Origin of the sequence: Caulobacter sp. FWC2 (assembly GCF_002742625.1) — a bacterium.
Classification (GTDB): domain Bacteria; phylum Pseudomonadota; class Alphaproteobacteria; order Caulobacterales; family Caulobacteraceae; genus Caulobacter.
In genome coordinates, this window is the sequence record NZ_PEBF01000001.1 from 1,617,969 (window position 1) to 1,845,447 (window position 227,479).

Annotated in this window: 206 protein-coding genes, 3 tRNA genes and 7 pseudogenes (2 of these 216 only partly in view); 114 read left to right on the forward strand and 102 right to left on the reverse strand. The window is 66.6% G+C overall.

Features of this window, described 5'->3' with window-relative positions:
* Positions 1-2,993: pseudogene (locus tag CSW62_RS07950) on the reverse strand (LamG-like jellyroll fold domain-containing protein) (it extends 933 nt beyond the left edge of the window).
* 21 nt (positions 2,994-3,014) lie between these two features.
* Here CSW62_RS07950 and CSW62_RS07955 point away from each other — a divergent pair.
* The 3 genes from CSW62_RS07955 (at position 3,015) to CSW62_RS07965 (ending at position 6,013) form a co-directional block, all read left to right on the forward strand.
* A complete protein-coding gene (locus tag CSW62_RS07955; protein WP_099576635.1) occupies positions 3,015-5,009 on the forward strand; it encodes an acetyl/propionyl/methylcrotonyl-CoA carboxylase subunit alpha in 1,995 nt (664 codons plus the stop codon).
* A 40-nt stretch (positions 5,010-5,049) separates the two neighbouring features.
* A complete protein-coding gene (locus CSW62_RS07960) occupies positions 5,050-5,535 on the forward strand; it encodes a DUF805 domain-containing protein (protein ID WP_099576637.1) in 486 nt (161 codons plus the stop codon).
* 73 nt (positions 5,536-5,608) lie between these two features.
* Positions 5,609-6,013, forward strand: coding sequence for a DUF805 domain-containing protein (locus CSW62_RS07965; protein WP_099576639.1), 405 nt, complete (start codon positions 5,609-5,611; stop codon positions 6,011-6,013).
* 632 nt (positions 6,014-6,645) lie between these two features.
* Here the strand turns inward: CSW62_RS07965 and lipB are convergent.
* Positions 6,646-7,371: a lipoyl(octanoyl) transferase LipB gene (lipB, locus tag CSW62_RS07980; RefSeq protein WP_099576640.1), complete on the reverse strand. Its 726-nt coding sequence runs from the start codon at positions 7,369-7,371 to the stop codon at positions 6,646-6,648.
* A 12-nt stretch (positions 7,372-7,383) separates the two neighbouring features.
* Here lipB and CSW62_RS07985 point away from each other — a divergent pair, with 12 nt between their 5' ends.
* The 5 genes from CSW62_RS07985 (at position 7,384) to CSW62_RS08005 (ending at position 12,111) form a co-directional block, all read left to right on the forward strand.
* On the forward strand, positions 7,384-7,695 hold the full coding sequence (locus CSW62_RS07985; RefSeq protein ID WP_099576642.1) for a FliM/FliN family flagellar motor switch protein: 312 nt from the start codon (positions 7,384-7,386) through the stop codon (positions 7,693-7,695).
* 87 nt (positions 7,696-7,782) lie between these two features.
* Positions 7,783-7,867: transfer RNA gene (locus tag CSW62_RS07990), tRNA-Leu, on the forward strand.
* 151 nt (positions 7,868-8,018) lie between these two features.
* Complete coding sequence (gene mgtE, locus CSW62_RS07995) at positions 8,019-9,461, forward strand: magnesium transporter (RefSeq protein ID WP_099576644.1); 1,443 nt, start codon at positions 8,019-8,021, stop codon at positions 9,459-9,461.
* Between the two features lie 94 nt (positions 9,462-9,555).
* Entirely contained in the window at positions 9,556-10,866 is a 1,311-nt protein-coding gene (spmX, locus tag CSW62_RS08000) for a lysozyme-family localization factor SpmX (protein WP_099576645.1), read from the forward strand.
* Positions 10,867-10,953: 87 nt separating this feature from the next.
* Positions 10,954-12,111 carry an isovaleryl-CoA dehydrogenase gene (locus CSW62_RS08005; RefSeq protein WP_199170542.1) on the forward strand — a complete coding sequence of 386 codons (1,158 nt, stop codon included), beginning with the start codon at positions 10,954-10,956 and terminating at the stop codon, positions 12,109-12,111.
* A gap of 143 nt (positions 12,112-12,254) precedes the next feature.
* Here the strand turns inward: CSW62_RS08005 and CSW62_RS26840 are convergent.
* Together CSW62_RS26840 and CSW62_RS26365 are read right to left on the reverse strand one after the other, a co-directional pair.
* A pseudogene (locus tag CSW62_RS26840) lies at positions 12,255-12,296 on the reverse strand (hypothetical protein).
* Between the two features lie 118 nt (positions 12,297-12,414).
* Positions 12,415-12,564 carry a hypothetical protein gene (locus CSW62_RS26365; RefSeq protein ID WP_158235402.1) on the reverse strand — a complete coding sequence of 50 codons (150 nt, stop codon included), beginning with the start codon at positions 12,562-12,564 and terminating at the stop codon, positions 12,415-12,417.
* 144 nt (positions 12,565-12,708) lie between these two features.
* On the opposite strand from CSW62_RS26365, the gene CSW62_RS08010 reads away from it, so the two are divergent.
* Positions 12,709-13,482, forward strand: coding sequence for a methyltransferase domain-containing protein (locus tag CSW62_RS08010; RefSeq protein WP_099576647.1), 774 nt, complete (start codon positions 12,709-12,711; stop codon positions 13,480-13,482).
* A gap of 3 nt (positions 13,483-13,485) precedes the next feature.
* Here the strand turns inward: CSW62_RS08010 and CSW62_RS08015 are convergent, their stop codons facing one another.
* Positions 13,486-15,261: a patatin-like phospholipase family protein gene (locus CSW62_RS08015; protein WP_199170543.1), complete on the reverse strand. Its 1,776-nt coding sequence runs from the start codon at positions 15,259-15,261 to the stop codon at positions 13,486-13,488.
* A gap of 169 nt (positions 15,262-15,430) precedes the next feature.
* On the opposite strand from CSW62_RS08015, the gene CSW62_RS08020 reads away from it, so the two are divergent.
* From CSW62_RS08020 to CSW62_RS27420, 5 genes and pseudogenes are all read left to right on the forward strand, one after another.
* Positions 15,431-17,023, forward strand: coding sequence for a carboxyl transferase domain-containing protein (locus tag CSW62_RS08020; protein ID WP_099576650.1), 1,593 nt, complete (start codon positions 15,431-15,433; stop codon positions 17,021-17,023).
* A gap of 23 nt (positions 17,024-17,046) precedes the next feature.
* Complete coding sequence (locus CSW62_RS08025) at positions 17,047-17,886, forward strand: enoyl-CoA hydratase-related protein (RefSeq protein ID WP_099576652.1); 840 nt, start codon at positions 17,047-17,049, stop codon at positions 17,884-17,886.
* Positions 17,887-17,916: 30 nt separating this feature from the next.
* The gene (locus CSW62_RS08030; RefSeq protein WP_099576653.1) at positions 17,917-19,245 is read left to right on the forward strand and encodes a DUF3667 domain-containing protein; all 1,329 of its coding nucleotides are present in this window, start codon (positions 17,917-17,919) and stop codon (positions 19,243-19,245) included.
* Between the two features lie 9 nt (positions 19,246-19,254).
* Entirely contained in the window at positions 19,255-21,219 is a 1,965-nt protein-coding gene (locus CSW62_RS08035; protein WP_099576656.1) for an acetyl/propionyl/methylcrotonyl-CoA carboxylase subunit alpha, read from the forward strand.
* Between the two features lie 473 nt (positions 21,220-21,692).
* A pseudogene (locus tag CSW62_RS27420) lies at positions 21,693-21,784 on the forward strand (hypothetical protein); the annotation flags it as partial.
* Between the two features lie 426 nt (positions 21,785-22,210).
* Here CSW62_RS27420 and CSW62_RS26855 read toward each other — a convergent pair.
* Positions 22,211-22,323 (reverse strand): annotated as a pseudogene (locus CSW62_RS26855) (hypothetical protein); the annotation flags it as partial.
* Between the two features lie 347 nt (positions 22,324-22,670).
* On the opposite strand from CSW62_RS26855, the gene CSW62_RS08045 reads away from it, so the two are divergent.
* A complete protein-coding gene (locus CSW62_RS08045; protein ID WP_099576659.1) occupies positions 22,671-23,072 on the forward strand; it encodes a DUF1489 family protein in 402 nt (133 codons plus the stop codon).
* Between the two features lie 90 nt (positions 23,073-23,162).
* Positions 23,163-23,249, forward strand: a complete 87-nt coding sequence (locus CSW62_RS26080; RefSeq protein WP_143324455.1) for a hypothetical protein — start codon at positions 23,163-23,165, stop codon at positions 23,247-23,249.
* On the opposite strand, the gene panC is transcribed toward CSW62_RS26080, so the two are convergent.
* Positions 23,246-24,112, reverse strand: coding sequence for a pantoate--beta-alanine ligase (panC, locus tag CSW62_RS08050; RefSeq protein WP_099576661.1), 867 nt, complete (start codon positions 24,110-24,112; stop codon positions 23,246-23,248). The genes CSW62_RS26080 and panC overlap by 4 nt on opposite strands.
* A gap of 197 nt (positions 24,113-24,309) precedes the next feature.
* On the opposite strand from panC, the gene CSW62_RS08055 reads away from it, so the two are divergent.
* The 4 genes from CSW62_RS08055 to CSW62_RS08065 all read left to right on the forward strand — a co-directional run bounded on the left by CSW62_RS08055 (position 24,310) and on the right by CSW62_RS08065 (position 27,018).
* Positions 24,310-25,146, forward strand: a complete 837-nt coding sequence (locus CSW62_RS08055) for a division plane positioning ATPase MipZ (RefSeq protein ID WP_099576664.1) — start codon at positions 24,310-24,312, stop codon at positions 25,144-25,146.
* A gap of 69 nt (positions 25,147-25,215) precedes the next feature.
* Positions 25,216-25,650 carry a DnaJ domain-containing protein gene (locus CSW62_RS08060; RefSeq protein ID WP_099576667.1) on the forward strand — a complete coding sequence of 145 codons (435 nt, stop codon included), beginning with the start codon at positions 25,216-25,218 and terminating at the stop codon, positions 25,648-25,650.
* 15 nt (positions 25,651-25,665) lie between these two features.
* On the forward strand, positions 25,666-25,725 hold the full coding sequence (locus CSW62_RS26085; RefSeq protein ID WP_143324456.1) for a hypothetical protein: 60 nt from the start codon (positions 25,666-25,668) through the stop codon (positions 25,723-25,725).
* A 75-nt stretch (positions 25,726-25,800) separates the two neighbouring features.
* Positions 25,801-27,018: a PLP-dependent aminotransferase family protein gene (locus CSW62_RS08065; protein ID WP_099576669.1), complete on the forward strand. Its 1,218-nt coding sequence runs from the start codon at positions 25,801-25,803 to the stop codon at positions 27,016-27,018.
* A 57-nt stretch (positions 27,019-27,075) separates the two neighbouring features.
* Here the strand turns inward: CSW62_RS08065 and CSW62_RS08070 are convergent, their stop codons facing one another.
* Positions 27,076-28,401 (reverse strand): D-alanyl-D-alanine carboxypeptidase family protein, encoded by a 1,326-nt coding sequence (locus CSW62_RS08070; protein ID WP_099576672.1) that lies wholly within the window; start codon positions 28,399-28,401, stop codon positions 27,076-27,078.
* Between the two features lie 307 nt (positions 28,402-28,708).
* Between CSW62_RS08070 and CSW62_RS08075 the strand changes: the two genes are divergently transcribed.
* The 4 genes from CSW62_RS08075 (at position 28,709) to CSW62_RS08090 (ending at position 31,684) form a co-directional block, all read left to right on the forward strand.
* Positions 28,709-29,143 (forward strand): phasin family protein, encoded by a 435-nt coding sequence (locus tag CSW62_RS08075; RefSeq protein WP_099576674.1) that lies wholly within the window; start codon positions 28,709-28,711, stop codon positions 29,141-29,143.
* Between the two features lie 137 nt (positions 29,144-29,280).
* Complete coding sequence (locus CSW62_RS08080) at positions 29,281-29,742, forward strand: RidA family protein (protein ID WP_099576677.1); 462 nt, start codon at positions 29,281-29,283, stop codon at positions 29,740-29,742.
* On the forward strand, positions 29,742-30,515 hold the full coding sequence (locus CSW62_RS08085; RefSeq protein WP_099576679.1) for a glycerophosphodiester phosphodiesterase: 774 nt from the start codon (positions 29,742-29,744) through the stop codon (positions 30,513-30,515). Before CSW62_RS08080 ends, CSW62_RS08085 begins: the two co-directional genes overlap by 1 nt.
* Complete coding sequence (locus CSW62_RS08090) at positions 30,512-31,684, forward strand: GNAT family N-acetyltransferase (RefSeq protein WP_099576681.1); 1,173 nt, start codon at positions 30,512-30,514, stop codon at positions 31,682-31,684. Before CSW62_RS08085 ends, CSW62_RS08090 begins: the two co-directional genes overlap by 4 nt.
* Positions 31,685-31,841: 157 nt before the next feature.
* Here CSW62_RS08090 and CSW62_RS08095 read toward each other — a convergent pair whose 3' ends face one another.
* Positions 31,842-32,333: a pyridoxamine 5'-phosphate oxidase family protein gene (locus CSW62_RS08095; protein WP_233206632.1), complete on the reverse strand. Its 492-nt coding sequence runs from the start codon at positions 32,331-32,333 to the stop codon at positions 31,842-31,844.
* 68 nt (positions 32,334-32,401) lie between these two features.
* Positions 32,402-32,983, reverse strand: a complete 582-nt coding sequence (locus CSW62_RS08100; protein ID WP_099576683.1) for a DUF4287 domain-containing protein — start codon at positions 32,981-32,983, stop codon at positions 32,402-32,404.
* A gap of 54 nt (positions 32,984-33,037) precedes the next feature.
* Here CSW62_RS08100 and CSW62_RS08105 point away from each other — a divergent pair, with 54 nt between their 5' ends.
* Positions 33,038-33,472, forward strand: coding sequence for an HIT family protein (locus CSW62_RS08105; RefSeq protein ID WP_099576685.1), 435 nt, complete (start codon positions 33,038-33,040; stop codon positions 33,470-33,472).
* Positions 33,473-33,546: 74 nt separating this feature from the next.
* Here the strand turns inward: CSW62_RS08105 and clpA are convergent, their stop codons facing one another.
* The 5 genes from clpA to CSW62_RS08135 form a co-directional block, all read right to left on the reverse strand.
* Entirely contained in the window at positions 33,547-35,877 is a 2,331-nt protein-coding gene (gene clpA, locus CSW62_RS08110) for an ATP-dependent Clp protease ATP-binding subunit ClpA (protein WP_099576688.1), read from the reverse strand.
* Between the two features lie 12 nt (positions 35,878-35,889).
* Positions 35,890-36,219 carry an ATP-dependent Clp protease adapter ClpS gene (gene clpS, locus CSW62_RS08115; protein ID WP_099576690.1) on the reverse strand — a complete coding sequence of 110 codons (330 nt, stop codon included), beginning with the start codon at positions 36,217-36,219 and terminating at the stop codon, positions 35,890-35,892.
* Positions 36,220-36,458: 239 nt separating this feature from the next.
* Positions 36,459-37,715 (reverse strand): DNA polymerase IV, encoded by a 1,257-nt coding sequence (locus CSW62_RS08125; protein ID WP_099576693.1) that lies wholly within the window; start codon positions 37,713-37,715, stop codon positions 36,459-36,461.
* A 10-nt stretch (positions 37,716-37,725) separates the two neighbouring features.
* Positions 37,726-38,616, reverse strand: coding sequence for an ROK family protein (locus tag CSW62_RS08130; RefSeq protein WP_099576695.1), 891 nt, complete (start codon positions 38,614-38,616; stop codon positions 37,726-37,728).
* Complete coding sequence (locus CSW62_RS08135) at positions 38,613-39,260, reverse strand: hypothetical protein (RefSeq protein ID WP_099576697.1); 648 nt, start codon at positions 39,258-39,260, stop codon at positions 38,613-38,615. Before CSW62_RS08135 ends, CSW62_RS08130 begins: the two co-directional genes overlap by 4 nt.
* 115 nt (positions 39,261-39,375) lie before the next feature.
* Here CSW62_RS08135 and divK point away from each other — a divergent pair, with 115 nt between their 5' ends.
* Both divK and CSW62_RS08145 read left to right on the forward strand, forming a co-directional pair.
* Positions 39,376-39,756 (forward strand): cell-cycle response regulator DivK, encoded by a 381-nt coding sequence (gene divK / locus CSW62_RS08140; protein WP_099576699.1) that lies wholly within the window; start codon positions 39,376-39,378, stop codon positions 39,754-39,756.
* On the forward strand, positions 39,753-41,117 hold the full coding sequence (locus CSW62_RS08145; RefSeq protein ID WP_099576701.1) for a PleD family two-component system response regulator: 1,365 nt from the start codon (positions 39,753-39,755) through the stop codon (positions 41,115-41,117). The genes divK and CSW62_RS08145 overlap by 4 nt, the downstream gene beginning before the upstream one ends.
* 123 nt (positions 41,118-41,240) lie before the next feature.
* Here CSW62_RS08145 and rpmG read toward each other — a convergent pair whose 3' ends face one another.
* The 3 genes from rpmG to CSW62_RS08160 all read right to left on the reverse strand — a co-directional run bounded on the left by rpmG (position 41,241) and on the right by CSW62_RS08160 (position 42,702).
* Positions 41,241-41,408 (reverse strand): 50S ribosomal protein L33, encoded by a 168-nt coding sequence (rpmG, locus tag CSW62_RS08150; RefSeq protein WP_004620056.1) that lies wholly within the window; start codon positions 41,406-41,408, stop codon positions 41,241-41,243.
* Between the two features lie 81 nt (positions 41,409-41,489).
* On the reverse strand, positions 41,490-41,951 hold the full coding sequence (locus CSW62_RS08155) for a DUF6265 family protein (protein ID WP_099576703.1): 462 nt from the start codon (positions 41,949-41,951) through the stop codon (positions 41,490-41,492).
* 22 nt (positions 41,952-41,973) lie between these two features.
* The gene (locus CSW62_RS08160; RefSeq protein ID WP_099576705.1) at positions 41,974-42,702 is read right to left on the reverse strand and encodes an NUDIX domain-containing protein; all 729 of its coding nucleotides are present in this window, start codon (positions 42,700-42,702) and stop codon (positions 41,974-41,976) included.
* Between the two features lie 120 nt (positions 42,703-42,822).
* On the opposite strand from CSW62_RS08160, the gene CSW62_RS08165 reads away from it, so the two are divergent.
* A complete protein-coding gene (locus CSW62_RS08165) occupies positions 42,823-44,121 on the forward strand; it encodes an amidohydrolase (protein ID WP_099576707.1) in 1,299 nt (432 codons plus the stop codon).
* Between the two features lie 76 nt (positions 44,122-44,197).
* On the opposite strand, the gene CSW62_RS08175 is transcribed toward CSW62_RS08165, so the two are convergent.
* A complete protein-coding gene (locus CSW62_RS08175) occupies positions 44,198-45,367 on the reverse strand; it encodes a pyridoxal phosphate-dependent aminotransferase (RefSeq protein ID WP_099576709.1) in 1,170 nt (389 codons plus the stop codon).
* 53 nt (positions 45,368-45,420) lie between these two features.
* On the opposite strand from CSW62_RS08175, the gene CSW62_RS08180 reads away from it, so the two are divergent.
* Entirely contained in the window at positions 45,421-46,452 is a 1,032-nt protein-coding gene (locus CSW62_RS08180; RefSeq protein WP_099576711.1) for an SGNH/GDSL hydrolase family protein, read from the forward strand.
* Between the two features lie 119 nt (positions 46,453-46,571).
* Here the strand turns inward: CSW62_RS08180 and rnr are convergent, their stop codons facing one another.
* The 3 genes from rnr to topA all read right to left on the reverse strand — a co-directional run bounded on the left by rnr (position 46,572) and on the right by topA (position 52,166).
* Positions 46,572-48,854 carry a ribonuclease R gene (gene rnr, locus CSW62_RS08190; protein ID WP_099576713.1) on the reverse strand — a complete coding sequence of 761 codons (2,283 nt, stop codon included), beginning with the start codon at positions 48,852-48,854 and terminating at the stop codon, positions 46,572-46,574.
* 183 nt (positions 48,855-49,037) lie between these two features.
* Positions 49,038-49,409 (reverse strand): hypothetical protein, encoded by a 372-nt coding sequence (locus CSW62_RS08195; protein WP_099576716.1) that lies wholly within the window; start codon positions 49,407-49,409, stop codon positions 49,038-49,040.
* A 51-nt stretch (positions 49,410-49,460) separates the two neighbouring features.
* Positions 49,461-52,166, reverse strand: a complete 2,706-nt coding sequence (gene topA, locus CSW62_RS08200; RefSeq protein ID WP_099576718.1) for a type I DNA topoisomerase — start codon at positions 52,164-52,166, stop codon at positions 49,461-49,463.
* 180 nt (positions 52,167-52,346) lie between these two features.
* Here topA and CSW62_RS26090 point away from each other — a divergent pair, with 180 nt between their 5' ends.
* Positions 52,347-52,517, forward strand: coding sequence for a hypothetical protein (locus tag CSW62_RS26090; protein WP_125159373.1), 171 nt, complete (start codon positions 52,347-52,349; stop codon positions 52,515-52,517).
* A gap of 99 nt (positions 52,518-52,616) precedes the next feature.
* Complete coding sequence (locus tag CSW62_RS08205; RefSeq protein WP_099576720.1) at positions 52,617-53,411, forward strand: hypothetical protein; 795 nt, start codon at positions 52,617-52,619, stop codon at positions 53,409-53,411.
* A 9-nt stretch (positions 53,412-53,420) separates the two neighbouring features.
* On the opposite strand, the gene CSW62_RS08210 is transcribed toward CSW62_RS08205, so the two are convergent.
* The 6 genes from CSW62_RS08210 to CSW62_RS08235 form a co-directional block, all read right to left on the reverse strand.
* Positions 53,421-54,614 (reverse strand): class I SAM-dependent methyltransferase, encoded by a 1,194-nt coding sequence (locus CSW62_RS08210; protein WP_099576722.1) that lies wholly within the window; start codon positions 54,612-54,614, stop codon positions 53,421-53,423.
* A 61-nt stretch (positions 54,615-54,675) separates the two neighbouring features.
* Complete coding sequence (gene dprA, locus CSW62_RS08215) at positions 54,676-55,773, reverse strand: DNA-processing protein DprA (RefSeq protein ID WP_099576724.1); 1,098 nt, start codon at positions 55,771-55,773, stop codon at positions 54,676-54,678.
* Positions 55,770-56,423 carry a glycerol-3-phosphate 1-O-acyltransferase PlsY gene (plsY, locus tag CSW62_RS08220; RefSeq protein ID WP_099576726.1) on the reverse strand — a complete coding sequence of 218 codons (654 nt, stop codon included), beginning with the start codon at positions 56,421-56,423 and terminating at the stop codon, positions 55,770-55,772. The genes dprA and plsY overlap by 4 nt, the downstream gene beginning before the upstream one ends.
* 103 nt (positions 56,424-56,526) lie before the next feature.
* Complete coding sequence (locus CSW62_RS08225) at positions 56,527-57,249, reverse strand: hypothetical protein (RefSeq protein ID WP_099576728.1); 723 nt, start codon at positions 57,247-57,249, stop codon at positions 56,527-56,529.
* 107 nt (positions 57,250-57,356) lie between these two features.
* Positions 57,357-58,658, reverse strand: a complete 1,302-nt coding sequence (pyrC, locus tag CSW62_RS08230; RefSeq protein ID WP_099576730.1) for a dihydroorotase — start codon at positions 58,656-58,658, stop codon at positions 57,357-57,359.
* Positions 58,655-59,650, reverse strand: coding sequence for an aspartate carbamoyltransferase catalytic subunit (locus CSW62_RS08235; protein WP_099576732.1), 996 nt, complete (start codon positions 59,648-59,650; stop codon positions 58,655-58,657). The genes pyrC and CSW62_RS08235 overlap by 4 nt, the downstream gene beginning before the upstream one ends.
* Before the next feature lie 189 nt (positions 59,651-59,839).
* Between CSW62_RS08235 and CSW62_RS08240 the strand changes: the two genes are divergently transcribed.
* Positions 59,840-60,355 (forward strand): hypothetical protein, encoded by a 516-nt coding sequence (locus tag CSW62_RS08240; protein ID WP_099576734.1) that lies wholly within the window; start codon positions 59,840-59,842, stop codon positions 60,353-60,355.
* 71 nt (positions 60,356-60,426) lie between these two features.
* Here CSW62_RS08240 and CSW62_RS08245 read toward each other — a convergent pair.
* A pseudogene (locus CSW62_RS08245) lies at positions 60,427-60,908 on the reverse strand (hypothetical protein).
* A 211-nt stretch (positions 60,909-61,119) separates the two neighbouring features.
* Complete coding sequence (locus tag CSW62_RS08250; RefSeq protein WP_143324355.1) at positions 61,120-61,746, reverse strand: hypothetical protein; 627 nt, start codon at positions 61,744-61,746, stop codon at positions 61,120-61,122.
* 230 nt (positions 61,747-61,976) lie between these two features.
* Between CSW62_RS08250 and CSW62_RS08255 the strand changes: the two genes are divergently transcribed.
* Entirely contained in the window at positions 61,977-63,287 is a 1,311-nt protein-coding gene (locus CSW62_RS08255) for an FAD-dependent oxidoreductase (RefSeq protein WP_199170544.1), read from the forward strand.
* On the opposite strand, the gene ruvX is transcribed toward CSW62_RS08255, so the two are convergent.
* Together ruvX and CSW62_RS08265 are read right to left on the reverse strand one after the other, a co-directional pair.
* Positions 63,284-63,754 (reverse strand): Holliday junction resolvase RuvX, encoded by a 471-nt coding sequence (ruvX, locus tag CSW62_RS08260; protein ID WP_099576738.1) that lies wholly within the window; start codon positions 63,752-63,754, stop codon positions 63,284-63,286. The genes CSW62_RS08255 and ruvX overlap by 4 nt on opposite strands.
* A gap of 9 nt (positions 63,755-63,763) precedes the next feature.
* Entirely contained in the window at positions 63,764-65,365 is a 1,602-nt protein-coding gene (locus CSW62_RS08265; protein ID WP_233206633.1) for a M28 family metallopeptidase, read from the reverse strand.
* Positions 65,366-65,564: 199 nt separating this feature from the next.
* Between CSW62_RS08265 and gatC the strand changes: the two genes are divergently transcribed.
* Together gatC and gatA are read left to right on the forward strand one after the other, a co-directional pair.
* A complete protein-coding gene (gene gatC, locus CSW62_RS08270) occupies positions 65,565-65,852 on the forward strand; it encodes an Asp-tRNA(Asn)/Glu-tRNA(Gln) amidotransferase subunit GatC (protein WP_099576742.1) in 288 nt (95 codons plus the stop codon).
* The gene (gatA, locus tag CSW62_RS08275; RefSeq protein ID WP_099576744.1) at positions 65,852-67,324 is read left to right on the forward strand and encodes an Asp-tRNA(Asn)/Glu-tRNA(Gln) amidotransferase subunit GatA; all 1,473 of its coding nucleotides are present in this window, start codon (positions 65,852-65,854) and stop codon (positions 67,322-67,324) included. The genes gatC and gatA overlap by 1 nt, the downstream gene beginning before the upstream one ends.
* A 62-nt stretch (positions 67,325-67,386) precedes the next feature.
* Here the strand turns inward: gatA and CSW62_RS08280 are convergent, their stop codons facing one another.
* A complete protein-coding gene (locus CSW62_RS08280; RefSeq protein WP_099576745.1) occupies positions 67,387-67,995 on the reverse strand; it encodes a hypothetical protein in 609 nt (202 codons plus the stop codon).
* A 188-nt stretch (positions 67,996-68,183) separates the two neighbouring features.
* Here CSW62_RS08280 and CSW62_RS08285 point away from each other — a divergent pair, with 188 nt between their 5' ends.
* On the forward strand, positions 68,184-68,627 hold the full coding sequence (locus tag CSW62_RS08285) for an endonuclease domain-containing protein (protein ID WP_099576747.1): 444 nt from the start codon (positions 68,184-68,186) through the stop codon (positions 68,625-68,627).
* Between the two features lie 3 nt (positions 68,628-68,630).
* A complete protein-coding gene (gene gatB, locus CSW62_RS08290) occupies positions 68,631-70,136 on the forward strand; it encodes an Asp-tRNA(Asn)/Glu-tRNA(Gln) amidotransferase subunit GatB (protein ID WP_099576749.1) in 1,506 nt (501 codons plus the stop codon).
* A gap of 76 nt (positions 70,137-70,212) precedes the next feature.
* Here the strand turns inward: gatB and CSW62_RS26370 are convergent, their stop codons facing one another.
* Positions 70,213-70,566 carry a proteophosphoglycan 5 gene (locus tag CSW62_RS26370; RefSeq protein WP_158235403.1) on the reverse strand — a complete coding sequence of 118 codons (354 nt, stop codon included), beginning with the start codon at positions 70,564-70,566 and terminating at the stop codon, positions 70,213-70,215.
* 191 nt (positions 70,567-70,757) lie between these two features.
* Positions 70,758-71,282 carry an RcnB family protein gene (locus CSW62_RS08300; RefSeq protein WP_099576751.1) on the reverse strand — a complete coding sequence of 175 codons (525 nt, stop codon included), beginning with the start codon at positions 71,280-71,282 and terminating at the stop codon, positions 70,758-70,760.
* A 197-nt stretch (positions 71,283-71,479) separates the two neighbouring features.
* On the opposite strand from CSW62_RS08300, the gene CSW62_RS08305 reads away from it, so the two are divergent.
* Complete coding sequence (locus tag CSW62_RS08305; protein WP_099576753.1) at positions 71,480-72,205, forward strand: glutathione S-transferase N-terminal domain-containing protein; 726 nt, start codon at positions 71,480-71,482, stop codon at positions 72,203-72,205.
* A gap of 172 nt (positions 72,206-72,377) precedes the next feature.
* The gene (locus CSW62_RS08310) at positions 72,378-72,656 is read left to right on the forward strand and encodes a sel1 repeat family protein (protein ID WP_099576755.1); all 279 of its coding nucleotides are present in this window, start codon (positions 72,378-72,380) and stop codon (positions 72,654-72,656) included.
* Positions 72,657-72,705: 49 nt separating this feature from the next.
* On the opposite strand, the gene CSW62_RS08315 is transcribed toward CSW62_RS08310, so the two are convergent.
* Positions 72,706-73,467 carry a polysaccharide biosynthesis/export family protein gene (locus tag CSW62_RS08315; RefSeq protein WP_099576757.1) on the reverse strand — a complete coding sequence of 254 codons (762 nt, stop codon included), beginning with the start codon at positions 73,465-73,467 and terminating at the stop codon, positions 72,706-72,708.
* Positions 73,468-73,552: 85 nt separating this feature from the next.
* Between CSW62_RS08315 and CSW62_RS08320 the strand changes: the two genes are divergently transcribed.
* Positions 73,553-75,058, forward strand: a complete 1,506-nt coding sequence (locus CSW62_RS08320; protein ID WP_099576760.1) for a GumC family protein — start codon at positions 73,553-73,555, stop codon at positions 75,056-75,058.
* Between the two features lie 74 nt (positions 75,059-75,132).
* Positions 75,133-75,834: a sugar kinase gene (locus CSW62_RS08325; protein ID WP_099576761.1), complete on the forward strand. Its 702-nt coding sequence runs from the start codon at positions 75,133-75,135 to the stop codon at positions 75,832-75,834.
* Positions 75,835-75,871: 37 nt separating this feature from the next.
* On the opposite strand, the gene CSW62_RS08330 is transcribed toward CSW62_RS08325, so the two are convergent.
* From CSW62_RS08330 to CSW62_RS08345, 4 genes are read right to left on the reverse strand one after another with little or no spacing between them, the layout of a single operon-like run.
* Complete coding sequence (locus CSW62_RS08330) at positions 75,872-76,645, reverse strand: polysaccharide deacetylase family protein (RefSeq protein WP_099576764.1); 774 nt, start codon at positions 76,643-76,645, stop codon at positions 75,872-75,874.
* A complete protein-coding gene (locus CSW62_RS08335; protein WP_099576766.1) occupies positions 76,645-77,574 on the reverse strand; it encodes a glycosyltransferase family A protein in 930 nt (309 codons plus the stop codon). Before CSW62_RS08335 ends, CSW62_RS08330 begins: the two co-directional genes overlap by 1 nt.
* Positions 77,571-79,010, reverse strand: coding sequence for a lipopolysaccharide biosynthesis protein (locus CSW62_RS08340; RefSeq protein ID WP_099576768.1), 1,440 nt, complete (start codon positions 79,008-79,010; stop codon positions 77,571-77,573). Before CSW62_RS08340 ends, CSW62_RS08335 begins: the two co-directional genes overlap by 4 nt.
* Positions 79,011-79,020: 10 nt before the next feature.
* A complete protein-coding gene (locus CSW62_RS08345) occupies positions 79,021-80,535 on the reverse strand; it encodes an exopolysaccharide biosynthesis polyprenyl glycosylphosphotransferase (protein WP_099576770.1) in 1,515 nt (504 codons plus the stop codon).
* Between the two features lie 132 nt (positions 80,536-80,667).
* Between CSW62_RS08345 and CSW62_RS08350 the strand changes: the two genes are divergently transcribed.
* Positions 80,668-80,758: transfer RNA gene (locus tag CSW62_RS08350), tRNA-Ser, on the forward strand.
* Positions 80,759-80,869: 111 nt separating this feature from the next.
* On the opposite strand, the gene CSW62_RS08355 is transcribed toward CSW62_RS08350, so the two are convergent.
* From CSW62_RS08355 to CSW62_RS08370, 4 genes are read right to left on the reverse strand one after another with little or no spacing between them, the layout of a single operon-like run.
* Positions 80,870-81,157: a DUF3325 domain-containing protein gene (locus tag CSW62_RS08355; RefSeq protein ID WP_099576772.1), complete on the reverse strand. Its 288-nt coding sequence runs from the start codon at positions 81,155-81,157 to the stop codon at positions 80,870-80,872.
* Entirely contained in the window at positions 81,154-82,713 is a 1,560-nt protein-coding gene (locus tag CSW62_RS08360; protein ID WP_099576774.1) for a PepSY domain-containing protein, read from the reverse strand. Before CSW62_RS08360 ends, CSW62_RS08355 begins: the two co-directional genes overlap by 4 nt.
* Entirely contained in the window at positions 82,710-83,039 is a 330-nt protein-coding gene (locus CSW62_RS08365) for a hypothetical protein (protein WP_199170545.1), read from the reverse strand. Before CSW62_RS08365 ends, CSW62_RS08360 begins: the two co-directional genes overlap by 4 nt.
* 11 nt (positions 83,040-83,050) lie before the next feature.
* Positions 83,051-85,159 (reverse strand): TonB-dependent siderophore receptor, encoded by a 2,109-nt coding sequence (locus CSW62_RS08370; RefSeq protein WP_099576776.1) that lies wholly within the window; start codon positions 85,157-85,159, stop codon positions 83,051-83,053.
* A 63-nt stretch (positions 85,160-85,222) separates the two neighbouring features.
* On the opposite strand from CSW62_RS08370, the gene CSW62_RS26375 reads away from it, so the two are divergent.
* The gene (locus tag CSW62_RS26375) at positions 85,223-85,387 is read left to right on the forward strand and encodes a hypothetical protein (RefSeq protein WP_158235404.1); all 165 of its coding nucleotides are present in this window, start codon (positions 85,223-85,225) and stop codon (positions 85,385-85,387) included.
* A 289-nt stretch (positions 85,388-85,676) separates the two neighbouring features.
* Here CSW62_RS26375 and CSW62_RS08375 read toward each other — a convergent pair whose 3' ends face one another.
* Entirely contained in the window at positions 85,677-86,573 is an 897-nt protein-coding gene (locus tag CSW62_RS08375) for a LysR family transcriptional regulator (RefSeq protein WP_099582214.1), read from the reverse strand.
* 112 nt (positions 86,574-86,685) lie between these two features.
* Here CSW62_RS08375 and CSW62_RS08380 point away from each other — a divergent pair, with 112 nt between their 5' ends.
* The 5 genes from CSW62_RS08380 to CSW62_RS08400 all read left to right on the forward strand — a co-directional run bounded on the left by CSW62_RS08380 (position 86,686) and on the right by CSW62_RS08400 (position 92,878).
* On the forward strand, positions 86,686-88,161 hold the full coding sequence (locus CSW62_RS08380) for an efflux transporter outer membrane subunit (RefSeq protein WP_099576778.1): 1,476 nt from the start codon (positions 86,686-86,688) through the stop codon (positions 88,159-88,161).
* Positions 88,158-89,318, forward strand: coding sequence for an HlyD family efflux transporter periplasmic adaptor subunit (locus CSW62_RS08385; protein WP_099576780.1), 1,161 nt, complete (start codon positions 88,158-88,160; stop codon positions 89,316-89,318). Before CSW62_RS08380 ends, CSW62_RS08385 begins: the two co-directional genes overlap by 4 nt.
* The gene (locus CSW62_RS08390) at positions 89,315-90,850 is read left to right on the forward strand and encodes a DHA2 family efflux MFS transporter permease subunit (protein ID WP_099576782.1); all 1,536 of its coding nucleotides are present in this window, start codon (positions 89,315-89,317) and stop codon (positions 90,848-90,850) included. Before CSW62_RS08385 ends, CSW62_RS08390 begins: the two co-directional genes overlap by 4 nt.
* Positions 90,851-90,861: 11 nt before the next feature.
* Positions 90,862-91,587: a siderophore-interacting protein gene (locus tag CSW62_RS08395; protein ID WP_199170546.1), complete on the forward strand. Its 726-nt coding sequence runs from the start codon at positions 90,862-90,864 to the stop codon at positions 91,585-91,587.
* Between the two features lie 193 nt (positions 91,588-91,780).
* The gene (locus CSW62_RS08400) at positions 91,781-92,878 is read left to right on the forward strand and encodes an alpha/beta fold hydrolase (RefSeq protein WP_099576786.1); all 1,098 of its coding nucleotides are present in this window, start codon (positions 91,781-91,783) and stop codon (positions 92,876-92,878) included.
* A gap of 260 nt (positions 92,879-93,138) precedes the next feature.
* On the opposite strand, the gene CSW62_RS08405 is transcribed toward CSW62_RS08400, so the two are convergent.
* On the reverse strand, positions 93,139-94,146 hold the full coding sequence (locus tag CSW62_RS08405) for a sugar phosphate isomerase/epimerase (protein WP_099576788.1): 1,008 nt from the start codon (positions 94,144-94,146) through the stop codon (positions 93,139-93,141).
* Positions 94,143-95,762, reverse strand: coding sequence for a serine hydrolase (locus tag CSW62_RS08410; protein ID WP_099576790.1), 1,620 nt, complete (start codon positions 95,760-95,762; stop codon positions 94,143-94,145). The genes CSW62_RS08405 and CSW62_RS08410 overlap by 4 nt, the downstream gene beginning before the upstream one ends.
* 434 nt (positions 95,763-96,196) lie before the next feature.
* Here CSW62_RS08410 and CSW62_RS08415 point away from each other — a divergent pair, with 434 nt between their 5' ends.
* From CSW62_RS08415 to CSW62_RS08470, 12 genes are all read left to right on the forward strand, one after another.
* Complete coding sequence (locus CSW62_RS08415) at positions 96,197-97,828, forward strand: GMC family oxidoreductase (RefSeq protein WP_233206636.1); 1,632 nt, start codon at positions 96,197-96,199, stop codon at positions 97,826-97,828.
* Positions 97,825-98,517, forward strand: a complete 693-nt coding sequence (locus CSW62_RS08420; RefSeq protein WP_099576794.1) for a gluconate 2-dehydrogenase subunit 3 family protein — start codon at positions 97,825-97,827, stop codon at positions 98,515-98,517. The genes CSW62_RS08415 and CSW62_RS08420 overlap by 4 nt, the downstream gene beginning before the upstream one ends.
* A 68-nt stretch (positions 98,518-98,585) precedes the next feature.
* Positions 98,586-99,764: a lipase family protein gene (locus CSW62_RS08425; RefSeq protein WP_099576796.1), complete on the forward strand. Its 1,179-nt coding sequence runs from the start codon at positions 98,586-98,588 to the stop codon at positions 99,762-99,764.
* 41 nt (positions 99,765-99,805) lie between these two features.
* Entirely contained in the window at positions 99,806-103,030 is a 3,225-nt protein-coding gene (locus tag CSW62_RS08430; protein WP_199170547.1) for an alpha-L-rhamnosidase, read from the forward strand.
* 110 nt (positions 103,031-103,140) lie between these two features.
* Positions 103,141-104,067 carry an AraC family transcriptional regulator gene (locus CSW62_RS08435; RefSeq protein WP_158235405.1) on the forward strand — a complete coding sequence of 309 codons (927 nt, stop codon included), beginning with the start codon at positions 103,141-103,143 and terminating at the stop codon, positions 104,065-104,067.
* Between the two features lie 110 nt (positions 104,068-104,177).
* The gene (locus tag CSW62_RS08440) at positions 104,178-106,472 is read left to right on the forward strand and encodes a TonB-dependent siderophore receptor (protein WP_099576800.1); all 2,295 of its coding nucleotides are present in this window, start codon (positions 104,178-104,180) and stop codon (positions 106,470-106,472) included.
* A gap of 109 nt (positions 106,473-106,581) precedes the next feature.
* A complete protein-coding gene (locus tag CSW62_RS08445) occupies positions 106,582-107,577 on the forward strand; it encodes an alpha/beta hydrolase (RefSeq protein ID WP_099576802.1) in 996 nt (331 codons plus the stop codon).
* A gap of 216 nt (positions 107,578-107,793) precedes the next feature.
* A complete protein-coding gene (locus tag CSW62_RS08450; protein ID WP_099576804.1) occupies positions 107,794-108,801 on the forward strand; it encodes a LacI family DNA-binding transcriptional regulator in 1,008 nt (335 codons plus the stop codon).
* Positions 108,802-109,002: 201 nt separating this feature from the next.
* On the forward strand, positions 109,003-110,277 hold the full coding sequence (locus tag CSW62_RS08455) for an MFS transporter (RefSeq protein WP_099576806.1): 1,275 nt from the start codon (positions 109,003-109,005) through the stop codon (positions 110,275-110,277).
* Positions 110,274-111,416, forward strand: coding sequence for a Gfo/Idh/MocA family protein (locus CSW62_RS08460; RefSeq protein WP_099576808.1), 1,143 nt, complete (start codon positions 110,274-110,276; stop codon positions 111,414-111,416). The genes CSW62_RS08455 and CSW62_RS08460 overlap by 4 nt, the downstream gene beginning before the upstream one ends.
* A complete protein-coding gene (locus CSW62_RS08465; RefSeq protein ID WP_099576810.1) occupies positions 111,413-112,519 on the forward strand; it encodes a sugar phosphate isomerase/epimerase in 1,107 nt (368 codons plus the stop codon). Before CSW62_RS08460 ends, CSW62_RS08465 begins: the two co-directional genes overlap by 4 nt.
* A gap of 29 nt (positions 112,520-112,548) precedes the next feature.
* Complete coding sequence (locus CSW62_RS08470) at positions 112,549-112,905, forward strand: cytochrome c family protein (protein WP_199170548.1); 357 nt, start codon at positions 112,549-112,551, stop codon at positions 112,903-112,905.
* 126 nt (positions 112,906-113,031) lie between these two features.
* Here the strand turns inward: CSW62_RS08470 and CSW62_RS08475 are convergent, their stop codons facing one another.
* The 4 genes from CSW62_RS08475 to traA are packed head-to-tail and all read right to left on the reverse strand — an operon-like array spanning position 113,032 to position 117,338.
* Positions 113,032-113,352 (reverse strand): DNA-binding transcriptional regulator, encoded by a 321-nt coding sequence (locus CSW62_RS08475; RefSeq protein WP_099576812.1) that lies wholly within the window; start codon positions 113,350-113,352, stop codon positions 113,032-113,034.
* Entirely contained in the window at positions 113,333-113,716 is a 384-nt protein-coding gene (locus CSW62_RS08480; RefSeq protein WP_099576814.1) for a type II toxin-antitoxin system RelE/ParE family toxin, read from the reverse strand. The genes CSW62_RS08475 and CSW62_RS08480 overlap by 20 nt, the downstream gene beginning before the upstream one ends.
* A gap of 52 nt (positions 113,717-113,768) precedes the next feature.
* A complete protein-coding gene (locus CSW62_RS08485) occupies positions 113,769-114,470 on the reverse strand; it encodes a DUF6118 family protein (protein ID WP_099576816.1) in 702 nt (233 codons plus the stop codon).
* A 9-nt stretch (positions 114,471-114,479) separates the two neighbouring features.
* Positions 114,480-117,338 (reverse strand): Ti-type conjugative transfer relaxase TraA, encoded by a 2,859-nt coding sequence (traA, locus tag CSW62_RS08490; protein ID WP_099576818.1) that lies wholly within the window; start codon positions 117,336-117,338, stop codon positions 114,480-114,482.
* A gap of 159 nt (positions 117,339-117,497) precedes the next feature.
* Here traA and CSW62_RS08495 point away from each other — a divergent pair, with 159 nt between their 5' ends.
* Together CSW62_RS08495 and CSW62_RS08500 are read left to right on the forward strand one after the other, a co-directional pair.
* On the forward strand, positions 117,498-117,776 hold the full coding sequence (locus CSW62_RS08495) for a conjugal transfer protein TraD (RefSeq protein WP_099576820.1): 279 nt from the start codon (positions 117,498-117,500) through the stop codon (positions 117,774-117,776).
* Positions 117,777-117,849: 73 nt separating this feature from the next.
* Positions 117,850-118,068 (forward strand): conjugal transfer protein TraD, encoded by a 219-nt coding sequence (locus CSW62_RS08500; protein ID WP_099576822.1) that lies wholly within the window; start codon positions 117,850-117,852, stop codon positions 118,066-118,068.
* A 56-nt stretch (positions 118,069-118,124) separates the two neighbouring features.
* Here the strand turns inward: CSW62_RS08500 and CSW62_RS08505 are convergent, their stop codons facing one another.
* Positions 118,125-118,586: a MucR family transcriptional regulator gene (locus tag CSW62_RS08505; RefSeq protein WP_099576824.1), complete on the reverse strand. Its 462-nt coding sequence runs from the start codon at positions 118,584-118,586 to the stop codon at positions 118,125-118,127.
* A 411-nt stretch (positions 118,587-118,997) separates the two neighbouring features.
* Entirely contained in the window at positions 118,998-119,519 is a 522-nt protein-coding gene (locus CSW62_RS08510) for a hypothetical protein (protein ID WP_099576826.1), read from the reverse strand.
* A 277-nt stretch (positions 119,520-119,796) separates the two neighbouring features.
* On the opposite strand from CSW62_RS08510, the gene CSW62_RS08515 reads away from it, so the two are divergent.
* Positions 119,797-120,989 (forward strand): IS3 family transposase gene (locus CSW62_RS08515; protein ID WP_099576098.1). Its coding sequence is split into 2 segments (ribosomal slippage): positions 119,797-120,055 and positions 120,055-120,989, totalling 1,194 coding nucleotides; the frame shifts between segments, so codons are not numbered across the junction.
* A 142-nt stretch (positions 120,990-121,131) separates the two neighbouring features.
* Here CSW62_RS08515 and CSW62_RS08525 read toward each other — a convergent pair.
* Together CSW62_RS08525 and CSW62_RS08530 are read right to left on the reverse strand one after the other, a co-directional pair.
* On the reverse strand, positions 121,132-121,608 hold the full coding sequence (locus CSW62_RS08525; RefSeq protein ID WP_199170549.1) for a hypothetical protein: 477 nt from the start codon (positions 121,606-121,608) through the stop codon (positions 121,132-121,134).
* Positions 121,605-122,102 (reverse strand): hypothetical protein, encoded by a 498-nt coding sequence (locus CSW62_RS08530; RefSeq protein ID WP_099576828.1) that lies wholly within the window; start codon positions 122,100-122,102, stop codon positions 121,605-121,607. The genes CSW62_RS08525 and CSW62_RS08530 overlap by 4 nt, the downstream gene beginning before the upstream one ends.
* Positions 122,103-122,199: 97 nt before the next feature.
* On the opposite strand from CSW62_RS08530, the gene CSW62_RS08535 reads away from it, so the two are divergent.
* Both CSW62_RS08535 and CSW62_RS08540 read left to right on the forward strand, forming a co-directional pair.
* Positions 122,200-122,436, forward strand: coding sequence for a helix-turn-helix transcriptional regulator (locus CSW62_RS08535; protein ID WP_056440467.1), 237 nt, complete (start codon positions 122,200-122,202; stop codon positions 122,434-122,436).
* A 210-nt stretch (positions 122,437-122,646) separates the two neighbouring features.
* Positions 122,647-122,853: an AlpA family transcriptional regulator gene (locus tag CSW62_RS08540; protein WP_099576830.1), complete on the forward strand. Its 207-nt coding sequence runs from the start codon at positions 122,647-122,649 to the stop codon at positions 122,851-122,853.
* A 165-nt stretch (positions 122,854-123,018) separates the two neighbouring features.
* On the opposite strand, the gene CSW62_RS08545 is transcribed toward CSW62_RS08540, so the two are convergent.
* Positions 123,019-124,224 (reverse strand): site-specific integrase, encoded by a 1,206-nt coding sequence (locus tag CSW62_RS08545; RefSeq protein WP_099576832.1) that lies wholly within the window; start codon positions 124,222-124,224, stop codon positions 123,019-123,021.
* 378 nt (positions 124,225-124,602) lie between these two features.
* On the opposite strand from CSW62_RS08545, the gene CSW62_RS08550 reads away from it, so the two are divergent.
* The 14 genes and pseudogenes from CSW62_RS08550 to CSW62_RS08605 all read left to right on the forward strand — a co-directional run bounded on the left by CSW62_RS08550 (position 124,603) and on the right by CSW62_RS08605 (position 140,156).
* Positions 124,603-125,853, forward strand: a complete 1,251-nt coding sequence (locus CSW62_RS08550) for a site-specific integrase (protein WP_199170550.1) — start codon at positions 124,603-124,605, stop codon at positions 125,851-125,853.
* Positions 125,854-126,101: 248 nt separating this feature from the next.
* The gene (locus CSW62_RS08555) at positions 126,102-126,755 is read left to right on the forward strand and encodes an exopolysaccharide biosynthesis polyprenyl glycosylphosphotransferase (protein ID WP_099582218.1); all 654 of its coding nucleotides are present in this window, start codon (positions 126,102-126,104) and stop codon (positions 126,753-126,755) included.
* 84 nt (positions 126,756-126,839) lie between these two features.
* Positions 126,840-128,336, forward strand: a complete 1,497-nt coding sequence (locus tag CSW62_RS08560) for a phosphomannomutase/phosphoglucomutase (RefSeq protein WP_099576528.1) — start codon at positions 126,840-126,842, stop codon at positions 128,334-128,336.
* Positions 128,336-128,650: pseudogene (locus CSW62_RS27235) on the forward strand (AGE family epimerase/isomerase); the annotation flags it as partial. The gene CSW62_RS08560 and the pseudogene CSW62_RS27235, both read left to right, overlap by 1 nt.
* Positions 128,563-129,515: pseudogene (locus tag CSW62_RS08565) on the forward strand (AGE family epimerase/isomerase). The pseudogenes CSW62_RS27235 and CSW62_RS08565, both read left to right, overlap by 88 nt.
* A gap of 34 nt (positions 129,516-129,549) precedes the next feature.
* On the forward strand, positions 129,550-130,857 hold the full coding sequence (locus tag CSW62_RS08570; protein WP_099576834.1) for a UDP-glucose/GDP-mannose dehydrogenase family protein: 1,308 nt from the start codon (positions 129,550-129,552) through the stop codon (positions 130,855-130,857).
* 3 nt (positions 130,858-130,860) lie between these two features.
* Entirely contained in the window at positions 130,861-131,850 is a 990-nt protein-coding gene (locus CSW62_RS08575; RefSeq protein WP_099576836.1) for an NAD-dependent epimerase/dehydratase family protein, read from the forward strand.
* Between the two features lie 93 nt (positions 131,851-131,943).
* Complete coding sequence (locus CSW62_RS08580) at positions 131,944-132,957, forward strand: glycosyltransferase (RefSeq protein WP_233206785.1); 1,014 nt, start codon at positions 131,944-131,946, stop codon at positions 132,955-132,957.
* 81 nt (positions 132,958-133,038) lie between these two features.
* The gene (locus CSW62_RS08585; RefSeq protein WP_255408390.1) at positions 133,039-134,460 is read left to right on the forward strand and encodes an oligosaccharide flippase family protein; all 1,422 of its coding nucleotides are present in this window, start codon (positions 133,039-133,041) and stop codon (positions 134,458-134,460) included.
* Between the two features lie 77 nt (positions 134,461-134,537).
* Positions 134,538-135,680 (forward strand): glycosyltransferase, encoded by a 1,143-nt coding sequence (locus CSW62_RS26095; protein WP_143324357.1) that lies wholly within the window; start codon positions 134,538-134,540, stop codon positions 135,678-135,680.
* Positions 135,658-136,734: a glycosyltransferase gene (locus CSW62_RS08590; protein ID WP_099576843.1), complete on the forward strand. Its 1,077-nt coding sequence runs from the start codon at positions 135,658-135,660 to the stop codon at positions 136,732-136,734. The genes CSW62_RS26095 and CSW62_RS08590 overlap by 23 nt, the downstream gene beginning before the upstream one ends.
* A 30-nt stretch (positions 136,735-136,764) precedes the next feature.
* A complete protein-coding gene (locus CSW62_RS08595) occupies positions 136,765-137,640 on the forward strand; it encodes a glycosyltransferase family 2 protein (protein ID WP_099576845.1) in 876 nt (291 codons plus the stop codon).
* Positions 137,640-138,719 (forward strand): glycosyltransferase family 1 protein, encoded by a 1,080-nt coding sequence (locus CSW62_RS08600; RefSeq protein WP_099576847.1) that lies wholly within the window; start codon positions 137,640-137,642, stop codon positions 138,717-138,719. Before CSW62_RS08595 ends, CSW62_RS08600 begins: the two co-directional genes overlap by 1 nt.
* Positions 138,720-140,156, forward strand: a complete 1,437-nt coding sequence (locus CSW62_RS08605; protein WP_099576849.1) for a hypothetical protein — start codon at positions 138,720-138,722, stop codon at positions 140,154-140,156.
* Here the strand turns inward: CSW62_RS08605 and CSW62_RS08610 are convergent.
* Positions 140,129-140,926, reverse strand: coding sequence for a glycoside hydrolase family 16 protein (locus tag CSW62_RS08610; protein ID WP_233206637.1), 798 nt, complete (start codon positions 140,924-140,926; stop codon positions 140,129-140,131). The genes CSW62_RS08605 and CSW62_RS08610 overlap by 28 nt on opposite strands.
* An 8-nt stretch (positions 140,927-140,934) precedes the next feature.
* Positions 140,935-141,903, reverse strand: coding sequence for an NAD(P)-dependent oxidoreductase (locus CSW62_RS08615; RefSeq protein WP_099576852.1), 969 nt, complete (start codon positions 141,901-141,903; stop codon positions 140,935-140,937).
* A 221-nt stretch (positions 141,904-142,124) separates the two neighbouring features.
* On the opposite strand from CSW62_RS08615, the gene CSW62_RS08620 reads away from it, so the two are divergent.
* A complete protein-coding gene (locus tag CSW62_RS08620) occupies positions 142,125-142,847 on the forward strand; it encodes an acyltransferase (RefSeq protein WP_143324358.1) in 723 nt (240 codons plus the stop codon).
* Positions 142,823-143,302 (forward strand): hypothetical protein, encoded by a 480-nt coding sequence (locus tag CSW62_RS08625; RefSeq protein WP_099576856.1) that lies wholly within the window; start codon positions 142,823-142,825, stop codon positions 143,300-143,302. Before CSW62_RS08620 ends, CSW62_RS08625 begins: the two co-directional genes overlap by 25 nt.
* A 212-nt stretch (positions 143,303-143,514) precedes the next feature.
* Here the strand turns inward: CSW62_RS08625 and CSW62_RS08630 are convergent, their stop codons facing one another.
* The 3 genes from CSW62_RS08630 to CSW62_RS08640 form a co-directional block, all read right to left on the reverse strand.
* Positions 143,515-145,371, reverse strand: a complete 1,857-nt coding sequence (locus tag CSW62_RS08630) for a family 16 glycosylhydrolase (protein ID WP_099576859.1) — start codon at positions 145,369-145,371, stop codon at positions 143,515-143,517.
* Positions 145,372-145,899: 528 nt separating this feature from the next.
* Positions 145,900-146,757, reverse strand: a complete 858-nt coding sequence (locus tag CSW62_RS08635; RefSeq protein ID WP_099576861.1) for a hypothetical protein — start codon at positions 146,755-146,757, stop codon at positions 145,900-145,902.
* Between the two features lie 273 nt (positions 146,758-147,030).
* A tRNA-Cys gene (locus tag CSW62_RS08640) sits at positions 147,031-147,104 on the reverse strand.
* A 283-nt stretch (positions 147,105-147,387) separates the two neighbouring features.
* Here CSW62_RS08640 and CSW62_RS26380 point away from each other — a divergent pair.
* On the forward strand, positions 147,388-147,525 hold the full coding sequence (locus tag CSW62_RS26380) for a hypothetical protein (RefSeq protein WP_158235408.1): 138 nt from the start codon (positions 147,388-147,390) through the stop codon (positions 147,523-147,525).
* Positions 147,526-147,608: 83 nt separating this feature from the next.
* Here the strand turns inward: CSW62_RS26380 and CSW62_RS08645 are convergent, their stop codons facing one another.
* A complete protein-coding gene (locus CSW62_RS08645) occupies positions 147,609-150,101 on the reverse strand; it encodes a TonB-dependent receptor (RefSeq protein WP_099576863.1) in 2,493 nt (830 codons plus the stop codon).
* A 291-nt stretch (positions 150,102-150,392) separates the two neighbouring features.
* On the opposite strand from CSW62_RS08645, the gene CSW62_RS08650 reads away from it, so the two are divergent.
* Positions 150,393-151,868 (forward strand): class I adenylate-forming enzyme family protein, encoded by a 1,476-nt coding sequence (locus CSW62_RS08650; protein WP_099576865.1) that lies wholly within the window; start codon positions 150,393-150,395, stop codon positions 151,866-151,868.
* Positions 151,869-152,046: 178 nt separating this feature from the next.
* Here the strand turns inward: CSW62_RS08650 and CSW62_RS26100 are convergent, their stop codons facing one another.
* Complete coding sequence (locus tag CSW62_RS26100) at positions 152,047-152,346, reverse strand: DegT/DnrJ/EryC1/StrS family aminotransferase (protein ID WP_143324359.1); 300 nt, start codon at positions 152,344-152,346, stop codon at positions 152,047-152,049.
* A gap of 24 nt (positions 152,347-152,370) precedes the next feature.
* Between CSW62_RS26100 and CSW62_RS08655 the strand changes: the two genes are divergently transcribed.
* The 6 genes from CSW62_RS08655 (at position 152,371) to CSW62_RS08680 (ending at position 159,759) form a co-directional block, all read left to right on the forward strand.
* Entirely contained in the window at positions 152,371-152,967 is a 597-nt protein-coding gene (locus CSW62_RS08655) for a TetR/AcrR family transcriptional regulator (protein WP_158235410.1), read from the forward strand.
* A gap of 112 nt (positions 152,968-153,079) precedes the next feature.
* A complete protein-coding gene (locus CSW62_RS08660; protein WP_099576869.1) occupies positions 153,080-153,691 on the forward strand; it encodes a glutathione S-transferase family protein in 612 nt (203 codons plus the stop codon).
* 209 nt (positions 153,692-153,900) lie between these two features.
* The gene (locus CSW62_RS08665; protein ID WP_099576871.1) at positions 153,901-156,270 is read left to right on the forward strand and encodes a TonB-dependent receptor; all 2,370 of its coding nucleotides are present in this window, start codon (positions 153,901-153,903) and stop codon (positions 156,268-156,270) included.
* Between the two features lie 93 nt (positions 156,271-156,363).
* Positions 156,364-157,155 carry a glutathione S-transferase family protein gene (locus tag CSW62_RS08670; protein ID WP_158235411.1) on the forward strand — a complete coding sequence of 264 codons (792 nt, stop codon included), beginning with the start codon at positions 156,364-156,366 and terminating at the stop codon, positions 157,153-157,155.
* Positions 157,156-157,449: 294 nt separating this feature from the next.
* Positions 157,450-158,757, forward strand: a complete 1,308-nt coding sequence (locus CSW62_RS08675) for a UDP-glucose/GDP-mannose dehydrogenase family protein (protein ID WP_099576834.1) — start codon at positions 157,450-157,452, stop codon at positions 158,755-158,757.
* Positions 158,758-158,760: 3 nt separating this feature from the next.
* Positions 158,761-159,759, forward strand: a complete 999-nt coding sequence (locus tag CSW62_RS08680) for an NAD-dependent epimerase/dehydratase family protein (RefSeq protein ID WP_099576876.1) — start codon at positions 158,761-158,763, stop codon at positions 159,757-159,759.
* 204 nt (positions 159,760-159,963) lie between these two features.
* On the opposite strand, the gene CSW62_RS08685 is transcribed toward CSW62_RS08680, so the two are convergent.
* The 6 genes from CSW62_RS08685 to CSW62_RS08710 form a co-directional block, all read right to left on the reverse strand.
* Positions 159,964-162,198, reverse strand: coding sequence for an outer membrane beta-barrel family protein (locus tag CSW62_RS08685; protein ID WP_099576878.1), 2,235 nt, complete (start codon positions 162,196-162,198; stop codon positions 159,964-159,966).
* A 108-nt stretch (positions 162,199-162,306) separates the two neighbouring features.
* Complete coding sequence (locus CSW62_RS08690) at positions 162,307-162,831, reverse strand: DUF6702 family protein (protein WP_099576879.1); 525 nt, start codon at positions 162,829-162,831, stop codon at positions 162,307-162,309.
* On the reverse strand, positions 162,828-165,257 hold the full coding sequence (locus tag CSW62_RS08695) for a M1 family metallopeptidase (RefSeq protein ID WP_099576881.1): 2,430 nt from the start codon (positions 165,255-165,257) through the stop codon (positions 162,828-162,830). The genes CSW62_RS08690 and CSW62_RS08695 overlap by 4 nt, the downstream gene beginning before the upstream one ends.
* A gap of 85 nt (positions 165,258-165,342) precedes the next feature.
* Complete coding sequence (locus CSW62_RS08700; protein ID WP_099576883.1) at positions 165,343-167,328, reverse strand: TonB-dependent receptor; 1,986 nt, start codon at positions 167,326-167,328, stop codon at positions 165,343-165,345.
* Between the two features lie 94 nt (positions 167,329-167,422).
* Positions 167,423-168,370: a UDP-glucuronic acid decarboxylase family protein gene (locus tag CSW62_RS08705; protein ID WP_099576885.1), complete on the reverse strand. Its 948-nt coding sequence runs from the start codon at positions 168,368-168,370 to the stop codon at positions 167,423-167,425.
* 62 nt (positions 168,371-168,432) lie between these two features.
* Positions 168,433-170,742 carry an acyl-CoA dehydrogenase gene (locus tag CSW62_RS08710; RefSeq protein WP_099576887.1) on the reverse strand — a complete coding sequence of 770 codons (2,310 nt, stop codon included), beginning with the start codon at positions 170,740-170,742 and terminating at the stop codon, positions 168,433-168,435.
* 124 nt (positions 170,743-170,866) lie between these two features.
* On the opposite strand from CSW62_RS08710, the gene CSW62_RS08715 reads away from it, so the two are divergent.
* From CSW62_RS08715 to CSW62_RS08730, 4 genes are read left to right on the forward strand one after another with little or no spacing between them, the layout of a single operon-like run.
* A complete protein-coding gene (locus CSW62_RS08715) occupies positions 170,867-171,862 on the forward strand; it encodes an ABC transporter ATP-binding protein (RefSeq protein ID WP_099576889.1) in 996 nt (331 codons plus the stop codon).
* A 1-nt stretch (position 171,863) separates the two neighbouring features.
* The gene (locus CSW62_RS08720) at positions 171,864-172,601 is read left to right on the forward strand and encodes an ABC transporter permease (protein WP_099576891.1); all 738 of its coding nucleotides are present in this window, start codon (positions 171,864-171,866) and stop codon (positions 172,599-172,601) included.
* Between the two features lie 2 nt (positions 172,602-172,603).
* Positions 172,604-173,764, forward strand: coding sequence for a sensor histidine kinase (locus tag CSW62_RS08725; protein WP_233206786.1), 1,161 nt, complete (start codon positions 172,604-172,606; stop codon positions 173,762-173,764).
* Positions 173,761-174,366: a response regulator transcription factor gene (locus tag CSW62_RS08730; protein WP_099576893.1), complete on the forward strand. Its 606-nt coding sequence runs from the start codon at positions 173,761-173,763 to the stop codon at positions 174,364-174,366. Before CSW62_RS08725 ends, CSW62_RS08730 begins: the two co-directional genes overlap by 4 nt.
* Here CSW62_RS08730 and CSW62_RS08735 read toward each other — a convergent pair.
* Both CSW62_RS08735 and CSW62_RS08740 read right to left on the reverse strand, forming a co-directional pair.
* Positions 174,363-175,367, reverse strand: a complete 1,005-nt coding sequence (locus CSW62_RS08735) for a flippase-like domain-containing protein (RefSeq protein ID WP_099576895.1) — start codon at positions 175,365-175,367, stop codon at positions 174,363-174,365. The two genes, CSW62_RS08730 and CSW62_RS08735, sit on opposite strands and share 4 nt — an antisense overlap.
* On the reverse strand, positions 175,364-176,566 hold the full coding sequence (locus tag CSW62_RS08740) for a glycosyltransferase family 1 protein (RefSeq protein ID WP_099576898.1): 1,203 nt from the start codon (positions 176,564-176,566) through the stop codon (positions 175,364-175,366). The genes CSW62_RS08735 and CSW62_RS08740 overlap by 4 nt, the downstream gene beginning before the upstream one ends.
* Before the next feature lie 399 nt (positions 176,567-176,965).
* Here CSW62_RS08740 and CSW62_RS08745 point away from each other — a divergent pair, with 399 nt between their 5' ends.
* Positions 176,966-177,730, forward strand: a complete 765-nt coding sequence (locus tag CSW62_RS08745; protein ID WP_099576900.1) for an NTP transferase domain-containing protein — start codon at positions 176,966-176,968, stop codon at positions 177,728-177,730.
* A gap of 104 nt (positions 177,731-177,834) precedes the next feature.
* On the opposite strand, the gene CSW62_RS08750 is transcribed toward CSW62_RS08745, so the two are convergent.
* The 5 genes from CSW62_RS08750 to CSW62_RS08770 are packed head-to-tail and all read right to left on the reverse strand — an operon-like array spanning position 177,835 to position 182,453.
* Positions 177,835-178,683 carry a nucleotidyltransferase family protein gene (locus CSW62_RS08750; RefSeq protein ID WP_099576902.1) on the reverse strand — a complete coding sequence of 283 codons (849 nt, stop codon included), beginning with the start codon at positions 178,681-178,683 and terminating at the stop codon, positions 177,835-177,837.
* The gene (gene bcerS / locus CSW62_RS08755) at positions 178,587-179,741 is read right to left on the reverse strand and encodes a ceramide synthase (protein WP_099576904.1); all 1,155 of its coding nucleotides are present in this window, start codon (positions 179,739-179,741) and stop codon (positions 178,587-178,589) included. The genes CSW62_RS08750 and bcerS overlap by 97 nt, the downstream gene beginning before the upstream one ends.
* Positions 179,741-180,802, reverse strand: a complete 1,062-nt coding sequence (locus tag CSW62_RS08760) for an LptF/LptG family permease (RefSeq protein ID WP_099576906.1) — start codon at positions 180,800-180,802, stop codon at positions 179,741-179,743. The genes bcerS and CSW62_RS08760 overlap by 1 nt, the downstream gene beginning before the upstream one ends.
* On the reverse strand, positions 180,799-182,019 hold the full coding sequence (locus CSW62_RS08765; protein WP_099576908.1) for an LptF/LptG family permease: 1,221 nt from the start codon (positions 182,017-182,019) through the stop codon (positions 180,799-180,801). The genes CSW62_RS08760 and CSW62_RS08765 overlap by 4 nt, the downstream gene beginning before the upstream one ends.
* Complete coding sequence (locus tag CSW62_RS08770) at positions 182,016-182,453, reverse strand: HIT family protein (RefSeq protein WP_099576910.1); 438 nt, start codon at positions 182,451-182,453, stop codon at positions 182,016-182,018. The genes CSW62_RS08765 and CSW62_RS08770 overlap by 4 nt, the downstream gene beginning before the upstream one ends.
* 62 nt (positions 182,454-182,515) lie before the next feature.
* Here CSW62_RS08770 and CSW62_RS08775 point away from each other — a divergent pair, with 62 nt between their 5' ends.
* A complete protein-coding gene (locus CSW62_RS08775) occupies positions 182,516-183,013 on the forward strand; it encodes a DUF2141 domain-containing protein (RefSeq protein ID WP_099576912.1) in 498 nt (165 codons plus the stop codon).
* On the opposite strand, the gene CSW62_RS08780 is transcribed toward CSW62_RS08775, so the two are convergent.
* Positions 183,010-183,924, reverse strand: coding sequence for a metallophosphoesterase (locus tag CSW62_RS08780; RefSeq protein WP_099576914.1), 915 nt, complete (start codon positions 183,922-183,924; stop codon positions 183,010-183,012). The two genes, CSW62_RS08775 and CSW62_RS08780, sit on opposite strands and share 4 nt — an antisense overlap.
* A gap of 89 nt (positions 183,925-184,013) precedes the next feature.
* Here CSW62_RS08780 and CSW62_RS08785 point away from each other — a divergent pair, with 89 nt between their 5' ends.
* The 3 genes from CSW62_RS08785 to CSW62_RS08795 are packed head-to-tail and all read left to right on the forward strand — an operon-like array spanning position 184,014 to position 186,930.
* Positions 184,014-185,141 carry a CDP-alcohol phosphatidyltransferase family protein gene (locus CSW62_RS08785; RefSeq protein ID WP_099576916.1) on the forward strand — a complete coding sequence of 376 codons (1,128 nt, stop codon included), beginning with the start codon at positions 184,014-184,016 and terminating at the stop codon, positions 185,139-185,141.
* Positions 185,060-186,052, forward strand: a complete 993-nt coding sequence (locus CSW62_RS08790) for a diacylglycerol kinase family protein (protein ID WP_369827442.1) — start codon at positions 185,060-185,062, stop codon at positions 186,050-186,052. Before CSW62_RS08785 ends, CSW62_RS08790 begins: the two co-directional genes overlap by 82 nt.
* Positions 186,049-186,930, forward strand: a complete 882-nt coding sequence (locus tag CSW62_RS08795) for a hypothetical protein (RefSeq protein WP_099576920.1) — start codon at positions 186,049-186,051, stop codon at positions 186,928-186,930. Before CSW62_RS08790 ends, CSW62_RS08795 begins: the two co-directional genes overlap by 4 nt.
* Positions 186,931-186,990: 60 nt before the next feature.
* On the opposite strand, the gene spt is transcribed toward CSW62_RS08795, so the two are convergent.
* From spt to lptC, 7 genes are all read right to left on the reverse strand, one after another.
* Entirely contained in the window at positions 186,991-188,205 is a 1,215-nt protein-coding gene (gene spt, locus CSW62_RS08800) for a serine palmitoyltransferase (protein WP_099576922.1), read from the reverse strand.
* Positions 188,206-188,208: 3 nt separating this feature from the next.
* Entirely contained in the window at positions 188,209-188,460 is a 252-nt protein-coding gene (locus tag CSW62_RS08805) for an acyl carrier protein (protein ID WP_013079816.1), read from the reverse strand.
* Positions 188,461-188,537: 77 nt separating this feature from the next.
* Positions 188,538-189,500 (reverse strand): ceramide reductase, encoded by a 963-nt coding sequence (cerR, locus tag CSW62_RS08810; RefSeq protein WP_199170713.1) that lies wholly within the window; start codon positions 189,498-189,500, stop codon positions 188,538-188,540.
* Positions 189,475-191,193: a fatty acyl-AMP ligase gene (locus CSW62_RS08815; RefSeq protein ID WP_099576926.1), complete on the reverse strand. Its 1,719-nt coding sequence runs from the start codon at positions 191,191-191,193 to the stop codon at positions 189,475-189,477. Before CSW62_RS08815 ends, cerR begins: the two co-directional genes overlap by 26 nt.
* Complete coding sequence (locus CSW62_RS08820) at positions 191,156-192,538, reverse strand: lipopolysaccharide biosynthesis protein (protein WP_099576928.1); 1,383 nt, start codon at positions 192,536-192,538, stop codon at positions 191,156-191,158. Before CSW62_RS08820 ends, CSW62_RS08815 begins: the two co-directional genes overlap by 38 nt.
* On the reverse strand, positions 192,535-193,659 hold the full coding sequence (locus tag CSW62_RS08825) for a glycerophosphotransferase (RefSeq protein ID WP_099576931.1): 1,125 nt from the start codon (positions 193,657-193,659) through the stop codon (positions 192,535-192,537). The genes CSW62_RS08820 and CSW62_RS08825 overlap by 4 nt, the downstream gene beginning before the upstream one ends.
* A gap of 1 nt (position 193,660) precedes the next feature.
* The gene (lptC, locus tag CSW62_RS08830) at positions 193,661-194,293 is read right to left on the reverse strand and encodes an LPS export ABC transporter periplasmic protein LptC (protein ID WP_099576933.1); all 633 of its coding nucleotides are present in this window, start codon (positions 194,291-194,293) and stop codon (positions 193,661-193,663) included.
* A 153-nt stretch (positions 194,294-194,446) separates the two neighbouring features.
* Here lptC and CSW62_RS08835 point away from each other — a divergent pair, with 153 nt between their 5' ends.
* Genes CSW62_RS08835 through CSW62_RS08845 form a run of 3 tightly spaced genes read left to right on the forward strand, consistent with a single transcriptional unit; the run spans position 194,447 to position 197,495 of the window.
* Positions 194,447-195,511, forward strand: a complete 1,065-nt coding sequence (locus tag CSW62_RS08835) for an LLM class flavin-dependent oxidoreductase (protein ID WP_099582221.1) — start codon at positions 194,447-194,449, stop codon at positions 195,509-195,511.
* Positions 195,508-196,131, forward strand: coding sequence for a cysteine hydrolase family protein (locus tag CSW62_RS08840; RefSeq protein WP_099576935.1), 624 nt, complete (start codon positions 195,508-195,510; stop codon positions 196,129-196,131). The genes CSW62_RS08835 and CSW62_RS08840 overlap by 4 nt, the downstream gene beginning before the upstream one ends.
* The gene (locus tag CSW62_RS08845; protein WP_099576937.1) at positions 196,131-197,495 is read left to right on the forward strand and encodes a peptidase M20; all 1,365 of its coding nucleotides are present in this window, start codon (positions 196,131-196,133) and stop codon (positions 197,493-197,495) included. Before CSW62_RS08840 ends, CSW62_RS08845 begins: the two co-directional genes overlap by 1 nt.
* On the opposite strand, the gene CSW62_RS26565 is transcribed toward CSW62_RS08845, so the two are convergent.
* Positions 197,468-198,808, reverse strand: coding sequence for a DsbA family protein (locus CSW62_RS26565; RefSeq protein WP_199170551.1), 1,341 nt, complete (start codon positions 198,806-198,808; stop codon positions 197,468-197,470). The two genes, CSW62_RS08845 and CSW62_RS26565, sit on opposite strands and share 28 nt — an antisense overlap.
* A 91-nt stretch (positions 198,809-198,899) precedes the next feature.
* Between CSW62_RS26565 and CSW62_RS08855 the strand changes: the two genes are divergently transcribed.
* Positions 198,900-200,552 carry a sulfatase-like hydrolase/transferase gene (locus CSW62_RS08855; RefSeq protein WP_099576939.1) on the forward strand — a complete coding sequence of 551 codons (1,653 nt, stop codon included), beginning with the start codon at positions 198,900-198,902 and terminating at the stop codon, positions 200,550-200,552.
* Complete coding sequence (locus tag CSW62_RS08860; protein ID WP_099576941.1) at positions 200,540-201,550, forward strand: formylglycine-generating enzyme family protein; 1,011 nt, start codon at positions 200,540-200,542, stop codon at positions 201,548-201,550. The genes CSW62_RS08855 and CSW62_RS08860 overlap by 13 nt, the downstream gene beginning before the upstream one ends.
* A 70-nt stretch (positions 201,551-201,620) precedes the next feature.
* On the opposite strand, the gene CSW62_RS08865 is transcribed toward CSW62_RS08860, so the two are convergent.
* Both CSW62_RS08865 and CSW62_RS08870 read right to left on the reverse strand, forming a co-directional pair.
* The gene (locus tag CSW62_RS08865) at positions 201,621-202,037 is read right to left on the reverse strand and encodes a DUF1330 domain-containing protein (RefSeq protein ID WP_099576943.1); all 417 of its coding nucleotides are present in this window, start codon (positions 202,035-202,037) and stop codon (positions 201,621-201,623) included.
* A complete protein-coding gene (locus CSW62_RS08870; protein WP_099576945.1) occupies positions 202,034-202,954 on the reverse strand; it encodes a haloalkane dehalogenase in 921 nt (306 codons plus the stop codon). The genes CSW62_RS08865 and CSW62_RS08870 overlap by 4 nt, the downstream gene beginning before the upstream one ends.
* Before the next feature lie 89 nt (positions 202,955-203,043).
* Between CSW62_RS08870 and CSW62_RS08875 the strand changes: the two genes are divergently transcribed.
* The 3 genes from CSW62_RS08875 (at position 203,044) to egtB (ending at position 207,323) form a co-directional block, all read left to right on the forward strand.
* Entirely contained in the window at positions 203,044-204,141 is a 1,098-nt protein-coding gene (locus tag CSW62_RS08875) for an MBL fold metallo-hydrolase (RefSeq protein WP_099576947.1), read from the forward strand.
* Positions 204,142-204,200: 59 nt separating this feature from the next.
* Positions 204,201-204,830: a TetR/AcrR family transcriptional regulator gene (locus CSW62_RS08880; RefSeq protein ID WP_099576950.1), complete on the forward strand. Its 630-nt coding sequence runs from the start codon at positions 204,201-204,203 to the stop codon at positions 204,828-204,830.
* A gap of 312 nt (positions 204,831-205,142) precedes the next feature.
* Positions 205,143-207,323, forward strand: coding sequence for an ergothioneine biosynthesis protein EgtB (gene egtB / locus CSW62_RS08885; RefSeq protein WP_099576951.1), 2,181 nt, complete (start codon positions 205,143-205,145; stop codon positions 207,321-207,323).
* A 131-nt stretch (positions 207,324-207,454) separates the two neighbouring features.
* Here the strand turns inward: egtB and CSW62_RS08890 are convergent, their stop codons facing one another.
* Together CSW62_RS08890 and CSW62_RS26105 are read right to left on the reverse strand one after the other, a co-directional pair.
* Positions 207,455-207,661, reverse strand: a complete 207-nt coding sequence (locus CSW62_RS08890; RefSeq protein ID WP_047413350.1) for a general stress protein — start codon at positions 207,659-207,661, stop codon at positions 207,455-207,457.
* A gap of 40 nt (positions 207,662-207,701) precedes the next feature.
* Positions 207,702-207,833, reverse strand: a complete 132-nt coding sequence (locus CSW62_RS26105) for a hypothetical protein (RefSeq protein WP_143324361.1) — start codon at positions 207,831-207,833, stop codon at positions 207,702-207,704.
* 118 nt (positions 207,834-207,951) lie between these two features.
* On the opposite strand from CSW62_RS26105, the gene CSW62_RS08895 reads away from it, so the two are divergent.
* Positions 207,952-208,620 carry a DUF1345 domain-containing protein gene (locus CSW62_RS08895; protein WP_099576953.1) on the forward strand — a complete coding sequence of 223 codons (669 nt, stop codon included), beginning with the start codon at positions 207,952-207,954 and terminating at the stop codon, positions 208,618-208,620.
* Here CSW62_RS08895 and CSW62_RS08900 read toward each other — a convergent pair.
* From CSW62_RS08900 to CSW62_RS08920, 5 genes are all read right to left on the reverse strand, one after another.
* Positions 208,617-209,423, reverse strand: coding sequence for a hypothetical protein (locus CSW62_RS08900; RefSeq protein ID WP_099576955.1), 807 nt, complete (start codon positions 209,421-209,423; stop codon positions 208,617-208,619). The two genes, CSW62_RS08895 and CSW62_RS08900, sit on opposite strands and share 4 nt — an antisense overlap.
* A 113-nt stretch (positions 209,424-209,536) precedes the next feature.
* The gene (locus tag CSW62_RS08905; RefSeq protein ID WP_099576957.1) at positions 209,537-210,958 is read right to left on the reverse strand and encodes an ATP-binding protein; all 1,422 of its coding nucleotides are present in this window, start codon (positions 210,956-210,958) and stop codon (positions 209,537-209,539) included.
* On the reverse strand, positions 210,955-211,719 hold the full coding sequence (locus CSW62_RS08910) for a response regulator (RefSeq protein WP_099576959.1): 765 nt from the start codon (positions 211,717-211,719) through the stop codon (positions 210,955-210,957). The genes CSW62_RS08905 and CSW62_RS08910 overlap by 4 nt, the downstream gene beginning before the upstream one ends.
* A 101-nt stretch (positions 211,720-211,820) precedes the next feature.
* Positions 211,821-212,537 carry an MBL fold metallo-hydrolase gene (locus CSW62_RS08915; protein WP_099576961.1) on the reverse strand — a complete coding sequence of 239 codons (717 nt, stop codon included), beginning with the start codon at positions 212,535-212,537 and terminating at the stop codon, positions 211,821-211,823.
* A gap of 75 nt (positions 212,538-212,612) precedes the next feature.
* Positions 212,613-214,229 (reverse strand): amino acid permease, encoded by a 1,617-nt coding sequence (locus tag CSW62_RS08920; protein WP_099576963.1) that lies wholly within the window; start codon positions 214,227-214,229, stop codon positions 212,613-212,615.
* 179 nt (positions 214,230-214,408) lie between these two features.
* On the opposite strand from CSW62_RS08920, the gene hrpB reads away from it, so the two are divergent.
* Positions 214,409-216,850 (forward strand): ATP-dependent helicase HrpB, encoded by a 2,442-nt coding sequence (hrpB, locus tag CSW62_RS08925; protein ID WP_099576965.1) that lies wholly within the window; start codon positions 214,409-214,411, stop codon positions 216,848-216,850.
* Here the strand turns inward: hrpB and CSW62_RS08930 are convergent.
* From CSW62_RS08930 to CSW62_RS26865, 4 genes are read right to left on the reverse strand one after another with little or no spacing between them, the layout of a single operon-like run.
* Positions 216,847-217,638: an RNA methyltransferase gene (locus tag CSW62_RS08930; RefSeq protein WP_099576967.1), complete on the reverse strand. Its 792-nt coding sequence runs from the start codon at positions 217,636-217,638 to the stop codon at positions 216,847-216,849. The two genes, hrpB and CSW62_RS08930, sit on opposite strands and share 4 nt — an antisense overlap.
* A 5-nt stretch (positions 217,639-217,643) precedes the next feature.
* Positions 217,644-218,570 carry a class I SAM-dependent methyltransferase gene (locus CSW62_RS08935; RefSeq protein ID WP_099576969.1) on the reverse strand — a complete coding sequence of 309 codons (927 nt, stop codon included), beginning with the start codon at positions 218,568-218,570 and terminating at the stop codon, positions 217,644-217,646.
* Positions 218,571-218,587: 17 nt separating this feature from the next.
* On the reverse strand, positions 218,588-219,025 hold the full coding sequence (locus CSW62_RS26860) for a hypothetical protein (protein ID WP_233206638.1): 438 nt from the start codon (positions 219,023-219,025) through the stop codon (positions 218,588-218,590).
* Positions 218,959-219,426 (reverse strand): hypothetical protein, encoded by a 468-nt coding sequence (locus tag CSW62_RS26865; protein WP_233206639.1) that lies wholly within the window; start codon positions 219,424-219,426, stop codon positions 218,959-218,961. Before CSW62_RS26865 ends, CSW62_RS26860 begins: the two co-directional genes overlap by 67 nt.
* Before the next feature lie 254 nt (positions 219,427-219,680).
* Between CSW62_RS26865 and CSW62_RS08945 the strand changes: the two genes are divergently transcribed.
* Genes CSW62_RS08945 through CSW62_RS08960 form a run of 4 tightly spaced genes read left to right on the forward strand, consistent with a single transcriptional unit; the run spans position 219,681 to position 222,862 of the window.
* The gene (locus CSW62_RS08945) at positions 219,681-220,316 is read left to right on the forward strand and encodes a TetR/AcrR family transcriptional regulator (protein WP_099576971.1); all 636 of its coding nucleotides are present in this window, start codon (positions 219,681-219,683) and stop codon (positions 220,314-220,316) included.
* 4 nt (positions 220,317-220,320) lie between these two features.
* A complete protein-coding gene (locus CSW62_RS08950) occupies positions 220,321-221,127 on the forward strand; it encodes an ABC transporter substrate-binding protein (RefSeq protein ID WP_099576973.1) in 807 nt (268 codons plus the stop codon).
* Entirely contained in the window at positions 221,070-222,110 is a 1,041-nt protein-coding gene (locus CSW62_RS08955; RefSeq protein WP_099576975.1) for an iron ABC transporter permease, read from the forward strand. Before CSW62_RS08950 ends, CSW62_RS08955 begins: the two co-directional genes overlap by 58 nt.
* Entirely contained in the window at positions 222,107-222,862 is a 756-nt protein-coding gene (locus CSW62_RS08960) for an ABC transporter ATP-binding protein (RefSeq protein ID WP_099576977.1), read from the forward strand. The genes CSW62_RS08955 and CSW62_RS08960 overlap by 4 nt, the downstream gene beginning before the upstream one ends.
* Here CSW62_RS08960 and CSW62_RS08965 read toward each other — a convergent pair.
* Positions 222,859-224,961 carry a lytic transglycosylase domain-containing protein gene (locus tag CSW62_RS08965; protein ID WP_199170552.1) on the reverse strand — a complete coding sequence of 701 codons (2,103 nt, stop codon included), beginning with the start codon at positions 224,959-224,961 and terminating at the stop codon, positions 222,859-222,861. The two genes, CSW62_RS08960 and CSW62_RS08965, sit on opposite strands and share 4 nt — an antisense overlap.
* Positions 224,962-225,207: 246 nt before the next feature.
* Between CSW62_RS08965 and dapA the strand changes: the two genes are divergently transcribed.
* Together dapA and smpB are read left to right on the forward strand one after the other, a co-directional pair.
* Positions 225,208-226,095, forward strand: coding sequence for a 4-hydroxy-tetrahydrodipicolinate synthase (gene dapA, locus CSW62_RS08970; protein WP_099576979.1), 888 nt, complete (start codon positions 225,208-225,210; stop codon positions 226,093-226,095).
* Positions 226,092-226,550, forward strand: coding sequence for an SsrA-binding protein SmpB (gene smpB / locus CSW62_RS08975; protein WP_099576981.1), 459 nt, complete (start codon positions 226,092-226,094; stop codon positions 226,548-226,550). Before dapA ends, smpB begins: the two co-directional genes overlap by 4 nt.
* A gap of 20 nt (positions 226,551-226,570) precedes the next feature.
* Here the strand turns inward: smpB and CSW62_RS08980 are convergent, their stop codons facing one another.
* From CSW62_RS08980 to CSW62_RS08990, 3 genes are all read right to left on the reverse strand, one after another.
* Positions 226,571-226,687, reverse strand: a complete 117-nt coding sequence (locus CSW62_RS08980; RefSeq protein WP_099576983.1) for a hypothetical protein — start codon at positions 226,685-226,687, stop codon at positions 226,571-226,573.
* Between the two features lie 107 nt (positions 226,688-226,794).
* Positions 226,795-226,980, reverse strand: a complete 186-nt coding sequence (locus CSW62_RS08985; RefSeq protein WP_099576986.1) for a hypothetical protein — start codon at positions 226,978-226,980, stop codon at positions 226,795-226,797.
* A gap of 127 nt (positions 226,981-227,107) precedes the next feature.
* Positions 227,108-227,479, reverse strand: partial view of a DUF2891 domain-containing protein gene (locus CSW62_RS08990; RefSeq protein ID WP_099576988.1) — the 3' end only. Its footprint extends 627 nt past the window's final position; the window shows 372 of its 999 coding nt (coding positions 628-999); its start codon lies off the right edge, out of view; it ends in the stop codon at positions 227,108-227,110.

Sequence of the window (227,479 nt, forward strand, 5' to 3'; positions counted from 1 at the left end):
CTTGAGGCCGTTCTTGCTGATCCGCCAGGTGATCGGGGCCAGGTACTTCCTGTCGCCGGTCAGGCGATAAGCCTGCCAGAACACCTGGAACGGACCGTCGGCGCCCGAGCCTTGCAGCACCGTGCCGCCGCGCTCGGCGTCGCTGCGCCAGTTGATCTCGTTCGGATACGAGCCGTCCTTGCCGACGTGGGCCAGGTAGCCGTCGGCCAGGCCGATGATCGTGGCCTTCGCGGTCGGATCGCCGTTGAAGTCGCTGATCAGGATCGAGGGATGGGTGACGCCGAACGAATAGGGCTTCTGCCACTCCCACGGGCCTTCGCGGTACGCGATCTTGCCGCTGTACCAGTTGGTGTTGAAGTGGACGTGGCCGGCCGGGTTCTTGTCCACGACGCGGGGCAGGGCCTTCACCGTGGTGAACAGCCGCTCGACCGCCAGCGGGTCGCCGTAATTGACGTACATCGCCTCCGAGTTGGAGTTGATGCCTTCCTCGTAGGCGTGCAGCTCGTCGGTGACGATGGTCGAGAGGCCATCGGTGAACATGCCGTTCTTGTAGACCGCGTCGGTCAGGCGATTCAGCGAGTGGGTGATCTTGTCCGGCTGCACGCCCATCAGGGCCAGGCCCGGCCACTGCTGCAGGAGGTCGGTGTCGTCCGACAGGCCGCCGCCGAAGTCGCCGAAGTCGGCCTGGCGCTCGTCGATCCACCAGTTGACGAACTTGGAGACCAGCTTGAGGTCTTCCAGCTGGCGGAAGGCCCACAGCGGCGTCGCGTCGGTGGGCTTGGGCTGCTCGAAGGCCGGCCAGCCCTGGCTGCCATAGGTGATGTCGCCCCAGTACTCGCGGCCGATCTGGTTGTCGGGATCGACCTTCAGCAGGTCCGAGATGTCGGCATAGAGGCGGCGATACAGGCCCTGGCGCTTGGAGGTGGTGTGCTCCTCGACCAGGAACGCCCAGTTGTCCTTCACCTGGTTCAGACGGTCCTGGATGTGCTCGACCTTGGCCTTGTCGCGGTCCTTCAGCACGAGGCGGATCTTGGCGCCGTCAAGCGCCTTGGGGCCAAAGTCGGTGCTGTCGGCGGCGATGGTCAGGTACAGGCTGTCTTGTGTCAGGATGCGGTCGCGCATGTCCAGCCAGACGGTGCGGGCCTCGCCGGACTTCACCGAGACGCTGACGTCGATCATGTTGCGGCCCCGCCAAATCGGGTCCTTGACCTGGATGTTCAGCGGGATCGTGGTCCCGGCCGCACCGGGCAGGGCGGGGATGTCGATGGCGATGCCGTCCAGGCCGTCGCGGGCGTTCTCCCAGCCATAGGCCCAGTTGCGGGCCAGGGCCTGGGCGGCCGGCGCGTCGCCGAAGCCCGACGGGATCAGCACGTGGACGATCGGCAGGCCCCCAATGGCCGGCGAGCCCGAGAGGTCGCCAGCGGGACGCTTGCGGCTGGGCGCGCCCTCGGGCAGGGCCACGACCGTGGCGCGCTCGCCGGTCGGGTGGCGGCCGGTGATGTAGGCGTTGAGGCTGGCCAGGTTCAGGTAGTCCGGCGCCACGTCGGCGCGGACCGTGTAGCTCATCTTGAACGCGTCCTTCGGCTCCGCGCCGGCGGTGACGTTATAGGCCCAGATCTCCTGGATCGGGGTCTCCTGGGCGACGTTGGTGAAGGTCAGGATGCCGCCGGTGATCGGTTTCGCCCAGGCGCCGACCGTGCGCTCCTGATCCTTGAGACGCGTGCCGATGACCGCGCCCTTTTCCCCGGCCTTGGCCGCCCACGACAAGTCGCCATAGGCGGGCCCTTGGATCTCGATCCGGTTCACCGGCTCGTCGGGCAAGGTCAGGGTCAGGGCCTTGCCGCCGTCGACATAGACGTTCCAGTCCGGGAGCTGGAAATAGTCGTCACGGCCGGGCAGGCGCGAGCGGTTATAGACGCCGGGCCAGGTGGTCTCGGCGATGCCGTCCACGCCCTTCCACATCCACTCCTTGATGTCCTTGGTGTCCTTGAACTCGACCTTGCGGATCGTGGTCTTCTCGTCGGTCAGGAGCGGCGGCAGGTCCGCGTTCCAGCCATAGCGCTGCTTCCAGGCGGCGTGGATGGCGGGATCGTCCAGCGTGGCCACCGGAGCGGCGGTGGTCGGCGCTTCGTTGCGCGACAAGGCCGCGATGGCGTCGGCGGCCAGCGGGCGATCGTAGACGCGCAGTTCGTCCAGGTCGCCGCCGCGCGTGAAGTTGTAGCGGCTCTGCACCTGGTGCGGCGCGATCACGCGGCCGGCGACGCCGAACTGGTCGAGACCGGCGTCATAGACCGCCTTGGTCTCCTTCTTCGCCGCCAGCTTGCCGTCGACGAACAGCTGCACGCCGGTCGTCTCGTCCCAGGTGAAGGCCAGGTGCGTCCAGGCGTCGGCGGCCGGCCTCTTGTCGACCTTGAACGAGACGCGGGTGCGCGAGAGGCCGTTGTCGGTGACGAAGGCGTCGAAGCCGTGGCCGTTCCAGTCGATGCGCAGGAACGCCATGTCCCAGCTGGAGTGGTCGGCATAGCCGACGCGGAAGATCACGAACGGCGCGACCCCGACCGGATAGCCCGAGCGCCAGAAGAAGGAGAGCGTACCGCGCTGGGCCTGGATGTTGCCGGGCGCGTTCCACGAGACGACGCCGTCGTCCTCGGCATGGAAGCCCTTGCCCGCCCTGCCGTCGGCGATGGGCGTGACCTTGTCGGCGAAGTTGGGGATCGGGTCGCCGGCGGCGACATCGGCGACCAGGCCCTTGTCGCCGGAGACCTTGAACAGCAACGCGGGCTCATTGGTTTGCGCCGCGACGGCCGCGTTGGCGAGGATCAGCGCGCAGGCCGAGCCCAGGAAAATCGCCTTCATCATGTCTCCTCCCGGTGGCGTTCCATCTCAGCTTCCGCACTAATGGAAACCGGTGTCATGCCTGAGCTCCGGTTTAGCGCCCTAAGGGCAAGCTTGCAAACCCGAGCGGGCCTGATAGGCCGTGCTGCAAAGCACAAAATCTTTGGGCGGAAGTTGCGATGTTTTCCAAGATCCTGATCGCCAACCGGGGTGAGATCGCCGTCCGCGTCATCAAGACGTGCCGCCGCCTCGGCATCAAGACCGTGGTCGTCTATTCGGACGCCGACGCCGGTTCGCTGGCCGTCGAGATGGCCGACGAGACGGTGCACATCGGCGCCTCGCCGGCCAATCAGAGCTACCTCGTCGCCGACAAGATCATCGCCGCCTGCAAGCAGACGGGCGCGCAGGCCGTGCACCCCGGCTTTGGCTTCCTGTCCGAGAACGCCGGCTTCGCCCAGCGCTGCGCCGACGAGGGCGTCGTCTTCATCGGTCCCAACCCCGGCGCCATCAGCGCCATGGGCGACAAGATCGAGAGCAAGAAGTTCGCCCAGGCCGCCGGCGTCTCCTGCGTGCCCGGCCATATCGGCGAGATCGACGACACCGCCCATGCGATGACCATCGCCGAGCAGATCGGCTACCCCGTGATGATCAAGGCCAGCGCCGGCGGCGGCGGCAAGGGCATCCGCGTGGCCTGGAACCGCAAGGACGTCGAGGAGGGCTTCCCAGCCGTCCGCGCCGAGGCCAAGGCCAGCTTCGGCGACGACCGGATCTTCATCGAGAAGTTCATCGAGAGCCCGCGCCACATCGAGATCCAGGTGCTGGGCGACAAGCACGGCAACGTCGTCCACCTGTTCGAGCGCGAGTGCTCGATCCAGCGTCGGAACCAGAAGGTCATTGAGGAAGCCCCGTCGCCGCTGCTGGACGAGGCCACCCGCGCCGCCATGGGCGCCCAGGCCGTTGCCCTGGCCAAGGCGGTGAACTACGACAGCGCCGGCACGGTCGAGTTCGTCGCCGGCCAGGACAAGAGCTTCTTCTTCCTGGAGATGAACACCCGTCTGCAGGTCGAGCACCCGGTCACCGAACTGATCACGGGCCTCGATCTGGTCGAGCAGATGATCCTCAGCGCGGCCGGCGAGAAGATGGCCTTCGAGCAGAAGGATCTCTCGATCAACGGCTGGGCCATCGAGAGCCGCATCTACGCCGAGGATCCCTACCGCAAGTTCCTGCCGTCGATCGGCCGCCTGGTCCGCTACGATCCTCCGGCCGAGGGCGAGAAGGGCGCGTACAAGGTCCGTAACGACGCCGGCGTCCGCGAGGGCGACGAGATCTCGATGTACTATGACCCGATGATCTCCAAGCTGTGCACCTGGGCCCCGACCCGCCTTGCGGCGATCGACGGCATGGGCCGGGCGCTGGAGGACTTCCACATCGAGGGCCTGGGCCAGAACATCCCGTTCCTGGCTGCGGTGATGGACCAGGAGCGCTTCCGGTCCGGCAAGATCTCGACCAACTACATCAAGGACGAGTTCGCCGACGGCTTCCACGGGACCGAACCGAACCCCGAGCAGATCGACATCCTGACCGCCGTCGGCGCGGCCATGCAGCGGGTCTACGCCGCCCGCGCCCGCTCCTACGCCTCGGGCCTGGCCGGTCCGCCGCGCGCCGACTGGATCGTGGCCGTCGGCCACGCCAAGCGCCGCGTGAAGGTCAGCGGGGATGGCGACGTCTGCGTCGAACTGCTCGACGAGGGCCGCACCCTGACCCTGACCGACATCGATTGGCGTCCCGGCAAGCCGGTATTCAAGGCCGCCCTGGACGGCAAGGTCTTCACGGTGCAGGTCGCGGCCGCCGCCGAGGGTTTCAACATCCGCCACCGCGCCGCCAAGGCCCGGGTGCTGGTGCTGACCCCGCGCAACGCCGAACTGCACGACAAGCTGCCCGAGAAGCAGGCCGCCGACACCTCCAAGCTGGTGCTCTCGCCGATGCCGGGCCTCGTGGTCTCGATGGACGTCATCACCGGCCAGCAGGTCCGCGAGGGCGAGGTGGTCTGCGTGCTCGAGGCGATGAAGATGCAGAACATCATCCGCGCCGAGCGGGATGGGGTGGTCAAGGCCGTCAACGCCAAGGGCGGCGATCCGGTCGCGGCGGACGAGGTGCTGGTGGAGTTCGCTTAAGGCGACTTGCGACCTCAGGTGGAGTTGATAGCTTCGTCTTATGGCGAAGAAGAATCAGTTCCTCATTGACGGCTTGTTCGGGTTCGACGGGCGCTTTCGGCGCTCGGAGTACTGGATCGCCAGCATTGGCCTGACGATCGTACGAATGGTGGTCCTGCTCGTGATCTGCGGCGTGCTGGGCAAGGGGCTGGTCGAGGCGTCGCGGATGCCGTTGGTGCGGCATGGCCTGGACCTGCTTTTCCTTTGGCCCGCCGCGGCGATCACGATCAAGCGCGGGCACGACCGCAACCGGTCGACCCTCTTCACCAGCGTCATGCTCGCCGTACTGTACGGTGCTGGTGGGGTGATCACGTTCCTGGGCCTGAGCGGAAATCAGCTGGCGGTTGGCGCGTTCAGCCTCCTTATGCTCCCGTTCATGCTCTACATGTTCATCGACTACGGGCTGATCGACGGGACCAACGGCGACAACCGCTATGGCCGCTCGCCCAAGGCGACCAGCACGAATACGACCCTGACCCTCGACTAGGGGCTCTTTCTCCCTCGCGACCTAGGCTCTAGATTGCCCTCGTCGGCGAGCGGCCGACTCGAAGAGAGTGGGCATGAGCGATCGTAGCGAATGGGCGGAGCTGTTCCTGTCGTCGAACGGCAGGCTGTCGCGGACGCCGTTCCTGATCGCGGCCGGCGTGCTGATCGGCGTGGCGGTGCTGTATGAGGCCATCGCCGGCTACACCCTGCACTGGCTGACTGGCTGGCTGGTCTATCCGGCCCTGCTGTTCTCGGGCGCCTGCGTGCTGTCCAAGCGCCTGCACGACCGCGGCCGTTCGGGCTGGTGGTCGCTGCTGGTGCTGGTGGCGGTGATCGCCGTCTGGCCGCAGCCCGAGCACTTCCTGGACTTCATGTTCTGCCTGGTGATCGTCTGGGCGATCGTCGAGCTGGGCGTCATGGGCGGCGAGCAGGGCTCCAACCGCTATGGGGCGAACCCGCTGAGGACGATTTCGATCTAGGGTCCTCTCGCCCGGGATCGCGCACCGGAAACTCTCTCTCAAAGAGAGAGGGTTTCAAAATGCGCCCTCGCGGGGATTGGGCGGCCTCTATCCTCGGAATTGGCGACATCGAATCCAGCGAAATCAACCGCTTCTCACTTTTTCGCGCCCCTGGATCATCGGCGTTCAACACCGCCGCATACTCAGAGCTGTCCCCGTCGCGGGGGAGGGCGTTTGGATCCGGCCCAAGACGGCGGCGGGGGTAGGTTGAGCGGGGCCGCTGGCGGTTCCCGGAGGTTCGAAAGTCGCCCCGTCTGTACTCTTTAGGCAGATCGGTTGGCGAACGGGCAGTCTTCGGGGTTCAAGCCATCAGCGGAGCGACAGGGCGGTGATCGTACAAGCCGCCTATCGTGGATCGTCGGGGTCGAGACGGATGTAGCCGATCGACTTGGTCCGCGCCCGTCCGGGGGCAAATGGGGTCCCGAGCTGAAATACGCTCACGCCCCCCATCCTCACGGGCAAGAACAGCCTGGCGGAGCGGTCTGCGAGCCGAAACACAAACAAACCCTACGGTCCCCGGGTTCGCCCGGCCGCTCCGTCGCCTCCCCAACACCTTCAGCGGCTTCGCCGCGTGAGGCTGAGAACATATGACTCTAGACCGGCGCGTTCGCCGCCTCGACCGGGCCGAACACCGTCTCGAAGCTGGCCTTCAGGGCCGCGTCGGCCTCGTCCAGGGTTACCGGCAGGCCCAGGTCCACCAGGCTGGTCACCCCGTGCTCGGTCTGGCCGCAGGGGATGATGCCGGAGAAATGGCCAAGGTCCGGCTCCACGTTCAGGCTGATGCCGTGGAAGCTGACCCACTTGCGCAGCTTGACGCCGATGGCGGCGATCTTGTCCTCGCGGCTCCAGCCCACGCCCTTGCGCTCGACCCAGACGCCGACGCGGCCGTCGCGCAGCTCGCCGGTGACGTTGAAGGCGGCCAGGGCGTCGATGATCCACGCCTCCAGCGCCGCGACGAAGGCGCGCACGTCGCGGCCGCGCCTGGTCAGGTCCAGCATGACATAGGCCACCCGCTGGCCGGGCCCATGATAGGTGAACTGGCCGCCGCGGCCGCTCTCGAACACCGGGAAGCGATCGGGCTGGATCAGGTCGCCCGGCTTGGCCGAAATTCCGGCCGTATAGAGCGGCGGATGCTCCAGCAGCCAGATCAGTTCGCCCGCCGTGCCGTCGGCGATCGCGGCGGCGCGGGCCTCCATGGCGGCAACGGCTGCCGGGTAGGGCACGTAGTCGGTCGAAACCGCCCACCCAACGCTTGCCGCGTCATCGCGTCCCATGGTCGGAAGCCCAGTATTTTCAGCGCTTAACGGGAGAGCAAGCATACGGCCCTAATCTTGCAATCGAGACGGTTGCGACCCGGTCGGTCGCGTGTGTCAGTTCAAGGGTCTTACTTCGTGAGCCAGGTCAACGCCGTCAATGTCGAGATCTCCGTTCTGCTGGGGCGCTCGATCCTGCCTATGCAGCAATTGCTGCGCATGGGTCGCGGCGCGGTTATCCCGCTGGACGCCAAGACCAATGACGAGGTCTGGATCCTGGCCAACAATCACCCGATCGCCCGGGGCGAAATCCAGATCAGCGACGACCGCATCGCCATCCAGGTGACCCGCGCGGCCGACGTCTACGACTACATGGCCGGCGGCGCTTAACGCGTCACAGGGGGTAAGTTCGCCAGACGCGAACTTCCGACTTCCCAAACCCGATTCAGTTTGCTACCTGCCGCCCCTCACCACGATGCGGTCGTGGCGGAATTGGTAGACGCGCAGCGTTGAGGTCGCTGTATCGCAAGATGTGGAAGTTCGAGTCTTCTCGACCGCACCAGTGTTGAACACAGACTAGAGCGCTCCCGGCGAAATCGGTTTCCGACTCGCTAGGGGCGCTCTAATCGTTTCTGGCCTTGGTTTCGCCCCAAGCGCGCTTCATCGGACCCAACCGCGACGAAACCAGCAGCTCTTGAGCTCAGGAGGCCCCCATGACCCGGGAAACCGCCGAACTGACTGACGAAATGCTGGGCGACATCCCGCTGGCCAAGTCCGAGACCCCCGAGGAGCTGGAAGATCTCGCCCTAGGCGACGACTACGCCCTCAATCCCGACTATGTCGAGATGGTGATCGACGCCGCCGACAGCGGCGACACCAAGCGCCTGCGGGAGCTGGTGGGCGCCCTGGACCCGGCCGACGTCGCCGACCTGATGGGCTTCCTGACGGCCGACTATCGCGAGCAGGTGATTCCGCTGCTCGATCCCGAAGCGCTGGGCGAGATCATCTCGGAGCTGGAAGACAATATCCGCGAGGAGGTCCTGGAGGCCACCCCGTCGGTGACCCTGGCCCGGGCGCTGGAGGAGCTGGACACCGACGACGCCGCCGACGTCATCGACGACCTGGACGACACCAAACGCTTCCAGGTGCTGGCCGCCATGGGCGAGACCGATCGCGCCGCCATCGAGACGACCCTGTCCTACGAGGACGAGACCGCTGGCCGCCTGATGCAGCGGGAGTTCCTGGCCGCGCCGGAGTTCTGGACCGTCGGCCAGACCATCGACCACGTCCGCGACTCGGGCGATCAGCTGCCTGAGCTGTTCTTCGACGTCTATGTGGTCGACCCGACCTACAAGCCCGTCGGCGCCATCCCGATCAGCATCCTGCTGCGCAGCCGCCGCGAGACGCCGCTGGCCGAGCTGATGGAGGCGGCGACCGAAATCGATGTCGGCATGGACCAGGAAGAGGTCGCCTACATCTTCGACAAGTACCACCTGATCAGCGCCCCGGTCATTGATCAGGGCGGGCGCCTGGTGGGCCAGATCACCGTCGACGACATCGTCGAGGTCATCCGCGACGAGGCCCAGGAGGACATCCTGGCCCTGGCCGGCGTGTCCGACGCCGGCCGTGACGCGACCGTGGTCGACATCGTCAGGTCGCGCCTGCCCTGGCTGCTGCTGAACTTGGTCACCGAGACCATCGCCGTCTCGGCGATCGCGATCTTCCAGGACCAGATCGCCAAGCTGGTGGCCCTGGCGGTGCTGATGCCGATCGTTTCGTCGCTGGGCGGCAACGCCGGCACCCAGACCCTGGCCGTGGCCGTGCGCGCCCTGGCCAGCAAGGAACTGACCGCCGCCAACGCCCGCCGCATCATCACGCGGGAGGTCCTGGTCGGCCTGATGAACGGGCTGAGCCTGGCCCTGGTCATGGGGCTGGCGACGTTCCTGTTCTACCACAACGCCCGCCTGGCCTTCACGGTCGGTGCGGCCCTGATCATCAACATCTTCACCGCCGCGTTGGGCGGCATCCTGGCGCCGTTGGCGCTGGAGAAGATGGGCCGGGATCCGGCGGTCTCGTCGTCGGTCTTCGTGACCTTCCTGACCGACTTCATGGGTTTCTTCGCCGTGCTGCTGATCGCGGCCCTGTTGCTGCCCTGAGGTAATGTTCGCTTAAGCCGGGAAACTGGCGCCGACCTTGCGCCGAGACAGGCGAACGCATCCGCGTCTGTCTCAAACTGGGTCAAACTCCGCGATGAAACCGCGCCATCAGGTCACCCGGACGGCCGTCGATCTCATCAAGAGATTCGAAGGCTATCGTCAGAAGGCCGCACAGCTCCCCGATGGGCGCTGGACGGTCGGCTATGGCCACACCCTGACCGCTCGCGAGGGCGCCTCCGTCTCCGAAAAGGACGCCGAGGCCCTGCTCATGTACGACCTGATCTCGGTCGCCCATTCGGTCAACGAACACACCTACGCGCCGCTGAACCAGAACCAGTTCGATGCGCTGGCCTGCTTCGCCTTCAATATCGGTCTCGACAACTTCCTCCGCTCGGGCGTGCTACGCCGGATCAACGAGGGCTCGTTGTTGCAAGCCGCGTGCGCCATGGAGATGTGGCGCAAGGCCGATTTCGAGGGCGAGCGGATCGTCATCGACGCCCTGGTCCGCCGCCGTTCGGCCGAAAAGACCCTGTTCCTGACGCCCGCCAACGGCGAATGGGTGCCCGCGCCCAGCCCCGTGCTGCGCCCGAAGGTCGACTACGACGCCAGCTGCGCCGTGCCGAAACAGACTCCCGTCGCCGTCAATGCCCGTACCGAGGGTGACCGCGTCGTCGCTCAGCGCGAGGAAGGCCTGCCGCTGACCGTGGTCGTCCCGGAAGAGGACGGTCCGACGGCCACCGAACAGTCGGCCGCCGCGGTCGCCGCGCGCCTGGAGGCCATTCTCCCGGATGCGCCGCGGGCCGCCATGACGACGACCACGACCGCGCCCCAGCCGGTGCGCCAGGACGATCTGGGCCTGCCGGAACCCCCGGCGCCGGCCCAGCCAGCGGTCACCGAGCCCGCCCCGGTCCTGTTCCAGGACGAAACGACCACGACGTCGGTCGAGCCGGCGACGGCGCCCGTCGAGTTCACGCCGTTCCGCCTGACGCCGCAGCCGGTCGAGGAGGTCGAAAGGCCGACGCCGGTCGAAAGCTTCGCGCCGGCCTCGCAGCCGGTGCAGAGCGAGCCGACCCTGTTTGGCGGTCCGGCCGCCAATTCGTCGGTGTTCAACCTCGGCGGCTTCTCGACCAGCGAAGAGGTCGACCTGCGCCCGATGGACGTCTCGATGGTTCCGGCCGAGGCTCCGCGCTTCGGCAACACCAGCCTTCTGGTCAGCCTGGGCATCCTGGGCCTGGCCCTGTTCGGCGGCGGCGTCCTGTGGATCCTGACCGTGGCCGCCGGCTCGGACACCGGCGTCAAGATGTTCGGCTACGGCGCCAGCATGATCGGCGCGATCTGTTTCGTGGTTTCGGCCTATCTTCTGCTCCGCCGCCTTGCCGGTCCCGATGCGAGCGACGAAGAATAGTTTTCTTTGCTTCCCTCGGGGAAACTGAGCAAGAACGCCCGCAGGTCGTAAAGACCGGCGGGCGTTTATGCTGTGGGAGGAGCTAACATGACCAATTTCGCACCCTCGATGGATTTCGCGCTGGGCGAGACGGCCGACGCGATCCGTGAGACCACCGCCCGCTTCGCTGCTGACAAGATCGCACCGCTGGCGGCCAGCATCGACGAGACCAACGAATTTCCGCGCGGCCTGTGGGTCCCGATGGGCGATCTGGGCTTGCACGGCATCACGGTCGAGGAGGAGTTCGGCGGCCTGGGTCTCGGCTATCTCGAGCACGTGATCGCCATGGAGGAGATCTCTCGCGCCTCGGCCTCGGTGGGCCTGTCGTATGGCGCCCACTCCAACCTCTGCGTCAACCAGATCCGCCGCTGGGCCACGCCCGACCAGAAGCAGCGCTACCTGCCCAAGCTGATCAGCGGCGAGCATGTCGGCTCGCTGGCCATGAGCGAGGCCGGTTCGGGCTCTGACGTCGTGTCGATGAAGCTGCGCGCCGAACAGCGCGGCGACCGCTACGTCCTGAACGGCACGAAGTTCTGGATCACCAACGCCCCGCACGCTGACACCCTGGTGGTCTACGCCAAGACGGGGGAGGGCAGCCGTGGCATCACGGCCTTCATCGTCGAAAAGGGCATGAAGGGCTTTAGCGTCTCCAAGAAGCTGGACAAGATGGGCATGCGCGGCAGCGACACCGCCGAGCTGGTGTTCGAGGATTGCGAGATCCCGGAAGAGAACATCATGGGCCCGGTCGGCGGTGGGGTCGGCGTGCTGATGAGCGGCCTGGACTACGAACGCGCCGTGCTCTCCGCCGGCCCGCTGGGCATCATGCAGGCCTGCCTCGACGTCGTCGTGCCCTATGTCCGCGACCGCAAGCAGTTCGGCCAGGCGATCGGTTCGTTCCAGCTGATGCAGGGCAAGATCGCCGACATGTATGTGGCCCTCAACTCGGCCCGGGCCTATGTCTACGCCGTGGCTCGCGCCTGCGACGCCGGCAAGACCACGCGCTTCGACGCCGCCGGCGCGATCCTGATGGCGTCCGAGAACGCGGTGAAGGTGTCGCTAGAGGCTATCCAGGCGCTGGGCGGCGCCGGCTACACTAAGGAGTGGCCCGTCGAGCGCCTCCTGCGCGACGCCAAGCTCTACGACATCGGCGCGGGCACTAACGAGATCCGCCGCTTCCTCATCGGCCGTGAGCTGATCGGGGCCTGATCCTCGCCTACAGGCCTCAGGCATGAAAAAAGGGCCGCCCCGATTGCTCGGGACGGCCCTCCATCGTCGTGGCCGCTTTCGCAGCGCGTGACTTGGAAACCTTGGGCGCTCAACGCCTAGGCGGAGACCTCATTCGTAAGGCTTCAGGTCACGACTTGCGACCGCGGTTGGAGACAATGAGACACTGGTCACCTCCTTTCAGTTGGTTGAACAACACAACTCGAATATGGACCCGATTTCACGGATGAAAAGGGGTAACCGACCGCGACGAGGCGTCGCGCTGCTTGTGCCTAAGGGGCGTGCTCAGATCGTCAGAAGCTTGAAGCCCACCAGGATGGCCGCCCATAGCGCGAAGGCCGCGCCGATGGCCAGGGGGCGATTGAGGTTGATACGACGAGCACCAGTCACCCGGGCCGGATGGCCGTTCGGGGTGAGGTTTATGGGCGTAAGCATGCCGTGTGAATCCTTCCCTTTAATCCCTCTGTCGGGGATCTGACTCGGACCGTATGGTAAATCCTCGCCTTTGAGAAGAATTCTTCACAAAAGCCTTGATTGCACGCCCGCAGATTGTCGCAGGGGCGACATATTGGAGCGCCGATGGCCAGCTGGGATCCGGACGTCTACGCACTCTATCGCCGCTATCGCGAGCGGGCGGCGCTGGATCTGCTGACGGCTATTCCCCGCGACCTGGAGCCGCGCGAGATATGGGACCTGGGCTGCGGCCTTGGCGAGCAGGCTGCCCTGTTGGCCGCGCGGCATCGGGCGGCGCGGGTGCGGGGCATGGACTCCAGCCCGGAGATGCTGGCGCGGGCCAAGGCTCTGCCGGCGCCGGTCGAGTGGGTGCTGGGCGATATCGCCAGCTTCGCGCCGGACGTTCCGGCCGACCTGATCTTCAGCAACGCCGCCCTGCAGTGGGTGGATGACCACGCGACCTTGATCCCTCGCTTGGCCGCGACCCTGGCGACCGGCGGCATGCTGGCCGTGCAGCTGCCGGTGGCCGACGGGCTAGCCTGGCGCGGTACGTTGACCGAGATCGCCGCCGACGGGCCGTGGGCGGCGCGGCTGACCGGCGTCGAGGGCGTGCGTCCCGCCAATGCGCCCGAGGACTACTACGCCTGGCTGGAGCCGACCTGTCCCGAGGTCGACATCTGGACCACGACCTATCTGCACGCCCTGCATGGCCAGGACCCGATCGTCGACTGGACGATGGGCACGACCTTGCGCCCCTATCTGGACGCGCTGGCGGATGATGAGAAGAAGCCCTTCCTCGACGCCTGGCGAGCCCGGCTGGCGCTGGACTATCCGCGGCGCGAGGACGGCGCGACGCTGTTTCCGTTCAAGCGTCTGTTCATCGTCGCCCGAAAGGCGTGAGCCCTAGCGTCCTGGGTGCAGTGTGGCGTCGGCGCGTTTCTCGGCCAGGCTGGGCCTGCGGCGCAGTTCATCGACGGGCTTGTGCAGGGCGTCCAGCGCCTGGCTGGCGGCCATGTAGCCGGCCTTTACGGCGGGCTCAAAGGCGCGCCAGTCGCGGATATCGACGCCCTCCAGCTTGGGCGTGATCAGCACGTCGGTGGCTTCGCGAGCGGCGGCGAGGTCGCGGCCGGTGGTGACCGTGGCGGCGCGCATCAGCAGGGCCACGATCGGCGGACCCTTGCGCCACTCGCCCGACACGATCCAGCTCCACAGCGAGGGGGGCACGACGATGTCGTCGGCGGTGATGCTGCGGCCTCGCGTGACGTCGACTCCGACGATCGGTCCCAGTTGGAACGATCGCATCACGTCAGCCGGGAAGTTCTTCATCACCGCCCCGTCGACCAGCACCTGGCCATTTTCGGTGGCCGGCGGCATCACGCCCGGCAGCGAGATCGACGCTCGCAGCGCCGCCTGGAGGTCGTCGGTGCGATGCAGCTGGTAGGCGCCCGAGGTCAGGTTCGACGACACGCAGAAGAACGGCAGCCAGAGGTCGCTGATGTCGACCGTGCCGAAATGCTCGTCCAGCCGCGCCCTGACCTTCTCGCCGCGGGTCATGGCGATCAGCGGGAAGGCGATGTCGTCCAGCGGGCTGGTGTCGACGAAGGCCTTGCGGATGCGGTGCTCCAGTTCGCCGTCGTCCCAGCCCATGGCGATGCCGGCCGCCACGATCGCGCCCATCGAGGCGCCGCCGACGAAGTCGATCGGTACGCCGCGCTCGCGCATGGCCTGGATCGCGCCAATATGGGCATAGGCCCGGGCGCCGCCGCCGGAAAGCACTAGGCCTACCGATTGTCCGGTCAGCACCCGCGCCAGGCGCTCCATATCGGCCACGCCGTTCTCGCGCAGGTGGAACAGCCGTGCGGCCTGAGTCGCGGCCATCCAGGCCGCCGAGCCGCTGGGCCGCGCCAGGCTGGCCGACTGCAGCAGGATCAAGTCGACCAGCCGTTGGGCCTGCAGCGGACCCGAGGCGTAGGAGGGGATTTCGGCCGGCGGCGTACGGTCGCCGCGTCCGATCCGGAACAGCCGGTCCACCTGGCGGCCGACCACGTGCTTCCAGGCGGTCTCGTCGGCCTCGGCGACATAGAGAACGAAGTCGTGCTCGCGCTCGACATTGCTGAACCATTCGGTCGGAGCCAGCAGCGACTCGCAGCCCTCGACGGTGACCGAATAGCTCAGGGCCTCAATGCAACGGGCCAGGCGCTCGACGACCGGACGGATCGCCGCGCCGGACTCGACCGCGATGAAGCCGAACACGGAGGGGTCGCCGATCGCCGCGTGGGTCTGAGCCTGGCGGGTGCGGCGGATCATCAGCCGCGACAGCTCCAGCATCACGTGCGGGTCTTCCTCGGCGGCCTCGAAGAAGTCATCGCGGGGCAGGGACAGGACCTCGCTGTCGCGCAAGGCGACCATGTAGGCCGAGTGCGCGCTGCCGCCGACCAGGGCCATCTCGCCGGCGGGTTCACCGGGGCGGATCACGCCTAGGAACTGCTGCTCCTGGCCCTCATCGTGGCGGAAGGCGCCCAGACGCCCGGTCTTCAGGAAATAGAGCTGGTCGGCGTCCTCGCCGGGCCGGAAGAGGGTCGCTCCGCCGGGTAGCGAAAACCACGCGGCTGTCCCGCTCCGCCGTTCTCGGGCGAACAGGCGAGCCAAAGCCGAGTCGTCGGGTAGGGGCGTTTCCACGGCGCGGACGCTAGCGGTTTCAGGCAGGCTTGACCACGGGGGAGCGATCAGGCGCAACTGTTGATCCCGAAGCTGAAATGTCCGAGAACGGATTTGGCCCAGAATCTTCTCTTCAGGGTCCAAAAAACTACGACTTCCGGGATGGGGTGGAAGAGGCTAATCGTCGGTCATGCCGAAGTTGAACTCCGCTATCGACGCGTCCGGTGACGCTTTCGCCCGCAACGCGGCCCACAACCGCGCCTTGGCCGAGGAATTGCGGGTCAAGGTCGCCGAAGCGGCGTTGGGCGGTCCCGCGAGTTCGCGTGAGCGCCATGCCTCGCGCGGCAAGCTGTTGCCGAGGCAGCGCGTCGAGCGCCTGCTGGATCCCGGCTCGCCCTTCCTGGAGATCGGCCAACTGGCGGCCTGCGACCTCTATGGCGGCGAGGCGCCGGGCGCGGGGATCATCTGCGGCGTCGGCCGCGTGTCGGGCCGCGAGGTTATGATCGTCGCCAACGACGCCACGGTGAAGGGCGGCGCCTACTTCCCGATGACGGTGAAGAAGCACCTGCGGGCCCAGGAGATCGCCGCCCAGAACCGCCTGCCGTGCGTCTATCTGGTCGACAGCGGCGGCGCGAACCTGCCGCACCAGGCTGAGGTCTTCCCGGACCGCGACCACTTCGGCCGCATCTTCTTCAATCAGGCGCGGATGAGCGCCGTGGGCATCCCGCAGATCGCCTGCGTCATGGGCTCGTGCACCGCCGGCGGGGCCTATGTCCCGGCGATGAGCGACGAGACCGTCATCGTCCGCAACCAGGGCACCATCTTCCTGGCCGGTCCGCCGTTGGTGAAGGCCGCCACGGGCGAGGTGATCAGCGCCGAGGAACTGGGGGGCGCCGACACCCACGGCCGCCGCTCGGGCGTCGTCGACCACGTGGCCGAGAACGACGAGCACGCTCTGGAGATCGTCCGCTCGATCGTCGCCAACCTCAACACGACCAAGCCCGAACAACTGGTCATCACCGAGTCCGAGCCGCCGCTGTACGATCCGGAAGAGCTCTACGGCATCGTCCCGACCGACGTCCGGGCGCCCTACGACGTCCGCGAGGTCATCGCCCGCATCGTTGACGGCAGCCAGTTCGACGAGTTCAAGGCGCTTTACGGCACGACCCTGGTCTGCGGTTTCGCTCGCATCTGGGGCCAGCCGGTGGCGATCCTGGCCAACAACGGCGTGCTGTTCAGCGAGAGCGCCGTGAAGGGCGCGCACTTCATCGAGCTGGCCTGCAAGCGCAAGATCCCGCTGGTGTTCCTGCAGAACATCTCGGGCTTCATGGTCGGCGGCAAGTACGAGGCCGGCGGCATCGCCAAGGACGGCGCCAAGCTGGTCACGGCCGTCGCCTCGGCCGAGGTTCCCAAGTTCACCGTCCTGATCGGCGGCAGCTTCGGCGCGGGCAACTACGGCATGTGCGGCCGAGCCTATAGCCCCCGCTTCCTGTTCACTTGGCCCAACAGCCGCATCTCGGTGATGGGCGGCGAGCAGGCCGCCAGCGTGCTGGCCACGGTCCACCGCGACGCCGCCAAGTGGACGCCGGAGGAAGCCGAAGCCTTCAAGACGCCGATCCGCCAGCGCTACGAGGATGAAGGCAATCCGTATCACGCCACGGCGCGGCTCTGGGACGACGGCATCATTGATCCGGCGCAAACCCGTGACGTGCTGGGCCTCGCAATCTCGGCGTCGCTGAATGCGCCGATCCCGGAAACCACCTTCGGCGTTTTCCGGATGTAGCGCTTAGACAGGAACGAACCACCATGACCAACCCGATCGCCGATCCCATCGTTGAAGTGAACGACACCGAGACCATGACTCCGCTCGTCCACATCGACAGCACGCCCGACGGCGCGGTGACGGTCTGGATCAACCGGCCCGACAAGAAGAACGCCTTCGACGCCGAGACCATCTCGGGCCTGCGCCAGGCCTTCGAGACCCTGCACGGGGCCGAGGGCGTGCGGATCGTGTTCCTGCGCGGCGTCAGCGGCATGTTCAGCGCCGGCGCCGATCTGGACTGGATGGCCGCGTCCATCGAACAGGACGAGGACGACAACCGCGCCGACGCCCTTGAGCTGGCCCACATGCTCAAGGCGCTGCACGACATCCCGGCCCTGACCGTGGCTCTGGTCGAAGGCCCAGCCTTCGGCGGCGGCGCCGGTCTGGTGGCCGCCTGCGACCACGCCATCGCCCTGATGGACGCCAAGTTCTCGTTCTCCGAGGTCAAGCTGGGCCTGACCCCGGCGACCATCAGCCCGTACGTCATCCAAGCCCTGGGTCCGCGCATCACCAAGCTGCTGTTCGCGACCGGTCGGGTGTTCGACGCCGACGAGGCCTGGGGCTTTGGCCTGGTCGACGAAGTGTTCGAGGACGTCGCCAGCCTGGAAGTCGCCCGCGACGCCCTGATCGAGGAAATGGCACCCTGCGCTCCGGGCGCGATCGGCGACGCCAAGGCCCTGGTCAACGACTTCGCTGGCCAGAAAATCGACAAGGGCCTGATCGAAGAGAGCGCCAAGCGCATCGCTCGCCGCCGTGTGTCGGAAGAGGGCCAAGAAGGGGTGCGCGCCTTCCTCGCCCGTCGTAAACCCTCCTGGGCTGAGTAAGACTCAACTTCTGGGGCTTGAGGGGGCGTGATGACGGCGGCGGATCTGGAAGCAGGGGTAGCGGACTCGGCGGCGAGCTTTATTCGTCCGAAGAAGAAGCCGTTCACTCATCAGGGTGAACCCTGCAAGAATTGCGGCACGCCTCTGGAGGGCTGGTACTGCCATTCGTGCGGCCAGAACGCCGACACCCATCACCGGTCGATCCTGCACCTGATCTGGGAGGCCATCGAGGGGATGTTCCACCTCGACGGTCGCCTGGCCAACACCCTGCCGCTGCTGTTCTTCAAGCCGGGCAAGCTGGCCAAGGACTACATGGAAGGCCGGATCGTGCGCCACGTGCCGCCGTTCCGGACCTTCCTGGTGGCCCTGCTGCTGTTCATCTTCTCAGCCGAGCACGCCATCCATGGCTTCCGCCATCAGCAGGAGCTGAAGGAGGAGAAGGAAGCCGCCGAACTGGCCACGCCGGCGGGCCGCAAGGTCAAGGCCGACCTGATCCGCAAGGGGGCGACCGAGGATCGCGACGGACGCCTCATGAGCGCCGCAGCGCAGCGTGACGAAGACCTGAAGGAAGCGGGCGCCGACAAGGCCAAGATCGCCCAAGAATACGCCGACGACGTCAAGGAGGCGCAGGATCGTTACGCCAAGCTCGTCGCCGAGGCTGACGCGCTGGAGAAGAACCCCAACGCGGCCGCCGAGGCCCTGGCCAAGCTGCACAACCGTGGCTCGGAGGTCGCCGAACAGATCCGCGACATGGACTTCCAAAGCTCCGACAAGCTGGAGGCCAGCGCCAACAAGATCGCCGACGCCCAGATCGCTGGCCAGCACTTCAACGTCGTCGCGCCCGACGAGACAAAGCGGGCGGAGATCAAGGCCGCCGTCGCCGAACAGGGCCATGGCGCGAGCGGGAAGCGCGACTACGGCGCCGAGACGCTGGGCAGCTGGAAGAAAAACCTGGCCAAGGCCGTGGCCAATCCAGACTATTTCCTGCTGGTGATGTTCGGCTGGGCGCACCGCCTGGCGGTGCTGCTGCTGCCGATCACCGGCCTTTCCCTGGCGCTGGTCTACGTCAACAAGCGCCAGTACTTCATCTACGATCACCTGCTGGTCGCCACGAACCTGCTGTCGTTCTCGTTCCTGATCTACGCGATCCTGTTCGTGCTGCCCGGGGCGATGATGCCGTGGTTCCTCGGGATCGTGCAGCTGTGGGCGCCGATCAACCTCTTCCAGACCCTGCGCGGCGGCTACGGCTCCAGCATCATTGGCGCGCTGCTCAAGACGTTCATTGTCTGGATGATCAGCATGACCTCCTTCGGCCTCCTGGTCGGCGGCCTGATGGTCTTCACCCTTTCCCAGATGTAGGCCCTGACCTTGATCTCCTCCGTCCTGATCGCCAACCGAGGCGAGATCGCCCGTCGCATCATCCGCACCGCCCGTGAGCTGGGCGTGCGGACGATCGCGGTCTATTCCGAAGCGGACGCCCATGCGCCCTTCGTCATGGAGGCCGACGCCGCGATCCTGATCGGCCCGGCGCCGGCCAAGGAGAGCTATCTGGATCCGAAAAAGATCCTGGCGGCGGCCAAGCAGATGGGGGCCGAGGCCATCCACCCCGGCTACGGCTTCCTGTCCGAGAACGCCGACTTCGCCCAGAGCGTGATCGACGCCGGCCTGGTCTGGATCGGTCCGCCGCCCTCGGCGATCCGGGCCATGGGCCTGAAGGACGCCGCCAAGAAGGTGATGATCGAGGCGGGCGTGCCGACCACGCCCGGCTATCTGGGCGAGGACCAATCGGTCGAGCGTCTGACGGCCGAGGCGGCCAAGATCGGCTACCCCGTGTTGATCAAGGCGGTGGCCGGCGGCGGCGGCAAGGGCATGCGCAAGGTCGACAAGGCCGAGGACTTCGAAGCCGCCCTCGGCTCGTGCCGCCGCGAGGCCGCCGCCAGCTTCGGCGACGACCGGGTGCTGCTGGAGAAGTACGTCACCCGGCCGCGCCACATCGAGGTGCAGGTGTTCGGCGACACCTTCGGCAACGTCGTCCACCTGTTCGAGCGCGACTGCTCGCTGCAGCGCCGCCACCAGAAGGTCATCGAGGAGGCTCCGGCCCCCGGCATGGACGAGGCCACGCGAGAGGCCGTCTGCGCCGCCGCGGTCAAGGCCGCCCAGGCCGTGGGCTATGTCGGGGCCGGCACGGTCGAGTTCATCGCCGACGCCTCCGAGGGGCTGCGCGCCGACCGCATCTGGTTCATGGAGATGAACACCCGCCTGCAGGTCGAGCACCCGGTCACCGAGATGGTCACCGGCCAGGACCTGGTCGAGTGGCAACTGCTGGTCGCCTCGGGCGAGCCCCTGCCGCTGGAGCAGGACGAGATCACGCTGGATGGCTGGGCCATGGAGGCCCGCCTCTATGCCGAGAACCCGGCCACCGGCTTCCTGCCCTCGACCGGCAAGCTGAAGCACTTCCGCCTGCCGGAGGGCGATGTCCGCGTCGACAGCGCGGTGGAGGAGGGCGGCGAGGTCACGCCCTTCTACGACCCGATGATCGCCAAACTGATCGCCCACGGCGTCGACCGCGAGGACGCCGCTCAGCGCCTGGCCGAGGCCTGCGCCCTGGTCGAGGTCTGGCCGGTCAAGACCAACGCCGCCTTTCTGGCCAAGTGCGCCAGCCACCCGGACTTCATCGACGGCGCCGTGGATACCGGCTTCATCGAGGCCCGTTTGGACGAACTGGTCGAGCGCAGCTTCAGCGACGAGCCGGCCATGGCCGCGATCGGCTGGCGGCTGGACAGCTTCCTGGAGGCCGAGGCCCGCCGCGACCCGTGGGAAAGCGCGCCGTCCAAGCTGCTGGGCTTCCGCATGAACGCCCCGCGCGCCCCGATGCATCTGCCGATGTCGGCCGACGGCAAGGCCATGCCGCTGCAAGTCGCCCTGATCGGCGGCGGCTCCGAGGACTGGTCCTGGGACATCCGCCACGCCGACGGCGCGACCTTCGACGAGGTCACCCGCCTGCCGACCACCTATGGCAAGGGTCCGATCCAGGTGTTCGAAGGCGGCGACGTCCAGACCTTCGATTTCGAGGCCCAAGTCGGCGGGGCGGGCGAGGGCGCGGCTTCGGACGGCGTTATCCTGTCGCCGATGCCGGGCAAGATCGTCTCCGTCGCTGTCGAGGCCGGCCAGACGGTGACCAAGGGGCAGACGCTGCTGACCCTGGAAGCCATGAAGATGGAACACGCCCTGGCCGCGCCGTTCGACGGCGTGGTCGCCGAACTCTCGGCCACGGCCGGTGGCCAGGTCAGCGAGGGCGTGGTGCTGGTGAAGCTGGAGGCTGCGGCCGGCTGAGGCCGCTATCGTCTCCCTTCCCCCTGGATGGGGGAAGGGCCGGGGATGGGGGTGACCTGCTGCGCTGGCCGCCCCGCGCTGCATCGACCGTCGTATTCACCCCCACCCCTGCCCCTCCCCCATCCAGGGGGAGGGAACGTGTTTCAGCATCCTCGCGCCGTGCGGCTGCGAGTGGGTGAAAGGGACGCGGAGCGCCGGACAGCGTCCGGAGTGTGAGGAGAAGAATACCGTTTCGACGAAGTCAGACGCTCCGCGCGGTCGTTATCCGAAAGCGTGACGTCCCGACGCTGTTCGCGCCTGTTCGCCCTTGAAGCCTCCGACGGGCGGGCCGGATCGCGAGATCCAGGTCCCGGTCAGGAGCCTTTCGACTCCCCTGTCGCCTCCTCGGCCCGACATCCCACATCGTTTCTGTGTTCCAGGGCCGACCGCCGCCAGAGGGATGCAGTTGCGGAGCTTCCCCCGCGCCGACGAGCGCGCCCGCTCGATCGCCCCCCGCCGCCGCAACGGTCGCTGGCCATGCGCCCTTTCCTCGCGACGAGGTGCAAGCATTGTGCGGCCGTTCTGAACGCCGATCATTCAGCGGCGTGTAAAATCGACAAGTGTCTGATTTCGTGGGATTGGACGCTGCGAACGCCGGGGATGGACGCCGTCCAATCCCCACAAACAGCCGTCATTCCCGCCCTTGTGGCGGGAACCCCTGGTTCAGCTGACACGTGACAAGCTTTGGCGGGCTGGCCCGCCACACCCCCGCCCTTGCGGCGGACAGAGGGGTTCCCGCCACAAGGGCGGGAATGACGGGATGTTTTAGGATCGGTAAGAAGACCTTCCGCATCGGTAGAGCATCATCCTACATCTCACGGCGAGACGAGCTCAGGGCTGCGGCCTCCAAGAGATTTAAGGATCGCACCGACCAAGGTCGGCTTTCGGCGCCGGTAGTTGAGACGAATTTCGACCCGTAGCGGACGTTTTAGCGCCCCCTCCGTCACGTCGCCTACCGGCGCCGCGCCACCTCCCCCGTTTCACGGGTGAGGAGGAAGCCGCATCCTCCTGCCCCGCTTGCGGGGGAGGTGGATCGCTGCGGACACGCAGCGAGACGGAGGGGGCGCTTCTAAGCCAAGGTTCTCCAACCACCCTTCATAGCCCCTCGCGACGTCCGCTGTCCGGCTGACGTCGGACTGCGTGGCTCGGGCTGAAGCCGAGTTCCCAACTTCCACCCATCGCGGCCCTCAAATCCCCAGCCCCCAAACGAAGACCGCCGCTGCGGGCGCCTCCCACAAGGCGTCCGAAACGGCGGTATGGAGCCCTCCGGGCTCGGATCACGCCCCCACATGAACGCGATAGCCAAGGGATAACGGTGTCTTATGAGCCGTCGATGGCTTTCCCCAACGGGGCGAGAGCGGGCGGATGAATGCGTCGGTTGCCTTACCCTGGAAGCGCGCTATCTAGCGCCCATGGCGTTGCACATCATCAAGCTGGTCGTCGGATGCGAGACGATCGACGATCTCCTGGCCTGGCACAGGGACGCGAGCCAGCCCTGGATCATGCACACCCGCATGACGCCCAAGCGGATCGACGAGGTGCTGGACGGCGGCTCGCTGTATCGGGTGTTCAAGGGGCAGGTTCTTTGCCGCCAGAAGATCCTGGCGATCGATACGGTCGGGGAGGGGGCGGCGTCGCGTTGCGAGGTGACGGTCGATCCGCCGATTATCCGCGTGGCGCCGCAGCCGCGCCGGGCCTTTCAGGGCTGGCGCTACCTGAAGCCCGAGGACGCGCCGCCTGACCTGACCGAGAGCGAAGCCGCCGACCTGCCGCCGGATCTCGCCCGCCAGCTGCGCGAGCTGGGCGCGTGGTGACTTCGCCGGAATAACTTTCGGATGTGTCGTTATCGAACTGGCAACCGTGGCGGGTGTCATCTTGCCGCAGGGGACACGGGAGAGATGACAATGAAGGCCGGTTTCGCCGCCTTGGGCGTGGGAATGCTGTTCGTGGGCCTGATCGCGGGGCTGCTGATCGCCCTCAGGCCGATCTAGGCTACCGCCATATTGTCGATCAGCCGCGTCTTGCCCAGCCACGCGGCGACCAGAATGCGGCCCATAATAGGCCCACTAGGCGTCTGGCCGATCGGGCCGGGGCCCAGGCGCGACAGGTCGTTGGCCTCCCGCACTTCCACATAGTCGACCTGACCAAAGCCGGCCGCTTTCAGCGCGGCCGTCGCCGTTTGCTCGGCCTCGTCGATCCGACCGCCCGCGGCGACCGCGGCGGCGGCGGTCTTCATCGCCGTCGGCAAGGCCACGGCGGCGGCGCGTTCTTCGGCGGACAGGTAGGCGTTGCGCGAGGAGAGGGCGAGGCCGTCCTCGGCCCGCGCCGTCGGGGCGCCGATGATCTCGATGGGGATATCCAGGTCGCGGGTCATCCGCTTGACCACCTGCAACTGCTGGTAGTCCTTCTCGCCGAACACCGCGACGTCGGCCTGGCTCTGGATGAACAGCTTGGCCACCACGGTGGCGACGCCGCCGAAGAACTGCGGCCGCGCCGCGCCTTCCAGCGGTTCGGAGACGCCCGAGACCGTGATCGCCGTGGCGAAGCCGGGGGCGTACATCTCCGCGCCATTGGGGGCGAACATCAGGTCGCAGCCGACCGAGGCCAGCTTCTCGGCGTCGATCGCCTCGCCGCGCGGATAGGCGTCGAAGTCCTCGTGCGGGGCGAACTGCTTGGGATTGACGAAGACGGTGGCGATCACCCGGTCGGCGTTCTGCTGGGCCAGGCGGATCAGGGTCAGGTGGCCCTCGTGCAGGGCGCCCATGGTCGGAACCAGGGCCACGCGCTGGCCGGCGGCCTTCCAGGCGCGGACGTGCTCGCGCATCTGCGCGACGGTGCGAACGATCTGGGTCATGGCTGGGCCTCCACGCGGACAGGCCGCGCTTATGGCCTCGCGGCTTCCACAGGTCCACCGTCCGTTGCGTGAGGCCCCGCCAGGGGTGCGACAATTATGCTTGTGGATTGAACCGGTTGACCCGCTAGGGCGGCGGTAACATCGTGTTAACCTTCAGTCCAAGGTCGCGCGAGTCGCGAAGCATCGAGGATCGAGTCATGGCCGAAACGCGCGTCATCGTCGTCGGCAACGAAAAAGGTGGTGCGGGCAAGTCCACCATCGCCGTCCACCTTGTCACTGCGCTGCTGTACGGCGGCGCCAAGGTCGCCGTGTTGGACCTGGATCTTCGCCAGCGCACCTCGGGCCGGTTCTTCGAGAACCGCGTCGCCTGGGCGGCCAGCAAGAAGCTGGACCTGCCCATGCCACTGTCGCTGACCCTCAGCGACAACGACATCGCTCTGGCCGAAAAGGGCGACGAAGAGCAGGTCGCCGGTTTCGAGGCCGCCTTCGCCCGCGCGGCGGAGGAATGCGACTTCATCCTGATCGACACCCCCGGCGGCGACAGCGCCATCACGCGCCTGGCCCACGGCCGCGCGGACCTGGTGGTTACGCCGATGAACGACAGCTTCGTCGATTTCGACATGCTGGGCACCGTCGACCCGGTGACCCTGGAGCTGACCAAGCCCAGCCTCTATTCGCTGACCGTCTGGGAAGGCCGCAAGCAGCGCGCCCTGTCGGGCCAGCGCCAGGCCATGGACTGGGTGGTGCTGCGCAACCGCCTCGCCACCACCGAGGCCCGCAACCGCAAGCGCCTGGAGGACCGGCTGACGGCCCTGGCCAAGCGCGTCGGCTTCCGCATCGGCCCCGGCCTGCGCGACCGGGTCATCTATCGCGAGCTGTTCCCGTTCGGCCTGACCATCGCCGACCTGTCGCCGCAGGTGCGCCCGGTGCCGGTGTCGCTTCAGCACCTGGCCGCCCGCCAGGAACTGCGCGCCCTGATGCACAGCCTGGGCCTGTCGGCCTATTCCGGCGAGACCCTGCTGGCGGCGCAGTAGGCGCTGGCCTAAGTTAGAAAGCGGGCGGCTGGGGCGACCCTGCCGCCCGTTTTCGTATCTGGAGTTCCGATGCTGTACCTGCTGCTGGGCGCGGCCATCCTCGTCTTCCTGCTGTGGCCCAAGGGGCGCAGGTTCCTGAACGGCGACGGCTGGCGGGTCGGGGCGGGCGCGGCCTCGATCGCCGCCTTCGCCGGGGCGGCCTATGCGTCGATCCGCGGGTCTTGGGGCACCGGGATCGTGCTGGGGGTCATCGGCCTATGGAGCGTCACCGAGGCCCGCCGCCGGCCGGTCATCCGCCGCGAGATCGTCCATCCGCCAAAGGCCGAGCTCAGCCTGTCCGAAGCCCGGGCCATTCTCGGCGTCGGCCCCGACGCGAGCCTGGCCGAGGTCAAGGCGGCCTATATGCGACTGATCCAGATGGCCCATCCGGACAAGGGCGGCACCGAAGGGCTGGCGGCCCAGCTCAACGCCGCGCGGGATCGTTTGATCAGGCGGCGAAGCTAGGCTACGACTTCCACCATGATCAATAACCAACGTTTCTGGCGTCGTCGCTCGTCGGGCCAAACCTGCTCGGTATGACGCTCTGACCGCGTTCAGAGCGAGCCGCCGCGCGCGGCTTATGGCGTCATTTCAGTTTCGGACCTTGATCTTCCCATGACCAACCCACCCATCGACTGGGCCGAGCGCTTCAGCGCGCGCATGGACCGCGTCCACGCCAGCGAGATCCGCGAGCTTCTCAAGCTGCTGGACCAGCCCGACATCCTGTCGTTCGCCGGCGGCATCCCCGATCCCGCCCTGTTCCCCGCCGAGCGGATCCAGGCCGACTACGAGGCCGTGCTGAGCGATCCGGTGCTGGCCAGGCAGGCGCTGCAATACTCCGTCAGTGAGGGCTATCTGCCGCTGCGCGAGTGGATCGCCGAGCGCATGACCCGCGACGGCATGCCGTGCGAGCCGCACAACATCATGCTGACCGCCGGCTCGCAGCAGGCGCTGGACCTGATCGGCAAGCTGTTCATCAGCCCTGGCGACACCGTGGTGGTGGCGCGGCCGACCTATCTGGGCGCGCTGCAGGCCTTCAACGGCTACCAGCCGACCTATCGCGACCTGGCGGACGCGGCGCTGACGGGCGGCGAGACCGACCTGCCGCGGGGCGCGCTCGGCTATTTCGTGCCCGACTTCGCCAATCCGACCGGCGTCAGCCTGACCCTGGCCGAGCGCGAGGCCCTGCTGGACCTCGCGGCCGCGCTGGATATGACCCTGGTCGAGGACGCGGCCTATCGCGAACTGCGCTTCGCCGGCGAGCCGACGCCTACTCTCCTGTCGCTCGACATCGCTCGGGCGGGGGGCATCGACAACGCCCGGACGATGTTCCTGGGAACCCTGTCCAAGACCCTGTCGCCGGCCCTGCGCATCGGCTGGGTCTGCGGCCCCAAGCCGGTGATCGAGAAGCTGGTTCTGCTCAAGCAGGGCGCGGACCTGCACGTCTCGACGATCAACCAGATGGTCGCCCATCGCGCGGTGTCTCAAGGCTACGACCAGCATCTGCATCGCCTGCGCGGGGCCTATGGCGCCAAGGGACGGGTGATGCTGGCGGCGCTGGAACGGTCCATGCCCGAAGGCGTGACCTGGTCGCATCCCGACGGCGGCATGTTCGTGTGGATCGACCTGCCGGAAGGCATCGACGGCGCGGACCTGCTGGCCCGGGCCATTGCCGAAGAGCGCGTGGCCTTCGTGCCCGGCGCGCCATTCTTCGCCGAGGTGAAGACGGCCAACGCCATCCGCCTCAGCTACTCGCTGCCGACCGACGCGCAGATCGAGGAAGGCGTGGGACGGCTGGCGCGGCTGATCTCAAAGGTGATGGCGGAGGCCTAAAAGCAAAACCCCGGAGGTCGCCCTCCGGGGTTTCTTGTTTCAGCGGTGGGGGTCGGCTCAGCGCGGCGACAGCACCATGCAGGGCATCCGCTTGGCCTTCAGGGCCGAGCAGGCCTCGCGGGCGGCGTCCGAGGTCAGGCCCTGGAACTGGGCGCGGAAGGCTCCGCCGGCCGCGCCTTCGACAGCCCCTTCGGCGTCGGCGACCATCTTGGCGAAGCGGTTGCGCACCAGCTTCAGCTGGTCGTTGGCCAGCGACTTGGACTTGAACGCTCCGACCTGCACGCCCCATTCGCCCTTCGGCTTCTTGGCGGCGGCCTTTGGGGCCGGCTTGGCGGCTTCCTGAGCGCCGCGCAGGGTGGGGGAGACCTTCACCGGGCCCGGGTTGCGGGGGTTCTCGGTCAGGACGATCCGCAGGCCGGCCTGGTCGCCGTCGCCCTGTTCGGTCGACGGACGCTCGATCGGGCCCGACGGCTCTTCCTCATAGATGTTGGCGGCGATGGTGGTGCGCTCGCCGCGCGACCGGCGCTTCATGACGTCGAAGCCGGTCAGCAGCAGGTCTTCCATGTTGTTGTCGCGCCAGGCGGTCGAGGGGCCGCCCAGGACCACGGCGATCAGGCGACGGCCGTCGCGCACGGCCGAGCCGGCGAGGTTGAAGCCGCTGGCGTTCGTGTAGCCGGTCTTCAGGCCGTCGAAGCCGTCCATGCTGTCCAGCAGGCGGTTGTGGCCTTTGACGTAGTTGCCCCGGAAGTAGAAGCCCTTCACCGAGAAGTAGCTGTAGTACTGCGGGAAATCGCGCATCGTGGCGCGCGACAGGATGGCGAGATCCCGGGCCGTGGAGATCTGACGGCTATCGGGCAGGCCCGAGGCGTTCACAAAGCGGCTGTTGCGCATGCCCAGTTCCTGACCGCGCAGGGTCATCAGGGCGGCGAAGCGCGACTCACTGCCGGCGAGTCGCTCGGCCATGGCCACGGCCACGTCGTTGGCCGACTTGACCGTCATGGCCTTGATGGCCTCGTCGACCGACAGGCTGTCGCCGGGCGAAATGCCGATCTTGGTCGGGGCCTGGGCGGCCGCGCGGGGCGACATGACGACCCGGTCCGTCAGCTTCAGGCGGCCTTCGCTCAGCGCCTCGAAGGTCAGGTAAAGGGTCATCACCTTGGTGACCGAGGCGGGGTAGCGGGGGCTGTCAGCCCTTTTGTCGTAAAGGACTTCGCCCGAATTGGCGTCGATCACGATCGCCGCGTACTTCGGTTCCTGAGCGTTCAGCTGCAGGTACGGTATGGCCGCCGAAGCCGGGGTCGGCGCCACGGCGCCGAACAGGCACGAGAGCGCGAGGCCGGCGACGGCCAGGAAAGAACGGGCGGTGGTAAGCTTGGCGAACATGAAGCGACGTCCGTCATTTGAACTGGGAAGCGGTTTCGCACCGCCACACGCGTGACCATTAGCATGATGGAAGCGGCCTTTCGCTAAAGTAAACAACTGGTGAGCGATGTTGCCGCGGGCGCGAAAATTTCAGGCGCGTGTTTCCAATGCTGCAGCTTGCGAGGGCATGACGTAGCGTCATGGTGCGCTGCACAAAATCATTGACTGCTGCACTGCAACATGAGAGAACCGCGGTGTTCCAAGCGCTGGTGGCGAGTTGCAGCTCGTTCATTCGGCCCCGCCTCATTCCCTCCCCAGGAGATCTCCCATGGCCGCCGCCGAAACCGTCAAGAACACCGTCGAACAATTCAGCACCGCCTCGAACCAAGCGTTCAAGGACGGCGTCGAGAAGTCGCTGGCCGCCCTGGCCGAAGCCAACACCCATTCGAAGAAGAACCTGGAAGCCGTCGTCGCCTCGGTGACCGCCGCCACCAAGGGCGCCGAAGCCCTGGGCGCCCAGACCTTCGCCTATTCGAAGAAGGCCATGGAAGACCAGGTCGCCGCCGCCAAGTCGCTGGCCGGCGCCAAGAGCGTCCAGGAAGCCATGGAACTGCAGACCGCCTGGGCCAAGACCGCTCTGGAAGCCTACATCGCCCAGGTCAGCAAGGCCTCGGAGATCGTCTCGGCCTCGATCAAGGACTCGGTCAAGCCGCTGAACGAGCGCGCCAGCGCCGCCGTCGAGAAGTTCCAAGCCGCGCGCTAAGCGCTGCTTCTGTTTCGGGCCTTCGGGCTCGATCCAACATCTGGAAAGGCCCGGACCGGAAGGTTCGGGCCTTTTCTCTTTTGTGCTCCGACGGGGCGCGATAAGCATGCCCCACTGCCTTTCAGTGGAGCGCGTGGATGTCGAAGGTCGAGGAACGCCTGAAGGCGATCGGGATTGAGCTGCCCCAGCCAGTGGCGCCGGTGGCCAACTACGTGACCTTCGTCAAGACGGGCAATCTCGTGCACATCTCCGGCCAGATCTCGCTGGACGCCGACGGGGGCATCAAGGGCACGGTCGGGGTCGACGTCGACCTGGAGACCGCCCAGAAGGCCGCCCGCATCTGCGGGATCAACCTGCTGGCCCAGATGAAGGCGGCCTGCGACGGCGACCTGGACCGCGTGGTCCGCGTCGTGAAGCTGGGCGGCTTCGTTCAGGCCGGTCCGGACTTCATCGACATCCCAAAGGTCATCAACGGCTGCTCGGACCTGATGGTGGAGGCCCTGGGCGACGCCGGCCGCCACGCCCGCTCGGCGGTGGGGGTCTATCGTCTGCCCCTCGGCTTCGCGGTCGAGGTCGACGCGGTGGTGGAGATCGCCTGATGAGCTCGCGCGAACGCCCCTCGACCGACGTCTTCGGCGAGGCGTGGGAGCGCCTGTTCGATCCGCCGGTGGCCCATCGCGGCCTCTGGACCCCGGACGGCGCGCCGGAGAACTCGCGCGCTGCCTTCCAGGCCGCCTGCGCTGGCGGCTACGGCATCGAGCTTGATGTCCAGTTGACCGCCGACGGCGAGGCGGTGGTGTTCCATGACGAGCGCCTGGAGCGGATGACCGGCAAGGAGGGGCGCCTGCGGGACCACACCGCCGCCGACCTCGGGACCATGGCCCTGAAGGGCACGGACGAGACCATCCCGACCCTGGCCGACACCCTGACCCTGATCGGCCACCGCGCCATGGTGTTCATCGAGCTGAAGACGCCGTTCGGCGAGGTCGGCCCGCTGGAGAAGCGGGTCACCGAAGTGCTGGTCGACCACAACGGCCCGACCGCCGTGATCGGCTTCAATCCGTATTCGCACGCCTGGTTCGCCGACCACCACCCGCAGATCCTGCGCGGCCTGGACAGCTATAGCTGGAACGACGAGGGCGCTCGCAAGCTGGCGCCCGAAATGCGCAAGTCGCTGGCGGCGCTGGAGCAGGTCGAGCTGGCGCGGCCCGATTTTCTGGCCCTGGGCTTGGACATGTTGCCCAGCGCCCGCGCCGACCTATATCGCGCCAAGGGCATGCCGATCGTCGCCTGGACGGTCCGCTCGCCCGACCAGTGGGAAGGCGTGAAGGATCATTGCGACAACCTGATCTTCGAGGGCTTCACGGCGTGAGTTCGGCCCTGGCCGGCGTCCAGTCAGCGGTTCGCGTCCATCGTGATATCGCCGAGATCGGCAAGGCCGACTGGGACGCCTGCGGCGACCACACCGGCGATCCGTTCGTCAGCTACGACTTCCTGTCGATCCTGGAAGAGAGCGGCTGCGTCTCGCCGCGCACTGGCTGGGCGTCGCAGCACCTGTCGGTGCTGGACGAGGCGGGTAATGTCGCGGCGGTCATGCCGCTGTATCTGAAGTCCCACAGCCAGGGCGAATACGTCTTCGACCACGCCTGGGCCGACGCCTATGAGCGGGCTGGCGGTAGGTACTATCCCAAGCTCCAGTGCTCCTCTCCGTTCTCGCCGGTGACCGGCTCGCGGCTGATCGTGCGGCCCGATGTGGATGTCGACGAGGGCCGCTCGGCCCTGCTGGGCGGCGCCCTGACCCTGTGCGAGCGCATGGGGGCCTCATCGCTGCACGTGACCTTCCCGGTCGAGGACGAGTGGGCCTGGATGGGCCAGCGCGGGATGCTGTTGCGCCAGGACCAGCAGTATCACTGGGAGAACCGCGATTACGCGACCTTCGACGCCTTCCTGGCGGCCCTGTCGGCCAACCGTCGCAAGACCATCCGCCGCGAGCGCCGCGACGCCCAGGACGGGCTGGAGATCGTCGCCCTGACCGGTGACGACCTGACCGAGGATCACTGGGACGCCTTTTTCGGCTTCTACATGGATACGGGGTCGCGGAAGTGGGGGCGGCCCTATCTGAACCGCCGCTTCTTCTCGCTGCTGCAAGAGCGGATGGCCGACAAGGTGCTGCTGATCATGGCCCGCCGGCCGGGTGGCCCTTGGATCGCCGGGGCGCTGAACCTGCTGGGCCGCGACTGCCTGTACGGCCGCCACTGGGGTTGCACAGAGGACGTGCCGTTCCTGCACTTCGAGCTCTGCTACTATCAGGCCATCGAGCACGCGATCCGGCTGGGCTTGCCGCGCGTCGAGGCCGGGGCGCAGGGCCAGCACAAGATCGCGCGCGGATACCTGCCCAGCGCGGTCTATTCGGCGCACTGGATCGCTGATCCGGCCCTGCGCGAGCCGGTGGCCCGCTACCTGGAACGCGAGCGCGAGGCGGTCGAGAGCGACATCGCGATGCTGACGGAAGAGTATTCGCCGTTCCGGCAGGAACGGTAGCCGCCCATCGACCCGATCTTCCCGGCGAATGCCGGGACCCAGATCAAACCCACTAGCTATTGTGGGTGGCCCGGCGCCTAGGCGCGACCATCAATCGCTCTGGATGGCTCTGGGCCCCGGCATTCGCCGGGGAGATCGGGGAAATATAGGGCTGACCCTAGCTCAGCTGCACTTCTGCGACCTTGTCCTTGTAGTCGGCCTTCGGATCGATCCCGAGCATCATCTTCACGCCCGCAAACAGGCTGTGTTCGTTCAGCCAGATCTGGGCGTCGCGCGGTTCGAAGCGCAGCAGGCGCAGCTTCGGATCGTCCTTGCCCTCGAACCAGGCGGCGACGAAGGGATTCCACAGGCGATCGACCGTCTCGCGATCGGTGTCGATCCGCAGGGACCCGTCGACCGCCGCGAACAGGTGGTGGCCCTTGTCGGCGAAGTGGATGAAGGCGTCGCGGCCTTCGCTGCTCAGCGACTGGATCAAGTCGGTTTCCGACGAGGTGAAAATCCAGATCGGGCCCGAATGATCGCCCTCGATCTGGGCGGTCATCGGCTGAGCGCGGCCGCGGTCGACGTCGGGCAGGCCCAGCATCACGGTGCGGTCCGACTTCAGGGCTTTCCAGAACTTCTCGGCCAGATCGGCTTCGTTGGACATCATGGTCTCCTTGAATGGCGAAGACCGAACGGCGTCTGCGCAGGTGCGTTCCCACTGTGAAGCTTGACGCCTCAGGACCGCGCCCAGGCCGCCTTCAGCAGCGCCTTGACCGTGTCGTCGACCTCAGCGGGCGAGGTGAGGGGCAGCTTGGCTTTCAGGCGTTCGGACCAGCCCTCATTCCTGGGTTCGGAGAGGCCAGGGGCGGCGTCCGGCTCCACGGCCAGGCCTAGTATCGCTCCGCCGCCTTTTAGGGGCTTCAGCGCCGCGAACTGCGCCTTGCGCGACCACGCCGTGAACCCCTTGCGCTGGCCCGTGACCAAGCCGGGGAGGTCGGCGACGGCGGCCTCGACCGCCTCCAGGATCGCAGTCGAGGCGGGGTCGGTCCACAGCGCCGTGCGCAGGCCTTCAGCGTCGTCCCAGCCCATCTCCGACGGGAAGGCGACGCCGAAGATGGCGGCGGCGCGGTTCTGTCCGATGCCGTAGGTCGCCTTCAGCCAGTCGGTGCGGGCGCGCGGCTTGGTCTCCTGGCAGTCGCGACGGACGATCTCGACCCAGTTCTCGAGGGTCTTGCCGGTCTCGCGCTCGAGGTTGGCCTTGACCGAGGCGAACCACTTCTCCTGCTGCTCGGTCAGACCCTGGGGTTTCGTGTCCACGGTTTGCGCGCCTCGTGCGGTTTGCTACGACCATTCCGTCAAAGGGAGACAGTCATGAGCCTCGACGGACGCTACGACGCCGACAACATCTTCGCCAAGATCATCCGCGGCGAGATCCCCTGCGTGAAGGTGTTCGAGGACGATCAGGTCCTGGTCTTCATGGACGTGTTCCCTCAGGCGAGGGGCCACATGCTGGTGATCTCCAAGACCTCGCAGGCTCGCAACCTGCTTGAGGCCGAGGCAAAGACATTGGGACGGTTGATCGGCGCGACGCAAAAGGCCGCCGCCGCAGTGGTCGCGGCTCTGAAGCCCGACGGCGTGGTCGTCACCCAGTTCAACGGCGCCCCCGCCGGCCAGACGGTCTTCCACCTGCACTTCCACGTCATCCCCCGCTACGAGGGCGAAGGCCTGGGCCGCCACGGCGAGGGCGGCATGGCGAATGTCGAGGACCTGAAGGCCCTGGCCGCGAAGATCTCGGCGGCGCTCTAGGCGCTCCTGGCCTGCCGAAAACGAAAAAGGGCCCGGATTGCTCCGGGCCCTTCGCTAGGTCTTTAGACCTAAGCCTATTCGACCAAAGCCGGTTCGGCTTCGTCGGTCTTGCTGGCCTTCGGGTCCGGCGTGCTCTCGATCTCGAAGGCGATCTTGCCGTTCTCGAGCACCACCTTGACGTGGCCGCCGCGAACCAGGCGTCCGAACAGGATGTCGTCGGCCAGGGGCTTCTTGATGTGCTCCTGAATGACGCGACCCAGCGGGCGGGCGCCGTAAAGCTCGTCGAAGCCGTTCTTGGCCAGCCAGTCGGCCGCGTCGTCGCTCAGCGAGATCGTCACGTTCCGGTCGGCCAGCTGGGCCTCCATCTGCATGACGAACTTCTGCACGACCTGGCGGATGATCTCCGGCGTCAGCGGCTTGAAGGCCACGACCGCGTCGAGGCGGTTGCGGAATTCCGGCGTGAACAGGCGCTTGAGGGCGGCCTCTTCCTCGCCGACTACCTTGTCGCGACCAAAGCCGATGGACTGGCGTTGGGCGTCCGAGGCGCCCGCATTGGTGGTCATGATCAGGACCACGTTGCGGAAATCGACCTTCTTGCCGTTGGAGTCGGTAAGAACCCCGTGGTCCATGACCTGCAGCAGGATGTTGTAGACGTCCTGGTGAGCCTTCTCGATTTCATCGAGCAGCACGACCGCGTGCGGGTGCTGGTCGACGGCGTCGGTCAGCTGGCCGCCCTGGTCATAGCCGACATAGCCGGGAGGGGCGCCGATCAGGCGGCTCACGGTATGGCGCTCCATGTACTCGGACATGTCGAAGCGGATCATCTCGATGCCGAGCGTCAGGGCCAGCTGCTTGGCGGCTTCGGTCTTGCCGACGCCGGTGGGGCCGCTGAACAGGAACGAGCCGATCGGCTTGTCCGCGTCGCGAAGACCGGCGCGGGCCAGCTTCATGGCCGAGGATAGCTGCATGATCGCGTCGTCCTGACCGAACACGGCGCGCTTCAGGTCCGTTTCCAGCTCCTTCAGCGCCTCGGTGTCCGACTTGCTGACCGACTTGGGCGGGATGCGGGCGATCTTGGCCACGACGGCTTCGATCTCCTTGACGCCCAGGACCTTCTTGCGACGGCCTTCCGGCAGCAGCATCTGGCCCGCGCCCGCCTCGTCGATCACGTCGATCGCCTTGTCGGGCAGCTTGCGGTCGGTGATGTACTTGGCCGACAGCTCGACCGCGACCTTGATGGCCTCGGCCGTGTACTTCAGCTTGTGGAAGTCCTCGTAGTAGCTCTTCAGCCCCTTGAGGATCTTGACGGTGTCTTCCACCGACGGCTCGTTCACGTCGATCTTCTGGAAGCGACGGACCAGGGCCCGATCCTTCTCGAAGTGCTGGCGGAACTCCTTGTAGGTGGTCGAGCCCATGCAGCGCAGGCTGCCCGAGGCCAGGGCCGGCTTCAGCAGGTTCGAAGCGTCCATAGCCCCGCCGCTGGTCGCGCCGGCGCCGATCACGGTGTGGATCTCGTCGATGAACAGCACCGCGTTCGGGTGGTTCTCCAGTTCCTTGACCACCTGCTTGACGCGTTCCTCGAAGTCGCCGCGATAGCGGGTGCCAGCCAGCAGCGCGCCCATGTCGAGCGAGTAGATGGTGGCGCCGGCCAGGACTTCAGGGACCTGGTTGGTGATGATCTTGCGGGCAAGGCCTTCGGCGATGGCGGTCTTGCCGACGCCGGGATCACCCACGAGCAGCGGGTTGTTCTTGGTGCGGCGGCACAGGATCTGGATCGCGCGTTCGACTTCGTTCGCGCGGCCGATCAGGGGGTCGACCTTGCCCTGGCGGGCCTTTTCGTTGAGGTCGACGCAATAGGCCTCAAGGGCCTCGCCGCCGGTCTTGGCGTTCGGCTTTTCGCCGTCGTCCTCGGCCGAGTTCGAGCCTGCGTTGGCGCCCTTGACGTTCTTGGGCTCGGAGGCGCCGGCCTTCTTGGCGATGCCGTGGGCGATGAAGTTGACCGCGTCGTAGCGCGTCATGTCCTGCTCTTGCAGGAAGTAGGCGGCGTGGCTCTCACGTTCGGAGAAGATGGCGACCAGAACATTGGCGCCGGTGACCTCTTCGCGGCCCGACGACTGGACGTGGATCACCGCGCGCTGGATCACGCGCTGGAAGCCGGCGGTCGGCTTGGCGTCCTCGTCGTCGTCGACGACCAGCGAGGCCAGTTCGACGTCGAGATAGTTCGAGAGGCTCTTCTTCAGCGCGGTGAGATCGACGTCGCACGCACGCATAACTCCGGCGGCGTCCTCGTCGTCGGTCAGGGAAAGCAGGAGATGCTCCAGGGTCGCGTATTCGTGCTTACGCTGGTTGGCGTACGCGACGGCGCGATGCAGGGATTCTTCCAGGGGGCGCGAAAAAGAGGGCAATGGGTGGGCTCCTCAGTCCTTTTCCATGGTGCACTGCAGAGGGTGCTGATGGCGCCGCGCCGAGTCGATGACTTGCGCGACCTTGGTCTCTGCGACTTCGTAAGTGTAGACCCCGCACACGCCCACGCCGTTCTGATGGACATGGAGCATGATGCGCGTAGCGTCTTCACGTGACTTGTTGAAGAACCGTTCGAGCACGTAAACGACGAACTCCATGGGAGTGTAGTCGTCGTTGAGAATCAGAACTCGATAGAGCGAAGGCTTCTGCGTCTTCGGCTTCACTTCCGTGACGACCGAAGATCCTGCGCCGTTGCCTTGTCCGCCTTGCTTTCGCTCGGCCATCGACTTGTTCTCTCCCGGCGGGCAAATCACCCGCCTGTCTGAATTAGATATGGAAACGCGACGGCTTTGGAAGAGGCCGAGACACGTCTGCGCCGCTTTAGCACAGGGGCGCCTCGGAAAACGGCTTCACGATTGGGAGAGCGAAGGCCGCGCGCGAACGGTTCCGTGGGCGAAAGGTCCAAATGGTGCGCGGTATGATGTCGCGCAAGAGGGGAAGTCACTCTCCCGCCGCGACTCAGCTAGCGCCCCTTCAGCGCCCGCCCGCTGAACACGGCCGCCGCGCCGAACTTGCCGCGCAGGGCGTCGATGGCGGTCTCGTTCTTCAGGGTGCGGCGCTCGTCGTCGGCGAACATGTCCGAGCCGGCGGTCTCGGCGTCGACGAACTCGGTCAGGCCCGCGCCGATAAGGCGGTAGGACAGGCCCGGCTTCTCGGCCGCCAGCAGTTCGCGCGCCACCTGGAACAGGGTGCGGGCCGTCTGGGTCGGGATGGCCAGGGTGCGGCGGCGGGTGTGGACCTTGAAGTCGGGCGTGCGCAGCTTCAGCGTCGCCACGCGGCCGGCCACGCCCTCCGTGCGGGCCTGCTTGGCGACCTTCTCACAGAGAGGCCAGAGTTCGTCCTCCAGCGCGTCGCGTTTGTGCAGGTCGTCGTTGAAGGTGGTCTCGGCGCTGATCGTCTTGCGCGACTGGTCTGGGTCGACCATCCGGCTGTCCTGACCGTGGGCCAGGCGGTGAAGGCGCAGTCCGCCGGAGCCCAGGCGGCCCGCCAGCAGCTTCAGGTCGGCGGCGGCGATGTCGCCGACGGTCTTCAGGCCGATTTCCGCCAGGCTTGAAACCGTGGCCGGCCCCACGCCCGGCAGGATGCCCACGGGCTTGTCCGCCAGGAACCTCTGCGCCTCGGCCGCGCCGATCGCGGAGAAGCCGCGCGGCTTGTCCAGTTCCGAGGCGATCTTGGCCAGGAACTTGTTGGGGGCCAGGCCGATCGAGACGGTCAGGCCGATGTCACGCTCGATCTCGGCCTGCACACGCGCCAGCATCGCCGCCGGGGTCGCGCCGTGCAGCCGCTCGGTGCCGGTCAGGTCAATCCAGGCCTCGTCCAGGGACAGCGGCTGGATCAGCGGCGTCAGCCTGTCCAGCTTCTCGTGGATGCGCCGGCTGGCTTCCTTGTACTTGGCGAAGTCGGGCTTGATGACCACGGCGTCGGGGCACAGCTTCAGCGCCTTGAACATCGGCATGGCCGAGCGGGCGCCGCTCATGCGGGCGATGTAGCAGGCGGTGGTCACCACCCCGCGCTTGCCGCCGCCCACGATCACCGGCTTGTCGCGCAAGGACGGATCGTCGCGCTTCTCGACCGAGGCGTAGAAGGCGTCGCAGTCCAGGTGGGCGATCGACAGCGTCCCCAGCTCTTCATGGAAGATCGTGCGCGGCGAGTGACAGGACGGACAGCGCGCGGCCTTGGCCTCGCCCGTCCATCCGCAGTCGCGGCACAGGGACTTCATCGCCTGGTTCTCAGACTTCCTGCGGCCACAGCCAGACCGCGCCGCGCACGCCGGAGCTGTCGCCATGCACGGCCTTCTTCACGGGCGTCTCGAAGACGTCGGAAAAGACGTGCGGCGCGATGGCGGCGGGCAGGCGTTCATAGAGCGCGTCGACATTGGACATGCCGCCGCCCAGCACGATGACGTCAGGATCGATGATGTCGCAGATCGCGGCCAGGCCTCGGCCCAGGCGGTCGATATAACGGTCCAGGGCCGCGGCGGCCGAGGCGTCGCCGGCTTCGATGGCGTCCATGGCCTCGTGGCCGGTGGGGAAGCCCGCGTCGCGCGCGAAAGCCGGACCCGCGACCCATTTCTCCATGCAGCCCTTGCGGCCGCACCAGCACGCGGGACCAGGGTATTCTTCCGGCTTCGGCCAGGGCAGGGGCATGTGACCCCATTCGCCGCCGAAGCCGTTGTGGCCCTCGATGATCTTGCCGTCGACCACGACGCCGCCGCCGCAGCCGGTGCCGATGATCACCGCGAACACCACGGGCGCGCCGGCCCCCGCGCCGTCCGCGGCCTCGGACAGGGCCAGGCAGTTGGCGTCGTTGGCCAGGCGCACGGGGCGCGCCAGGCGTTGTTCCAGGTCCTGACCGAAGGGGCGGCCGTTCAGATAAACGCTGTTGGCGTTGCGGATCAGGCCGGTGCGCGGCGAGATCGAGCCGGGAATGCCCAGGCCCAGGCGCGCACAGGTCGCGCCCGCCATGCACTCCGCGTCGGTCAGCAGACCGGCGACCACGTCCAGCGCGGCGTCGTAGTCGCCAGGATTGGGCTTGCGCACCCGCGCGACGAACTCGCCGGTCTCGCTGAGGGCCGCGATCTCTATCTTGGTGCCGCCGAAATCGACTCCGAACCGGATCATGCGAACAGACGCTCCTCAATGGCGGCCTTCAGGCGGGGCCACTCGTCAATACGGACATGACGATCGGGCGCGGAAGGGGCGAACGGGCGCAGGCGCTCGTCGCTGACCATCTGGAACCGCCCGACGTCGGGCGCCTTCTCCGCCACCGATTCCAGCTGCGGCAAAAGGTCATCGATGAAGACGGCCTTTCCCGACGTGCGCGCGGCCAGCTCCGCCGCCGCCGGACCCTTGGGGCCGCTGTTGATGATCAGTGGGTAGTCGAAGCCGTGAGTCTTCAGCCACTTGGCGCGCGCCAGCCGGCCGTGCTCGGGCGCGTTGGTCAGGATCACCACCTCGGCGCGGGTCGAAAGACCGGCCAGGGCGTCGGCCGCGCCGATCGCCGGGACCAGATCATCGGCCCCGTCGCGGAAGAAATCGTCGAAAAGCACCTTGCCCGCGATCAGATCGAGGTGTTCCGTCTCGCCTGGGCGGTAGATGTTCTGGAACAGGGCAAAGCGATCAACACGCAGCTCGAAGCCATGGCGCGCGATGAAATCGCCGAAGCCGCGCATGAACTGCGCCAGCACCTCGTCGACATCGACAATGACCAGCGACGCGGTCGGCGTAATGGCGCAGGCTTGAAGGTCGGAGTAGCGTTGTTCCATGGTCTTATGGGTCTTAACGCGATTAGCGGGGGCTTAAGGATATTCGTGGCAACTGGTTCTGGAAGACGACGCGAATCCCTAGGCGTCGCCACGTGACCTTTTGGTCGGGGTAAGGATGACGAAGAAGGTCCTCATCGTGGAGGATAACGAGCTGAACATGAAGCTCTTTCATGATCTGCTCGAAGCCCAGGGTTACGAGACCCTGCAGACTCGCGAGGGTCTGTCGGCGCTGTCCATTGCCCGCGACAACAAGCCCGACCTGATTCTGATGGACATCCAGCTGCCGGAGATCTCCGGCCTGGAAGTCACCAAGTGGCTGAAGGAAGACGACGAGCTCGCCCATATCCCGGTCGTGGCCGTCACCGCCTTCGCCATGAAGGGCGACGAAGAGCGCATCCGCGAGGGGGGCTGCGAGGCCTATATCTCCAAGCCGATCTCGGTGGTCCACTTCCTGGACACCATCAAGCGGCTCCTGGACAAGGTCCCGGCCGCATGAGCGCCCGGATCCTCGTCGTCGACGACATCGAAGCCAATGTCCGTCTGCTCGAGGCCAAGCTGACGGCCGAGTACTATGAAGTCTCCAGCGCCATGGATGGCCCGACCGCCTTGGCCATGGCGTCTCGAGACCTGCCCGACATCATCCTGCTGGACGTGATGATGCCCGGCATGGACGGCTTCACCGTCTGTCGCAAACTCAAGGAAGATCCCGCCACCCGCCACATCCCGGTGGTGCTGATCACGGCCCTCGACGGCCGAGGCGACCGCATCCAGGGCCTGGAGGCGGGCGCTTCGGACTTCCTGACCAAGCCCATCGACGACGTCATGCTGTTCGCCCGCGTGCGCAGCCTGACACGCTTCAAGCTCGTGATCGACGAACTGCGCCAGCGCGAGGCCTCTGGCCGCCGCATGGGCGTGATCGCCGGCGCCGCCGCCCGCCTGGACGGCCTGGGCGGGCGGGTGCTGATCGTCGACGACAACGAACGCCAGGCCGCCCGCATCGCGGCCGAGCTGGGCGTCGAGCATCGCCCGGTCATCGAGAGCGATCCTGAAAAGGCCAAGATCAGCGCCGGCGGCCCCGTCGACCTGGTCATCGTCAACGCCGCCGCCAAGAGCTTCGATGGCCTGCGCTTCACAGCCGCTCTGCGGTCGGAAGAGCGCTCGCGCCAGCTGCCCGTCCTGGCCATGGTCGATCCCGACGATCGCAATCGCATGGTCAAGGCGCTGGAAATCGGCGTGAACGACATCCTGCCGCGTCCGGTGGACCCGCAGGAGCTGTCGGCCCGCGTCAAGACGCAGATCCAGCGCAAGCGCTACACCGACTATCTGCGCAACAACCTGGACCACAGCCTGGAACTGGCCGTCACAGACCAGCTCACGGGGCTGCACAATCGTCGCTACATGTCCGGCCAGCTCGACTCGCTGGTCAAGCGTGCGGCGATGGGCGGCGAGCCGGTCTCGGCCCTGCTGATCGACATCGATTTCTTCAAGAAGATCAACGACACCTTCGGTCACGATATCGGCGACGAGGTGCTGCGCGAGTTCGCCCTGCGCCTGGCCTCGAACGTCCGCGCCATCGACCTGCCGTGCCGCTTCGGCGGCGAGGAGTTCGTGGTGGTCATGCCCGACACCCAGCTGGCCGACGCCCTGCGCATCGCCGAACGGATCCGCAACCATGTCGCCGGCTCGCCCTTCAAGGTCGGGCCGACCAAGGAACAGCTGACGGTGACCATCTCGGTCGGCGTCTCGGCCACGCTCGGCCCCGACGACACCCCTGAAGCCCTGCTGAAGCGGGCCGATCAGGGCGTCTACCAGGCCAAGGCCTCGGGCCGGAACGCCGTGGTCGGCAAGGCCGCCTGACGGGCCTGGCGTATCGCTGAGGCCGCCTGGGACGTCATTTCCCGCTGATATCTTGAAGCCAGAATCAAAAACGCCCGGCTATCGCTAGCCGGGCGTCTTGATGTCGTAGCGCTGAAAGCGATCTTACTTGATCTTGCCTTCGCGGAATTCGACGTGCTTGCGGACGACCGGATCGTACTTCTTCAGCACCATCTTTTCGGTCTTGGTGCGGGCGTTCTTCTTGGTGACGTAGAAGAAGCCGGTGTCCGCCGTCGAGTTCAGGCGGATCTTGATTGAAGCCGGTTTGGCCATGGTCGAATCCCTGCGGTGGTCGCGCAGGTTCCCGCGCGTTGGAATTAAGAGGCGCGGAACATACTCATCGGGGACTCAAAGTCAATTGCCGGTCTGACAACGCCGGTAAGGAAAGTCGGCCGAACGCGCCTGTCCGCCGACGGAACCCTCGATCCGGGCCACCAGGGTGTCCTTGTCGACCAGGCGATAGAGAATCCGCTGCGGGAAGTCGTGCTCGGGCGCCTCGAAGGTCACGGCGTTCTCTGAGATATCCTTCATCGGGAAGGCGGCTTCGGTCTGGCCGGAGGGAATCGCCACGAACTGCGGCTTGCCGTCGGCGGCGGGCAGGATGCGCATGAACTCGTACTCGCGCAGCTTGCCATCGCGGACGCTGCGGCTCATGCCGATCATCGCGCCGCCGGCCGGCGCCAGCCACTGCTCCTCGATCTTCGTGCCGTTGGGCCGGGTCAGGGTCCAGCAGCCGGCGATGAAGCCCAGCTTGTCGATGTCGGATGGTGTGGGCGGCGTGGCGGCCAGGGCGACGGCGAGCAGTGTGGCGAGCATGTGCTTTCCCCCGGAAGCCGACCTAGAGGTGGGTCAGGCGCCGTTTACCATTCAGGAAGCGCATGAAGGGGGCGGGCCGTCCAGTGTCGGCGAGGCGCTGGCCGATCTCGTGGACCACGAAGCGGGTGATATTGGGCAGATCCAGCGCCATCGCCTCCTGGAAGTCGACCCAGGCGATCTCGTCCAGCTCGCCGCAGTCCGGCCGACGGTCCAGCGACAGCAGCGCCTCGGCCGGCGCCATGAAGAAGCGGGCGTCGAAGCGGCGCGGGCGATAGGGCGGGGTGATCGCTCGGGCCACGAAGGAGAGCGGCGCCAGGTCGGGCAGGGCGCCCTGGGCCAGGAATGGCCGCCAGGGCCCCGCGCCGGGCCGTACAGGAGCTTGGCGGGCCAGCAGCAGCCCTGTCTCCTCGAAGGTCTCTCGCACCGCCGCCAGGGCCAGGGCGCGGGCAAGGCGGGTTGGCGTGCGATGGCGAGGTTCCAGCTCCAGCCGCGCGGAGACGTCAGGCGCGAGTTCGGTGGCGCTGGGGGCGTCGTAGTCGGTGCGATCGACCCGGCCGCCGGGGAACACCCACTTGTCGGGCATGAAGGCGTGGCCGCCGTTGCGCCGCCCCATCAGCAGGCGTGGCTGCGGACCGTCGGTGCGAACGATGATCAGGGTGGCGGCGTGCTTGGGCGTCAGCGCCGCGCCGGTCTCGCGCACGGCGCCGTCGTGGATCGTGTCGAATTTCGCGTCGATCGGCGGCAGGCTCATGCGCTCAAGTTAGACCGATCCGCGAAGCTGCATAGAGCGACCCGACGTCAAGCCGGCGGACGCTTGACCCTTCGCCACGACGCGTCCCAAGGTCGCTGCGCTTTTTGGGAGGGGTTTGTGATGATCGGACGGGTTTCGGCGCTGGCGCTGGTGGCGGGCATGGCTTTCGGCGCGCCGGCGATGGCCGCGCCTTCCACCGCCAAGATCGAGGCTGCGGCCAAGGCGGTCCAGCCCAAGGTCATCGCCTGGCGGCGCGACATCCATGAGCATCCGGAACTGGGTAATCAGGAGGTCCGCACCTCGGCCCTGATCGCCAAGGAGCTGAAGGCCCTGGGCTTCGAGGTCCGCGAGAACGTCGGCAAGACCGGCGTGGTCGGCATCCTGAAGGGCGGCAAGCCGGGCAAGGTCGTGGCCCTGCGCGCCGACATGGACGCCCTGCCGGTCGAGGAAAAGACGGGCCTGCCTTTCGCCTCCAAGGTCACCGCGACCTGGGAAGGCAGGACGGTGCCGGTCATGCACGCCTGCGGTCATGACACCCACGTGGCCATGCTGCTGGGGACCGCCACGGTGCTGGCCGGCATGAAGGCCGACATCAAGGGCACGGTGGTCCTGATCTTCCAGCCCGCCGAGGAAGGCCCGCAGGCCGGCGAGGAGGGCGGCGCCAAGCTGATGATCCGCGACGGCGCTCTGGACAAGCCCAAGGTCGACGCGATCTTCGGCCTGCACATCGGCCCCGCCGACGCCAACCTGCTGAACTATCGCCCCGAGGGCTTCTACGCCTCGTCCGACCGGCTGACGATCACCGTTAAGGGCAAGCAGACCCATGGCGCGCGGCCCTGGGCCGGTGTCGACATGGCCAGCGTGGCCGCCGACATCATCCAGGCCACCAACCAGATCGCCGCCCGCCAGGTCGATGTCGGCGCCTCGCCCTCGGTGGTGACGATCGCCGTCATCAACATGGGCATGCGCCAGAACATCATTCCCGAGGACCTGAAGATGGAGGGGACCATGCGGACCTTCTCCACCGCCCGCCACGACGACCTGGTCGCCAAGATGCAGAAGGCCGTCGCCGCCATCGGCGACCGCTACGGCGCCAAGGCCGAGGCGGTGTTCAGCCAGCCCTATCCGGTGACCTACAACGACCCGGCGCTATCGGCCTGGGTCAAGGCCAGCCTGGAAAAGGCCTCGCCCGGCAAGGTCGACGACAAGGCCGCCCTGGTGACCGGGGCTGAGGACTTCTCGATGTACGCCGAGAAGGTCCCGGCGGTGTTCGTGCAGCTGGGCGGCCGCAAGGCGAACGTGCCGGCCGCCACCGCGCCGGCCAACCACTCGCCCTATTTCGATGTCGACGAGGCGGTGTTCGAGACCGGGGTGAAGGCCGAGGTGTTCATGGCGCTGGATTATCTGGAGAAGAAGTAGATCCTCCCCCGCGATGCGGGGGAGGTGGCCCAGAGGGCCGGAGGGGGCAAGCTGGATCGAGGCCGCATTGGCCCCCTCAGTCGCTCCGCGACAGCTCCCCCGCATCGCGGGGGAGCATCCTGTCGACGAACCACGGCGTCATCCGCTTCAGCGCCTCTTCGACCTCGGCCGTCGAGACCGCGAAGCTGAAGCGGATGAAGTGCTTGCCCTCGACCGGATCGAAGTCGACGCCGGGGGCGGTGGCCACGCCGGTGTCCTTTAGGAGCTGCTGGCAGAAGCCCAGCGAGTCGTCCGTCAGGTGGCCGATGTCGGCCCAGATGTAGAAGGCGCCATCGGGCGGGGCGATCTTGCGCAGACCGAGCGCCGGCAGGGCGTCCAGCATCCGCTGGCGATTGGCCCGATACACGTCGATATGAGCCTCTAGCTCGTCGATGCAGTCCATCGCCGCCAGCCCCGCGTGCTGACTCAGCGACGGGGCTGTCAGGAACAGGTTGCCGACATAGGCCCGGGCGCGCTCCAGGTCCTCGCCCAGCGGCGTCAGCAGCCAGCCCAGCCGCCAGCCGGCCATGCTGAAGTACTTGCTGAAGCTGTTGACGATCAGGGCGTCGGGGGCGAACTCCAGCATCGAGGGCGTGCGGCCCGTGTAGCTGAGGCCGTGATAGATCTCGTCGCTGATGATGCGGATGCCGCGTTCGCGGCAGACCTGGGCGATTTTCTCAAGCTCCTCGGGCGCGATGATCGTGCCGGTCGGGTTGGCGGGACTGGCGACGATGACGCCGGCCGGGGCGGGTTCCAGTTCGGCAAGATGCTTGGCGGTCAGCTGGAAGCGATCCTCGGGCCCGCAGGCGATCTCGACCGGCTCCAGGTGCAGGGCCTTCAGGCTGTTGCGATAGGCGACATAGCCGGGGCGGGCCAGGGCGATGCGGTCGCCGGGGGTGAACACGCTGGACAGCGCCAGCACAAGCGCGGGCGAGGCGCCGCAGGTCAGGACGATCCGCTCAGGCTCGACCGTGACGCCGTAGAGGGTCTGGTAGCGGTCGGCGATCCGCTGGCGCAGCAGGGGGCTTTCCCAATAGCCCATGGCCTCGGCGTCGAGGATCTCGTGGGCCTTGGTGATCGCCTTGCTCGGCGCGCCCGTCGAGGGCTGGCCGAACTCCATGTGGATGATCGAGGCGCCCTGCGTCTTCAACTGGTGAGCCAGGCGGCTGATGGCGATGGCGTGGAAGGGTTCGATCTCTGCGCGCATGGCTCTGCTTAGCGGGGTTTGACGCGGCGCGCATCCGGCTTGAGAAGGAGGTCATGCGCTTGCTGACTCTCGCCGTCCTCCTGGGTCTCGCGACCCCCGTCTTCGCCCAAAAGACCTGGGCCCAGACGGCGCTACCGCTGAACATCGGCGGCCGGGTCGCGCCGGCGCCGGACGGGGCGTACGAGTTCGGCTGGCCGGGGGTCTATTTCGAGGGGCGCTTCAAGGGGCCTTCGGTCGAGGTGGTGGTCGACACCGGCGCCGAGCATCTGGCGGTCAGCATCGACGGCGTGCGCAAGGCCGAGCTGACCAAGGCCGGCGAGCTTCACCTGCTGCTCGACCGCCTGGGTCCCGGCGAGCACGTCGTGCGCCTGGACAAGCTGACGGAAAGCCAGACGGGCTCGGCGCGGTTCGAGGGCTTCTTCGTCGGGCCAAGGGAGGGGGCCTTGCCGGCGCCCAGCCGTCCGCGCCGGATCGAGTTCATCGGCGATTCCTACACTGTCGGCTACGGCGTGCGCTCGACGAGCCGCGACTGCACGGAGCAACAGGTCCACGACCTGACCGACACCAGCCTGGCCTTCGGGCCGATCCTGGCCGGACGGCTCGACGCCGACTATCGGATCGAGGCCTTCTCGGGCCGGGGCGTGGTGCGCAACTACAATGGCTTGGCGCCGGGCGAGACGCTGCCGGTGCTATTGCCGCGCATCATCCCCGGCCAAGCCGAGCCACGCGTGGCGGCGGACGATCCCTGGACGCCGGACATCGTCGTCATAGGCCTCGGCACCAACGACTTTTCGACGCCGCTGCACCCTGGAGAGGCCTGGGCCGACGAGGCGGCGCTGCGCAAGGACTATCGGGAGCGCTACGTCGCCTTCGTCGAGGGCCTGAAGGCCAACCGTCCTGGCGCGCGGGTCTTCCTGATCGCCGGGGATACGTTCGACGTGGATGTCGGGGAGGTCGCGGATCGCACCGGCGCGACGGCGGTGCGGATCACCGGCCTGGATCGTGGCGCGTGCCACGGGCATCCGTCGGTCGCGGATCAGCGGATGATGGCGGATCGGCTGGAGGCGGCGATCGGCGTGAAGTAGATCCTCCCCCGCATCGCGGGGGAGGTGGCCCAGAGGGCCGGAGGGGGCTAGCTGGATAGAGGCCGCGTTCGCCCCCTCAGTCGCTCCGCGACAGCTCCCCCGCAACGCGGGGGAGCATCTTACCGCCGCTTGCCGCGCCGAACGCCTTTCGGCAATCCGCCGCGCGGCTTCACCGCCGCCTGCCGCCGCGCCCCCAACCTGGGCCTTGGCATCTTCGGATCCGCCGGCAGCGGGTCGCTCAGCATCTCGAACAGCAGCCCGCCGGTGACAGGCGTGGCCTCGACCAGCTTGACCTCGACGTTCATGCCGAGCGTCCAGCGCTGGCCGGTGCGGTCGCCGACAAGGGCGTGCAGCTTCTCGTCGTGGACGAAGAACTCCTCTCCCAGGGTCGAGACCGGCACCAGGCCGTCGGCGCCAGTGTCGACCAGCTTCACGAACAGGCCAAAGCGGGTCACCCCGGTGACCCGGCCGGCGAAGGTCGCGCCCACGCGGTCGGCCAGGAAGGCGGCGATGTAGCGGTCGGTGGCGTCGCGCTCGGCGGCCATGGCCCGGCGCTCGGCGTGGGTGATGACCTCAGCCGTGTCCTTGATCTGGGCGATGTCCTGGTCGGTAAGACCGTCGTCGCCCAGCCCCAGGGCCCGGATCAGGCCCCGGTGGACGATCAGGTCGGCATAGCGGCGGATCGGGCTGGTGAAGTGGGCGTACTTGGCCAGGTTCAGGCCGAAGTGGCCGATATTGTCGGCGCTGTAGTGGGCCTGCATCTGGGTGCGCAGGACCACTTCGTTGATGATCGCCGCGTTCGGACCCTCGCGCGTCTCGTCCAGCAGCTTGTTGAACCGCGCGGTCTGCGGGGCTTGGCCCTTGTCCCAGCGGATCTCCAGCGTCTGCAGGAAGTCTGCGAGGTTCTGCACCTTCTCCAGGCTGGGCGTGTCGTGCACTCGGTAGATCAGGGGCGAGCGCTTGGCCTCCAGGCTCTCGGCGGCGCAGACATTGGCCTGCACCATCATCTCCTCGATCAGCTTGTGGGCTTCCAGGCTGGGACGCTTGGTGATGGACAGGATCTCGCCCTGGCGGATGATGATCCGGCGCTCGTCGCTCTCGATGGCCAGGGGCGAGCGGGCGTCGCGGCCGATCTTCATCGTCCGATAGGCTTCCCACAGGGGCTGGAGGATCGGCTCCAGCAGCGGGCCGGTCTTGTCGTCCGGCTGGCCGTCGATGGCCGCCTGGGCCTGCTCGTAGGACAGCTTGGCGGCCGAGCGCATCAGGCCGCGCACGAACTTGTGGCCCTTCTTGCGGCCCGACTTGTCGAACACCATCCGCACGGCCAGGGTCGCGCGGTTCTCGCTCTCACGTAGCGAGCACAGGCCGTTGGACAGGGTCTCGGGCAGCATCGGCTCGACCCGGTCGGGGAAGTAGACGCTGTTGCCCTTCTCGCGGGCGTCGCGGTCCAGGGCCGAGCCGGGGCGCACATAGGCCGCCACATCGGCGATGGCCACCCAGACCACCCAGCCGCCCTTATTGGTCTCGTCCTCGTCGGGATGGGCGTAGACGGCGTCGTCGTGGTCGCGGGCGTCAACCGGGTCGATGGTCACGAACGGCAGCTTGCGCAGGTCCTCGCGGCCGGTCAGCGTCGGTTCGACGGCGGTCCTGGCCTCGGCCTCGGCGGCCTCGGAGAAGCCGGTCGGGATGCCGTGGCTGTGGATGGCGATCAGCGAGGCGGCGCGGGGATCGTTCTCAGTCCCGACCACTTCCAGCACCTTGCCGGGCTTGGGACCGTAGCGGCCGCCATGCGTGCCGACCTGGGCGAGCACGAGGTCGCCGTCCTTCAGGTCGTGGGCGACGCTGGGGTCGAGGATCAGCACGTCCTTGGACTTGCGGTCGACCGGCTCGACGCGGATCTCCTTGCGGTGCTTGCGGATGACGCCCAGCACCTTGTGGGCGCTTTGGCCGAGCTTCTTGATCAGCTTGGCTTCGAACTCGCCGGTCTCCAGGCGCTCGAAGCGGACCAGCAGGCGGTCGCCAAGCCCCGGCGCGCCGGCCGCAGCCTCGCCCTTGGTCGGGGCCAGGCGGACGTTCGGGACGTCGTCGTCGGACTTGGTCAGCTTGACGTAGAGTTCGCCGTCGACGTCGCGCTCGACCACGTCGGCTACGCCCACCGGGGGAAGGGAGCCGGGCTCGGCAAAGCCCTTGCGGCCGCGCTTGGCCAGGGCACCTTGGGCTTCCAGCTCGCGGATCATCTCGCGCAGGGCGCGGCGATCGGCGCCCTTCAGGCCGAAGTGGCGGGCGATGTCGGCCTTGCCGCTCTCACCGGCGTCGCGCAGGAACGCCAGCAGCGTCTCGCGGTCGGGAAGGCCCGCAGGCGGCTTGGGCTTGAAAGTCTTGGTCGGGCGAAGTTTAGCCATGTCCTGCCTTACCGCGCTTCAGCCGAGGTGGGCGAGATTTTCTTCTCCTCCCCCTGTTGGGGGAGGGGGACCGCCGAATGGCGGTGGAGGGGGCGGCGGCGCGCCAGGGAGGTATGACCGGCCCCCTCCGTCTCGTCGCGTATCCGCGCCGATCCACCTCCCCCATGAAGGGGGAGGAGAGGGCTAGTACAGGTCCTCGATCGACTTCGGCGCCTGGGGCTCGACCGGCTTGGGCGCGGCGGGGGCCGTCGCCGTCGGCGCGGGAGCCGCGGCGGGCGGGGCCTCGATCACCGGCGGGGCTTCCTGCTCGGCGGTCTGGACCTCGACGGCCTTGGGCTTGGGTTTCTCCACCGGCGGCGGTTCGTAGGCGAGGGCCGGAGCGGCGTCCTTGACGGGCACGCCCGAGACCTCGGCCAGAGGCTGCTTGGACGGCTCCAGCCCGCCGCGGTCGATCTTCATGGCGTTGGTCAGGCCCATGGCGAAGCCGCCCACGCAGCACAGGATCAGCGCGGACACCACGACATGCAGCGGCAGGGGACGTTCCAGCGTCGTCATGCTCGAAACCTACTCCCCTCCCGATCGCCTGAACAGAGTGGCCTTCACAGACTAGGCTTCGTCGTCCCACGGCGTGGCGCCGTCGTCCGAGGACGCTTCGACCTTCGCCTTGGGTGCGGTCTTCTTCGCCGCCGGCTTCTTGGCTGCGGGCTTCTTCGCGGCCGTCTTCTTGGCCGGAGCGTCGCCTTCCGCCTTGGTGGTCTTCGCGGCGGCCTTCTTCGGCGCTGCGGCCTTTTTCGCCGGCTTCTTGCCGCCGCCCTTGGCGGCGCGCTCGGCGATCAGGGCCACGGCCTCTTCCATGGTGATGGAGGCCGGGTCCTTGCCCTTGGGCACATTGGCGTTGGTGTCGCCGTGCTTGATGTAGGGGCCAAAGCGTCCCGACAGCACGCGCACCGGCTTGCCGTCCTCTGGGTGGTTGCCGATTTCGGCCAGGGCGGTCGCGGCGCCGCGCTGCGGACGCCCGCCGCCGGCACGCTTGTCGGCCAGAATGGCGACGGCGCGGTTCAGGCCGACGTCGAACACCTCGTCGGCGTTCTCGAGATTGGCGTAGGTGCCGTCGTGCAGCACGAACGGCCCGAAGCGTCCCAGGCCCGCCGTGATGACCTTGCCGTCGTCCGGGTGCTTGCCGACTTCACGCGGCAGCGACAGCAGGCGCAGGGCCTTTTCCAGGTCCATGGCCGAGGCGATCCAGCCCTTGGGCAGGGACGAGCGCTTGGGCTTGTCGCTGCTGTCGGCGGCCGCCAGCTCCTCGACATAGGGACCAAAGCGGCCGTTCTTCAGCCACACGGCCAGGCCGGTCGCCGGATTGACACCCAGGTCCTTGTCGGCGCTCTCGGCCTCGCCGTCGCCTTCCGACACGCCCAGCTGGCGGGTGTAGCGGCACTCCGGATAGTTCGAGCAGCCGATGAAGGCCCCGAACTTGCCGGTCTTCAAGGAGAGCTGGCCGACATTGCAAGTCGGGCACAGGCGCGGGTTGGAGCCATCGCCCTTGTCCGGGAAGATGTGCGGGCCCAGGGCCTCGTTCAGCGCGTCCAGCACGTTGGTCGTGCGCAGCTCGGCGATCTCACCGACGGCGGCGTGGAAGTCCTTCCAGAAGTCACGGAGGAACTGCTTCCAGTCCAGCTTGCCGTCCGACACCAGATCCAGCTGCTCTTCGAGCGCGGCGGTGAAGTCGTACTCGACGTAGCGCTTGAAGAACTGCTCCAGGAACGCGGTGACCAGGCGGCCCTTGTCCTCGGGGACGAAGCGCTGCTTGTCCATCTTCACATATTCGCGGTCGCGCAGCACGGTCAGGACCGAGGCGTAGGTCGACGGACGGCCGATCCCCAGCTCTTCCATCTTCTTGACCAGGCTGGCTTCCGAATAGCGCGGGGGCGGTTCGGTGAAGTGCTGGTCGGCGCGGGCCTCGATGACCTTGGCCGAAGCGCCTTCCTCGATCATCGGCAGGCGGGCGGAGTCTTCATCGCCCTCGTCGTCGCGGCCTTCCTCATAGACGGCCAGATAGCCGGGGAAGAGCACGACCTGACCCGTGGCGCGCAGGCCGGTCTGGCCATCGCTGCTTTCCAGGTCGACCGTGGTGCGCTCGATGCGGGCGCTTTCCATCTGCGAAGCGATCATCCGCTTCCAGATCAGTTCGTACAGGCGGCCAAGGTCCGACTCCAGGCGCAGCGAGCCCGGGTTGCGGTTCAGGCTGGTCGGGCGGATGGCTTCGTGGGCCTCCTGCGCGTTCTTGGCCTTGGCCTTGTAGTAGCGCGGGGTCTCGGGGACGTAGGTCGCGCCATAGACATTGCCGATCACGCTGCGCGCCTCGGCGATGCCTTCCGGCTCGACCGACACGCCGTCGGTCCGCATGTAGGTGATCAGACCCACGGTCTCGCCGCCGATGTCGATGCCCTCATACAGCTTCTGGGCGGCCTGCATGGTGCGCTGGGCCGAGAAGCCCAGCTTGCGCGCGGCTTCCTGCTGCAGGGTCGAGGTGGTGAAGGGCGGGGCGGGCGAGCGCTTGCCCGGCTTCTTCTCGACAGCGGCGACCTTGAACACGGCGCTGGTCACCGCGGCCTTGGCGGCCAGGGCCGAGGTCTCGTTGTTCAGGTCGAACTTGGTGAGCTTCTTGCCTTCGTGCTTGACCAGGCGGGCCGTGAACGGATCGGCGCCGGCCGAGACGTCGGCGTCGACGCTCCAGTATTCCTGGGTCTTGAAGCGCTCGATCTCCATCTCGCGCTCGACGATCAGGCGCAGGCAGACCGACTGCACGCGGCCGGCCGAGCGGCTGCCCGGCAGCTTGCGCCACAGGACGGGCGAGAGGGTGAAGCCGACCAGGTAGTCGAGGGCGCGGCGCGCCAGGTAGGCCTCGACCAGCTCCATGTCGATGTCGCGCGGATTGGCCATCGCCTCGAGCACCGAGGATTTGGTGATGGCGTTGAAGGTGACCCGCTGGACGGTCATCCCCTTGACCGCTTTCTTCTTGTTCAGCACTTCCAGGACGTGCCAGCTGATCGCTTCCCCTTCGCGGTCGGGGTCGGTGGCCAGGATCAGGCGGTCGGCCCCCTTCATCGCGTCGACGATGTCGGCGATGCGCTTGGAGGCCTTGGCGTCGACTTCCCAGCTCATGGCGAAGTCGTTGTCCGGCTCGACCGAGCCGTCCTTCGACGGCAGGTCGCGGATGTGACCGTAGGAAGCGAGAACCGTGTAGTCGGACCCGAGGTACTTGTTGATGGTCTTGGCCTTGGCCGGGCTCTCGACGACGACGACGTTCATTCTGACTCTTGTTCAGGAAATTGGGATCGCCCGGAAGGCGAGCGCCGGGAAAGTGGGGGCTTCACCCCACGTCTGTCAACGTGAGGACCCAGAAACAGTGAGGCTTGGCCGTCTGGTAGGCGCTTGTTAAGGCCATTGCACGACAATGCGATGGCTAGTTTCACGACTGCATTGAGCCCGATGGACATGACCGTCAATCGGATCGCGACCGAGGCCTATGTCTCGCCGATCCGTCCGATCAAGCCCGTGACCTCGAACGCCGAACGCGCGGAGATCGCCGATCGGCTGAAGGAAGCCGTGCGCGCCGCCCCGGCCGCGGGCACCGGCCTGCTGGTCGATCTGTCGGTCTGAACCGCCTTCCAAGCTTGACCAATCGCCACGTTCCTGACGCGGGGACGTGATTTTTCCAGACGCCTGGGCCGGCGCTTCGGCCCGTGGCCTGGCGGACTGATGGCGCGGTGGAAACGACGAGGGGGCAAGGGCGTCGCCCTGGTCGTGAGCATCGGCGCGCATGTCGGGGTCCTGATGGTCCTGTTCGCCACGCACATCACCCCGCCGCCGCCCGAGCCACCGTCGGTGATGGTTTCGCTGGTCGACCCGCCGCCCCCTCCGCCTCCGCCGCCACCCCCTCCGCCGCCGCCCGCGCCGCACGACGCGCCCAAGTCGCCGGTGAAGGCCCCGGCCAAGCCGCCTTCGCCGGAAAAGCCCAAGGCGGCGCCGAAAGCCGCGCCGCGCTCGCCCTTGCGCGTGTCGAAACTGCAGCCCCCCAAGGACGTTACGCCGCTGCCCGCTAGCCGCAATCCGGGACCCAGCCCCGTGCTGGGCCTGGGCGAGTCCGAACTGATGGGCGCGGCGACGGCCGGCTCGGGCAGCGGCGGCGGTGGCGGCGGTGCGGGATGCGACATGGTCCGGCTGCTGCAGGAGGGCCTGCGCAAGAACCCCCGCGCCCGCGCTTCGCTCCTGCGGGCCCACGGCGCGACGGTCGGGGCCGGGCGCGCGCCCCTGGTCTGGAGCGGCGACTGGGCTAGGGTCTCCGGCGAGGAAGGCGATGGCCTGGCCGGCCTGCGCGAGATGATCATGATGGAGGTGGCCTTCGCCCCGGCCGCCTGTCGCGCTGAGCCGATGCGGGGCCTGGTCCTGATTTCCCTGAACGACGGCCCGGGCGGCGCTCGCTTCGCCCTGGGCGGCGGTCACTGGCGGTGGTCGGACCTGCTGTTCGCCAAGGGCGCGCGCAGGGGCGGCTAGAGAGCGCGGCTAGAGCCGTTCGAGCAGGTACAGGCAGCCGGTCGTGACGGCCGTCGTCTCCCGGCGGAGCGGGATTTCCTGGCGCTCGACGATCCTGAAGCCCGGTGCGCTGGTGGCCTCGACATAGTCGTCGCCGTGGGCGTAGCGGGCCGTGGGCAGGAGCCGCCAGCCTGTCTCGCCCAGTTCGGTGCTGGCGGCCAGCAGGCCGCCAGGCGCGAGGGCCTCGGCGGCGGCCGCGAACAGAGCGGCCAGATCGCCGAAATAGATCAGGACGTCGGCGGCGAGGATCAGGTCGAAGGCGCCCGGCTGGCTCTTGAGAAAGTCGATGGCCTCGGCCTGGACCAGATGATCGTAGCCGCCGCGCTCGACGGCCTTGGCCAGCATGGCGGACGAGAGATCGACCCCGGTCAGTTCAGCGCCGAACCGTTCGAGGGAGGGCGCGGCCAGGCCCGTGCCGCAGCCCAGGTCCAGGATCCGCTCGAATCGCGTGCGGCGGGTCGCCACGAGATCGGCCAGCAAAGCGGGCGCGCGGTAGCCCAGCATCTCGACCAACTGGCGGTCGAACCGTTCGGCGAAGTCGTCGAACAGGGCCTCGACATAGGCCGGCGGCGCCCGGTCGATGCTGGGATCGACCAGCACACGCAGCTCGTGGGCGCGGATCTTGTCGTCCGGATCGCGCGCCTCCAGCCAGGCGCCGAGGGCGCGGGCCGCGTCGAGGCGGTCGAAGGCCACCAGGACGCCGAAACCTTCCCGCGCGACGGTTCCCAGGTCTTCGGCCAGCGGGCCGGCGATACGGGCGTAGACGTCCAGGGCCGCCTCGGCAGGCGACTGGTCGAGGGCGGCATAGGCGGCGGCGCGGGCCCACGTCAGGCGCGGGCTCTCAGGCAGGGGCGCGATCGCATCGGCGGCGGCGAAGGTTTCGGCGGCGCGGGTGAAGGCGCCGGTCAGGAACAGGGCATGGGCTAGGCACTGATGGCGGACCGGTTCGGCGTCCGGCGCCTGGGCCGCCAGCGCCAGCGGCTCGACGGCTTCCTGGAAGCGCCTGGCGATCATCAGGTTGAGGCCCAGGCCGAACAGGGCCTCGTCGTGGCCGGGGCTCATCACCAGGACGGCGCGGAAAGCCGCCTCGGCGTCGTCCTGCCGGCCCTCGCCGCTGGCCGCGACGGCCACGGCGAACATGTCGTCAACAGCCTGGATGTCCATCGGCGTTCCTGATCGTCACGTGCGCGCGACTCGGACGAGTTCGCGCGACGGTCGACGAAGGTTACACACCAGCCACCAGTCCGCCGTCCAGCAACTCGGCCCTCCCCGCCAGACTCAGTTCCACCAGCGCCGCCATCACCGCCGAGGCGGGCGCGGCGGCGGCGCGGACCAGGTCGTTGCGCGATACCGGCGTCGGCGAGAGCAGGGCGGCGACGTGCTCACGCAAGACGTCGTGGTCGATGTCCATGTCCGGCTGAGCCTCGTAGCCGCGCTCGCGTTCGCGCAGGTGGATCTGGCCCGACAGCGAGCGCAGCACGTCCTCGGCGCCCTCGCACAGGATCGCGCCCTGGCGGATCAGGTCGTTCGTGCCCTTCGAGCGCGGGTCCAGCGGCGACCCTGGCACGGCGAAGACGTCGCGGCCCTGCTCGGCGGCCAGGCGGGCGGTGATCAGCGAGCCGGATTTCAGCTCGGCCTCGACCACGACGACCCCCAGGGACAGGCCCGAGATGATGCGGTTGCGGCGCGGGAAGTCCTTGGCCTGGGCGCGGCGGTCGGGGGCGCTCTCGGAGACGACGCAGCCTTCGGCGGCGAGGCGTGCGTGCAGCTTGTCGTGCTCGGGCGGATAGACGTCGCCGACCCCGCCGCCCAGCACGGCCACGGCGCCGGTGGATAGCGAGCCCTCATGCGCCGCGCCGTCGATGCCGCGCGCCATGCCCGAGACCACGACATAGCCGGCGGTCCCCAGGTCCGTGGCCAGCTGGCGGGCGAAGCGCTGGCCGGCGGCCGAGGCGATCCGGGCCCCGACGATGGCGATGGACGGCTCCGACAGCAGCTCGGCGCGGCCCAGGGTCCAGATCACCGGCGGTGGCGGATCGAGGGCCGCCAGGCGCGGCGGGAAGTCGGGCTCGCAGCCGCAGATCAGCCGCGCGCCCAGTTTCGCGCCGGCCTCAAGCTCGCGCTCGACCGCCTCGCGCGGCGGCAGGGACAGCGGTACGGCGCGGCCGCCGCGTCGGGACAGGTCGGGGAGGGCGGATAGCGCTCGCTCGGGCGTGCCGTAGCGGTCGATCAGGTGCTCGAAGGCGACGGGGCCGACGGTCTCGGTGCGCGCCAGGCGCAGCCAGGCGAAGCGCTGGATGTCCGAGAGCCGGCCTGGAATCACGGCGCGTCGATGACGGGCGGCGGGGCCTCGTCCTTCTTCTTGCCGATCTTGGGCTCCTGGCCCTTCAGCAGGCGGGCGATGTTCTCGCGGTGGCGGATGAAGATCAGCACCGCCATGAACAGGCACAGCACCATGATCGGATAGGGCTGGTCGAAGGCCAGGGCGAACGGCGCGGCCAGGACGGCGGCGACCAGGGCGGCCAGCGAGCTGATGCGCAGCAGGAAGGCCACGGCCAGCCAGGTCGCGCCGGCGGCGACGCCCACCGGCCAGGCGGCGCTGAGCAGCACGCCGTAGAAGGTAGCCACGCCCTTGCCGCCCTTGAACTTCAGCCAGACGGGGAACAGGTGGCCCAGGAACGCCGCGCCGCCGGCCAGGGCGATCACCGCCGCGTTGCCGTGGGTCAGGTAGCGGGCCAACAGCACCGCCACGACGCCCTTGCCGGCGTCGCCCAGCAGGGTGATGGCCGCCAGGTCCTTGCGGCCCGAGCGCAACACGTTCGTCGCGCCGATATTGCCCGAGCCGATTTGGCGGATGTCGCCGGCCCCGCCCAGCCGCGTGGCGATCAGCCCGAACGGAATGGATCCGAGCAGGTAGCTGCCCACGATGGTGATGGCGAGCGTCAGATAGGTGGCGGCGGCGAGATCTTGCACGGATCGACCTTAAGGCGAGTTGCGCGCGAATTCAACCGCTGCGCAAGCGAGAGTTGTGACGCCTAGGTGTAGTGCAGACTCGGAGCCGGGGCAAAACCGGCGGTCAGGCGCCTTGCACCAGTTTCAGCAAGGCTTGGCCGGGCGGCGAGAAGGCCAGCGGCGCGACCAGCACGTTGCTGAGGACGATCGCGGCCAGGCCCCAGGCATAGGCGGGGTGCACGCGCTTGCGGGTCACGAGGTCGGCGACAGGGCCGGCCAGGCCGAACAGCAGGATGACGCCGAACATCACCAGAGGCGCGGCCTCGCCGAAGGACGGCATCGGCAGCAGACGGCCCAGGCCAGGGCCGAGTATGGTGATGGTCGCGCACAGCATCAGACGCTTGTGCCATTCGGCCTTGCGCCGCAGGGCGACGCCGCCCGCGATCAGCCCGGCGAAGGCCATGACGCCCAGCAGATTCAGGAACAGGAAGATGGCGGGCGGGAAGAACGGCGGGACCCGGCCGTAGCGGATCGCGAACAGCGTCGCGACCAAGGCCATGATCGCCATCAGTCCCGCCAGCCCGGCGCCCACCATGCCCACCTGACGGTGCAGCTTCAGCGATCCGCGCGCGATGAAGGCGGGTTGGGCCACGAACAACAGCACCCAGCAGGTCGAGATCGCGCCGTGGACATGAAGCAGCAGCGGCAGGCCCGGCGGCGCGAAGTCGCCCGGCACCGTCGTAGAGAAGCCGCCCACGAACACGGCCGCCATCAGCAGCGACATGATCAGGTAGAATCGGCGACCGACGCTTGCTGCGGGCCGACGGCTCATCTCCATCGCGGTCATCTGGCTCCCCCCGGATACGCGTGCGGGGAGAGTGCTGGAGACTGGGTCTTTTTACAATGGGAGACCGGTGATATTCGAAATCGTTTCCGCGACTGCCGTCGAAGGCGTCACCCCTCCGCCCGGTGCACGACACGCCCGTCGACCACGGTCATAAGCACCTGGCCTTGCAGGCGGCGTCCGTCGAACGGCGAGTTCTTGGACTTCGACAGCAGGCGGGCGGCGTCGACGATGATCGGGGCGTCGATGTCGCACAGCACCAGATCCGCCGGCGCGCCCGGAGCGATGCGGCCGCCGCGCAGGCCCAGCAGCTCGGCCGGGGCCAGGGTGACGGCGCGGATCAGGTCGACCAGGGCGATGCGCTCGTCGTGATACAGCGACAGCAGGGCCGGCAGCAGGGTTTCAAGGCCCACGGCGCCGGGCACGGCCTCGTCGAACGGCAGGCGCTTGTCCTCGGCCGGGGCCGGGCTGTGCGACGAGACGACGATGTCGATCAGGCCGCTGGCCAGGGCCTCGATCAGCGCCTGGCGGTCGTCCTCGCCGCGCAGGGGCGGGTTGAGCTTGGCGAAGGTGCGGTAGTCGCCGATGTCCAGCTCGTTGAACGAGAGGTGGTTGATCGACACCGAGGCGCTGATCCGCAGGCCCTTTTTCTTGGCGCGCTGAAGCGTCTCCAACGCCTGGGCCGAGGTGATCTGGTCGACCAGGAGCCGGCCGCCGGTGGCTTCCAGCAGGGCGACGTCGCGCTCCAGCATGATCCGCTCGGCCATCGGCGAGATCGAGGGCAGGCCCATGCGGCCGGCGAACTCGCCGCCGATCGCAGCCCCGCCCTTGGCCAGCCACGGGTCCATCGGACGGTGGGCCAGCAGGGTGTCGAAGCCCTTGGCGTAGGTCAGGACGCGCTGCATGACCTTGCTGTCGACGATCGGCTTGCCCGCGTCGGTGATGTAAACGCAGCCGGCCTCGCGCATCAGGCCGATCTCGGCCATCTGCTCGCCGTGCAGGCCCTTGGTCGCCGCGCCGGCCACCAGGATGCGGGCGCTGTCGATGTCGCGGGCCCGGCGCAGAATGAAGTCGACGACGCTGGGGTCGTCGATGGCGGGAGCCGTGTCGGGCTGGACCACCATCGAGGTGACGCCGCCTGCCGCCGCGGCCTTCGCCGCCGAAGCCAGGGTTTCCTTGGTCTCGGCCCCGGGCTCGCCGGTGCGGACGCGCAGGTCGATCAGGCCAGGAGCCAGCAGCGCCCCGCCGCAGTCGATGACGCGCACGGCCTTCGACAGCTTGCCGAACTCGCGGCCCTTGGCGACGTCGGCGATGACGCCTTCGGAGACGATGACGCCGCCGGGACCGTCATAGCCGCTCTCGGGGTCGACCAGGCGAGCGTTGACGAGGGCGATGGGCTGGGCGGACGTCATTGGCTGGCCTCCAGGCGCGCGGCCAGGCTGGTCAGCACCGCCATCCTGGCGGCGACGCCCATCTCGACCTGGTCCTGGATCAGGCTAACGGCCGGATCGTCGGCGACGTCGGAGTCGATCTCGACGCCCCGGTTCATCGGGCCAGGGTGCATGACCTTGGCGCCGGGCGCCGCGCGGGCCAGCTTTTCGCGGTCCAGGCCATAGAAGCGGAAATACTCGCGGGTCGAGGGCACGAAGGCGCCCTGCATCCGCTCCAGCTGCAGGCGCAGCATCATGACGACATCGGCGCCGGCCAGGCCGGACTTCATGTCGTGGTGGACGGTGACGCCCCAGCGCTCGGCCTGGGCCGGCATCAGGGTGGGCGGGCCGACCAGGCGCACGCTGGCGCCCAGGGTGTGCAGCAGCGAGACGTTCGAGCGCGCCACGCGGCTGTGCAGCACGTCGCCGCAGATCGCCACGGTCAGGCCCGAGACGCGGCCGAAGGCGCGGCGGATCGACAGGGCGTCCAGCAGGGCCTGGGTCGGGTGCTCGTGCTGGCCGTCGCCGGCGTTGACCACGTGGCCGCTGACCTTCTGCGACAGCAAGGAAGCCGCGCCCGACGAGGCGTGGCGCACGACCAGCAGGTCGGGCCGCATGGCGTTCAGGGTGACCGCCGTGTCGATCAGGGTCTCGCCCTTGGCCACCGACGAGGTCTTGGGGTTCATGTTGACGACGTCGGCGCCCAGCCGCTTGCCGGCCAGCTCGAACGAGCTCTGGGTGCGGGTGCTGTTCTCGAAGAACAGGTTCATCAGCGTCCGACCGTGCAGCAGGTCCAGGCTCTTGGACGTCTGGCGGTTGAAGGCGACGAAGGCGTCGGCCAGATCCAGCAGATCGGCCGCCTGGGGCGCGTTCAGGTCGCCGGCGGACAGGAAATGGCGTTTGGGGAAGGCAAAGACGCGGGCGCGGATCGCATCGATGGCCGCGCGGGCGGGGTCATGGGCTGGTGCCGTCATGAGCTCGCCTCATAGGCGGCTTTGACGGGGAAGGGAAGCGCGCGGGCCGGCGCGCCGCAGACTGTCCTCAGGAATATTCACGAAGTTTGACATATGGCGCGCGCTTCCGGGGCCGCTTGCGCTTGTTGCCGGAGGTCTAAGGTGGGTACTGTGACCCATGCGTTTCGCACAGGCTCCTCGGGGGTGGCCATGCTGTTGCTCTTGATCGCCTTGCTGCAGACCGCCGAGCCGTCGTCCCAGGAGACGAAGGCGACGTTGCAGTCTTGCGAAACGACCGAGAAGGGCTGGGTCTGCCACTATCAGATCCCGCAGGCGACGATCGTGCGCCCACTGGATCCGGCGCCGCCCACCACCATGGTCCCGCCGCCGCCGGCCACGCTGACGGTTCCCGGGCCGCAGGCGCCTCAACAGCCGCCGCAAGCGCCCGTCGTCGCGCCGATCGACAACCGCGCCGAGGCCGCGCGCCAGACGCGCCTGATCGCCCGCTGCGCCGACGCCAAGTGGTACTCGCCGTGCCTGCCCGGCGAGCGCAAGGAAGCCCAGATCCTGCGTGAAGCCGCGCTGAACGCCGCGGCCCTGCGGGGCCATGTCACGACCCTGCTCAGCGAAAAGCGCTGCGACGACGCGGTGAAGACCGCGCTGGAAGGCGGCGACCTCGCCCTGGCGCGCGAAGCCCGCGAGTTCTGCGCGGTCCCGCAACACTAGAGCATTCCACAACGAAAAGAGGCGGGAGGCTCGCAGCCTCCCGCCTCGATTCTGTTCGGCGAACCGTGCGCCTAGTGGCGCGGCGGAGCCGGTTCGCAGCGCACGCCGTCGGCGCAGCCCGTGAAGTGGATTTCCGGCGCCTCGACCGTCACGGCCGACGGACGGACGAAGACTTCCGGACGGTGCAGGTAGATCTGCGGCGCGGCCACGCGGACCGGCGGCGCGTCGACATAGACCGGCGGGCCCTGGATATCGATGCGGCCCGACGGCACGACCACCGGCTCGCCGATGACGCGGACGCCCGGCGAGGCGACGGTGATGTCGCCATAGCCCGAGGTCGGGCCGTAGAAGACGACAGCGCGGGTGCACAGGCAGTCGATGCCGGTCGGGCCCGACGGCGGCGGCGGGGGGGCGGATAGCCCTGCGGCGGCGGCGCCGGCGCATAGCGCGGAACCGGTCGCGGCGCATAGTTGCGTCCGTCGGCCATCGCCGAACTGACCGACAAACCGGCGACGGCGAACGCCATCAACCCCATCAAGACCTTTTTAGTCATCCCAGCCCCTCGTTGCCCTCAACCCAGGTACACACCATCAAAGAGCGAACCTGGGGTTCGTTCTGGGGCGCGACCTTAACCATATTCAAAGACAGAACAATGTTGTCTCGGTTTTTCCCCAGGGAGGGGAGTTATCCGCTCCCCGAAATGAGTGGAACTCGCGTCGCGGGATATGTTGGGCCCCGTCAACGCAAGTCACGGCTGAACGCGTTTAGCGGTCGCGTCTGGCGGGAAGGCCGCCGTTGCACGAGATGACCTGCCAGACGAAGCTGGCGTCCCGAATCTTCCGCTGCTTGGTGACCGTGCGGTAGGCCGACTGGATCGGACGTTGCTCGGTCATGGTGCGGTACTCGGCAGGGATTGTGCGCTGCTCGACATGAGCAGGCGAGACCATCACCTGACGGGTCACGGTGCGGTATTCGGCGGGGACATCGACCAAGCAAAGCACCTCGCCATTGGGCAGCATTCGGGTCTGGCCGGGCGCCATCTGGGTGCGGTCCAGCAGAATGCCGCGCTTCCATTCGGTGTGGGCCGGACGCACAAGGACCTGCTCGTCGATGGTCTGATAGACCGCCGGGACGGTGTAGCGCTCGACATAGGCCTCGCGGACCAGCACCCGCCGCTCCTCGACCTGATACGAGGATTGGTCCAGCGCCTGGTCGACATAGCTCTCGTATTGAGCGGGCCGGTAGACCTTCTCGTAGCACTTGCCGGGCTCGGGATTGGGCGGGCAGTCGTCGCCTGTCCCGGCCAGGCTGGAGCCGGCCATCAGGGCGACGAGCAGCACGGCGCTCGCCGTGGCGACCTGCCTGGATCGTCCGAACCGCCTGGCCTTCATGCCCATCCCCGCCCGCGAATTAACCAAGCTTATCCATAAGAGGCGGATTCCAAAAAGCGCGGATTTTCTGGCGTCAGGGGAAAAGAACGGCGCCTCGCTATTCGCCCTTAGGTTTTTGTCTTCAGTTGTAATGCCTTTTGGGTTGCTTTTGTTAAGGAAAGAGGGGTTTGAATAAAGGTAGGGGGCGGGTCAGGGGAGCGGACATTCCGTTGCGAGACCCGTGCGGGGCAGTGAAAAAAGAAAATCTTGAAGTATACGACGCCGTCGTGCTTGGCGCGGGCGTATCGGGTCTTGTCGCAGCGTCGCTTTTGCTTGAAAGCGGCTGCGCAAGCGTCCTCGTACTAGAAGAATTTGACCGGATCGGCGGCAACCATATCGGGGTAAACATCGGGGAATACACCTTCGACGTGGGATCATTTTTCTTTCAGGATGACTCTCCTTTCCTCAGACATTTTCCCGAAATTCTGCCGCTTTACCTGCCCGGCGAATACACAATCGGACGCTTGACACCTCAAGGGCGTGTCGTTCGCTATCCAGCATCGCTGAAAGACGATGTGCTCAAGGCTGGGCCTGTCGAATGGCTACGCCTGGCCGCCTCCGTCGGTATGGCCAGGACGTTTGGCAAGCGGGACGCTAACGCCCTGTCCTTTGCGGAGTACTGGCTCGGCCGCCACTTCGTGCGTCGCTCCGGCCTCGCCAGCTACATGTACCGCTTCTACGGTGTTGAGCCCAGTCGGATGGAGGCTTCATTCGCCAGTAAGCGCATGGGTTGGATCGCCGAGCATGCATCTATTGGCGGAGCCTTGCGCAACGGCCTTTCCAGACAGCGCGCCGTCAAGGCAAACCGGGAATTGGTCAGGCCTCGTGAGGGCTTTCATGTGCTCTACGAGGCTGTCGCTGCATCACTGACGTCGCGCGGAGCGATCTTCCGCCTGGACGAGCCCTTGGTTGGACTGGAGCAGCGCGGGAAAGGCATGATCGCTATTAAGACAGCGTTCCGTGAGGTAGAGACCCGTCGCCTTGTCTCTACCGTCCCAGTACGCCGCGCGCTGGCTCTGGCTGGGCTCGATGACGAGGAAGCGCTGAGCGCCGTGGATTTGTTGACGCTGTTCTACAGCCACGCTGGTCCACGGGGATTCGATCAGCATGTGCTTTACAATTTTGACACGGAGGGCGCTTGGAAGCGCCTGACCATGCATTCGGACTTCTACGGCGAAGTGGAGGGGCGGTCCTACTTCTCAGTTGAAGTGAACGCCGCGCACGTGGGGGCAAGCGCGGTGCGCGCCGATCGCGACTTCCGTGACCATACGTCGAAGCACAGCCTGTTCGAGGGTGATCTCGTCCTGGAAGGCAGTCGGCTGACGCAGAGTGCTTACCCTGTCTACCTTTCTGGTGCGACTGACGCCGCGCAGGGCGCGTTGAAGAAATTGAGGGATTTCGGAACATTGTCGTTCGGCCGACAGGGAGGGTTTGACTATCAGCCGACCGCGCGTGTCTCGACCCAAGTCGCCGAGCGTGAAATCTTGGGCAGGGAGCTCTAAAGCCCTCGTAGCCGCTCCAGCGCGCCCTGCAGGATCCAGCCGGCGGCCATCTTGTCGACGACCTCGTCGCGGCGCTTGCGCGAGACGTCGTGCTCGTCGATCAGCACCCGGGTCACCGCCGCCGTCGACAGGCGTTCGTCCCAGAAGGTGATCGGCAGGTCGGGCTTCAGGCGCAGGAGATTGCGGCCCAGCGCCCGGTTTGACTGGCAGCGCACCCCCTCGGTGCCGTCCATGTTCATGGGCAGGCCGATGACGATGCCGATGGCGCCGCGGCTGTCCATCAGCTTGAACAGTTGCTCGGCGTCCTTGCTGAACTTGGTCTTCTCGATCAGCGCCATGGGGCTGGCGACCGTGCGGGTGACGTCCGAGACGGCCACGCCGATGGTCTTCTCGCCAGGGTCCAGGCCGACGATGGCGGCGTACTCGGGCAGGGCGGCGGCGAAGTCTTCGATGGAAAGAACGGGCATGGCGGCTTCTTAAGGCTTCGGCGCTCCGGAGTCTTTGAAGATACTGTCCGCGTTCCAGGTCGGTTTCACCGGATTGTCGGCGATCTTCAGCGTCAGGGCCGTGACATAGGCGTTGAAGTCGGCCGCCGCGGACAGGTCGACGGGCTGGCTGAGGTTGTCGGCCGGTGAGTGGTAGCGGTTGGTCCGCCAGTCCTTCTCGATCTGATAGGCCGGCGTGCCGACCGGGTATCCGAACTTCAGGGCCAGGGACGGCACACCGGCCTTCACGAAGCTGTACTGATCGGTGCGCACGAACGAGTTGCGGTCGGGATACGGATCGCTGGTCAGGGCGTAGCCCATGGCCTTGGCCACGGCGTCGGCCTCGCCGCCCAGCGAGCTTTCCGAAGCGCCCTGGATCAGCAGGTATTTGAGCGGCCAGAGCGGCAGGGGCATGTCCATGTTGACGTCGGCCACCAGGCTGGACCTGGGTACGGTCGGCTTGAGGGCGAAATAGCGCGAGCCCAACAGACCCTTTTCCTCGGCGGTCACGATCACGAACAGCACCGAGCGCTTGGGCTTGGCCTTCTGGCGCTTCATGGCCCGGGCGATCTCTATGACCGAAGCCACGCCCGAGGCGTCGTCCATGGCGCCGTGATAGATCGAATCGCCATTGATCGGCGCGCCAACGCCCAAATGGTCGATATGGGCGGAGACCACGACGTTCTCGGCGGCCAGCTTTGGGTCCGACCCCGGCAGGCGGGCGATGATATTGGCCGAGGCGACGTCGCTGACCTCGGTCTTCACGCTCGCGCGCAGCGACAGGTTCAGCGGGAATCGCTCCAGCTTCTGTCCGGCCTCGGCGGCGGCCAGCAGGGCGGCGAAGTCGTGACCGGACTTGATAAACAGCTTGGCCGCCTGGGCCGGATTGACGCTGGCCGTGAAGCGCGGGCCCGCGACATCGCCCAGCGACGGGTCGGCCAGATACATGCCCGGCTGTGAGGCCAGCAGCATCTGGCGGGTCCAGGGCACGTCCATGCCCTTGGGGGTAGGGAGGGTGATCAGGCCCACGGCCCCCGCGGCCTCCAGGGCTTTCCAGGTCCGAGCGCTGCGGGCGTGCGACTTGACGGGACCCGAAAGCTCCGCTGGTCCGCCGTTGATGACCACGGCGATCTTTCCGCGCAGGTCGAGGCCCGCCAGCTCGTCATGGCCATATTCGGGGATGACCAGGCCATAGCCGATGAAGACCAGCGGCGCCTCGATCATCGTGGGCTGGGGCAGGCGGGCGGACAACAGCATGTCGGGGCCCAGGGACAGGGGCGTGGCGACTTCGCCGTCGACCAGGGCGACGCTGGACTGGTCGGCCAGCACGCGCTGGGCCTTGAACGCCACCGGCTGGAAATAGCCCTCGGTCCCGGCCGGTTGCAGGCCCAAGGCCTTGAACCGGGCGGCGACATATTCGGCTGAGGCCTTTTCGCCCGGGCTGCCGGTCAGGCGGCCCTGCTGGGCGTCAGCGGCCATGAATTCGATATGCGCCCACCATGCCTTGCCGGACGCTACGCGGTCCGGGGTCTGAGCCTGGGCGGCCGAGAAGGCGATGCAGGCCGCAACACTGGCGAGAAGAACCGATTTCAAGGCGCGCCTCCGGGATTTCAGCGAACGTTGCATGCCGAACGAGGCCGCGACAGTCTTCAAGGTCTGACTTGGCGAAATCTGGCCATGCGCCCCAATTTTTGGCGATGAGAAAGCCTGCGCGCGGCTCGATGGCCGGGAAGCGCTTGTCAAAGCGCCCCTCGCACGGCTAACCCACGCACTCGAATTTCAGGAGGCTCCCATGGCCATTGACGCCGCCACCGTGCGGAAGGTCGCCCGGCTCGCCCGCATCGCCACGCCAGAAGAACGCCTGGAGCCTCTGGCCCAGGAGCTCAACGGCATCATGGCCTGGATCGAGCAACTGGCCGAGGTCGACACCGACGGCTGCGAGCCGCTGACCAGCGTCGTGGCCGCCGGCCTGCCGCTGCGTGAGGACGTCGTCACCATGGGCGGCGATCCTGCCCGCGTGACCAGCAACGCGCCCAAGTCCGTGAACAACTTCTTCGTCGTGCCGAAGGTGGTCGAATAATGAGCGCGCTCACGAAGCTGACCCTGGCCAGCGCCCTTGATGGCCTGGCCAAGCGCGAGTTCACCTCGGTCGAACTGACCAGGGCCCATATCGAGGCCGTCGAGGCCGCGCGTGGCCTGAACGCCTACATCCTGGAAACCCCGGACAAGGCGCTGGACATGGCCGCCAAGTCCGACGCCCGCCGGGCGTTTGGCGAAGCGGGCCCTCTGGAAGGCGCGCCGCTGGGCATCAAGGACCTGTTCTGCACCGAAGGCGTGCGGACCACGGCCTGCTCGAAGATCCTCGAGACCTTCATCCCGACCTATGAGTCGACGGTCACCAGCCAGCTGTGGCGCGACGGCGCGGTGATGCTGGGCAAGCTGAACCTCGACCAGTTCGCCATGGGCTCGTCGAACGAGACCTCGTATTTCGGTCCGGTGACCAACCCCTGGCGCGGCAAGGGCAGCAACAAGGCCCTGACCCCGGGCGGCTCGTCGGGCGGTTCGGCCGCGGCCGTCGCCGCCGACCTGTGCCTGGGCGCCACGGCGACCGACACCGGCGGCTCGATCCGCCAGCCCGCCGCCTTCACCGGCACCGTGGGGATCAAGCCGACCTATGGCCGCTGCTCGCGCTGGGGCGTCGTCGCCTTCGCCAGCTCGCTGGACCAGGCCGGCCCGATCGCCAAGACCGTTGAGGACGCGGCCCTGCTGCTGACCTCGATGTCGGGCCATGACCCCAAGGACTCGACCAGCCTCGACATCGCCGTGCCGGACTTCACCCAGTTTGTGGGCAAGTCGGTGAAGGGCCTGCGGATCGGTATCCCCAAGGAATACCGCGTCGACAACATGCCGGCCGAGATCGAGAAGCTCTGGTCCGACGGCATCGCCTGGCTCAAGGAGGCCGGCTGCGAGATCGTCGACATCAGCCTGCCGCACACCAAGTACGCCCTGCCGGCCTACTATATCGTGGCCCCGGCCGAGGCGTCGTCGAACCTCGCCCGCTACGACGGCATGCGCTACGGCCTGCGCGAGGACGGCGCCAACCTGACCGAGATCTACGAGAACACCCGCGCGTCGGGCTTCGGCGACGAGGTCAAGCGCCGCATCCTGATCGGCACCTATGTGCTGAGCGCCGGCTATTACGACGCCTACTACCTCAAGGCCCTCAAGGTGCGCCGTCGCATTGCCGAGGACTTCGACAACGCCTGGACCAAGGTCGACGCGATCCTCACCCCGACCGCGCCCTCGGCGGCGTTTGGCCTGGGCGAGAACAGCAACGACCCGATCGCCATGTACCTGAACGATGTCTTCACGGTGACGACGAACCTGGCGGGCCTGCCGGGCCTGTCCCTGCCGGCGGGGCTCGACGCTAACGGCCTGCCGCTGGGTCTGCAGATCATCGGCAAGCCTCTGGACGAGGCCACGGTGTTCTCGGTCGCCGGAGCGGTCGAGAAGGCGGCGGGGTTCTCCGCCAAGGCCGAAAAGTGGTGGTGATCTAAGGAAAAGGGCGGCTCCGGTGGAGCCGCCCTTCTTCATTCTGAGGGTGTGGGACCCTGTTATTGCGGGACGGTCGCCTGGGGCTCCGGCGTTGGGGCCGGAGCCGCCGGAGCCGGGATCACCAGCGGCGCAGGTTCGGCGATCGGGGCGCTGACGGTCGGCGGCGCGGCCGGGACCGTGGCGCTGACGTTCGCCGAGGCGCTGGAGGCGTCCGGAGCGCTGGTTTCGACCGGCGCGGCGCGACGGGCGACCGTACGGGCCGGAGCGGCGGCGCGCGGAGCCGAGCGGGCGAGCGGGGCGGGCGCCGCCGGTTCATTGCCGGCCAGCTCGGTTGGCTGCGGGATCGGCGACGGCGTGGCCGAAGCGCTGGCGGGAACCGGCGTCGTGGAGACCGGAGCCGGGCTTTGTGCGGCGGCGGTCTGCAGCGACTGCGGATCGGTCGGCGCCTCGGTGCGATTGGCGCTCATGCCCCAGATCAGGGCGCCAGCGGCGACGGCCAGCACCGGCACACCGATCAGAAGCGGCAGGTTGCCGGACGCCTTCTTCTTCGGCGTGCGAGCATAGACCGGCTGGCTCGGAAACATCGCCGAAGCATTGGGATCGGCCGCGACGACCGGCTCCGGCGCATCGAAGTTCAGAGTGGGGCGGGTAGTGTAAGCGGTGGGCATTTCTACCTCCGTGAATGATCTGTTCGAGAAATAAACGGCGCGATAACTCGACGGTTCCACTGCCCCGCAATGGCGCCAATCGTGACAAGAAAGCGCCGTTTTTTAACTCGACGCCCTTGAGGCTCCACTGAATACTCCCTCCCCTTTATGGGGAGGGTGGCCGCGAAGCGGTCGGGTGGGGCAGCGCCGTGAGTGTCCAACGCGCCAGAACTCTTCTGAAGGCCATGAGTTTCGCCGAAGTCCGCCTTTGGGCGCGGCTTCGGAAGCTGCGTAGCGACGGCTTCCATATCCGCCGGCAGGCTCCATTCCGAGGCTATATCCTCGACTTCGTCTGCTTCGATCGCCGGCTGGTCATCGAAGTGGACGGCCCGCACCATGACGAGCCGGAGCAGCAGGAGCACGATGCGTTTCGTGACCGCGTCCTGCGTCGGGAGGGCTTCAAAACCTTGCGCTTCCCGGGGCGTGCGGTGCATGAGGAGATCGACGCCGTGATGGACGTGATTTGTCACGCCCTGAGCGCCGCGAGCCCCACCCGGCCGCTTCGCGGCCACCCTCCCCATGAAGGGGAGGGAGGAGATGTCAGCCGGCCGCTCCTGCGGCGAACCCTCCCGTCCGGGGAGGGAGGAAGCTAAGAGATGACTGAAGCAACTTCTTCCAAAACGATCCAAGGCCGCACCGGCCCCTGGGAAATCGTCCTCGGCCTCGAGGTCCACGCCCAGGTGGCCAGCAAGTCCAAGCTGTTCTCCGGCGCCGCCGTCGGTTTCGGCGCGGGTCCGAACGAGCAGGTCAGCCTGGTCGACGCGGCTATGCCGGGCATGCTGCCGGTCCTGAATGGCTTCTGCGTCGAGCAGGCGGTGAAGACGGGCCTGGGCCTGAAGGCGCAGATCAATCTGAAGAGCCGCTTCGACCGGAAGAACTACTTCTATCCGGATCTGCCGCAGGGCTATCAGATCAGCCAGTTCGACCAGCCGATCGTCGGCGAGGGCGTGGTGACGGTCGAGCGCGACGACGGCACGACCTTCGACGTGCGTATCGAGCGCCTGCACCTGGAACAGGACGCCGGCAAGTCGCTGCACGACCAGGATCCGAACGCGACCTATGTCGACCTGAACCGGGCGGGCACGGCGCTGATGGAGATCGTCTCCAAGCCCGACATGCGCACCTCGGAAGAGGCCGCCGCCTACGTCAAGAAGCTGCGGACTATCCTCGTCTACCTGGGCACCTGCGACGGTGACATGGAGAAGGGCAACCTGCGCGCCGACGTCAACGTCTCGGTCTGCCGCCCCGGCGACTACGAGAAGTTCCGCGAGACGGGTAGCTTCAGCCACCTGGGCACGCGCTGCGAGATCAAGAACGTCAACAGCTACCGCTACATCCAGCAGGCCATCGAGTATGAGGCCCGTCGCCAGATCGAGATCCTGGAAGACGGCGGCAAGATCGACCAGGAAACCCGCCTGTTCGACCCGACCAAGGGCGAGACCCGCTCGATGCGATCGAAGGAAGAAGCGCACGACTATCGCTACTTCCCCGATCCCGACCTGCTGCCGCTTGTCCTGGACCCGGTCTGGGTCAAGGACCTGGAAGCGACCCTGCCGGAACTACCGGACGCCAAGAAGCTGCGCCTGCAGAGCCAGTATGGGCTGTCGGCCTATGACGCCGGCGTGCTGATCATCGAGAGCGACCGCGCCGACTATTTCGAGGCCGCCGCCAAGGGCCGCGACGCCAAGCTGGTCTCCAACTGGGTGACCAACGAGCTGCTGTCCAAGCTGTCGGCGAACGGCCACGAGATCGCCAACTCGCCGCTGCCGTCGTCGGACATCGCCCAGCTGGTCGAGCTGATCGAGAACGGCACGATCTCGTCGAAGATCGCCAAGGAGGTCTTCGAGCACATGTGGGCCGGCGAAGGCCGTCCCAGCGAGATCGTCGAGAAGCGCGGCCTGGTGCAGATCAACGACACCGGCGCCATCGAGAAAGCCATCGACGACCTGGTCGCCGCCAATCCCGACAAGGCCGAGGCCGTGAAGGAAAAGCCGCAGGCGCTCGGCTGGTTCGTCGGCCAGGTGATGAAGGCCACGGGCGGCAAGGCAAATCCCGCCACGCTGAACGAACTGCTGCGCAAGAAGCTCGGCGTCGCCGAATAGGCTTCTCGACCAGCCAGACATGACGAGGGCCCGCGGTGGAAACCGTGGGCCCTTCTTCGTTGATGCGAACTTTGAATTATTGCGGCTGGGCCGGGGTCGGCTCTTCGGCCGTCTTCTTGTGCCTCTTGGCCTTCTTGGCGGCCTTCTCGTCGGCGGCGGGCGCGGTCTTCTCGTCGGTCATGGCCGGCGCCGTGGCCGAGGTCGGCGCGCCAGCGGAGTCGGCCGGTGTGGCGGTCTCGGAGGCCGGCGGCGCGGACGGCTCGGTCGTCGGCGCGACCGTCGAGGGATCGTTGGTCGGAGCCGGCATGGTCATGCTCGGCTGCGGATTGGCCGGAGAGGTCTGGGGCAAGGTCGTCTGAGCCAGGGCCGAGCCGGCATAGGCGGCGGCCGCCAGGGTAAGGGCGGCGGTGGTGATGCGCAGGGTCTTCATGGTGGGGACCGTGTTGCTTCAGCGTCGTTGTGTGACGCGAGGCCTACGCTGGCCCGTCAATGCGGTCGAAATGACTTCGCAATCGGGCGCTTGGGCCTCACTCGCGGCAGGGTCGAGGCGCTTGTGGCCGCAAAACGGCGTCCCAGGCAAAGCCCAGGACGCCGTCTCGATGCCGCAAAAGCAGGTCAGGTCTAGCGGTTGGCGATGACGTCGAAGATCAGGCCGGTCGCGATGGCGGCCAGGACGTAGTCATTGCCCGTACGGTACCAATAGTAGCCCCGGGGCGGCTGGCGCAGGCTATAGCGATAGTAATCGTTCACCACATAGCCGCCGCCGCGATAGTAGCTGGGCAGATAGGCGCCGCGACGCCACGAGGTATAGCCTGGGCGGAAGCCCGGACGGCCATAATAGGCGGGCGGCGGCGGGCCGTAGGACCAGCGGTTGTTATAGTAGTAGCCGTTGTGGCGGCCGCCGTCCCAACGGTCCCCGCGGCCATAGTCGCCGCGCCCGTAGTCGCCACGACCGCGATCACGGTCGTAGTCGCGACGGTCATGATCCCGGCCACGATTATAGTCCCGGCCACGATCATAGTCGCCGCGCCCGCGGTCATTGTGTTCCCAGCGGCCGCGATCCTGGGCGGCGGCGTCGGTGGCCGTCAGAGCCATCGGGCCCGCCACGGAGGCTACGGCGGCGATGGTGAGCAGCAGACGTTTCATCTCGTCTTCTCCTAGTGGTCGGGCGGCGCCTGCGAGACGTCGCCTAGAAACTTCCCTCGACCTTGAAACGCACGATCGCCCTGTTCGGCTGAACCCAGCCTGAACGCCGCCGTCAGGCTTTTACGCAAGGAAGCCTTGGCGGGGAGCGCGCGCGCGGCCATCTTCCGTCCCAGCAACGATAACGGGAGGGAAGGCCAATGAGCCGTCCGATCGAACTGCACTATTGGCCCACACCCAACGGCTGGAAGATCTCCATCGCCCTGGAGGAGATGGGCCTGCCGTACGAGATGATCCCGGTGAACATCGGGACCGGCGAGCAGTTCAAGCCGGAGTTCCTGGCCATCAGCCCCAACAACCGCATGCCGGCGATCGTCGATCCCGATGGTCCCGACGGCCAGCCGATCTCGATCTTCGAGTCTGGCGCCATCCTGCAGTACCTGGCCCGCAAGACCGGCCAGTTCTACGGCGAGACCGAGCGCGACCGCGTCAATATCGACCAGTGGGTGATGTGGCAGATGGGGGGCTTGGGTCCCATGGCCGGCCAGACCCACCATTTCCGCCAGTACGCCGCGTTGATCATCGCCGACCAGCGCCAGATCGCCTACGGCGCCATTCGCTACACCAACGAGACCCACCGCCTGTACGGGGTGCTCAACAAGCAGCTGGAAGGCCGCGATTTCATCTGCGGCCAATTGTCCATCGCCGACTTCATGAGCTGGCCGTGGATCGTGCCGTGGAAAAATCAGGGCATCATTCTGGACGAGTTCCCCAATTTGAGGACATGGTTCGAGCGCGTCGGCGCGCGCGAAGCGGTCCAGAAGGGCTTCAAGCTGGGCGCCGAATTGCGGTCCGCCGGCCTGCAAGCATCGGGAAAAGCGGCGGAAGAGGCCCGAAAAGTGCTTTTCGGCCAGCGTGCCCGTTAACGCTCTGTAGACTCGTGTTTACGTCCAGTAATCACCTTGAATAACTAGTATACTTGTTGTGGCGTTCATGATGTCCGCGCGCTTAACTATATGTTCAGTGGCGGTGGACTTTTCTTCTCTCAGGCTCTGATCCGTCAGAACGGCGGGGCGAGCTTGAGAGAGGAGACTAGCCATGATGATGATGCAAGAACCGCCAGCCGCCGTGGCGATGCTGCCGCTGCCGACCGCCGAATCCACCGGCGACGAACTGTTCCGCATGGGCCTGCTGTACTCGACCGGCCAAGGTGGCGCGCCGCTGGACTACGTGTCGGCGCACATGCTGTTCAATCTGGCCGCCATGCGCGGTTCGGTCGAAGCCAAGGTCTACCGCAAGGAACTGTCGCAGGAGATGGCCAGCGACGAGGTCGCCGAAGCCCAGCGTCAGGCCCGCCAATGGCTCGCCCACGGCTGAACCCAGCTGCCTGGGTTCGGACTGCTCGCCGGTCCTGTGGAGGACCGGCTCAGTTGCCGTTGACGTTGCCGTTGATCGCGTAGCTGAAGCTGATGGGCAGCAGGTCCCGGAAGTACTGCTGCATGAACAGACCCGCTTCCGACACGCCGCTGCGCGGCACGTAGACGATGTCGAAGCGCCGCAACGGCACCAGATCCGCGCCGCCCGCGCGCGTCAGGCCCGCCAGCAGGTCGACCGTCCGCATCATCGCCCGCCCGTCGGGGCCGCGACGAATGATCACCACCTGATTGCGCTTGGCGCCATTGGTGAACCCGCCGGCCTGGATGATGGCCCGCAACGCGTCGCTGTCGCCCGCCATGTCGAACACCCCGGCGTTCTTGACCTCGCCGCCGATGAACACCTTGAGCGGCGTGGCCGTCTTCACCGAAACCTGGATCTGAGGCCGCAACAGCGTGCCCGCATAGGCCTGGCTGATCGAGCCTTCCAACTCGTCGATGGTGCGATCGGCGGCCATCACCGGCGCGACCAGCGGCAAGGTGATGCGGCCGTCGGGCTGCACGACCACGGACTTGTTGAGTTCAGGAGCCGACGGCACGGCCACCTCGACCTCGTCGCCCGGGTAGAACCGGTACGACGGCTCGCTCTCGCTCCAGTCGGCGTAACCGATATTGGAGAAGTTGGCGGTCGGTCGGGGACCCGGGGTGATCGGTTCGGCGTCGATGTGCCCGCAAGCGGAAAGCCCGCCGGCCATCAGGACCACGGCCCAAATCGCCTTCAAGGGGACCATCTTGAGATGCGTGCGGCTCTGCATGCGACAAGTCTTAACAGGAATGGGTAACGAACCCTTAAGGCTGGCCGCTCCAGGGTGAGAGACAGATTGAACCGCCCGGATTCGAATGTCGACGAGCCCTTGGATCAGCGTACCGCACGACCCGCCGCCTCGCATGGCGGCGGGACGAGGCGGCGCGCGTCCCAAGTACGCCCCGGCCGACTTCGTCACCCTGCTGTGGCGCGAGCGTTTTCTGATGCTGGTCGTCTTCGTGGTGATCGTGGCGCTGGGCTTCGGCTTCGCCACCACGCTGAAGAAGAACTACACGGCCCAATCCAGCCTGTTCGTCCGCCTGGGCCAGGAATATGTCTACGAACCCCGGGCCGGCGACGCCGGTCGCGGCGCGGTGCCCAACAACGACGAAGTCATCCAGTCGGAAGCCGAGATCCTGGGCAGCGGCGAGCTGCGCGAGCGGGTGATCCGCAAGATCGGCTTCGCCAAGATCTTCCCACAGGCGGCTCGGAAGTACGCCGGCGCCACGCCGGAAGGTAAGCGCAAGCTGATCGCCGAGGGCCGCGACTCGATCGCCAAGAGCCTTAAGATCGAGACCGCGCCGGACAATTCGATCATCCGTCTGGCCTATCAGGACAGCGATCCCGAAATGGCCGAGAAGGTGCTCAACACCTTGCTCGAGGAATATCTGATCTATCGCCGCAGCCTGCTGATCGGCGGCGGCGACAACGTGCTGCAGCGGCAGCGCGATATTTTCTCGCAGAAGCTGGCGGACGCCGACACGGCCTATCAGTCGTTCCTGACCACCAACGACATCGGCGACTTCACCGCCCAGAAGACCACGCTGATCCAGCTGCAGTCCCAGGTCGAGCAGCAGAAGTATTCGGTCGACGCTCAGTTGCAGGACCGCGTGGGCCGCCTGGCCGCCGTCGAGGCGGAGCTGTCGCGCACGCCGGCCGAGTCGGTGCTATATCGCGACACCGACATGTCGGCCTCGACCAAGCTGGCCCAGCTGAAGCTGGACCGCGAAGGCCTGTTGGCCCGCTACACCGCTGGCGCGCCGCCGGTGCAGGACATCAACGCCCAGATCGCTCAGCTGGAAGCCGGCCTCGCCGCCGGTCGCACCAATGGCGAAGGCGCGCGCCGCAGCGGTCCGAACCCGATCTGGCAGACCCTGACCACCACCCGCAACGACCTGCGGGCCGAGGTCGCGGCCTTGCGGCAGTCGCAGGCGACCTATGCCCAACAGGTGACGGACGTGAATTCGCGCCTGCTGCGCCTGGCCGGGCTAGAGCCGCAATTCAACGAGCTGTCGCGCGACCGCGACGTCCTGTCCGCGAACGTGCGCGATTTCACGGTCAAGGAGCAGCAGGACGAAGCTCAGCGGCAGATGTCGTCCCAGAGCAGCGACAATATCCGCATCGTTCAGCGCGCCGTGGCCCCGTCGACCGGCAAGAGCCTGAAGAAGCCGGTGCTGATCCTGGCCGTCCTGTTCGCGGGCTTCGCGGCGCTGTGCGTCGGGCTGGTCCGCATGTTCACGCGCCCCGGCCTGCAGACGCCGGAATCGGCCTCGCGCACCCTGGGCGTGCCGGTCCTGGCAACGGCCGGGGTCAAACGGTGAGCGCTTTCGTCGCCTTTCGCCCCTAGGGTTAATATCGCAAGTTGCGATCTTCTGAGTACGTGGCGATTCGGTAGATGGTGGATTTGAACGTCGAGATGACGGAGTTGTGGGGGGCGCTTGGCGCGCCGCCCGCCGGACGTCCGCACGTCATCCAGTTCATCTCCGCGCGGCGCGGAGAGGGGACCTCGACGGTCGCCCGGGAGTTCGCCCGTTTCACGTCCCGTCGCGCAGGCCGCAAGACCTGGCTTATCGACCTGGATCTCGACAGCCCCAGCCAGTTTCGCGAGATCGCCGCCGATCCGAACCGCTTCGGTCCGCTGGGTCCGCCGGTGGCGGCCTCGCCCGACGGCTCGACCTTCTTCACCGTGCAGCCGCCCGCGCCGCGCGCCGAGGGCGGGGTCTGGCCGGACTCCAAATTCCTGACGGGCCACAGCGTCGGCGGTCCGAACCTGTGGATCACCCGATTCAACCGAGAGGCTCTGCGCGGCCGCCAGCAGGCCCACGTCATTCCGTCGGCGGACTATTGGCGGGCGCTGCGCAAGCACGCCGAGATCATCGTCGTCGACAGTCCTTCGCTGGACCGATCGCAGTCTGGGCCGAGCCTCGCCCAGCACATGGACCAGACGGTGATGGTGGTCTCGGCCGACCAGCCGGATGTGCGACAGCCGGCCATGCTGCGTGACGCCCTGACGGCGGCCGGCGGTCGCTGCGCGGGCATGTTCTTCAACAAGGTCTCGGTCACGCCGCCCGCCTTCCTGAAGGCCATCCTGCCTTAGCCGGCTCTCCGCCGCCCGAGCGCTGCCAAAGGCGCGGCTAGAGGCCGATCCGCTTGGCGCCTTCAGCGACCGTCACGACATCGAAGCCGTCCGCCACCGCGCGGTCGATCAGCCGCTCCAGCGCGCCCGTCGTACAGCCCCACTGGGAGGGCTCGTCCGCCACGTCGTGGGTGTAGAGGATGAGCCAGGCCTTGCGGGTCTTGGCCTTGTCCAGCCAGCCCTTGGCCACCGCCTCGCCGTCCTCGCCCTCGATGCCGACGGCCGGGGCCTGGTTGAGATCGGCCCCGTCGGCGATCAGGCCGTGGTGCAGGGCGCGCAGGGTCTTGAAGCGGCCGGCCAGGGCCGTCTTGGCCGGCGCGCCGACGTCGCCGTAGGGATAGGCGAAGCTGACCGGATCGCTCGCGCCCCAGGCCGCCAGGCTTTCGGCGTTCTGGTCGACATCGGCGATCGTGACGGCCTTCGATGACTGGCCGCAGTCCAGGTGCGAGAAGGTGTGGCAGGCGATCTCATGTCCGGCGTCGTGCAGGCGGCGAGCATCGGCGCCGGTGGCGAAGCGGCCCATCGGCCCGTCCCGTCCGGCCAGGCCCGCGGCGAAATAGTAGGTGCCGCGCAGGCCGCGCGCCTCCAGCGCCCTGGCCCCGGCCTCGCAGGCCGTGGCTGGCGCGTCGTCGAAGCTGAACGACACCATCGGCCGCTCCAGCGCCACCTTGGCCGGCCGGCGGTAGGCCAGGCGGATCAGCCGGCGGCGCAGCTTGCCCTTCAGGGTCCGGTCGGGCTCGTAGGCGTCGACCTTCTCGAATTCGACCTGCATCAGACGGCCTCTATGTAGAGCGACGCGCGGTACAGCCGCATGGCGAACGCGCGAAGGGAAACGGGGGCGGCCTCGGCCAGGGCGACGCGCTTCAGCATCGGCCGCCAGACGCCGCGCAGCGGGAAGGGCTTCAGGGCCTTGGCGACCTTGTAGCTGGGATAGGCGCTGACGATGTCGCGGTGGCTGGCCACGACGCGCGCGAAATTGGCCGCCGACTGCTCGTACTTGGCGGCCATGGTCGTCGCGGCGTCCAGGCCCAGATGGGTGGCGGTATTGTCGATGTGCAGGATCGGATGCTGGCGCACCACCCGCATCGCCCACTCGACATCCTCCCAGCCCCAGCCGGCGAAGCCTTCGTCGAAGCCGATGGTCTCGAAGACATCGCGACGGACCAGCAGGTTCGAGGTGAAGACGTGCTTTTCCGGCGCCTTGGCGCGCTCGGGCGCGGGCGTGCAGTCGCTCTTCAGCGCCATGGCTCTGTGCAGGGCGGTCTCGGGCCGCTGCGGCGTCTGGTCCAGGGTGAAGCCGCCGAACGCCACAGGCGCGCCGCTCTCGGCCACGGCGGCCCAGCGGCTGAGGAAGTCTGGGGTGTCGGGCAGCATGTCGCTGTCCAGGAACAGCAAGTGCTCGCCGCGCGCATGGCTGGCCAGGCGGTTGCGGCCCTTGGCGCGCCCCTCGTTGCTGGAGAGGCGCACGAAGCGGGCCGGGACGCGCAGCTTCTCGATACGGCGGGCGATGCGTTCGGCCAGGGCGTCATCGCCGCCGCCGTCGTCCAGCACCACGATCTCGGCGTGGGCGCCGGGATCGTCCAGCGCCTTGAGCAGGGCGCTGGGATCGTCGCGGAAGGTCGGGATCAGCACCGACAGGCGCGGTCGGGCGCTGGCCCAGGCGGCGTTCTCGATGCGGATTTCGGTGATGGGGGCGGTCATAGGGCAGGGGCCCTCCGACGAAGTAGACCAGAAACCTTGCCGCGCAGGCCGCCGACATCAAGGCCCAGCACGATCGCGCCATAGACCGCCGCGCCGACGCCGGCCTTCAGGGCCAGCTCCAGCAGGCCGCCGGGCGCGGGCAGGAGCCGCACCACCAGCGCCATGGCCACGCACGCGGTCCCGGCCTTGGCCAGCACCGCCCACGGGATCGGCAACGGGCAGGCGCGGCGGCCCAGGGCCCAGGCGGCGACGGCGCCAAGGCCGTAGCTGACCGTCGTGGCCCACAGGGCGCCGTCCAGGCCCAGGCGCGGGATCAGGACGAGGTTGAGAAGGACGTTGGCGATGGCCGGCGCGCTCATGCTGACGATCAGCAGAGGCGTCCGGCGCGCCAGGGTGAAGGCTTGCAGCAGATAGTAGGTGGTCACGCCCGACAGCCAGCCGCTGGCGGCGATCCAGGGCGTCACGTGGCTGGCTCCGGCTCGCAGGTCCTCGCCGATCATCAGCTCGGCCAGGGGGCGGGCGACAAGGGCCAGGCCGACGGCGGCGGGCAGGGTCAGCAGGGTCATGAAGCTGGCCTGTTCGTGGGCGGCCTCGGTCAGGGCCGACTGGCCGCCGCGCTCGAGCGCCGAGATCAGGGCGGGCGCGCCGGCCATGCCCAGCCAGATGAAGACCACGTCCAGCGTGCGGCTGCCCAGCGAATAGCCGGCGTGATAGACGCCGACCGTCGTCTCGTTGAGGAACACGCCCAGCAGCAGCCGGTCGGTGCTGGCCAGCACCAGGGCCAGGATCAGCGACAGGGCGACGGGCAGTCCGTAGGCGGCATAGGTTCTGGCCAGCGCCTTGTCGAACTTGCCGCCGACCATGTGCTTGAGTTCTCGCGGCAGGATCAGGGCCAGGCACAGCACCGAGATCAGGCCCGAACCCAGGCTCGGCGCGGCGCCGCCCAGGCCGGTGAGCGCCAGCGCCAGGCCCAGGGCGAAGCCGCCCGCGACCTGGATGATGGTCAGCACGGCCGCCCCCGAGACCTCCCCGGCGGCGCGGCGGCGCTCCAGGGCCAGCTTCATCAGGCTGCCGACCAGGATGGAGCCGAGCGCCGCGAAGATGGCGCTCTTGAGGGCCGCGTTCAGCGGCAGCGCCGCCACGACGACGCCAACGACCGGCACGGCAAGGGCCGCAATGATCCACAGGAGATAGAGCGTGGCGAAATGGTCGGCGATCCGGCCATCCTCAGCGCGGGTCGCCAGGAAGCGGGCCATGGACGCCTCGGTCCAGGCCAGCATGGCGGTCTGGGTCAGGCTGCCGACCGAGAAAGCCAGGGCGTAGACGCCGTACTGGGCCGGATCCAGCACGCGCGTGAACAGCACGATGGTGAGCAGCCCCACCACGCCTTGCACCACATTGACCGGCAGATAACCGAGGACGCCGCGCCAGAACATCGCCAGCCGCCTAGCGCACCGCCGACCGGTCCCCGAGCAGGCAGGGGATGGTCATGACGATGACGTAGAGGTCCAGCCAGAAGGACTGGCGCTCGATATATTCGACGTCGAGGGCCACGCGCAGGCGGACGCTCTCAGGCGTGTCGACGGGGCCGCGCGAGCCCTTGATGGCCGCCCAGCCGGTCAGGCCCGGCTTCATGCGGTGGCGGTGGGCGTATTCGGCGACCAGCTTGGCTGACTCGACGCCGCCGGTCTTCATGCCGATGGCGTGGGGGCGGGGACCGACGATCGACATCTCGCCGGCCAGCACGTTGAACAGCTGCGGCAGCTCGTCGAGGCTGGTCTTGCGGATGAACTTGCCGACCTTGGTGACGCGGTCGTCATTGGCGCTGATCTGGCGCGCGGCGTGGGCGTCGGCCATCTCGTGGCGCATGGAGCGGAACTTCCAGACCAGGATCGCCTCGTTGTTGAAGCCGTGTCGGCGCTGGCGGAAGAAGATCGGACCGGGGCTGTCCAGCTTGACCGCCAGGGCGACGATCAGCATGACCGGGCCGGCGACCAGCAGGCCCGCGCTCGCCACGACCAGGTCCTGGGCCCGCTTGATCCACGCCTGGCGCGCGCCGGTGGCGGCTCCCGACAGTTCGTTCTCGCCGCCGGCCACGATGCGGGCCAGGGCGGCGTCGTCCTCGGCGGGGCCGCCGACGTCGATGAAGAGGTTCACAGGATTGGGCAGCACGCCCAGCTTCTCGACCAGCTGGCGGACGCGGCCCTGGGCCGCCGACTCCACCGCGATCACCACGCGGTCGACATAGGGCATGATGCGGTGGTCGAGCAGGGCGGTGGTGTCGCCCAGCACCGGCACGCCCATGATGTTTCCGGGTGCGCGGTCCATGCGGTCGTCGAACACGCCCAGGACATTGGCTTCGCCCGTGCGAAGGGCCGCCCCGATCAGGCGCTCGGCGTTGGTCGTGGCGCCGACGACGATGATGTTGGGGGTCAGGCGGCCCAGCTGGCGGCCGCGCGCGATGATCGTCCACCAGGCGACGTGCAGGGCGGCGACGCCGGCCGTCGCGGCTAGCAGCGTCCAGACGACCGGCGCCTCGACGCCGCCCGACGGCAGCAGCGCCACGGCGGCGGCCAGCAGGCCCACGCCCAGCGCCAGGCCCGTCCGGGCCATGTGCCGCAAAAGGTCCTGCTTGCGCGGGAAGGCGTAGGCGCCGAGCATCCGCAAGGCGACCAGTCCGGTCACCGCCCACAGGCCGGCGACCAGGGGATGGTCCTCCAAGGTCAGCGCCAGCGCGACGCCAGCGGCGGTCAGGACGTCGACGATGCGGAAGGTGCGCGACAGGAGCCGCGCCTCGAGCCGAGCCCGCGACGGGATCAACTGTCCAGGCCGGAACGGTCCGCGCCGCGCCCGCCCCGGATCGCCGCTAGCGCCGCCCGAAACGCGCGTCCCCATTTCCGTTCCGCCCACGAAGGCGACAGCGGATTCGGCGGACGAAGCGGGGGAGGGGATCGGACGCATGGCACTCGTCGTTGGAAAAACCCTGTTCAACCTAGCGAGGCCGTCTGAGCACCGCGTTAACAGGCGAATTTTCCGCATAAGCGCCGTTGTCATCCTGAAGCGAACAGGCTATCCAGCCGCTCCCTCTCAGGAGGAGACGTGGCCGAGAGGCTGAAGGCACCGCTTTGCTAAAGCGGCATACCTCAAAAGGGTATCGAGGGTTCGAATCCCTCCGTCTCCGCCAACTTCCCATTCAACCTGCTGTTTTCATTGTAAGTATGCAGCTTTGATCTGAGCCGGCCCCACTTTTGGTCCCACTTCGTCAAGTTGGGCTGGGTCGATCTAGAGGAAAGCGTCAGCGCGATCGCGCTTGTCGGCGCGCCCGCAGTGTGAGGACGGCCACGACCAATACTGCTGAGATCGTTAGCAGACCGGCCCAAACTACGGCGCCGTAGGCTGGCCCATGGGCGATGGCCTGGATCAGGTAGGCCAGCACGATCCCCCCGTAGCCGCCGATCCGCATCGCCTGAATGATACGGCGCGGCAGGTCGCGGCCTAGCAGGTCGCGCTGGTGGCGGGTCAGGCTGAGGCACAGGGCCAGGAAGCTGACCACGCCCACGATCAGGGTGAGGAGCGCGATCATGCGGCGACCGCCTCCCGCCCCTTGGCCGGACGTTTGGCGGCGGCCTTGGGCTTGTGGGTGTGCGCTTTCCAGGCCGCCCAGCCGATCAGGCCGGCCAGGACCAGCAGGGTCAAGTCAAAGCCCGCGAACACCCGGTCGCCGCGCATCAGGCTGGCGAACAGATTGCGCGGGGTGGTCAGGGCGTTGACCACCGGCACGGCCGCAAACAAGATTGCGGCGGCGCCCAGGGCCTCGACCCAGGCCCGCTTGGCTGGCCGGGTTAGGGTCCAGACCAGCACCGCGCCCCAGGCGATGAACAGGCTGTCGACTTCCCAGTCGGCGCGGCGCGGCATTTGCAGCGGCAACAGGCGGTTGGCCAGAAAATAGACGGCGATGCCGGCCGGTAGACCGGCGATGGTGGCGATGTTCAGCCGTTCGACCAGCGAGAAGCCGAAGTGCGGCTTGGCCGGGTCAGCCAGGCGCCCGCGTCGCTTGACGGTCCACAGCACCAGGCCTGTGGCGATCATGGTCGCTCCGCCCAGGCCAGACAGGAAATACAGCCAGCGCAGCAGGCTCCTGGCGTAGCGACCGGCGTGCAAGCCGATCATCACGCTCTCGGTCTTGGCCGCCGCGCCGGCGTTGTTTGGGCTGGCCAGCAACGCGCCGCTGATCCCGTCGAACACCAGGGTCTCGCCCCGGTTGGCCATACGGTCGTTGCTGGAGCGAGTCAGGCTGACGCGGGCGTTGGCGTCGCCAGGATTTGTGATCGAGACATAGCCTATGCCGGCGCCGTTCCACTGGCTGCGGGCCGTTTCGAACATCGGGGCCAGCGGAGCCTGGGCGACGGAGCGCCCGACCCGCTCGACCGGCGGGGCGGAAGGGAAGGCCTGGTCGAAGAAGGTCGCCCGGTCCTTGTAGACCGCCGCGACGCCGAACGGCATGTACTGCCGGTCCAGGGTGACCAGACCCGTGTAGGTGATCATCAGATAGAAGGGCAGGGCGAGCACAGCGGTGACATTGTGGGCGTCCAGCCAGCTCCGCTGCCCCTTACCGAAACGCAGCGTGAAGAAGTCGACGAAGATCTTCTTGTGGGTGACCACGCCCGACAGGATCGCGACCAGCATGACCATAGCGCACGCCCCGACAATGTAGCGAGCCCACATCACCGGCAGGTAGTGCAGGTCAAAATGGAAGCGGTAGAGGAAGAAGCCGCCCTGGGTGGCGCGGGTCGTCACCTCGCGACCGTCACCGTCGAGGATCGCCTCGGTCTGGCGGCCTGTGGCGGGCGCGTGGGCCGGCGACTGCCAGTAGACCTGGGTGGCGGCGCTGCGGCGACCCGGCACGCTGATGAACCAACTCTGGGCGTTCGGCGAGGTTCGTTGCAGGAAGGCGATAGCGTTCTGGGTGGCGATCTCCGGGGAGGCGGCGGCGGTGATTTCAGGCTGCATCCAGCGGGTGATCTCCTCCTGGAAATAGGCCGCCGTGCCGGTGGTGAAGATGGCCAGCAGTATCCAGCCGACCACCAGGCCCGACCATGTGTGCAGCCACGCCATGGACTGCCGGAACCCGCCCTTCACAACCGGCCTCCCAGATGGATCGACAGCCACAAGACCGCGCCCAGCACCATCACGGCGCTGGTCATCCAGGCCCAAACGGTCAGGGTGCGACGGGCCGAGAAGGCCAGCAGGATAATGACCGCATAGATCGCGAACGAGGCCAGGGTGGCGGTCGTGGCCGCCTCGCTGGGGGCCATCGGTAGGCCCCGAGCCAGCAGACCGACCACCAAGCTAGTGACGAGGTAGCCGCCGGGGATCGCCGCCACGGCGCGCGCGGCGATGTCCAGCCTCTCGCGGGTTTCCAGGCTTTTGGCGGGACGAGCCCCCGCTGGCTTTACGCTCATCATGCCCCGCGATCCTAGAAGCTGCGGCGCAGGCTCAGGCGCCAGTTGCGCGGCGCCCCGGGGGTGATCCGGTCCAAGCAGCAGGCGTCGGGGAAGTAGCGTTTGTCGGTCAAATTGTCGGCGGTCAAGTTCAGGTCCCACGGACCCAAGTCATAGGACAGGCCGGCGTTCAGCAAGGTGTAGGAGGGCAGGGTATAGAGCTGGCCTTCGTACAGGTGCTTGTCGCTATTGTAGAGTAGGCCCAGGCTCATCCCCAGGCGCGCGAAGATCCCCTCCTGCACCGTGTACTTGCCCCAGAGGTTCAGGCTGTTTTCCGGGAAGTTGGCCAGCGGCAGACCGACGGGCAGGGTGTTGTCCTTGGTGACCTTGGCGTTGATATGGGCGTAGGCCGCCGTGACCACGACAGCGGTGGTCGGGCGCCAGGCGCCCTCGACCTCGACGCCTCGGCTGCGCTGCTCGCCGGTGACCACATAGAAGAACAGGTGATCGGGATCGTCGGTGGCCACGTTCTGGCGGGTCAGCTGGTAGGCGGCGATCGAACCCGACAGCATGCCGTCCTCGGTTCGCACCTTCAGCCCTGCCTCGATGTTCTGGCCGGTCTCGGGCGGCAGTAGGCTGCCGTCGAACGTCGTCTGCCAGCTCGGCGTCGGGGTGAACGACTTGGAATAATTGGCGTAGAGCGAAGCGCCCGGGGTTAGCGACCAAGTGGCGCCGGCGCTGGGGCTGAACTTCTTGTCCTCCTGGCCGCCCGACTTTGCCTGGTCCCAGCGGCCGCCAACCGTCAGCGTCAGGTGCTCGCCAATGGTGATGTGGTCGTGCAGGTAGAAGCCCAACTGGCTGGTCTTGCCCTTGGTCGGCGACAGGGCGTCTGTGTTGGGTACATGGGGCGCGTCGTAGTCCGGGTTCAGGATGTCTAGCGCGTTGTCGGAGGGATTGTAGTTGCCGACTCCGGCATTGACGTTGCGCATGCGGTGATAGTCGAGGCCGGCCAGAACCTTGTGGCCGATGGCGCCGGTGTTGAAGGTCGCCGTCAGACGGCTGTCGGCCCCGAACTCCTTGTCGGTCTCGAAGAACGGCCCGTAGAGGTAGCGGCCCAGCACATGGCCCTGCTGCACGCCATCGACGACATTGTCGTCCATGAAACCCGCCACGAACATCCAACGGTTCCAATAGGTCTGACGCTTCTCGTAGCGGACCGTTTGGCTGAATTTGAAGGTGTCGCTGAAGCGGTGATCGAACACATAGCCGATCTGCTTGGCGTTGAGGTTGTTGATCGCCCGCTCGGCGCCCCGGCTGTTGACGTCGAAATCGAGCGGCAGCGGACCGTGAGCGCTGGGCAGGATCGTGCCCCAAGCGCTGAGCGGCGACCACGGGCTGTCATAATCCCGCTGGTAGCGGCCCAGGAGGGTCAGGCGGGTGTCTGCGCCGATCTTCCAGGTCAGGGCTGGGGCGATGTAGATTCGCTGCGAATGGGAGTTCTTCACGAAGGCGTCGGCGTCGCGATAGACGAGGTTGACGCGACCCAGCAGCGACCCGTCCTTGGTCAGGGCGTGGTTGGCGTCGACGGTGATTTCGCGCAGGTCGTAAGAGCCGGTGGCGACGCCGACATCCAGCAGGGGCTCTGCCTTCGGCCGCTTACTGACCAGGTTGACCACCCCGCCTAGCGGCGAGGCGCCAAACAGCACCGAGGCCGGCCCCTTGACCACCTCGACCTGCTCAAGCCCGGCCAGCTCGTTGACAGCCCCTGCGACATTGCCGCTGGTCAGGCCGTCCAGGAAGATGCTGCCGTAAGCCGCGTCGTAGCCGCGGATCTGAAAGGCGTCGAAATAGCCGTAGGTGCTGCTGCGCGATACGCCCGCGACGTTCCGCAAGGCGTCGGCTAGGCGGGTGATCCCCTGTTCCTGCAAGGTCTGGGCAGTGATCACGGAGATCGCGCGGGCTGTTTCCAGAGGGGGAATGTCGGTCTTCAGGCTGGCCGGCTCGCCGGGACGGATCCCGGTCACGGTCACGCTCTCGACCTCCGTGCGCTGCTGATCGATGGCTGGCGCATCGGCGGCCATGGCCGCGCCCGCGACGAGGAAGCCCGTCGAGCCAGCAAACAACGCCCTTTTGATCCCACCCATGAACTTCGTCCCTAAGCCGTGTTGCGAATTATTCGCAAGGCCTATAGGGAGGCGGCGATCTTAATGCAAACGATTCGCAATCTTATGTATGGGCGCCGCTTCCTATCTCATCGGGTCGAGCGGTCGATCCAACTCGGCCCGGTGCGCGTCGAGGGGGAAGGCGGCGCCGGCGCCGGTCCGGCGATTCCGTCGACCGGCAACCTCGGCTCCACCAAGGGCCCGGAATAAGCGTCTGAATTCACTTATGAATGTGAGTGGAGACCATCCGTCGCCCCACAGATTTCCCCTCACTTCAATTGAGCTTCGCAGGCACTTACTCGGCCAATCTGAGACCGCATGGGAAAGTGTCCAGCCGCCATTAGGCTAGCGGACAAGCGTCTTGACAGCGGCCCTACCCTCCGAAGGCCAAGCAATACGTTTCGAATCGTGTTGGGTGCCCAGTTCTTCTTTCGATCGAGGCCGCGTAAAAGCCCGCTGGCCGCCGAGGCTTCGCAAGAAGGCGCGAGTGTTGCGAGGCTCAAGAGCGAGCGCAAACCTCCCGTACCGCTTGCCGCAAGAACTGATGCCCCGCGTCCTTGTCGAAGCGGGGATGCCAAGCCTGCCCGATGACGACAGGCTCAAGCGTCAGAGGCAAATCGAATGCCCGTAATCGCGCACCCATGGCTTCGGCGGAGCGGCGGACATGGTTCGGCACCGGGGCGATCAAGTCGCTGTCGGGAAGAGCGGCCAGAGCGGTCTTGGGGAATGGCACAATCAGAACAACGCGGCGTTTCATGCCGAGATCAGCCAACACCTTGTCCACCGGACCAAGCGCGCGGCCACGCCGAGAGGCGCTAATCTGATCGTATTGGCAGAAGCGCTCCGGCGTGATCGGCGCATCGAAGATCGGATGATCCGCTCGCGCCATTCCGACGAAATGGTCGCGGAACACGGTTTGGATACGCACCTCCGGCCCCATCTCGCGCAGGGCGCCGATATCGAGGTCGATCCGGCCTTCGCGTAGGGCGTCGTCGTCGCTCTCCCCCTCCGGCGCGAAGCGCAGCTCGACCATGGGCGCTTCGGCGCGAAGGCGCGCGAGCAGGCGGCTCGCGAACGCCCCCACGAAGCCGTCATTGGCTCGCACGGCGAAGCGGCGTTCCAGCGTCGCCAGATCGAGCGTGGCGGGGCGCAGCAAGGCGGCGGCGTCCTCGACCACACGATGCACATCGTCATGCAGTTCCAGCGCCCGCGCGGTCGGCACCAAGTCGCGTCCGGCGCGGACCAGCAAGGGATCGCCTGTGACTTGGCGCAAGCGTGCGAGCACCCGGCTGACCGATGGCGCGCTGACGCCAAGCCGCTCCGCCGAGCGGGTGACGCTCCGTTCTTCCAACAGAATGTCGAGGACGGACAGTAGTTTGAGGTCAGCGGCGGACAAGGCTCGGTCGATCCTGATTTCAATTTCCGAAACTATAGACAATCACACCTATCATTTTTGAAGGTCAAAAGCGCAGGCATTTTCGGAGCCGACCCTCATTCGGACCCGTTTCATGCGCGATTTCAATTTCCCGTCCCGGCCCAACCGGTGCGCGACCTTGCTGGCCTGCGGTTGCCTATTCGCGCTGTCTGCCTGTGCGGGCGGCGGCCAGTCGATCCCGACCGTTGAAACACTGGCGGATGTAGCGCCCCTCTCATCGGGAAAGGACGTTGCTGGGGCGGTCGCGCAGCCGGGCGGGCCGGTCGCAAAATCCTGGTGGGCGATCTGGGGCGATCCACAGCTTGACCGCCTGATCGCATCCGAGGCTTCGACCGCACCGTCGATCGCTGTGGCGGCCGCGCGGATGCGCCGCGCCGCCGCCGGTCTCGATAGCGTCACCGCCGATCGGCTCCCGACCATCAATGGTTCTGGCCGGGCGGTCGGCGAGCGCTTTCCCGATCATAGCACCTATTCTTCGGCCTATGCCGGCAGCTGGGGCAGCGATGGCGCGCTTATCGCGAACGCCAATTATGCGCTCGACTTTTGGGGCAAGCGACGTGAGGCGTGGGCCGCCGCCGCCGCGCGCCTGAACACGGCCCGCGCCGAGGCGGACGACGCAACGCTCATTCTGCGCGCGGCCGTGGCCGATGCCTATGTCCGTCTCGACGCTGCCTATCGTCAGCGAGACCTGGCGACCAAAGGAATGGCGCGGCGGCAGGGCGTCATCGACCTGATCGTCACCCGCGAGCGCGCTGGCCTCGCGACCGGGATCGAAACCTCCCAGGCGCGCGAAGCGATGACCGCCACCCGCGATGAAATCGCTCGGCTCGATGGTGAGATCGCCGCGCGCCGTCATCAGATCGCGGCTCTGCTGGGCCGCGATCCGGCGTTCGCGGATGCGCTTGCCCGTCCGTCGCTCCAAGCCATCACCGATCCAGCGCCATCCTCCGATATCCCGGCCAATCTGCTGGGCGCGCGCCCGGACGTGGCAGCGGCACGTGCGGCGGTCGAGGTCACTGCGCGCGACGTCGGCATCGCCAGGGCCGCTTTCTACCCGGATGTCAATCTGATCGCCTTTGCCGGCGTGCAGAGTCTCGGTTTGGGGTCGTTGCTTCGCGCCGGGAGCTTAGCCACGGGCGCAGGGCCGGCCGTGTCACTGCCGATCTTCGACGGCGGACGCCTACGCGCCAATCTGCGCGGTAAGGCGGCCGACTATGACGCCGCCGTGGCGGCCTATAACGGCGCGCTCACCGAAGCGCTCCGTCAGACCGCCGATGGCGTGGCCGGCCTGGCGACGGAACGCGCCCGGCAAGGCGAGGCACAGGCCGCCGTCGTGCACTGGTCACGCATCCTTGACCTTCAGCGATTGCGTGAACGGCAGGGCCTATCGAGCGCCGCCGATCGCCTCTCGGCGGAAACCGCGCTGCTGATGTCCGAACGCCACGCAGCGGAAGCCGATGCGCGCGTCGCTATCGCCCAGATCGCGCTGATCCGCGCGCTCGGCGGAGCCTGGACGCCTTCCCCCTCTCTTTCAGGACAAACACAATGACCGATACGCCCCCTTCTTCCGCCGCCGATCCGGCGGCTGTCCGCCGCAGACGCCTCCTGCTAATTGGCGCTGGCCTTGCGGTCATCGCGCTGGGTTGGGGTGGATATGGCTGGCTGTCGAGCGACGATAGCCGCTCGACAGACGACGCCTATGTCAACGGCCATGTCGTGGCCGTAACCCCTCAAGTGGCCGGCGCTGTTATCCGCATCGGCGCCGAGAATAGCGACCGCGTGGCGGCGGGGACGCCGCTGGTCGAGATCGACCCCAGCGACGCCCGCGTTGCGCTCGCCGCGGCTGAGGCCGATCTAGCGCGCGCCATGCGCAACGTGCGTGGGCTGTTCGCCACCGATGCCCGGTTCGATGCGGAGCTCGGCGTCGCGCAGGCCAATTTCGACAAGGCCCGCGCGGACCTGTCGCAGCGGCAGGCCATCGCCGATACCGGCGCGGTGACGGGCGAGGATGTCCGTCACGCCCGCGACGCCGTCCGCAGCACGCAAGCCACGCTCGCCGCCGCCCGCGAAGCCCGGGCGCAGGCGCTTGTCCAAACCAACGGCGCTACACTGGCCTCGCATCCCGATGTGCAGGCCGCCGCCGAGCGGGTCCGCGCCGCCGCGCTGGCGCTCGCCCGCGCCCGCATCGTCGCGCCCGTGGGCGGGATGGTCGCGCAGCGCAGCGTCCAGCTCGGCCGCCGTGTCGCGCCGGGCGACCGGCTAATGGCTGTCGTGCCGCTCGACGGGTTGTGGATCGACGCCAATTTCAAGGAAGTTCAGCTCGACGGTATCTGTCCAGGCCAGTCCGCCACCGTGACCGCCGACGTGTACGGCCGCCGCGTCACCTATCACGGCCGCGTCGCCGACATCGAAGCGGGCAGCGGCGCAGCCTTCGCGCTGCTCCCGGCGCAGAACGCGACCGGCAACTGGATCAAGGTTGTGCAGCGCGTGCCGGTCCGCATCCGGCTCAACCCAGCCGAACTGACGCGCAACCCGCTGCGCATAGGACTGTCGGCGAGGGTCACGGTCGAGACAGGCCGCTGCGACCGCAAGGCTCCGCCCGCCGCCCCGCAGTCCGAAAGCATAGCGCTCTATGACGCGCAGGCGCACGAAGCCGACGCGACCGTTGCGCGTGTCATCGCCGCCAATATCGGGCGTCAGCCATGACCGCAAAACAACCCATTGTCCCCCTTGAGGGGAGCAAGCTGGCGCTGGCGGCGGTGACGCTGGGGCTGGCCTCTTTCATGGCCGTGGTGGACATCACCATCGCCAATGTTTCTGTGCCCACCATATCCGGCAACCTTGGCGTCGGATCGGAAGAGGGTGAATGGGCGATTACCTCGTTCGCCATCGCCAACGCCATCTGCATCCCCTTGACCGGCTGGCTTGGCCGCCGCTTCGGGCAGGTGCGATTGTTCATCGGCGCCGTGGCCGCGTTCACACTAGCGTCGGTGCTTTGCGGCCTGGCCTGGTCGTTCGACTCGCTGCTGCTGTTCCGCGTGCTGCAAGGCGCGGTGTCGGGGCCGATCGTGCCACTGAGCCAGGCGCTGCTGGTGGCGGTCTTCCCGCCGCAAAAGCGCACTTTCGCGGTTGCGATGTGGGCGATGACCAACATGGCCGGGCCGGTGGCTGGGCCGCTGCTCGGCGGGTGGATCACCGACACTTACAGTTGGCCGTGGATATTTCTCGTCAACGCGCCGGTCGGCTTGTTCGTCGTCTTCTCGACCATGACGGTGCTCAAGGGGCGCGACACTCCGTCGATGCGATTGCCGGTGGATCTGCGCGGGTTAGGACTGCTGGCGTTGGGCGTCGGCTGTTTGCAGGTGACGCTTGATCGCGGGCGCACGCTCGACTGGTTCTCCTCGCCCTTCATCTGCATCACCGCGACCCTGGCCGTCGTCAGCCTCGTCACGCTGGTGATCTGGGAGCTGGGCGAGGCGCATCCGATCGTCGACCTACGCCTGTTCGCGCATCGCAACTTCGCGGTCGGGACGGTCGCGGTCGCGGCGGGGTTCGGCCTCTACTTTGCCTCGCTGGTGCTGATCCCGCTCTGGCTCCAGACCAATCTCGGCTACAGCTCGACCTGGGCTGGTCTCGTCACCGCGCCGATGGGGCTGTTTGGCATCCTGCTGGCGCCCTTTCTGGGCCGCTGGGTGGCGAAGGGCGACGCCCGCATCTACGCCAGCATTGCATTCCTCGCCTGGGCGGTGGTGGCCTGGTGGCGGTCGGGCGCGACCACCGGGATCGATGCCGGCACGATCGCGGGCATGCATCTGGCGCAGGGAATCGGCATCGGCTTCTTCCTGACGCCGGTTGTCAGCCTGTCGCTTGCGGGCCTGCCGGGCGAGAAGTTGGCTTCGGCCTCGGGCCTTCAGACCGCCATCCGCATGATGTCGGGCAGCCTGATCGCCAGCTTGGCCGCGACCTTCTGGGACAGCCGATCGCGATTCCACCAGACCCACCTTGTCGAGCGACTGAACCCCTTCGATGAGCGAAGTGCCGGCGCCGTCGCCAACCTGCGTTCCTCTGGCCTGTCGGACGAGCAGGCATGGAGCGTGATCGCCCGCGCGCAGGACGTGCAGGCGCACATGCTCGCGCTCAACGACTTCTTCTTTTTCTCCAGCTTCGCCTTCCTCGCCGCGCTCGCGATTCTCTGGTTCGCCCGGAATCCTCACGTAGCGCCGCCGCGCAAAGCCTGAGGATGAAGCCCATGCTCTCGCTCAAATCTCGAACGCTCCATGACGCCCGCGTCATCGGTATCGAGGACGTCACGCCAAGGATGCGGCGCATTAGCGTCGCCGACGAGGGTCTCAAGGCCATGCCCATTGATCGTCCAGCGATGTGGATGAAGCTGTTCTTCCCGATGCCGTCCAATATCAAGCCGCAGGGCCGCGCCTATACCGTCCGCGCCTATAACGCCGCGCAGGGCTGGATGGCGTTTGATTTCGCTCTGCATGGCGATCAGGGGCCAGCCGCATGGTGGATTGCCCGCGTCCGCGAAGGTGACACGCTAAAGCTTGCCGGTCCGAGGTCGGGCTACTGGATCGATCCGTCGCGGCGCGAGCGGGTGCTGATCGGCGACGCCACGGCGCTGCCCGCGATTGCGGGGATCGTCGAACGGCTCCCCACCGGCACACGGGCGCAAGTGTTCATCGAGATCGCCGACGCCGGTGAGGAACAAACGCTCATTTCTCCGGCGGATCTGACAATCCACTGGGTCTACTCCGGCTCGGCCTTCCCTGGCACGACAGGTAAGCTCGAACTGGTGGTGCAACAGGCAGACCTGCCACGCGACTGCCAGGTCTTCCTCGCCGGCGAGGCGTTCATGGTGCGTGCGCTACGCACCCACCTTTTGGTCGACCGTGTCATCCCGCATACCTCAATCGACGCCAAGGGCTATTGGCAGCTGGGAATGGCTGATCATCGTGGTGAGTGACGGCAGAAACAATTTGGGGCGAGACCTTCCCGGCGCTTCCTACGGGTCGAAGCACGCCTTGGGCTCCCGGCCGACAAGCGGGCATTCAGATCGCCACCAGAAGCCCGAGGCGTGCTCCGATCCTTAGCGGGAGTCGTGACGGTCCCGTTAAAGCTCCTTCGCAACGGTCTACACTTGTCGTTTGGAGTCCAGCATGGCCTCGGTTGCGATTTGGCGCGCTTTGCGGCACCTCCCCCTCTGGATGTTCGTCGGGGCAGTGATGGCAGCGTCCACCGCCCTTGGCCAATCTGCTGAGTCGACCTCCGGTCCGTATGCCGTCACCGCGCCTAACGGCGTCGATGAGGAGGCCCTGGTCGAGATCGGCGGGATCAAACAATGGGTCACGATCCGGGGCGCGGACAGGGCAAATCCCATACTGCTCATCGTCGGCGGGACCCAGGTCGATGGACCCCGCGCGATCCTGAGCCCCTATGTCCGAACCTTCCAGCCCTGGGAGAAAGACTTCACCGTCGTGCAGTGGGACCCACGCGGCGCCGGCAAGACTTTCGTCGCGGCGGGCAAAACCATCGGCCCGGACCTCACAATTGATCGCCTCGTCCAGGACGGCATCGAGCTGAGCCAGTTTTTGCGCGACCGGCTCGGCAAGAAGAAGATCGTGCTGTTGGGGATCAACTTCGGCTCAACTTTGAGTGTGAAGATGATCATGGCTCAGCCGACCCTGTTCTCGGCCTATGTCGCAGCGGGCCAAATCGCAAATCCCCGCGCCGAGCGGGAGCGCTTTGGCTATCAGCGGTTGATGCGTCTGGCGACAACGGCGAACGACGAGGCGTCGTTAGCTGACCTAAAGCTCGCCGGTGCCGACGTTTGGCGCGAGCCTCGCAATCCCGCCCGTATAGCGGCGTTCCAGAGGGTATTCGTAAAATACCGTCCACCGGTGCCCGCCAACCCTATGCAGGAGGCGATCAGCGCGCCGCACTGGACAATGGACGACCTGATCGCCGCTCAGGCGGCGGCGGCTCAGAACGAGCGGGTGCTAGGCCGGGCTTGGGGTGAGAACTTCGACTACGGCTCACTTGGACCGCGTCTGCGGGTCCCGGTGTTCGTGATACAAGGCGAGGAGGCCACCAGTTCGCCGGCGCCGATGGCCAAGGTCTGGCTGGACGGGCTTAAGGCCCCTCGAAAGGTGTTTGTCACAATCCCGGGAGCGGGCAATCACGCTATCGAAACTCACGCGGTGGAGTTCCTGGCATTGCTAGACCGATACGTGCGCCCGGTGGCTGTCGCAAAATAGCGATCGGTTACGCCCCACGAACAGGCCCTCAACATGTCCCCCGCCAGCGCCGGCGACCGAGCTTTGCCAGCGTCGGTGCACTCCCTCATTTCAGCGCGGGAGTTCACCGGGACCGACAATTGCTCGCGGTGAAAATCTTAACGTCCGCCTCTCGACGGGACTGTACCTAGCGGCTCGATCCTAACGTCTCCCGCCCGCGCTTGCGGGCGGCGAGAATGGCGTCACCCAATGCATGATCGCTCTCAACGCTCTCCATTCCGTCAGCGCCGCTTGGCGAAAAGGCCCGACAGATAGGTGAAGGCCGTGTTTGCCGATGCGAGCGGCGAGTTGGGAAAAGGCGGTTCCTGTTCAACGAACAGATGCTGAATATCGAAACGCTGGATCAGTCCCTTCAGCGCCTCCCATGGAACGATCCCCGCGCCGACATCGGCGGGCGCCATTTCCATGCTGTTTGTGGAGACGGCGGCGACATCCTTCATGTGCATCATCGTCACGCGCCGGCCGACGCGGGTCAGCAGCTCGACGACATCCTGCCCGGCGGCGGCCACCCATCCCACGTCCATTTCGAACGACACCAGCGCCGGGTCGGTCCTCGCGAGCAGCAGATCATAGCCGGTGCCGCCGCCCGCCAGCGGCAGGAATTCGAAGGCATGGTTATGATAGGCAAGCCCAACGCCTGACTTCGCCAGGCGGGTCGCGCGATCGTTCAGCAGATCCGCCGCCCGCTTCCAGTCATCGGCGGTCAGCGTGCGGACCAGCTTGTCGAGCGCGTCCATATCGTAACCGCCCGCCGGCGGATGAGAGAGCGCTTCGCGCACGCGTTCTGGGAAAGGCGCGATAGCGACGACCGCCCGGCTAGCCCCCAGCGCGCGGATATTGGCGGCCAAGGCGGGGATGTCGCCCTCCAGGTGCCATGCGTCCGGCGTCGCTTCGGGAACCACATGGATGGCCGGGCATCGCAGGCCTGCCTTCTGAATTGCGCGGCGCAATTCGGCCGGCTGGCGCCCGTAGGGGCCGGGCAGCTCCACTTCGCGATAGCCGATCTGCGCCACCTGGCGCAGCGTGCCCTCGAGATCGGTCTTCGCCGCGTCGCCCAGCGTATAAAGCTGAAGGCCGGGGGGCCAAGACGGGCTCGCGGCGCGCGCCATCGCCGCCCCGCCCGAGAGCCCGGGCAGGAGCGCCGCGCCGGTGAGGGCGCCGACCGAACCGATGATATGGCGGCGCGTATGGGCGACGATCGTTTGATCTTTATCCATGGTCTTCCTCATGTCGCCATCCGGCCAGTCAGGACGGGCCTGATTTCACGGTGAGCGGCGGCCAGTTTGGTGATGCTGTTGCTGAAGGCGATACGGATATGGTCGCCCCCGATCGTACAGGTGACGACGTCAAAATGCGGCGTCTCATTGTAGCGCCATTGCATGTCGAGCACTTGGTTGCTCGACCATGCCGCCGCGGCGGCGACCCGGATCGGACCGGGCATGCGGTTGAGGGCGCCGATCAGCTCGGTAAATTCGGGCGGTGTTCCGGGCAGGTCGGTGAAGCCTTCTCGCCACCCGTCAAGGCCGGCCCGGACAGACGAGCGGCGCCCGGCGATTTCCAGCTCAAAAGCGCAGGATGCGTCATCGAAATGCAGCGTCACCGCGACTGCGCCCATGGCATTGGGTTCGAGGACGAAGCGACGTCCCCCGATACGCGCGGCCTCGGGCGAGCGCGACGCGCCTTTGGGGACAGGCAGCGTCAGGCCGGCCAGCTTGTCACGCAGCCGGGCGGGCGCCGCCGGATCGGACGTGAGCGGGGCCTCGCGCAGACCGGGCAGCAGATTCTGCCAGACGAGGTTCAGCAGGCCCTGCATATCGAGGGTGCAACTGGTGAGCGCGACGACGGTTCGCTTGTCCGGCAGCACGATGCAATATTGCCCGAACGCGCCGTCGCCTCGGAAGGCGTCGTGGCGGCAGCGCCAGAACTGGTAGCCATAGCCCTGATGCCAGTCGCTGGTCGCGGGCAGGGCGGAGGGATCGACGCCGGGCGGCGCGCCGGTCAAGGGTTGGCGTACCTGGGCGCGGGTCGCTTCAGCCACCCAGGATCGCGAGACGATTTGCCGTCCGCCATAGCGTCCCTGGTCGAGATAGAGCTGGCCGAACCGGCTCAAGGCCCCGGTGGTGAGCTTCAGGCCCCAGCCGCCCGTGTTGATCCCCATCGGGCAGGTCGCCCAGCGCGCGTCGGCGATCCCCAACGGATCGAAAAGCCGGGGACGAAGATAGGCGTCGAGCGGCTTGCCGACGACCTTCTGGACGGTCGCGGAGAGCATGTAGGACGCGCCGCTGTCGTACAGAAAGACGCTGCCCGGCGCATGGACGATGGGCTGGGCGAGGAAGGCGCGCGCCCAGTCCTGCTCACGGGTGATGATGGGTGTCGAATCCGCGCCGTGCCCGACGGTCATCGTCAGCAAGTGCCGCAGGCGCAAGGCCGCCAGATTGGCGTCGACCGTCGCGGGGCGCTGTTCGGGAAAGAAGTCGATCACGCGATCATCGAGATGCAGGCGACCTTCATCGATCGCGATGCCGACCGCCGTGCCGGTGACGCTCTTGCTGAGCGAATAGAGCAACTGAGGTACGTCGGCCCGGTAGGGCGCCCACCATCCGCCGGCCACCGTGTGTCCGTCGCGCGCGATCATGATGCTGTGCGGTTCGTGCGGTGAGGCCTCGAGCGCCGCGAGAAGGTCGAGGATCGCTCCGGAATCCACGCCAACCTTCTCAGGCGGTGCCGTGGGCAGGTCGCCCCAACCGGGCGCATGACGGGTTTGCGCGGCCGCCGCCGCTCGTCCGGTCGCCATGGCCGCGCCGACGCCCAGCCCGGCGAGGACGAATCGACGCGGCGGGTTCATCGCGTAGCCTCGGGGCGGCGCAATCCGCCAAACGTCGCAACACCATGACTGGCCACGCGCCACCTCTCCTGCCGCGCCGATCACGCCCGATCCGGGGCGTCTCACGCTTGAAACGAGACTGTCACCCCTTGCCGCAAGGGAAATCTACGCCTGAATTTGCCGAAGCCAGCTACCCAATTGCCCTTGTGCGGCGGGGCGATGGGAGGGAGGCGAGAAAAGTATCGGCCCGGCGGCAAACGCCGCGTTGAACCGGGATGTCAGGCGAGAATAGACTTGGTCTCAACCCGCGACCTTGTCCGGATATGCGGGGCGGAGGGAATGCGTGACCACGGCAAGCGATGTTTCCACGGGCTTTTCAGGGAGGGCGACGCATGCCTCTGCCTGATGGCTACGTCCCTGAGGTCATCGTTGTCGGCTCGGGCGCTTCGGGCGGCATGGCGGCCTACGTGTTGGCCAAGGCGGGCGTCCGGACCTTGTTGCTCGAAGCGGGGCGGAACTACGACCCGGCCGAGACGCCGATGTTCGATCGTTCGCGCGAGGCGCCGCTGGCCGGGACCGGCACCGACGACAAGCCCTTTGGATATTACGATGCGACGGTAAACGGCGGCTGGCAGGTGCCGGGCGAGCCCTACACGTCGGCCGAGGGGAGTCATTTCCGCTGGTGGCGCGCGCGGATGCTGGGCGGACGGACCAATCATTGGGGGCGGCATGTGCCGCGTTTTGGTCCCTATGACTTCAAGGGGCGGTCGCGCGACGGACATGGCGTCGATTGGCCGATCGGCTATGAGGATGTCGCCCCGTTCTACGACCGGGTCGAAAAGCTCGTCGGGGTCTGCGGCAGTCAGATCGATCTGGAGAATCATCCGGCGTCGCCGCCGGGCGTGCTCCACGAAGCGCCGAAGCCGCGCGTTCCCGAACTCCTGGTCGAGGCGGCGTGCAACGCGCTCGATATCCCCTGCATCCCGACGCGGATGGCGATCCTGACGCATGATCTACCCGACGAGCACAGCCCGCGTCAGGCCTGTTTCAACGCCACCGATTGCACGCGGGGCTGCTCGATCGGCGCCGCGTTCCAGACGACGACATCGCTGCTGCCGATGGCGCTGGCGACCGGCAACTTGCGGATCCTGACCAACGCCATGGCCGCGCGAGTCCGGACCGACACGAACGGTCGCGCCACCGGTGTGGACTATTTCGAGGATGGGACGCCCAGGTTCGTGGCGGCCCGCGTCGTCGTCCTGGGGGCAAGCGCGTGCGAAACGGCGCGCATCCTGCTCAATTCCATCGGCGATCACGCGCCCCAGGGCCTAGCCAACAGCAGCGGCCAGGTCGGGCGCAACCTGACCGATACGGTCGGCGCCGACGTCCAGGCGACGATCCCGGCTTTGTTCGACCGGCCGCGCTACAATGAAGACGGCATCTGGATGCCGCATCGCTACATCCCGTTCTGGCTCTACAAGGAGCAGGCGGCGGGCCAGCTGGATTTCAAGAGGGCCTACCATATCGAGTTCGCCGGCCGGTTCGTGGACCCGGTCCTGGCCCTGGGCGGCGGCGGGGACGGTTATGGCGCGCCGCTCAAGGCCGACATCCACCGCACCTTCGGCGCTAGGATAAACTTCGCGGTGCGCGGCGAGATGCTGGCCAACGAGAACAGCTATTGCGACCTGGATCCGACCGTAAAGGACAGGTTCGGCCTGCCGGTTCTGCGCTTTCACTGGAAATGGGGCGATGAGGAACTGCGCATGGTCGATCATGCGTCCCATACCATCGCTCGGATCGTCGAGCGGATGGGCGCCAAGCTCGACGCGCCTTTGCCCAGCCCCGAGCAAATGATCAGCGAAGGCGGCAGTATCATCCATGAGCTGGGCACAGCGCGCATGGGAAGCGACCCGCGGACTTCGGTCGTGAACCAATACGGCCAGACCTGGGACGTGCCCAATCTGTTTCTGGTGGATGGCGCGGTGTTCGCTTCCAACCCGCACAAGAATGCGACGCTGACCATGATGGCGCTGGCGATGCGTGGCATGGAGCACCTCGTCACGCAGTTGAGGAAGGGCGCATTGTGACCGAGCCGTTCCCCACGCTGACTCGCCGGCGGACGATCGCCTGGTTCACCGCGGCGCTGGCAAGCCCGATGGCCCTGCCAACGGGTCCGGCGCGCGCCGCGAGCATCGGCTGGCCCGCTCTGATGCTGAAGCCGATAGCCGCCCCCGGCTACGGCGCGGATCCGAACATGAGCGAGAAGAAGGTGACTTGGCCGCTTTCGCTCAGCCCAGAGCAGCGGGCGCTCATCCGCATCTGCGCCGACATCGTTCTTCCTCCGCCTGCCGGACGGAAACCGCCGAGCGCCCTGGGGATCGACGCGTTCGTCGATGAGTGGGTCAGCGCGCCCTATGCGCGACAGGCGGCGGATCGCACGCTGATCCTGGCGGGGCTTGTCTGGATGGACGCCCAAGCAATGGAAAGATTTTCCAAGTCCTTCGCATGCGCCACCGACGCGCAGCGGCGCGTGATCTTCGACATGATCGCCTGGCGCGATCGCATCGCCCCCGGTTGCGAACAGGCGGCGGCGTTCTTCGCCAGCCTGCGCGCCATTGTCGTGCTTGGCTACTACACCCTACCCGAGGGCGAAGAGGAACTCGGCTTCGTGGGAAATACGCCATACGAGGGCGTCTATCCCGGCCCCGGCCCCGAGCCGCTGCGGCATCTCGAACAGCAGCTCGCCCGGCTCGGCCTGACGATGCCGAAGTTCTGAGGACGCCTATCACCGCGGAGGCGGAGTCCTGCGTGGACTCGCGGCGCAACCATTGGAGGCCGATTGTCATGACCATCTCTGCTCGCTGGACGATGCTTCCAGCGTTGGGCGTCGCCGCCTTGCTGGCGACCGCCGGTCCTAGCTGGAGTCAGTCCCCGACCCGACCTGGCGCATCAGCTGAAAAGGTCGGCGGGCTGATCGACCGAATGCCGCTGACCGAGGTCGCTCCGAGCATTCGCGCGACCGGGGCGACGCCCTTCCGTATCCGCTACACCTCGGTATCGGCGTGGAACGGCGCGCCCATTACCGTGTCCGCGAGCGCTTTCCTGCCGGCGGGGCCGCCGCCGCAAGGGGGATGGACCGTGGTCGCGATCGGGCACGGCACGACCGGGATACTGCCCGAATGCGCGCCGTCCCTGTCGCCGGACCTAAGCGGAATCGCGCCCTTGGTGGCGCAATTCCTCGCTCAGGGTTTCGCCGTGACGATGGCCGACTATGAAGGTCTGGGCGAGCCTGGCGTCCATGCCTACCTGAATGCCGAGGCCGCCGGGCGGAACATCATCGACTCGGTGCGGGCGTTGCGACAATTGCGGCCCGGCGCGGTTTCCAATCGCTGGCTGGCGGTTGGCGGATCACAGGGCGGCGGCGCGGTGTGGGGCGCCAACGAAGTGGCCGCGGCCTATGCGCCCGACCTCAACCTGCTGGGCGTCTTCGCCTTCGCGCCCGCCGCGCGGTTCACCGACTATGTTGATATCGCAGCCGTCGGCAAGCTGAACCCGGACCAGACCGCCGCCTATGTCTGGATGCTGATGTCGCTCAGCCGCGGACGTCCGGATTTCGATCTTGGCCCGTATCGCCGCGGATCGGTCGCGCGCAACTGGACAAAGCTATCCTATTGCACCGGACCGCACGCGGGCGAGCGGCTCGAGGCGTTGAAGCAGATCACGCCCGACGAACTGAAGCCGGCCTCGTTGGCCGCACGGCGACAGATGAAGGCGATCATGGCGGGTCTGGCGCTGCCGAAGCGCCGCGCGGCGGCGCCGATGTTGGTTCTCTATGGCGGCCGCGACAGTTTCCTCGATCCCGCCTGGACCGCGCAGGCGGTGCGACAGGCCTGCCACCTGGGCTCGAAGGTGCAGGGAATCCTGCAGCCGGAAAAAGAACACGGCAATCTCGACCTGACCCCATCCGTCGAATGGCTCGCCCACAGGCTGGCGGGCGAGCCGGTGTCGAACAGCTGCGGCTGATCGCGCCGCGGGCCGGTCAAAACGAACAGGGAGGGGAAGACATGTCGACGCACGAGACATCCCGGCGCGGGTTCATGGCCATTGTCGGCGCGGGCGCGATGGCCACGCAATCGTTCGGCGCCCCCGCGTCTGGCGCGTTGCTGGTGTCAGATCTTCAGGTCGATTCCCTGGTCGAGCCGAGGGCGCTGCACTCGCAGCAGGTCAGGCTTTCCTGGAAGATCGCGTCGGGTCGGCGCGATACGGCTCAACGGGCCTATCGCATCGGGGTCGCGAGCAGCCGAGAGCAAGCGGCGGCGGGCGCGTACGATCTCTGGGATAGCGGATGGGTGGAGAGCCCTCGCTGTTTCGATATTCCCTATGGCGGGGCCAAGCTTCCGTCGCGAGCGCGCTGCTTCTGGAAGGTTGTCGTCCGGGATGACCGTGGCGCAACGGCCTCCAGCACGGTCGCGAGCTGGGAGATGGGACTGCTCGAACCCGATGACTGGAAGGGTGGGTGGGTCGGCGCCGAGACGCGCTCGTTCCGCGACGACCGGCTGGCAGGGTTCAACTGGATCGGCGGGAAGGAGCTGGCCGGCGCCGAAGGGCGCTGCTTTCGCCTGGCCTTCGATCTGCCCGAGGCGGCGGAACTCCTGATCTACACCATTAGCAACCGCCCCGCCGAGGCGGTGCTCGACGGCGCGGTGCTGCCGCTGCCGCCGCGCGATCCGGCTGCGTTCGGCGCGCCGCCCCCCAGTCGCACCGCGCTATCCCTCGCGCCGGGCAAGCATCTGCTGGCGCTGTTCATGTCCGGCGACGCGCGCAACGAGGATCCCTTTCGGGAGCCCCGCGCGGCGATACTGATCCGTGCGACGCTCGCCTCGGGCCGTGTTCTGCATGTGCCTGGCGAACGTTCGCGAACGACCGTCGGCAAGCCGGCCGGATGGGATCGGCAGGCGTTCGACGACAGCGCCTGGCCGATGGCGAACCCCGGCGGGGGGGAAGCGTCTTTGCCCGGTAACGGGGCCTTCCTGCTCCGCAAACCGTTCGAAGTCGTCAAGGCCGTGCGTTCGGCGCGGCTCTACATCGCGGCGCTTGGCGCATATGCGCCATTGATCAATGGAGAGCGGGTCGGCGACGCGCTGCTGGCGCCCGAATGGACTGATTTCAGCCGGCATGTGCTCTATCGCAGCTATGACGTGACCGATCTTATCCGACCGGGCGGCAATCTGCTCGGCGCGATGGTCGGCGACGGCTGGTATGGAAGCTATCTGGCGCCGGGCGGGCGCTACGGCTTTGGTGGCCCGCCGCTGCGCCTGCGCGCGCAGCTTGAACTCGACTATGTCGATGGTCAGCATGAGATCGTGGCCCCCGATCAGGGATGGTCGGTCGCGCGGTCATCGATCACCTACAGCGATATCTACGATGGCGAGGATGTCGACGCCCGGCTCGAGCAGCCCGGCTGGGCGACCGTGTCGTTCGATCCTGATGACCGCTGGGAGGCGGCGCGGACCGTCGAAACGTCGCCGGTCGCGATGGTCGGATCAGCGGTGCAGCCGATTACCGCGTCTCTCACCTTGCGGCCGAAGGCGATCTCGCCGAAGGGCGGTGGAAGCGTCGTGGTCGACTTCGGCCAGAACTTCGCCGGTTGGATTCGCGTGCGGTCCAAGGGCGAGGCTGGGCGGCGCATCACGATGCGCTTCGGTGAGCTGCTCAAGCCCGATGGAAGCATCGACCAATCCAACCTGCGTGCGGCGCGCGCGACGGATACGTGGATATTGCGCGGCGATGCGGCGAGCGAGAGGTTCGAGCCGTCTTTCACCTATCATGGCTTTCGCTATGTCCAGATCGATGGACTGGCCGGGGCGCTCGCGCCGGACGATATCGAGGCGGTCGTCGTCCGCAGCAGCCTGCCGGAGACCGGGCAACTGAAGCTGGGTCAATATGTGCCCCAGCGCCTTTGGTTGAACGGGCTGTGGAGCCAGCGGTCGAACTTCATGGGCATCCCGACCGATTGCCCCCAGCGCGACGAGCGGCTTGGCTGGATGGGCGACGCCCATGTCTTTTGGGACGCCGCCTGCTTCAACATGGACACCGCCGCCTTCACGCGGAAGTTCATGCGCGACGTGCGCGATGGGCAGCGCGCCGACGGCGCGTTCCCGGATATCGCGCCCGACACCGATCGTGCGCATTTCACCCAGCCGGGCTCCTCGCCGGGCTGGGCCGACACCGGCGTCTTCCTGCCCTGGACGAGTTGGCGGCGTTACGGCGACACGGCCGTTATCGATGAGCATTGGGAGGCGATGGAGCGCTTCCTGGAGTCGATCCGCGTCGCCAACCCGGACCTGCTCTGGAAGACCAAGCGCGGCAACGACTACGGCGACTGGTTGGCGCTTGATGCAAAGCAGCCCGGCGACCCGACGACCCCCAAGGATCTGGTGGGTACGGCCTTCTGGAAGGGGGCGGCCGACGCCATGGCCGAGATGGCGCAGGCGACCGGCCGCGCCGAGGCCGTCCGACGTTACCGCGCCCTGTCAGAAGCGATCGCCCGCGCCTTCAACCAGAGCTACGTGCGACCCGATGGCGTCGTCGGCAACGGATCGCAGACGGGCTATATCCTCGCCCTGCATTTTGACATTCTGCCGACGCCTTTGCGCGCCAACGCGGCCGACCGCCTGGTCGCCGATATCCGACGACGCGGCACGCTTCTATCGACCGGCTTTCTCGGCACGCCCTACAGTCTCGACGTCCTGGCCGAGGCGGGGCACCACGCGCTGGTCTACGACCTGCTGCTGAGGACCGCCTACCCCTCCTGGGGCTATATGATCGCGCGCAACGCCACGACGATCTGGGAGCGCTGGAACGGCGATGTCGGTGACCGCGAGATGAACTCGTTCAACCATTATGCGCTGGGCGCTGTGGCTGGCTTCATGTTCCGGCGCATCGCCGGGATCGATCCGATCGAGCCGGGCTTTACCCGCTTTCGCTTCGACCCCGTCTATGATCCCCGCCTGCCGACGGGCGGAGCGCGGTTCGAAAGCCGGACCGGGTTGATCGCAACGCAGTGGTCGCGAGAAAAGGGTGCGTTCAGCCTGGACCTGAGCATACCGGCCAACGCGCGCTGTGAGCTCTTGCTACCCGCGCGAACCACGGCGCAAATCCGCGAAGGCGGTCGCCCGCTTCGGCGAGACAAGGCGATGGCGTCCACCAACGCGGGCGAAAGGGTGCGGCTCGATCTTGGGTCGGGCGACTATCGTTTTCGGGTCGAGCGCGCCGATTTCACGCGTTAGGCCTCGCGAGACGCGACAGATCGGCCCCATTTCAAAGGTATCTTGACGACATCGGATGTTTGCTTCACCAATAATTTAAAGAAATGAGATCGATCTCATTCAGGGAGGGGATGATGCTGGACTGGGGGACAGGTGCGTCTGCACGACCGTTTTGCAGCGTGCGGTTATCCTCGGGCGGTTTAGCCGGCCATGATGCGTGGCATCATCATCCGGAATATGAGCTCGGGTGGATTGTCAGGGGACAAGGGACGCGGTTCGTCGGCGACAGCGTCGAGCCCTATCGTGCCAGAGACCTCGTCCTGCTCGGCCCCAATTTCCCGCATTTCTACCACGATGACACCTCGCCGCTGGCCCCCTGGGCTCGGCCGGAATTGACCACGCTGCAATTTCGGCCCGAAGTCGTCGATACGCACTTTCTCGGATTGCCCGAAGCCCGCGACATCGCCGCGCTGCTTCGCATCGCGTCGCAAAGGGGGCTGCAGGTTCAGGGCGAAACCGCCGCGAGGGTCCAGGAGACCATCTCGGGGCTTTCCGCCAAGGTCGGCATGGCCCGGCTGATCGGCCTGCTCGAGATCCTCGAGACCCTGGCGCAGGGTGGCGATGATCTCCGCCCGCTGGCCAGCTCCGGCTATTCCACCGGCAAAGGCAGCGCGACCACCACCCGTCGGCGGATCGAACAGATCGACCGCCATGTTCGCGAGAACCTCGGGCAGGAAATCAAGCAAGTGGATGTGGCCGGCCTCGTCGGGCTGACCCCGCATGCCTTCAGCCGCTTTTTCCGGAAGGCGACCGGGCTGACCTTCGTTGGCTTCGTCAATCGATTACGCATCAACGAAGCGTGTCATCGGCTGCTGGAGACGGATGATGGCATCACCGAGATCGCATTTGGTTGTGGCTACTGGAGCATCGCCAATTTCAACCGCCAGTTTCTAAATCTGAAGGGGGTGAACCCCTCTCGATTCCGGGAGAAACGGCTGCGGACCATCGAGGCGACAACCCTCACACAAATCGCGGAGCCGTACCTGGAGATCGCGTGAAGCACTCCTCGGCCTCGTGCGGTCCGGGGCGTTTGCCCCGGGCCATCCGCACCCGCCGGAATTCAATGCGGGGATAAGACCAACCATAATAACGAAAGGGAGCAGGGAACATGAAGAAAACTCGGGGGAATGCAGGGTTGTTGGCGGCGCTGATGGCCGGATGCGCGGGGGCGGCCTTTGTCGCGCCGGCCTGGGCGCAGACAGTGAAGACCCAGATACCTGCATCGCAGGCGGACGACAGCAAGTCGTCCCCTGAATCCTCACTGGTCTCGGACATCGTCGTCACCGGCTATCGCGTCGATGCCACGACCAGTGCGACGGGCCTAGTTACCGCCATCGTCGATACGCCGATGTCGATCTCCGCCGTCACCGACAAGTTCTTGCGCGACACTGGATCGACCCAGTTGATGGATGCGATCGGCTCGCTGACGGGCGTCACAGGCCAGAGCAACAGCGGCGAAACGCCGACCAATTTCAGTGTGCGCGGTTATGCGGTCGCGCCGCAGATCGACGGGTTCAGCACCTTGTCGATCACCGGCGGGCTCGGCTCGTCCGTCGCGGTCGAGCGGATCGAGGTCTTGAAGGGGCCATCGGCCGTCTTCAATGGCAACGTGCCGCCCGGCGGCACGATCAACATCATCTACAAGCGCCCCTCGTTCAAATCGGAAAGCTATGTTGAGCTGACTGGCGGCAGCTGGAACTACAAGAGCGCGGAGCTTTTCTCGACTGGCGCGCTCGTGCCCGACAAGGTCGCCTATCTGATCGACGGTTATGTCAAGGACAGCGACGGCTGGGTGGACTGGACCAAGCATGATGAGCGGACGATCGTCGGCGCGCTCCGCGTTGAACCGATCAAATCGCTCCGCTTCGATGTGGGCGTCCGCAAGACCTCTCATGAGATGCAGATCTCGACCCTGCCGGTGAGCCACGAAGGCTATATCGGTTCCGGCTCGCCCTGGGGGGTGCCCCTCGACGCCTGGGTCGCGCAGAACTACGGCCCGCTTGAGCCGCCACAGACGATCACCGTGCCGCAATATGTGCCGAACGGGCGGCGCGGCAACGTGCTCGGGCCGCAGAATTTCAACAAGTCGGACCTGACGGTCTTCGAGGGGGGAGTTCATTTCTCGCCCAACGACGCCATCGAACTGCGCGATGTCTTCATCAGCCAGAAGTACAACTGGGACGGCCTCACCATCTTGCAAAGCGGCGCGAAGGTCATCGGTGCGGATAGAAAGTCCAGCGTCATTTCCGGGTTGCTCGCTGGCGACATCGCTGGCAGCGGCTGGGAGAACAAGCTTGAAGCCGCACTGCATTTCGATACCGGACCGATCAACCACGAAACACTGATCGGCTATCAGTTGGCGCACAGCCAGTCGGATCACTATCGCGTCTGGGTTGGTGGGCCGGCGCTCAATTCAAGCGGTCAGCCTTGGGACTATTTCGTCGACGGACCGCGCTTGCTGGGGAAGGAATTCGCTGCGCTGACGGCGGCCAATCCCAACCCCGTAATCAATCTTTCGAAGACTTCGAAGGTAAGGACGCACGCCTTCTATGTCGCCGAACAGGCATCAGCCTTTGATGGACGCGTCCGGGTCGTCGTGGGCGGGCGGTACAGCAAGACCTCGACCGACAAACTGGGCGTCCACGCCTTCACGCCGCAGGCCGCGATCCTGATCAAGCCGTTCGACCCGACCTCGCGCCTCGCCGAGACGTCGTTCTTCCTGAACTATTCCAAATCGTTCACCCCCTCAGGCCTGGTCGAGCCGAATACGGGAGATGTTGTGCCGCCGGCGCGCGGCATAGGCAAAGAGATCGGCGTCAAAACTTCCTGGTTCGGTGGGCGGCTGGCCAGCACCGTCTCCTATTTCCAGGATGAATTGCACGACATCGCGACCCCGGACTATTCGCAGCAGGGGCAAACCGGCATGGCCGTCTTCCATCTCGGAGGGGCCGGTCGGGTCGAAGGCGTGGAAGGGGATATTGTCTGGACGCCTAGCAGCGCGTTGCAGATCAGCGCCAACTACACCTATCTGCCCACCGCGAAGTACACCAGTTATCCCAACGTGCCACAGCAGGAGGGGCTTCGCTTCCCCTCGACCCCGAAGCGCGCTTTCAACCTATCGGCGCGCTATGCCTTGCCGGAAGGGGCGCTCAAAGGAACCTATGTCGGCGGCTGGCTCCACACCCAGTCGTCCACGCGCGGTGTGCTCAATTCGGACTGGCAGTACAACGTCGTCATTCCCACCCAGACCGACGTCGATGCGTTTCTCGGCTACCAGTTCGGCAATTGCGATCTCCGCCTCAACGTGAAGAACCTGCTCAATCGCGACGGCTATGTCGCAGGCAACGCCTTCCAGCCGGCGTCGCCCCGATCGGCCTTCTTGACCCTGCGGATCGCGCGCTGACGGTGGGCGAAGCCCAGGGACTGAACGGCGTCCCTGGGCTTTCGCTTGCGCGCTGGCGCGCGTGTGCAAGCAGCCGTTTCCCGTCTCCAAACCAGCCGGAAGGAGAGCCATGCGCCTGTTACCGCGCGATCCACCAAACGTCCTGGCACGGAGCATCGCCGCCGCCCGCCGATCAGCATTTGCCTTACTGGGGGCGTGTGCGCTGCTCACGTCTCCCGCGATCGGAGCACCGGCCAACGCCTTGCAGTCCTTGCGCGTCGATACGCCCGCCGCGTTGCGCCACGAGAGCTACCGATTGTGGGACGGGCGTGCGCCAGGCTCGACGGGGGATACGGCGGACGACGTCCCGAGCCTGACGATCTACCGACCCGCCGCGCAGCGCGGCACCAGCCCCGCCGTCGTGATCGCCCCTGGCGGAGGGTATGTGATGCTGGCCTCTGGTCTGGAAGGCAGCGATCCTGCGGCGTGGTTCGCGGCGCGAGGCGTAACCGCTTTTGTCCTGACCTACCGAACCGGCAAAGCGGCGCGGTTGCCGACCGTTCTTGAGGACGGTGCGCGCAGCATCCGTTTCGTCAGGACCCATGCCAAAGACTTCGGGATTGACCCGTCACGGATCGCCATGATGGGCTTCTCGGCTGGCGGACACCTGGCGGCGAGCACCGCGGTCTACGCGACGGCCGGCGACGCGCGATCCGCCGACGAGGTCGAGCGGGTCAGCAGCCGCCCCGACTACCTGATCCTCGGATATCCCTGGCTGGAAGGGACCATCATCGCCAAGGATGGCACATCCCAATATTGCCTATTCGCGCTGGAAAAGCAGGTCCCCTGTCTTCCAGAAGACTATACCCGGTTCGTCCCAACCCGGAGCGTGACAGGAAAGGAACCGCCTACCTTCATATACCATACCACGACGGATACTCTTGTTTCTGTCGCGGGCGCCGTGCGTCTGTACATGGCGCTTCAAGAAAAGGGCGTACCGGTGGAGATGCATGATTTCGCACAGGGCGAGCATGGCACCGGGCTGGGTGGGTCAGACCCGTTGCTATCAATTTGGCCGCTTCTGCTAGAAAACTGGCTCCGCGCCCAAGGCTTCTTTCGGCCATAGCGGCGCGTTGCGACCCCTGGCGCCCGTTCGTTCACCTGTGAGACGACAAGGTTTCGCATGGGCGTGACGGGTACGTACTCGGCACCGGCCAGGCGCTCTATAATTAGCTTGTAAAAAGAACGGGCCCATCTCAGTCTCAATCACAGTGCCTCATTTTCGCGCCGCTATCGTCCGCCGAGTATCATCTTTCGAGAGAGCCGAAGGCATCGTCACGCCATGACCACTGTCCGCGACGTCGCGATCGCCGCGGGCGTTTCGCGGGCGACCGCCGCCCGCGTCATCGCCAATCCTGAAATGGTGGCGGAGGCAACGCGGCTGCGGGTTCTCAAGGTGGTCGAAGAGCTCGGCTATATCCGCAACTCCGTCGCGGCCAGCCTGCGCACGACGCGGACGGGCCGCATCATCGTGACCGTGCCCGATATCGCCAATCCGTTCTTCTCACACGTCATCCGCGGGGTTGAGGAAGCAGCGCAAAAGGCGGGCTATGCCGTCCTCTTGGGCGACACGCGCAACGAGCGCGAGCGTGAGGAGCAGTACGCGGACATGCTCAACCGCAAGGAGGCGGACGGCTTCATCTTCCTCGGCCATCGCCTGCCCGCGACGCTGGCGAAGGTCCTGGCGCGCCAAGGCGGCCGTGCGCCGATCGTCAACGGCTGCGAGTTCACGCCTTCACTCGGCGTTTCGAGCGCCCACATCGACAACGCTAAAGCCAGTTACGAGGTCATGCAGGCGCTCTACGACAGAGGTCATCGCGATATCGCGCTGATTGTCGGGCCGGCCGACAGCCCGCTGACGCGCGATCGGCTGACCGGCGCGCGAGCGGCGGCCGAGGACTACGGTATCGTCGCCAGGCTGATGGTCGAGGCGGGCGATTTCTCGATCGAATCAGGTCGCGCCGCCGCCCTGTTGCTGTTCGCGCGCGCACCGCGGCCGACTGCGATCTTCTGCTTCAGCGACGAGATGGCGATCGGCGCGCTCGCGGCGGCGCGTTCTGCCGGAATACCCTGTCCAGACGCCGTCTCCGTGGTGGGCTTCGACGACATTCAGATGACCCGTTATGTCGATCCGCCCTTGGCCACCGTGCGTCAGCCGATGGCGGAGATCGGCCGGAAAACCGTCGAACTTCTGCTGGGCATCCTGACCGGCCAGCAAATCGATCCCATCTACGCGACATTGCCGCACCAGATCATCGTGCGGGAGAGCCTTGGCCGCGGCCCAGAGTAGACCCTCTCGATTTCATGATCGCTGGCCGACGAGCGCCTTTTTCGGATTGTCATGAGATCGATCTCATGTTTGATGGTTCCAAACACCGCCTAAGCGCGGATGGAGAGGAAACGGCATCGGAAGAGCGTCCAAATGACCCACTCCCGATGTGCGATTGAGGGGCTGCCAGGGTGACGCCCTGGCTCGGGGGAGGCAACGGTGATGGTCAAGTTGCGACTGTCGATCATGATGTTCGCGCAGTATTTCGCCTGGGGCGTCTGGTTCGTGCCGCTCGGCGCCTACATGAGCAAGGGCCTGCATTTCGATACGATCATCGGCGCGGCCTATGGCATGGCCGGTGTTGCGACGATTCTCTCAACCCTGTTTGTCGGCATGATCGCGGATCGCTTCGTCGCGGCGGAAAAGCTCCTCGGCATATTGTCGATCTTGGCCGGCGCGGCCTTGCTTTGGGTGTCGACGATCCGCACGTCGCCGTCGCTCTTCCTGTTCGGCTGCCTCCTGCATTTCATCTTCTATGCCTCGACCATTCCGCTCGCCACGGCGATCGCCTTCAACGCCATGACCGATGTCGGCAAGGAGTTTCCGGGCATCCGCGTGTGGGGCACGGTGGGCTGGATCGTCGCCGGCCTGCTGGTCGGCATCGTGGCCGGCGCCGCGCAGACGGCGATGCCGATGTGGATCGCCGCTGGCATCTATATTGCGCTCGGGCTCTACGCCTTCATCCTGCCCAACACGCCGCCGCGCGCAACCGGCCGGGTTGTCAGCCTTCCCGCGCTCTTTGGGCTGGACGTCATCTTGCGCCACCGTGAACCCGCGCTTTGGATTTTTATCGCCTGCACTCTGACGCTGATGATCCCGCGCAGCTTCTACGACACCTATGCCAACGCCTTCTTTGCCGACAAGGATCTGCACTTGACGCTGCTCGGCATTCGGTTTGAGGCGACGGGCATCCAGACGGCAGGTCAGATCTTCGAGTCGCTGATCCTGGTCAGCCTTCCGTTTCTACTCGGACGATTGGGCATCAAGCATGTGCTGATGATCGGCATGGGCGCTTGGGGTGTTCGCTTTCTGCTCTTTGCTTTTGGCTATCAGGGCGGAAGCGTGATTATGCCAATGGTGTTGCTGGGCATCATTATCCACGGCGTCTGCTACGATTTCCTGATCGTGTCCGGCCAGATCTATGTCGATCGCAAGTTCGATGCGGAGGCCCGGTCGCGAGCCCAGTCCTTCTTCAATCTCATCACCCAAGGTATCGGCGTCGTCGTCGGATCCAACATTGCCGGCGTCGTCTACGCGATGAATGTTGAAGTGGGTGGCGGCCACGACTGGAAGACGATCTGGATCGTACCGGCGGTGATCGCCTGTGTCGCGATGCTCCTGTTCGCGTTCACCTTCCGCGAGACGCCGGGCGCCCAGCGGGCAGATCAAGCGGACGCGCGGCTTCCAGTTCGCGAACCGGGCAATACGCGCGGATGACGCGGGAAGCTCTCCGGCTAGGCCTCATCGGCGGTGGCCCCGGCAGTTTCATTGGTCCGGTGCACCGCATGGCGGCGTGCCTCGACGCGCGATTTATCCTCGCGGCGGGCGCTTTCAGTCGTACGCGGGAAAAGTCGCTCGCCCAGGCGGCCCTCTGGGGCGTTTCCGCCGATCGCGCCTATGACAGCATCGAAGCTTTGATCGCGGGCGAACAACACCGAGACGACGCCGTCCAGGCCATCGCCATCGCGACGCCCAACGACAGCCACTATGCGATTGCCGCGGCGGCGATTCAGGCGGGCTTGCCGGTCATCTGCGACAAGCCGATGACCGCGACGCTGGCCGAGGCCGAGGCGTTGGCCGCTCTTGTGGCGCGGACCGGATGCCCCTTTGCGCTCACCTATGCCTATACGGGCTACGCGATGATCCGAGAGGCGCGCGCGCGGATCGCGTCCGGCGCGATCGGACGGGTCCGCAAGGTCATGGTCGATTACCCGCAGGGCTGGCTGTCCGACCCGATCGAGGCTGACAATGTCCAGGCCGCGTGGCGGACCGATCCCAATCGCGCGGGCTGCGGCGGGGCGATCGGCGATATCGGCGTCCATGCTTTCCAGCTCGCGGAATATGTCAGCGGATTGAGGGTGGTGGAGTTGGTGGCGGACCTGTCCCGCGTCGTCGCCGGGCGGCGACTGGACGATGATTGCAATATCCTGCTGCGCTTCGAGGGCGGCGTGCCCGGCGTGCTGACCGCGTCGCAGATCGCGACGGGCGAGCGCAATGGGCTCAAGCTGCGCATCCATGGCGAGCAGGGCAGTCTCGAATGGCGGCATGACGCGCCGGCCGACCTGATTTTCCGATGGCCCGACGCGCGAACCGAAATCATTCACGCCGGCAGTCCCGGCCTGCACCCGACTGCGCAGCGCGCGATTCGCCTGCCGAGTGGGCATCCCGAAGGCTTCATTGAGGCCTTCGCAACGCTCTATGCCGGTTTCGCCGACGCCATCGAAGGCGCCCAGGATTCGCTGAACGACCTATTGCCCGGCATCGACGACGGCCTGCGATCGATGCGGTTGATCGATCGCGCCGTGCGCTCGAACGACGCCCGCGCGTGGCTGGCCTTTCCGGGGAACGGACAATGAAGACGATCAAGGGCCCCGGGATCTTCCTGGCGCAGTTCCTATCCGACCAGCCGCCGTTCGATACGCTGGATCATCTGGCCGAATGGGCGGCCGGACTTGGCTATGTCGCCCTGCAGATTCCCGCCACGCCGCACCTGATCGACCTCGAAACGGCGGCGGAAAGCCAGGCCTATTGCGACGACCTTCGCGCCCGGCTCGACAAGCACGGTCTCGTGGTGAGCGAGCTTTCGACCCATCTGCAGGGCCAACTGGTCGCGGTGCATCCCGCCTATGATCGGCTGTTCGACGGATTCTGCGCCGAGGCCGTGCGGGGCAATCCGCAGGAACGACAAGCCTGGGCGGTCGAGCAGGTCAAGCTCGGCGCCCGCGCCAGCCAGCGGCTCGGCCTCGACGCGCACGCCACCTTCTCCGGCGCCTTGGCATGGCCCTATATGTATCCGTGGCCGCAGCGCCCATCTGGACTGATCGACGAGGCCTTCACGGAGCTTGCTCGGCGCTGGCGCCCGATCCTCGACACCTTCGAGGACTGCGGCGTCGATTGCGCCTTTGAGATCCATCCAGGCGAGGATTTGCACGACGGCGCGACTTTCGAGCGGTTCCTCGATGGCGTCGATCAGCACCCCCGCGCGCGCATCCTCTACGACCCGAGCCATCTGCTGTTGCAACAGCTCGATTATCTGGCTTTTCTCGACATCTATCACACGCGGATTAGCTGCTTCCACGTCAAGGATGCGGAGTTCCGACCCAATGGTCGGAGCGGTCTCTATGGGGGCTATCAGAATTGGGTCGATCGCCCAGGGCGGTTCCGCTCGCCGGGCGACGGGCAGATCGAGTTCGGCGCGATCTTCTCGAAAATGGCCGCTAACGACTATTCGGGTTGGGCCGTGCTCGAATGGGAGTGCGCGCTTAAGCATCCCGAGGACGGCGCGCGCGAGGGAGCGCCGTTCATCCGTGACCACATTATCCGCGTCACGCCCCGCGCCTTCGACGATTTCACTTCAAGCGAGACTGATCGCAACGCCGATCGCGCGCTGCTCGGGCTTCCTCCCGAGCTTGGCCCGCAGGGCCCCACCAATCCCACTTCACAACCCGGAGCGCTTTGATGAGATGGATATATGGCGCGCTAGCAGCTTTGGCCCCGGTCGCCGTGTTCAGCGCCAATGCAATGCCCGCCGCCCCGCCGGACAATGCCGCCGGCGCGCGGACCTTCAGCACCTGCCAAGCCTGCCACACGATCGAAAAAGGTGGACGCAACGGCATCGGTCCCAATCTGGGGGGCGTGATCGGTCGCCGCGCCGGCTCGGTCGCCGGCTTCAACTATTCGGCGGCGATGAAGAATTCCGGCATCATATGGGATGCGAAGGTGCTCGACGAATTTCTCGCGGCACCGACCAAAAAAGTTCCGGGGACGAAGATGCCGATCAGCGTCCTCGATCCGGCCAAGCGGGCCGCATTGATCGCGTATCTGTCGTCGAGGCCCGCCCAATAGGTTGTCGGCGCGGATGGCCGAGTTTGCCAGTATTGTACTTCTCCGCCGTGGTCCGCCTTCTTGAGGGCGGGTCCGGACGGGATGCCGCGCTCGTAAGCAGACATCATGAGCGCTCATAACGATCAGCTAAGCAAGAATTTGCAACCCGTGCTTCTGGACGATCGCCAGCAGCTTGAGCGCCACGCCGCTGGGCTTCTTGGCTCCGGCCTCCCACTTCTCCACGGTGCTTTCGCTGGTGTTGAGATAGCGAGCGAAGACCGGTTGGCTAACGTGATTGCTTTCGCGCAGCTGCTTGATCTGCGCGGGCTCAATCATCGGCGGCACGGTCAAGCACGTGGCGTCGAAGTCGCGCATCGTGGCCTTGTCGATCGTGCCGGCCCGGTGCATCCCGGCGACGGTGTCATGGATCGCCTCGAAGGCGTCGCTCTTAAACTTGCGCTTGGTCATGACAGATCTCCACAATCACCTTGGCCTGTAGCTCCCTGTCGATCTCCACATCGGTCTTTTCGGCGTAGAGGTCGGCCAGCTTGCGAAAGGCCTTCAATTCGTCGTCGTCGATATTCGCCCTGTCCTTCTTCGCGAACAGATAGGCGTAAACCCAATACCTTCGGCCCTTGGCCAGGATGATGCTGCGGCTGCGGTTCTTGTCGAGGCGCTTTTTGAACACCCCGCCACCCAGATCATCGGCCTGGCCAGCCATGGCCGCCGCAACCGCCGCGCAAAGCTCGCTGTCTTTGATCAGTGCTTTCTTGGCCGCCTTGGTGAACCAAGCCGTCTTGAAGACCCGCGCGACGTCCTTGGCCTCGGTCATGTCAAATATGTAGCACTGAGTGCTACCCCATTCAATGGCGAGGACATGCGCATCATGGCGCGTTCAAGGAGTCCACGCTGATCAGGCAGCGCATTGCGCCCTTGGCTTTCTGAGCTGCCGTTACACACCGAGCCAACACGTCGCGGTTTTGCTCGACGATCCGCCGCGCGGCTTGCATCTCCCGCCAACGCTGCGAGTCAGCAACAGCCAGCAGCCGCTCACCAGCCGGCCACATATCGCGGTGAAGCACGCGGGCCGCCCTCCTCTCGGGCCAAGCCCATTGTTCTGGAGCCGCCTGCGCAACGATGACCGGAAAGCTCGCGCCCAAGATCGCGCCCCCGACCACACCGGCCAACGCCGCTTGCAACAATCGCCAGTTCTGCACGCTGGCCAAACGCGCCGTATCGACCCAGCCGCGAAGATCGCCGGCCGCCCGTTGAAGCATCTCCTGGGCTTGATGCAAGGTCGCGCGGTCCTGCCGGCGAGCCTCATCACCGGCCGCCGCGATCTGCCGCGCTATTTCACCGGGCATAGCCGCCAACGCTGGACTCGTCGCCAGCTTCCCTATCCGTCCAACCGCGACCCTCACGCCTTGAGCGATCTCCTCGAGCGTCTCGCTGTAGTCTGGCGCCGACGCGCGTTCGGCGGCTAGCCCTGTCAGAGCGACATTCAGCAAGGCCACCTCCCGCCGCAACGCCTCGAACGCGACCGCCGCCGGATCGACTGGCGCCTCTGATCCGATGTCCTGATCCATCCCATCCTCCTACAAGCCAAGCCCTCGGCCGCGACCGATGCCGAGGTAGTCCGAGAGTCCCTGGCCCACGCTCCGCCCAATCTCTGCGGGGAGCCCAAGCTCGGGCCTGCGGGCGCGCAGCAGCGAGTCCACCTGCGGATCGCGCTCCAGGCTCTTGGCCATCGCGCCCATGCGGTCCTTGACCTGGCCGGCCCCTGTCATGTCGCCCGCGCGATGCAGTGCTGAGCGCTGGCGCTCCAGGCCCTGCCAACGCTCGACGAACCGATCGGCGCGCAGACGCGGATCGGCGCGAACCTCGGCCTCAAGCTGAAGGACTCGGATCGCCCGCTGCGTGCGGCCGGAGGCCGTCTCACCCGCTAAGCCTGGATCGCGGACATAAGCCCGCTCCAGATCCTTGGTGGCGTGCGCGCCGATCTTCCCCATCGCCTCGCGCGCCTCCTCCAGCGCCCGCCGCTGATGGGCGAGCACCGGCAAGCCGCGGTCGTTCATCCGCATGACGTCGGCCGCGGCGCGGGCGTGGCGCTCCATCGCCTGGCGCTGCGCAAGCTGGTCGTGATCGCGCGCCGGCGCCGCCGGCTGATGCGCTGGGCCGGCCGGCCGGAACCCGGCGAACATGCCGCGCTCGCGCTGCGGCTGATCCTTCGGGCGCATAGACGCCGGCACGCGGATGTCGCGCCGCTCGGCGAAGTCACTGGCCATGTCCTTGACCCGCTCGCGCGACAGCACGCGGGTTAGCTTGCCCAGATCCTCGAACTCGTCACGGCCGTAATGGACCTGCACGCTGTCGCGATGCCGCGACAGGGCGACATAGGCGCCGTGGCGGTCCATACCCGGCGTCGCCAGCACATGGGTCCGATCGACGGTGACGCCCTGGCTCTTATGGATGGTGGCCGCATAGCCATGATCGACCTGGGCATAGTCCTTGAGATCGAAGGCCACCGACCGTCCGGCGTCGAGACGCACGGTGATCTGGGTCGGCGAGACCTGCTCGATCTCACCCAACATGCCGTTCTTCACGCCAAGCCCGCGATCGTTCTTCAGGAACATCAGGCGGTCGCCGGCCGCGAAGGCGCGCTCGCCGCGCTCGGCCTTGACCGCCACGTCCTCCCCCAAGGCTCCAGCCTGGCGTAACCGCTCGCGCGCCGTCAGATTGAGATCGCGGACCTCGTCATTGGTGTGGGTCAGGATGATCCGGCTCTTGCCCGGCTCGTTGAGTCGGTCGCGGTCCCACCGCGCGACCAGATCCTCGCGTGCCTGGTCGCGCGTTTCGGCCGCATGAACCATGCCGCGCGCGTCATAGGCCGCCAGCGCTTCGCCCGTCCGGCCGGTGGCCAGATGCCGCGTGGCGTCGCGCTGCCAGTCCTCATGCTGCCGGCGAACCTGAGTGATCTCGACGTGGGAATGACGCTCGGCGATCGACCGGAACGCCGCCCCGGCTTCGATCGCCTGAATCTGCTCGGGATCGCCGACCAGCACCACCTTGGCCCCGGCCTTGTCGGCCGCCGACAGCAGCCGCTCCATCTGCCGCGATCCGATCATGCCGGCCTCGTCGATCACCAACACGTCGCGGGCGTCCAGCAGTTCGCGCCCCTGGCTCCACTGATGCTCAAGACTGGCGATGGTGCGTGAGGCGATGCCCGATCCGCCCTCCAGGTTCTCGGCGGCGATGCCCGACAGCGCCAGACCCCGGACGTGATAGCCGGCGTCCTCCCAGGCCTCACGCGCCACGCCCAGCAACGCCGACTTGCCCGTGCCGGCATAGCCAACCACCACGCCCAGATCGCGGGACTGGGTGACGTGCTCGAACGCCGCCTTCTGCTCGCCGGAGAGGACGAGGCCGCGCTGCTCGGCCCGCGTCATGGCGCGGCGCTGATCCAGCTCGCTGACCCGGTGCGCCCGACGCTCCGCCATCAAGGTGGAGGCGCGATGCAGACGGTCCTCGACCGCGATCATCTCGCGGCTGGTGAACCGGTCCTGTCCGCGCCGGTCCTGACCCAAGGCGACGAGATCGGGCGAGGCCTGCACCGCGCCCATCGCCCGATCGAACTGCTCCTTGCCGTCCGAATGGCGGTGAATGAACATCGCCAGATCGCGGCGGGTGAAGGTCGCTTGGCTCTTGGTGATGGCGTCCAGGGCGATGCGCGGATCGGCGATGATCCGCTCGCCATTGGCTCGCGCGATCTCGTGATGTTCGTCGAGCCGATCGGCCTCCAGGCCTTCGTCCGCTCTGCGGCCAGCGGCGGGGCCGATCTTGTTCTGCGGCTCAAGGTCGATGCCCTGGTGTTCCAGGCTGCGGTGATCGATCCGCGCGTCGATGTCGAGTTGCGCTAGCCGCTCATTGACGTGATCGGCCCAGGCCTCGCGCCAATGCTCGACCAGCTCGGTGCGGTTCCAGTCGCGGACCTTGGCGCCGAACCCGTCTTCGCCCACTTCGCGCATCGACAGCATGACGTGGGCATGGGGCTTGGCCAGTCCGTCGGGGCCAATATCCCAATGCACATTGAGATCGGCGACCATGCCGCGATCGACCATCTCGCGCTGGACGAAGTCGCGGGCCAACTCGATGCCCTGCGCTTGATCCATCTCGCGCGGGATGGCGAACTCGACCTCGCGTGAGAGCTGGGCGTCCTTACGCTTCTCGCCGGCCTCGACCGTGTTCCAAAGCGTCGCGCGGTCCGACAGATGCCCGGGCGCGCCGTCCGGCAGCATGACCTCGGAATGGACGACGCCGCTCTTGTTGGTGAAGTCGTGGTCGCGATCCAGCCGCTCGTCGTGCAGCCGCGAGGCTGAGCGATAGGCGGCCGAGGCCACGGCGCTGGCCCCGGTGGCGCGGCTGATGACTTTGACGGAGAAGTGGAAGATCGCCATGGCGACAGACCACCTACTACTCTGAGCGCACGTCGGCACGACGTATAAGCGCGCCCTCCAAGATTAAAATCTCGGGAGGGACCGGGCCGTCCCAGTGTGTTCCGGCGACCTTACAGCATTCCGAGGCCCACTGTTTTATCCTGAGCGCATCCCGCCATCATGGAGACTGCGATGCGCAAACCTCGGGACTTTGATGTTGAACTTAAGACGCTGGAAGACAAGGCCAGGACGTTGAAGGAGCGGAAGATCAAGCAGCTCGGCGAGCTGGTGATCGCCACAGGAGCTGACGCCTTGGATGTCGAGACCTTGGCGGGCGGGCTGCTTGGTCTGGTCGAGACGAAGGACGCGGCCCGCAAGGCGGAGTGGCGCAAACACGGCGCGGGGTTCTTTCGCAGCGGGAAGGCAGAACCTCCGCGCGGCGCTGGCGGCGACCAATGATGCCCTGCGCCGAACCACGGCGGCGCGACACCGACTTGCGGCGGGGCGAGCCAGGACCGACACGCGGGCCTGGATGATGCAGCGGCGCGAGCGAACGCACCACCTGATCGAGTTGGGCGGCTTGGTGCACAAGGCCGGACTCGTCGAGCTGACCGGCGATGATCGTGCCGCGCTCTATGGCGCGTTTCTGACGCTGGCGATGATACTTCAGGGCGAGGACCGCGAACACACCCTGGCCCTCTGGCGGCGGGGCGGAAAGCGAGCGTTCGACAACGAGGCGACGGGCCAGTGAGCTAAGGCGACGCGATCAGGCCGCCGAGAGGTCGACGACCTGATCGTCGTGGCCGCCTAGGCGCTTTTGGCGCGAGCCTTCGTGGTCTTGGTTGGCGCCTTAGCTGGCGCCTTGGCTTTGCGACCGCCTTGGCCAAGACCGAGCGCCTTAGCCATCGCGCTACGTGCTTCGCTGTAGGCCGGCGCCGTGGTCGGGTAGTCGTTGGGCAGTCCGAACCTGGCCTTGTACTCGGCGATCGTCACGCCGTGCGTGGTCAGGTGGCGCTTCAAGGTCTTGTAGGGCTTGCCATCTAGGAAGCTGATCAGCGCGTCGGGCGTGATGCTCTTGCGAATCTGCCCGGCGGTCGGCTTGACGATGTCCTCGGCCGCTTCAAGCGCCGGGGCCTCGGCGCCGGACAGGGCGGCGTGAACGGTCTTGATCAGGTTCGGCAGATCCGCGACCGCCACGGAATTGTTGCCGACAAAGGCGGCGACCACATCGGCGGTCAAACCGATCATCGCGGCGTTCTTCTCATCCATAGTGCAGCCCTTCACTTCGAAAATAAGGGCGGGACCGTCGCACTGACTGGCCGCGTTAACAACCAACCGTTCAACTGCGATTGTAAACTCTGGGCCAAGAGCCAGAACCTTCCTTAAGTGCATGCCGAGTCCTGGCCGGGCGGTCCGATGGCGGTCAAGGGCGGCTTGCCGTCGCGTAGCGAGGCGCGCGAAGCGCGCACCCTTGAGGGCCGTCGGACCGTCTGGCGTCCTTGCCGCAGGCACGGAAGTTCTGACTGGAGGGCCGGCCCAAAATGCGAACAGCGCTCGTGCCGGGGGAGAGCACGAGCGCTGCGCTTTGGGACGCGGGGGCCGGCGGGGGAAGACCGGCTTGTCTCGCTGTCGAACTTTAAATTGGTGGGACAGAGAGGCTTTGCAACGGCGCGATTGGGGTCATTTTGCGTTCGGCGGCGGCGGACGACTTTCGACAATCGGTGCGCCGCAATGGGCGCATCGGACGTGCTGCATCTCGGCCACCGCGCCCTTAAACAACTCAAAGCCGTCGCCGCGTTCATGGTCCATGACCTTTACGGCGACCTGAAGCTTGCTGGCGATACCTCGCATGTCACGCGCGACCAGGGCCGGGAGGGCGTCGAGCCCTTGGCGTCGGTGCTCAAACAGCCCCTTCACCTGCTTGTCGATGGCGTCCATTTCTTCGGTGGGCGACAAGGCCTCACGCTGATCGGGTGTCATCTCACGCCACCGCCTTTCCTTGACGAGCACGTTCTCCAGATCCGACCAGCGCGACAACAGCCGGTCGATCTCTGCGTCGAGCGCCAGCCATTCGTCACACCGGGCCGTGACGTCATTCGACGACGATGTTGAGCCTGCGTTGGCGAGGATCGGTGTGGCGCTGGCCGCGCCGATCAAGACCCGGCGGGAGACGGCGAAGGGATCATCCTTACTGTCAGACATGGCGAGCCTCCGGGCTGGACGCAGCGGCGCGTTGGGGGCGGACGCGCTCGATCAAGTCGATGGTTGAAGTAACCCGGCAGAGCGCCGAGGCCGTGTGCGCCTGGACGACTTCAACCGTTAGGCCCAGGTGACGGCTGATCAGGGCGTAATCGAGCGCCTGGACGCAGCTCAGCAGGAAGACGTCTCGCGTGTCGCCGCGCAGGGTCGTGACGGTGACGTGACCCCCTGAAACTCCTCCAGGAATAACTAGAGTCCGCCCCAGGAAAGGGACGGACGAATGAAGCGATCACGGTTCACGGAAGAACAGATCATAGGGATCCTGCGTGAGCAGGAGGCGGGCGTCCCGGTGGCGGACCTGTGCCGCAAGCACGGGCTCAGCTCGCCGACCTTCTACAAGTGGAAGGCCAAGTACGGCGGGCTGGACGTGTCGGAGGCGCGGCGGCTAAAGGCGCTTGAAGACGAGAACGCCAAGCTCAAGCGGATGCTGGCCGACGCGATGCTCGACAATGTCGCGCTGAAGGATCTGCTGGGAAAAAAGTGGTGACGCCCGCCGCGCATCGGGAGGCCGCAGCCTATCTGCGGTCGGCCTACGAGATGAGCGAGCGGCGGGCGTGCCGGGTCCTGGGCGTGGATCGCAGCAGCGTGCGCTACCAAGCCACGCGGCCCGACGACGGTGTCCTGCGCGAGCGGCTCAAGGCCCTGGCCCAGGAGCGCCGCCGGTTCGGCTATCGCCGGCTGCACGTGCTGCTGCGGCGCGAGGGGCACGCGGTCAACAAGAAGCGGGTCCAGCGGCTTTATCGCGAGGAGAAGCTCACCGTGCGCCGGCGCGGCGGACGCAAACGGGCGGTCGGCACGCGGCGGCCCCTGGAGGTCCCGCTGACGCCCAACCAGCGCTGGAGCCTGGACTTCGTGTCCGACCAGATGACCGACGGCCGCCGGTTCCGGATCCTGACGGTGATCGACAACTGCACGCGCGAGTGCCTGGCCCTGGTGGCCGATACCTCGCTGTCAGGCCGGCGGGTGGCGCGTGAGCTGGACGCCATCATCGCCCAGCGTGGACGTCGGCCCGACACCATCGTCAGCGACAATGGGACCGAATACACGTCCAACGCTATCCTGGCCTGGACCGACGACAGCGGCGTGGGCTGGCACTACATCGCGCCGGGCAAGCCCCAGCAGAACGGTTACAACGAGAGCTTCAACGGCCGGCTACGCGACGAACTGCTGAACGAGACCCTGTTCCGGTCGCTGCCGCACGCCCGCGCCGTGCTGGAGACCTGGCGGCGCGACTACAACGAGCACCGGCCCCACTCCAAGCTCGGCTGGATGACGCCCAGGGAGTACGCCAGCGCCTTCTGCGGAGAGACCGGCCGGCACGCTGCGCAGGCTGATAGCTCCGCGCACCGGCCTCTTGCCACCCACCAACACCAAGGCTCAAATCAACCCAGGACTCTCGTTATGGCTGGATGAGAAATGGGGGTCACGTCAACGGCGTAGGACGTCACCTGCCGGCTGTCGTGCGGGTCAAAACCCCTGCCGCGCCATAGCTGCCGGTGTCGGCAACGCCACCACTGCGACGGATCGAGCAGCCAAAGCTTCCCATGGCGGCGCATCATTCGCCCTCCTTGTTCATCCGACTGGGCTCGTCGTCTGACGCGTCGCGGTCGATGGTGGGGCTCACGGCGGCGATGAGATTCCGCACGGTGTCGCAGGCCTCGGGCCAGGACACCGACCCGATGGTGTCCGGCGTCATCGCTGAAATGGTGTGGACCTCGTAATATGGACTGAGCAGCGCGGCGAGCGCGGGAAGTCCCGCAGGCGCGCTATTGAAGCCGGCGCGGCGGGCGCACTTAAGCGCCTTGGTCAGATCGTGGCGGATGTGAATCCGGTTCCAGTCGTCGCTGATCCCGCGTTCAAGCAGATAGGCCTTGAGCGCCAGTTCGATCGCGATGGCCAGGAAGTAGCGGGTCACCTCCGGGTGGCGATCCCGCGCCGTCTCGGCGGCCTCGTGAAAGCCCGCTGCGTTGCGGCGGAAGGTGTACGCCAAAAGCCAATCGCCGCCGCATCGTCTGGGCGCCCGGCGGCTCATTTTGGCGCGCCAAGCTTGGCGAGGTCACGGACGGCTCGGACGATCAGCCCGTGCGCCTCTGGGTGGTCTTCCTCGAAGATTAGGCGCCCCGCCACCGATAGGTTGGCAATGACCGCTTCGACGCTCTTGGCCGGGGCTGGGCGCATAGCCTTGAGAAGGACGTGGCTTTCGATTTCTAACTCATCGAGCCGCGCCTCAATCTGCGAAAACCGCGCGCCCTCGGGGACTGCGGCGCGCTCGTCAGCTGACAGGCGAAACCACCGGCGATTTTTGATCAGCCAGCCTTCGAGAGTGCCCCATTCGGCCAGAAGATGGCGGTGCTCAACGTCCATGGCGATCCATTGCAGACAGATGGCAAGGTTGGGATCGCTTGTGGCGGCATGTGGCACGAGGCCACCGATCAGAGGTGCCGCCGACGCGCCGGCCAGTACGGTGCGCCTCGACGGTTCAGGCAAGCGCGCAGGCGCGCTTCCCGCCTTTCGACGTGAGCTCATGACTCGTCATCCTGAGTGTGTATTACTCCTTTAGTATCATCGACGACCTCTTTCGACAAGCGAAAAGTATCGTGAACTTTACTAATAGTAAAATACCATGCTGACGGCGTCGCAAATCCGGGCGGCGCGGGCGCTTGTCGATTGGAGCGGACCCAAGCTCGCGGAGGCGGCGGGCCTGTCCTTGCCAACGATCCGCCGAATGGAAAGCGCCGTTGGACCAGGTCGTAGTTCGGTCGATAACGTGGAAGCCGTACAGCGTGCGCTGGAGGCGGCCGGCGTCATCTTTCAGATGGCCGACGATACGGCCGGCCCAGGCGTGCGCTTGAAGAAGTAGGGCGTAACCGGCCCGGTCTAGCCCCGGCCAGCCACCGTCTCACCCGCGCAAGGCCCACCTGAGGCACGGTGAGCCTACGCTAGAGGGCGCCCAGAGCCTGTCTTTCCACGCCTTAGTACACTTTGGCCCCGCGCGGCCTTGCGGCGTTCTTTTGCCGGTCCAATTCTGGTCCATCGAATGCCCCGAGATCCCAGTCTGGAGCTTATCGCGATGGCCGAACCCGACCGTATTCTGCGTATCCGAACCGTGCTGCAACGCACGGGCCTGAGCCGTTCAACGTTGTATCGCAAGATCAGCGACGGCTCTTTTCCGAAGCAAGTGCAGATCAGCATCCACGGAGCCGGCTGGCGTGAGTCGGCAATCAACCGTTGGGTCGCTGACCCTGCCAGCTATCGAATGGAAGACAGGGCAGGGTAGGGTAGGGCCTGGCGGAGATCGCCCCCTCAAGGGCGGCTACGCCGTCGCCGACGGCGATGCGCTTCGCGCACCCTTGACCGGCCGCTCTCCGCCAGGCTGGGGCTCGGCGTGCGGCCTAAGCCGCGTTCCGCCTAGCAGGCGATGAGAGGTACTTTTCGAAAATCCTCAACCTGCGTCCGCCCGGTGCAATTGCACGACCTTGTCGGCTTTTGGCGTGGCGCAGTAGCCAGACCAAGCTTCCATGAGCTTTCGGCGCTTCTCGAATAGGTCGCCGCGACGATAGGCGGCCTCAGCCTTGTTGCCGATCGTGTGGGCCAACGCCATTTCGCAAACCTCGTGCGAGAAGCCCGTCGTCTCCGATGCCCAATCGCGGAAGGTAGAGCGGAAGCCGTGAACGGTGACGTCGGCTTTCATTCGCCGCAGGAGCATCGCCATGGCCATGGACGACAGCGGTGATTTCGGGTCAGGACCGGCGAATATGTGACCCTCTGTAGCCAAGTCGCGTTGAGCTTGAATGATCTTCATCGCGCGCGGCGACAGCGGAACACGATGCTCTCGCCCGGCCTTCATGCGCGACGCCGGCACGGTCCAGACCTTCTTGTCCAAATCAATTTCGCCCCACATCGCGCCCAACACCTCGCCAGAACGCGCGGCGGTCAAGACCGCGAATTCCAGGGCGCGGGCTGCGACGGCGCTGCGCGTGCGTAGATTGGCCATGAAGTCGGGAAGGGCGTCATAGGCCAGCGCGGCGTGGTGTCCACGCGATAACCGCTGGCGCTTGGGCAGTAATTGATCGAGGTGGCCGCGCCAGCGCGCCGGGTTCTCCCCCGAACGCAATCCTTTCGCCTTGGCGGCGTCCAGCACGTTCTCTATCCGACCCCGCAACCGTTCCGCCGTTTCCGGGGTGCGCTTCCACAACGATTGCAGCACCTCCAATACGTCCTGAGTGGAGATCTCGCCAACCTGACGATCTCGGATGGGCGCGGCATATTTGGTGAGAGTCATCTTCCATTGCGCGGCGTGCTTGGCGTTGCGCCATGAGGGCTGCATCGTTTCGACATAGGCGTCTGCGCAATCGCCGAAGGTCAGAACTTGATCGTCCCTCGCGCGCTCGGCTTTGGGATCACTTCCGGCGGCCAGCATCGTTCGCAGCGCCGTTGCCTCGGCGCGGGCGTTGGCGAGCGATAGGTCGCGCCCGCCGCCAAGGCCAAGTTCGGTGCGCTTGCCGCCGCGCGTATACATGAACACCCAGCGCCTACGTCCGCTGTCGTCAATCGACAGGTAGAGGCCGCCGCCGTCGGAGTGCCGTCCTGGCGTCTTCAGCTTAGCGGCCTGGGTTGCGTTCAGCTTGTTCAGGGTCCTCGCAGCCATACCTGCCTCCCGGTCCCAATCTCGGCCCCACTTTGGGCCCTGCTTTCGGTCCCATTTTATACTTGAGATAGGGTGAAATGGCGAGAGACGGTTTGAGCTGATAGATTCAAAAATCTGTGATATTACAGAGCATTGATGGGTTGTTGTGGCTCCAATTGAGATCGCATGGAACTGCCAGTTTGGCGGACTCCGTCTCCGCCATCCCCGCTTTCCAGCACAATCCAGTTGCGTCCACGGACGCCCGAAGTCCGTTGATTCATCACGGAAAACTCGCGTTTCCGTGTCTGGACGCGTCCACCAAGATCCGCTCCTATGATGAACAGGCATGGGGGTGAAAATGGGGGTGAGATCCCCTGTGGGTTGAAATGGGGGTGACTTGTGGCCCGGATCTACGAACGACTCACGGCAATGACCGTCCGGCAGCTGCAAGGCGCGGGACGCTATCCGGATGGCGGCGGTCTCTACTTGCAGATCACCCCGAGCGGCGGGAAATCCTGGATCTTCCGCTACCACACGGCCGGAGTTGAGCGGCAGATGGGTCTCGGCCCCTTGGCGTTCGTGTCACTAGCCGAGGCGCGTGAGAAGGCGAGAGCCGCGCGCCTGCAGCGATATAACGGCGAGGATCCGCTGGGCGGGCGTTCTGACGTCAAGGCGAAGGCCGCCAAGCGAACGGCGCAAGGGGTCACCTTTGCCGAGGCGATGGTCGCCTATATCGATGGCAACAAGGCCGCCTGGCGAAACGAAAAGCATATCGCCCAGTGGACCAGCACCCTGAACACCTATGCCGTGCCTCACTTCGGCAAGACGCCTCTGTCTGACATCGACACGAACGACGTGCTCGATGCGCTCAAGCCGATCTGGCTGACCAAGTCCGAGACGGCCAGTCGCCTGCGCGGCCGGATCGAAGCGGTACTCAGTTGGGGAACGGTGCACGGCTACCGTCAGGGTGAAAATCCCGCACGCTGGAAGGGGCATCTGGAGATGATCCTCCCGGCCAAGAGCAAGGTCGCGAGGGTCAAGCATCACGCCGCGCTCGACTACAAGGAGATGCCTGGCTTCATGGCGTCGATGCGCGAGCAAAGCGGGGTAGGGGTGCAGGCGCTCCGCTTCGTGATCCTGACGGCGGCGCGCACCGGCGAGGTGATCGGCGCCGACTGGAGCGAGATCGACTTGGACGCCAGGGTTTGGACCGTGCCCGCATCGCGGATGAAGGCGGGCCGAGAACATCGCGTACCGCTCAGCGAGCCGGCTCTGGAAATCCTCGAACGCCAGCGGGAGGCGTGGTTCGAGATCGAGGCGCGGCGGCATCGGAAGGCATTGAAAGAAGGTGAGACCGTGCCGGTAGGGCCGGTCTTTTGCGGGCAGTTGGCCGGGAAGGGCTTGAGCAATATGGCGCTGCTGGCGGTGCTACGCCGAATGGGTCGCGGGGACCTGACCAGCCACGGCTTCCGCAGCACCTTCCGGGACTGGGCGGCCGAGGAGACGGCGTTTCCGGGTGAGGTCGTCGAAATGGCCCTGGCTCATGCCATTGGAAACAAGGTGGAGGCCGCCTATCGCCGGGGAGATCTTTTTGAGAAGCGCAGGATCCTAATGGCAGCCTGGGCCAAGATTTGTAACCGGCCAGAATAACAATCAGCGTTTGATCAAGCTAAGCCGTGGCCATTCAGTTGGCGGCGCTAGCACGGATAAGGCGCTTTTCCAGGTGGCACGTCGCTTGCAATTGTAGCGCCTGTTGCTCCCCATCGTCTCAAAATCGCTGCGGTGCAAAAAAGTCTCGTCGCCGACGCTGTCCAGCGTTGTCCGCCGAACATTGATTTAGTAAAGGCTTGTTAAATCATCGGGCGAAGACCCGAAACACATAGCCTGGTGGGGACTTGGTGATGATCGTATCTAATCCGTCCGCGGAACAGCGCGGCTATGTGTCGAAAATACAGCCTGTCGCTCAAGATCCGCTGAAAAGGGCCATGGATGTTTTCGTGGCAGGCGGGGCTCTGGTGTTCTTCGCGCCGCTCCTTCTGCTGGTCGCGCTTCTGATCAAGCTCGAATCGCGTGGCCCGGTATTCTTCCGGCAGGCGCGCGGGGGACTGAACGGTCGCGCCTTCACGATCTTCAAGTTCCGCTCCATGCGGGTGCAGGAGAATGGCGACAAGGTTGTCCAAGCCCGTCGCGAGGACGACCGGATCACGGCGATTGGTCGCTTCATTCGCAAGACCAGCATCGATGAACTGCCTCAACTACTGAACGTGCTGAAGGGCGACATGTCGATCGTCGGACCGCGCCCGCATGCCTTGGCTCACGACGCGCAATATGGCGCGCAGATCGCCAACTACCATCTACGCTTTCGGGCGCGTCCGGGCCTGACCGGCCTGGCCCAGATCAAGGGTCTGCGCGGCGGCACCAACGCGATCGAGGCCATGGCCGCCCGGGTCGACGCCGATAACGACTACATCGAAGGTTGGTCCTTCGGCGAGGACGTCCGCATCATCCTGATGACCGTGCCGCATCTCTTGATGGCGGAAAACGCCTACTGATTTCTGCGGACCGTCGAGGCCGTCGGACAAGACGTGTTGGGCGTCGCCCCTGTACACGCCCAAACCAACTGAAGCGAGCTTTCGATGTTCTCCGCGCCCCGCGCCGACCTCGTCCCGAATACCGCCGCCTACGAGAACGAACCGCTGGTCAAGGCGACCGGCTTTCGCGAGTACGACGCGCGCTGGCTGTTCGGGCCCGAGATCAACCTGCTGGGCGTCCAGGCGCTGGGCCTGGGCCTGGGGACCTATATCCACGAGCTGGGCCAGTCGAAGATCGTGGTCGGCCACGACTTCCGTTCCTATTCGACCTCGATCAAGAACGCCCTGATGCTGGGCCTGATCAGCGCCGGCTGCGAGGTGCACGACATCGGTCTGGCCTTGTCGCCGACCGCCTATTTCGCCCAGTTCGACCTCGACATCCCGTGTGTGGCCATGGTCACGGCCAGCCATAACGAGAACGGCTGGACCGGCGTGAAGATGGGCGCCCAGAAGCCCCTGACCTTCGGCCCGGACGAGATGAGCCGCCTGAAGGCGATCGTTCTCGGCGCCGAATTTGTCGAGCGCGACGGCGGCAAGCTGATCCGGGTGCAGGGCGAGGCCCAGCGCTATATCGACGACGTCGCCAAGCGCGCCAGCATCACCCGCCCCCTCAAGGTCGTGGCCGCCTGCGGTAACGGCACGGCCGGCGCCTTCGTGGTCGAGGCCTTGCAGAAGATGGGCGTGGCCGAAGTCGTGCCGATGGACACCGACCTCGACTTCAACTTCCCGAAGTACAATCCCAACCCCGAAGACGCCGAGATGCTGCACGCGATGGCCCACACCGTCCGCGAGACCAAGGCGGATCTGGCCTTCGGCTTCGACGGCGACGGCGACCGCTGCGGCGTGGTCGACGACGAGGGCGAGGAGATCTTCGCCGACAAGATCGGGCTAATGCTGGCCCGCGACCTGGCGCCGCTGCATCCGGGCGCGACCTTCGTGGTCGATGTCAAGTCGACGGGCCTCTACGCCACCGATCCGATCCTGGCCGCCCATGGCTGCAAGGTGATCTACTGGAAGACCGGCCACAGCTACATCAAGCGCAAGAGCGCCGAGCTGGGCGCCCTGGCCGGCTTCGAGAAGAGCGGGCACTTCTTCATGAACGGCGAGCTGGGCTACGGCTATGACTGCGGCCTGACCGCCGCGGCCGCCATCCTGGCCATGCTGGACCGCAATCCTGGCCTGAAGCTGTCGGACATGCGCAAGGCCCTGCCGGTGGCCTTCACCTCGCTGACCATGAGCCCCAAGTGCGGCGACGAGGTGAAGTACGGCGTCGTCGACGACATCGTGAAGGAATACCAGGACCTGTTCGCCGCCGGCGGCTCGATCCTGGGCCGCAAGATCACCGAGGTGATCACCGTCAACGGCGTCCGCGTCCACCTGGAAGACGGCTCGTGGGTCTTGGTCCGCGCCTCGTCGAACAAGCCCGAGGTCGTGGTGGTGGTCGAGAGCACCCAGTCCGAGGACGACATGCGCGCCCTCTTCCGCGAAGAGGTCAAGCCGCGACTGGGCGACCGCGTCGGCAAGTACAATCAGGAAATCTGATGACCGCCTTCGCCGACGCCGCCCGCCTGCGCGATCGCCTGAAGACCGGGGCCCTGGAAGCGGCCTATCCGATTTGGTGGGCGACCGGCGCGGATCACGTGAAAGGCGCCTTCTTCGAGAAGATCGATCTTGACGGCCAGCCGGTGGACGGCCCGCGCCGGGGGCGGGTTCTGCCGCGCCAGATATTCTCCTATGCCCTGGCCGGCGAGCTGGGCTGGACAGGCCCATGGCGCGAAGCGGTCGCGAACGGCCTGGACTTCTACCTGAAGGCCTATCGCCGCTCGGACGGCCTGTTCCGCGCCATGGTCGGGCCCTATGGCGAGAGCCTGGACGACACCGCCGATCCCTACGACCAGGCCTTCGCCATGTTCGCCTGGCGGCCGTGGCCAAAGCACTGCCAGACCGCAAGGCCAAGGCCAAGGCCAAGGCCAAGGCCAAGGCCAAGGCCATCGCCGTCCACGTCCTGGAAAAGCTCTACGCTGAACGTAAGCACCCGCTTGGCGGCTTCCAACAGACCAACCCGCCGACCACGTCGCAGCAGCCGAACCCCTACATGCACCTGTCCGAGGCCATGTTGGCCTGGAACGAAGTCGACGACGATCCGGCCTGGCGCGCCTTGGCCGACGAGATCGGCGGCCTGGCGCTCGGCAAGTTCATCCACGCCGACAGCGGCCAGATCCGCGAGTTCTTCGATCTCGACCGGAACCCGGCACCGAGCGTGGAGGGTCAGATCTGCGAACCGGGCCACCAGTTCGAGTTGGGCCGCTGCTGCTGCGTTGGGGCAGGCTGGCGGGCCGCGACGACGCGATCGCCGCCGGCCTGAAGATGATCGAGGCATGGCGAGACCCATGGCGTCGACCTCGAGCGCGGCGTGGCGATCAACGTCCGCTGGACGACTATTCTATCCCCGACAACAGCGCGCGCCTGTGGCCGCAGGCCGAGCGGATCAAGGCTTCGGTGCTGGCCGCCCGGATCGCCGGCGACGACCGTTGGTGGGACATGACCGCCGCGGGCGCCGAAGGCCTGATGACCAATCTACACACGCCGGTGGCCGGCCTTTGGCGCGACAAGTACCAGCCGGACGAGACGTTCGTAGACGAGCCGGCGCCTGCCAGTTCGTTCTGCCACATCTCACTGGGCATAGCGGAGCTGGACCGCGCCGTCAGCGCGGCCGGGTGATCATGGTGTGGGAGATGGCCTCGGATAAGTGCCTATGCGCGTAGCGATGATTGGCACGGGTTATGTGGGGCTGGTGTCGGGGGCGTGCTTTGCCGACTTCGGGCACGTGGTGACGTGCATCGACAAGGACCCGTCGAAGATAGAGCGCCTCCACAAAGGCGAGATCCCGATCTTCGAGCCCGGTCTGGACGATCTGGTGGCCCGCAATGTCCGTGAGGGGCGGCTCTCCTTCACCCTGGACGGCGCCCAGGCGATCAAGAACGCCGACGCGGTGTTCATCGCCGTGGGGACGCCCACCCGGCGCGGCGATGGCCATGCGGACCTCTCCTACGTCTACGCCGCCGCCGAGGAGATCGCCGGTCTGATCGACGGCTTTACGGTGGTGGTCACCAAGTCGACCGTGCCGGTCGGCACCGGCGACGAGGTCGAGGCGATTATCCGCAAGACCAATTCGAACGCCCAGTTCGCGGTGGTGTCGAACCCCGAGTTCCTGCGCGAAGGCGCGGCGATCGAGGACTTCAAGCGTCCCGACCGCGTGGTGGTCGGCACCGAGGACGAGCGGGCCCAGGCGGTGATGCGCGAGCTCTATCGCCCCTTGAGCCTCAACGAGACCCCGATCGTCTTCACCGGCCGCCGGACCAGCGAGCTGATCAAGTACGCGGCCAACGCCTTCCTGGCGATGAAGATCACCTTCATCAACGAGATGGCCGACCTCTGCGAGAAGGTCGGGGCCGACGTCCAGCAGGTGGCCAAGGGCATCGGTCTGGACAAGCGGATCGGCGGCAAGTTCCTGAACGCTGGGCCTGGCTACGGCGGCAGCTGCTTCCCGAAGGACACCATCGCCCTGGTCCGCACGGCTCAGCAATACGGCGCCCCGACCCGCCTGATCGAGACCACGGTCGAGGTCAACGACGCCCGCAAGAAGGCCATGGCCGCCAAGGTGGCCCACGCCATCGGCGCCGAGGACCTGACCGGCAAGACGATCGGCGTGCTGGGCGTGACCTTCAAGCCGAACACCGACGACATGCGCGACGCCCCCAGCCTCGACATCCTGCCGGCCTTGCAGGCCATGGGCGCCAAGGTGCAGGCCTTCGATCCGGAAGGCGCGAAGGAAGCCGCCCACATGCTCAGGGACGTCGACTTCAAGACCGGCGCCTACGAGGCGGCCGAGGGCGCCGACGCCCTGGTCATCCTGACCGAATGGGACCAGTTCCGGGCGCTGGATCTGGACCGCGTTAAGCTCCTGATGAAGGCCCCGGTCGTGGTGGACCTGCGCAATGTCTACAAGCCCGCGGAGATGGTCCGGCACGGCTTCACCTACGCCAGTATCGGCCGAGGCTGAGCCATGGCGCCTCCGATCATCGTCACTGGCGCGGCGGGCTTCGTGGGCTACCACGTCGCCGAGCGCCTCCTTGATCGCGGCGAGGCGGTGGTTGGCGTCGATGTGTTCAACGCCTACTACGATCCGGCTTTGAAGGAAGCGCGGGCGGCGCGACTGGTCGGCCGCGAAGACTTCACCATGGTCCGCATGGACATCGCCGATCATGAGGCCTTCGCCGAACTGGTGAAGACCTCGGGCGCGAAGCAGGTGATCCACCTGGCCGCCCAGGCCGGGGTCCGCTACTCGATCGAGAACCCGTTCGCCTACGAGCGCAGCAATCTCGCGGGCCACCTGTCGGTGCTGGAGGCCTGTCGCCACGCCGGGGTGGAGCACCTGGTCTACGCCAGCTCGTCCAGCGTCTATGGCGACCGGCCGCTGAACGGCGACGGCTTCCGCGAGAGCGACCCGGCCGAAAGCCCGGTGTCGCTGTATGCGGCGACGAAGCGTTCGTGCGAACTGCTGAGCCAGAGCTACGCCAAGCTCTACGGCTTTCCCCAGTCGGGCCTGCGGTTCTTTACCGTCTATGGCCCGTGGGGCCGGCCGGACATGGCCTATTACGGCTTCACCGAGAAGATGCTGAAGGGCGAGGCGATCGAGGTCTATGGCGAGGGCAGGATGGCCCGCGACTTCACCTATATCGACGACATCGTCGACGGCATCGTCGGCGTGCTCGACCACCCGCCGGCCCAGGGCGGTCACGAGGTCTACAATATCGGCGACAACGATCCTGTCGGGCTGATGGAGATGATCTCGACCCTCGAGGCCGTCCTGGGCATCGAGGCCAAGAAGGTCTTCCTGCCGATGCAGCCCGGCGATGTTCCAGCCACCTTCGCCAATATCGACAAGCTGCAGGCGCTGTGCGGCTACAAGCCCAAGGTCAAGCTGACAGAGGGGCTGGCCAGGTTCGTCGCTTGGCGGAAAGATTCATGCCGTCGCCTCCCTTTAATTGTGTGATAATTTTCCAGGTTCCCGATGAAGATAGCAATAGTCCATTATTGGTTGATATCCATGCGAGGTGGGGAGCGCGTGGTTGAGGCGCTTTGCGAAATGTTTCCTGACGCTGATATATACTGTCTAGTTGTGGACAAGGATAAATTGTCGGGCTCTCTTAGGAATAGAAACATAAAGACGAGCTTCTTGCAGAAAATCGGTGGTAAAAAGCACTATCAAAAGATGCTACCCTTTATGCCATTTGCTTTAGAGTCTCTCGACTTGACGGGATATGATCTCGTAATTTCCAGCGAATCTGGTCCCGCCAAGGGCGTAATTACGAGGCCGGATGCGACCCATGTCTGCTATTGCCACTCGCCTATGCGTTACATTTGGGATTTATATCCGCAATACTACAATTCTGTTGGAAAGCTCGCGCGAGCTTTCATGAGCATTTTCTCTCCAATGCTTCGAGTATGGGATGTGACGACGGCGGCTCGCGTTGATTATTTCATCGCTAATTCAGCGTTCGTTCAGTCTCGAATAAAGAAATTCTACCGTCGAGATTCAGTTGTTATACATCCGCCGGTTGACATTTCCCGGTTTGTAATTTCAGAGCAGTTGGAAGATTACTATCTATGTGCTGGACAAGTTACGCCTTACAAGAAAATAGAGATCGCCGTAGAAGCCTGCACTAATCTCAATCGTAAGCTTGTCGTTGTGGGAGATGGCGTTTCGGAAGAATTGAAGCGTCGCGCTGGGCCGACTGTGCAATTCGTTGGGCGGGCGGATGATGCGACGATGGTGGACTACATCAGTAAATGTCGTGCGCTGATATTCCCTGGCCTGGAAGATTTTGGGATTGTCCCCCTTGAAGCCATGGCGAGCGGCCGCCCAGTCCTGGCCTACGGAAAGGGAGGAGCGCTCGAAACTGTCGTGCCCGGTGTAACTGGTTTGCATTTCGGGGCGCAAACCGCCGAAGCTCTGGAAGGATGCATGCTTGAGTTCGAGCGGGTCGAGTCCACGTTCGACAGTTCATTGATCCGGCGACATGCAGAAGGTTTTGGGGTGGGGGCTTTCAAATTGCAGGTGTCGAACTTCCTCCGAAACGTGGCAAGTCTTGATGTTTAACGACGCGGATAGATCGTTGATTGGCCGCGTCGGAATACCAGTATGAGTCTCTCGGTCAGGACGGCCGCCGCCAGTCTTTGGATGGTAGGCGGTAGGCTATTGTCGAAATTGATCGATTTCGGTGCTTTGCTTATACTTGCTAGGTATTTGGGGCCCGCGGAATTCGGTCTCGTTGCGATCGCGATGATATCCGTCCAGATCGTTGATATGATTTTAGAAATACCTGCGGCTGCGGCCATTGGCAGCTTAGAGCGCTTGACGCCTGACGTTGTATCGACGGCGTTCACGATTGCCTTGCTTCGGGCGCTTACCATCGCGCTGTTGCTTGGGTTGCTTGCCTTCCCCATGGCCAAATTTTACGGCGAGCCGCGACTTGCGGGCTTGCTAGTTGTACTTGCTTTGTCGCCGGCAATGCGTGGGCTGTCGAATCCAAATCTGTTGGTCTATTCGCTGAAAATGGACTTTCGGCGAGACTTCGCTGTCGATGTTCTCAGTAAACTCATAGCGCTTCTTGTGAGTGGGATCGTTGCGGTTCTGACCAGGAGTTACTGGGCCTTGGCTATCAACGCCGTTGCCGCCACCACTAGCGCGGCCTTCATCTCCTACCTACTCGGATCCCGTAAGGTTTCGCTATCCCTGAAGGAATGGCGGATGTTCGCACCGATGATGGGCTGGAACAGCTTTGCTCAAATCATGCAAGCGGTGAACTGGCAATTAGATCGCATAGTCTTGCCAAAGTTTGTTAGCGTCGCGTCTTTCGGCAGCTATTCGAACGCGGCCAATATCACTTCTATACCGTACCAAGCTATTGTGCAGCCGGTCTCTCGCCCTTTGCTGGTCGCCTTCGCGACCGGCTCTGACCCTGAAAGGCTTCGCGCGGGATATCTTCGCGCCAGCTATACACTGACCGCACTTGTAGGGCCGATCCTGGTCATGGTCTCGGTCTGCGCTTTGCCGATAGTTGAGATGGTGCTGGGAAAAGCATGGATCAGTGTCGCTCCCATTCTTTTCTATATGGCGATGACGAGCGCCTTCACCTTGCCTGTGATCCCTATGACGGCCCTGGCCCTCTCTCAAGGACGAGCTAATCTTATATCGGCCAAAACATTCGCTGAACTCATGGTCAAAGTTCCAGCCGTGTTATTCCTCGTGTCCCGTTTCGGTATCGCCGGGGCGCTTTGGGCTCAGGCTTTTTCATCGACCGCTATGGTGCTTTCTTCGATGATCCTGGTCAGGCGTCTTATAGATTTGAAGCTATCGAGGCAGGTGTTGCAACTCGCCCGTCCGTCGGCTTCGCTAGCGTTGCTCGCGCTCATCGCTCATGGCGTCGAGAGCATGTTGTATGGGCGGGTTCACGTGCTGATCGTCCTGGTCGCGGCGGGAGCGTTGGGCTGCTCTGCCTATCTCGGGTCTATGGCGCTCTTGTGGGCAATCTCAGGGCGTCCCGATGGACCTGAAGCCATGTTGTGGTCAAGAGTAAGAAAAATCCTCGCCTGGTCCTGAAAATCGGTCAATAATATTGTCATTACATTGGTGTATATAAAGGCGATTGGTTTTGCGATGCTCGGACGGGGGCGATAATGCCTGAAACGCTAAAAATTGAGCGTCCCAATATGTCACTAGCTCCCATCAATGTTTTTGTTCATCTGGCTTACGGGTTTGGTGAGGAGCGTTGGTCCGAGCGTTGGGATCTTGGTTTGTTGAAAGGTTTCAACGAGCGCTCGCCCTATGGCTATAGGCATGCCGAGGCGCTGAACTGCAAGATCAGGTATTCGGTCGATTGCAGCGAAGGCTTGGGTGGAAAGTTCATCCGCGGTCTCGGACGCGTGGTGCTCGGGTTTGACTTCGTGCACGCCTGGAGAAATCGAGAAGCCGTATTGGCAGCAGATGTCGTTTGGACGCATACCGAGAGCCAGTCCCTTGCGATCGCTCTTCTATTGTGTCTCTACGATGCAAAGTCATCTCCTAGGCTTATAGCGCAGACTATCTGGCTCATGGACGAGTGGCGGCGCACTCCGGGGATAAAAAAATGGCTATACCGAAGCCTCCTGTCGCGTGCAGACGTTTTGACGTTTCATTCCGAAATCAATGCCAAGATGGCGCGCGATGTATTTCCCTCACACGACGTTCGGGTAGTGCATTTCGGAATATCTAAGGAATATGTAAGGGCAGTTCCGGAGTTCAGACGAGAGGGGCCCATCCGAGTTCTTTCGGCAGGCAATGACCGCCATCGGGATTGGCCGATACTTATAGAAGCCGTCGCGAATGACGAACGTTTCGAGCTAGAGGTGCTAACCAAAGCTCGCGTCGACACCGGAGGCGCCGGAAACATCCGGGTCTCCACGCCTTCTGACAACAAGGCGCTGTTGGCTGCCTTCGATTCCGCCGACATCGTCGTCGTTCCGCTGAAATCCAACATGCATGCGTCTGGAATAACTGTCGTGCTTGAAGCGATCACGAGAGGTATTCCGGTTATCTGCTCTCGTCAGGGTGGAATTGATGGTTATTTTTCGGATTCGGAACTGAGATATATTCCTGAGAATTCATCGACGGAAATTTTAATCGCCCTGGATGAATTCTATGCCGACCCAGAAGCGTTTCAGGCCAGGGCGAAAATCGCGCAAGCCAAGGTCTTGAGTTCCGGACCCAATTCCTTCACGTTCGCAAAAAGCCATGCGGATATCTCCGCGGAACTAGTCCATGGTCGCGAAGATGGAAATTGATGTTGTTATCATCAACTTCAACTACGGATCGTACCTATCCGAGTGCATCGAGAGTGTACTGGGGCAGTCTGTCGCACCGAAGACGATCATCGTCGTCGATGACGGATCAACGGATAATTCTGTTTCGATTATCGAAAGCTACGGAGTCAGGATCACTGCTGTTCTGCAAGAAAACCTAGGGCACGTTGCTGCTGTTAATGCCGGGTTCGCAGTGTCCACTGCGGATGCCTGCATTTTCTTGGATGCTGATGATCTCCTGTACCGCGACTGTCTGAAGGTGGTGCTCGCTGCTTGGCGGCCCAACGATGTCAAAGTGCAGTTCCGACTAGACACTATCGATCGTGAAGGGCGGAATGAAGAGATGCCCTTTCCGTATTTCGGCGCGGGCCTCAGCCCTGAGGCCGTACGCGCCGAGTCATTAGACTCTGCCTGGTATCCTTGGACGGTTTCGAGCGGAAGCGTCTTTTGCCGCAGATTCCTGACAGATCTTCTGCCAATCGACAGGACAAGAGTCTATCGATCACCGGATGGCTACCTAAGCAAGCTGTCGCCCCTATTCGGCGATGTGCGCAGCCTGCCGCAAATCCTGGGCGCTTATCGCGTTCACGGTAGTAATGCTTGGGCGCGGGGTAAGGAATGGTCAATTGAAACCGCTCTGCGCTGGTTGAATTTTGAAATCGTATTGCAGGAGGAATTTGAGAAAACTGCCCGCATGAAAGGGATAGTTTTGAAAATTCCATTTCGACCAAGCTTTCAGCAGCTTGAATATAGACTACTTGCTTTCAGGTTTGCGAGAGGCAGGACCCCATTTCCGGGCGATACCCATTTTGGGCTCGCGAAGGAATGCTTGCTTAGTTCAGTCCGCGCTAGAAATTCTCGTCTTAGGACTCGAATGCTTTGGCTTGTTTGGCTTCTGCTCCTTAATGTTGGTCCTAAATACTTGTTGGTGAAGATTGTTCAGCATGCTAGGGGGCAGACTGGCCGTGCGGGAGTGGTCAGGCGTGTTCTATCCTTCGCGCGAGGGCAGGCCGAACAGAAGAGCGCTGGAATTTGAGGCCGTCGTGACTTTGCCTGTGAGCGGACAATGAAAGTCGCTGTAGTCGTCGCCAGCGTTGGGCGACCGAAGGAGCTTGGCGATCTGATCGCTGAAATGCGCCTTCAGACAATGCAGCCTTCGGCGATTGTCGTCTCGGTCGAAAGTGATGCCGATCTGCCTGAAGGCGATTTGCATCCTGCACGGATTATCTTCGGTTCGAGAGGATCCAGCATCCAGCGAAACCGGGGCATTGATTTGGTTGCGGATGAGGCGGACGTGGTGGCGTTCTTCGACGACGACTATCTGCCGTCTAAGCGCGTCATCGAAGGGATCGCCAGGCTCTTTTCATCCGACCCGACCATAGCCGGCGCAACGGGCACGCTTCTGGCCGACGGTATTGGCACCACTGGAATCTCGTTCGACGACGCCATGGCGCAATTGGCGGCGTTCGATAGCGCGCCGTTGGCGGCGGATCGCGACGAGGCCTCGCAGGGCACCTATGGGTGCAACATGGCGTTTCGTCTATCCGCGCTCAACGGCCTTCGCTTTGACGAGAACCTTCCGCTGTATGGTTGGCAGGAAGACTATGACTTCGCACGCCGCGTTTCCGCCAGCGGGCGTATCGTCAAATCGACCGCTTTTGTCGGGGTTCACCGAGGGGTTACGAACGGTCGAACCAGCGGTGTCCGCTTTGGCTATTCTCAGGTGGTGAACCCCATCTATCTGTGGCGAAAGGGGACCATGGCCCTGTCCTATTCGCTTTGGCTGATGAGCCGGAACATATTGAAAAACCACGTGAGGACGATTTGGCCGGAGTCCCATATCGATCGCGCCGGCCGGTTGAAGGGCAATTATATCGCTCTGGCCGATCTGTTGCGGGGGCGGTGTGACCCACGCAGGATACTCGATGGCTTTGGTCGCTGATGTCTACGTCCGCCGATAGGCAAGTCGTCTTCAATGGCAGGTTTCTGAGCGCGACGCCGACAGGTGTGCACCGCGTCGCGGCCGAATTGATAGGTGCGCTCTCGAAAGACGCCGCATCACCCCTGCGAATTCTAGCGCCAAAGGGGGCGCCGGAGGGGCAGGAGCCGCCAGGTAGCCGGGTGGACCGTGTCGGCTTCCTGTCCGGACAGGCTTGGGAACAGGCATCGCTGCCGCTCGCCGCCGCCGGCGCGACGTTGGTGAGTCTGTGCAACCTAGCGCCGGCTCTCGCACCGGGGATCGTCATGATGCACGACGCTCAGGTGCATATCACGCCGAAATCGTACAGCCGCGCCTTCTCGACCTGGTACAGGACGCTGCAGCCCATCATAGGGCGAGGAGCTCGGCGGGTTTTGACCGTATCCGAATACAGTCGGCAGTCTCTTGTCGAATACGGTGTCGCCAAGTTCGAGAACATTTCGGTCGTTCCAAACGGTGTCGACCACATGGCCCATGGCGAGCCGGATGACACTTTGATAGCGCGGCACGGTCTCCGGGACCGGCCGTTCGTCATCGCTCTCGCCAACGTTCAGGAACATAAGAATATTCGCGTCCTGTTCGCCGCCTTCAGGTCGAAGGCATTGTGTGAGGTGCGCCTTGTGCTGTTCGGTTCAGCCAGCGCGAAGGACTTCTCGTCCATAGGCCTCGATCCCCCGCCCAATACGACATTCCTTGGAAGAGTCACCGATGCGCAGTATGCGGGACTGGCGCGCGAAGCGGCATGCCTGGCGTTTCCTTCGACGACGGAGGGCTTCGGCCTGCCTCCTCTGGAGGGCATGAGCCTGGGCTGTCCAGCGGTCGTCGCTCCCTGTGGTGCCTTGCCGGAGGTCTGCGGCGACGCAGCGGACTATGCCGATCCGCACAGTCCGTCGGAATGGGCGGCCGCGATCGAACGGTTCCTGGACCGGGACTACCGCATCGCGCGAGGGGCTGCAGGGGCGACATGGGCCGCGGGTTATACCTGGGCCCGCAGCGCCGATCTGTTTCGAGCAGAACTGACCGCCTTGGGTTTAGACGTATAGATGGAAGCCTCTTCGTTCATCGCGATCAGCGTATTGGTCGCCGCTCTTTTCGTGCGGGGGCCGTTCCTGCTCTACGTCACGTTTATCGCCCAGAGCTTCGGCAGCATGGCCGCGATACCACCCGGCCTGTTGGGGGGCATCACGCTGACGCCAGGTTGGATCGCCATCGCTCTGCTGACCTTCCAGACGATCGTCATGAGAAGACCCGGTCGCGCCGCATTGGTCAGTGTGCTGGACCCGAAGCAGCTTGGACTTTTGACGGCTTGCGCTCTTTACGGAGTGTTTTCGGCTTTCGTCTTTCCCCGGCTGTTCGAGGGGGAGGTCAGAGTGGTGCCGATGCGCGTCATGATACGTGCCGCCGTGCCGTTGACGCCGACCACCTCCAATTTGACGCAAGCGCTCTATTTCCTACTCACGGTCGCGACGGTATGGACGGCCCACGTATTCGCGCGCACGGTTGAGGGGCGGCGACAGCTCCTGAAGGGGATCATGATCGGCGGCATGGCCGCCGTCTTGACGGGCGTGCTCGATATGGTCGCTTCGACCGTGGGCCTGACCGCCATGCTGGCGCCGTTCCGGAACGCCAGCTATGCCCTGCTCGTCGACGCCGAAGTATCGTTTGGTCGTCGCGTGGTCGGACTGATGACCGAGGCGTCGTCGTACGGCGGGCTTTGTATCGGCTACCTGTCCTCGATTTTCCTGATGCGCACCGGCTATGTCGGCCGTGGTCGGACCTGGAGCTGGCTGCTGTCGCTGGGTCTGATCGTCATGGCGGTCCTCTCCACCTCGTCCTCTACCTATGTCGCTCTCGCCGTTTGCATCATGACGATCATGATGGCCGCGACCGTGGATACGCTGAAGGTAGGGGTAAGAGGCATCGCTCCGATTTCACTGGCCTATCTGGCGCTAGTGAGCGTTCTTCTGGTTCTAGCACTCAAGCCTGATATCCTCGACGGTGCGATGGTTGCGATCGACCAGACCGTGCTGCAGAAGCACAAGACGAGCTCCTACGCCGAACGGGGCTACTGGAATCAGACGGCTCTCGACGCGTTTCTGGGCACCTATGGTCTGGGGGCGGGGTTGGGATCGCTTCGAGCGTCGAGCTGGGCGCTGGCTGTCTTGGGCAATATCGGCGCGGTCGGCGCCTTCCTGACGGCCGCTTTCATCGCTGTCCGCTTCTCGGCGAAGGCGCCGAGCGGTTTGGGTCTGGACAGGTTACATAGAGCCGCGAAATTTGCCTTGATCCCCATTCTGGTCGCGGCGTCGCTGGCGGGGACCAGTGTGTATTTCGGTTTCGCGGCGGCCGTTCTGTTCGGCCTCATCAGCGGTATCGCGAACGCCGAGCGCACGCCCGTTGAGGCTGGACGAAGTGTTGTTCTTCAAGCTCGGGCCGGCGTCTCTCCCCAATCTCAGACCGGGGCGAAAACCTTCACATAGTCCACGAGCAGCACGGAAGGGTTGGGGGTGTTATCGATCGGCCAACCCGATCCGAGGGCGAGATTGACGAGAAGACCCAGGGGGCGGTTGAGCTCCATGGGCGTTGGCAAGGAATGCGTCTTCCGACGATCGAAATAGAAATCGATGGTGTTCGGCGTCACGTTCACGCCGAACAGATGGAAGTCATCCGCGAGCTTCTCGGGCGTCGCTGTCCATAGAAGCTTGTGCTTGCTGGCGCTTGATTTTTTGACGGGCCAAAGATGCAGCGCCGAGCTGAACTTGGCGGGTTCGTGGCCATAATACTCCATGATGTCGATCTCGACGCCCGTGGTGTTCCCGACGACCGTCGCGAGCCAGAATGCGGGCCAGACGCCCGGACCCGCGGGCACCTTCATGCGGGCTTCGAAATAGCCAAAGCGCTGGGAAAAGCCGCGCCCCTTGGCATCGACCGATGAGAGCAGCCCGGAGCGCCAGTGGCCATCTTCACCCTTTCTGGCGGTGATCGACAGGCAGTCGTCCGAGGTCGTAAACGGAAAGCCGGCGACAGGATCCGAGAACGCGGCGCTGCCAAAATCGCCATTCCAAGGCGTGTGCGCGGTCCATCTTGTATCAGGCCCACGCGCCGAAACGTCCAGAAGGGAGAACTGGTCTTCGAAGACGGGAACCCCGCTCCACGGAAGAGCGGCGACAGGCTCCTCGGAAGGGACTGGCGTTGACGTTGCCCCGACGGCGACCATGCCGCCGAGGAGAGTTCGGCGGCTGGCCATCATCTTCTGGGCTATACGAACGTGCCTTCCGTTTCCCGCTTCCATGCTTCAAGAGCCGTTTTGAGGTTCGTGGAAAAGGCGTAGTCCTGCGATTTCAGCCAACCGGGCGAAATCTTGGTCGAGCGAACCAGCTTAAGCACGCGTTCGCGATGAATAGGTGTCTTCACCCCCAGCTTCGCGGCCTGTTCGAAGGTTCCGGCGGCGGTCATCAGCAAGGGCAGAGGCACGGTTGCCGGTTTAGCCTTCCGTTCCATGATGGACTGGAAGCAGGTGACAATGTCCTGGATGCTGCTCTCGTCTGGATAGGCGAAATTATAGAGGACGGGCTTTTCATACCGCTCTAGCGCGAAATCGAACGTCCTGAGCAGCTCATCGACATAGCCACCGCTTTTGACCGTGTCCTTGCGGCCAGGATACAGGAAATAGCCCTTGCTCAAGGCTTTCGCCAAGTAAGAGTAGTTACCGCGCTCGCCTGGTCCAAAGACCACGCCGGGGCGGACGATCACGAGCCGCCTGTCGCCAACGACCTGGGCCCATTGCTGGTGAACGATCTCGGCAAGCCGTTTGGACTTGCCATATGCGGAAACGGGGTTGAGCGGTGACTGCTCATCCAGAACGTTCTCAGAAGGGCCGTAGACCGAGATCGAACTCGTGAACACGATAGTCTTGATGGCGCAGTCCGTGGCCAGTTGAGCCACGTTGAGCGCGCCCGCGACGTTCGTCTCAAAATACTCGCTATCCGGATGTCCTGGCGTGCGGTGGACCGCAGCGAGGTTGAAGATCGTCGATACGCCGCGGCCGATCTCGACGGGCAGGGGGTGTCGAACGTCGTGAGTCGAGTAGGTGACGCCGTCGATTCGCTGCCGCGGCGGTAGGATGTCGACAGCTTCGACCTCATGGCCCGCAGCCGCCAGGCGCGAAACAAGCCGAGTGCCAATAAAACCACTGGCGCCGAAAACCAGTGTCCTATTCTTAAGCATAATACCTGTATCCGCTGTGCTGTTTGATCGCTTGCTTCGCGAGTCGAAAAAATAATGAGCGCTGGGCGCGCTCCTTTCTTATACCGTGATTATATCACTCTTGTTCTAGGGGCTCCACCGAGACCCCGTCATTATCGGCTAAACTTTATTCACGCTGGCTGCTATTGCCGTGACGAGCATTGGCCAAATTTCTGCGGAATGCCGATCTAGGGGGCACGTCGATGGCTTTATTGGGCGAGGCCGAGCAGCCGCAAGTCCATTCGGGCGGAGCGCGAAATGGGCGTATCGACGCCCTTCGCTTTATAGCCATGACTGCGGTTATCGCGCAGCACTGCGACTTGATGCCCTTCGGTTGGATGGGCGTCTGGCTCTTCTTTGTTATTTCGGGCTTCGTCGTCGCCAGTTCGGTGTTGGACCGGCCGTTGGCGCAAGGCGCCGCCTCAGAATTGCGGAAGTTCTATGCGCGACGGGCTGCGCGAATCCTGCCGGCTTACGCCTTGCTTGTTTTAATCGCTGTCGCGTTGCAGGCGGTTGATTTCATAGAATTGTCTCTCAGTCATTGGTCGGCGATTATTCTATTTTACTACAATTTTTACAGCATCTCTCATGAGGTGTGGACGCCAAACTTTCCGCTGAGTCATCTCTGGTCAATCTCATCGGAGATGCAGTTTTATGCGATCGCCGGTGGACTGCTCACATTGCTTAAGCGCCGTAGTCTAGTTTTGGCGTTGGGTGCTTTGGCGCTCGTATCCGTATTCCTGAGATTGGGTGTATCCTTCGCAGCTCATAGTGGGTTGGTGGCATGGGAGCCTAACAAGGTGAATTTTTACAATGTCCTGTGTCAGATGGACGGCTTCTGCGCCGGCGCCTTGCTGGCGATCTACAGGCGCGGATCAGGACCTATGGAGCTCTCACAATCTTGGCGATCGGGCTCCTGGGACTGATTATCTACTGTGGGGTCTATGTCGGCATCAATCACATTGTTCTTTCGCGCAGCGGCGGTTCAATGCTGCACGACATCATCAGTGGTTCAATTGTCGGTCAGTATCGCGAAGCCCTTATTTACTTGCCTATAATCGTGGTGAGCGCCGGCTTAGTGGCGTTGGCGCATATCGGGGGCCTCAAGCCTCTGGATCGTCTGCTAGAGGTAAAGTTCTTCCAACGAAGCGGTCGTAGCTCGTATTCCGGCTACCTGTTCCATTTCGCCGCAGTGAAGGCATGCATGTTCCTGGTCGGGGGCGTCGTTGGTCTTGGCTTGGGCGCAAATGCCGCCGGCCTCATCGGCAAATCCCTGGTCTTCATCTGCGCCTTGCCGCTAACCATCGCCGTCGCGGAGTTGTCCTACGCCTGGGTTGAAAAGCCTTCGGCTCGATATCTCGCGCGAGTACTTCGCACCTAGCGTGCGGGGTCTGCGCAGGCAAATGGCGCTGCACACCGCCCGCCTGTCCCCCAGCAACGAAAAGGCTGAAATCGGCCAGGCGTCCTCCTCGCGGCGAGCGGGCAACCTGGGGTGGGGGGGGGCGTCAAAATGCGCTGAGATGGATGTGCGGGAGCGTGGTTGCCCGATCGCGATGCCGGTGGATGCGATCAAGCAGAAGGGTGCGAAGGTTGCTAGTGGTCGACCTTTCCATAGACGCCTACGAGATCGACGCTATGCACTCCGTACGTCATCTGATCGGTGAAAAACGCTTCAGCCGACTTGGCGTAGACGCCGATATCGGCAGAGGCCGCTTCGGCCAGAAGCCAGCCGACCATGGCGGCTTTGGCGCCCTGACCGTCGGTGGAGTCGTGGGCCCATTCGCCGAAATATTCGGCGCGGGTCATCCCATTCGGGCCGACCACCGTATCGAGCAGGAGGTGGGCCTTCTCGTCGCTGGGCGTCATGCCAAACACCTTGGCGTATGCCAGCTTGGTGGCCTCAAGCAGCGTCAGTTCGCCGTAGGTCTTGGCGAACGTCGCCTGACCTTCGCCCTGGGTGCCCAGGTTGATTGCGAAACTGATGTAGCGATTTTCAACGTTGAGCGCGCTGTAGTATTCGCTGCTGAGGTTATTGGCGTTCGGCCCCGTGGGCGCGATTAGATAGTCCATGCCTGCGGCGGTGGGGGTCTTGCCGGTGAAGAACTGGTAGCTCAGAACCGCGACCTCGGTCGTTGCCGCCGCCGCCTTCGTCACCTGGGCCATCGCGCTGTCCAGCGTCCCGCCGGCCGCCATATCGGCCGCCAACACCTTCGTCGTCGCCTGAGCCTGCGTGCTGAGCGGCGCGATGCGAAGGATGTTGTTCATGGCCGTAGCCACGCGGCTGTCGACCAGTTCGACCGAGCGGTCGCTGAACGACAGCGTTTCGATGTTGGTGACGATGTCGCGGCTATCAGCGCTTGTCACCGACCAACTGCCGTCGGCATTCGCCTTGATCGAGTAGCTTGAGGACGCCTTGGCGTAGGATAGCGTGTCGTGCCCGAGGCCGCCATCATAGTGCGTCTCGCCGCTAACGGCCTTGAAGGTGTCGGCGGTGGCGGCTCCGGTGACGGTCTTGGTCGTCGGCGTGCTTGGCGCGGGGGCTGGCGTCGCGGTCGCTGGCGTTGTGACTGTCACGGTGGACGGTGGCGTGACCGGGGCTGTGATGACCGGTGCGGTCGGCGAGGTCGTCGCTGGTGGCGCGACAACTATGGGGGCGATGTAGGACGTCGCGCCCAAGAGATTCGACGTGTCGTTGCCGTCGGGCGAAGAGATATGGTCCAGGCTCACGGCCTTAGCATCGCTATCAAGAGAATAGGCGCGGACATAGTCGATGTTCATCGTCTTCGGCGCGTCAGTCATGCCGTCTACGGGCTTCTTCATGGCCAGATCGATCAGCATGTACATCGGCTGGTTCATATCCGCCGGCGTGGCGAAGCTTCCGACCTGCTTGCCGTCATACCAGAAAGAGATGGTGTCCTTGGTCCATAGAACCCCATAGGTGTGATAGCCCGAGAGCATCGTCGTCTGACGGCTCCAGTACTGGGCTTCGTGCGTCTTGTCGGTCGTGTGCAGGTAGCTATACAGGTCGCTGGTGCCATAGGCCTCGACGACGTCAATCTCGGGTGGCCAGCCGCCGTTGGCGGGAAGCAGCCAGAATGCCGGCCAAACACCCTTGTCGGTCGGAAACTCCGCGCGCATCTCGAAGTAGCCGTACTTCTGAGCGAACGTATCCTTCGTGGTTATGAGGCCGGAGGCCCAGGAGCCGGGGCCCACGATCGACGACGGCGCCCGCGCGGCGGTGATCGACAGCTTGCCGTCTTTCACGGCGAACGGGTCAATGCCCGAACTGGGATCAACAAACGCAGAGTCCCCGAACCCAATATCCGCACTGGCGTTCAGGCGCCACTCGGGGCGGATGTCCGACCACACGTGGCCCGTACCGGGTTGGCCGATGCTGCGCGAGTTAAACTCTTCGTCGAACGAGAGCTTGTAACCGGAGAGGTCTGGCACGACGGAGTCCTCAATACTTTGAGATTGGCGTCTGTGCTTGAGTTTATCTAGTGCGCAGACGGTTTAAGCGGGTTTTTCGCTCATATTGGTGCGCCAGTTTTGTGAAATGCACGGAAATATCTATGGTAAATATCGTATTCAGAAAGTATTGATTTAAGTAAAGTGTTCGCGCGAATTGTCGCATGCGGGCATTTTTTCGGCCTTGGCTGGAAAGTTAGTTTTTGTTGATGAATTTGAATATTGACGATCTCGCTAAATTCGGCGGACGTTGGTTGTTGCCAAGGTAGCGCTTAGTTTGGTGTGTGCGGCTTCAGCAGGCCCGCAAAGGGTCGAAGCGACGAAACCTGCCAACGCATAGCTACTCGTTGGTGGGCGCGGACCGCTGGATGGTTCCCACCACGTCGACCCAGGGTGGGGGCGAGGCGGTGCGCGGGGGAAAGCTGAACGGCGCCGGCAGTGACCGTGATCTTAGGCTGGACAGCGTCGGCCTGACGGCCATAGCGCCGCGATCGTGCCTTAGGCGGAGGCCTAAAGAGCCGCCAATTTCTCGGTGACGTTGCTTCCGAAGTAGGCCGGGCGCGTTACCTGATGACGAATGTGGTCCATCGCGGCCTTGAGGCGATATCGACGGGTCCCGCGTGGCGCGGACAATAGGCTAAGCAGCGGCCGCGCCGCGTGGATGGTCAGCGCTAACTTGGACGATATGGTCTGGCCGCTGCGATTAACGGCGCCAGATGCCACCCAGGACGGCCAACGCACACCAAACAGGTCGAGGCATTCATAAATGTCGGATTCGTAAGTCCGCCCGATGAAGCCGTTGAGATGCTTGAGCTCACCAACCGGTCGGGTGTGCTTGACGACGCAGCAGTCTACGATGGCGCAGCGCCCGCCAGCCTCCTCTGCCAAGCTGCACCAGATTAGATCGATGCCTGATTCGAAGCCCATCGTGAAAAGCGGCGCCGCGCGTCTTAGTTCTGCGGATTTGAAGAACGGGCACATCATCTCGATATAGTTGCAAAACCGCAGGTCTAGGTCCGGGTTTGTGATCGAGGCGGCATAGGTGACATAGGAGTCGGCGGACAGCGCTGGCTGCCAGATGTGCAGGTCCCAATCTTGCCCGACAGAAAAGCATCTCGAGATGGCAGCCGCCGAAGTCTCGATGTCGTCGTCGATGAATGCAACCTGGTCATACCGATCCAAGATGTCGGGATGATCTGTCAGAATCTGGCTCCAGCCGGAAACTTTCTTCCCTGCCACGAACAGGTGCCTAATATGGCTAGAGCCGTCGTCGATCACGTCCCGATGATAGGCTTCGACCAAAAGGTCGAAGTTGTCGTCGTCGCTGGGCTGCCAGCCCTGATGAAGGCTGTTTGGCCCGGCTCTCACTATGACGAGATTGCGCTTTTCGTTGTGAGCTGGGGGGGAGCTAGTCTTTCAGCAAGTTGAGTTTTCAATGCTCTGCTTGTCCATTGAGGTATCTCGGCGCGTTTTTTGTCGCGCAGCTTATTCTCGCATATGCACTGGGCCGCTGGCTGGACCCGGTCTTGAGAGCTTGGCTGTCTAGCGCCTTCTCCTCGAAGCGGTTGAAAGCAGCGTCGGCCTAACCCGACGAGCAAAACCTGCAGCGTGCGTTGTGATGGTTCAGCGTGGGAAGAGTGTTGGAGGCCCGGCCCGGAATCGAACCGGGGTGCACGGATTTGCAGTCCGCTGCGTCACCACTCCGCCACCGGGCCATCCGGGTCGACGACGCAAATCACGTCGGCGGGGGAGGGCGTTCGATACAGGAGCGTCGGCGGGGCCGCAACTCGGAATTTTGCGCCATCGTACCGTGGGTAAGGGGGAGCGTAGCTCTATCTGTCGCTCGGCGCCTTGATTGGAGTGGACCAATCACCGGCTCACCGTAAAGGCTACCCATCGCCATCATTGTCATCCCGCTTAATTGCGGACTTTAAGGCTCCGGTGGGGCCGCGTTGATCGCTTCTCAGGCCGCTGAAGCCGCCAAGGACACCCCGAACGATGCCGGCAAGTTCAAACCCGATCGCCACGGGCCTGTCGCTGTCGATGGTGGTAACCGCCGGCAAGCCGACCGGTGTCGTCGCCCTGGCCGGCGCGCCATCGTCACCGGCGGCAGCCAGCTGGCCGGGTCGACAATGAAGGACATAGACGCGCGGCAAGCAGACACCAGCCGTCCTCGCCTGAGCTTGTTATAGGACGAGGTCGGACCGCCGGACCAGGCGCTAGACCCGGCGCGCGCCCGGGCGCACCGTCATGGCAATCCCGACTAGGCGGCTTTCTCCCGGCACGTAGGTCGGCAAGCCGAAATCGTCGCCGGAATTGCCGGCGTCCCTCAGATAGTGGCGGTCCAGCAGGTTGCGGCCAAAAAGCTCCATCGACCAGTTGCGACCGGGCGCGATCCACCGCAGGCGCGCGTCCAGCAGGCCGTAGCTGTCCTGCGTCTTGTCGCGGCGGAACACGGGGACGAAGGTCCCGGTTTGCAGCGCCGGGTTGTCGTTGTCGTCGTTGAAATAGGTATGGGAGCGCCAGCTCCAGGACGGTGCGAAGGCCAGGGTCCCGCCCGCCAGTGGCCAGCTTACCGTACTGTCGAGCGAGACCGTGTGATCCGGCGCGAGCCGCAGGTGGTTGCCCTGGTAGAGCCCGGTCTGGAAGCGGGCGTGCGCATAGGCATAGGTGGCGTGCAGATCCACCCAGGTCGCCAGTGTCCAGCGCGCCTGGAACTCCGCGCCATAGGCGTCCGCTCGGCCCGCGTCGTCGGTGAAGAACTGCGTGCCCTGCTGCACCGTCGTCTGGAAGTGGCGGTAGCGATAAGCGTAGGCGGCGCTTTCAAGAACCACGGTCGAGAAGCGACCCTTCGCGCCGATCTCCAGGGAGTCGAGCGTCTCGGGCGAAACGCGCTTGAAGACCACGGCCCCGCCTGGCGTCCTCGGCGTATTGGGCGACACCACCTCGGGGCGTTGGCCGCGGGCGTAGCTGGCGTAGAGGCTTCCGGAGTCCGCCAGGGCGTAGCTGGCGGCGACGCGCCAGGAGGCGCCGCTATCGCGGCTCTTGTTCGTTTCCAGCGCCGACTGCTGATAGGCTAGGCCGAAGACCGGCAGGGGGTAGCTCGGCGACTGGGGAATGGAGGCCGCGCCTGGGACCGACAGGGCGGCGAGCAGGCCGCTGCGCGCCGCGCCGGTGGCGGCCAGCGCGCCCAGTATGCCCGCCGCAGTCGATCTTTGGGTCCAGGATTGATAGTCCGTGGTCTTCCGGCTCGCCGACCATCGCAGACCGGCCGACAGTGTCAGCTTGTCCGTCAGCGCGTAGGACAGATCGCCGAAGAGGTCATAGCTCTGGCCGGTGATGCCGTTGACGCCGCCCTCGCCGTGGTCGGTCTGCAGATTGCGGGCGATGGCGTTGGCCTGATCAGCCGGTAGTGTGAAGCCCGAGGCCGCAGCCAGGCCCTGCAGCAGCACCGCCGTTCCCGGAATCGAATGATATGCCGCCAGCGGCCCCACCACCGGATTGTTGCGATCCAGGCGGTTGGTCAGGATGTCCAGCAGCAGGAACTCGTCGATCTGGATGTCGACGCTCTGCTGCCCGCGCTCGAAGAAGGCGCTTGCGGCGACGAAGCCCTTCAGCCGGTCGCCCGCGTAGTTCAGGCGCGTCTCGCTGCTGTATTGCCGATAGCGCGAGGCGTCGAGCGAACCCAGTAACGGGAAGCTGAAGCCGTCCAGGTCGTAGATTTCCGAGGCGGTGAACCGCCGCCAGGCCAGATTCTGCGAGAGCGACCAAGCGCCGCCGGGCGCATAGTCGGTGAGCCAGGTGACGCCGGCGATGGTGCGGCGCAGGCCCATCGGGCGGTCGCCCTGGAAGCCCTTGGGCGAGGCCAGGGCCGCGCCGGTGAAGCTGCTGAGATCGCCTAGGATCTGGCCGGTTACGGGATCCGACGGATAGAAGGAGCGCGACTTCGTAGACTGGCCGCCGGGCGTGTCCCGCTCGACATTGACGATCAGGTCGCTGCGCAGCGCCGACGACGGTCGCCAAGCGACTAGGAAGCGCGCTGCGCCGGTCTGGACGCTGTTCAGCGCCGGCCCGCCCAACAGGTTCTCGATGTCGCCGTCCTTTTCCCGGTATCGAGCCGCGGCCCGCACCGCCAGCGTCTCGCCGATCGGTGCGTTGATCATACCCTCGGCGACGCGATAGCCGTCACCGCCGGCTTCAAGGCGCAGGCGAGCGTCGTGCGCGCCCAGCACGGCCTTGTTCTGGATATACTGCACCGCGCCGGTCAGGGCGGCGCGGCCGAACAGCGTGGTCTGTGGTCCGCGCGCGACCTCCACGCGCTCGAGGTCGAACAGCTCGACGAAGGCCCCGCGCTGCTTGGCGATCGAGACGCCATCCTGGAACACCGCCACCCGGGGCTCGGCGGTCGCCGCGCCGTCGTCGGTGGTGACGCCGCGCAGCACATAGCCGGAATTGGCAGGGGACTGGCTCTGGACCACCAGGCCTGGCGTCCGCGACGCGATGTCCCGCACGTCCTGGACGCCCAGGTCGTTCAAGGTGTCGCGCGAGAACGAGGTGATCGCGATCGGAGCCGAAAGGCGGTTTTCGGGACGCTTCTGGGCCGTGACGATCAGCTCATCGACCGCCCGGCCGTCCTGGGCGTGGGCTACCCCGCCAAAGGAAGCGAAAGTCAAAGTCAGGAGAGCGGTTTGGGCGAATAGGGAACGACGCATGACCGAAGCAGAATCCAATAACGGAGGAAGAGACACTCCCCCTAGCAAGCGCCGAGACACGACCGGCGCGACGGCGCGCGTTGCCGCCGAAGGGCCCGCCTGACTGGCAATAACAAATGTCACTGAGGAGCGACGCTGAAGAGCCCCCACATACTTAACTCGAGTACCCGTCAGCGCCGGGTGCGATGCCCCAAATGCCCTTTCGCGGCAAGGGAATAATACCGTCGTTCTCTTGATTTGCCCGGAAGATGCCTCCAATAGGCAGCGCTTCAGTATGTACGGGATTTTCAAGTGTTCGAGCGGATTGTCGCTTACCAAGCAGGTCGGGTACCCGACGAAGCAGCAATCGTGCTGCCACACCAGAGTTGGAGTTACGGCGCCTTCGCCGACCTGATCGATCGCTTCGCCGGCAAGTTAAGCGACGTTATCGAGCCGGGCCGGCGCATCCTGATCGACATCCCTCACCTGGGCGCCCACTGGCTGGTGACCCTGGCGGTGGAGAAGCTGGGTGCGACCTCCATGGCGCTGGCCGGCATTCCGACGACCCAGGCGGTCCTGGACCAGTTCGGCGTTGACCAGGTCATCAGCGACCGTCCGCTCGGCTTCGCGGCGACCAAGCCCAGCACTGTCATCGACGACGCTTGGCTGCAGGAGGCCAAGACCGAAACGCGCACGGCGCCGCCGCGCCAGCGCCGCCCGGACGACGCCGTGCGGATCGTGGTCACCTCGGGGACCACCGGCGTCAACCGCATGATCATGCTGGACCGGGCGATGCTGGACCTGCGGATCAATCATTCCGGCGTCAGCCAGGTCTTCGCAAAGCCCAAGCCCCGCGTGATCTCCGAGATCGGCCCTGGCTCGATCGGCGGCTTCATGCTGGGCCTGGCCGCTTGGATGGTCGGCGGCGCGCTCTGCCAGCGCGATCCCGCCAAGACCTGGGCCGAGACCCTCGACACGATGGAGATCGACGCGCTGATCCTGGCGCCGATCCAGCTGAAGATGGCGCTGGAAAGCCTGCCGCCGGGCTACAAGGCCCCGCCCGGTCTGGCGCTCTTCGTCGCCGGCGGCAGCCTGTCCCTTCCGCTGATGCAGGCGACGCGTGAGCTGCTGACGGACAACATTATCGTGACCTACGGCGCGACGGAAACCGGCAGCGTAGCGATTGGTCATGCCGAAATGCTGGAAGGGTTCGAGGACGGGGCCGGCTTCATCCAGCCCTGGGCCGAGGTCGAAATCCTGGATGCGGACGGCAACCTCCTGCCGCCCGGCGCGGTCGGCGAAGTCCGGGTGCGCGGTGACGAGGTGGTCGACGGCTACTTTGACGGTCCCGGCGATCCGGAGCGCGCCTCGTTCAAGGACGGCTGGTTCTATCCGCGCGATCTCGGCACGGTCACACCTGCCGGTCTCCTCAAGGTTCTCGGACGGCTGGACGACCTCTTGAACCTCGGCGGCGACAAGATTCTGCCCTCACGCTTCGAGCAGGCGGCCCTCTCGGTGACTGGCGTCCGGGATGCGGCGGCCTTCTCGATCCCCAACGAACTCGGCCTGGAAGTGCCGTGGCTGGCCTATGTGCGGAAGGGCAAGCTTGATGTCGCTGTCCTTCAGGCGCGCCTACAGATGAGCCTCAAATGGGCTGTTCAGCTGATGGAGGTGCCCGAAATCCCCCGTAACGCGTTGGGTAAGATCGTGCGCGGACCTCTGCGCGAAGCCGCGACAAACCGACAGCAGGAGCTGAAACGGTCACCAAAACCTCATGATCAAGAGTAGCGTCTTCGTCTAGCGCCCTGCCTCGCCACGCCGCCTTGCTGACGCCGGGCGAAGGGTAAAAGCCGGCCGGCCTGAAAGCGCGAAATCGGCGCGAGCCGTCCAGGTCGGTCCAGCGAGATCGCTACACGGCCATACGGCAAGCGGAGGTTACAAAGGAGGGGTACGCAATGGGTTCTGTCTACTTTTGGGCAAGCGCTTCCGCGAGCGTCGCAGCAACTCGGTCTATGTCGGCCCCAGTCAAATCCACATGAACAGGTAAGTTCAAACCGTCCGTAGCTACGGCCTTGGCCAAACTCAGCTCCACCGTGTTCAGGTGAGCATGATGGGGCATGCGGTGAATCTGCTGAACGACATGCGCGCTTTCGATTTCGTCAGCTTCAAGTTTGGCTACGAGTCGATCCCGCGAGGGGCGACGCAGGTAGCGGTGGCTGGGATCGCTCACCGCAAACGCTTGCCAGTCACGCTTCGCCCGCGCCATTTAACAGTCAGGTTCGAGGCAGGCATGACCCAGACACGACTGAAGGGCGCGGAGCGCCGTGAGCGCTTTCTCGATGCGGCCGCGCAGATCGTCATCGAGCACGGCGTGGCGGCTGTGACGATGGATGGCGTGGCGCACCTGACGGGCGTCACCAAGGCGCTGGGCTATCGCTATTTCACCGACCGCGACGACCTGCTGACCGCTTTGTTCGACCGTGAAACCCAGATCTATGTGGAGCGCTTGGCCAGCGAGGTCGGGCCGACGTCCAGTTTCGAGGACTGGGTCCGCGGCGCCCTGAAATACTGGTGCCGTCGCGCCGACGAACGCGGTGAGCTGTTCATGCGCCTGGTCAGGGACTGTGGCCCCTTGGCGGAGCGGGCCCGCAACAACCGCAAGGCCGACGCGGAGGGGTGGGCCCTGGGTCTCCAAAAGGCGTTCGGGCTGCCGCCTCGCCAGGCCAAGCAATACGCCTGGTTCATGGTGGCGGGCACCGCCGGTGCTCTGGACGCCCGCGACGGCGACGACGAGGCCATGATCGACGCTATCACCCTGGCCGTCGTCGCCGGCGCCAAGGCCCTGGCGAAGAAATACGGCGAACCTCGCCCGGCCAAGACCACCTAGTCCTTCATCCGGAAATGAGCTTGCCTTGGCGCACTAAGTGACGATACCGTTACTTAACGCGCGGGGCGTCCAGACCCTGTGCGCGGCGCGATCGCCGACGGGAGGACTGAACGTGAAGCTCTATGGCGAAGACAATCCCGCGCCCAATCCGCGACGGGTGCGCATCTTCCTGGCCGAGAAGGGCCTGACGCTGGAGCAGGAACGGGTGCCTCTGCGCGAGCGCGCCCACAAGGCCAGCGCTTTTCTGGAGAAGAACACCCTGGGACAGGTCCCGGTGCTTGAACTGGACGACGGTTCGTATCTCAGCGAGAGCGTCAGCATCTGCCGGTATCTGGAAGGCCTGCACCCCACGCCGCCGCTCTTTGGCGTGTCGCCGAAGGAGCAGGCCGTGATCGACATGTGGATCCGCCGTATCGAGCTGCAGCTGATGATGCCGATCGCCCACATCTGGCGTCATACCCATCCCCTGACGGCCAGCCTGCTGACCCAGTTCACCGACTTCGGCGAGTCGAACCGCGCGCATGTCGAACGGGCCTATCGCTGGCTCGACACGGAATTGGCCGATCGGGAATTCATCGCGGGCGACGCCTACAGCATGGCCGACATCATCGCCCAGACCACCGCGGACTTTGGGCGCTTCATCGGCGTTTCGGTTCCGGAGGATTGCGCCGCCGTGCAAGCCTGGCTGACGCGCGTTACGGATCGGCCAAGCGCGACGGCGTGACGAACGGCTGTTCGAAACCCGTTGCCAGATCAGTTAAGTGACGATACCGTTACTTAAGCGTCCCGAGCTCGGACGCTGATCTCCTGAAGCGGTGAGCCGGTCGGCTTCGCCCCTGGCGCTTGACCGTCCGTCTCAAGCGGACGCCGACGGCCTGCGCCTGTCCCAGATCACAAAAGAAGCCGCTCAGCGGCTCAAGGAAGGAACGCGCCATGTCTATCCAACCGCGCTCGCCGCGGGCCCTGAAGGCTGAGCTTCTGCTGGGCGCTTCGCTTGGGTTCGCCATGCTGATCGGCGCCACCGCCGCCGCGGCCCAAGTCGCCCAGGTCCCTGCCAACGCCGCCGTCAGCGTCGACGAGATCACGGTCACGGCCCAAAAGCGCGCCGAGAACGTCCAGGACGTGCCGCTGGCCATCACCGCCGTGCGCGGCGAGGCGCTGGCGGCGATGAACATCACCCAGCCCCAGCAACTGTCCCTGATCGACCCCAGCGTCCGGTTCAAGCAGAGCCTGAGCAGCAGCGCTTCGGGCCTGACCGTCCGAGGCGTCGGCACCAGCAGCTTCTCGGCCGGCATCGAGCAGAGCATCTCGACCGTTGTCGACGGCGTGGTGCTGGCCGACCCGGCCAGCCTGGCCACGCTCGCCGATATCGAGCGGGTCGAGATCCTGCGCGGACCGCAGGGCATGCTGTTCGGCAAGAACGCTTCGGCGGGCCTGATCCATTTCATCACCAAGCGCCCCCGATTGAACGAGAACAGCGGGGAGCTGCACGCGCAGTACGGAGAACGCGGCGAACGGATCCTGCAAGCCATCGGCAACGTGGCCCTGGGCGATACGCTCGCCCTGCGCCTGGTGGCCACGCACAACGAACGTGACGGGCTGATCCGCAACGTCGCCAAGGACAATGTCTTCACCGATCCGCAGGACGTCAGCACCCTGACCCTGAAGGCGCTGTGGCGTCCCAATGACGACCTGACCGTCTATTTCTCGGCCGATCGCACCGACAACGACACGTTCTGCTGCTCTTCGACCTGGCGCAAGGTGACGCCGGGCTACGCGCCGGCGGTCACCAACGCCCGTTACGGCATCGTCGCCGGTCCGAAGAACCTGCAGGTCGCCGCCAATGGTCCGTCGCAAGGCAAGTCGACCGCCCAGGGCGGCACGCTGCAGGTCGACTACGATCTCGGCGAGCTGACCCTGACCTCGATCAGCGCCTATCGCTCGGTCAAGCGCGAGGCGTTCTATGACGGCGACCTGACGCCCGTCAGCTATGTCGACGTCAATGGCGGCGCGGGCAAGACCGACTGGCTGAGCCAGGAACTGCGCCTGACCTCGCCGATCGGAAAGCGGTTCGACTATGTCGCCGGCCTCTATCTCTACCACTCCAAGGCCTCATCGCTGATCCGTCAGCGCGGGCAGCTGAGCTGGATCGTGCCGGCGTCGAACGGCGCGGTGGTTCCGATCATCCCGGGCGCACCGCTGGGGACGATCTTCGAGACCTCGACCTACAACGACATCAACTCGACCAGCCTGGCTGGGTTCGGCCAGGTCGGGCTGCACATCACCCCGAAGCTGGACCTGATCGCGGGGGCGCGCGTCACGCGCGACGAGATCACCCTGGACTATCACCGGGCTCCGACGCCGGGCGCGGTCTACATCCCCGGCTCGGTCACGCTGGACCTGCACCAGGAGGTCGACAACACCAACCTCTCCTGGCGCGTCGGGCCGCGCTTCAACGCCACCGACGACCTGATGCTCTATGCGACGGTGTCGCGGGGCTACAAGGGTCCGGGCTTCAGTGGCCTCAGCGCCGCCACGGCCGCCGCCGACCAGAGGGTCCAGCCGGAGATCCCAACGAGCTACGAGATCGGCTTCAAGGCCGCGTTCCTGGATCGTCGCCTGATCTTCAACGCCGATGTCTACAGCACGCGGATCAAGAACTTCCAGGCCCAGGTCTCGGACCTGACCAGCGCCACCTATTCGTCGCGGATCACCAACGCCGGGGAGATCAAGACGCGGGGCGTGGAGGCCAATCTGGTGGCGCGGCTCGCGGCGGGCCTGACCCTCACGGCGGGCGGCGCCTACACCCACGCCCGCTATGCCGACTTCAACGGCGTGCAATGCTATTTCGGCCAGCCCAAGATCGCGCAGGGCGGCCCGTGCAGCGCGCCGCCGGCCTCGCCCACCTCGCTGGACGGCTTCTTCAACGCCAAGGGCCTGAGCATCGCCGGCGTGCCCGAATGGGTCTACGGCGCCAGCCTGGCCTATGAACGGTCCCTCGGCGCCAATCTGCGAGGCTTCTTCCAGGCCAACTGGAACTGGCAGAGCGACATCAACTACGCCATCAGCGGCGATCCTGGCACGATCCAGAAGGCTTACGGCCTGCTGGGCGGTCGCCTGGGCGTCTCGGCGCCCGACAAGGCCTGGAGCGTGGCGCTGTACGCCAGCAACCTGCTCGACAAGCGCTACGCCGCGCAGATCACGCCCTCGCCGGTCACGGCGCTCAATCCTGGCGGCTATGTCCAGTATTTCAGCCCGGACTCGGTCCGCCGGGTCGGGGTCAGCCTCGACGTGGCCTTCTAAGTCGTACGCGGCGGCGGCGCGCTTGCCCCGCGCCGCCGCCGGGCAGGGGGCCTTGGAGCCCTCACAACAACAATGACAGATGAGGAGACCCTGATGGGACAGAGCATTGGACGTCGCGGTTCGCTGGCCGCGCTCGCCGGCCTGATCGCCGCCCCCCTGGCGCTGGCGGCGTCGAGAACCGCCGCCAAGCCCGCCGCGCCGATGCCGGAGGTGACGATCTATCACCTCGAAGGCCGTCGGTCTGAGCGGATCGTCTGGCTGATGGAGGAGCTGGGACTGCCGTACCAGCTGAAGTTCAAGCGTGGCGATCTCGCTGGCTCGATGGCGATGATCCGGGCCTTCAGTCCCGTGGTGCCGATGGCGCCGACGGTGACCTATGGCGACCAGGTTCTGGTCGAGTCCGGCGCGATCATCGAACTGATCCTCAACCGGCACGCTCCAGGCAAGCTGCAACCGGCCCTGGAGAGCCGGGACTATCCCGCTTACCTGATGTGGATGCACTTCGCCGAGGGCAGCCTGGCCGCGCGATTGTTCTCCGACTACCGCGCCTGGACGGCGCAGCCGCCCAAGGAGCGCTCGCGGCTGGTGGATTCCGAGGCTGTCGTCCAGTTCGCCGACGAGTTCCTGGGCAAGCACGCCTGGTTCGGCGGCGCGGCTTTCTCGGGCGCTGACATCATGATGTTTTTTCCCCTCAACGTCGCCACGGCGCTCAATCTCGTCGACGAGGCGCGGTTTCCCAACGTCGCCGCCTGGAAGGCCAGGATCGAGGCGCGGCCGGCCTATCAGCGCATGCTGGCCAAGGCGCGACCGGACGGCATGATCGGCAACCTGCCGCGCCTGCCCCAGCACGCGCCAGCAGGGCCTCGTCCAGCGCCGCAGCGATAGGGGAGGGTCTCCTAATCGCCTGCGTTCCCGCGCCCGCCTCGGCCTCACCGGTCGGGCGCGGATCAAAAGGCGCTCTGGCCATGCTGGATGAAAGCGTGGCGACCGCTGATACTGGAGATGTCTACCAGAGGCCTGAGCGCTAGAGGTGCATTGTCACGACAGCGAGAATGTCGTCGCAATGTGGAAGTATCCGGTTATTTAGCAAGCCTCCAACGTTCGGCGTCCCGTGCGTGGAAAAGGCTTCTTTGCAATTCTCGTCCCGTGGGTTGAGCGGGAACAAGCAGGTGGGAATCTATGCGCGTAGCGATGATTGGCACGGGTTATGTGGGGCTGGTGTCGGGGGCGTGCTTTGCCGACTTCGGGCACGTGGTGACGTGCATCGACAAGGACCCGTCGAAGATAGAGCGCCTCCACAAAGGCGAGATCCCGATCTTCGAGCCCGGTCTGGACGATCTGGTGGCCCGCAATGTCCGTGAGGGGCGGCTCTCCTTCACCCTGGACGGCGCCCAGGCGATCAAGAACGCCGACGCGGTGTTCATCGCGGTGGGGACGCCCACCCGGCGCGGCGACGGCCATGCGGACCTTTCCTACGTCTACGCCGCCGCCGAGGAGATCGCCGGCCTGATCGACGGCTTCACGGTGGTGGTCACCAAGTCGACCGTGCCGGTCGGCACCGGCGACGAGGTCGAGGCGATTATCCGCAAGACCAATTCGAACGCCCAGTTCGCGGTGGTGTCGAACCCCGAGTTCCTGCGCGAAGGCGCGGCGATCGAGGACTTCAAGCGTCCCGACCGCGTGGTGGTCGGCACCGAGGACGAGCGGGCCCAGGCGGTGATGCGCGAGCTCTATCGCCCCTTGAGCCTCAACGAGACCCCGATCGTCTTCACCGGCCGCCGGACCAGCGAGCTGATCAAGTACGCGGCCAACGCCTTCCTGGCGATGAAGATCACCTTCATCAACGAGATGGCCGACCTCTGCGAGAAGGTCGGGGCCGACGTCCAGCAGGTGGCCAAGGGCATCGGTCTGGACAAGCGGATCGGCGGCAAGTTCCTGAACGCTGGGCCTGGCTACGGCGGCAGCTGCTTCCCGAAGGACACCATCGCCCTGGTCCGCACGGCTCAGCAATACGGCGCCCCGACCCGCCTGATCGAGACCACGGTCGAGGTCAACGACGCCCGCAAGAAGGCCATGGCCGCCAAGGTGGCCCACGCCATCGGCGCCGAGGACCTGACCGGCAAGACGATCGGCGTGCTGGGCGTGACCTTCAAGCCGAACACCGACGACATGCGCGACGCCCCCAGCCTCGACATCCTGCCGGCCTTGCAGGCCATGGGCGCCAAGGTGCAGGCCTTCGATCCGGAAGGCGCGAAGGAAGCCGCCCACATGCTCAGGGACGTCGACTTCAAGACCGGCGCCTACGAGGCGGCCGAGGGCGCCGACGCCCTGGTCATCCTGACCGAGTGGGACCAGTTCCGGGCGCTGGATCTGGACCGCGTTAAGCTCCTGATGAAGGCCCCGGTCGTGGTGGACCTGCGCAATGTCTACAAGCCCGCGGAGATGGTACGGCACGGCTTTACCTACGCCAGTATCGGCCGAGGCTGAGCCATGGCGCCTCCGATCATCGTCACTGGCGCGGCGGGCTTCGTGGGCTACCACGTCGCCGAGCGCCTCCTTGATCGCGGCGAGGCGGTGGTTGGCGTCGATGTGTTCAACGCCTACTACGATCCGGCTTTGAAGGAAGCGCGGGCGGCGCGACTGGTCGGCCGCGAAGACTTCACCATGGTCCGCATGGACATCGCCGATCATGAGGCCTTCGCCGAACTGGTGAAGACCTCGGGCGCGAAGCAGGTGATCCACCTGGCCGCCCAGGCCGGGGTCCGCTACTCGATCGAGAACCCGTTCGCCTACGAGCGCAGCAATCTCGCGGGCCACCTGTCGGTGCTGGAGGCCTGTCGCCACGCCGGGGTGGAGCACCTGGTCTACGCCAGCTCGTCCAGCGTCTATGGCGACCGGCCGCTGAACGGCGACGGCTTCCGCGAGAGCGACCCGGCCGAAAGCCCGGTGTCGCTGTATGCGGCGACGAAGCGTTCGTGCGAACTGCTGAGCCAGAGCTACGCCAAGCTTTACGGCTTTCCCCAGTCGGGCCTGCGGTTCTTTACCGTCTATGGCCCGTGGGGCCGGCCGGACATGGCCTATTTCGGCTTCACCGAGAAGATGCTGAAGGGCGAGGCGATCGAGGTCTATGGCGAGGGCAGGATGGCCCGCGACTTCACCTATATCGACGACATCGTCGACGGCATCGTCGGCGTGCTCGACCACCCGCCGGCTCAGGGCGGTCACGAGGTCTACAATATCGGCGACAACGATCCTGTCGGGCTGATGGAGATGATCTCGACCCTCGAGGCCGCCCTGGGCATCGAGGCCAAGAAGGTCTTCCTGCCGATGCAGCCCGGCGATGTTCCGGCCACCTTCGCCAATATCGACAAGCTGCAGGCGCTGTGCGGCTACAAGCCCAAGGTCAAGCTGGCCGAGGGGCTGGCTAGGTTCGTCGCGTGGCGGCGGGAGAGCGCGACCCGGTTTGCCGCGAATATAGACGCCATTTAGCGTCCTTCTGCGGCATTGGATGAGGTGACGGCGAAGGGCTTAGTGCGCATCCAGGCGTCTAGCCAACGGCTGATCGCCAAGGGTTTCCACGGTTTGCCCATAGAGCGTCGGCCAGAGGAAGCGTTCGCTCCAGGACGAGGCCGGCCGCTGCAACGGATTTGTCGCAGGGCCGGCCGATTTGTCGCCCAGGGTTTGGGCAGGGATCTATAGCGGGCCCGCGCCGCCGGGGCTGGTCTGGAAGTCGAAGGCCGGCTCGCGGCGGCGGCGCGGGTCGGGGGCGCCGGTTCCGCCGAAGTTGTAGGTGACGCCGACGAAGATGGCCCGCAGGTCCAGGTCGAGGGCGCGGCGGTCCTTCAGGGCCGGGGTGTCGATGACCAGCTTGTCGCCGAAGGTCTTCAGCGCGTCCTGCACTGTCACCACGCCGGAGACGCGGTCGTTGAACTTGTGGCGGTAGCCCAGCAGCAGCATGCCGGTCGGCTCCTTGTAGCCCTGCGGCGTCAGGCGCTTGCCCGTGGCGAAGCCGCTGATCTGCAGGAAGTCCTTGGGCGTCGCCTGCACGTTCAGGGCCGCGTAGCCCGACACGGTCCAGGCTGAGCGCTTGTCCGGGAAGCCCAGGTCCGTGGCGCCGATCTCGTTCCAGAAGGCGTTGCCGCTGATCGTGTACGAGATCTTGGGCGTCAGGCGGGCGTTGGCGACCAGCTCCAGGCCGCCGCTGCGGCTCTTGGCCAGGTTGGCCTTGCTGGTCAGAAGCACGCCGTTGCCGATGTCGCGGACCACGTCGGTGACGCCGTCGCGCGCCTCACGGTAGTAGAGCGTGCCCTGGTAGTAGTTGTAGCCCTTGCGCAGCTGGTAGCCGACCTCGAACGAGTCCGTGGTCTGCGGCTTCAGGCGCGGGTCGCCCTGACGGTAGCTATAGGGGTCCTGGTAGATCCGGTACGGGTTCAGGTCCTGGGCCGTCGGGCGCTGGATGCGGCGGCTGTAGCTGGCGTTGATCTGTCGGGTGTCGTCGACCTTGTACTGCACATGCAGCGACGGATAGGCGCGCAGGTAGTCGTAGCTGTCCTTCAGCTTCGAGGTGACCTGGTTGGTGTCGACCGTGACCTCCTCGATCCGCAGGCCCGGCATGATGGTCAGGTCGCCGATCGGGCGGCTGAGGGTCGCGTAGACCGCGTGGACGACCTGGTCGTACTTGAACTGGTTGGTCAGGGCCGGATCGACCGCCAGGGCGCCGCCCGTCGGGCCGCGCGCGCCGTAGTTGTCATAGTCGTTGTTGTCGACCTGCAGCTCGTAGCCCGCCACAAGCTTGGCGCCGCCGGGCAGGGGACGCTTGTACTCGGCCTTCAGGCGGCTCTGGACCAGTTCGTCGCCGATGCTGACGTGCTCGACATAGTTCGAGACGGCCGGCAGCTGGTTGAAGCCGTTGGCGTCGGTCAGCTGGCGGTCGCGGGTGCGCTCGACGCTGGTGTGCAGGGTGAACTCATGCTCGTCGCCGGAGAACTTGTGGCGCAGGTCGCCGGACAGGCCGCCCACTGACTTCTTCATCTTGCCGTCGCTGAGGCGCTGATAGCGGACGATGGGCGCGCCATTGACGTCCTTGCCCTCGTAGGACGAGCCGGACTTGGAGCTGTAGGACGTGTCGTTGTAGCGGGCCTCGGCGCTGAGGCGGGTCTGCTTGTCGAGGTCGTAGTCGACGCCGGCGCGGAGGTTGTGGGACTGGCCGTGGCTGTTGAAGCCGACGTTCTGATGGCTGTCGGCGTAGCGACCCGTGACGGGGTCCAGGCGCGAGCGGTCGTCCTCGATGGAGCCCTTGGCCTTGTCGCGACGCCAGCCGGCGTCGGCCGACAGGGTCAGCTTCTTGGTGTTGCGAGCCAGGCTGATGCTGGCGTTCTTGCGGCCTTCGGTGCCCATGTTGGCGCGGACCGAGCCAGTCGTGCCGACCCCGCGCTGCTGCTTGGTGATCAGGTTGATGATCCCGGCCGAGCCCTCGGGGCTGAAGGCGGCCGAGGGGTTGGTCATCACCTCGACGCGCTCGAACTGGCTGGCGGGGATCTGCTGCAGCACCTGGCCGCGGTTGTCGCCCTTGAACATGCCGGACGGCTTGCCGTCGATCATGATGGTGACGTTGGGATCGCCGCGCAGGCTGACATTGCCCTGCACATCGACCTGCACCGAGGGGACGTTGCGAAGCACGTCGGCGACCGAGCCGGTGGTGGCCTGGAGGTCCTTGCCCAGGCTGTAGCTGCGGCGGTCGATCGAGGTCTTGATGTCCTGGGCCGAGGGGGCGGTGATGGTCACGCCCTGGACCTGGGTGGATTGCTCCTTCTTGGCCGGGGCGGGCGCCGTCGGGGCAGGGGGCGTGGTCTGGGCGGCGGCGGCCGTGCTGAGGGCGGCCAGGCCCGTGGCGGCCAGCAGGGCCGCGCGGCGGGTCGTGAAGGTCATGGAAGGTCTCCTCTGTTGCGAGGACCTTGCCGGAACGACTCAAAGCGTTGCAGTGCCGGGCGTCAGGCGCGCGGGGTGACGTTTGTCATGTCGGCCTGGTCAGGGCGGTCAGTGGGCCGTATCTACCGCGTCCAGGGTCTGGGGCGTGGCGGCGTCGGCGCCGTTGAACACCAGGGTGCGCGTCACGCCGAGGCGGCGGATGTTCACCTGGTTGGCTTCATCGCCATAGACATCGGCGAACATCGCGGCCCGGACCTCGACGGCGGCGCCGACGTCGGCCGGGGCGATCTTGCCGGCATATTCGAAACGGACCTCGTCCGCGCCCAGGGTCATGTCCTTCAGGGTAAGGGCGACCGGCGCGTCGTTCACCGCCACCGCGAAGGTGCGCAGCATGTAGGTCTTCAGCGCCTCGATGGCGTCAGGATCGTCGAGGCTGGTCTGGGCGTCGGGAGCGATCACCGCCAGGGCCGGTTCGGCGTCGTGCGTCGGAATCCGGTGACTGACGGTGACCGCGCCGGACTTGGCGTCGATCGCCACGACGCTCAGCGCGCCGTGGCCGCGATGCGCGGCCGCCGGGAGCGGGGCGAGCACGAGGCCCGCCGCCGCGATCAGGACGGCCGCGCGCGCGATCACTTCGGACCTTCGTCCTTCTTGTCGCCGTCCTTCTTCGGTTCGGCCGAGGGATAGGTGGCGAGGCCACCCGGCTCGACCTTCAGATTGGCGTCCTTCATGCGGCTGCCCATCTCGGGGAACTTGATGATCTTCAGCGTCGTCGGCGTGATGGCGCCGTCATAGACGTTGTTGCCGCGATCCGCGTCGGCGGTTTCCCACAGCGGATCGAGCTCGGCGCCCTTCAGGTCCTTGGGCGAGACGTACTGCCAGGTGACCTGCTTGGAGTTCTTGCGCCAGATCTCGGCCGGGATGCGGACCGTCTCGCTGGTGCCGTCGGCGAAGTTCATCTTCAGGATCACCGGCATCACCAGACCGCCGATGTTGCGGAAGGTGAAGCGGTAGAGGTTGTCCTTGAAGTCCTGGGCGGCCAGATCTTCCGGCGTCATGTCCTCACGCGCCGACTTGGCCTTCTTGCGGGCGCTGTCGAACACGGCGAACTCGTCCGTCTGGTCGTAGAAGTCGCGAACCTTGGGGTCGCGGTCGACGACGGTCGGGGCCTTGTTGTTGGCGGCGGTGCGCGATTCCGGCTCGATGCCGCGCGCGGCCTTGCGGACGGCGGCCTCGGCGTCGGGATCACCGCTGTCCAGTCGCGCCTTGACGATCTTGTCCAGCGAGATGTCGACGTGGTCAGTGGAGTAGAACCAGCCGCGCCAGAACCAGTCGAGGTCGACGCCCGAGGACTCTTCCATGGTGCGGAAGAAGTCGTAAGGGGTCGGGTGCTTGAAGCGCCAGCGGTTGGCGTACTCCTTGAAGGCGCGGTCGAACAGCTCGCGGCCCATGACCGTCTCGCGCAGGATCACCAGGGCGGTGGCGGGCTTGGTGTAGCCGTTCGGACCGAACTGGATGACCGAGTCAGACTGGGTCATCAGCGGCACCTGGTCCTGGCTGACCATGTAGTCGACGATGTCCTTGGGCTCACCGCGACGCGACGGGAACTTCTTGTCCCACTGCATCTCGGCCTGGAACTCGAGGAAGCTGTTGAGGCCCTCGTCCATCCAGGTCCACTGACGCTCGTCCGAGTTGACGATCATCGGGAAGTAGTTGTGGCCGACCTCGTGGATGACCACGCCGATCAGGCCGTACTTGGCGCGCTCGGTATAGGTCAGGGCGCCCGTCTTCTTGTCCTTCGTCGGCCGCGGGCCGTTGAAGGAGATCATCGGATATTCCATGCCGCCGACCGGGCCGTTGACCGACTGGGCCACCGGATAGGGATAGGCGAAGGTGAAGTCCGAATAGACCTTCAGGGTGTGGGCGATCGACTTGGTCGAATAGGCGTCCCACAGCGGGCGCGCTTCCTTCGGGAAGAACGACATGGCCATGACCACCGGATGGGCGGCGTCGCCCTCCTGCTTCACGCCCAGGGCGTCCCAGACGAACTTGCGCGAGCTGGCCCAGCCGAAGTCGCGGACGTTGGTCGCCGAGAACACCCAGGTCTTCTCGGTCGTGGCCTTGCCCTTCTCGGCGGCCAGGGCCTCCTCGGGGGTGACGACATAGACGGGCTCGGCGGCGGTGCGGGCCTTGGTCAGGCGGTCGCGCTGGGCGGCGCTGAGCACGGCGGCCGGGTTTTGCAGCACGCCCGTGGCCGAGACCACGTGGTCGGACGGCACGGTCAGGGCGACGCGGTAGTCGCCGAACTCCAGGGTGAACTCGCCCGAACCGAGGAAGGCCTTGTTGTGCCAGCCTTCATAGTCCGAATAGACGGCCAGACGCGGGAACCACTGGGCGCCCTCGTAGATGCAGTTGCCGTCTTCGCCCTTGCCAGTGAAGCACTCATAGCCGCTGCGGCCGCCGACGACCTTGTTCTCGACCATGGGCAGCGACCATTCGATCGTGATCTTGGTCTCGCCGCCATTGCCGCGCACGGCGGTGGGCAGGTCGACGCGCAGCAGCGTGTCGACGACGGTGAACTTCAGCGGACGGCCCGAGGCGTCCTTCACCGACTTGATGGTGAAGCCGCCTTCCCAGTCCTTGAAGCGCTGGATGCGACGCACCTGGCCCAGGGTGATGTTGTCGCCCGAGACGGTCTCGGTCAGCTTGCTGATCGAGTCGCGCTTGTAGTCCTGGTCCAGCAACAGCCACAGATAGGGCAGGTTGTCCGGCGAGTTGTTCTTGTAGTTGATCGTTTCCTTGCCGGTCAGCAGCTTGGTGTCTTCGTTCAGGTGAACGTTGACGTCGTAGTCGACCTTCTGCTGCCAGTAGCGATAGCCCGGCGCGCCGGCCGCGTTGCGGTAGTCGGTCGGCGACGGCCAGTCTTCGCCCTCGAGCTGGCGGAACTTGTCGTCGAACGGCGCCTTGGTCTGTTTGATGGCGTCGGCATGAGCGACAGTGGAAGCGAGCGCGGCGGCGAGCACGCCGGCCACGACGTAGCGGATAGAACGTTTTGACAAATCCTGCCCCTCAGAACCCTGACTAAACCCCGCCGCGACCTTGGCAGGGCGCGGAAGAAAATCACCCCATTTTCGCCGTAGTGTGTCAGAAATTTATCTTCATGCCGAGCCGTGCGGCACGGGGCTCCACGGGGTGGAAATGGACGTCGTCCACGCCGTCCGCCGGCTCGCCGGGAAGGCGCGAGGCGTAGGAATAGGCGATGTCGTCCTTCTGGCTGTTGGTCAGGTTCAGGACCTCGAGCATCAGGCTGGCCTTGCCGAAGTCCTGCACGAACAGCGCATTGACCAGGCTGGTGGGCTTTGAGCGCACGGAATCGTCCTCGATCAGCGGCGCGGCGCCGAGGCGTCGCCAGGTGAGCGACAGGGTCGAGGCCTGGCCCAGCTTCCAGCTGGCGCCGGCGCTCAGCACTGAACTGACGGCGTTGGGGATGCGCTCGCCATTCGTGAAGCGGGCGTGGGTCCCGGCATAGGAGGCCGTCAGGTTCAGGCGCGCGTTCGGCCGCCAGTCGGCCAACAGCTCGATCCCCTTGCGCCGGGTGGCGCCGGCGGCCTCGGTGAAGCCGGCGTCGCCGACATAGACGAGCTCGGAATCGACGTGCAGCGCCCAGGCGGCCGCCGTCAGGGTCAGGCCGTCGTGCTTCCAGCGCAGGCCCAATTCCGCGCCGTCCGACGGCGACAACAGCGGCGCGCGCTCGGCCGGATCGCCAGTGACCGGATCGACCGTGATCACCGCCCCGCGCGCGTCGTTGGAGTGGAAGCCGCGCCCGGCGTCGGCATAGAGTTCGAACGTCTTCGACACCCGCCAGGCCAGGGCCAGCTTGGGGCTGACCAGCAGGTCGCTGACGTCGCCGGCGTTGCGCGGGTCGCCGGCCTTGACGTCCGCGCCCATGGCGTCGGCGCGCAGGCCGAAGGTGGCGTCCAGCTTGCCGAAGGACCGGGAGGCCTCGCCCCACAGCGCCGTCGACCATTCGGTCAGCGCGTCCTGGCGCACCGTCTCGCGGCGCACCCGGGCCGTGGTGCGGTAGAGGCCGACCTTGCCGATGTCGTCGACGCGGGCCGAGACGCCCGTGCGGGCGCTCCAGCCGTCGCCCAAGGTCCAGCGCTTGGTCAGCGACCCGCCATAGATCCAGCGCTGGTCGACCTGCTCGAACTGGTCGCCATGGACCGGGTCGTCGAGGAAGTAGGTGAAGTTCGAATAGAGATCGAGCTTGTAGCGCTGGACATAGACCACGCTGTCCAGGCCGCGCAGCAGGTCGCGGCGGCGGGCCGACAGGATGTAGCGCGAGGTGCTCCCTCCGTCGGTCTTGTCGACCGCGTCGAGATAGCCCAGCCGCCCATCCTCGACCGCGCGGCGCGGGATCTGGTCGGTGGCGTTCCAGTCGGCGTCGTAGGCCAGGGCGGTGATCGACCAGCCCCCGACCAGGGCGCGACCCAGGAGGTTGATCTTCTTCAGGTCCTCTGGCGTCGACCAGGCGCCGCGCGCGGTCGACAGGTCGGCGGCGACCAGCACGTTCTGGCTCAGCGCCTTGGAGCCGACGGCGCGGTAATAGTCGTTCTCGCCAGCCCAGGCCTGCAGGCCGTCGCCGTGCAGGTGGTCGGCGGTCTCGAAGGCCACGGCGCCGGCGGTGGCGAAGTCGCCGTTCTCGGCCGAGTAGGGGCCCTTCTTGAAGCCGATGTCGTGGACGAACTCGGGCGTCAGGACATTGAGGTCGAGGTAGCCCTGGCCGTGACCGTGACTGGGCAGGTTCAGCGGCACGCCGTCCAGCGAGGCCGAGAGGTCGGTGCCGTGGTCCAGGTTGAAGCCGCGCAGGAAGTACTGGTTGGCCTTGCCCGCGCCGGAGTGCTGGGTCGCGGCCAGGCCTGGCACGGCCTCGATCAACTCGCCTGGACGCAGCAGCGGCCGCACGGCGAAGTCGGCATAGCTGATCCGGCCCTCGCTGGCCGAGGTCGCGCGGCCGAGGTCGTTGGCCCGGCGGCCCCAGACCGAAATGGCCTCGACCTCCTGGGCCTGGGCGAGGGCCGGCGTCGAGGCGGCGGCGAGCAGGGCGGTCAGAAACACCGAACGGATCATGCTCGGCTGATAGGCGAGCAGTACGCTTTGGACAAGTTCCGCGCCGTCATCGACGTCGGTCTGAAAGTCCGACGGAGCGGCGGAGCCGAAGTTGCTAAGCCGCCTTCAGCAGCCCGTCGAAATACTCGATCGTCCGCATCAGGCCGACCTTCAGCGGGGCGGTCGGAGTCCAGTCCAGCACCTGATTGGCCAGGGTGATGTCGGGCTGGCGCTGGCGCGGGTCGTCTGAGGGCAGGGGGCGGTGAACCAGGCCCGACTTGCTGCCGGTCAGTTCCACGACCAGTTCGGCCAGCTGCCTCATCGTGAACTCGACGGGATTGCCCAGATTGATCGGGCCGGTCACGTCGTCGCCCGTGTTCATCAGCCGGATCAGGCCGTCGACCAGGTCGTCGACATAGCAGAACGAACGCGTCTGGGCGCCGTCGCCATAGAGGGTGATGTCCTCGCCCTTCAGCGCCTGGACGATGAAATTCGACACCACGCGCCCGTCGTTCGGGTGCATTCGCGGCCCATAGGTGTTGAAGATCCGCGCCACCTTGATGCGCAGCTTGTGCTGGCGCCAGTAGTCGAAGAACAGGGTCTCGGCGCAGCGCTTGCCCTCGTCGTAGCACGAGCGAATGCCGATCGGATTGACGTTGCCCCAGTAGCTCTCGACCTGCGGGTGGATGCTGGGGTCGCCGTACACTTCCGACGTCGAGGCCTGCAGGATCCTGGCCTTCACCCGCTTGGCCAGGCCCAGCATGTTGATCGCCCCGTGGACGCTGGTCTTGGTCGTCTGCACGGGGTCGAACTGGTAGTGCACGGGGCTGGCCGGGCAAGCCAGGTTGTAGATCTGGTCGACCTCGACATAGAGCGGCATGGTCACGTCATGGCGCAGCAGCTCGAAGCGCGGATTGGTCAGGTTCTGGGCCACGTTCTGGCGCGAGCCCGTATAGTAGTTGTCGACGCACAGGACTTCGGCCCCGGTCTCGAGCAGCCGGTCGCACAGATGCGAGCCGACGAAGCCGGCGCCGCCGGTCACCAGGATTCTCTGCGTATGCATGGACCGGCCGACCTTTCAGGGACTCGCGGAGAGTCGTCCCTGACGTTGTACCGCCGCGCTTTCTAGGCCGTCGAGCCCTCGCCGAAAGAGCGGGGCTCGGGGACGACCGAGGGCTCGGCGATCGGCTTGGGCCGCTTGGCGGGCTGGACCGCTTCCGCTGGGCGGGGCGAGAGCTGCTCGGGCGCGAAGTCATCGACCGCGATCACGGCCGCTATGGCCTGGTCGGCGGCGTTGAGGGCGGCGATCTCGTCCGGGGTCAGCAGGTTCTTGGCCAGGCCGTCCTTCCAGTGGCGCACGCCTTGGTCCTTCAACCGATCGTGGATCGGCTGGGTGGCGACCACGCGCTCGAAGGCGTCGATCAACTGGCCGACCGCCTCGTCCTTGCCGCCGACATAGACGCCCTCGACCAGGCGGTCACGGGTGGCGGACGGGTGCAGGATCAGGTCGGCGCAGGCGCGGGTGACGTGATCCGACGGGCCCCTGCGGCGTGCGCCGAACGGCAGCACCGCCGCGCGCAACAACCATCCCGCGAAGCGGTTGGGCAGGTTGGCGAACACTTCGTCCAGCCGCTGCTCGATCGTGGCGAAGGCGGTTTCGGCGCACCATTGCAGCAGCGGGAAGTCGGCGTCCGGCCGGCCGTCGTCCTCCCAACGCTTCAGGGCGCCCGACAGGAAGTACATCTCGGAAAGAATGTCGCCCAGGCGCGCCGACAACATCTCCTTACGCTTCAGCTCGCCGCCCAGCGTTAGCAGGGCGATGTCCGAGGTCAGGGCGAAGGCGGCGCTGTAGCGGCCCAGCTTGCGATAGAAGCGGGCGGCGCGACCGGCGTCCGGCGCGGGCGACAGGGCGCCGTCGGTCCAGGCGCGGGCGGTGGCGCGCAGGCCGTTGCGCAGGGCGTGGACGACATGCTTCCAGAAGGTCTCGTCGAACTGCGCGAGGCCCTTGGCCTCGTCCTGATCGCCCAGGGCCAGGATCTCTTGCAACATGTAGGGGTGGGCGCGGATCGCGCCTTGGCCGAACACCATCAGGCTGCGGGTCAGGATATTCGCGCCCTCGACCGTGATGCCGACCGGCAGGGCGCGGTACTGGCTGCCCATGTAGTTGCGGGGGCCTTCCATGATCGCCTTGCCGCCGTGGACGTCCATGGCGTCGTTGACGACCACGCGCATCCGCTCGGTCGCGCCGGACTTCATCATCGCCGAGATGACCGACGGGTGCTTGCCGAGATCGAGGCCGGCGCAGGTCAGCCGCCGTGCGCCGTCGACCAGGTAGGCGTTGCCGGCGATGCGGGCCAGGCGCTCCTGGACGCCCTCGAACTTGCCGATGGCGATGCCGAACTGGCTGCGCACCCGGGCGTAGGCGCCGGTGGTCAGCGCGCTATAGGCCGCCGCCGCGCCGGCCATGGCGGGCAGGGAGATGCCGCGCCCTGCCGCCAGGGCGGTCATCAGCATCTTCCAACCCTGGCCGGCGCGTTCGGCGCCGCCGATGATCAGGTCCAGCGGGATGAAGACGTCCTCGCCCCAGTTCGGGCCGTTCTGGAAGGTCTGGAAGGCCGGTAGGTGGCGGCGGCCGATGCTGACCCCGGGAGTGTCGGTCGGGACCAGGGCGCAGGTGATGCCGATGTCCTCTTCACCGCCCAGCAGGCGGTCGGGGTCGCGCAGCTTGAAGGCCAGGCCCAGGACCGTGCAGACGGGACCCAGCGTGATGTAGCGCTTGTGCCAGTTCAGACGGACGCCCAGGACGCTCTCGCCTTTCCACGTTCCGCGAACGACCACGCCCTCGTCGACCATGGCGCCGGCGTCCGAGCCCGCCTCGGGACTGGTTAGGCCGAAGGCGGGCACCTCGCGGCCGTCGGCGAGGCGCGGCAGCCAGTAGTCCTGCTGTTCCTTCGTCCCGAACTTCACCAGCAACTCGCCCGGACCGAGGGAGTTGGGCACCATCGCCGTCACCGCCGCTGAGGTCGAGCGGGTGGCGATCCTGCGGACGATCTCGGCGTGACCAAAGGCCGAGAAACCCAGGCCCCCGAATTCCCGCGGGATGATCATGCCGAAGAACTTCTCGCGCTTCAGAAAGTCCCAGACCTCGGGCGGCAGGTCGCGCGTCTCCCAGGTCATGCGCCAGTCGTCGAGCATGGCGCACAGGGCGTTTACCGGCCCATCGAAGAACGCCTGTTCCTCGGGGCTCAGCGTCGGCTTGGGATAGGAGAGCAGTTCGTTCCAGTCCGGATCGCCGGTGAACAGGTTCGCATCCCACCAGGTGTCGCCGGCCTCGAGCGCGTCGCGCTCGGTCTCCGAAAGGGCGGGCAGCACGCCCTTGGCCCACTGGTAGATCGGGCGGGTGATGGTGTCCCGGCGGAACGAAGAGCTGATCATGACGCTGCCTCACGGATACTCGCGTTGTCAAAACGCGAGGGCGGCGAGGCGGCTCCGCGAAAACCTGGCCTTGGATGACTTAAGGGTGACGTTTGTCATGTGGCGCCCGTGACGTGCGGCACTGATGGATGGCGTCCGGCGGCGGCATGGTGGCTTCACAACGAGGGAGCCACCCATGTCACCCACAACTTCCGAACCGATCGCCATGCTGCGCCAGGTGGTCAAGCGCCGGGGCGCGACCCTGGCCCTGAACGGCCTGGATCTCGACATCCGTCCTGGACAGTGCGTCGCGCTGCTGGGTCCGAACGGGGCCGGCAAGAGCACCAGCGTCGCCCTGCTGACCGGCCGCCTGCGTCCCGACGCCGGGACCGCCAGCCTGTTCGGCGGCGATCCGCGCGACGTCGCCGCCCGGGGCCGCATGGGGGTCATGCTGCAGGAGGCCGGCCTGCCGCGCACCCTGACCGTCCGCGAGCAGGTCGACCTGTTCCGGGGTTACTATCGCAAGCCCCGTCCGCTGGAGGAGACCCTGCGCCTGGCCGGCCTCGAAGGTCTGGAGCGTCGCCGCTGCGGCGCGCTGTCCGGCGGCCAGCAGCGCCGCGTGCAGTTCGCCCTGGCCATCGCCGGCCGCCCGGACTTCCTGGTGTTGGACGAGCCGACCACCGGCATGGACATCGACGCCCGTCGCGGCCTGTGGACCGCCGTCCGCGCCGAGATCGCCCGGGGCGCGGCCGTACTGCTCACCACCCACCACCTGGACGAGGCCGAGGCCCTGGCCGACCGCATCGTGGTCATCGACCACGGCCAGGTCATCGCCGACGGCTCGCCCGAAGCGATCAAGAGCCAGGTCTCCGGCGTCGCCATCCGCTGCCGCACGCGCCTGTCGGACGCCGAGTTGTCGGCTCTGGCCCGGGTCACAGGCGTCAGCCGTGACGGCGGCAGGGTCACGCTGCTGACCACCTCGGCGCCCGCCACGCTGCGCGAGCTGCTGGCGCGTGACGAAACCGTCGATGACCTGACCGTCGCTGGCGCCTCGCTGGAGGACGCCGTCACCCGTCTCGTGCAGGCCGGCGCGCCGGCTTCAACCCGTCAAGCCCCCCTTGGCCAAACTGAGGTCGCCTGAGATGCACACCCTGTTCGTCTACATCCGTGAAGCCCGCGCCCAGATCGTCTCCACCTGGCGCACCCCGCAGTTCATCATTCCCAGCGTGGCCCTGCCGCTGCTGTTCTATGGGGTGATGGGCCTTGGTCTCAGCAAGGGGCGCGAGGAGATCGCCCACATGATGCTGGCCAACTATGTGATCTTCGCCGCCATCGCCCCGGCCATGTTCGGTTTCGGCGCCGCCGTCGCCGCCGAGCGCGAGGCCAAGCTGATCGAGCTGAAGCAGATCGCGCCTTTGCCCGCCGGGGGCTATCTGGCCGGCCGCCTGATCGCCGCCCTGGTCCTGGTCGGAGTCTCGATCGGCCTCCTCGGCGCCCTGGCTCGGTTCGGGGGCGTGACGATGGTCCCCTGGCGCTGGGCGGCGACCCTGGGCCTGGGCCTGGCCTCGGCTATCCCATTCGCCCTGATCGGTCTGAACATCGGCATGCGGTTCGGCTCGCAAGGCGCCACCGCCGTGGCCAACCTGCTGTTCCTCAGCTTCAGCCTGTTCGGGGGGCTGTGGGTGCCGCTCAGCATCATGCCGAAGTGGGCCGGCGACATCGCCGAGGTCACGCCGTCCTATCACCTGGGACAGCTGTCGCAGATGCTGTCGGGCATGCAGCCGATGGCGGACGTTCCGCACCACCTCTCGATCCTGGCCGCGATCAGCATCGCCGCCATGATCGGAGCCTGGGCCGCCTGGCGGCGGCAATCGGCTTGACCGTGACGAGCCTGCCGCGCGACATCGCCGCCATGGATCAGGCAGCACGAAGCAAGGATGCGACCCCGGCGGCGACCGCTGGGGTCGGGATGCGGCGAAACGGAAGCCTGATCTTCCTCTCCTACCTGCCGTTCTACTTCATCTCCTGGCTCAATCGCCCGCCAGAGACGCTGGAGCTGGTCGCCTCGATCGCGGGCCTGCTGGTCTTTATCGGCCTGTTCTGGGCGATCTGGAAAAGGCGGGGCCGTCCGGTCCTGTGGCAGGTGCTGTCGATCTACGGGCTGGGCATGGTTCTCTCGCCGTTCCACGCCGGCTGGAGCGTCTACACGATCTACGCCATGTCGTTCGCCTCGCGCCTGCCGTCGCGGCGGATGTCGATCCGGGTGATGATCGCCCTGGAGATCGTGCTTCTGGCGGTGGGGCTGGTCTTCTATCGCCACGTCTGGCCGATCTGGGCCTCGGGCTTGTTGTTCGGCGGCATCACCGGCTTCGCCACCCTCATGCAGATGGACGTCGAGCGGAAGAACCAGGAACTGGCCGTCGCGCATGAGGAGGTCCGGGCCCTGGCGACGACGGCCGAACGCGAACGGATCTCCCGCGACCTGCACGACCTGTTGGGCCACACCCTAACCCTGGTGGCCGTGAAGGCCGAGCTGGCCGCGCGCCTGGTCAGCCGGGACGCCGAGGCCGCCGAGCGCGAGATGCAGGCCGTCGCCGCCGCCGCCCGAGAGGCGCTCTCCGAGGTGCGCACGGCGGTGGTCGGCATGAGAGGCGCCTCCCTGGCGTTCGAGATCGACAAGGCCCGCCAGGCGCTGGCCGCCGCCGACATCCAGGCCGAGATCTCGGCCCTGACCACTGACGGCTTTCCGGCGCAGGAGACCGTGCTGGCCATGGCTCTGCGCGAAGGGGTCACCAACGTCATCCGCCACGCCGGCGCCAAGCGTTGCGACATCACGCTGGCGCCCAGCGCCAAGGCGCTGACGCTCACCATCGCCGACGATGGTCCGGGTGCTGGTCGACTGGTCGAGGGTTCGGGTCTGAAGGGCATGCGCGCGCGCCTGGCGGCGATCGGCGGGGCGCTGGACATCAAGTCCGGCAAGACCGGGACCCGACTCGTCGCCACCGCGCCCCTGAGCAACGCCAATGGGGAGACCGTCTCGTGATCCGCGTCGTCATCGCCGAAGACCAGAAGATGGTGCTGGGCGCCCTCAGCGCCTTGCTCGAGATGGAGGGCGACATCCAGGTCGTCGGTCGCGCGCCCGACGGCGCCGTCGCCCTGGAACTTGTCAGGGCCGAGAAGCCGGACGTGTTGATCTCCGACATCGAGATGCCCAGCCTGACCGGCATCGACGTCGCCGCGCGGCTGAAGGCGGAGGGATCGGCGACCCGGGTGCTGATCGTCACCACCTTCGGTCGGCCCGGCTATCTACGTCGAGCCATGGACGCAGGGGTGAAGGGCTATCTCCTCAAGGACGGTCCCAGCAGCGTGTTGGCCGCGGCCGTCCGCACCGTCGCCGCTGGCGGCCGAGCCATCGCGCCCGAGCTGTCCGAGGCGGTGTGGGACGCCCAGCCCGATCCGCTGACCGACCGGGAGCGCGAGATCCTGCGCCTGGCCGAGGAAGGACGCTCGAACAAGGACATCGCCGACGTATTGGACCTCTCGCCCGGCACGGTCCGCAACTACCTGTCGGAAGCGGCCCAGAAGCTGGGCGCGGCCAACCGGGTCGAGGCTGGCCGGATCGCACGCTCCAACGGCTGGCTTTAGGCCGTCACGGGCTGGGGCTCGGGTTCGGCCGCCGGCGCGCGGGTCGTGCGCCACAGCACCAGGCCGATGACGCCCAGGGTCAGCTCACGCAGGCGGCGCAGCAGCGACAGGGCCAGGGCCTGGTCCGGCGTCAGGCCCAGCGCGCCGCCCAGCAGCAGATAGCCGCCTTCCTGCACGCCCAGGGCGCCGGGGATGGCGAAGCCGACGACCTTGGCCGTCTGGGCCAGGCCCTCGACGATCAGGGCTTGAAGCAGGGTGGGGTTGAGCCCCAGGGCCCACATCGAGACATAGGTCTCGAACGCTCCGGCGATCCAGGCGGCCATGTGCCAGGCCCAGGAGGCGAACAGGTTGCCGCGCTGGCGGCCGATGACGCGGAAGGCCTCGCCCAGTTCGCCAACCCGGCCGGCGATGGCGGTCCAGCGCTGAGAGAACTGTCCTAGCCGCCGATGCAGGCCCGTCCTCTGGACGAGGAAGGCGCTTGCGACGATGCCCATAACGATCGCGACCAGGGTCAGGCCCGCCTGGGCCAGGCGCGGGTCGTGCAGGGTGACCATCGCCACGATCAGGCTGGTCAGCACGAACAGCACTAGCCCTACGGTGCCGGCCAGCACGTCGACGATGCAGCTGGCGGTGGACTCCGCCAGGGTCAGGCCGTTGCGGGCCGACAGCTTGGCGCGCACGACGTCACCGCCGACCTGGGCTACCGGGAGCAGGGCGTTGACGGCTTCCTTGATCAGCCTGACGCGGAACAGGAAAGTCAGGGGCGGCCGTCGATCAGGCGGCAGCAGGACTTGCCAACTGACCGTGGCCAGAAAGGTGACGGGCAGGTGGGCGGCGATAACGATCACCGCCTGCCAGCCGACCTGGGCCAGGATCTCGCGCACCGCGCCGACGCCGTGCGTCGCCAGCAGGATCGCCAGCAGGGCGACCCCGATGGTCAGCAGCCAGCCCCGCCATGGCGAAGGCTTGGTCTTCGTCGCTCCCCCCGTATCGCTCGTCATGCGGCCGAGCGGGCTCGGCGATCGGCGGTGACGCCCAGTTCGCGATAGACCGCCAGCACCTCGGCGCAGATGGCGTTCCAGTCGTAGCGGGCGCTGGACTTGCGGGCGGCTCGGCCCAGGCGCACGCGGCGCAGGGGCTCGGAAATCAGGCTCTGGATCGCGGCGGCATAGGCCTCGGCGTCGGCGCGCGGGGTCAGGACGCCGTCCTGGCCGTCGGCGATCAGGGCGCTGGTGCTGGGCGCGCGCGGGCAGACCACGGCCAGGCCCGCGGCCATGCCCTCCAGGCTGGCGTTGCCGAAGGCTTCCGTCAGGCTGGGGTTGAACAGAATGTCGGCGCTGGACACCGCGCGGCCCAGTTCGGCGCCGTCCAGGTGGCCGGTCAGGATGGCCTCGGGCAGGCGTCCCTCCACGAAGGCGCGGGCGGGGCCTTCGCCGATGATCAGGGGGCGGATCGGTTGGCCGCGGAGGCGGACCAGGGTCTCGGCGAGAACGTCCAGGCCCTTCTCCATGACCAGACGGCCCAGGAACGCCACGACGATCTCGTTGTCGCCGATGCCCATCGACCGGCGCCAGTCCATGTCGCGCTTGGTCGGCGAAAAGCGATCGCGGTCAACGCCGCGACCCCAGACGCGCACGCGCTCGCCCAGCCCCTGCTCGCGCAGCAGGTCGGCGATCGGCGCATTGGGCGCCAGCACGCGGTCGCAGCCGCGATAGAACCTGTCCAGATAGCGTTCGGCGCTGGGGCGCAGCCAGTCGAGACCGTAGTAGGAGAGATAGGTCTCGAACCGGGTGTGCAGGCTGGCCACTACGGGCAGGCCCATCTTGCGGCCCCACTTGCCGGCCTGATTGCCCAGCAGGTCGGGCGCGGAGAGGTGGACAGCGGTCGGGTGGAAATCGGCCAGGTCGGCGCGCAGCGCTCGGTTCAGGCCCAGGGCCAGTCGGTATTCGCCTCGCCCAGGGATCGCGACCGAAGGCGCGGACACCAGTTCGCCGGCCGGCTCGAAGGCCGGTGTGTCGGTGGTGGGCGAGTAGACGCGAACGGTCGCGCCCTGGCTGATCAGGTAGGCGGCGAGGCGATTGAGGGCCTGGTTCGAGCCATCGCGCGTGTAATTGTAGTTCCCGGAGAACAACGCCAGACGCAGGCCCTCGGCGGGATTTTCTTCTGCGGGCTGATGAAAGTTTCTTTCCGCGAGCAGCACGACGCCTCCGTTACGTTACATCGCCGAGCCCCCGCCCATCTCGAGTATGACAATGGCCATATGGTGGAATGGTTCAGTTTGCGAAAGGGGCGCTTCTGTCGGCGAGTGGACAATCTTCAGGTCAAGCTGAACGCAAGCTGAACCATGAGGCGCGTCGCGCGCGCGGCCTGTGGGCGCGACCCGACCGTCACCGATCACCCGTCACCCGTTTGACGCGGTTTGCGAAAAAGCACGGGGAGGGGTTGCGCCGCGACGTCATGACGGGTTTTTGGCGGGCCGAGCGCACTTGCCGTTAGGGGAGTTCGTGCTCAGTTATGCGCCCGTGGCCGCGAGGTGGGCGGTCCAGCGATTCCTAGAGGGGCCAAGCCGCCCCCATTTCCAGCGAGATCTCGAAACGTCATGCAGCCGGTCAAGACCCTTATTCTCAGCGCCGGTCAGGGCAAGCGCCTTTCGCCCCTGACCGACGACCGGCCCAAGTGCCTGGTCGAGCTGGCCGGCCGCACCGTTCTGGAGTGGCAACTGCGTCACCTGCATCAGGCGGGCGTCACCGAGGCGGTGGTCGTCACCGGCTTCCGCGCCGATCTCGTCGAGGCCGAGGTCGCGCGCCTGCGGTTCCCGGGCATGAGCGTTCGCACGCTCTACAACCCCTTCTACAGCGTGACCGACAACCTCGCGACCTGCTGGCTGGCGCGTGAGGAGATGCGCGGCGGCCCGTTCATGATCCTCAACGGCGACACCCTGTTCGAGCCGGCCATCGCCGAACGCCTGATCAGCGCGCCGGCCGGCCCGATCACCGTGACGGTCGATCGCAAGGACGACGGCGTCTACGATAGCGACGACATGAAGGTGCTGACCGAAGGCGACGCCCTGCGCGCCATCGGCAAGACCATCACCGAGTACGACGCGGAATCGATCGGCTTCCTGCGCTTCGACGCCGAGGGCTCGGCCCTGTTCATCGAGACGCTGGAAAAGATCATGCGCACGCCGGAAGGCCTGAAGCGCTGGTACCTCAGCGTCATCAACGAGATCGCCCAGGCCCACGACGTGGTCCGCGTGCGCTCGATCCAGGGCCTGGATTGGGCCGAGATGGATTTCCCGGAAGACCTGGTCCACAACCGCGCGCTGACCGCCGAGTGGGCGGCGAAGGAAGCCGAAGTGGTCTGAGAGCGCCGTCCTCGTCCTTCGACAAGCTCAGGATGAGGACTACTTTTTGCGGCGGTTCATTAGAAACCTCACCCTGAGCTTGTCGAAGGGCGAGGTTTCGCTGTTCAGGTCTCGCCCACCAGCTCCCGCACCAGATCCAGATCCGACGGCTTGTCGACGTCGATCGCCGCCAGGCCGTCGTGGGCGCGGACGGCGGCGGCCTTGACCTTGGCCAGCTTGCCCAGCCTCAGCACGGCCTCGTCCAGGGTCAGCCCGTTCAGCAGATAGCGGATCAGGAAGCTGGGGCCTAGCATTGCGGCGATCTTCCAGGGCTGCTTGCGCATGGCCTCGACCTTGCGCCAGACGTGGACGACGTTGAGGGCGTTCTCGTTGCGCAACAGGAAGAGGTTGCAGCCCGAATAGCGGCCGTCCTGGAAGCGCAGATAGGTCCGCTTGGTCTGCGGCGCGGCGGCCTGAACGCGGTCCTCGGCCGCCAGCAGCACGGCGACGTCGGCCCAGTCGGGCGTGTCGGCCAGGAACTGGGTGATCCACTCGGGCTTCAGCAAGGCGTGGTCGACCGTGGTCACCACCAGCGGAAAGCCCAGCTGATGCGTCGCGTTCTCGACGCTCTGGCTGGGGCCCGAGGCGGTGGGCAGCACCACGACCTTGGCGTCGGCCAGGGCCGCCTTGATCGCCTCGTCATTGGCCGCGACGCCGACCATCTCTGGTCCAGCGGCCTCGACCGCAGCCAGCACGCGGCTGAGAAGGGTCTTGCCCTCCAGCGTGATCAGCGCCTTGTGGCCCACGCCGGCATAGGCGGCGACAGGATCGACCTCGCCGCCGCGCGACCCGGCCAGGACCAGGACCTTGAACGGGTTCAAAGGGCCTTCTCGTAGACGCGGTAGGTCTTGTAGTGCGTGCCGCCGACGTTCTCGGCGATGTGGGTCATGGCCTTGTTGGCTTCCAGCACCCAAGAGATCTCGTAGCGATTGTAGCCGAGGCTCATCGCCATATCGCGGCTGGCCTTCATCAGCCAGAACGGCAACATGCGGCCGCGCTGGGTGGACGAGAACTTCTTCTTCACGCCCATCAGCGGGATGCGCGCCGACTTCACGCCCTTGACCTTCAGCCGCCACAGCAGCTTGGCCCAGCCGAAGGGCAGCAGCTTGCCGCCCAGGTCGGCGATGGCCTCGTTGACGTTGGGCAGGAAGACCACGACGCCGGCGGCCTCGCCGTCGATCTCGGCGAACCAGATCAGGCGCTTGTCGATCACCTGCTTGAGCGCCTTGCCCAGCTGGGCGGTCTCGGCCTCGGTCGTCGGGGTGAAGCCCCAGTTGTCCGACCAGGCGTCGTTGAGGATGTCCGTCAAAGTCTGGACCTCGGCGTCATAGCGCTTCATGTCCAGCTGACGCAGAATCACGCCCGCGGGCAGGCCGCGCTTGACCCGGCGCTGGGCGATCTCGGGAATATCGCCGCTCTCGTCGGCGCGATAGGCGAACAGATCCTGGGCCTTGGCGTAGCCCTGCTCCTCGACGCGCTTGCCGGCATAGACCGGGTCGTGACCCATCAGGATCATCGGCGGCGTGTCGAAGCCCTCGACCAGCAGGCCGACTTCTTCGTTGATCGACAGGTTGAACGGGCCGACCACGTGGGTGCGGCCGCGCGCGCGCAGCCAGTCCTCGGCGGCGCGGAACAGCACCTGGAACACCGCGGCGTCATCCTCGGCGGCGATCATGCCGAAGTGTCCGTCCAGGCGGCCCGGCGTCGGCTGCGGCGTCAGGTGGTCGATCTGGGCGCTGATCCTGCCCACGTCGCGGCCGCCCCGCGTGGCCAGGAACAGCTGCACCTCGGCATGGGCGAAGAAGGGGTTGGTCTTCGGCGTCAGGGCGTCGGTGCGCTCCATGAACAGCGGCGTGATCCAGTTCGGATCCTTGGCGTTCAGGCGGGCGGGCAGGGCGATGAATCGCTTCAGCTCCTGCGCCGTCTTGACCGGTATGACCGTGAGGTCGGCGTTCGCGGAGTCGAAAGGCATCACCCCTCCAGGGCCAGGAATGCGCGGATGGCGAGGGCGCCGAAGATCGCGGGAGCGGCCCAGACGGCCAGGAACGGGGCCAGGGCGCCGGATTCGCCCAGGGCGGTCAGCATGCCGTTGGCCACCAGGAAGAACAGGCCGGCGCCCAGGCCGGTCGTCAGCAGCACAGCCCCCTGGCCGCTGCGGAAGTTGGCCAGCGCCACGGGCGCGCTGAGCAACAGCATGACCAGCGCCACGAACGGGCCGGCGAACGCCGCGTGGAAGTGGGTGCGATAGAAGCTCTCGGGGCGGTCGGAGCCGCCGTTCTCCAGCGCGCGGCGGGCCGAGGCGGCGGTGGGCACCGCATCGTCGCCGAACAGGCTCTGGACGTCTCGCGGCTTCAGCGCGGCGGGCCAGGTCGTCGAGGCGGCGGTCGAACTCTGGGCCAGGTCGCCGGTGAAGCGGGTGGTCTTCGGCTGTTCCAGGGTCCAGCGATGGTCGACATAGAGCGCCTTCTGGGCCTCGACCTTCTCTACCAGTATGCCCTTGGGGTCGCGACGGAAGATCGTGACGTTGTCGATCTCACGCCCGTCGGCGGTGGCCGTGGCGCCGATGACGAGGTCGGCGCCGGCGCGGAAGGTGCGGGGGGGCGGGACCTTGCGCTCAGCCACGGGCGTCGTGTTCTTCCACCAGTCGGCCAGGGCCGGGTCGGCGCGTGGGGCCAGGTACTGGCCGCACAGGGCGTCCAGCAGCATGACGAAGACGGCGGCTGGCATGGCCATGCCGATGATGCGATAGCCGGATATGCCGGTGGCGCGCATGGCGACGATGGCGCTCTCGCGGGCCAGCCCCGAAAAGGCGAACAGGCCGCCGGCCAGCACGGCGATCGGCGCGACCTGCTCGAACAGGCGCGGCAGGCGCATGAAGGCGTAATAGGCCACGCCCGCCATGCCCAGGCCCCGGTCGAGGATGTCGCCGGTCACGTCCAGCAGATCCAGGATCTGCAGGATGGACATCAGGATCAGGGCCGCGCCGAGGATCCGGGTGGCGACCGTCTTCAGGACGTAGAGCTGCAGCATCATGCGGCTTGTCGCTTCTTCGGCAGGGGCAGGGCGTGGATCACGTGGGTGACCACCTTGTTGATGCGGCGCACCGTGCGTGAGACCGGCGTGTCGCCCGGACGGGTGCGGCTGCCCATGAACAGCCAGACGCCGAGCCCCGCGAAAATCGCGAACGGAACCCAGATGGCTGGGATGGTCGGAAGTTTGCCGGACGAGGCCATGCTCTGGCCCAGCAGCAGCGAGTGCTGGAAGGCCAGCAGCAGGATGCCCGCCATGATGAGCCCAGGGGCGCGATTGCCGCGCTTGGAGGCCAGGCCCAGCGGGAAGGCCAGCATCGGCAGGAACGGCAGGAACGCCGCGCGGGCCAGTCGGCCATAGAGTTCGCTGAGCAGCGTGGCCTTGGGAACGACCGGATTGGGCAGTTTGGACTGGCGGTAGAGCTCGCCCAGGGTCAACTCGCGCTCATCGCCGCCGCGCGCCCGCAGCAGCACGGCCGCGGCGCTCAAGGGGGTCTGGGTGGTCAGGCTGCCGAAAGCCAGGTTGCGGTATTCCCCAGCGGAGTCGCGCGCGATGCGGCGGCCGCTCTTCAGGTTCATGGTGATGGTCTTGCCGCCCGGATCCATCTTCAGGTCGGCCGAGGCGGCGGTGATGATTTCCTCATGGCCGCGCGCGTCCATGCGCCGGATGAAGACCCGGGTCAGGCGCTGACCGGTTAGATCGGCGCTGTCGGCGGTCAGCAGCGAGCCCTTGTCGTCGATGAAGGCCCCGCCCGCCAGGCGACCGTTCCAGCCGGCGTTGATCGCCGCGTGCATGACGGCGCGATAGGCGTAGCGGCTGTAGGGCTGCATATAGCCAAACACGATCAGGCTGAAGATGCTGAGGAACAGGCCCACGGCCAGGAACGGGGCGGCGATGCGCTCCAGCGACTGGCCGCTGGCGAGCAGAGCGTCGATCTCGGAGCCGTCCGACAGTTTGGTGATGACGATGAACAGGGCCACGAAGAACGCGACCGGCAGGGCCAGGCCCAGATAGTGCGGCACCAGATTGGCGGCCAGCTGGGCGACGTAGCCGAAGCGGGCGCTGCTCTGCGACAGCGAGTCCAGCAGGCGAAGGACGCGCTCCAGCAAAAGGGCCACGACCGTGACGCCCAGGCATCCGACCAGCGGCCAGAACAGCAGGCGCAGCAGATAGCGGTCGATCAGGCTCACCGGGCCTACGGTCAGCTCTTTCGCGCTCACGCCTGGACCCAGGCTTGAGCGAAGCGTTGCGCCAGGCGCTCGACGCCCTCGGCCGACAGCTCGACGGCGGCGCCCAGGGCCGGGGCGGCGGGCCAGCCGGCGTCGGGGAAGCTCGCACCCTCATGCTCGCGCGCGCCCTCGTAGCGGGGCAGCACGTGGAAGTGGACGTCTTTGTCGACCATCATCAGCATCAGGTAGTTGATCTTCTCGTAGTCGACTTGCGCCTTCAGCAGGCGTTCAATGCCGGCCACCGCGACCTGCAGGTCGGCGAAGGCGGCGGGACTCACCTCGGAGAACGCCTGGACCGTTTCCTTGCACACCAGGACCAAAGACCCAAATGTCGGTTGCTTCGGACGGAGGAGAATCAGCCAGTGATCGGTCTCCGCGATCTTGGAGCCGGGGTAGCCGAACGCCAGAGCTGTAGGATTGGTCATGACAAAGCCGGAACTTCAGGCTGATTTCGCCTGCACGTAACAATAGGGATGCGGCCTTTTAGATGAAAGCATGTTCCGTTCTTGTCGGCGCGATGGTGTTGGCGTCCGCGACGGCGGGGATCGCCCGGGCCGAAGGCGTGGCCCGCCCCCTGACGGACAAGGAGTGCGTCGGTCGCAAGAGCGGCACGCGCCTGAACGTGCAGGTCGGCGCGCTGCGTTCGAACGCCGGCGAGGTGGTGATCACGGTCTATCCAGGCGACCCGACCCGCTTCCTGGCCCCGCGCGGCAAAGTGGAGCGGGCGCGGGTCAAGACCTCGGCGCCGATGAGCCAAGCCTGCTTCTGGCTGCCGTCGCCCAGCGACGCCTATGCGGTGGAGGTCTATCACGACGCCAACGCCAACAAGGATCTCGACCGCGGCCCGCAGGGCATGCCGCTGGAAGGCTACGGCTATTCGAACGATGCGCCGACCAGGTTCGCGTTCCCGTCGTTCGACTCCGTGCGGTTCGGCGTGAAACCGGGCGAGACCACGATCCGGGTCAAGGTGCGCTACCCGCGCTAAACGACGTCGGCCAGGCTGTAGCGGCCGAGCTCTGACAGACCTTCTTGAGCAGCCTCGACGCCCCGCACGACGATGCGAGCGCTGTGGCCGCCGTTTGGCCTGGTCTCGATTTCGATCACATGCCAGCGGGCGGGGGAATGGCCCCGCCGCCCAGACGAGGCCGAGGGGACGCCCAGCACCGGGATCGCCGTCCCGTTCGGTCCGGGGACCGAGCCTACGAGGGACTCGTGGGCATGGCCGTGCAGCACCAGGTCGGCGCCGTGCCTGGCCAGCACCGCGCGCAAGGCCTCCTGGTCGTCCAGCGACTTGCGCTTCGACACCGCGCCCTTCTGCGGCGGGTGGTGCAGGACGACGAGGCGGAAGAGGTCCCTGTAGGCCGGATCGGCCAGGGCGGCGTCCAGGCGCTGCAGTTGCGCCTCGCCCAGGCGGCCCGTGGCCAGATGCGGGGCGGTCGGGACGGCCGAGCACAGGTTGAAGATCGCCACGGGGCCGCGCAGGCGGACCTGCGGAAAGTGGGCCTCGCCCGCGTCGCCCAGCCAGGGCGTCCAGGGCGCGAAGCGTTCATCGCCGCCCGCGCCGGCTCTGCCCTTGTCGGAGAGCGCGTCGTGATTGCCGGGGCTGACGGTGCAGGCGCTGGAGGGACCCAACGATTCCAGCCACTTCGTCGCCGCAGCGATCTCCGTATGCGAAGCAAAGTTGGTGAGATCGCCGCTGATCACCACATGATCGGGGCCGGCGGCCTTCAGGTCGGCGACCAGGGCCGCCAGCACTTCGGGCTGGTGGACCTTGCGCTTCTTGCGCCAGGCGATGCGGCTCAGCAGCCGCTTGGTGAACACGTCCTTCCATCCGAACGCGCCTCGCGGCGGCGGAAGGTGGGGGTCGGAGAGGTGAGCGATGCGATATATGGGCAAGACAGTTCGGGTCGTTCTGGTCGAAGCAGCCGAAGCTGCTTATCAATCGGCGCGGGTTTCAAGGGGTATATCTGTCTTTGGCTGGTGAAATGCAAAACCCCGCGCCTGCGGGACCTCGGGCTCTGAGCGTTGGCGAGAGCGGCGCGCGCATCTGGGGCATGACCTCGCGCGAGCGCCTGTCGCGCATCTATCGTCGCCTGGGCCTAGTCGAGACGCCTGCCGTCGACCTGTCGAACGCCGTGGTGGCGGTCGACGCCGGCTGGGTGTTCGACGAGTCGCTGATCAAGGCTCTGGCGGGCCGCGAGGGCGCGGTGCTGGTCGATGACTCCGGTCGCGCGGTGGCCGTCCATGCGCCGGCCGAGCTGGGCTACGCGGCCAGCGAAGCGCTGGCGGCGGGGCAGGATCCCTCTGGCCTGGATCCGCGTCTGACGCGCCTGACCGCGCTGGAGCTGGGCTCGGCCTATAACAGCGCCCTGCGCAAGCGCGAGCCGCCGGTGCTGGAGCGGCTGACGCCGGAGACCGTGCGCGCCGTCGAAAAACGCCTGTTCCAGGGGTCGTACAAGGGCGTCACCGACCTCGTCACCAAGTATGTCTGGCCCGCGCCGGCCCGGGTCGTCACCCGCTGGTGCGCCCTGGCGAAGATGACGCCGAACCAGGTGACCGGCATCGGCTTCCTGCTCGTGCTGACGGCCATGTACCTGTTCTGGACCGGCCACTTCGGCTGGGGCCTGGTCTGCGCCTGGATCATGACCTTCCTCGACACGGTCGACGGCAAGCTGGCCCGTGTGACGCTGACCTCGTCCAAGTGGGGCAATGTCTTCGACCATGGCATCGACCTGCTGCACCCGCCGTTCTGGTGGTGGGCCTGGTTCGTCGGCGTCTACGCGGTCGGCCAGGAGATCCCGTACGCGGGCCTGAGCCTGGCTATCGTCATCGCCGGCTATGTTCTGCAGCGCGTGGAGGAGGGGATCTTCCTGGCCCTCTTCAAGCTGGAAGTGCACGCTTGGCGGCCGTTCGACAGCTTCTTCCGTCTGATCACGGCGCGCCGGAACCCGAACCTGATCCTCTTGACGGCCTGCGCCCTGGTGGGCCGGCCGGACATCGGCTTCACCTTGGTGGCTATCTGGACCGCGGTGTGCTTGATCGTGCACGCCGTCCAGATTCTACAGGGTCTGGCCGCACCGAGGGGCTCAATCCAGTCTTGGCTGTCGAAATGACGCGCATCGGGGTTGTTCGCAATCCAAAGAGCCACGGCAATCGGGAGCATCCGCCCGGTCCGCCGCCCGCGGGCGTGCGGCTGGTCGAGCCCCTTGGCCGCGACGCCCTGAGAGCCGATCTCGAGGCCTTCGCCCGCGAGGGCCTGGACCTGCTGATCATCGACGGCGGCGACGGCACGGTGCGCGACGTCATCAGCCTGCTGCCGCACACCTTCGGCGAGAACCTGCCCCTGCTGGCCGTGTTGCCGTCGGGCAAGACCAACGTTCTGGCCATCGACCTCGGCGCGCCCAATGACTGGCGGCTCGAAGAGGTTCTGATCGCCGCCCGCCAGGCCGATCCGCGCATCAAGGAGCGGCCGCCGCTGCGGGTCAGCTGGGCCGACGGTCGGCCGTGCCTGCAAGGCTTCTTCTTCGGCGTCGGGGCCATGGTGAAGGCCACGAACCTGGCCCAAAAGGCCCACAAGGTCGGCTTTTTCCATAACCTGGCCGTCGCCGTGACCATCCTGACCGCGGCCGGGGGCGCGCTGTTCGGCGGGGCCAAGGACGAGTGGCGCGAAGGCGTGACGGCCAGGCTGGCCATCGACGGCCAAGACCAGCCCGGCGACGAACGCTTCGCCATCGTGGCGACGGCGCTGAAGCGCCTGCCGTTCGGTCTTAAGCCCTTCGGCCCGCCGCGCGAGGGCTTCAAGCTGCTGGACGTCGACGCGCCGCCGCGCCGCCTGCTGAAGGCGCTGCCGATGGTGCTGAGCGGCAGGGCCGAGCCGGCCCTGGAAGGCTTGGGCTATCGCCGTCGCAACCCGCGCCATATCGCCTTGGCCGGCGGCGCGCCGTTCGTGCTGGACGGCGAAGTCTATGAGGGCGGCGACCTGACCATCGGCCTGGGGCCGTCCTTGCGATTCCTCGTCGGATGAGCAGCCTTCGCGACCTCGTCGCGGCCGAGCTGTCCACGCCGACCCCCGCGCCGATCACCGCCTTCGCCGAGCACCTGACGACGCTCTTTCCCAGCGCCCAGGCGGTGCTGTTCTACGGCTCGATCCTGAGGACGGGTGACCTGTCTGGCGTGCTCGACTACTACGTCCTGACCGAGCGGCCGCCGGCCGGCTGGCGGGGGTTTTTCACGCGCATCCTGTGGCCGGATGTCAGCTACCACGAGCTGGAACACGAGGGGCAGGTCCTGCGGGCCAAGGTCGCGTCCATGACCCTGGCGCAGTTCCAGCACGCCGCTAGCGGGGCAGGGGTGGACACCACCATCTGGGCCCGGTTCGTGCAGCCTTGCGCGCTGATCTGGGCCGCACAGGACGCCCGCGAGGCGGTGGTCGACGCCGTGACCGACGCCTGCCGCACGGCCGCCCGCTTCGCTCAGGCCCTCGGCCCTGTTGGCGCGACGCCGAACGCGCTTTGGACCGCGCTGTTTCGCGAGACCTATAAGGCCGAGCTGCGGGTCGAGAAGGCTGGCCGCGAGGTCTCGATCCTGACCTTCGACCCTCGACGCTACGACCACGTCATGGAAGCCGTATGGCATGACGAGGGGAGGGCGATGGGCGAGGCCGAGCGGATCGGCGTGCGCCGGGCTTGGCGGCCGCGCAAGCTGCTGGGCAAGCCGCTGAACGTCGCGCGGCTGATGAAGGCCTCCTTCACCTTCCAGGGCGCGGCCCGCTACGCCGCCTGGAAGATCGAGCGCCACACCGGCGTCGCCGTCGAGATCACGCCGTGGCGTGAGCGCCATCCGATCCTGGCCGCGCCGGGGGTGTTGCTGCGGGTCTGGAAGAGCCGTCGTCGGGCGACCTAGGCCGCAAACAAAAACGCCCGGGCTCGAGCCCGGGCGCCTTCGTTCAGCGATGCGGCAATCTTAGGCGCGAGCGCGCTTCAGGGGCTCGATGACGCCCAGGGCCGCGCCGATTTCGGCGAAGGCGCTGAGGACGGCGTCGATCTGCTCGTCGGTGTGCGCGGCGCTGACGCTGGCGCGCAGCAGCGGACGGCTGTCCGGCGTGGCGGGCGGCAGGGCCAGGTTCAGGTAGACGCCGGCCTGCAGCAGGCCGTTCCACATGGCGATGGCGCGTTCCTGGTCCGGGATGGTCGTGGCGACCACCGGGCTGGCCGTCGGGCCGGTGTGGAAGCCCATCGCGGTCAGGCCGTCGTAAAGGCGCTTGGCGTTGTGGTTCAGGCGGTCGCGCAGCTCGGGCTGCTCGATCATGCGACGCAGGGCGGTGATGGTCGAGGCGACTACGGCCGGCGGCAGCGAGGCGGTGAACATGTAGGGACGGCAGACGACGCGCATGACGTCGAAGTCGTCCATGTCCGAGACGCAGAAGCCGCCGATGGCGCCCAGGCTCTTGGAGAAGGTGCCGACGATGAAGTCGACATCCTCTTCCACGCCGGCCGCTTCGGCCAGGCCGCGACCGGTGGCGCCCAGGACGCCCATCGAGTGGGCTTCGTCGACCAGCAGGTAGCCGCCCAGCTCGCGCTTCACGGCGGCGATTTCCTTCAGCGGCGCGACGTCGCCGATCATCGAATAGACGCCCTCGACCACGATCAGGCGCTCGCCCGGCGCATCGCCCAGGCGGCGCAGGCGCTTGGCCAGATCCTCGGGGTCGTTGTGGCGGAAGCGGATGACCTCGGCGTGGCCCAGACGCGAGCCGTCGTAGATCGAGGCATGGCTGTCGGCGTCGAGGATCAGGTGGTCGCCGCGGCCGACCAGGGTCGACAGCACACCTAGATTGGCCTGATAGCCGGTCGTGAAGACCATGGCGTGCTTGCGGCCGTAGAACTTGGCCAGTTCCTGCTCGAGCTCGACGTGCGCCTCGAACGAACCGTTGGCGATGCGGGAACCGGTGGTGCCCGTGCCGCGTTCCTGCACAGCTTTGACCGACGCGGCGATCGCCTCCTCGTCGAAGGTCAGGCCCAGATAGTTGTTGGTGCCCAGCAGGATCGTCGGACGCCCCTCGACGACCCCCTCGGTCGGCGACGTCACGGCGTCGAAGCGAACCTTGAACGGGTCGGCGCCGGCGCTCTGGATGGCCTTGTACGCATCGCGATAGGCCAGGTGCTTATCGAATAGCCCCATTAGTTAAGCCCTAGTCCGGAGATCGTTGATCAGTTTGGAAAGATCGCCAGCGGTCTCGACGGAGGCCAGGCGATCAAGAGGAATGGAGATGTCGAAGGTGTCTTCGAGCTCCATGATGATGTTCATCAGGGCCAGGGAATCCACGGCGAGGTCGCGGCCGATATGCGACTCTGCACGAACCTCAACGGGCCGTCCCAGAACCTTGCTCGCCGCCACCCCGATCTCGCGCAAGCTGAGATCCGTAACCGTTTCCATTCTAAACCAAACCTCCGGGAGCCCCACCCGTGACACTACTGTAACGGCGAGTCTGTCAGATTTCCGCCCTATTTGAACTAGGCGGCGACGTTTTTGGGTAACCACCCCTGTTCTCGATACCAATCGACGGTGTGCAAGAAGCCGTCGATCAGGCCGAACACGCTGGGTACTCCCTCCGCCATCGGAGCGCTAGATAGGGACCAATCGTTGTGAAGCAACTCCCTAGCTTTGCCTAAACCGAACACCGAGGGGTTGTTTGAGGCGAAAGACCAAGCATCCGCTAGGATTCCAGCCAGCCGCAGCGCGTTATCGGGCAACCTGACCAGTCGGGGACCTCGGTTCATCACCTGACCCGCGGCGGTCATGATTTCTGACCAAGTGTAACCGTCGCGCCGCACATCCGAGAGTTCTACGAGGCCCGAAACGGGCCGGCGGCAGAAGGCGACGAGCTTGGCCGCGGCGTCCTGGACGTGGATCATGGCGATCCGCGAGTCTGGCGACAGCACCGGCAGGACCGGGCTTTGGGCCGCGATCTTGAACAGTCCCAGGGTTTCGGTGTCGCCCGGACCGTAGATGGCCGGCGGCCGAACGATGAGGGCGCTGGGGCTGATTTCCCGCACCGCGTCCTCGCCCGCGCGCTTGCTGGCGGCGTAGTTCGAGAGTTGCGGCTCGCGCGCGGCCAGGCTGGAGACGAGGATGAACCGCGCGCCTGCGGCTTGAGCGGCCTTGGCGGCGGCGCGGGCCCCGTCGCGATTGACGACGTTGAAGCTGTCCAGCGAAGCGGCCTTGATCAGGCCCGCGACGTGGATGACGACGTCCGCGCCCCGGCACAGGCGGTCCAGCGCGCCAGGGGTCTTCAGATCGCCGACGACGACCTCGAGGTCGATATCGCGCCACAGCGGATGGATCGGGTCGCGGCGCACGAGCACGCGGGGCGTCCATCCGTCCTGGGCCAGAGCGCGGACCAGATGACGGCCCAGAAAGCCCGTGGCGCCGGTGACCGCGACGACGGCTTTAGTCACCGTAGGCGCCGGCCAGATAGGCGGTCTTGGCCTTCGAGCGGCTCAGCTTGCCCGACGAGGTCTGGGGCAGGGCGTGGGCGCCGACCAGCTTGACCTTGGCCTCGACCCCGTGACGGGTGCGCAGCAGGGTGGCGACCTGCTCGACAAGGGCGACGCGAGTATCGGCGTCGCCGCCGCGCGCCTGGACAAGAACCACGATCTGGTCTTCCGGCTCGGCTGGGATCGAGAACGCGCAGACGTCGCCGCTACGCAGGCCGTCGATCTCGTGATCGGCGGTCCATTCCAGGTCCTGCGGCCAGATGTTACGGCCGTTGAGGATGATCAGGTCCTTGGCGCGACCGGTAATGACGATCTCGCCCTCGATCTTGAAGCCGATGTCGCCGGTGTCCAGCCAGCCATCGGCCGAGAGCACGCGCGCGGTCTCGTCCGGATTGGCGAAGTAGCCGCTCATCACCGAGGGACCCTTGGCGAAGATGCGACCGACGCCGCGCTCGGGCAGGACCGCGCCGCTCTCGTCGCGGACCTCCAGGAAGTGGTCGGGCAGGGCCGGGCCGCAGCGGGCGAAGGCGCGGGCGCGTTCGGAGCCCTCCGGCGCGTCGACGGCCAGGTTGTCACGCTCCAGGCGCTCGACATCCAGGGTTTCGGCCCGCAGGCCCTTGCCCAGCGGAGCCATGGAGAGGGCCAGGGTCGCCTCGGCCATGCCATAGCTGGCCACGAACGCCTTGGGCGAGAAGCCGGCGGGCTCGAAGGCCTCGACGAAGGCCTTCAGCGGCGGCATGCGGATCATGTCGCCGCCCAGACCGGCGCTGCGCCAGTGGCTGAGGTCGTAGGCGTCCAGCGGCTGGCCCTGCACGCGGCGGGCGCACAGCTCGTAGCCGAAGGTCGGGCTGTAGGCGATCGTCGCCTTGTTGCGGCCGATCAGGTCGATCCACAGCAGCGGACGGCGCACGAAGGCGCCGGTGGGCAGCAGGTCGACAGACATCTGGCAGGACAGAGGGCTCAGCAGGAAGCCGATCAGGCCCATGTCGTGATAGAGCGGCAGCCAGGAGATCGCGCGGTCAGACGCCGTCACCTGAAGGCCGTCGTAGGTGATCGCCTTGCAGTTGGCCATCAGAGCCTTGTGGCGCACCAGAACGCCCGTCGGGGTGCGGGTGCTGCCCGACGAGAACTGCAGATAGCAGGGGTCTTCCGGCGTGATGGTCGGCAGATCCGCCCCGCCGTCTTCCGGCAGGTCGTCCAGGACGCCAGCGAAGTCCAGCCCGGCGCGTTCGCCGATCTCGGCCGCCCAGTCCTTCAGGCCTTTCGGGCCGATCAGGATCTTGGCCTTGGCCGACTGGGCCAGGTTCTTGATCTGCTCGATATAGGCCTCCCGGCCGCCCAGGGGCGTCGGCAGGGCCATCGGCGCGGGCAGCAGGCCCGCGTACTGGCAGGCGAAGAAGGCGCGCACGAAGTCGGCGTCGGTCTCGGCCAGCAGGGCCACGCTGTCGCCGACCTTGGCGCCCGTGGCCAGCAGGCGACGGGCCAGGACGACGGCGTCCTCGCGCAGCTTGGCGTAGGGAAGGGCCTCGACCAGTTCGCCGCGCAGCGAATACAGGTTGACCCCGGTCTCGCCGGTCGCGGCGAAATCGAGGGCCTGGGTCAGGGTCGGGAAGTCGGCGAACCGGACAGTACGCTCAGACGCCGTGGGGGTGATCATAGGATAGTCTTTCATCGTCTTTGTCGGTGCGCGCGGAGCCTTCCTCCGTCGCGAGTCGGGCGAGCCTGTGACGCGCCATGAAATACATGCCCACGGCCATTGCCAAAGCGGACGCAACCAGGGCGGCGCCCGCGCCGGTCAGGCCGAAGGTCTTGATCAGCGGTCCGAGGGCCGCGAGATAAGCGATAACGACCACCAGGCGCACGGCCAAGGCCGCGCCGGCGGCGCGCATGGAGACCAGCATAGGCTCCAGGGGCAGCGAAAGGATAGCGATGGCTGCGGCGGCCACCTGCCAGTTCATCACGCCGGCGGCCGCGCCGAACGCCTTGCCCATCACGACCTCCAGTATCCACTTGCCGGCCACCAGGCTGACCAGCAGCAAGGCGGCGGCCGCGCCGCCGCCGATCAGGCCGATCTGCATGGCCAGCTTGGTCATGGCCTGCTGGCCGCCCTGGCTGCGCATCTTGGCCAGTTCGGGATAGAGGGCCGGCACCATCAGGCGCGCGGGCTTGGCCATGCCGTCGGCGACCTGCTTGCCGATCCGCCAGTAGGCGGCCTGCACCGGACCCAGCATGGCGCCGACCACCAGGGTCAGCACATGGGTGAAGCCGACGTCGATGGTGCTGGAGAAGTTGGTGGCCATGGCGAAGCGCCAGACGCCCGGCAGGCCTTGGCTGGTCGGGCCCATCAGCGTGAACCCCTTCAGCAGGCCGCGCTTGTTGAGGTCCCAGGCCGCGATGGCGGCGATGTAGAAGAACGAGACGAAGGTGCCGGCCGCCCAGGCCGCCAGGAACCACTGGATCTCGGCGCCGGCCAGGGCGCAGATCGCGCAGCCGATCATCCGGACGAACGAACTGACCGCCTGCTGGCCCGCCAGGTAGCGGAAGCGGTCGAACAGGCGCAGCAGCCCCACGCCCGTGGCCGAGGTCATCACCCCGATCGACAGAGCGTAGAGCGCGCCATAGCCGCTCATGCCCGCCGGCCAGGCCAGCTCGCGCCAGAAGAACCATGCGCCCAGCACGCCGAGGACCACGCCCAGCACGCCGCTGATCCCGTCCAGCAGCAGCGACAGGCGCAGCACCTGGTGGAACTTGGGTCGATCGTTCTCCAGGGCCGGCGTCGTCCCGTAGGTGATCAGGGTCTGCCAGGACTGAAAGTGCGCCACCTCGCCCAGGAACTGGGCGAAGGCGTTGATCAGCACCACGACGCCCATCGCCTCCTTGCCCAGGCTGCGGGCGGTGAGGGCGATATAGGCCAGGCCGACGACCGCGTTGACGATACGGCCGCTCAGCAGCTGGCCGGCGTTGCCCAGCACATGCTTCAGCGGGCTGGGAGGGGGAGCGGCGGGAGCGTCCGTCATGCGGCGCGCTCCAGCTTGTCGACAATGGCGCGGGCGGCGCGCACCGAGGCGGGGACGTTGCTGACGTCGAAGGTTTCCTCGATCCCCCAGACCTGGGCTTCGCGGTAGTGGTCGTGGGTGGCGAAGGCCTCGTCGAGCGCCTCGCCCAGCCGGGCGATGTTCGCCAGCACGGGGCCATAGAGCCAATGGTGGAAACTGGGGTCGCCGCACCAGGAGGCGTCGCTGCTGTTGAGGAACAGGCACGGCTTGGGCGTGCGCAGAAACTCGTAGATCTGGCTGGAGACGTCGCCCAGATAGAGGTCTGCCGCCTTGGTGTAGGTCATGTCCGCCGCCGCCGGGCCGCCCAGGTCGACATGGATGCGCGGATGCTCGGCGAAGGCCTTGAACGCGGCGCGCTCCTCGGTCGAGGCGGTCTCGAACAGGCGGATGTGCGGGGCGAAGATCAGGTTGTAGCGGTCGTTGGCCGCGAAGAACTCCAGCACCTGCTTGCCCCACTTGGGCCAGGAGCCGAGCGTGGCGTGGAAGTGGGGATTGTACAGCACGACCGGACCGGGATGGTCGAACCGGGGGATCGCGCGCTGGGGCAGGTCGTCGACCAGGTCGAACTTCGGATAGCCGACCATGGCGCAGGTGTCTTCGGTGACCCAGCCCTCCTGCAGCATGCGGTCACGCTGCTTCCGGCCGGCGGCCATGACCAGATCGAAGACCTTCAGGCGCGGTTCGAACGGCCCTTCGCGGTCGCCGGCGCCATGCTGAGTGTAGACCAGCAGCGGATGGCGCACGCCCAGGCGTCGGAGCAGGGCTGTGGTGCGCTCAGGCGTGATCACCGCATCGTAGCGCGCCAGGCGTCGGGCGTTGGCGATCAGCATCGGCGCCTTGGGCGGCGCGCCGTTGCTGAGTCGGCGCAGCCAGGCCGGCGGCAGCAAAACGAGCTCGATCGCGGCGCCGCCCAGCTCGGCGACCAGGCCGGAGACGTAGTCGAGCAGCTCCGGCGTGGTCGCGGCGATCTCGACCTTGATGGCCGGCCAGCGTCTGGCCATGGCGACGGCCACCGACAGGCTGTGCCAGACCTGGTGGTGTTGCGCGATGTAGAGAAAGCAGACGCGTTTGGCGGCGGCCACGTCAGCGCTGACGCTCCAGCCGGGTATGGACGCGGCCCTGCAGCTTCACCCGGTCGCCCTTGTCGGTGACGCTATAGGCGTTGGCCTGCGTGCTGCCCTTGGGGCCGCTGCCCGCGATGCCGGCGTCGCCGCTGACCTCGCCCGTCTTCATGTTGATCAGGGCGCGCGGGGCGTCGAAGTCATAGCCCTCGGCGCTGGTGATCTTGACCTCGTCGGTCAGCAGCAGGGTGTTCTCGGCCTCGCGATAAAGGCCGGTCTTGGCCACCGCCTGGCTGGCGTTGGGCTGGCCGTAGCCGCGCACCAGGACAGGCGAGACCAGGCGCACCAGGTTCTGGTCCTTGGGATCGCGCTCGGCGCTCGTCGCCGTGATCAGGAACGGCCGGCCGTCCTTGAGCACGCCGGTGAAGCGCGGCTTGTCCAGCACCAGCGGCGAGGCGGCGGCCTGGGTCTGCAGCTTGTTCGAGACGAAGCTGTTCCACGCGGCCTGGGCGACCACGGCGACGCCGACGCTGACCGCGAACGCGGCCAGGGCGAAACGCAGCCGCCGGACCGGCTTGCGGCGGCGGTTGCGGGCGCGTTCAGCCGCGCTTTCGGTGGGAGGGACGGCGGAAACGCCATCGGTCTGGGTGAGCATTTGGGGAATGGATAGTCCCACGTTGTCATTCGCCCAAGACCTTTGTTTTCCGGCGTGGGGTCCTGGCGCAGGGAAGTCGCGTGGAGATGGCGTCGAAGGACCCGACGTCAAGTGCGGTTGTTCGGCGAGGCGAAGCGCGTGATTATCCGCCGCATGTTCCAGCGCCCCTCGCACCACAAGGATTTCGGCGTCTTCCTGCCGGTAGCCAACGGCGGCTGGATCGTCTCCAAGACCACGCCCGTACTCGACGGCCTTTACGCCCAGAACCGCGCCGCCGCCGTGGCCGCCGACCAGGCAGGGCTGGATTTCGTGATGTCGATGGGCAAGTTCCGCGGCTTCGGCGGCGAGACCGACCACTGGGCGACCTCGCTTGAGTCGGTGGCCCTGATGGCCGCCATCGCCGAGGCGACGACGAATGTCCGCATCTGGGCCACGGTCCATCCGCTGCTGCAAAATCCGGCGGTCGCGGCCAAGATGATCGCCACGCTCGACCATATCAGCGGCGGCAGGGCCGGGCTGAACATCGTCGCGGGGGCCTACAAGGCCGAGTTCGACCAGATGAGCGCCTGGGACGATTCGCTGTCCCACGACGACCGCTACGCCCTGGCCGAGGAGTGGACGACGATCGTCAAGCGCCTGTGGCTTGAGGACAGCGTCGACTTCGCCGGCCAGCATTTCACGATGCGGGACTGTCAGTCCAAGCCCAAGCCGTTGTCAAAGCCGCGCCCGGAGCTGATCTGCGCGGGCATGTCCGACCGGGGCTTCCAGTTTTCGGTGCGCCACGCCGACGCCTGCTTCATTGGCGGACGCTCCCGCGCCGAGCTCCTGGACGCCTCGCGTCGCGCCAAGGCCTTGGCCGTCGAGTTGGGGAAGACGGTTCGCACCTACGCCATGTGCACGATCATCCACGCCGAGAGCGACGCTGCCGCCGAAGCCCTGGCCCGGCGCTACGCCGAGGGCGCGGACATGGGGGCGATCCTCTCGATGCTGGCCAGTTGGGGCGTGCCGGCCGACAAGCTGCAGGCCGCGGCCCATAAGCAGGGAGCGTTCATGACCGAGACCCTGATCGGCTCGCCCGCCACCTGTCGCGAGCAAGTCGAAAGCTTCATGACCGAGTGCGAATTGGACGGACTGATGCTCATCTTCCCCGACTATGCGGAAGGCCTGGCGATGTTCGGCTCCGAGATCCTGCCCAGCCTGCGGACGGCCTTCGCATGAACCTCGAGCATTGGATCGCACCCGGACGCACGGCGTTGCTGATCGTCGACATGCAGGTCGACTTCGCCTCGCCCGAAGGGCTCAGCGGTCAGTGGGGGCTGGACCTTTCGACCGTGCCGGCGGCCTTGGCGGCGGCCCAGCGCCTGGCCGAGGCCGCGCGGGCGGCGGACGTCCCGGTGGTGTTCGTGGGCCTGTTTACCACGCCCGAAACCGACTCGGATGTCTGGGACGAGCGGATGCGCCGGCGCGGCAACGATCCCGAAGCCAGCCCCGCGCCCTGCCGGGCCGGCGCACCGGGCAGCGCCTTCGTCGGACCTCAGCCCCAGCCGGGCGAACCTATCTTCCGCAAGACCCGTTACAGCCCATTCTGGGACACCGAGATCGATGCGCGGCTCAAGACGCTGGATGTCGATACCCTGGTCATCGCCGGCCTAACCACGGAGTGCTGTGTCGCCGACACGGCCAAGGACGCCTTCAACCTCGATTACCACGTGTTCGTCGCGGCCGACGCCTGCGCGGCCTACGAGCCCGACCTGCATGCCGGGGCGCTGAAGATGCTGGACCTGAACACCGCGATCCTGACCGACTCCGCCAGCGTCGCCGCCGCCTGGAGCGTCTGATGGCCACGCCCCAAGCGATCACGGGGGGCGACCGCGAGGCCATCGCCGCCGCCATCGACACCGACGAGCTGACCGAGCTGGCCCTGACGCTTGGCAACATCCCCAGCCGCTCGGGCCAGGAACGCGAGGCCGGACAGTTCGTCCACGACTGGATGGCCCGCGAAGGCTTTTCGCCGCGCAAGGTCGGGGCGACCGAGGATCGCTTCAACGTCATCGGGACCTATGGCGGGCTTGGCCAAAACACAAAAGGGTTTGGCAAGAACCTGCTGTTCACCGCCCACCTCGACACCGAGAGTCCGACGCGCGACCCCGACCTCGACGTCCACAAATATAGCCCCACCACCCTGGCTGACCCGGAGTGGGAGCGCTGCTGGCTGGAGGATGGCGTGCTGCGCGGCTACCCGATCGCCAGTGATCGCGGACCGATGAGCTGCTTCCTGATCGCGGCCAAGGCGCTGAAGACCGCCGGCTATGGTCTGGCGGGCAAGATGTACTTGACCGCCTGTCCCGGCGAGATCGGACCGGAGCCGATCGAGGAGCATCGCGGGATCGGGTTTCTCGGCAAGGACATCGGCGCCCATTACCTGTTCCACCACGGCGGCGTCGCGCCCGACTACGCCATCGCCGCCGAGGGCTGCGACTTCGGCTGGACCAGCGTCGGCTGCGGCTATGCGGTGTTCCGGCTAAGGCTTTGGGGAGAAGGGACTTTCACGCCGCTGCTGCGCCATCCCGATCGCGCCGGCGACCATCCCAATCCGATCTACCGGGTCGGCAAGCTGACCGACGCTCTCCACGCCTGGACCCGCGACTGGGAAGCCGCCAGCCGCTACGAGAGCGCGGGTGGGATCGCCGAGCCCAAGGTCCAGCTGTGCGCCATCCGGGGCGGCGTGCCGTTCCAGTTCGGCGACGGGACTGAGGTCGTCAGCCTCTACCTGGAGGTCGGCCTCAACCCGCGCCAGAAGGCCGCCGACGTCCAGCATGCCCTGGAGGCCATGGTTCGTGCGGCGGGCGTGGGGCGGGTCGAGGTCGAGCCGGTCGTGGTGCGCCACGGCTTCGAGGCCGACAACGCCGAGGTCGCGCCCCTGATCGACGCGGTGGACGCCGCTACGCGCCTGGGCCTTGGCCAGCCGGCCGCCCGCGCCAATCCGGTCTATTCCAGCATGTGGCGCGACCACAACGTCTTCAACATGCACCGCGTGCCAGCCATCACCACGGGGCCGAAGCGCTGGCGGCCGACGCCGAAGGATCTGGCCGACAGCGCCCTGATCTACGCCCTGACGGCGCTGGAGATCTGCGGGCGCGCGGAGCAGGGCGAGGCCGCGAAGGGCGCGGCGGTCTATCCGGACAATCCGTTCGGCGCATAAGCCTTCGTCGGCGTCGTCGCCGCGCGGAGGTCGTCCTCCAGCATCCACAACCGGTCCTGGCCCCAGTGCGCCGCGTGACCCCGGACCCGGAAGGTCGGCGCGCCCCAAAGGCCGGCGTCCAGCAGCGCGGCGCGGTTGGCCTCGACGCGGTCGCGCCAGCTGTCGTCGGCAAGGGCCGCAGCGGTCTGGGCGTCGGTGAGGCCGGCGCGGCGGGCGGCGGCGTAGAGACCGCCATCCTCGGCCAAGGCCAGGCCGTCGGCGAAGGCGGCCTTCAGGCCCGACTCGGCGAATTCTTCGCCCAGGCCCAGGTCGATCGCGTGGTGCAGCACCGCCAAGGCTCGCTCGGCCCCGGCCCCCACGGGATCGACGATCTTGCCGAACGGCAGCCCCAGGCGCTCGGCCTCGCGCTTGCAGTCCAGGGCGATATACACGGTCTTCACCTGGGGCACGGCCAGTCCCCGCATGACCATCGGCAGGATCGGCCGCAGTTGCAGCGTCGCGCCATGGGCTCGGGCCAGTTGGCGGATACGCGGTAGGACCAGCCAGGAGTACGGACTGCGGAACGAGAACCAGACCTCGATCGTCGCCGTGGACGCGTCGGGCGCCGCCAGCAGGGTCGGCTCCTGGGCCGGAGCCAGCCGCGGGGTTCCGGGCTCGCGGTCCAGGCCGCGCGCCGCGAGGCGGGCCTCCAGATGGCCCAGGCGATCGACGCCCCAGAACCATTCGCCCTCGAAGTGGAACATACCGCCCAGATAGTGGCCCAACCGCGCGCGCCGCTGCCGGCTGAAGGTCAGCAGGTCGTCGCAGAGGTCCGGGTCCTGGCCGCTGGTCCAGGCGGCCATGCCGGCCAGGGTCTTGGTGTCGCCCGACCACAGCGCCGCGCCGGCCGCCGAGGCGAGCTCCTCGAACCGTCCGCGCTCGATCGCGTCGGCCAGCACCACCTGCAGGCGGCGCACATCCTCGTCCGAGGGCAACTGGGCGTTGGCGGGGAAGCCGACGCCTCTGGCCTGGGCCAGGCGGGCGGCGTCGCGCAGGCCGTACGCGCGCAGGCGCTCGCGGTCCGGGGCTGCGGAGTCCTCGGGCGGCGGGACCAGATAGGGATCGATCTCCACGCCGTAGCGGGCGCGCAGGCGCGGCAGCATCTGCACCGCCAGGTGCGAATAGGGATCGTCGGCCTGGTGAAAATAGCGGACGGTCGGGCGCTCGCCGCGGAGTCGGGCGGAGACGGCGGCCAGGTCGCGGGCCATCCGGCGGCGCGCCGGGCTGGTCAGGACGGTGGTCACGCTTCGCATGATGTGGGTGCGCAGGGACATGGTGACGGCCTCCCAACAGTCGGGTGCATGACATCTAGCGGCACGATGAATGTCAATATATGCTCCGGTGAACGATAAGAGGGAGGCGCGCATGAAGGCCTGGAAGCTGTTCACGGGGATCGTCGTGGTGCTGGTCGCGGCCGGCGCGGCGGCCTGGCATTTCCGCTTCGACCTGATCATCATGCTCGCCCGCGCCAAGCAGCCGAAGATCGAGGCCAACCACGCGGTGACCTGGGCGCAAGGCCCGGTCGCGACGCCGGCCGGGCAGCGGCCCCCGAACGTGGTGTTCATCCTGGCCGACGACCTGGGTTACAACGACATCACCTTGAACGGCGGCGGCGTCGCCGGCGGGGCCGTGCCGACCCCGGCGATCGACTCGATCGCCCACCAGGGCGTCACCTTCGCCAACGGCTACAGCGGCAACGCCACCTGCGCCCCATCACGCGCGGCGATCATGACCGGCCGCTACGCCACCCGTTTCGGCTTTGAGTTCACGCCCACGCCGGTGGCCTTCTCACGCGTCGTCGGCGGCCATCAGGGCGACCCGCTGCACCCCTCGCACTTCAACAAGGACGAGGTGAAGAACACGCCCAAGGACGACAATACCGAGGCCGTGCCCTCGACCGAGATCACCATCGCCGAAGCCCTGAAGACCCGCGGCTATCACACCGTCCATCTGGGCAAGTGGCACCTGGGCGGCGCCAAGGGCTCGCGGCCCGAAGACCAGGGCTTCGACGAGAGCCTGGGCTTCATGGCCGGCGCCTCGCTGTTCGCGCCCGTCGGCGACCCGTCGGTCGAGGAGTCGCGCCAGGATTGGGATCCGATCGACAAGTTCCTGTGGGGCGCTCTGCCGTTCGCCGTGCAGTACAACGGCTCGACGATGTTCAACCCTTCGACCTACATGACCGACTACCTGACGGATGAGGCGATCAAGTCGATCGACGCCAACCGGAATCGGCCGTTCTTTATGTACCTGGCCTACAACGCCGTCCACACGCCGCTACAGGCGCCCAAGGCCGACTACGACGCCCTGCCGCAGATCAAGGATCACCGCCTGCGCGTCTATGGCGCCATGGTCCGCAACCTGGACCGCAATGTCGGCCGGGTGCTGCAGGCGCTGAAGGACAAGGGGCTGGACGACAACACCCTGGTGATCTTCACCTCCGACAACGGCGGGGCCAACTATATCGGCCTGCCCGACATCAACCGGCCGTATCGCGGCTGGAAGGCGACCTTCTTCGAGGGCGGCATCCACGTGCCGTTCCTCCTGCGCTGGCCGGGCCAATTGCCGGCGGGCGCGGTCTATCGCAGTCCTGTCGGCCACGTGGACATCTTCGCCACAGCGGCTGGCGCGGCCGGCGCGACCCCGCCGAAAGACCGCGTGATCGACGGCGTCGACCTCGTGCCGTTCGTGAAGGGCAAGGCCAGCGGCGACCCGCACAAGGCCATGTACTGGCGCTCGGGCCGCTACAAGACGGTGATGGCCGGCGGCTGGAAGCTGCAGGTGGCGCAGGAGCCGAACAAGGCCTGGCTGTTCGATCTCAACACCGACCCGACGGAGCGCCGCGACCTTGCCAAGACACGACCGGAGAAGCTCAAGGAGATGCAGGCGATCCTGGCCCAGCTGGACAGCCAGATGGTCAAGCCCGCCTGGCCCTCGCTGATCTCCGGCGCCTTCTATATCGACCATCCGGGCGGTCAGAAGGCCAAGGCCAGCGACGAGTACGTCTATTGGGACAACTGAGGGCGCTTTCCGTTGTCGCGGTCCTGGCGCTGGCGGCATGCAAGCCGGCGCCGAAGGCCTGCCTGACGGATCTGCCCATCGCCGATCCCGCGCATCGCACGGCCGGCATGGTCCGCATCGCGGGTGGCGAGTTCTCCATGGGCGCGGCGCCGCTGCGGCCGGAGGAGGGGCCTCCGCAGGCCGTGAAGGTCGCGCCGTTCTGGATCGACCGCACGGAAGTCACCAACGCCGCCTTCGCGCGGTTCGTCGCTGCCACGGGCTACCGCACCCTGGCCGAACGACCGCTCGACCCCGCGCGCTACGCCCAGCTGTCGGCGGCGCAGCGGCGTCCGGCCTCGCTCGTCTTCGTGGGGGCGAAGGGGGCGAGGTCGGACGATCCCTCGCAATGGTGGCGGGTGATCCCGGGCGCCGACTGGCGGCATCCGGACGGTCCGCGCTCGAACATCCGGGGTCGCGAGGCCTGGCCGGTGGTCCATATCGGCTGGGAGGACGCCATGGCCTACGCCAAGTGGCTGGGTCGCGACCTGCCGACCGAGGCCGAGTGGGAATACGCCGCGCGGGGCGGGCTCATCGGCAAGCGCTACGCCTGGGGCGACCAGCCGGCGGACCCGCAGCATCCGCGCGCCAACACCTGGCAGGGCGTCTTCCCGGTCCAGGATCTGGGCAGCGACGGCTACAAGGCGCAGGCCGCGCCGGTCGGCTGCTATCCGCCCAACGGCTATGGCCTCGTGGACATGGCCGGCAATGTCTGGGAGTGGACCAAGGACTGGTTCAAGCCCGGCCTGGAGGTCGCCAGCGTCATCGAATCCGGCGGTCCGCCGGAGATCCGCGCCCTCGACCCCAGCGAGCCGAACACGCCCAAGCACGTGGTCAAGGGCGGCTCGTTCCTGTGCGCCGACGACTACTGCTTCCGCTACCGCCCGGCGGCCCGCACGCCCGGACCGCCCGACGGCGGGGCCTCGCACGTCGGTTTCAGGACGGTGTACCGCGCGCCGTAGGGTTTGAGGTCGGATCTAATTCCTTGTCATCCCGGACAGCCTCTGCTTCCGGGATGACAAGTTAGCTGCTCTAGATGCCGGGGGCCGGCTTGGTGCGGATGTTCAGCTGTCCGGCCAGGCCCGCCTTGCGGTGGTGTTCTATGGCGTGCATTTCCGGAGACAGGGCCATCTTCTGGAAGGCGGCCAGGGACGGGTATTCGGCCAGGGCGACCGCATCCCACATCTCCTCGACCTCGCCGATCATCAGGCCGGTGACCGGGCCGCTGTAGCGGATCTGACCGCCGAGTTCCCTGACCAGCTTGGCGACCTCTACGCCGTAACGGTTATAGGCTTCGCGACCGCTTAGGTCCGGTTCGGAGCCGTCCTCGTACTGGGCCTTGTCGTGGAACTTCAGCAGGTTGACCATCACGAACGGCCCGTCCTCGGGAGCGCCGAAGAACTCTTGGAACTGCTCGGGCGAGGGAAAGACCTGATTGACGACGTTCATTCGGCGATCTCCTTTTGCGTCAGGCTGGCGACGAGGCCATCGAGCAGGGCCGCGATTTCGCCGGGGCTGTCTTCCTGCACGAAGTGGCCGCCTTTCAGCGTCGTGTGAGCAGCGGTCCTGGCGCCCGGCACGCGGGACTGGAACACCGCTTCGCCACCACGGGTGATCGCGTCGGCGTCGCTGAAGGCGGTGATGAACGGCTTGTCGAACGTCTCCAGCACCGCCCAGGCGGCCTTGTTCTCGGCCACCGAGGCGTGCTCGGGCGTGATCGGCACCAGGGCCGGAAAGATCCGCGCGCCTTCCTTGTAGGTCTCGTCGGGGAAGGGAGCTTCATAGGCCGCGCGCTCGGCGTCGGAGAGGTCGCGCGCCGTGCCGCCGTTCAGGATGAAGCCGATGGGCAGTTCCGGAACGTTCTGGCTGAAGTTCAGCCAGGCTTCGAAGCCCTCGCTCTTGCCCGAGCCGACCGGAAGGCCGGTGTTGGAGACGACCACGGCCGAGAAGCGCTCCGGGAACGCCGCCACCAAGCGCAGGCCGATCAGGCCGCCCCAGTCCTGGCAGAACAGGACGATGTCCTTGAGGTCGTTGCGGACCAGCCACTCGCTCATCCAGGCTACGTGCCGCTCGTACGTGTAGTCGGAGCGCTTGGCGGGCTTGTCCGAACGGCCGAAGCCGACCAGATCCGGCGCGATCGCCCGACGGCCGCGCGCCGACAGGTCGGCGATGACCTTGCGATACAGATAGGCCCATGAGGGCTCGCCGTGCATCAGCAGGATCGGCCGCTGATCCTTGGGGCCTTCGTCGACATGGTGGATGCGCAGGGCGGTTCCGTCGGCGTCCGCCACCGCCGTGTAGTGGGGAAGATAAGGCCAGTCGGCCAGGCCCTCGAACCGTTCGTCCGGCGTGCGCAACACGTCCATTTCGTTCTCCCTCGACACCGCTTGGCGGATTTCTATTGACACTATGAGTGCCATTATGGCGCTACTGGGTCAAGTTCTGGGAGGAACATATGCGCAAGGTCTGGATCGGGTTGGGCGCCGTGGCGGGCGTGGTCGCCATCGCCTTGGGTGGGGCGTGGCTGTTCCGGGCGCAGCTTGCCGAGGCGGGCATGCGCAAGCTCTATGAGACGGCCCTGGCGACCGATCCGCTGGCCGAGCTGCCGGACGGCCTGCACGTGGGCCTCTGTGGTTCGGGCGCGCCGATGCCGGATCCGACGCGGGCGGGACCGTGCGTGGCGGTCGTGGCGGGCAAGGACCTGTTCGTCGTCGACTCCGGCTCGGGCTCGACCCGCAACATGCTGCTGATGAACCTGCCGCCGCCCCGCCTGAGCGCGGCGTTCGTCACCCACTATCATTCCGACCATATCGCCGACCTGGGCGAGCTGATGCTGCAGCGCTGGGGCGGCGGGGCCGCGCACGCGCCGCTGCCGATCTACGGACCGCCGGGCCTGGACCAGGTGGTGAAGGGCTTCCAGGACGCCTACACCCTGGATCGCGGCTACCGCACCGCCCACCACGGCGAAGCCGTCATGCCGCCCTCGGGCTTCGGCGCGGTCACGCACGTCTTCACCGCCGATCCGAACGGTCCCGACGTGCTGGTGCTGGAAAAGCCGGGCCTGAAGGTCTGGGCCTTCCCGGTCAAACACGACCCGGTCCATCCGGCCGTCGCCTATCGCTTCGAATACAAGGGCCGCACGGCCGTGATCAGCGGCGACACCGGGCCGTCCGAACGTTTGGTCAAGGCGGCCAAGGGCGTCGATCTGCTGGTCCACGAAGGCCTGTCGCCGAACCTGGTGGCGATCCAGGCGGACGTGGCGAAGAAGGCCGGGCGCACGAACTACGCCCACATCTTCCACGACATTCTGGACTATCACACCGCGCCGGAGACGGTGGCCAGCGAGGCCAAGACGGCAGGGGTGAGGGAAGTGCTGTTCTACCACATCATCCCGCCGCTGCCGGTCCGGGCGCTGGAGGGGCCGTTCCTGGGTCGCTCGCGGGCGATCTTCGGCGGGCCGATGAAGGTGGGCCGCGACGGCGACTTCGCCAGCTTGCCGGCCGGCTCCACCGAGATCAAATGGTCCAACAGGCTCGACTTGCTGAAGCTTTGAGGTGGTCGTCGGCGCGCCAGGGGTCTAAGCAAGGGCGATAGGTGGGAGTGCCCAGGGCCGTGAGTTCAGCCGCGCGCAATCTTCGTCCGGGAGTCGACGCCGCGCCCGAAGTCGCGATCGATGGTCGCCGCAGGCGCTCGCAGGACAGCCGCGCCCGCATCGTTCAGGCCATGCTGGAGCTGGTGCGCGAAGGCGGCGTCTCGCCGTCGGCAGAACTGGTCGCCGCCCGCGCCGAGGTCGGCCTTCGCACGGTCTTCCGCCACTTCAAGGACCTGGACAGCCTGTATAGCGAGATGTCGGCGGTGATCACCACCGAGCTGATGGCTCTGGTCCACACGCCGTTCAAGGGCGAGAGCTGGCGCGAGCGGGTGCTGGAGCTGGTCGAGCGCCGCGGCTGGGCCTACGAGAAGATCGCCCCGTTCAAGCGCGCCTCCGAGGTCCACCGCCACCAGTCGCCGTCCCTGGCCGTCGATAACGCCAAGATGGTGGAGATCTCGCGCGAGATCCTGCGCGCCCAGTTGCCGGCCGAGCTGGCCAAGGACCGGATCCGGTTCGAGGCCATGGACCTGCTGTTGAGCTTCGACGCCTGGAACCGGCTGCGCCGCGACCAGGACCTGTCGCCCAAGCGCGCCACCGAGGTGCTGCAGGTCGTTCTGGCCGGGCTGCTGGACGCGCCGGTCAAGGACTGAGATCTGGGTGGGGGGAGGAAGCGCCGGTCGAGGCTGCTCAATTCCCCGACCGGCAGGTACGCCAGCCGTAAGGGGCGAGCTGGCGTCCTCCGTTTGGTTGACGTCGCGGCGGGCGCTTACCCCCAAGCCTGTCGTCAAAAATTTGTGTCGTCTGAGCCTTCACGTTCAAGCTTGCGGACGGGCTGCTGCCATAGACTGGCAGCAGATGAGGGACCACGCGGTTGTCACGGTGGCTGGGAACACCGAAGTTCTCGGAACGTTGTCGTCGATCGGGGCCTTGGCCCAGCGCCGCTTTAGCTCGCAGGAGCCACCATGATCCCGGACGAACTGCCCGTGATGGACCTCGCCGACGCCTCGGCGGATGTCCTGACTGACCTTTATCGGCGGGTGCGCCGCCGCACCGAGGTCTTGGCCGCGCCGCTGTCGCCCGAGGACCAGTCGGCCCAGTCTATGCCCGACGCCAGCCCGACCAAGTGGCACCGGGGGCATACGACCTGGTTTTTCGAGACCTTCCTTCTGACGCCGTTCCTGCCCGGCTATGCGGTGCATGATCCGCGCTTCAACTACATCTTCAATTCGTACTACGAGGCGGTCGGCCCCAGGCAGCCAAGGCCGCAGCGCGGTCTGCTGACCCGGCCGTCGACCCAGGAGATCGGCGCCTATCGCGCCCACGTCGACGCGGCCATGGTCCGTTTGCTGGCCGGTCCGCTGACGCCCGAGATCCGCGAACGCCTGGAACTCGGCCTAAATCATGAGGAGCAGCATCAGGAGCTGATCCTGATGGACATCCTGCACCTGTTCGCCCAGTCGCCGCTGAATCCGGCCTACCAGCCCGGCGCCGCGACGCCGCGTCCGGATCCGGGGCCGCAGCGTTTCCACCGCTTCGCCGGCGGCCTGATCGAGATTGGGGCGCCTGACAACGAAAACGGCTCGGCGGGCTTTGCGTTCGACAACGAGCGGCCGCGGCACAAGACCTATGTCGCGCCTTTCCGCCTGTCCGATCGTCTGGTGACCAATGGCGAGTGGCTGGCGTTCATCGAGGCCGGCGGCTACGGCCGCGCCGAGCTGTGGCTCTCCGAAGGCTGGGCCAAGGTCAATGAAGAGGGCTGGGAAGCTCCCGGCTACTGGCGACGCGACGAGGCGGGCGCCTGGACGACCATGACCCTGCGCGGCCGCCATCCGGTCGATCCCAACGTCCCCGTCGTCCATGTCAGCTATTACGAGGCGGCCGCCTATGCCGCCTGGGCGGGTCGTCGCCTGCCGACCGAGGCCGAATGGGAAGCCGCCGCGACGGCCACCGGCGCCCCGTCGACGCTGCGCCAGCTGTGCGGCGCGGCCTGGCAGTGGACCGCCAGCGCCTACAGCGCCTATCCGGGCTTCAAGCCGAGCCCGGGGGCGCTAGGCGAGTACAACGGCAAGTTCATGGTCAGCCAGATGGTGCTGCGCGGCGGCTGCGAGGCCACGCCCCCCGGCCACTCGCGCGCGACCTACCGCAACTTCTTCCACCCCGGCAGTCGCTGGATGTTCGGCGGTGTGCGCCTGGCCGATGACGACCGCCTGGTCGAGGTCAAGCCGGGCGACCGTTTCCTGGACGAAGTGGTCGCCGGCCTGTCGGCCACGCCTAAGACCCTTTCGGCCAAATACTTCTACGACGCCGAGGGCTCCCGCCTGTTCGAGGCGATCTGCGAGCTGCCGGAATACTATCTGACCCGCACCGAGACGGCGCTGCTGCGCCAGATCGCGCCGGAACTGGCGGCCCGCATCCCCGACGGCGCGGTGCTGGTCGAGTTCGGCAGCGGGGCCAGCACCAAGACCCGCATCGTGCTGGACGCCGCGCCCCAGATCGCCGTCTACGCGCCCATCGACATCAGCCCGTCCGCCCTGGACGAAGCCGCGGCCAGCCTGCGCCAGGACTATCCGAACCTCGCCGTCGCCCCGCTGGTGGAAGACTTCACCAAGGCCATCCAACTGCCGGACGGCGCCAGGGGCCGCACGCCCGTCGGCTTCTTCCCCGGCTCGACGATCGGCAACTTCGCGCCCGACGAGGCCGAGGCGCTGCTGCGACAGGCCCGGGCGCTGCTGGGCGAGGGCTCGCTGTTCATCGTCGGAGCCGATGTCGCCAAGGACCCGGCCGTTCTGATCCCGGCCTATGACGACGCCCAGGGCGTGACGGCGGCGTTCAACCGCAATGTCCTGGTCCACATCAATCGCGAGCTTGGCGGCAACTTCGATCCGGCCGCCTTCGCTCACAAGGCGGTGTGGAATGCGGAAGAGAGCCGTATGGAGATGCATCTGGAGAGCACGCGCGACCAGATCGTCATGGTCGGCGACTACGGCTTCCGGTTCGCCGCCGGCGAGACCATCCACACCGAGAATTCATACAAGTACCCGTCGGAGGCCTTCGAGGGCATCGCCCGCCGCGCCGGCTGGACCGTGGCCCAACGGTGGATCAGCGAGGACCCGACCTTCGCGGTCTACGCGCTCACCGCCTGATCGGGCGCGCCGGCTGATCTGACTGGACGACGATGCGCCGGCTCCGAAACTCGGAGCCGGCGCTGTCGGCATACGAAAACGCGCCGGCTCCTGAGGGAACCGGCGCGTCAAGGTCGTGGATAGATCGGCTTCTAAAGCGCGCGTTCGCCGGGGCGACCGCCGCGCGAAGAAGAACCGCCTTTTCGGCCGGCATTGGCCGCCAGATCACGGTCCTTGGCGAAGCTGCGCTTTTCACTGGGCACGCTAGCTCCGCCCTTCCTGGCGATCTCACGTCGGCGTTCCGGGTCCATGGCGGCGAAACCGCGACGGCCGCGGGGACGTTCGCTATCGGTGTCCATGTGGGGCTCCTAGTCTGGTCACTGGCGGTACGAACAAGGTTCAGGCGTCATAGGGACGGTCGTCCCCTGGATCGACCGGCGGCGAGGTGGGGGGCTCCTCGACGGGGACGACCCCGGGCTCGTACTCGGGCGGTTTAGGCTCGGGCGGGGGCGGGGAGTCTGGGTCGGTCACTGGCGTCGTCTCCTGCGCGTTCCGGTAAAGTAACCAGCGAAGAGGCTTTCGGTTCACCGTGAGTTCGCACTAATTACGCCGCACAGGGACAAGCGCCCGTTTGAGGAGTCGTCGGAGAATGCCTCGCAAGACCAAACACATGGTCGGTCGGGCCGCATCGCACTGGCGTCTAGCCGCTGCGCAGGGCGCCGGAATCGCTGTGTGGCTGACGGCGAAATATTTGGGCGCCCCGCATGCCGCGCACCTTCTTCTGGGCTGGGACGCCGCGGCCGCCGTCTATCTGCTGACGACGTGGACGCTTTTTCTCAAGGCCGACGAGGCCAAGGTGCGCTCGCGCGCCGCCCAGGAGGACGAGGGCGTGCCTGTGCTGCTGCTGATCGTCCTGGCCGCTATCGCCGCCAGTCTGTGGGCGGTGGTCGACGCCATGATCGCGGCCAAGCACGCCTCGGGCGACACGAAAGCCTTCGTGACCGCCTGCGCCGGCGTGACCCTGGTGCTGTCGTGGCTGGTGTTGCAGTCGGCCTTCGTCCTGCACTACGCCCATCGCAATTACGGCGATGGTTCCGGCAAGCCGGGTATCGAGTTCCCGGGCGAGCAACCGACCGGCTACATGGACTTCGCCTATCTGGCCTTCAGCGTCGGCGCGACCTTCCAGGTGTCGGACAACAGCATCCTGACCTCGAAGCTGCGCAAGCTGGTGACCGCCCACGCGGCCGCCGCCTATTTCTACAACACCGCCATCCTGGCCCTGGGGATCAACATCATCGCCAGCCTGGTCGGAAGCTAGCCGCGACGACCGCCGCCCCCACCCGGACCGCCTGGCCTGCCGCCGCCGGGGCCGCCCATCTTGCCCTTGCCGCCGCCCGGGCCCGCGCCTGCGCGCAGGCCGCCCTGGACCGGCGTCTTGGGAAGCTCCGCCAGCGTCAGCAGGCCATCCTTGTTGGTGTCGAGCAGGGCAAAGCGCGTCCTGGCCGCCTTGGTCGCCTCGTCCTTGCTGATGCGGCGATCGAAATTGCCGTCTGCCGCCATCACCGGCTCGGGCTCGGCGATCAGACCGAACAGCGACGCGCCCTGCAGGACGTTCGTACGCTGCGGACGTTGGCGGTGGCTCGGCGACATGTCGTCATCGCTCGGACCATCTTGCTGTCCCTCGGCCATGCCCAGGCCGCGCGGGCCGCGCCGCATCGCGCCGGGGGCCGCGCCGCCGATGATCTCGGGGGCGATACGCTGCTCGTAGGCCGCGACCTCGAAGCCGTCGATGACGCCGTTGTGGTCGGCGTCGACCACGCCGAAGAAGCGCAAGGAGTCGGCCACGAACTCATCGCGCGACAGGGCGCCGTCGTGATTGGCGTCGGCGCCGGCGAACCAGTCGGCGACGGGGTAGGGTGCGCCGGGTGGGGCGCGGAACGGCTCGCCGGCCGGGCTGATGAACAGCTGCGGGCCGGCCATGGGCGCGCCGCCGCCTTCACCGGGCGGACCGCCTCGTCCGCCGGGACCGCGATGACCCTCGGGGCCTTCCGGTGGCGCGCTGGCGCAGGCGGCCAGGGTGGCGGCGAGGGCGGCGGTCAGGCCAAGCGAGCGAAAGATCATCCGGGAGTCTCCATCCAGCCAAGCTTTGAAGCCTGTTGGGATGTCCTGATGATGTCAGGCGCGCTCGCGGCCTTGCGCGGTCGTAACAAAGCCGTCCGTTTCGGCCGTAATTGCTAGGCCGGAAGCCGCACGCTGGCGCGCAGGCCGCCGCCAGGGCGGTTGACCAGGATGACGTCGCCGCCGTGGGCGCGGGCCAGGGAGCGGACGACCGCCAGGCCCAGGCCGTTGCCGCCCGTCTCGCGATTGCGCGAGGGCTCGCCGCGATAGAAGGGCTCGAACACCCGCTCCAATTCGCTGGCGGGGATGCCGGGGCCGTCGTCATCGACCTCGATGATCGCCATATTGTCCTCGGCATAGACCCGGCCACGCGCGCGCACGCCATATTTCAGGGCGTTCTCGACGAGGTTGGCGACCAGGCGCTTGAGCGCCACCGGATCGCCCTCGATCACGGTCTTTTCGGTTCGCTCGACGATGGCGTCGCCCCCCGTCTCGGCGGCCTCATCGATCACGCTCTCCACCAGGGATGACAGCTCCAGCTTGGTGCGCTCGGCCGGACGCTGGGTGTCGCGCACGAAGCCCAGGGTGGCGGCGATCATCGCCTCCATCTGGTCGATGTCGGCGGCCAGCTTGGGCCGGATGTCGTCGGGCACGGCCTCGATGCGGAACTTCAGGCGGGTCAGGGGCGTGCGCAGGTCGTGGGCGATGGCCCCCACCATGGCGGTGCGGTCCTCGACATACCGGCGCAGGCGCTCCTGCATCATGTTGAAGGCGGTGGCGGCGGCGACCACCTCGCCCGAGCCGGAAATGCTCAGCGGCGGGGTGCGTGGGTCCTTGCCCAGACGCTCTGCGGCGTCGGCGAAGGCGGTGATCGGCTGGGCCAGGCGGCGGGCGAACAACCACGCCAGCGGCGTGACGGCGATCACCGACAGCAACAGGATCAGCAGCACGCGCTGCTGCCAGTTGTCGAAGCGGAACGTGGGCTTGGGTTCGACCACCAGCCAGCGGCCGTCGCTCTGGCGTACGCCGAGCTTGAAGTCGCCGAAGATCAGCGGCTCGTCGACACCCTTGCCGCGCGCGCCGGGGGGACTGCCGGGGACTCCGGGGCCGCCGCCCTCGCGGGCGAACGGCTCGCGGGCGCTGGGGCCACGAGGCGGCGCATCGGGCTTGGGCGGCGTCACCGGCGTTCGGCGCACGAAGAAGCGCGGGCCGTTGTCGATCTGCAGCTCGATGCGGTTGACCGGCACGTCGACCGCGCGGCTGATATCGGTCTTGAAGTCGATGCGGCGCGGGGTGTCCTGACCCATCGGGTGCAGGGTGACGCGCTGCTTGACGACCAGCAGGCGACCGTCGCGCGGCTGAACCGGCTGGCCGGTCTTCAGGGCGCGCGCGATCTCGCTGGACCGATAGAACTCGGGCGGCGGCGGCGGCAGGGTGAAGATGACCGCGATCGCGATCAGCTGGGCCGCCACCAGGGTGACGATCACCAGCCCCAGGGCCTGGACGAACAGCGGCGCGCCGCGCCGGAAGAGGGTCATGGGGTGCGGACGACCTTGGCGGTGAACATGTAGCCTTCGCTGCGGATCGTGCGGATCAGCTCGCTGCCGCCGCCGTCGTCCAGCTTGCGGCGAAGCCGGCTGATCTGGACGTCTATGGCCCGGTCATAGGCGTCGCTGTCGCGGCCTCTAGCCAGGTCCAGCAGCTGGTCGCGGGTCAGGACGCGTTGAGGCCGCTCGACGAAGGCGCGCAGCAGCGAGAACTCGCCGCTGGACAGGTTGACCACCACCGACTGGGGCGAGCGCAGTTCGCGGCGGACCAGATCCAGGCGCCAGCCGGCGAACTCGCAGGCCGCGCCCATGGCGTCGTCGACGGCGCGCGGTTCCTGCCGGCGGCGCAGCACGGCGCGAACGCGGGCCAGCAGCTCGCGCGGATTGCAGGGCTTGGGCAGGTAGTCGTCGGCCCCGAGCTCCAGGCCGACGATGCGGTCGGTGTCCTCGCCCATGGCCGAGAGCATGATGATCGCCGGGCCGTCGCTGTTCGACGACAGGCGGCGGCAGATGGCCAGGCCGTCCTCGCCGGGCAGCATGATGTCCAGCACGATCAGGTCGATGGGGCCGCGCGCCAGGACCTGCTCCATGGTTCGGGCGTCCTGGGCGGTCTCGACCACGTAGCCGTGCCGGGCCAGGAAGTCGGAGACGACGTCGCGGATGCCGGGATCGTCGTCAACGATGAGGATGCGCGGAGCCGCGCCACGCTGGGCGTCGGCGTCGCTCTGGGCGGTGCTTTGGACGTTTTCCATCAGAATTCCCTGTCACGCCCCCGTCACGCTTAGATTTCACGCCTGAAACAGCGGCGCAAACGGTCATGCGATCCAGTGTCGCACGGGCGGCGCGTCTTTCCTCAGCCCGGCGAATGGTTCTTCGGCGTCTGATAGGCCTCGCCTTGCGCCGCCATCGCCGCCACCACGCGATCGCCGACGAACGGATTGTTGCGCCGCTCGGCCCCGAAGGTCGACATCGGCCCGTGGCCGGGCACGAACCGCACGTCCTCGCCCAATGGCCAGAGCTTCTGGGTGATCGCGTCGATCAGGTCCTGATGGTTGCCGCGCGGGAAGTCGGTGCGGCCGATCGAGCCCTGGAACAGCACGTCGCCGACCTGGGCGAACTTGGTCTCGCGATGGAAGAACACGACGTGGCCGGGCGTGTGGCCGGGGCAGTGGAAGACCTCGAACTGGGTCTCGCCCAGGGTGACGGTGTCGCCGTCGTCCAGCCAGCGGTCGGTGACGAAGATCCGCGCCTCGGGCATGCCGTACATTTCACCGGACTGCTGGATCTGGTCGATCCAGAACTGGTCGTCCTTGTGCGGGCCTTCGATCGGGACGCCGGTGCGGGCCTTCAGCTCGGCCGCGCCGCCGGCGTGGTCCATGTGGCCGTGGGTGATCCAGATCTTCTCGAGAGTCAGGCCCTTGTCGGCGATGGCCTTGAGCAGGCGGTCGACCTCGCCGCCGGGATCGATCACGGCGGCCTTCATCGTCTTGGTGCACCAGACGATCGTGCAGTTCTGCTGCAGCGGCGTGACCGGGGCGATCACGGCGGCGATGGGCATGCCCTGGGTCATAGAGGCGACCTCCAAAAGAAAAGGGCGGGAGCCGAAGCGCCCGCCCTCTCTGACCTAAGGCCTAACAGCCGAAGATCAATCGCGTTCTTCCTTCGAGCCCGGGGCCGGGGCGCCCGGCATCGGGGGAACCGGACCGCCCGGCGCGTCCGAAGCCAGTTCCGGAACGTCCGTCAGGCCACGGCCGACATGGCTCTTGCGGTAGCCGTAGGCGAAATAGATCACCAGACCGATGGCGCCCCAGATCGGCAGAACCAGCATCGCTTCGGCCGGCAGGTTGAAGTACAGCGCCGCGCAGCCGACCATGGCCAGCGGGGCCACGACCCACACGAACGGGGTCTTGAACGGACGCGGACGGTTCGGATCCTTCACCCGCAGCACCATCACCGCGATCGCCACCATGAAGAAGGCGAACAGGGTGCCGGAGTTGGAGATGTCGGCCAGTTGGCCGACCGGGAAGAAGGCTGCGGCCAGCGCCACGAACAGGCCGGTTGCGATCGTGACGATGTGCGGGGTCTTCCACTTGGGGTGGATGGTGGCCAGCTTCTCCGGCAGCAGGCCGTCGCGGGCCATGACGAAGAAGATACGGGTCTGGCCGTAGATCATCATCAGGATGACCGAGGGCAGGGCCAGGTTGGCGGCGAGGCCAAGGGCGTTGCCAACGATCGGCCAGTTGATCTCGCGCAGGACGTGGGCCAGGGCCTCGTTCGAGCAGACCAGGCGGTTGGCGTTCTCGCTGAGGGCGCAGGCGGCCTGGAAGGCGGCCGAGCCGGGCTGGACGGCCGAACCGTCGGCGCCGAGCACCGGCTGAGCGCCGATGGCGCCGATCGCGCCGGCCGCGACCAGCAGATAGAAGACGGTGCAGATGGCCAGCGAGCCGATCAGGCCGATCGGCACGTTGCGCTGCGGGTTCTTGGTCTCCTCGGCGGCGGTCGACACGGCGTCGAAGCCGACATAGGCGAAGAAGATCGAGGCGGCGGCGCCGACCACGCCCATGCCCGTCGTGCCGGCGGGACCGAACCAGCCGTTCGGGGTGAACGGCGAGAAGTTGCCGGTCTTCACGGCCGGCAGGGTCAGGACCACGAACACGGTCAGGGCCGTCACCTTGATGGCCACCAGCACGGCGTTGACGCGGGCGCTTTCGGTGGTGCCGAGGACCAGCAGAGCCGTCACGGCCAGGGCCACGACGATGGCCGGGATGTTGACGATGCCGACGCTGAAGTCAGCAGCCGGCATCCAGCCGTTCATCGACCAGGCGGGCCCGGACTTGAACAAGGCCGGCCATTGGAATCCGAACGCATGCTCGATCAGGCCCAGGAAGTAGCCGGACCAACCGGCCGAAACGGCCGACGCCGCGACGGCGTATTCGAGAATCAGCGCCCAGCCGACCATCCAGGCCAGCAATTCGCCCATGACGGCGTAGGTGTAGGTGTAGGCGGAGCCCGAGACCGGGACCATCGAGGCCAGTTCAGAATAGCAGAGCGCGGCGATGGCGCAGACGGCGCCGGCGATCACGAAGCTCCACATCATGCCCGGACCGGCCTTCTGGGCGGCGGCGGCGGTCAGAACGAAGATGCCCGTACCGATGATCGCGCCAACCCCGAGCAGCGTCAGCTGAATGGGGCCAAGCGAGCGGTGAAGGGATTTTTTCTGAGCCGTCGCTAGGATCGCATCAAGCGATTTTACGCGCCACATAGTTCCTCCTGATAGGCAAGACTCCCCCCTGGGGTCGCCTTTAGAAAATTTTGCGGACCGTGACCCGTTTATGAGCATGGGGTCAAGGTCGAGCAGCGGATGCGCGTAAATGTTCTCCCAGGCCCTGGCTAGTCCAGCGCTGCTTGGCGGCGGGGGCGGCTGCGGCTAAAGCGGGCGCGATGTTGCCCATTTTCGAGGCCCTTCCGGCGCTGAAAGGCGCCCTCGCCGAGCGGGAGACCGCCGTTCTCGTCGCGCCGCCTGGCGCGGGCAAGACCACGGCCGTTCCCCTTGCGCTGCTGGACGAGTCGTGGACGCAAGGCCGCAAGATCATCGTCCTGGAGCCCCGTCGCCTGGCCGCCCGCGCCGCCGCCTCGCGGATGGCCGCGAACTTGAGCGAATCCGTCGGCGAGACGGTCGGCTTCCGGGTGCGTCTGCAGTCCAAGGTCTCAAGCCGGACGCGCATCGAGGTGGTCACCGAAGGCGTCTTTACCCGGATGATTCTCGACGACCCGGGCCTGGATGGCGTCGCGGCCGTGCTGTTCGACGAGTTCCACGAACGCAGCCTCGATGCCGACCTCGGCCTGGCCTTCGCCCGCGACGTCCAGAGCGTGCTGCGCGACGACCTGCGGCTGCTGGTCATGTCGGCGACCCTGGACGGCGCGCGGATCTCGGCTCTGCTGGGCGACGCGCCGATCGTCGAGAGTCAGGGGCGGATGTTCCCGGTCGACACCCGCTATCTGGGCCGCGATGAGCGCCAGCGGTTGGAGGAACGCGTCGGCCGCGCCGTCGAACGGGCGCTGGCGGAAGAGACCGGCAGCGTCCTCGTTTTCCTGCCGGGCCAGGGCGAGATCCGTCGCGCCGAGAGCTGGCTGAACGAACGCCTGCGCCGACCGGACGTCGATGTCGCGCCTCTGTACGGCGCGCTGGATCCGGCCGTGCAGGACCGCGCCATCGCCGCCGCGCCGGCCGGCCGCCGCAAGGTGGTGCTGGCGACCTCGATCGCCGAGACCAGCCTGACCATCGAGGGCGTCCGCGTCGTGATCGACGCCGGCCTGGCCCGCGTGCCGCGCTATGATCCGGCGTCCGGGATTACCCGTCTGGACACCGTCCGCGTCAGCCGCGCCGCCGCCGACCAGCGTCGTGGCCGCGCCGGCCGCACCGAGCCCGGCGTCTGCTATCGCCTGTGGGATGAGCCGGAGACCCGCGCCCTGCCGGCCTTCGCCCGGCCGGAGATCCTGGAGGCGGACCTCTCGCGCCTGGCGCTGGACTTGGCCCGCTGGGGCGCGCGCGATCCTTCGGGTCTCACCTTCCTGGACCCGCCGCCGGCCGCCGCCTTCGCCGAGGCGAGGACCTTGCTGACTCGCATCCAGGCGCTGGACGGGCAGGGGGATCTCACGCCGCACGGCAAGGCCCTGGCCGAGATGCCCCTGCCGCCGCGCCTGGCGCACATGGTCGTCCGCGCCGCCGCCTCGGGCCAGGCGCGAGAGGCCGCCGAGATCGCCGCCGTGCTGACCGAGCAAGGTCTCGGCGGCAAGGACGTCGATCTGCGCCGACGCCTGGAAAACCTGCACCGTGACCGCTCGCCGCGCGCCCGCGACGCCATGGCCCTGGTCGAACGCTGGAGCCGCGCGGCCGGCAAACGCTCCGGCGCGAAGACGCTCGAAACCGGCCTGATGCTCGCCGAGGCCTATCCCGAGCGGGTGGCCAAGGCGCGCGGCAAGCCCGGCGAGTTCCAGCTGGCCGGCGGGCGCGGGGTCTATCTGGAGCCGACCGATCCCCTGGCCCGCGAGGCCTGGCTGGCCGTCGGCGAACTGGGCGGAGGCGACAGCCGCGACCGCATCCTGCTGGCCGCCGCCGTCGACGAGGCCGAGCTGCGCGAGACCTTCGCCGACCGCTTGCTGGCCGAGGACCGCCTCGAGACCACGGGCGGCAAGGTTCGCGCCAAGCGCCTGCTTCGCCTGGGCCGCCTCGTGCTGGAAGAGCGCCTGATCGACAACCCCGACCCGGCCATGATCGCCGGCGCCCTGATGGACCAGGTCCGGGGCGAGGGGCTTTCCGGACTGCGTCTGGGGCAGGGGATCGAAGGCTTCCGCAGCCGGGTCGCGTTCCTGCGCGGCTTGGATGGCGAAGCCTGGCCCGACCTTTCCGACGCAGCTCTGCTGGCGCATCTGGACGCATGGCTGGAGCCGCTGCTGCATGGCCGCTCGTCGCTGGCCAGCGTCGATGAGAACAGCCTGGACGGCGCGATCCGGTCGCTGGTCCCCTGGGACCTGCAGCAGAAGGTCGACCAGATGCTGCCGGCCCGCTTCAAGGCGCCGACCGGCACCACCGTGGCCATCGACTACGCCGCCGAGGCCGGTCCGCGCATCGATATCCGCGTGCAGGAGCTGTTCGGCCTGACCGAGCACCCCAGCATCGCCGGCGGCAAGGTGCCTCTGGTTCTGTCGCTGCTCTCGCCCGGCCACAAGCCGATCCAGATCACCCGCGACCTGCCCGGCTTCTGGAAGGGCTCGTGGCGCGAGGTGAAGATCGAGATGAAGGGCCGCTACCCCCGCCACGTCTGGCCGGACGACCCGGCGAATACCGCGCCGACGACGCGCGCCAAGCCGCGCGGGACCTAACCCGTCACCGTATAGATCATGATCCCTGTGGCCACCGACAGGTTCAGGCTGTCGGCGCGGCCGCGCATGGGGATCTTGACGTTGACGTCGCACGCCGCCGCAAGCTCGGGCGGCAGGCCTTGCTGCTCGTTGCCCATCAGGATCAGCGACGGCTTCACGTAATCGGCGCTCTTGTGGTCCACCGTCGCGGTCAGCAGGGTGCCGACCACGCTGCCGGGCCAGGTCTCGCGCCAGGCCAGGAACTCGGCGATGGTCGCCTTGGCGATCTTGACCGCGAAGATAGAGCCCATGGTCGCGCGCACGCCCTCGACCGAATAGGGATCGACGCAGTCGCCGACCAGGATCACGCCGCCGCAGCCGGCCGCGTCGGCGGTGCGGATGACGGTGCCCAGGTTGCCGGGATCGCGGACGGCCTGCATGGCGACCCAGCACGGCGCGCTCTCGGGCACGATGGCCGACAGCGGCGTGTAGACCTGTTTGAAGACGGCGACGACCGCCTGCGGATTGTCGCGACGCGAGACCTTTTCGAGGATTTCGCGATTGACCTCAATGACTTCGCCGCCCGCCTTCAGGCAGGCCGCGACAGCCTTCTTCAGCATCGGATGGTCGGCGGCGTCCGGACCGTACATGACGATCTTGGGCGCGTGGCCGCAATCGATCGCCTCGATGACGATCTTCAGGCCCTCGGCCAGGAACAGGCCGCTCTCCTCGCGCTCCTTGCGCATGTGCAGGGCGCGGACGGCCTTGACAGTGTTGTTGGTCAGGGAGGTTACGGTCTTGGCGTTCATGTCCCTCACCCTTCACCAATCTTGTCTTGGGCAGACCAGCGGGCGAAGAACGACAGGCCGATCTGGCGGTCGCCGTTTTCCTCGACCAGGGAAAGCTCGCCCCAGTCGATCACGCCGCCACGGCCGCTCAGCTCTTGCGCCAGCAGGCCCGACATCGCCGCGCCCGAGACGCGGGCGGCATAGGCGTTCATCAGCAGGAATGAGGCGTCGTCGCTGAGCAGGGCGGCGCAGTCCTTGGTGAGGGCCGAGAGGTCCTCGAACAGGCGCCAGACCTCGCCGTCGGCGCCGCGCCCGAACTTGGGCGGGTCCAGGATGATGCCGTCATATTTGTTGCCGCGCCGCACTTCGCGGGCCACGAACTTGCGGGCGTCCTCGACGATCCAGCGGATCGGCTTGTCAGCCAGGCCCGCGAAGGCGGCGTTCTCGCGGGCGAAGCCGACCGACTTCTTGGAGGCGTCGACATGGGTCACGGCCGCGCCGGCGGCGGCGCAGACCAGCGAGGCTACGCCGGTATAGCCGAACAGATTCAGGATCTTGGGCTGGGGTCCGGAACCCTTGCACAGCGCGCGGACGCGTTCGTCCTGCCAGGCCCAGTTGGCGGCCTGCTCGGGGAAGAAGGCCAGGTGACGAAACGGCGTGAACTGGCCGTGGAACTTGGCTTCGCCCCATCCCAGGTCGAACTTTTCGATCGGCTTGCCCTTGAAGCGCCAGCGACCGGCCTCGTCCTCGTCGGAAGGGTCGAAGACGGCGTCGGCGTCTTCCCAGGCCTTGGCGGGCAGGCGCGGCTCCCAGAAGCACTGCGGCTCGGGGCGAACGACCGTGTAGCGGCCATAGCGTTCCAGCTTCTTGCCGTGACCGCTGTCCAGCAGGGCGTAGTCCGCCCAGCCGGTGGTGCGCATGACGATGGGGGCGGGAGCGATCTTCGGTGCCATCGCCCGCCCATACCGCCTTACGGCCCCAAACGTCCAGACTCGTGGGGTCCAGAGTGCGAGCCGGAGCGCGGGGCGTGCGGGGTCTTGTCCCAGCGATGCGGCGCGGTGACGAACTGGTAGAGCGCCTTTATCCCCGCCAGACTCTGCAGTGGCCAGTACAGCACCATGCCGAACAGATGCAGCGACTTGGGCCGCGCCCGCGTCCGCATGATCCCGCGCGCGCCGGCGATGGCGGAAGCGCTCCAGCCGAGCACGTAGAGCGTCAGGTCCGCCGACGCGATCGTGACGTGGGCGTCCGGCCAGAAGTCGATCGCGGCCAGCGCGACCATCACGGCCATGATCGGTCCGTGCAGATGCGAGGAGGCTACCGACTGGGCCAGGGTTAGCATCAGGGCCATGGCGTTGCGCGGCTGGCGGGGGACGGGACCGCGCAGGCAGACGGCGAGGGTCTGCATGTGTCCCTTGATCCATCGCGCCCGCTGCGGGAGCCATTGTCCCCACGCGGATAGTCGAGGCCCTCAAGACTGTGGACCAGTTCGGCCACCACCTCGGCCTCGCGATAGAGCGGGCAGATAAGCGTGTAGGCTGGCAAATCCTCGTCAGCCAGGGAGGGCGTGAGCGTCGGCGGCAAAGGCGTGCAGGCCGCCGCCAGACGGGTCAGGGCGCCCAGCAGGAAGACGGCGAAGAACAGGTGGTGCGCGATCGTCATCGCCCCGATCGGACTCAGCGCCACGCCGATCGCCGTCAGCAGACCGGCCAGGCCGACGCAGGCCGCTTGCCCACGGGAAAGCGTCTGGTGCGCGCCATCGCGCCCGATCGGAGCGGTGTCTACCCGCTCGATCCACTCAACGGACACAGGTCCGCACGCCGGCGCGAGCGCCGGTTCAAGCCGTCTATCTTCGCGCGCCATGGATGCCCCTGGATACGCTGGTCGCCCCAACGGCGCAGATAAACGAATTTCAACCTTAAAGTGTCAAACGGTAAAAATGCTCGTTTTGGGATGTTTTTTCGCGCGCGCGAGGCGGGACTTTCCTTCCACGCACGTTCTTGCGACGGCTGGGTGATTCCCGTTTAGTGTCGGGCAGGGGAAACGCAGGGGAAGCCAAGTCCGTGACGGTCGTTCTGAAGAAGCCTCACAAGTCCGCCAGAAAGCCCAAGGGCGACGGGCACTTGCGTCGGGGCGAGATCCTGGCGGCGGCCGAGAAGATCTTCATCGCCGAAGGCTATTCCGGCGCGACGATCCGCAAGATCGCCGACGCCGTCGGCGTGTCGTCGACCGCGCTCTACATGCACTTCCGCGACAAGGACCAGATCCTGCTGGAGATCAGCAACGACGCCATCGAGCGTCTGCTGGAGCTCAATACTGAAATCGCGGCTCAACCGATCGACCCGGTTTCGCGCGTGCGGGTGATGCTGGAGGCGTACATGAAGTTCGCCCTCGAAAATCCCAACACGTATCAACTGGTGTTTTGCGGCACGGGCGAGCACGTCTCGCCGGACAAGATCGCCGACGTGCTGGCGCTGGGCGACCGCTGCTTCGAGAAGTTCAGCGAGCCGGTGCATCAGATCGCCGCCCAGGGGCGCCTGCGGTCGGGCTCGGCGGTGCAGGCCGCCGAAGTGCTGTGGAGCGGCTGCCATGGCCTGGTGTCGCTGCTGATCACCAAGCCTTCACGCAACTGGTCCGACGCCGAAGAGCTGATGAAGATCATGCTGGACGGTCTGCTGTACGGCCTGGTGACGGACTGATTTCATGAACGCCGCCAAGGCCTTGTGCGCGCTTCTGGCGGCGATGACGCTTGTCCCCTGCGCCGCTTTGGCGGGACCGCGGGTGATGTCGCTCGACTCCTGCGCTGACCAGTATGTGCTGGCCCTGGCGCCACGCGACAGCATCGTCGGCGTGTCGCATCGGGCGATCTCACCCGACAGCTACATGCGCGCTTCAGCCAAGGGCCTGCCGCTGAGGCGGGCGACGTTCGAGAGCCTGGTCGCCGCCAAGCCCGATGTCGTGGTGCGTCTGTGGGGCGGGGATGCGCGGCTCGCCAAGGCTCTACAGGGCAAGGGCGTGGCGACCGTGGCCCTGGAAGACGCGGCAGACTTCGGCGGTGTGCGAGCCAATATCCGCAAGGTCGCCGCCGCCCTGGGCCGCCAGCCGCAAGGCGAGGCGCTGATCGCTAAGATGGACGCCAAGCTGGCCCGGTCGGCGGGGGCGGGGAAGGGGCGCTCGGCGCTCTATCTCACGCCCGGCGGCTATACGGCCGGCTCCCACACCCTGGTCGACGCGATGCTGAAGGCGGCCGGCTACGCCAACGCCACCCCCTCACCGTATTTCGCCCCGGTCTCGCTGGAGCGGATGGTGATGACCCCGCCGGCCGCTGTGGTGCTGGGTCTGTTCGACCTGGCCCGCGCCGGCTCCGACCGCTGGGGGCCGGGACGCCACGCGGCGCTGCAGGGCGCGATCAGGACTCGGACCGTGGCGTCGCTGCCGGCGGCGGTGGTCGGCTGCGCCGGCTGGTTCGCCGCCGACGGTTCGCTGGCCCTGGCGGAGGCGGCGCGTTGAGCCTCCTGCGCCTCTGCCTCCTGATGCTGATCGTCCTGGCGCTGGCGGCGATCGTGGCCATCTCGTTGGGCGAGACGCCGCTGTCGCTGGCTCAGTACGTCCAAGCGCTGAGCCATCCGGCCTCGCCGCCGGGCGAGGTGCTGTGGACCATCCGCGCGCCGCGCGTCGCGGTCGCCGCCCTGGTCGGCGCGGCCCTGGGTCTGTCGGGCGCGACCATGCAGGGGCTGCTGCGCAATCCTCTGGCCGATCCCGGCGTGCTGGGCGTCTCGGCGGTGTCGGGCCTGGGCGCGGCCGTGGCGATCTCGGCGGGCTTGGCTGTGTTGCCGGGCGCGATCGAGCTCTCGGCCCTGGTCGGGGCGCTGGTGGCCGGGGCCGTGGTCGTGGTTTTGGCCGCGCGATTCCGCGAGCCCGAGGCGCTGATCCTGTTCGGCGTGGCGCTGTCGGCGTTCGGCGGCGCCCTGACGGCCCTGGTGTTCAACCTCTCGCCCTCGCCGGTGGCGACGGCCGAGATCCTCGCCTGGCTGATGGGCTCGGTCGAGAACCGGGACTGGCATGACGCGCTAAGGGCTCTGGTCCCGATGGCGATCGGCGCGGCGCTGTGCCTCCGCGCGGGCCAGGGGTTGCGGATGCTGACCTTGGGCGAGGAGGCCGCGCGGATGTCGGGCCTGCCGATGGCGCGCCTGCGCGTCTATGCCGTGGCCGGCTCGGCCCTGCTGACCGGCGCGGGCGTGGCGGCGGCCGGGGTGATCGGCTTCGTCGGCCTGGCCGCGCCGCATCTGGTGCGGGCCCTGGTCAAGGACGACCCCAAGCGGATCCTGTGGCCCTCGGCCCTGGCCGGAGCGCTGCTGTTGGTGCTGGCCGATCTGGCCGCCCGCCTGATCCCCACCGAGCAGGAGCTGAAGCTGGGCGTCGTCACCGCTCTGTTCGGCGCGCCGGCCTTCGCCCTGCTGGCCTGGCGGGCTTCGCGGAGCTGGCGGTCGTGAGCGCGCTCTGGACCCTTACCGACGTCACCGCCCGGCAAGGCCGCAAGACCGTGCTGGAGGCCGCGTCCCTGAACGTGGCGGCGGGCGAGGTGGTTGGCGTGGTCGGCCCCAACGGCGCGGGCAAGACCAGCCTGCTGCGCGCGGGCCTGGGGTTGCTGCCGCTGGCGGCCGGCGAGGCGCGGCTTTCGGGCCGGACGCTGGCCGAGCTGAAGCCAGACGACCGCGCCAGGCTGGTCGGCTACTTGCCGCAGGATCGCCGCGTGGCCTGGAACCTGCCGGCCCGCATGGTCGCCGCCTTGGGCGCGACCGACCTCGCCGACGAGGCCGCCGACGCCTTGGCGCTAGACTGCCTGGCGCGGGTCGGCGCCGCCGAGTTGGCCGATCGCGGCGTGCTGGACATGTCCGGCGGCGAACGGGCCAGAGTGCTTCTGGCGAGGCTCCTGGCCACCCGCGCGCCGCTGCTGATCGCCGATGAGCCGGTGGCGGGCCTGGACCCCGACGCCCAGCTGCTCACCCTGGACCTGCTGCGCGCCGAGGCCGCCAAGGGCGCGGGCGTGGTGGTGACCCTGCACGACCTGGGCCTCGCCGCCCGGTCCTGCGATCGCATCGTGGTGGTCGATCACGGCCGGATCGTCGCCGAGGGGGCGCCGCGCGAGGCGCTATCGCGCTTCATCCTCAGCCACGTGTTCCGGCTGGATGGTGAGTTGATCGAGACGAAGGCCGGGCCCGTTCTGGCGGCCCGCCGGGCTTAAGGCTGGGTGACCGCCGTATCCGCCGAGGCCACCGACGGCGAATAGACATACCCGCCGCGCTTCAGGTCCGACGACAGGGTCAGCGGGCTGACGCCGCCGTTCAGGCGGGCGCGGTAGACCATGGTCGTCTCCAGGGTCCGCATCACGTAGTTGCGGGTCTCGGAGAACGGGATGCACTCGATGAAGTCGAGCGGATCGGTGGTCGCGCCGCGCGGGTCTCCGCACAGGCCCGCCCACTGGGCCGGACGGCCTGGACCGGCGTTGTAGGCGGCGGCGGCCATGATGTACGAACCGCTGAAGCTGCGGACCATGTCGCCCAGATAGACCGAGCCCAGGCGCATGTTGTAGGGCGCATCGCCCAGCCGCTCGATCGAATGGGCCTCGCCCAGCTTGCGGGCGACGATCGAGGCGGTGGCCGGCATCAGCTGCATCATGCCGCGCGCGCCGACGCCCGAACGGGCCGAGGGGTCGAAATTGCTTTCCTGGCGCGAGATCGAATAGACGAACGCCGTCTCGGCCGCGCCCGGACCTGGCGTGAAATGGTGGTCCAGCAGCGGATAGCCGCGCTCGGGCAGGATGAAGCCGCGCTGGGCTGCGGTGCGCACGGCGCGCATGGCCAGGTCCTGGTCGCCATAGCCGCGGGCGAAGTCGACCAGCAGGGCGCTTTCCTCGGCATTGGGCAGGGTGTCGTCGATGTAGAGGACCAGGCTGCGGAACAGGTCGCGATTACCGGTGTCGGCCAGCATCCGCGCGGCGCGGATCTGCTCGCGGCCATAGAAGCGGGCGCGATCGGCCTGGGTGATGACCGGGTCGCGGTCCAGGCGCAATTCCTTCAGCCCCGCCTTCTCGGCGGCCAGCTGCCCGTAGAAGGTGGTGATGTGGCGCGCGCCCTCGGCATAGAAGGCCTGGGCGGCGATCAGGTCGCCTTGCGCCTCGGCTGCGCGGCCTTGCCAGTAGAGGGCGCGGCCTCGCGTGATCGGCGAGGCGCCGACGGCGGCGATCTGGGCGAAGTGGGCGGCGGCGGCGTCCGGATTCTTCAGGCGGGTCAGGGCGATCCAGCCGGCGTAGAACTCGCTCTCGGCGATGTCGGCCGGGGCCAGGGCCTGGGTGTTGTCGGCGGCGGCATAGGCGCCGGCGCTGTTGCCGGCCTTCAGGGCCGCGACGATCAGCTGCTTGCGTTCCTTCCAGATCGCCGTCGAGGCTTCCTCGGTTGGCGGGGCCGGGAAGTTGACCACCATCGGCAGGGCCAGGGTGTCCATGCCGTTGCGGCGCAGATAGGCCGCGCGCTCGAACACCACGCCGGGCGAGCTTTGCAAATCGGGCGTCAGGCCGTTGTAGAGCGTGTTGGCGTTGCTGGCGTTCTGGCGATAGGCCATCCGCACGCGGGCGGTGGACTGCCCCGTGTCCGAAAGCATGGCGACCAGGTCGCGGGCGGCCGGACCCTGCTGGCCGTAAAGGAGGATGTCGGCGCGGCGGTTGTAGTCGTCGGGCGTCAGCATGGCGCCGAAGCGGGCGATCATGCTGCGCTGGGCGTCGGCCTCGAACACCTTGTCGCGGAAGGTGCGGCGGATCAGGTTGGCAGCGTCCTGGGTCTTGCCGGTCGCCTGATAGGCCGAGGCCAGCGCCATGGCGCCCTCGGCCGTCGCCGGCTGGGCGCCGCCGAACCAGGCGATGATGCGGGCCGGATCCAGGCCGGAGGTCGACAGAGCCTTCTCGGCGGCGGCGTCGCGACGCGCGCCGCGCGGCCAGCCGGCGAGGTCGCGGCGGGCGGCGTCCAGCTCGAAGAAGCTCATCGCTTCGGCGTTGCTGTCGATCAGTTGCCACTGGGCGATCTTCTTGGCGACCGGGTCCTGCAGGCTGTCCATGGCCATGCGCGCGCCCGAGACGTCGCCGCGCTTGGCGGCGGCCAGGGCCGTTTGCAGGTTGGCGCTGTCGGTGTCGGACAGCGCGCCAGGAACCGCGGTCGGCGGCGTGGTGATCAGGCCGGGCTGGCTGGAGTACGAGGTCGCATAGCCCGACGTCGTCTGGGCGTCCGCCGCCCCGACCACGGCCACGATGCAAGCTCCTCCGAGCAGAATCCGACGCACCACTGAAGCCAAAACGCTCTCCATCAACCGGCCCTCACGAGCCTTGTACTCGAATACTGTGCCTGCCCCTATGCGACGATTCAGGCCTCAATAGGGTTTAAAGTCCGGTTCGCAGGGGTTGACCAAGCCGGTTTCCCCCATCAAATCCGCAGCTGCTTCGAAGCGCCGGTTGCGGCGTTACGGAGCAGGGACATATTGTCCGCCCCCATCGTCCTGCCGCAACACACGCGGCGCCATCCTCACGGCAATTTGCAAGTCATGGTCCAGTCTCACTTCAAGGGCGTCATTCCGGCCCTCGTCACGCCGTTCCGGGACGGTGAGGTGGATGAAAAAGCGTTCGTGTCGCTGGTCGAGCGCCAGATCGCCGGCGGCGTGCACGGCCTGGTGCCGGTCGGCACGACGGGCGAGACCTCGACCCTGTCGCACGACGAGCACAAGCGCGTCGTCGAGCTGTGCGTGAAGACCGCGGCCGGCCGCGTACCGGTCATCGCCGGCGCGGGCAGCAATTCGACCGACGAGGCCATCGAGCTGGCCCGCCACGCCAAGACCGTCGGCGCCGACGCGGCCCTGGTGGTGACGCCGTACTACAATCGCCCGAGCCAAGAGGGCATGTATCAGCACTACAAGGCGATCAACGACGCCGTGGAGCTGCCGATCTTCGTCTACAACGTGCCGGGCCGCACCGGCGTCGATATCTCCAACGAGACCCTGGCGCGCCTGGCCAAGCTGCCCAACATCGTCGGCGTCAAGGACGCCACCGGCGACCTGACCCGGATCAGCATGCAGCGCCTGCTGTGCGGTCCGGAGTGGGTGCTGCTGACCGGCGACGACCCGTCGGCCCTGGGCTACATGGCCCATGGCGGCCACGGCGTGATCTCGGTCACGGCCAATGTCGCGCCCGATGCCTGCGCCGCCTTCATGAACGCCTGCATGCAAGGCGAATGGGAAACCGGCCTCTATTGGCAGGACCGCCTGGTGCGCCTGCACAAGGCCCTGTTCCTGGATTCCTCGCCGGCCCCGACCAAGTTCGCCCTGGCCCAGCTGGGCCTCTGCGCCGAGGACGTTCGCCTGCCGATCGTCGCCTGCGCCGAAGCCGTGCGTCCGACGATCCTGGAGGCCATGCGCGAGGCCGGTCTGCAGGAATGACCAAGCCGATCGCGGAGAACCGGCGCGCCCGGTACGACTACTTCATAGAAGAGGTCTTCGAGGCCGGCATCATGCTGACCGGCACCGAGGTCAAGAGCTTGCGCGTCGGCCGGGCCAATATCGCCGAGTCCTACGCCTCTGTCGAAGGGCGCGAGATCAAGCTGATCAACGCGGACATCCCGCCCTACGGCCACGCCAACCGCTTCAACCATGAGCCGCGCCGGCACCGGAAGCTGCTGCTGCATCGCAAGCAGATCGACAAGCTGATCGGAGCCGTGCAGCGCGACGGCCGGACGATGATCCCGCTGAAGCTCTATTGGAACGACAAGGGCCTGGCCAAGCTGGAGATCGGCCTGGCGAAGGGCAAGAAGAACCACGACAAGCGCGAGACCGAAGCGGCCCGCGACTGGGCGCGTGACAAGGCCCGCCTGATGAAGGGCAACCGGGACGACTAGGCGTCCCCACGAGCGAGCGTCTAGTGCAGGCCCATCGCGGCGAAGCCGATGGCGAGGCCCAGGGCGAAGGCGCCCCCGCTGACGATCAGAAAAATCCGGACCTCGGTCCGCAGTTGGTGTCGCGTCGTTTGGGCCATGAGCTGGCTCCAGCAAGCCGCGCCGCCAAGGCGCGGCAAATCAGTGTCTGATGAAATGGTAGCCCTAACAGCGGCGTCGCTTTGTTAAGGATTGTAAAAACCGCGCTCTAAGCGGCCTCGGGAAGCTCATACACCCGCGATGGCACGCCGCGTTCGAACAAGGCGCCGCACATATCGAGCGCACGCTTGTAGGCGGTTTCGCGGTTGTCGAAGAGGCCGGCGGGGCGGCCATTCTCCGAGACGACCCATCCGTCGGTTTCGGGGGCGATCTCGATGCGGGCGGCGTCGGGCATGACGACGAGCTCCCTGTATGCGACACGCGCCTCTCGTTGGGCGCGAGAACGCTCTTAACGCGAGCTGCTTCGAGTTCATTGTCAAGGAATGTAAACAGTGGGCGGACGGTCCCGCCTTGCCTGAAGCTTAGCCGTTCTCCAGCGCCAGCAGGGCGAAGGTCGCCAGCCAGTGCTCACCCATATAGTCCCCGGCGATGTGCGGTATGGCCGCGGCCAGGTGGTTGAGCGCGGCATTGATGGCCAGCGGCTTGGCCGGATCCTCTTCGGGCATGGCCGCCGCGAGCAGCCGCCAGCACCAGGCGCGCGACAGGTTCAGGCCGTCCAGGTGGGCGATCTTGCCGTCGCTGCGGTCGCTGACCCGGGCCGGCGAGAACAGGGTCGTGGGCTGTTTCTGGGCGAGGTCGGGCAGGAAGCGCGGGAACCAGGTGTCGAAGCTCTCGCGCGGCAGCAGGCGGCGCATGGCCTCGGCCTCGATCAGGGCGGGCGACAGGAAGTCGTC

Coding starts and splice junctions, on each gene's coding strand:
- CSW62_RS07955 (WP_099576635.1), top strand. CDS start 3,015: ATGTTTTCCAAGATCCTGATCGCCAACCGGGGTGAGATCGCCGTCCGC.
- CSW62_RS07960 (WP_099576637.1), top strand. CDS start 5,050: ATGGCGAAGAAGAATCAGTTCCTCATTGACGGCTTGTTCGGGTTCGAC.
- CSW62_RS07965 (WP_099576639.1), top strand. CDS start 5,609: ATGAGCGATCGTAGCGAATGGGCGGAGCTGTTCCTGTCGTCGAACGGC.
- lipB (WP_099576640.1), bottom strand. CDS start 7,371: ATGCTTGCTCTCCCGTTAAGCGCTGAAAATACTGGGCTTCCGACCATG.
- mgtE (WP_099576644.1), top strand. CDS start 8,019: ATGACCCGGGAAACCGCCGAACTGACTGACGAAATGCTGGGCGACATC.
- spmX (WP_099576645.1), top strand. CDS start 9,556: ATGAAACCGCGCCATCAGGTCACCCGGACGGCCGTCGATCTCATCAAG.
- CSW62_RS08005 (WP_199170542.1), top strand. CDS start 10,954: ATGACCAATTTCGCACCCTCGATGGATTTCGCGCTGGGCGAGACGGCC.
- CSW62_RS26365 (WP_158235402.1), bottom strand. CDS start 12,564: ATGCTTACGCCCATAAACCTCACCCCGAACGGCCATCCGGCCCGGGTG.
- CSW62_RS08010 (WP_099576647.1), top strand. CDS start 12,709: ATGGCCAGCTGGGATCCGGACGTCTACGCACTCTATCGCCGCTATCGC.
- CSW62_RS08020 (WP_099576650.1), top strand. CDS start 15,431: ATGCCGAAGTTGAACTCCGCTATCGACGCGTCCGGTGACGCTTTCGCC.
- CSW62_RS08025 (WP_099576652.1), top strand. CDS start 17,047: ATGACCAACCCGATCGCCGATCCCATCGTTGAAGTGAACGACACCGAG.
- CSW62_RS08030 (WP_099576653.1), top strand. CDS start 17,917: ATGACGGCGGCGGATCTGGAAGCAGGGGTAGCGGACTCGGCGGCGAGC.
- CSW62_RS08045 (WP_099576659.1), top strand. CDS start 22,671: ATGGCGTTGCACATCATCAAGCTGGTCGTCGGATGCGAGACGATCGAC.
- CSW62_RS26080 (WP_143324455.1), top strand. CDS start 23,163: ATGAAGGCCGGTTTCGCCGCCTTGGGCGTGGGAATGCTGTTCGTGGGC.
- panC (WP_099576661.1), bottom strand. CDS start 24,112: ATGACCCAGATCGTTCGCACCGTCGCGCAGATGCGCGAGCACGTCCGC.
- CSW62_RS08055 (WP_099576664.1), top strand. CDS start 24,310: ATGGCCGAAACGCGCGTCATCGTCGTCGGCAACGAAAAAGGTGGTGCG.
- CSW62_RS08060 (WP_099576667.1), top strand. CDS start 25,216: ATGCTGTACCTGCTGCTGGGCGCGGCCATCCTCGTCTTCCTGCTGTGG.
- CSW62_RS08065 (WP_099576669.1), top strand. CDS start 25,801: ATGACCAACCCACCCATCGACTGGGCCGAGCGCTTCAGCGCGCGCATG.
- CSW62_RS08070 (WP_099576672.1), bottom strand. CDS start 28,401: ATGTTCGCCAAGCTTACCACCGCCCGTTCTTTCCTGGCCGTCGCCGGC.
- CSW62_RS08075 (WP_099576674.1), top strand. CDS start 28,709: ATGGCCGCCGCCGAAACCGTCAAGAACACCGTCGAACAATTCAGCACC.
- CSW62_RS08080 (WP_099576677.1), top strand. CDS start 29,281: ATGTCGAAGGTCGAGGAACGCCTGAAGGCGATCGGGATTGAGCTGCCC.
- CSW62_RS08085 (WP_099576679.1), top strand. CDS start 29,742: ATGAGCTCGCGCGAACGCCCCTCGACCGACGTCTTCGGCGAGGCGTGG.
- CSW62_RS08095 (WP_233206632.1), bottom strand. CDS start 32,333: ATGATGTCCAACGAAGCCGATCTGGCCGAGAAGTTCTGGAAAGCCCTG.
- CSW62_RS08105 (WP_099576685.1), top strand. CDS start 33,038: ATGAGCCTCGACGGACGCTACGACGCCGACAACATCTTCGCCAAGATC.
- clpS (WP_099576690.1), bottom strand. CDS start 36,219: ATGGCCGAGCGAAAGCAAGGCGGACAAGGCAACGGCGCAGGATCTTCG.
- CSW62_RS08125 (WP_099576693.1), bottom strand. CDS start 37,715: ATGAAGTCCCTGTGCCGCGACTGCGGATGGACGGGCGAGGCCAAGGCC.
- CSW62_RS08130 (WP_099576695.1), bottom strand. CDS start 38,616: ATGATCCGGTTCGGAGTCGATTTCGGCGGCACCAAGATAGAGATCGCG.
- CSW62_RS08135 (WP_099576697.1), bottom strand. CDS start 39,260: ATGGAACAACGCTACTCCGACCTTCAAGCCTGCGCCATTACGCCGACC.
- divK (WP_099576699.1), top strand. CDS start 39,376: ATGACGAAGAAGGTCCTCATCGTGGAGGATAACGAGCTGAACATGAAG.
- CSW62_RS08145 (WP_099576701.1), top strand. CDS start 39,753: ATGAGCGCCCGGATCCTCGTCGTCGACGACATCGAAGCCAATGTCCGT.
- rpmG (WP_004620056.1), bottom strand. CDS start 41,408: ATGGCCAAACCGGCTTCAATCAAGATCCGCCTGAACTCGACGGCGGAC.
- CSW62_RS08155 (WP_099576703.1), bottom strand. CDS start 41,951: ATGCTCGCCACACTGCTCGCCGTCGCCCTGGCCGCCACGCCGCCCACA.
- CSW62_RS08160 (WP_099576705.1), bottom strand. CDS start 42,702: ATGAGCCTGCCGCCGATCGACGCGAAATTCGACACGATCCACGACGGC.
- CSW62_RS08165 (WP_099576707.1), top strand. CDS start 42,823: ATGATCGGACGGGTTTCGGCGCTGGCGCTGGTGGCGGGCATGGCTTTC.
- CSW62_RS08175 (WP_099576709.1), bottom strand. CDS start 45,367: ATGCGCGCAGAGATCGAACCCTTCCACGCCATCGCCATCAGCCGCCTG.
- CSW62_RS08180 (WP_099576711.1), top strand. CDS start 45,421: ATGCGCTTGCTGACTCTCGCCGTCCTCCTGGGTCTCGCGACCCCCGTC.
- rnr (WP_099576713.1), bottom strand. CDS start 48,854: ATGGCTAAACTTCGCCCGACCAAGACTTTCAAGCCCAAGCCGCCTGCG.
- CSW62_RS08195 (WP_099576716.1), bottom strand. CDS start 49,409: ATGACGACGCTGGAACGTCCCCTGCCGCTGCATGTCGTGGTGTCCGCG.
- topA (WP_099576718.1), bottom strand. CDS start 52,166: ATGAACGTCGTCGTCGTCGAGAGCCCGGCCAAGGCCAAGACCATCAAC.
- CSW62_RS26090 (WP_125159373.1), top strand. CDS start 52,347: ATGGACATGACCGTCAATCGGATCGCGACCGAGGCCTATGTCTCGCCG.
- CSW62_RS08205 (WP_099576720.1), top strand. CDS start 52,617: ATGGCGCGGTGGAAACGACGAGGGGGCAAGGGCGTCGCCCTGGTCGTG.
- CSW62_RS08210 (WP_099576722.1), bottom strand. CDS start 54,614: ATGGACATCCAGGCTGTTGACGACATGTTCGCCGTGGCCGTCGCGGCC.
- CSW62_RS08225 (WP_099576728.1), bottom strand. CDS start 57,249: ATGACCGCGATGGAGATGAGCCGTCGGCCCGCAGCAAGCGTCGGTCGC.
- pyrC (WP_099576730.1), bottom strand. CDS start 58,658: ATGACGTCCGCCCAGCCCATCGCCCTCGTCAACGCTCGCCTGGTCGAC.
- CSW62_RS08235 (WP_099576732.1), bottom strand. CDS start 59,650: ATGACGGCACCAGCCCATGACCCCGCCCGCGCGGCCATCGATGCGATC.
- CSW62_RS08240 (WP_099576734.1), top strand. CDS start 59,840: ATGCTGTTGCTCTTGATCGCCTTGCTGCAGACCGCCGAGCCGTCGTCC.
- CSW62_RS08250 (WP_143324355.1), bottom strand. CDS start 61,746: ATGAAGGCCAGGCGGTTCGGACGATCCAGGCAGGTCGCCACGGCGAGC.
- ruvX (WP_099576738.1), bottom strand. CDS start 63,754: ATGCCCGTTCTTTCCATCGAAGACTTCGCCGCCGCCCTGCCCGAGTAC.
- gatC (WP_099576742.1), top strand. CDS start 65,565: ATGGCCATTGACGCCGCCACCGTGCGGAAGGTCGCCCGGCTCGCCCGC.
- gatA (WP_099576744.1), top strand. CDS start 65,852: ATGAGCGCGCTCACGAAGCTGACCCTGGCCAGCGCCCTTGATGGCCTG.
- CSW62_RS08280 (WP_099576745.1), bottom strand. CDS start 67,995: ATGCCCACCGCTTACACTACCCGCCCCACTCTGAACTTCGATGCGCCG.
- gatB (WP_099576749.1), top strand. CDS start 68,631: ATGACTGAAGCAACTTCTTCCAAAACGATCCAAGGCCGCACCGGCCCC.
- CSW62_RS26370 (WP_158235403.1), bottom strand. CDS start 70,566: ATGAAGACCCTGCGCATCACCACCGCCGCCCTTACCCTGGCGGCCGCC.
- CSW62_RS08300 (WP_099576751.1), bottom strand. CDS start 71,282: ATGAAACGTCTGCTGCTCACCATCGCCGCCGTAGCCTCCGTGGCGGGC.
- CSW62_RS08305 (WP_099576753.1), top strand. CDS start 71,480: ATGAGCCGTCCGATCGAACTGCACTATTGGCCCACACCCAACGGCTGG.
- CSW62_RS08310 (WP_099576755.1), top strand. CDS start 72,378: ATGATGATGATGCAAGAACCGCCAGCCGCCGTGGCGATGCTGCCGCTG.
- CSW62_RS08315 (WP_099576757.1), bottom strand. CDS start 73,467: ATGCAGAGCCGCACGCATCTCAAGATGGTCCCCTTGAAGGCGATTTGG.
- CSW62_RS08320 (WP_099576760.1), top strand. CDS start 73,553: ATGTCGACGAGCCCTTGGATCAGCGTACCGCACGACCCGCCGCCTCGC.
- CSW62_RS08325 (WP_099576761.1), top strand. CDS start 75,133: ATGGTGGATTTGAACGTCGAGATGACGGAGTTGTGGGGGGCGCTTGGC.
- CSW62_RS08330 (WP_099576764.1), bottom strand. CDS start 76,645: ATGCAGGTCGAATTCGAGAAGGTCGACGCCTACGAGCCCGACCGGACC.
- CSW62_RS08335 (WP_099576766.1), bottom strand. CDS start 77,574: ATGACCGCCCCCATCACCGAAATCCGCATCGAGAACGCCGCCTGGGCC.
- CSW62_RS08340 (WP_099576768.1), bottom strand. CDS start 79,010: ATGTTCTGGCGCGGCGTCCTCGGTTATCTGCCGGTCAATGTGGTGCAA.
- CSW62_RS08345 (WP_099576770.1), bottom strand. CDS start 80,535: ATGCGTCCGATCCCCTCCCCCGCTTCGTCCGCCGAATCCGCTGTCGCC.
- CSW62_RS08355 (WP_099576772.1), bottom strand. CDS start 81,157: ATGATCGCGCTCCTCACCCTGATCGTGGGCGTGGTCAGCTTCCTGGCC.
- CSW62_RS08365 (WP_199170545.1), bottom strand. CDS start 83,039: ATGATGAGCGTAAAGCCAGCGGGGGCTCGTCCCGCCAAAAGCCTGGAA.
- CSW62_RS08370 (WP_099576776.1), bottom strand. CDS start 85,159: ATGGGTGGGATCAAAAGGGCGTTGTTTGCTGGCTCGACGGGCTTCCTC.
- CSW62_RS26375 (WP_158235404.1), top strand. CDS start 85,223: ATGCAAACGATTCGCAATCTTATGTATGGGCGCCGCTTCCTATCTCAT.
- CSW62_RS08380 (WP_099576778.1), top strand. CDS start 86,686: ATGCGCGATTTCAATTTCCCGTCCCGGCCCAACCGGTGCGCGACCTTG.
- CSW62_RS08385 (WP_099576780.1), top strand. CDS start 88,158: ATGACCGATACGCCCCCTTCTTCCGCCGCCGATCCGGCGGCTGTCCGC.
- CSW62_RS08390 (WP_099576782.1), top strand. CDS start 89,315: ATGACCGCAAAACAACCCATTGTCCCCCTTGAGGGGAGCAAGCTGGCG.
- CSW62_RS08395 (WP_199170546.1), top strand. CDS start 90,862: ATGCTCTCGCTCAAATCTCGAACGCTCCATGACGCCCGCGTCATCGGT.
- CSW62_RS08400 (WP_099576786.1), top strand. CDS start 91,781: ATGGCCTCGGTTGCGATTTGGCGCGCTTTGCGGCACCTCCCCCTCTGG.
- CSW62_RS08405 (WP_099576788.1), bottom strand. CDS start 94,146: ATGAGGAAGACCATGGATAAAGATCAAACGATCGTCGCCCATACGCGC.
- CSW62_RS08410 (WP_099576790.1), bottom strand. CDS start 95,762: ATGAACCCGCCGCGTCGATTCGTCCTCGCCGGGCTGGGCGTCGGCGCG.
- CSW62_RS08415 (WP_233206636.1), top strand. CDS start 96,197: ATGGCGGCCTACGTGTTGGCCAAGGCGGGCGTCCGGACCTTGTTGCTC.
- CSW62_RS08425 (WP_099576796.1), top strand. CDS start 98,586: ATGACCATCTCTGCTCGCTGGACGATGCTTCCAGCGTTGGGCGTCGCC.
- CSW62_RS08430 (WP_199170547.1), top strand. CDS start 99,806: ATGTCGACGCACGAGACATCCCGGCGCGGGTTCATGGCCATTGTCGGC.
- CSW62_RS08435 (WP_158235405.1), top strand. CDS start 103,141: ATGATGCTGGACTGGGGGACAGGTGCGTCTGCACGACCGTTTTGCAGC.
- CSW62_RS08440 (WP_099576800.1), top strand. CDS start 104,178: ATGAAGAAAACTCGGGGGAATGCAGGGTTGTTGGCGGCGCTGATGGCC.
- CSW62_RS08445 (WP_099576802.1), top strand. CDS start 106,582: ATGCGCCTGTTACCGCGCGATCCACCAAACGTCCTGGCACGGAGCATC.
- CSW62_RS08450 (WP_099576804.1), top strand. CDS start 107,794: ATGACCACTGTCCGCGACGTCGCGATCGCCGCGGGCGTTTCGCGGGCG.
- CSW62_RS08455 (WP_099576806.1), top strand. CDS start 109,003: ATGGTCAAGTTGCGACTGTCGATCATGATGTTCGCGCAGTATTTCGCC.
- CSW62_RS08460 (WP_099576808.1), top strand. CDS start 110,274: ATGACGCGGGAAGCTCTCCGGCTAGGCCTCATCGGCGGTGGCCCCGGC.
- CSW62_RS08465 (WP_099576810.1), top strand. CDS start 111,413: ATGAAGACGATCAAGGGCCCCGGGATCTTCCTGGCGCAGTTCCTATCC.
- CSW62_RS08475 (WP_099576812.1), bottom strand. CDS start 113,352: ATGACCAAGCGCAAGTTTAAGAGCGACGCCTTCGAGGCGATCCATGAC.
- CSW62_RS08480 (WP_099576814.1), bottom strand. CDS start 113,716: ATGACCGAGGCCAAGGACGTCGCGCGGGTCTTCAAGACGGCTTGGTTC.
- CSW62_RS08485 (WP_099576816.1), bottom strand. CDS start 114,470: ATGGATCAGGACATCGGATCAGAGGCGCCAGTCGATCCGGCGGCGGTC.
- traA (WP_099576818.1), bottom strand. CDS start 117,338: ATGGCGATCTTCCACTTCTCCGTCAAAGTCATCAGCCGCGCCACCGGG.
- CSW62_RS08495 (WP_099576820.1), top strand. CDS start 117,498: ATGGAGACTGCGATGCGCAAACCTCGGGACTTTGATGTTGAACTTAAG.
- CSW62_RS08500 (WP_099576822.1), top strand. CDS start 117,850: ATGATGCAGCGGCGCGAGCGAACGCACCACCTGATCGAGTTGGGCGGC.
- CSW62_RS08505 (WP_099576824.1), bottom strand. CDS start 118,586: ATGGATGAGAAGAACGCCGCGATGATCGGTTTGACCGCCGATGTGGTC.
- CSW62_RS08510 (WP_099576826.1), bottom strand. CDS start 119,519: ATGTCTGACAGTAAGGATGATCCCTTCGCCGTCTCCCGCCGGGTCTTG.
- CSW62_RS08525 (WP_199170549.1), bottom strand. CDS start 121,608: ATGAGCCGCCGGGCGCCCAGACGATGCGGCGGCGATTGGCTTTTGGCG.
- CSW62_RS08530 (WP_099576828.1), bottom strand. CDS start 122,102: ATGAGCTCACGTCGAAAGGCGGGAAGCGCGCCTGCGCGCTTGCCTGAA.
- CSW62_RS08535 (WP_056440467.1), top strand. CDS start 122,200: ATGCTGACGGCGTCGCAAATCCGGGCGGCGCGGGCGCTTGTCGATTGG.
- CSW62_RS08540 (WP_099576830.1), top strand. CDS start 122,647: ATGGCCGAACCCGACCGTATTCTGCGTATCCGAACCGTGCTGCAACGC.
- CSW62_RS08545 (WP_099576832.1), bottom strand. CDS start 124,224: ATGGCTGCGAGGACCCTGAACAAGCTGAACGCAACCCAGGCCGCTAAG.
- CSW62_RS08560 (WP_099576528.1), top strand. CDS start 126,840: ATGTTCTCCGCGCCCCGCGCCGACCTCGTCCCGAATACCGCCGCCTAC.
- CSW62_RS08570 (WP_099576834.1), top strand. CDS start 129,550: ATGCGCGTAGCGATGATTGGCACGGGTTATGTGGGGCTGGTGTCGGGG.
- CSW62_RS08575 (WP_099576836.1), top strand. CDS start 130,861: ATGGCGCCTCCGATCATCGTCACTGGCGCGGCGGGCTTCGTGGGCTAC.
- CSW62_RS08580 (WP_233206785.1), top strand. CDS start 131,944: ATGTTTCCTGACGCTGATATATACTGTCTAGTTGTGGACAAGGATAAA.
- CSW62_RS08585 (WP_255408390.1), top strand. CDS start 133,039: ATGGTAGGCGGTAGGCTATTGTCGAAATTGATCGATTTCGGTGCTTTG.
- CSW62_RS26095 (WP_143324357.1), top strand. CDS start 134,538: ATGCCTGAAACGCTAAAAATTGAGCGTCCCAATATGTCACTAGCTCCC.
- CSW62_RS08590 (WP_099576843.1), top strand. CDS start 135,658: ATGGTCGCGAAGATGGAAATTGATGTTGTTATCATCAACTTCAACTAC.
- CSW62_RS08595 (WP_099576845.1), top strand. CDS start 136,765: ATGAAAGTCGCTGTAGTCGTCGCCAGCGTTGGGCGACCGAAGGAGCTT.
- CSW62_RS08600 (WP_099576847.1), top strand. CDS start 137,640: ATGTCTACGTCCGCCGATAGGCAAGTCGTCTTCAATGGCAGGTTTCTG.
- CSW62_RS08605 (WP_099576849.1), top strand. CDS start 138,720: ATGGAAGCCTCTTCGTTCATCGCGATCAGCGTATTGGTCGCCGCTCTT.
- CSW62_RS08610 (WP_233206637.1), bottom strand. CDS start 140,926: ATGATGGCCAGCCGCCGAACTCTCCTCGGCGGCATGGTCGCCGTCGGG.
- CSW62_RS08615 (WP_099576852.1), bottom strand. CDS start 141,903: ATGCTTAAGAATAGGACACTGGTTTTCGGCGCCAGTGGTTTTATTGGC.
- CSW62_RS08620 (WP_143324358.1), top strand. CDS start 142,125: ATGGCTTTATTGGGCGAGGCCGAGCAGCCGCAAGTCCATTCGGGCGGA.
- CSW62_RS26380 (WP_158235408.1), top strand. CDS start 147,388: ATGCCGGCAAGTTCAAACCCGATCGCCACGGGCCTGTCGCTGTCGATG.
- CSW62_RS08645 (WP_099576863.1), bottom strand. CDS start 150,101: ATGCGTCGTTCCCTATTCGCCCAAACCGCTCTCCTGACTTTGACTTTC.
- CSW62_RS26100 (WP_143324359.1), bottom strand. CDS start 152,346: ATGGCGCGGGCGAAGCGTGACTGGCAAGCGTTTGCGGTGAGCGATCCC.
- CSW62_RS08655 (WP_158235410.1), top strand. CDS start 152,371: ATGACCCAGACACGACTGAAGGGCGCGGAGCGCCGTGAGCGCTTTCTC.
- CSW62_RS08665 (WP_099576871.1), top strand. CDS start 153,901: ATGTCTATCCAACCGCGCTCGCCGCGGGCCCTGAAGGCTGAGCTTCTG.
- CSW62_RS08670 (WP_158235411.1), top strand. CDS start 156,364: ATGGGACAGAGCATTGGACGTCGCGGTTCGCTGGCCGCGCTCGCCGGC.
- CSW62_RS08675 (WP_099576834.1), top strand. CDS start 157,450: ATGCGCGTAGCGATGATTGGCACGGGTTATGTGGGGCTGGTGTCGGGG.
- CSW62_RS08680 (WP_099576876.1), top strand. CDS start 158,761: ATGGCGCCTCCGATCATCGTCACTGGCGCGGCGGGCTTCGTGGGCTAC.
- CSW62_RS08685 (WP_099576878.1), bottom strand. CDS start 162,198: ATGACCTTCACGACCCGCCGCGCGGCCCTGCTGGCCGCCACGGGCCTG.
- CSW62_RS08700 (WP_099576883.1), bottom strand. CDS start 167,328: ATGATCCGTTCGGTGTTTCTGACCGCCCTGCTCGCCGCCGCCTCGACG.
- CSW62_RS08705 (WP_099576885.1), bottom strand. CDS start 168,370: ATGCATACGCAGAGAATCCTGGTGACCGGCGGCGCCGGCTTCGTCGGC.
- CSW62_RS08710 (WP_099576887.1), bottom strand. CDS start 170,742: ATGATCAGCTCTTCGTTCCGCCGGGACACCATCACCCGCCCGATCTAC.
- CSW62_RS08715 (WP_099576889.1), top strand. CDS start 170,867: ATGGATGGCGTCCGGCGGCGGCATGGTGGCTTCACAACGAGGGAGCCA.
- CSW62_RS08720 (WP_099576891.1), top strand. CDS start 171,864: ATGCACACCCTGTTCGTCTACATCCGTGAAGCCCGCGCCCAGATCGTC.
- CSW62_RS08735 (WP_099576895.1), bottom strand. CDS start 175,367: ATGACGAGCGATACGGGGGGAGCGACGAAGACCAAGCCTTCGCCATGG.
- CSW62_RS08745 (WP_099576900.1), top strand. CDS start 176,966: ATGCAGCCGGTCAAGACCCTTATTCTCAGCGCCGGTCAGGGCAAGCGC.
- bcerS (WP_099576904.1), bottom strand. CDS start 179,741: ATGCCTTTCGACTCCGCGAACGCCGACCTCACGGTCATACCGGTCAAG.
- CSW62_RS08760 (WP_099576906.1), bottom strand. CDS start 180,802: ATGATGCTGCAGCTCTACGTCCTGAAGACGGTCGCCACCCGGATCCTC.
- CSW62_RS08770 (WP_099576910.1), bottom strand. CDS start 182,453: ATGACCAATCCTACAGCTCTGGCGTTCGGCTACCCCGGCTCCAAGATC.
- CSW62_RS08775 (WP_099576912.1), top strand. CDS start 182,516: ATGAAAGCATGTTCCGTTCTTGTCGGCGCGATGGTGTTGGCGTCCGCG.
- CSW62_RS08785 (WP_099576916.1), top strand. CDS start 184,014: ATGCAAAACCCCGCGCCTGCGGGACCTCGGGCTCTGAGCGTTGGCGAG.
- CSW62_RS08795 (WP_099576920.1), top strand. CDS start 186,049: ATGAGCAGCCTTCGCGACCTCGTCGCGGCCGAGCTGTCCACGCCGACC.
- spt (WP_099576922.1), bottom strand. CDS start 188,205: ATGGGGCTATTCGATAAGCACCTGGCCTATCGCGATGCGTACAAGGCC.
- CSW62_RS08805 (WP_013079816.1), bottom strand. CDS start 188,460: ATGGAAACGGTTACGGATCTCAGCTTGCGCGAGATCGGGGTGGCGGCG.
- CSW62_RS08815 (WP_099576926.1), bottom strand. CDS start 191,193: ATGAAAGACTATCCTATGATCACCCCCACGGCGTCTGAGCGTACTGTC.
- CSW62_RS08820 (WP_099576928.1), bottom strand. CDS start 192,538: ATGACGGACGCTCCCGCCGCTCCCCCTCCCAGCCCGCTGAAGCATGTG.
- lptC (WP_099576933.1), bottom strand. CDS start 194,293: ATGCTCACCCAGACCGATGGCGTTTCCGCCGTCCCTCCCACCGAAAGC.
- CSW62_RS08835 (WP_099582221.1), top strand. CDS start 194,447: ATGTTCCAGCGCCCCTCGCACCACAAGGATTTCGGCGTCTTCCTGCCG.
- CSW62_RS08840 (WP_099576935.1), top strand. CDS start 195,508: ATGAACCTCGAGCATTGGATCGCACCCGGACGCACGGCGTTGCTGATC.
- CSW62_RS08845 (WP_099576937.1), top strand. CDS start 196,131: ATGGCCACGCCCCAAGCGATCACGGGGGGCGACCGCGAGGCCATCGCC.
- CSW62_RS26565 (WP_199170551.1), bottom strand. CDS start 198,808: ATGTCCCTGCGCACCCACATCATGCGAAGCGTGACCACCGTCCTGACC.
- CSW62_RS08855 (WP_099576939.1), top strand. CDS start 198,900: ATGAAGGCCTGGAAGCTGTTCACGGGGATCGTCGTGGTGCTGGTCGCG.
- CSW62_RS08865 (WP_099576943.1), bottom strand. CDS start 202,037: ATGAACGTCGTCAATCAGGTCTTTCCCTCGCCCGAGCAGTTCCAAGAG.
- CSW62_RS08870 (WP_099576945.1), bottom strand. CDS start 202,954: ATGGACGTGTTGCGCACGCCGGACGAACGGTTCGAGGGCCTGGCCGAC.
- CSW62_RS08875 (WP_099576947.1), top strand. CDS start 203,044: ATGCGCAAGGTCTGGATCGGGTTGGGCGCCGTGGCGGGCGTGGTCGCC.
- egtB (WP_099576951.1), top strand. CDS start 205,143: ATGATCCCGGACGAACTGCCCGTGATGGACCTCGCCGACGCCTCGGCG.
- CSW62_RS08890 (WP_047413350.1), bottom strand. CDS start 207,661: ATGGACACCGATAGCGAACGTCCCCGCGGCCGTCGCGGTTTCGCCGCC.
- CSW62_RS08895 (WP_099576953.1), top strand. CDS start 207,952: ATGCCTCGCAAGACCAAACACATGGTCGGTCGGGCCGCATCGCACTGG.
- CSW62_RS08900 (WP_099576955.1), bottom strand. CDS start 209,423: ATGATCTTTCGCTCGCTTGGCCTGACCGCCGCCCTCGCCGCCACCCTG.
- CSW62_RS08905 (WP_099576957.1), bottom strand. CDS start 210,958: ATGACCCTCTTCCGGCGCGGCGCGCCGCTGTTCGTCCAGGCCCTGGGG.
- CSW62_RS08910 (WP_099576959.1), bottom strand. CDS start 211,719: ATGGAAAACGTCCAAAGCACCGCCCAGAGCGACGCCGACGCCCAGCGT.
- CSW62_RS08915 (WP_099576961.1), bottom strand. CDS start 212,537: ATGACCCAGGGCATGCCCATCGCCGCCGTGATCGCCCCGGTCACGCCG.
- CSW62_RS08920 (WP_099576963.1), bottom strand. CDS start 214,229: ATGTGGCGCGTAAAATCGCTTGATGCGATCCTAGCGACGGCTCAGAAA.
- hrpB (WP_099576965.1), top strand. CDS start 214,409: ATGTTGCCCATTTTCGAGGCCCTTCCGGCGCTGAAAGGCGCCCTCGCC.
- CSW62_RS08930 (WP_099576967.1), bottom strand. CDS start 217,638: ATGAACGCCAAGACCGTAACCTCCCTGACCAACAACACTGTCAAGGCC.
- CSW62_RS08935 (WP_099576969.1), bottom strand. CDS start 218,570: ATGGCACCGAAGATCGCTCCCGCCCCCATCGTCATGCGCACCACCGGC.
- CSW62_RS26860 (WP_233206638.1), bottom strand. CDS start 219,025: ATGCAGACCCTCGCCGTCTGCCTGCGCGGTCCCGTCCCCCGCCAGCCG.
- CSW62_RS08950 (WP_099576973.1), top strand. CDS start 220,321: ATGAACGCCGCCAAGGCCTTGTGCGCGCTTCTGGCGGCGATGACGCTT.
- dapA (WP_099576979.1), top strand. CDS start 225,208: ATGGTCCAGTCTCACTTCAAGGGCGTCATTCCGGCCCTCGTCACGCCG.
- smpB (WP_099576981.1), top strand. CDS start 226,092: ATGACCAAGCCGATCGCGGAGAACCGGCGCGCCCGGTACGACTACTTC.
- CSW62_RS08980 (WP_099576983.1), bottom strand. CDS start 226,687: ATGGCCCAAACGACGCGACACCAACTGCGGACCGAGGTCCGGATTTTT.
- CSW62_RS08985 (WP_099576986.1), bottom strand. CDS start 226,980: ATGCCCGACGCCGCCCGCATCGAGATCGCCCCCGAAACCGACGGATGG.